The organism is Alloacidobacterium dinghuense, from assembly GCF_014274465.1.
Taxonomy (GTDB): domain Bacteria; phylum Acidobacteriota; class Terriglobia; order Terriglobales; family Acidobacteriaceae; genus Alloacidobacterium; species Alloacidobacterium dinghuense.
In genome coordinates this window covers 2,364,525-2,595,210 of sequence record NZ_CP060394.1, presented here as the reverse complement: position 1 = coordinate 2,595,210, position 230,686 = coordinate 2,364,525, and the positions used below count along the sequence as shown (strand labels likewise).

The 230,686-nt window shown below is 56.2% G+C and carries 196 protein-coding genes, 1 other RNA gene and 2 pseudogenes (2 of these 199 only partly in view); 114 read left to right on the top strand and 85 right to left on the bottom strand.

Translation table 11 applies throughout. The annotated features are described in order from the left end of the window. The 3 genes from H7849_RS10550 to rpoZ all read left to right on the top strand — a co-directional run. Positions 1–867, top strand: the 3' portion of a protein-coding gene (locus tag H7849_RS10550; RefSeq protein ID WP_186746338.1) for a YicC/YloC family endoribonuclease. It extends 81 nt beyond the left edge of the window; the window shows 867 of its 948 coding nt (coding positions 82–948); its start codon lies beyond the left edge, outside the window; its stop codon occupies positions 865–867. A gap of 112 nt (positions 868–979) precedes the next feature. Further along, on the top strand, positions 980–1,672 hold the full coding sequence (gene gmk / locus H7849_RS10545) for a guanylate kinase (RefSeq protein WP_186746336.1): 693 nt from the start codon (positions 980–982) through the stop codon (positions 1,670–1,672). A gap of 55 nt (positions 1,673–1,727) precedes the next feature. Continuing rightward, entirely contained in the window at positions 1,728–1,961 is a 234-nt protein-coding gene (gene rpoZ, locus H7849_RS10540; protein ID WP_186746334.1) for a DNA-directed RNA polymerase subunit omega, read from the top strand. A 15-nt stretch (positions 1,962–1,976) separates the two neighbouring features. On the opposite strand, the gene H7849_RS10535 is transcribed toward rpoZ, so the two are convergent. From H7849_RS10535 to uvrA, 3 genes are read right to left on the bottom strand one after another with little or no spacing between them, the layout of a single operon-like run. Further along, complete coding sequence (locus H7849_RS10535; protein ID WP_186746333.1) at positions 1,977–2,426, bottom strand: hypothetical protein; 450 nt, start codon at positions 2,424–2,426, stop codon at positions 1,977–1,979. Between the two features lie 39 nt (positions 2,427–2,465). Continuing rightward, complete coding sequence (locus tag H7849_RS10530) at positions 2,466–3,785, bottom strand: tetratricopeptide repeat protein (protein ID WP_186746331.1); 1,320 nt, start codon at positions 3,783–3,785, stop codon at positions 2,466–2,468. Then, a complete protein-coding gene (gene uvrA / locus H7849_RS10525) occupies positions 3,782–6,775 on the bottom strand; it encodes an excinuclease ABC subunit UvrA (RefSeq protein ID WP_186746329.1) in 2,994 nt (997 codons plus the stop codon). Before uvrA ends, H7849_RS10530 begins: the two co-directional genes overlap by 4 nt. A 1,270-nt stretch (positions 6,776–8,045) precedes the next feature. Between uvrA and H7849_RS10520 the strand changes: the two genes are divergently transcribed. Next, complete coding sequence (locus H7849_RS10520) at positions 8,046–8,798, top strand: FG-GAP repeat domain-containing protein (protein ID WP_186746328.1); 753 nt, start codon at positions 8,046–8,048, stop codon at positions 8,796–8,798. 27 nt (positions 8,799–8,825) lie between these two features. Here the strand turns inward: H7849_RS10520 and H7849_RS10515 are convergent, their stop codons facing one another. The 5 genes from H7849_RS10515 to ileS all read right to left on the bottom strand — a co-directional run bounded on the left by H7849_RS10515 (position 8,826) and on the right by ileS (position 16,040). Next, positions 8,826–9,200, bottom strand: coding sequence for a cupin domain-containing protein (locus tag H7849_RS10515; RefSeq protein WP_186746326.1), 375 nt, complete (start codon positions 9,198–9,200; stop codon positions 8,826–8,828). 203 nt (positions 9,201–9,403) lie between these two features. Next, a complete protein-coding gene (locus H7849_RS10510; RefSeq protein ID WP_186746324.1) occupies positions 9,404–9,664 on the bottom strand; it encodes a hypothetical protein in 261 nt (86 codons plus the stop codon). A 4-nt stretch (positions 9,665–9,668) separates the two neighbouring features. Then, on the bottom strand, positions 9,669–12,122 hold the full coding sequence (locus H7849_RS10505) for an ABC transporter permease (RefSeq protein ID WP_186746322.1): 2,454 nt from the start codon (positions 12,120–12,122) through the stop codon (positions 9,669–9,671). 176 nt (positions 12,123–12,298) lie between these two features. Then, complete coding sequence (gene lspA / locus H7849_RS10500; protein ID WP_251106736.1) at positions 12,299–12,802, bottom strand: signal peptidase II; 504 nt, start codon at positions 12,800–12,802, stop codon at positions 12,299–12,301. A gap of 292 nt (positions 12,803–13,094) precedes the next feature. Beyond that, on the bottom strand, positions 13,095–16,040 hold the full coding sequence (ileS, locus tag H7849_RS10495) for an isoleucine--tRNA ligase (RefSeq protein ID WP_432756533.1): 2,946 nt from the start codon (positions 16,038–16,040) through the stop codon (positions 13,095–13,097). 293 nt (positions 16,041–16,333) lie between these two features. On the opposite strand from ileS, the gene H7849_RS10490 reads away from it, so the two are divergent. Together H7849_RS10490 and H7849_RS10485 are read left to right on the top strand one after the other, a co-directional pair. Continuing rightward, entirely contained in the window at positions 16,334–17,578 is a 1,245-nt protein-coding gene (locus H7849_RS10490) for an energy transducer TonB (RefSeq protein ID WP_186746320.1), read from the top strand. 130 nt (positions 17,579–17,708) lie between these two features. Continuing rightward, a complete protein-coding gene (locus H7849_RS10485) occupies positions 17,709–18,623 on the top strand; it encodes a transporter (protein ID WP_186746318.1) in 915 nt (304 codons plus the stop codon). A 3-nt stretch (positions 18,624–18,626) separates the two neighbouring features. Here the strand turns inward: H7849_RS10485 and H7849_RS10480 are convergent, their stop codons facing one another. From H7849_RS10480 to H7849_RS10445, 8 genes are all read right to left on the bottom strand, one after another. Next, the gene (locus H7849_RS10480; protein ID WP_186746316.1) at positions 18,627–22,271 is read right to left on the bottom strand and encodes an alpha-amylase family glycosyl hydrolase; all 3,645 of its coding nucleotides are present in this window, start codon (positions 22,269–22,271) and stop codon (positions 18,627–18,629) included. Between the two features lie 286 nt (positions 22,272–22,557). Next, a complete protein-coding gene (locus H7849_RS10475; RefSeq protein WP_186746314.1) occupies positions 22,558–24,111 on the bottom strand; it encodes a Do family serine endopeptidase in 1,554 nt (517 codons plus the stop codon). Between the two features lie 55 nt (positions 24,112–24,166). Further along, positions 24,167–25,576 carry a M56 family metallopeptidase gene (locus H7849_RS10470; RefSeq protein WP_186746312.1) on the bottom strand — a complete coding sequence of 470 codons (1,410 nt, stop codon included), beginning with the start codon at positions 25,574–25,576 and terminating at the stop codon, positions 24,167–24,169. Then, positions 25,573–25,962 (bottom strand): BlaI/MecI/CopY family transcriptional regulator, encoded by a 390-nt coding sequence (locus tag H7849_RS10465; RefSeq protein ID WP_186746310.1) that lies wholly within the window; start codon positions 25,960–25,962, stop codon positions 25,573–25,575. Before H7849_RS10465 ends, H7849_RS10470 begins: the two co-directional genes overlap by 4 nt. 115 nt (positions 25,963–26,077) lie before the next feature. Beyond that, a complete protein-coding gene (locus tag H7849_RS10460; protein WP_251106735.1) occupies positions 26,078–27,796 on the bottom strand; it encodes a CRTAC1 family protein in 1,719 nt (572 codons plus the stop codon). Beyond that, on the bottom strand, positions 27,793–28,746 hold the full coding sequence (locus H7849_RS10455; RefSeq protein WP_186746308.1) for a tetratricopeptide repeat protein: 954 nt from the start codon (positions 28,744–28,746) through the stop codon (positions 27,793–27,795). The genes H7849_RS10460 and H7849_RS10455 overlap by 4 nt, the downstream gene beginning before the upstream one ends. Before the next feature lie 56 nt (positions 28,747–28,802). Next, entirely contained in the window at positions 28,803–32,174 is a 3,372-nt protein-coding gene (locus H7849_RS10450) for a TonB-dependent receptor (RefSeq protein ID WP_251106734.1), read from the bottom strand. Between the two features lie 341 nt (positions 32,175–32,515). Beyond that, positions 32,516–33,028, bottom strand: a complete 513-nt coding sequence (locus H7849_RS10445; protein ID WP_186746306.1) for a DUF2165 family protein — start codon at positions 33,026–33,028, stop codon at positions 32,516–32,518. Between H7849_RS10445 and H7849_RS10440 the strand changes: the two genes are divergently transcribed. The 3 genes from H7849_RS10440 (at position 33,027) to H7849_RS10430 (ending at position 35,625) form a co-directional block, all read left to right on the top strand. Next, complete coding sequence (locus tag H7849_RS10440; protein ID WP_222439795.1) at positions 33,027–33,548, top strand: RidA family protein; 522 nt, start codon at positions 33,027–33,029, stop codon at positions 33,546–33,548. The two genes, H7849_RS10445 and H7849_RS10440, sit on opposite strands and share 2 nt — an antisense overlap. Further along, positions 33,548–34,483: an acetamidase/formamidase family protein gene (locus tag H7849_RS10435; protein WP_186746304.1), complete on the top strand. Its 936-nt coding sequence runs from the start codon at positions 33,548–33,550 to the stop codon at positions 34,481–34,483. Before H7849_RS10440 ends, H7849_RS10435 begins: the two co-directional genes overlap by 1 nt. Before the next feature lie 266 nt (positions 34,484–34,749). After that, positions 34,750–35,625, top strand: coding sequence for a universal stress protein (locus tag H7849_RS10430; RefSeq protein WP_186746302.1), 876 nt, complete (start codon positions 34,750–34,752; stop codon positions 35,623–35,625). Between the two features lie 66 nt (positions 35,626–35,691). Here H7849_RS10430 and H7849_RS26445 read toward each other — a convergent pair whose 3' ends face one another. Beyond that, positions 35,692–35,871: a multicopper oxidase domain-containing protein gene (locus tag H7849_RS26445; protein ID WP_251106733.1), complete on the bottom strand. Its 180-nt coding sequence runs from the start codon at positions 35,869–35,871 to the stop codon at positions 35,692–35,694. 44 nt (positions 35,872–35,915) lie between these two features. Here H7849_RS26445 and H7849_RS10420 point away from each other — a divergent pair, with 44 nt between their 5' ends. Then, positions 35,916–37,148 carry a beta propeller repeat protein gene (locus H7849_RS10420; RefSeq protein ID WP_186747941.1) on the top strand — a complete coding sequence of 411 codons (1,233 nt, stop codon included), beginning with the start codon at positions 35,916–35,918 and terminating at the stop codon, positions 37,146–37,148. A 53-nt stretch (positions 37,149–37,201) separates the two neighbouring features. On the opposite strand, the gene H7849_RS10415 is transcribed toward H7849_RS10420, so the two are convergent. Genes H7849_RS10415 through H7849_RS10405 form a run of 3 tightly spaced genes read right to left on the bottom strand, consistent with a single transcriptional unit; the run spans position 37,202 to position 40,493 of the window. After that, on the bottom strand, positions 37,202–38,068 hold the full coding sequence (locus H7849_RS10415) for a PP2C family protein-serine/threonine phosphatase (RefSeq protein WP_186746299.1): 867 nt from the start codon (positions 38,066–38,068) through the stop codon (positions 37,202–37,204). Between the two features lie 47 nt (positions 38,069–38,115). Next, positions 38,116–38,835 carry a response regulator transcription factor gene (locus tag H7849_RS10410; protein WP_186746297.1) on the bottom strand — a complete coding sequence of 240 codons (720 nt, stop codon included), beginning with the start codon at positions 38,833–38,835 and terminating at the stop codon, positions 38,116–38,118. Continuing rightward, positions 38,832–40,493 (bottom strand): sensor histidine kinase, encoded by a 1,662-nt coding sequence (locus H7849_RS10405; protein WP_186746295.1) that lies wholly within the window; start codon positions 40,491–40,493, stop codon positions 38,832–38,834. Before H7849_RS10405 ends, H7849_RS10410 begins: the two co-directional genes overlap by 4 nt. Before the next feature lie 338 nt (positions 40,494–40,831). On the opposite strand from H7849_RS10405, the gene H7849_RS27400 reads away from it, so the two are divergent. Further along, on the top strand, positions 40,832–41,338 hold the full coding sequence (locus H7849_RS27400; RefSeq protein ID WP_432756547.1) for an ABC transporter permease: 507 nt from the start codon (positions 40,832–40,834) through the stop codon (positions 41,336–41,338). A 53-nt stretch (positions 41,339–41,391) separates the two neighbouring features. On the opposite strand, the gene H7849_RS10395 is transcribed toward H7849_RS27400, so the two are convergent. The 3 genes and pseudogenes from H7849_RS10395 to H7849_RS27725 form a co-directional block, all read right to left on the bottom strand. Beyond that, positions 41,392–42,732 carry a ParB/RepB/Spo0J family partition protein gene (locus H7849_RS10395; RefSeq protein ID WP_490337733.1) on the bottom strand — a complete coding sequence of 447 codons (1,341 nt, stop codon included), beginning with the start codon at positions 42,730–42,732 and terminating at the stop codon, positions 41,392–41,394. Next, positions 42,725–42,919, bottom strand: coding sequence for a ParB/RepB/Spo0J family partition protein (locus H7849_RS26815; protein ID WP_490337734.1), 195 nt, complete (start codon positions 42,917–42,919; stop codon positions 42,725–42,727). Before H7849_RS26815 ends, H7849_RS10395 begins: the two co-directional genes overlap by 8 nt. Positions 42,920–42,939: 20 nt before the next feature. Further along, positions 42,940–43,020 (bottom strand): annotated as a pseudogene (locus tag H7849_RS27725) (hypothetical protein); the annotation flags it as partial. Between the two features lie 336 nt (positions 43,021–43,356). Here H7849_RS27725 and H7849_RS26810 point away from each other — a divergent pair. Both H7849_RS26810 and H7849_RS26805 read left to right on the top strand, forming a co-directional pair. After that, positions 43,357–43,569 carry a helix-turn-helix domain-containing protein gene (locus tag H7849_RS26810; RefSeq protein ID WP_285288946.1) on the top strand — a complete coding sequence of 71 codons (213 nt, stop codon included), beginning with the start codon at positions 43,357–43,359 and terminating at the stop codon, positions 43,567–43,569. Positions 43,570–43,662: 93 nt separating this feature from the next. Beyond that, on the top strand, positions 43,663–44,520 hold the full coding sequence (locus tag H7849_RS26805) for an integrase core domain-containing protein (protein ID WP_349627466.1): 858 nt from the start codon (positions 43,663–43,665) through the stop codon (positions 44,518–44,520). Positions 44,521–44,715: 195 nt separating this feature from the next. Here the strand turns inward: H7849_RS26805 and H7849_RS10380 are convergent, their stop codons facing one another. Beyond that, on the bottom strand, positions 44,716–45,627 hold the full coding sequence (locus H7849_RS10380; RefSeq protein WP_186746289.1) for a LysR substrate-binding domain-containing protein: 912 nt from the start codon (positions 45,625–45,627) through the stop codon (positions 44,716–44,718). Positions 45,628–45,782: 155 nt separating this feature from the next. Here H7849_RS10380 and H7849_RS10375 point away from each other — a divergent pair, with 155 nt between their 5' ends. The 3 genes from H7849_RS10375 (at position 45,783) to H7849_RS10365 (ending at position 47,811) form a co-directional block, all read left to right on the top strand. Beyond that, entirely contained in the window at positions 45,783–46,202 is a 420-nt protein-coding gene (locus H7849_RS10375; protein ID WP_222439794.1) for a nuclear transport factor 2 family protein, read from the top strand. Then, positions 46,199–47,083: a substrate-binding domain-containing protein gene (locus H7849_RS10370; RefSeq protein ID WP_186746287.1), complete on the top strand. Its 885-nt coding sequence runs from the start codon at positions 46,199–46,201 to the stop codon at positions 47,081–47,083. Before H7849_RS10375 ends, H7849_RS10370 begins: the two co-directional genes overlap by 4 nt. Before the next feature lie 77 nt (positions 47,084–47,160). Then, positions 47,161–47,811 carry a cysteine hydrolase family protein gene (locus H7849_RS10365; RefSeq protein ID WP_186746285.1) on the top strand — a complete coding sequence of 217 codons (651 nt, stop codon included), beginning with the start codon at positions 47,161–47,163 and terminating at the stop codon, positions 47,809–47,811. 1,208 nt (positions 47,812–49,019) lie between these two features. Here H7849_RS10365 and H7849_RS10360 read toward each other — a convergent pair. Then, positions 49,020–49,907 (bottom strand): LysR family transcriptional regulator, encoded by an 888-nt coding sequence (locus H7849_RS10360; RefSeq protein ID WP_186746283.1) that lies wholly within the window; start codon positions 49,905–49,907, stop codon positions 49,020–49,022. A 152-nt stretch (positions 49,908–50,059) separates the two neighbouring features. Here H7849_RS10360 and H7849_RS10355 point away from each other — a divergent pair, with 152 nt between their 5' ends. The 5 genes from H7849_RS10355 to H7849_RS10335 all read left to right on the top strand — a co-directional run bounded on the left by H7849_RS10355 (position 50,060) and on the right by H7849_RS10335 (position 58,393). Then, positions 50,060–53,242 (top strand): efflux RND transporter permease subunit, encoded by a 3,183-nt coding sequence (locus tag H7849_RS10355; RefSeq protein WP_186746281.1) that lies wholly within the window; start codon positions 50,060–50,062, stop codon positions 53,240–53,242. Positions 53,243–53,340: 98 nt separating this feature from the next. Continuing rightward, positions 53,341–54,573: an efflux RND transporter periplasmic adaptor subunit gene (locus H7849_RS10350; RefSeq protein WP_251106731.1), complete on the top strand. Its 1,233-nt coding sequence runs from the start codon at positions 53,341–53,343 to the stop codon at positions 54,571–54,573. Next, complete coding sequence (locus tag H7849_RS10345) at positions 54,570–56,030, top strand: efflux transporter outer membrane subunit (RefSeq protein ID WP_186746278.1); 1,461 nt, start codon at positions 54,570–54,572, stop codon at positions 56,028–56,030. The genes H7849_RS10350 and H7849_RS10345 overlap by 4 nt, the downstream gene beginning before the upstream one ends. A gap of 266 nt (positions 56,031–56,296) precedes the next feature. After that, positions 56,297–56,959, top strand: coding sequence for an RNA polymerase sigma factor (locus H7849_RS10340; protein ID WP_349627465.1), 663 nt, complete (start codon positions 56,297–56,299; stop codon positions 56,957–56,959). Positions 56,960–57,493: 534 nt separating this feature from the next. Next, positions 57,494–58,393 carry a universal stress protein gene (locus H7849_RS10335; RefSeq protein ID WP_186746275.1) on the top strand — a complete coding sequence of 300 codons (900 nt, stop codon included), beginning with the start codon at positions 57,494–57,496 and terminating at the stop codon, positions 58,391–58,393. A gap of 300 nt (positions 58,394–58,693) precedes the next feature. Here H7849_RS10335 and H7849_RS10330 read toward each other — a convergent pair whose 3' ends face one another. The 16 genes from H7849_RS10330 to H7849_RS10255 form a co-directional block, all read right to left on the bottom strand. Next, the gene (locus tag H7849_RS10330; RefSeq protein ID WP_186746273.1) at positions 58,694–59,230 is read right to left on the bottom strand and encodes a mechanosensitive ion channel family protein; all 537 of its coding nucleotides are present in this window, start codon (positions 59,228–59,230) and stop codon (positions 58,694–58,696) included. A gap of 602 nt (positions 59,231–59,832) precedes the next feature. Continuing rightward, positions 59,833–60,987: a DUF2950 domain-containing protein gene (locus H7849_RS10325; RefSeq protein WP_186746271.1), complete on the bottom strand. Its 1,155-nt coding sequence runs from the start codon at positions 60,985–60,987 to the stop codon at positions 59,833–59,835. Positions 60,988–61,141: 154 nt separating this feature from the next. Continuing rightward, positions 61,142–62,239 carry a DUF3300 domain-containing protein gene (locus H7849_RS10320; protein ID WP_186746269.1) on the bottom strand — a complete coding sequence of 366 codons (1,098 nt, stop codon included), beginning with the start codon at positions 62,237–62,239 and terminating at the stop codon, positions 61,142–61,144. 47 nt (positions 62,240–62,286) lie between these two features. Then, positions 62,287–63,921: a trypsin-like peptidase domain-containing protein gene (locus H7849_RS10315; protein WP_186746267.1), complete on the bottom strand. Its 1,635-nt coding sequence runs from the start codon at positions 63,919–63,921 to the stop codon at positions 62,287–62,289. 898 nt (positions 63,922–64,819) lie between these two features. Continuing rightward, a complete protein-coding gene (locus H7849_RS10310) occupies positions 64,820–65,797 on the bottom strand; it encodes an SDR family NAD(P)-dependent oxidoreductase (protein ID WP_222439793.1) in 978 nt (325 codons plus the stop codon). A gap of 452 nt (positions 65,798–66,249) precedes the next feature. Next, a complete protein-coding gene (locus H7849_RS10305; RefSeq protein WP_186746265.1) occupies positions 66,250–66,912 on the bottom strand; it encodes an ATP-binding protein in 663 nt (220 codons plus the stop codon). A 1,028-nt stretch (positions 66,913–67,940) separates the two neighbouring features. Next, entirely contained in the window at positions 67,941–68,441 is a 501-nt protein-coding gene (locus tag H7849_RS10300) for a hypothetical protein (RefSeq protein ID WP_186746263.1), read from the bottom strand. 248 nt (positions 68,442–68,689) lie between these two features. Continuing rightward, complete coding sequence (locus H7849_RS10295; RefSeq protein WP_222439792.1) at positions 68,690–69,628, bottom strand: NAD(P)-dependent alcohol dehydrogenase; 939 nt, start codon at positions 69,626–69,628, stop codon at positions 68,690–68,692. Then, complete coding sequence (locus tag H7849_RS10290) at positions 69,589–70,032, bottom strand: isocitrate/isopropylmalate family dehydrogenase (RefSeq protein WP_186746259.1); 444 nt, start codon at positions 70,030–70,032, stop codon at positions 69,589–69,591. Before H7849_RS10290 ends, H7849_RS10295 begins: the two co-directional genes overlap by 40 nt. A gap of 148 nt (positions 70,033–70,180) precedes the next feature. Then, the gene (locus tag H7849_RS10285; RefSeq protein WP_186746257.1) at positions 70,181–70,750 is read right to left on the bottom strand and encodes an FUSC family protein; all 570 of its coding nucleotides are present in this window, start codon (positions 70,748–70,750) and stop codon (positions 70,181–70,183) included. 228 nt (positions 70,751–70,978) lie between these two features. After that, positions 70,979–71,764, bottom strand: a complete 786-nt coding sequence (locus H7849_RS27390; RefSeq protein ID WP_432756532.1) for a DUF2490 domain-containing protein — start codon at positions 71,762–71,764, stop codon at positions 70,979–70,981. After that, on the bottom strand, positions 71,761–72,843 hold the full coding sequence (locus tag H7849_RS10275; protein WP_222439791.1) for an alpha/beta fold hydrolase: 1,083 nt from the start codon (positions 72,841–72,843) through the stop codon (positions 71,761–71,763). The genes H7849_RS27390 and H7849_RS10275 overlap by 4 nt, the downstream gene beginning before the upstream one ends. Before the next feature lie 69 nt (positions 72,844–72,912). Continuing rightward, on the bottom strand, positions 72,913–73,479 hold the full coding sequence (locus H7849_RS10270) for a cupin domain-containing protein (RefSeq protein ID WP_186746254.1): 567 nt from the start codon (positions 73,477–73,479) through the stop codon (positions 72,913–72,915). Positions 73,480–73,715: 236 nt separating this feature from the next. Then, on the bottom strand, positions 73,716–74,783 hold the full coding sequence (locus H7849_RS10265; RefSeq protein WP_186746252.1) for an alkene reductase: 1,068 nt from the start codon (positions 74,781–74,783) through the stop codon (positions 73,716–73,718). Positions 74,784–74,896: 113 nt separating this feature from the next. Next, a complete protein-coding gene (locus H7849_RS10260) occupies positions 74,897–75,463 on the bottom strand; it encodes a cupin domain-containing protein (protein WP_186746251.1) in 567 nt (188 codons plus the stop codon). After that, the gene (locus tag H7849_RS10255) at positions 75,464–75,994 is read right to left on the bottom strand and encodes a cupin domain-containing protein (RefSeq protein ID WP_186746249.1); all 531 of its coding nucleotides are present in this window, start codon (positions 75,992–75,994) and stop codon (positions 75,464–75,466) included. 779 nt (positions 75,995–76,773) lie between these two features. On the opposite strand from H7849_RS10255, the gene H7849_RS26795 reads away from it, so the two are divergent. From H7849_RS26795 to H7849_RS10230, 5 genes are all read left to right on the top strand, one after another. Next, on the top strand, positions 76,774–79,779 hold the full coding sequence (locus tag H7849_RS26795) for a sigma 54-interacting transcriptional regulator (RefSeq protein WP_251106804.1): 3,006 nt from the start codon (positions 76,774–76,776) through the stop codon (positions 79,777–79,779). 210 nt (positions 79,780–79,989) lie between these two features. Further along, a complete protein-coding gene (locus H7849_RS10245) occupies positions 79,990–80,262 on the top strand; it encodes an STAS domain-containing protein (protein ID WP_186746246.1) in 273 nt (90 codons plus the stop codon). Between the two features lie 116 nt (positions 80,263–80,378). Then, positions 80,379–81,089 (top strand): helix-turn-helix domain-containing protein, encoded by a 711-nt coding sequence (locus H7849_RS10240; RefSeq protein WP_186746244.1) that lies wholly within the window; start codon positions 80,379–80,381, stop codon positions 81,087–81,089. A gap of 167 nt (positions 81,090–81,256) precedes the next feature. Beyond that, positions 81,257–82,006 carry an SDR family NAD(P)-dependent oxidoreductase gene (locus H7849_RS10235; RefSeq protein WP_186746242.1) on the top strand — a complete coding sequence of 250 codons (750 nt, stop codon included), beginning with the start codon at positions 81,257–81,259 and terminating at the stop codon, positions 82,004–82,006. A gap of 334 nt (positions 82,007–82,340) precedes the next feature. Next, positions 82,341–82,814 carry a hypothetical protein gene (locus tag H7849_RS10230; protein WP_186746240.1) on the top strand — a complete coding sequence of 158 codons (474 nt, stop codon included), beginning with the start codon at positions 82,341–82,343 and terminating at the stop codon, positions 82,812–82,814. Between the two features lie 378 nt (positions 82,815–83,192). Here H7849_RS10230 and H7849_RS10225 read toward each other — a convergent pair whose 3' ends face one another. The 5 genes from H7849_RS10225 to H7849_RS10205 form a co-directional block, all read right to left on the bottom strand. Further along, positions 83,193–84,251, bottom strand: coding sequence for a sigma-54 interaction domain-containing protein (locus H7849_RS10225; protein WP_186746238.1), 1,059 nt, complete (start codon positions 84,249–84,251; stop codon positions 83,193–83,195). Beyond that, a complete protein-coding gene (locus H7849_RS10220) occupies positions 84,241–84,609 on the bottom strand; it encodes a response regulator transcription factor (protein WP_186746237.1) in 369 nt (122 codons plus the stop codon). Before H7849_RS10220 ends, H7849_RS10225 begins: the two co-directional genes overlap by 11 nt. Before the next feature lie 165 nt (positions 84,610–84,774). After that, the gene (locus H7849_RS10215; RefSeq protein WP_186746235.1) at positions 84,775–85,407 is read right to left on the bottom strand and encodes a response regulator transcription factor; all 633 of its coding nucleotides are present in this window, start codon (positions 85,405–85,407) and stop codon (positions 84,775–84,777) included. Then, entirely contained in the window at positions 85,404–91,121 is a 5,718-nt protein-coding gene (locus H7849_RS10210) for an AAA family ATPase (RefSeq protein ID WP_251106730.1), read from the bottom strand. The genes H7849_RS10215 and H7849_RS10210 overlap by 4 nt, the downstream gene beginning before the upstream one ends. Positions 91,122–91,535: 414 nt before the next feature. Next, positions 91,536–92,564 carry an L-rhamnose/proton symporter RhaT gene (locus H7849_RS10205; RefSeq protein ID WP_186746231.1) on the bottom strand — a complete coding sequence of 343 codons (1,029 nt, stop codon included), beginning with the start codon at positions 92,562–92,564 and terminating at the stop codon, positions 91,536–91,538. A 105-nt stretch (positions 92,565–92,669) separates the two neighbouring features. Between H7849_RS10205 and H7849_RS10200 the strand changes: the two genes are divergently transcribed. The 23 genes from H7849_RS10200 (at position 92,670) to H7849_RS10090 (ending at position 120,085) form a co-directional block, all read left to right on the top strand. After that, on the top strand, positions 92,670–92,879 hold the full coding sequence (locus H7849_RS10200) for a hypothetical protein (RefSeq protein WP_186746229.1): 210 nt from the start codon (positions 92,670–92,672) through the stop codon (positions 92,877–92,879). 863 nt (positions 92,880–93,742) lie between these two features. Further along, on the top strand, positions 93,743–94,549 hold the full coding sequence (locus tag H7849_RS10195; RefSeq protein ID WP_186746227.1) for an enoyl-CoA hydratase/isomerase family protein: 807 nt from the start codon (positions 93,743–93,745) through the stop codon (positions 94,547–94,549). A 279-nt stretch (positions 94,550–94,828) separates the two neighbouring features. After that, on the top strand, positions 94,829–95,530 hold the full coding sequence (locus tag H7849_RS10190) for a hydrolase (protein ID WP_186746225.1): 702 nt from the start codon (positions 94,829–94,831) through the stop codon (positions 95,528–95,530). Between the two features lie 71 nt (positions 95,531–95,601). Then, a complete protein-coding gene (locus H7849_RS10185; RefSeq protein WP_186746223.1) occupies positions 95,602–97,413 on the top strand; it encodes an amidohydrolase in 1,812 nt (603 codons plus the stop codon). A 27-nt stretch (positions 97,414–97,440) separates the two neighbouring features. Continuing rightward, a complete protein-coding gene (locus tag H7849_RS10180; RefSeq protein WP_186746222.1) occupies positions 97,441–97,689 on the top strand; it encodes a DUF1427 family protein in 249 nt (82 codons plus the stop codon). Further along, positions 97,686–98,807, top strand: coding sequence for an L-dopachrome tautomerase-related protein (locus H7849_RS10175; protein WP_186746220.1), 1,122 nt, complete (start codon positions 97,686–97,688; stop codon positions 98,805–98,807). The genes H7849_RS10180 and H7849_RS10175 overlap by 4 nt, the downstream gene beginning before the upstream one ends. 92 nt (positions 98,808–98,899) lie before the next feature. Then, a complete protein-coding gene (locus H7849_RS10170; protein ID WP_186746218.1) occupies positions 98,900–99,160 on the top strand; it encodes a hypothetical protein in 261 nt (86 codons plus the stop codon). Positions 99,161–99,223: 63 nt separating this feature from the next. Further along, positions 99,224–99,415: a hypothetical protein gene (locus H7849_RS10165; RefSeq protein WP_186746216.1), complete on the top strand. Its 192-nt coding sequence runs from the start codon at positions 99,224–99,226 to the stop codon at positions 99,413–99,415. Beyond that, positions 99,412–100,821, top strand: a complete 1,410-nt coding sequence (locus tag H7849_RS10160; RefSeq protein WP_222439790.1) for a cytochrome ubiquinol oxidase subunit I — start codon at positions 99,412–99,414, stop codon at positions 100,819–100,821. The genes H7849_RS10165 and H7849_RS10160 overlap by 4 nt, the downstream gene beginning before the upstream one ends. 4 nt (positions 100,822–100,825) lie before the next feature. Next, a complete protein-coding gene (gene cydB / locus H7849_RS10155) occupies positions 100,826–101,818 on the top strand; it encodes a cytochrome d ubiquinol oxidase subunit II (protein ID WP_186746214.1) in 993 nt (330 codons plus the stop codon). A gap of 205 nt (positions 101,819–102,023) precedes the next feature. Continuing rightward, positions 102,024–102,950 (top strand): glyoxalase, encoded by a 927-nt coding sequence (locus H7849_RS10150; RefSeq protein ID WP_222439789.1) that lies wholly within the window; start codon positions 102,024–102,026, stop codon positions 102,948–102,950. A gap of 145 nt (positions 102,951–103,095) precedes the next feature. Continuing rightward, the gene (locus H7849_RS10145) at positions 103,096–104,517 is read left to right on the top strand and encodes an alginate export family protein (protein ID WP_186746213.1); all 1,422 of its coding nucleotides are present in this window, start codon (positions 103,096–103,098) and stop codon (positions 104,515–104,517) included. Positions 104,518–104,533: 16 nt separating this feature from the next. After that, on the top strand, positions 104,534–104,740 hold the full coding sequence (locus tag H7849_RS10140) for a DUF1275 family protein (RefSeq protein ID WP_186746211.1): 207 nt from the start codon (positions 104,534–104,536) through the stop codon (positions 104,738–104,740). A 118-nt stretch (positions 104,741–104,858) separates the two neighbouring features. Next, entirely contained in the window at positions 104,859–106,394 is a 1,536-nt protein-coding gene (locus H7849_RS10135) for an MDR family MFS transporter (protein WP_186746209.1), read from the top strand. Between the two features lie 429 nt (positions 106,395–106,823). Further along, positions 106,824–107,348: an SDR family NAD(P)-dependent oxidoreductase gene (locus tag H7849_RS10130; protein WP_251106729.1), complete on the top strand. Its 525-nt coding sequence runs from the start codon at positions 106,824–106,826 to the stop codon at positions 107,346–107,348. A 204-nt stretch (positions 107,349–107,552) separates the two neighbouring features. Then, positions 107,553–107,954, top strand: a complete 402-nt coding sequence (locus tag H7849_RS10125; protein WP_186746208.1) for a type 2 periplasmic-binding domain-containing protein — start codon at positions 107,553–107,555, stop codon at positions 107,952–107,954. Between the two features lie 1,132 nt (positions 107,955–109,086). Next, positions 109,087–110,694, top strand: coding sequence for a sigma 54-interacting transcriptional regulator (locus H7849_RS10120; protein WP_186746206.1), 1,608 nt, complete (start codon positions 109,087–109,089; stop codon positions 110,692–110,694). 322 nt (positions 110,695–111,016) lie between these two features. Then, positions 111,017–111,325, top strand: a complete 309-nt coding sequence (locus H7849_RS10115; protein ID WP_186746204.1) for a hypothetical protein — start codon at positions 111,017–111,019, stop codon at positions 111,323–111,325. After that, on the top strand, positions 111,326–112,558 hold the full coding sequence (locus tag H7849_RS10110; protein WP_186746202.1) for an efflux RND transporter periplasmic adaptor subunit: 1,233 nt from the start codon (positions 111,326–111,328) through the stop codon (positions 112,556–112,558). Between the two features lie 41 nt (positions 112,559–112,599). Continuing rightward, positions 112,600–115,812, top strand: a complete 3,213-nt coding sequence (locus H7849_RS10105; RefSeq protein ID WP_186746200.1) for an efflux RND transporter permease subunit — start codon at positions 112,600–112,602, stop codon at positions 115,810–115,812. Further along, positions 115,805–117,247 (top strand): efflux transporter outer membrane subunit, encoded by a 1,443-nt coding sequence (locus tag H7849_RS10100; protein WP_186746198.1) that lies wholly within the window; start codon positions 115,805–115,807, stop codon positions 117,245–117,247. Before H7849_RS10105 ends, H7849_RS10100 begins: the two co-directional genes overlap by 8 nt. Before the next feature lie 150 nt (positions 117,248–117,397). Next, a complete protein-coding gene (locus H7849_RS10095; RefSeq protein WP_186746196.1) occupies positions 117,398–117,766 on the top strand; it encodes an ATP-binding protein in 369 nt (122 codons plus the stop codon). 1,452 nt (positions 117,767–119,218) lie between these two features. Continuing rightward, positions 119,219–120,085, top strand: a complete 867-nt coding sequence (locus tag H7849_RS10090; RefSeq protein ID WP_285288944.1) for a LysR family transcriptional regulator — start codon at positions 119,219–119,221, stop codon at positions 120,083–120,085. Positions 120,086–120,109: 24 nt separating this feature from the next. On the opposite strand, the gene H7849_RS10085 is transcribed toward H7849_RS10090, so the two are convergent. Continuing rightward, positions 120,110–120,598, bottom strand: coding sequence for a universal stress protein (locus tag H7849_RS10085; protein ID WP_186746192.1), 489 nt, complete (start codon positions 120,596–120,598; stop codon positions 120,110–120,112). Between the two features lie 413 nt (positions 120,599–121,011). Here H7849_RS10085 and H7849_RS10080 point away from each other — a divergent pair, with 413 nt between their 5' ends. Continuing rightward, positions 121,012–121,332: a cupin domain-containing protein gene (locus H7849_RS10080; protein ID WP_186746190.1), complete on the top strand. Its 321-nt coding sequence runs from the start codon at positions 121,012–121,014 to the stop codon at positions 121,330–121,332. Positions 121,333–121,583: 251 nt separating this feature from the next. Next, positions 121,584–122,552 carry a FecR domain-containing protein gene (locus tag H7849_RS27080; RefSeq protein ID WP_186746188.1) on the top strand — a complete coding sequence of 323 codons (969 nt, stop codon included), beginning with the start codon at positions 121,584–121,586 and terminating at the stop codon, positions 122,550–122,552. A gap of 597 nt (positions 122,553–123,149) precedes the next feature. Here H7849_RS27080 and H7849_RS10070 read toward each other — a convergent pair. The 4 genes from H7849_RS10070 to H7849_RS10055 all read right to left on the bottom strand — a co-directional run bounded on the left by H7849_RS10070 (position 123,150) and on the right by H7849_RS10055 (position 126,697). Then, positions 123,150–124,055: a pirin family protein gene (locus tag H7849_RS10070; RefSeq protein WP_186746186.1), complete on the bottom strand. Its 906-nt coding sequence runs from the start codon at positions 124,053–124,055 to the stop codon at positions 123,150–123,152. A 147-nt stretch (positions 124,056–124,202) separates the two neighbouring features. Next, positions 124,203–124,670, bottom strand: coding sequence for a YceI family protein (locus H7849_RS10065; RefSeq protein WP_251106728.1), 468 nt, complete (start codon positions 124,668–124,670; stop codon positions 124,203–124,205). A gap of 915 nt (positions 124,671–125,585) precedes the next feature. Then, positions 125,586–126,047, bottom strand: coding sequence for a cupin domain-containing protein (locus H7849_RS10060; RefSeq protein WP_186746184.1), 462 nt, complete (start codon positions 126,045–126,047; stop codon positions 125,586–125,588). Between the two features lie 11 nt (positions 126,048–126,058). Further along, on the bottom strand, positions 126,059–126,697 hold the full coding sequence (locus tag H7849_RS10055) for a LysR family substrate-binding domain-containing protein (protein ID WP_186746182.1): 639 nt from the start codon (positions 126,695–126,697) through the stop codon (positions 126,059–126,061). Between the two features lie 90 nt (positions 126,698–126,787). Here H7849_RS10055 and H7849_RS10050 point away from each other — a divergent pair, with 90 nt between their 5' ends. Next, on the top strand, positions 126,788–126,985 hold the full coding sequence (locus tag H7849_RS10050; RefSeq protein ID WP_186746180.1) for a hypothetical protein: 198 nt from the start codon (positions 126,788–126,790) through the stop codon (positions 126,983–126,985). A 247-nt stretch (positions 126,986–127,232) separates the two neighbouring features. Here the strand turns inward: H7849_RS10050 and H7849_RS10045 are convergent, their stop codons facing one another. Further along, on the bottom strand, positions 127,233–128,411 hold the full coding sequence (locus H7849_RS10045) for a hypothetical protein (protein ID WP_285288943.1): 1,179 nt from the start codon (positions 128,409–128,411) through the stop codon (positions 127,233–127,235). Positions 128,412–128,452: 41 nt separating this feature from the next. Here H7849_RS10045 and H7849_RS10040 point away from each other — a divergent pair, with 41 nt between their 5' ends. From H7849_RS10040 to H7849_RS26785, 4 genes are all read left to right on the top strand, one after another. Continuing rightward, entirely contained in the window at positions 128,453–129,145 is a 693-nt protein-coding gene (locus H7849_RS10040) for a sigma-54 interaction domain-containing protein (protein ID WP_285288942.1), read from the top strand. A gap of 215 nt (positions 129,146–129,360) precedes the next feature. After that, positions 129,361–131,292, top strand: coding sequence for a glycoside hydrolase family 15 protein (locus H7849_RS10035; RefSeq protein WP_186746176.1), 1,932 nt, complete (start codon positions 129,361–129,363; stop codon positions 131,290–131,292). A 167-nt stretch (positions 131,293–131,459) separates the two neighbouring features. After that, positions 131,460–133,952, top strand: coding sequence for a beta-glucosidase (locus tag H7849_RS10030; protein WP_251106726.1), 2,493 nt, complete (start codon positions 131,460–131,462; stop codon positions 133,950–133,952). A 744-nt stretch (positions 133,953–134,696) separates the two neighbouring features. Then, positions 134,697–134,876, top strand: coding sequence for a hypothetical protein (locus H7849_RS26785; protein WP_251106725.1), 180 nt, complete (start codon positions 134,697–134,699; stop codon positions 134,874–134,876). Positions 134,877–134,888: 12 nt separating this feature from the next. Here the strand turns inward: H7849_RS26785 and H7849_RS27385 are convergent. The 4 genes and pseudogenes from H7849_RS27385 to ssrA form a co-directional block, all read right to left on the bottom strand. Beyond that, positions 134,889–135,116, bottom strand: a pseudogene (locus H7849_RS27385) (hypothetical protein); the annotation flags it as partial. Further along, entirely contained in the window at positions 135,034–135,252 is a 219-nt protein-coding gene (locus H7849_RS26780) for a site-specific integrase (RefSeq protein WP_251106724.1), read from the bottom strand. The pseudogene H7849_RS27385 and the gene H7849_RS26780, both read right to left, overlap by 83 nt. Beyond that, positions 135,249–135,839 (bottom strand): hypothetical protein, encoded by a 591-nt coding sequence (locus H7849_RS10020; protein WP_186746172.1) that lies wholly within the window; start codon positions 135,837–135,839, stop codon positions 135,249–135,251. Before H7849_RS10020 ends, H7849_RS26780 begins: the two co-directional genes overlap by 4 nt. 220 nt (positions 135,840–136,059) lie before the next feature. After that, positions 136,060–136,411, bottom strand: a transfer-messenger RNA (tmRNA) gene (ssrA, locus tag H7849_RS10015). A 572-nt stretch (positions 136,412–136,983) separates the two neighbouring features. Here ssrA and H7849_RS10010 point away from each other — a divergent pair. Next, entirely contained in the window at positions 136,984–138,303 is a 1,320-nt protein-coding gene (locus H7849_RS10010; protein WP_186746170.1) for a M24 family metallopeptidase, read from the top strand. After that, positions 138,300–138,686, top strand: coding sequence for a GNAT family N-acetyltransferase (locus H7849_RS10005; protein ID WP_222439788.1), 387 nt, complete (start codon positions 138,300–138,302; stop codon positions 138,684–138,686). The genes H7849_RS10010 and H7849_RS10005 overlap by 4 nt, the downstream gene beginning before the upstream one ends. A gap of 760 nt (positions 138,687–139,446) precedes the next feature. Here H7849_RS10005 and H7849_RS10000 read toward each other — a convergent pair. From H7849_RS10000 to H7849_RS09990, 3 genes are all read right to left on the bottom strand, one after another. Then, positions 139,447–141,150, bottom strand: coding sequence for a TIM-barrel domain-containing protein (locus H7849_RS10000; protein ID WP_186746168.1), 1,704 nt, complete (start codon positions 141,148–141,150; stop codon positions 139,447–139,449). A gap of 150 nt (positions 141,151–141,300) precedes the next feature. Continuing rightward, entirely contained in the window at positions 141,301–143,298 is a 1,998-nt protein-coding gene (locus H7849_RS26775; RefSeq protein ID WP_251106723.1) for a single-stranded-DNA-specific exonuclease RecJ, read from the bottom strand. Further along, positions 143,295–143,774: a hypothetical protein gene (locus H7849_RS09990; RefSeq protein WP_349627464.1), complete on the bottom strand. Its 480-nt coding sequence runs from the start codon at positions 143,772–143,774 to the stop codon at positions 143,295–143,297. Before H7849_RS09990 ends, H7849_RS26775 begins: the two co-directional genes overlap by 4 nt. A gap of 251 nt (positions 143,775–144,025) precedes the next feature. On the opposite strand from H7849_RS09990, the gene H7849_RS09985 reads away from it, so the two are divergent. Further along, a complete protein-coding gene (locus H7849_RS09985; protein WP_186746167.1) occupies positions 144,026–145,225 on the top strand; it encodes a hypothetical protein in 1,200 nt (399 codons plus the stop codon). A 25-nt stretch (positions 145,226–145,250) separates the two neighbouring features. Here the strand turns inward: H7849_RS09985 and H7849_RS09980 are convergent, their stop codons facing one another. From H7849_RS09980 to H7849_RS09955, 6 genes are all read right to left on the bottom strand, one after another. Beyond that, positions 145,251–145,472, bottom strand: a complete 222-nt coding sequence (locus H7849_RS09980) for a hypothetical protein (protein ID WP_186746165.1) — start codon at positions 145,470–145,472, stop codon at positions 145,251–145,253. A gap of 64 nt (positions 145,473–145,536) precedes the next feature. Next, positions 145,537–147,939, bottom strand: coding sequence for an ABC transporter permease (locus H7849_RS09975; RefSeq protein WP_186746163.1), 2,403 nt, complete (start codon positions 147,937–147,939; stop codon positions 145,537–145,539). Positions 147,940–148,008: 69 nt separating this feature from the next. Next, on the bottom strand, positions 148,009–148,671 hold the full coding sequence (locus H7849_RS09970) for a hypothetical protein (protein ID WP_186746161.1): 663 nt from the start codon (positions 148,669–148,671) through the stop codon (positions 148,009–148,011). A 36-nt stretch (positions 148,672–148,707) separates the two neighbouring features. Then, on the bottom strand, positions 148,708–149,916 hold the full coding sequence (gene manD, locus H7849_RS09965; protein WP_186746159.1) for a D-mannonate dehydratase ManD: 1,209 nt from the start codon (positions 149,914–149,916) through the stop codon (positions 148,708–148,710). Positions 149,917–149,958: 42 nt separating this feature from the next. Then, positions 149,959–150,735, bottom strand: a complete 777-nt coding sequence (locus tag H7849_RS09960; protein ID WP_186746157.1) for an SDR family NAD(P)-dependent oxidoreductase — start codon at positions 150,733–150,735, stop codon at positions 149,959–149,961. 52 nt (positions 150,736–150,787) lie between these two features. Further along, positions 150,788–151,573, bottom strand: a complete 786-nt coding sequence (locus H7849_RS09955) for a hypothetical protein (protein WP_186746155.1) — start codon at positions 151,571–151,573, stop codon at positions 150,788–150,790. Between the two features lie 529 nt (positions 151,574–152,102). Between H7849_RS09955 and H7849_RS09950 the strand changes: the two genes are divergently transcribed. Next, complete coding sequence (locus tag H7849_RS09950) at positions 152,103–157,190, top strand: chitobiase/beta-hexosaminidase C-terminal domain-containing protein (RefSeq protein WP_186746153.1); 5,088 nt, start codon at positions 152,103–152,105, stop codon at positions 157,188–157,190. Between the two features lie 73 nt (positions 157,191–157,263). Here the strand turns inward: H7849_RS09950 and H7849_RS09945 are convergent, their stop codons facing one another. Continuing rightward, positions 157,264–157,809 carry an AAA family ATPase gene (locus H7849_RS09945; protein ID WP_186746152.1) on the bottom strand — a complete coding sequence of 182 codons (546 nt, stop codon included), beginning with the start codon at positions 157,807–157,809 and terminating at the stop codon, positions 157,264–157,266. 65 nt (positions 157,810–157,874) lie between these two features. Beyond that, entirely contained in the window at positions 157,875–159,308 is a 1,434-nt protein-coding gene (locus tag H7849_RS09940) for an outer membrane beta-barrel protein (RefSeq protein WP_186746150.1), read from the bottom strand. 249 nt (positions 159,309–159,557) lie between these two features. Here H7849_RS09940 and H7849_RS09935 point away from each other — a divergent pair, with 249 nt between their 5' ends. From H7849_RS09935 to H7849_RS09920, 4 genes are all read left to right on the top strand, one after another. Next, the gene (locus H7849_RS09935) at positions 159,558–160,304 is read left to right on the top strand and encodes a YebC/PmpR family DNA-binding transcriptional regulator (RefSeq protein ID WP_186746149.1); all 747 of its coding nucleotides are present in this window, start codon (positions 159,558–159,560) and stop codon (positions 160,302–160,304) included. Between the two features lie 130 nt (positions 160,305–160,434). Beyond that, a complete protein-coding gene (locus H7849_RS09930; protein WP_186746147.1) occupies positions 160,435–161,160 on the top strand; it encodes an acyloxyacyl hydrolase in 726 nt (241 codons plus the stop codon). A gap of 9 nt (positions 161,161–161,169) precedes the next feature. After that, positions 161,170–162,111: a glutamate formimidoyltransferase gene (ftcD, locus tag H7849_RS09925; protein WP_186746145.1), complete on the top strand. Its 942-nt coding sequence runs from the start codon at positions 161,170–161,172 to the stop codon at positions 162,109–162,111. A gap of 66 nt (positions 162,112–162,177) precedes the next feature. After that, a complete protein-coding gene (locus H7849_RS09920) occupies positions 162,178–163,143 on the top strand; it encodes a hypothetical protein (protein ID WP_186746143.1) in 966 nt (321 codons plus the stop codon). Between the two features lie 312 nt (positions 163,144–163,455). Here H7849_RS09920 and H7849_RS09915 read toward each other — a convergent pair whose 3' ends face one another. Further along, positions 163,456–165,969: an ABC transporter permease gene (locus H7849_RS09915; RefSeq protein WP_186746141.1), complete on the bottom strand. Its 2,514-nt coding sequence runs from the start codon at positions 165,967–165,969 to the stop codon at positions 163,456–163,458. A gap of 12 nt (positions 165,970–165,981) precedes the next feature. Then, positions 165,982–166,317 (bottom strand): PadR family transcriptional regulator, encoded by a 336-nt coding sequence (locus tag H7849_RS09910; RefSeq protein ID WP_251106803.1) that lies wholly within the window; start codon positions 166,315–166,317, stop codon positions 165,982–165,984. Between the two features lie 50 nt (positions 166,318–166,367). Here H7849_RS09910 and H7849_RS09905 point away from each other — a divergent pair, with 50 nt between their 5' ends. Continuing rightward, positions 166,368–167,147: a class I SAM-dependent methyltransferase gene (locus H7849_RS09905; RefSeq protein ID WP_222439787.1), complete on the top strand. Its 780-nt coding sequence runs from the start codon at positions 166,368–166,370 to the stop codon at positions 167,145–167,147. A 1-nt stretch (position 167,148) separates the two neighbouring features. Here the strand turns inward: H7849_RS09905 and H7849_RS09900 are convergent, their stop codons facing one another. From H7849_RS09900 to H7849_RS09890, 3 genes are all read right to left on the bottom strand, one after another. Continuing rightward, on the bottom strand, positions 167,149–168,285 hold the full coding sequence (locus H7849_RS09900) for a DmpA family aminopeptidase (protein WP_251106722.1): 1,137 nt from the start codon (positions 168,283–168,285) through the stop codon (positions 167,149–167,151). A 62-nt stretch (positions 168,286–168,347) separates the two neighbouring features. After that, the gene (locus H7849_RS09895) at positions 168,348–170,135 is read right to left on the bottom strand and encodes an ATP-binding protein (RefSeq protein WP_186746138.1); all 1,788 of its coding nucleotides are present in this window, start codon (positions 170,133–170,135) and stop codon (positions 168,348–168,350) included. Next, entirely contained in the window at positions 170,132–170,518 is a 387-nt protein-coding gene (locus H7849_RS09890) for a response regulator (RefSeq protein ID WP_186746136.1), read from the bottom strand. The genes H7849_RS09895 and H7849_RS09890 overlap by 4 nt, the downstream gene beginning before the upstream one ends. A gap of 288 nt (positions 170,519–170,806) precedes the next feature. Between H7849_RS09890 and H7849_RS09885 the strand changes: the two genes are divergently transcribed. From H7849_RS09885 to trxA, 5 genes are all read left to right on the top strand, one after another. Beyond that, entirely contained in the window at positions 170,807–171,508 is a 702-nt protein-coding gene (locus tag H7849_RS09885) for a winged helix-turn-helix domain-containing protein (RefSeq protein WP_186746135.1), read from the top strand. 57 nt (positions 171,509–171,565) lie between these two features. After that, the gene (locus H7849_RS09880) at positions 171,566–172,972 is read left to right on the top strand and encodes a sensor histidine kinase (RefSeq protein ID WP_251106721.1); all 1,407 of its coding nucleotides are present in this window, start codon (positions 171,566–171,568) and stop codon (positions 172,970–172,972) included. Between the two features lie 86 nt (positions 172,973–173,058). Continuing rightward, on the top strand, positions 173,059–174,420 hold the full coding sequence (thrC, locus tag H7849_RS09875; protein ID WP_186746131.1) for a threonine synthase: 1,362 nt from the start codon (positions 173,059–173,061) through the stop codon (positions 174,418–174,420). Then, positions 174,417–175,334 (top strand): homoserine kinase, encoded by a 918-nt coding sequence (gene thrB, locus H7849_RS09870; RefSeq protein WP_186746129.1) that lies wholly within the window; start codon positions 174,417–174,419, stop codon positions 175,332–175,334. Before thrC ends, thrB begins: the two co-directional genes overlap by 4 nt. 276 nt (positions 175,335–175,610) lie before the next feature. Beyond that, a complete protein-coding gene (gene trxA / locus H7849_RS09865) occupies positions 175,611–175,970 on the top strand; it encodes a thioredoxin (RefSeq protein WP_186746127.1) in 360 nt (119 codons plus the stop codon). A gap of 46 nt (positions 175,971–176,016) precedes the next feature. Here the strand turns inward: trxA and lexA are convergent, their stop codons facing one another. Further along, complete coding sequence (gene lexA, locus H7849_RS09860; RefSeq protein WP_186747378.1) at positions 176,017–176,622, bottom strand: transcriptional repressor LexA; 606 nt, start codon at positions 176,620–176,622, stop codon at positions 176,017–176,019. A gap of 272 nt (positions 176,623–176,894) precedes the next feature. Here lexA and H7849_RS09855 point away from each other — a divergent pair, with 272 nt between their 5' ends. The 36 genes from H7849_RS09855 to H7849_RS09680 all read left to right on the top strand — a co-directional run bounded on the left by H7849_RS09855 (position 176,895) and on the right by H7849_RS09680 (position 206,832). Beyond that, positions 176,895–177,566, top strand: a complete 672-nt coding sequence (locus tag H7849_RS09855; protein ID WP_186746125.1) for a response regulator transcription factor — start codon at positions 176,895–176,897, stop codon at positions 177,564–177,566. A gap of 30 nt (positions 177,567–177,596) precedes the next feature. Next, the gene (locus H7849_RS09850) at positions 177,597–178,901 is read left to right on the top strand and encodes a sigma-54-dependent transcriptional regulator (protein ID WP_186746123.1); all 1,305 of its coding nucleotides are present in this window, start codon (positions 177,597–177,599) and stop codon (positions 178,899–178,901) included. Positions 178,902–179,009: 108 nt separating this feature from the next. Continuing rightward, complete coding sequence (gene flgB / locus H7849_RS09845) at positions 179,010–179,402, top strand: flagellar basal body rod protein FlgB (protein ID WP_186746107.1); 393 nt, start codon at positions 179,010–179,012, stop codon at positions 179,400–179,402. Positions 179,403–179,429: 27 nt separating this feature from the next. After that, entirely contained in the window at positions 179,430–179,873 is a 444-nt protein-coding gene (gene flgC / locus H7849_RS09840) for a flagellar basal body rod protein FlgC (protein ID WP_186746105.1), read from the top strand. Positions 179,874–179,900: 27 nt separating this feature from the next. Beyond that, complete coding sequence (gene fliE, locus H7849_RS09835; RefSeq protein ID WP_186746103.1) at positions 179,901–180,212, top strand: flagellar hook-basal body complex protein FliE; 312 nt, start codon at positions 179,901–179,903, stop codon at positions 180,210–180,212. Positions 180,213–180,249: 37 nt separating this feature from the next. Continuing rightward, the gene (fliF, locus tag H7849_RS09830; RefSeq protein ID WP_186746101.1) at positions 180,250–181,866 is read left to right on the top strand and encodes a flagellar basal-body MS-ring/collar protein FliF; all 1,617 of its coding nucleotides are present in this window, start codon (positions 180,250–180,252) and stop codon (positions 181,864–181,866) included. 12 nt (positions 181,867–181,878) lie between these two features. Continuing rightward, complete coding sequence (gene fliG, locus H7849_RS09825) at positions 181,879–182,961, top strand: flagellar motor switch protein FliG (protein ID WP_186746099.1); 1,083 nt, start codon at positions 181,879–181,881, stop codon at positions 182,959–182,961. 24 nt (positions 182,962–182,985) lie between these two features. Continuing rightward, a complete protein-coding gene (locus H7849_RS09820; RefSeq protein ID WP_186746097.1) occupies positions 182,986–183,735 on the top strand; it encodes a FliH/SctL family protein in 750 nt (249 codons plus the stop codon). Between the two features lie 4 nt (positions 183,736–183,739). Then, the gene (locus tag H7849_RS09815) at positions 183,740–185,050 is read left to right on the top strand and encodes a FliI/YscN family ATPase (RefSeq protein ID WP_186746095.1); all 1,311 of its coding nucleotides are present in this window, start codon (positions 183,740–183,742) and stop codon (positions 185,048–185,050) included. A gap of 3 nt (positions 185,051–185,053) precedes the next feature. Further along, positions 185,054–185,503 carry a hypothetical protein gene (locus H7849_RS09810; protein ID WP_186746093.1) on the top strand — a complete coding sequence of 150 codons (450 nt, stop codon included), beginning with the start codon at positions 185,054–185,056 and terminating at the stop codon, positions 185,501–185,503. Between the two features lie 69 nt (positions 185,504–185,572). Then, on the top strand, positions 185,573–187,093 hold the full coding sequence (fliK, locus tag H7849_RS09805) for a flagellar hook-length control protein FliK (protein WP_186746091.1): 1,521 nt from the start codon (positions 185,573–185,575) through the stop codon (positions 187,091–187,093). Between the two features lie 24 nt (positions 187,094–187,117). After that, positions 187,118–187,624 carry a flagellar hook assembly protein FlgD gene (locus H7849_RS09800; protein ID WP_251106719.1) on the top strand — a complete coding sequence of 169 codons (507 nt, stop codon included), beginning with the start codon at positions 187,118–187,120 and terminating at the stop codon, positions 187,622–187,624. A gap of 26 nt (positions 187,625–187,650) precedes the next feature. Then, positions 187,651–188,883: a flagellar hook protein FlgE gene (locus tag H7849_RS09795; protein WP_186746090.1), complete on the top strand. Its 1,233-nt coding sequence runs from the start codon at positions 187,651–187,653 to the stop codon at positions 188,881–188,883. Between the two features lie 107 nt (positions 188,884–188,990). After that, on the top strand, positions 188,991–189,341 hold the full coding sequence (locus H7849_RS09790) for a FliM/FliN family flagellar motor C-terminal domain-containing protein (protein ID WP_186746088.1): 351 nt from the start codon (positions 188,991–188,993) through the stop codon (positions 189,339–189,341). Between the two features lie 12 nt (positions 189,342–189,353). Further along, positions 189,354–189,686: a flagellar biosynthetic protein FliO gene (locus H7849_RS09785; protein ID WP_186746087.1), complete on the top strand. Its 333-nt coding sequence runs from the start codon at positions 189,354–189,356 to the stop codon at positions 189,684–189,686. After that, positions 189,683–190,393 (top strand): flagellar type III secretion system pore protein FliP, encoded by a 711-nt coding sequence (gene fliP, locus H7849_RS09780; RefSeq protein WP_349627463.1) that lies wholly within the window; start codon positions 189,683–189,685, stop codon positions 190,391–190,393. Before H7849_RS09785 ends, fliP begins: the two co-directional genes overlap by 4 nt. Positions 190,394–190,419: 26 nt before the next feature. Beyond that, positions 190,420–190,689, top strand: coding sequence for a flagellar biosynthetic protein FliQ (locus H7849_RS09775; protein ID WP_186746085.1), 270 nt, complete (start codon positions 190,420–190,422; stop codon positions 190,687–190,689). A gap of 4 nt (positions 190,690–190,693) precedes the next feature. Beyond that, a complete protein-coding gene (gene fliR / locus H7849_RS09770; protein ID WP_186746083.1) occupies positions 190,694–191,488 on the top strand; it encodes a flagellar biosynthetic protein FliR in 795 nt (264 codons plus the stop codon). Next, positions 191,485–192,636, top strand: a complete 1,152-nt coding sequence (locus tag H7849_RS09765) for an EscU/YscU/HrcU family type III secretion system export apparatus switch protein (RefSeq protein WP_186746081.1) — start codon at positions 191,485–191,487, stop codon at positions 192,634–192,636. The genes fliR and H7849_RS09765 overlap by 4 nt, the downstream gene beginning before the upstream one ends. After that, on the top strand, positions 192,633–194,753 hold the full coding sequence (gene flhA / locus H7849_RS09760) for a flagellar biosynthesis protein FlhA (RefSeq protein WP_186746079.1): 2,121 nt from the start codon (positions 192,633–192,635) through the stop codon (positions 194,751–194,753). The genes H7849_RS09765 and flhA overlap by 4 nt, the downstream gene beginning before the upstream one ends. Positions 194,754–194,903: 150 nt before the next feature. After that, entirely contained in the window at positions 194,904–195,770 is an 867-nt protein-coding gene (locus H7849_RS09755) for a FliA/WhiG family RNA polymerase sigma factor (protein ID WP_251106718.1), read from the top strand. Between the two features lie 5 nt (positions 195,771–195,775). Beyond that, positions 195,776–196,741: a flagellar motor switch protein FliM gene (locus tag H7849_RS09750; protein WP_186746075.1), complete on the top strand. Its 966-nt coding sequence runs from the start codon at positions 195,776–195,778 to the stop codon at positions 196,739–196,741. A 26-nt stretch (positions 196,742–196,767) separates the two neighbouring features. Further along, positions 196,768–197,523, top strand: coding sequence for a FliM/FliN family flagellar motor switch protein (locus H7849_RS26770; RefSeq protein WP_251106717.1), 756 nt, complete (start codon positions 196,768–196,770; stop codon positions 197,521–197,523). Then, positions 197,511–198,488 carry a cyclic di-GMP-binding domain-containing protein, MshE-related gene (locus tag H7849_RS09740; protein WP_186746073.1) on the top strand — a complete coding sequence of 326 codons (978 nt, stop codon included), beginning with the start codon at positions 197,511–197,513 and terminating at the stop codon, positions 198,486–198,488. Before H7849_RS26770 ends, H7849_RS09740 begins: the two co-directional genes overlap by 13 nt. A gap of 63 nt (positions 198,489–198,551) precedes the next feature. After that, positions 198,552–198,935: a response regulator gene (locus H7849_RS09735; RefSeq protein ID WP_186746071.1), complete on the top strand. Its 384-nt coding sequence runs from the start codon at positions 198,552–198,554 to the stop codon at positions 198,933–198,935. A gap of 40 nt (positions 198,936–198,975) precedes the next feature. Further along, positions 198,976–199,461: a chemotaxis protein CheX gene (locus H7849_RS09730; RefSeq protein ID WP_186746070.1), complete on the top strand. Its 486-nt coding sequence runs from the start codon at positions 198,976–198,978 to the stop codon at positions 199,459–199,461. A gap of 103 nt (positions 199,462–199,564) precedes the next feature. Beyond that, a complete protein-coding gene (locus tag H7849_RS09725) occupies positions 199,565–200,296 on the top strand; it encodes a flagellar hook-basal body protein (RefSeq protein WP_186746068.1) in 732 nt (243 codons plus the stop codon). A 30-nt stretch (positions 200,297–200,326) separates the two neighbouring features. Continuing rightward, entirely contained in the window at positions 200,327–201,115 is a 789-nt protein-coding gene (gene flgG, locus H7849_RS09720; protein ID WP_186746066.1) for a flagellar basal-body rod protein FlgG, read from the top strand. A 6-nt stretch (positions 201,116–201,121) separates the two neighbouring features. Continuing rightward, positions 201,122–201,610: a flagella basal body P-ring formation protein FlgA gene (locus H7849_RS09715; protein WP_186746064.1), complete on the top strand. Its 489-nt coding sequence runs from the start codon at positions 201,122–201,124 to the stop codon at positions 201,608–201,610. Positions 201,611–201,612: 2 nt separating this feature from the next. After that, complete coding sequence (locus H7849_RS09710) at positions 201,613–202,338, top strand: flagellar basal body L-ring protein FlgH (protein WP_186747370.1); 726 nt, start codon at positions 201,613–201,615, stop codon at positions 202,336–202,338. Positions 202,339–202,348: 10 nt separating this feature from the next. After that, positions 202,349–203,488: a flagellar basal body P-ring protein FlgI gene (locus H7849_RS09705; RefSeq protein ID WP_186746062.1), complete on the top strand. Its 1,140-nt coding sequence runs from the start codon at positions 202,349–202,351 to the stop codon at positions 203,486–203,488. Further along, positions 203,485–203,820, top strand: coding sequence for a hypothetical protein (locus H7849_RS09700; protein WP_186746060.1), 336 nt, complete (start codon positions 203,485–203,487; stop codon positions 203,818–203,820). Before H7849_RS09705 ends, H7849_RS09700 begins: the two co-directional genes overlap by 4 nt. Before the next feature lie 81 nt (positions 203,821–203,901). Further along, entirely contained in the window at positions 203,902–204,195 is a 294-nt protein-coding gene (gene flgM / locus H7849_RS09695; protein ID WP_186746058.1) for a flagellar biosynthesis anti-sigma factor FlgM, read from the top strand. 9 nt (positions 204,196–204,204) lie between these two features. Continuing rightward, positions 204,205–204,477: a hypothetical protein gene (locus H7849_RS09690; RefSeq protein ID WP_186746056.1), complete on the top strand. Its 273-nt coding sequence runs from the start codon at positions 204,205–204,207 to the stop codon at positions 204,475–204,477. Between the two features lie 29 nt (positions 204,478–204,506). Beyond that, positions 204,507–205,919, top strand: a complete 1,413-nt coding sequence (gene flgK / locus H7849_RS09685; RefSeq protein WP_186746054.1) for a flagellar hook-associated protein FlgK — start codon at positions 204,507–204,509, stop codon at positions 205,917–205,919. Between the two features lie 10 nt (positions 205,920–205,929). After that, positions 205,930–206,832 carry a flagellin N-terminal helical domain-containing protein gene (locus H7849_RS09680; protein ID WP_186746052.1) on the top strand — a complete coding sequence of 301 codons (903 nt, stop codon included), beginning with the start codon at positions 205,930–205,932 and terminating at the stop codon, positions 206,830–206,832. 421 nt (positions 206,833–207,253) lie between these two features. Here the strand turns inward: H7849_RS09680 and H7849_RS09675 are convergent, their stop codons facing one another. Both H7849_RS09675 and H7849_RS09670 read right to left on the bottom strand, forming a co-directional pair. Then, entirely contained in the window at positions 207,254–207,670 is a 417-nt protein-coding gene (locus H7849_RS09675) for a response regulator (RefSeq protein ID WP_186746050.1), read from the bottom strand. Between the two features lie 96 nt (positions 207,671–207,766). After that, positions 207,767–208,771, bottom strand: coding sequence for a UDP-glucuronic acid decarboxylase family protein (locus H7849_RS09670; protein ID WP_432756531.1), 1,005 nt, complete (start codon positions 208,769–208,771; stop codon positions 207,767–207,769). 209 nt (positions 208,772–208,980) lie between these two features. Here H7849_RS09670 and H7849_RS09665 point away from each other — a divergent pair, with 209 nt between their 5' ends. The 4 genes from H7849_RS09665 to H7849_RS09650 all read left to right on the top strand — a co-directional run bounded on the left by H7849_RS09665 (position 208,981) and on the right by H7849_RS09650 (position 215,968). Beyond that, positions 208,981–211,068, top strand: a complete 2,088-nt coding sequence (locus H7849_RS09665; RefSeq protein WP_186746047.1) for a S9 family peptidase — start codon at positions 208,981–208,983, stop codon at positions 211,066–211,068. Between the two features lie 239 nt (positions 211,069–211,307). Further along, the gene (locus H7849_RS09660; protein ID WP_222439786.1) at positions 211,308–213,137 is read left to right on the top strand and encodes a sodium:solute symporter family protein; all 1,830 of its coding nucleotides are present in this window, start codon (positions 211,308–211,310) and stop codon (positions 213,135–213,137) included. 16 nt (positions 213,138–213,153) lie between these two features. Then, positions 213,154–213,414 (top strand): hypothetical protein, encoded by a 261-nt coding sequence (locus tag H7849_RS09655; RefSeq protein ID WP_186746045.1) that lies wholly within the window; start codon positions 213,154–213,156, stop codon positions 213,412–213,414. A gap of 88 nt (positions 213,415–213,502) precedes the next feature. After that, a complete protein-coding gene (locus tag H7849_RS09650; protein WP_186746043.1) occupies positions 213,503–215,968 on the top strand; it encodes a serine/threonine-protein kinase in 2,466 nt (821 codons plus the stop codon). Positions 215,969–216,332: 364 nt separating this feature from the next. On the opposite strand, the gene H7849_RS09645 is transcribed toward H7849_RS09650, so the two are convergent. The 7 genes from H7849_RS09645 to H7849_RS09615 all read right to left on the bottom strand — a co-directional run bounded on the left by H7849_RS09645 (position 216,333) and on the right by H7849_RS09615 (position 221,411). Further along, complete coding sequence (locus tag H7849_RS09645; RefSeq protein ID WP_186746042.1) at positions 216,333–216,851, bottom strand: chromate transporter; 519 nt, start codon at positions 216,849–216,851, stop codon at positions 216,333–216,335. Beyond that, a complete protein-coding gene (locus H7849_RS09640; protein WP_186746040.1) occupies positions 216,848–217,459 on the bottom strand; it encodes a chromate transporter in 612 nt (203 codons plus the stop codon). The genes H7849_RS09645 and H7849_RS09640 overlap by 4 nt, the downstream gene beginning before the upstream one ends. After that, complete coding sequence (locus H7849_RS09635; RefSeq protein WP_251106715.1) at positions 217,452–218,423, bottom strand: hypothetical protein; 972 nt, start codon at positions 218,421–218,423, stop codon at positions 217,452–217,454. Before H7849_RS09635 ends, H7849_RS09640 begins: the two co-directional genes overlap by 8 nt. Positions 218,424–218,666: 243 nt before the next feature. Continuing rightward, positions 218,667–219,008, bottom strand: coding sequence for an MmcQ/YjbR family DNA-binding protein (locus H7849_RS09630; protein WP_186746038.1), 342 nt, complete (start codon positions 219,006–219,008; stop codon positions 218,667–218,669). Between the two features lie 11 nt (positions 219,009–219,019). Further along, positions 219,020–219,466 carry a VOC family protein gene (locus H7849_RS09625; RefSeq protein WP_186746036.1) on the bottom strand — a complete coding sequence of 149 codons (447 nt, stop codon included), beginning with the start codon at positions 219,464–219,466 and terminating at the stop codon, positions 219,020–219,022. An 87-nt stretch (positions 219,467–219,553) separates the two neighbouring features. Next, positions 219,554–220,375 carry a DUF6597 domain-containing transcriptional factor gene (locus H7849_RS09620; RefSeq protein WP_186746035.1) on the bottom strand — a complete coding sequence of 274 codons (822 nt, stop codon included), beginning with the start codon at positions 220,373–220,375 and terminating at the stop codon, positions 219,554–219,556. A 91-nt stretch (positions 220,376–220,466) separates the two neighbouring features. Further along, on the bottom strand, positions 220,467–221,411 hold the full coding sequence (locus tag H7849_RS09615; protein WP_186746033.1) for a TraB/TrbI/VirB10 family type IV secretion system protein: 945 nt from the start codon (positions 221,409–221,411) through the stop codon (positions 220,467–220,469). Between the two features lie 338 nt (positions 221,412–221,749). Here H7849_RS09615 and eno point away from each other — a divergent pair, with 338 nt between their 5' ends. From eno to gpmI, 3 genes are all read left to right on the top strand, one after another. Continuing rightward, entirely contained in the window at positions 221,750–223,150 is a 1,401-nt protein-coding gene (eno, locus tag H7849_RS09610; RefSeq protein WP_490337732.1) for a phosphopyruvate hydratase, read from the top strand. A gap of 68 nt (positions 223,151–223,218) precedes the next feature. Then, a complete protein-coding gene (locus tag H7849_RS09605) occupies positions 223,219–223,893 on the top strand; it encodes a DUF2059 domain-containing protein (RefSeq protein WP_186746031.1) in 675 nt (224 codons plus the stop codon). 25 nt (positions 223,894–223,918) lie between these two features. Further along, complete coding sequence (gpmI, locus tag H7849_RS09600) at positions 223,919–225,523, top strand: 2,3-bisphosphoglycerate-independent phosphoglycerate mutase (protein WP_285288941.1); 1,605 nt, start codon at positions 223,919–223,921, stop codon at positions 225,521–225,523. 63 nt (positions 225,524–225,586) lie between these two features. Here gpmI and H7849_RS09595 read toward each other — a convergent pair whose 3' ends face one another. From H7849_RS09595 to argJ, 3 genes are all read right to left on the bottom strand, one after another. Further along, positions 225,587–227,392, bottom strand: coding sequence for a capsule assembly Wzi family protein (locus H7849_RS09595; RefSeq protein WP_251106714.1), 1,806 nt, complete (start codon positions 227,390–227,392; stop codon positions 225,587–225,589). 225 nt (positions 227,393–227,617) lie between these two features. Then, entirely contained in the window at positions 227,618–228,472 is an 855-nt protein-coding gene (locus H7849_RS09590; RefSeq protein WP_186746029.1) for a thiamine pyrophosphate-dependent enzyme, read from the bottom strand. A gap of 211 nt (positions 228,473–228,683) precedes the next feature. Then, positions 228,684–229,904, bottom strand: a complete 1,221-nt coding sequence (gene argJ, locus H7849_RS09585; RefSeq protein WP_186746027.1) for a bifunctional glutamate N-acetyltransferase/amino-acid acetyltransferase ArgJ — start codon at positions 229,902–229,904, stop codon at positions 228,684–228,686. A 47-nt stretch (positions 229,905–229,951) separates the two neighbouring features. Between argJ and H7849_RS09580 the strand changes: the two genes are divergently transcribed. After that, positions 229,952–230,686, top strand: partial view of an ABC transporter ATP-binding protein gene (locus H7849_RS09580; RefSeq protein ID WP_251106713.1) — the 5' portion only. 57 nt of this gene lie beyond the right edge of the window; 735 of the gene's 792 nt are visible here — the first part of the coding sequence; it begins with the start codon at positions 229,952–229,954; the stop codon falls past the right edge of the window.

Below are 230,686 nucleotides of genomic sequence, written 5' to 3'. Positions count from 1 at the left end.
CGCGTCTCAGGCCGTGTCTCCGAGGCGCTAGGTTACACGCTGAGCATGAAGAGCGTGAATCACCGTTTTCTTGATCTGCACATGCGCATGCCTGGAGGCACGGAGTCGCTCGAAATGCAGCTGCGCAAAGAGCTCAAGGAGAAGATCGCGCGCGGGCATGTCGAAGTTTCCCTTTCCATCGATCGCAGCGGGAAGACGGAGGCGCAATATGACGAAGCTCTGGTTGCAGCCTACGTTGCTGCGTTTCGCAGTGCCGCCTCCCAACACGGGTTGAGTAGTGAGCCAGATCTCAATGCGATCTTTCGCCTGCCTGGAGTGCTCAGCAGTGATTCGCGCAGTAGCGAGGAGGAATTGCAATCGATTCAGACCGCCGTGATGGAGCGCATTTCCACATTGATTGGCGAGTTGAACGCCATGCGCCTGGCGGAAGGCAGTTCGCTGACGGCAGAACTACGCAAGGGGTTGGCGCGGCTTTCTGCCTTCGTTGAGCAGGTTGCAGAACTGCGCCATGACGTGCAGAAGGTCTATTTCGAGCGCATCAGCCAGCGCCTGTCGGAGATGCTCAACGGGAGTTTTGACAGAGACCGCGTTCTGCAGGAGGCAGCATTGCTGGCTGAGCGCAGCGACGTGGAAGAAGAGATCGCCCGCATGCATACGCACATTGCGCATTTCGAATCTCTGCTCGATCAAGGCGGAGAAATTGGCAAGAAGCTAGATTTTCTGCTGCAGGAGATGAACCGCGAGGCCAATACCTTGCTGTCAAAAACAACCGGGCTAGCTGGTAACGGCACGCGAATCACCGAACTTGGGTTGGGTATGAAATCTGAGATTGAGAAGGCGCGCGAACAGGTGCAAAACCTGGAGTAGTTCGCATGCTTGGATTCACAGCCAACGGCTAAAAGCAGACCCTTTGCCTTTGTTTCAATCAGGGGCAGGATGACTAACGTTACACATATGCGCTAAAAGGAAAACGAAACGCTTGGCAGGAATTCTCTTCATCATTTCAGCGCCGTCGGGCTCGGGGAAGTCGACGCTCGTTAATCAGATTAAATCGCTTGTGGGCAATCTAGAATTTTCTGTTTCCTATACCACGCGCGCGCCGCGTGGTTCGGAACAAAACGGTCAACAATATCACTTCATCGCTCGGGAAAAGTTTGAGCAAATGGTACGGGACGATGAATTTCTGGAGCATGCCGAAGTCTTTAGTAATTACTACGGAACAGCGCGCAAGTCGCTGGAGGATGCTAAGGCGCACGGCAAGGATCTTCTACTCGACATTGATGTACAGGGCGCAGCGCAGGTGCGCGAGAAGATTCCGGCTGCAGTCAGCATCTTCGTTATGCCACCCGCTCCGGATGTTCTGGCGACCCGGCTGCGCAATCGCAGCCGCGCGGAAGGTGGAGTGACGGAAGAGGTTATCCAGCGACGTCTGGCCGAGGCCAGAGCGGAGATTGTGAAATATCGCGAATACAGTTATATTCTCGTCAACGACATTCTTGCTCGAGCCGAAGACGAACTTTTGGCCATCGTAGCGAGCGAACGCATCCATCGAAAAGGCAACGATTCCATCGAGGATGCCGATCGCCTGCTGAAGCTGGCGGAAAGTTGCAAGCTGGAGAACTCGGGTGACCGGGTTCAGCCTGTGCTTGAGGCCTTCGGTCTGCTTGATTGAGAGAATGGTTCGACCTTAGACATCAATTGCGGTTCTTGATTTGGAGGAATGAGTCATGAGTCTGGAGCAGTCGTTCGACAGCAATTTTCGTTACGTTCTCGTAGCTGCACGCCGCGCTCGTCAACTGCAGAATGGTTCACAGCCACTCGTTGATTCTCGCTCGCGTAAGGCATGCAAAATTGCTCAAGACGAAATTGCGGCGGGCAAGGTGGGGTACGTAAAAAGCAATACTCCCGTGCTCAAGCCCGAAGTCGCGGGCGCAGATATCCCTAAGTTTGCCATTTCGTAGGTTAGCAGCACTGATCTAGTGCTTGAAGACCTGCATCATCAGCTCGGACTGCACTTGGTCCAACTGCTTCAACGTGGACTCGAGCGTCGGCCGGTCGTCGAGAGCCGCATTGTGGAGGATTTCGTTTAGGCGGAATGCTGTGTGGCGCATAAGGATTTCCGCGTTCTTCAGCTTCCGCGTATCCTCTGCGACGCCCATGTGAATTTTCTGGGCGTATGTCTGTACAGCCTTCAATGTGTCTGAAGCATGTTTGAAATCGCCCGAGGACAATTCCTGCCCGGCGATCTCCGTCATATCGTGAACAATTTCCGCGTAAAGAAAGCACTGCTCCTTGGGCGATGCCTGGTCAGCCTTCGCTTCAAGCAAAAGTAGAGCCTGTGCATCGGGGAGCTTTTCGTTGGCGCCGTACGCATGTATGCAGGGGGCAAGTAGTGCTACTGCGGCTGCGATTGCTACGAACCTCATGGGACACCTCCTCGGGTGCCACGGGAACGTTATCGGCTGTTATTTGCCAAGCGTGACTAGCCGATGTTTTGCTTGCCACTCCTGGTCGGGGAACCTTCCATTGGACGCGGTCAGGAACTTGTGATAGTAGTCGGCCGCTTCCCTTGTGTGATGTAGATTATCGTAAGCTGTTGCCCAAAGGAAATAGGTAGCTGGAGTTTCTTCGAGATATTTTGATCGTGCTGAAAGAGAATCGATTACCAGCTGAGGTTGATGATTTTCTGAAGCGGCGAAAGCGAGGCTGCTCCAGGCGTTCCCGCTGTCAGGTCTCAAGCTTACTGTCTTCTGCAACACGACTACAGCTTCGGCATATCGCTGCTGCCGGATGAGGTTTTCGCCGCGCGCTGTAAGGAGTGCGGGGTCGTTTGGATTAGATTTCAGCAACTGAACATAGAGGGGATCGGCTTTGTCAGCTGCTCCTGCTTGCGTATAAGCATCCGCAAGCATGCCGCTGATCGATGCATCATCTGGCTGCTTGGCATGCAGCTTTTCCAGCGCCGCAACTGACTCATTCTGCTTACCTTCTGCGTTCAGAACAATGGCCAGCTGACTGTTCAGGGCAGGGTCATCAGGATCGCGAATCAGGGCTGATTTGATAAGAGGTTCAGCGTCGGCATACTTTTTCTGAGCGATGAGAACGTGGGCGAGGCCAGCAGTCGCAGCCGATGACTCCGGCTGCTGATTTAATGCACGTCGGTATGCCGTTTCCGCGTTGACTTCGTCTCCCTCGGCTTCAGCAATCTCCCCGGTCAGAAGCAGATCTGCCGGCGTTTCCGGGCTTATCGACAGCGCTTGAATCAGTTCCTGCTTGGCTGCATCGGGATTTGCGGAACGGTCTAGTTCGGCTAGGGCGCGGAATGCCTGCGCCTTGGCAGCTGGATTCGGCGGATTCGGCTCGAGCCTGGACGCTGCCTCTAGCTGTTGATGGGCATCCTGCTGCTTATCCTGGCGGGCCAGAATCAAGCCGACTGCCAGGTGGGATTCGAACTGATTGGGGTCGGCGGCAATGGCTTTCTGGTAATAGTTGGCGGCAGCATGGTCGTGCTCCTGAGCGTCTTCCACATAGCCGCGATCAAATAGGGCGCGAGCATCATTCGAATGTCCGGATAGATATGTGTCGAGAAGACTCCGCGCATGGGCAAAATCCTTCGTGTCGATCGCTGCCTCTGCCTGGGCCAGCGGGTCGTCGGCGGACTTTGCTGCAGCTTCGGGAGATGGCTCATTGGTGCTGGTTCCCGGTGGCATTGGAACTGACTGCGCATGAGCCGAGAGCAGTGCGGAAGTGAAGACAATCGTTGCTAGATACTTCAGGGATTTCATACGGCTATTTCGTTCTCGGCTTCCTGCAATGGCTCGCGTGAAGACTCGCGGCGCGCCAATACTTTGGACAGCCAGAATCCGGTGTGGGATAGCTCGTTCTGGGTGATCTGTTCGGGGGTGCCGGTAGCTACTACCTGGCCGCCCTTGGAGCCGCCTTCCGGGCCGAGGTCGATGACCCAGTCCGCCGACTTGATGACGTCGAGGTTGTGCTCGATGACCAGCATGGAGCCGCCCCCGTCAATCAGCTTCCGGAAGGCGGTAAGGAGCTTGCTGACATCGTCGAAGTGGAGGCCGGTGGTGGGCTCGTCAAGGACGTAGAGGACACGGCTGCCGCCCTTCTTGGCCACCGATCCGGTGGAGCGAACGGTTGCCAGATGTGCGGCCAGCTTGACGCGCTGGGCTTCGCCCCCGGAGAGCGTTGTGGCGGACTGACCGAGACGGACGTACCCTAAGCCGACTTCGTCGAGGACGGCAAGCTTGTCCAGAATCTTGGGCTGACCCACGAAGAAGCGCAGCGCCTCTTTGACGGTGAGGTTCAGGACCTCGTTGATGCTCTTGCCCTTGTACTTGATCTCCAGCACGCTGGCCTTGTAGCGGGTGCCGCGGCACTCCTCGCAGGGCAACTCGACGTCGGCGAGGAACTGCATCTCGACGGTGACGGTGCCGTCGCCTTCGCAGACGTCGCAGCGTCCTCCGGGGACGTTGAAGGAGAAGTGTCCGGCGGTGTAGCTGCGGCGCTGAGCCTCAGGCTGTGCGGCGAAGAGTTCGCGGATGGCGTCGAAGGCCTTGATGTAGGTCACCGGGTTTGAGCGCGGGGTGCGTCCGATGGGGTTCTGGTCGACGAGAACAATGTCGTTCAGGCGCTCGACGCCCTTGAGTTCCTTGTAGAGGTTTGTCGGATCGGCTCCTTCGCCCTTGCCGAGCTGGTGGGCGACGGCGCGATAGAGGACGTCGTGGACGAGCGTCGATTTCCCGGATCCTGACACGCCGGTGATGCAGACGAGCATGTTCAGTGGGATCTCGACGTCTATGCCTTTGAGGTTATGGCTGCGTGCTCCGCGCAGTCTCAGCCAGTCTTTCCCTGAGTTGGGCCCAGGCTCGCGGCGTCGCGTCGGGATCGGGATCGTCAGTTGTCCGTTCAGGTAGCGACCAGTGAGCGAGTCGGGGTTGTGCTCCACCTCTTCGACGGTTCCTCCGGCTAGGACGCGACCGCCGAACTCGCCAGCTCCGGGACCGAGGTCGAGGAGGTAGTCGGCGGAGCGGATGACATCGGCATCGTGCTCGACGACGAGGATGGTGTTGCCGAGGTCGCGCAGGTCTTCGAGGATGCGTATGAGCTTCGCGGTATCGCGTGTGTGCAGGCCGATGGATGGCTCGTCGAGCACGTAGAGCGCGCCGACAAGCTGGGAGCCTAACGAAGTTGCCAATTGGATGCGCTGCGATTCGCCTCCGGAGAGCGTCGAGGCGAGGCGGTCGAGCGTGAGGTAGTCGAGTCCGACGGCGTTGAGGAAGTGCAGGCGTTGCTGGATCTCGTGCAGGATGCTTCCAGCAATCTCTGCGTGCATGGGCGTGAGCTTGAGGCCGCCGAAGAAGCTGTTGGCTTCGGCAATCGTCAGCCCGGCTGCCTCGCAGATATTGCGGCTGCAATTCGCGCCCTGCTGCTCGCCGATGCGGACGGCGCGAGCTTCGGCGCGAAGGCGCTGTCCCTTGCATTCGGGGCAGAGAGCATAGCCGCGATACTTGCTGAGCATCACGCGGACATGCAGCTTGTACTTCTTGCGCTCGAGATAGGCGAAGAAGCCGTGAACGCCGAGGAATCCATCGCGGCCGTCGAGGACGAAGGATTGCTGGTCGGGCTCGAGATCGTACCAGGCGACGTTCATCGGGATTCCGTGCTGCTTTGCCGCCTTCTTCAGCTCGGTGAAGTAGGGGCGATACTTCGGGCGATTCCACGGGTCGATTGCGCCTTCGTCGAGTGTCTTCGACTTGTCGGGGATGATGAGGTCTAGGTCAAAGTCGATGGTGTTGCCGAAACCCTGGCAGCGCGGGCAGGCGCCGAAAGGGTTGTTGAACGAGAAGAGGCGCGGTTCCGGCTCGCGATAGACGCGATGGCAGGTTTTGCACTCGAAAGCTGCTGAGAAGCGCAGGCGCTCGCGCTCAGTAGTTTCCGAGTCGAGCGGGACGATTTCGTAGAGGATTTCTCCCGATTCGCGATAACCGATTTCGGCCGCGTCGACGATTCTTGCGCGGTTGTCGGCACTGACGACGATGCGGTCGACGAGGGCGAAGACAGGGAGCGCGAAGTTGATCTCGAGCAGCGATTCGGGCGTCGAGAACTCGTAGATGGTTCCGTTTTGGTAAAGGCGGTTGAAACCGCGCTTGCGCAGGTCGTTCAGGCGCTCTTTTAAGGCGTCGTTAAGCGGCGATTCTGTGTCATTTTTCCCGTTTAAGGTCGCTTTTTGTGCACGTTTTGCGGACTTCTTCTCAGGCTCACGCTCAGGCGAAACGGGCTGGTCTGTTCTTTGAACAGGGAAGAGGGCGTGCAGCCGGGTGCCTTCGCCGAGGGCGAGGATGGCGGCGGCGATCTCATCGACTGTGTCGCGGCGGACGACACCGTTGCAGACGATGCAGTGGACGGTTCCGCAGCGCGCGTACAGCAGGCGCATATAGTCGTATATCTCGGTCGCTGTCGCTACGGTCGAGCGCGGGTTGCGGGTCGAGTTCTTCTGCTTGATGGCGATTGCTGGAGCGAGGCCATCGATGAGGTCTACATCGGGCTTCTCGATGCGCTCGAGGAACTGGCGCGCGTAGGCAGACAGTGACTCGACGTAGCGGCGCTGGCCTTCGGCATAAACCGTGTCAAAGGCGAGCGAGGATTTGCCCGATCCGGAGACGCCGGAAACTACCGTCAACTTGCCGTGCGGTATGTCGCAGTCGATATTTTTGAGGTTATGCACCCGCGCGCCGCGGATGGTGATCTGGTCCGTCAATGCAGTGCGTCCCGGGAGTTAGGTACAAAACTTCCCAGTTTGATTATAAGGCGTACGGCGGGCTACTCCCCTGCCCCCGACCTGAACGCCGGTGGCTACGTGTTTTCAATGACTTAGAGGGGGATCATCCCCCGCTATGCTATTGATTCTGCGCCGTTTAGGTGGTTTCAAGTGTTTTCAATCACTTAGCTGGGGGTCCTCGATTTCTGTGAATAAAAAAGCCCGCTCACGGCGGGCTTTTTGTTCTCTATTTCTATTTTAGCTGATTGGGAGAAATAGTACGCCAAAGTTTGATTGGAATAAATGGTTTGGTTTGAATGGGTTGGAAATTATTTTGCTGATTATGCCCTTGACAAGGGAAAAGCGTGCAGAAGAGCCCCGGGGGCTAAAGAGGCTGCTGAGAAAGTCTGATTGTGAGAGAAAACCATCCCTCGGCGGCTAAAAGCCGCGCTCGTTTCCTGACACTTACGGCACGGCTGAAGCCGTGCCCCTTCAAAACAATGACTTCTGAAGCCCTCTTCACCGCCGTCCTGCTTCGCAGGACAAACGATCCAACTACAACCTCAGTCAAAGGGATCACCATTATTATCTTGCTGATTATCCCTTGACAAGGGAAAAGCGTACAGAAGAGCCCGCGGCTAAAGCCGCTCCGTTGTCGGCGCCTAACGCTGGGCTGAAGCCCCGCTCTTCTACCGTCGTCCTGCTTTCGCAGGACAGAAGGTCTACTCCGACCTCTGTCAGAGGTATCAAGCTCATTATTTTCGTTCTTGGGGCTTGACATGGGTTGTGAGCCCTCTTCGCGATACAGCTGAGAAAGTTAAATCCTTTCGCCTACGTTTCGTGAAAGGCGGATTGCTCTCTGGGAGTATTTCTCACCCCTTGCTCCTCACCCCATCACGCGAAACCCGCGCGCGCCGGGGGCCCGTTGCGCAAAGGATGGGGCACCCGTTTTCGTACTCCGGCCGAGAAAACAGGTTCTTCGCGTTGCTCAGGATGACAAGCCTTTGACGTTGATCGGCTATTCTGAGGGCGCTTGCTGCGTGGAGGGTAGGCCGTGGAGGAAGTGCGGCTGGGTGGTGGCTGTGGTCTCCCACCCTATCGCAAACTGCGCGATAGGATGGGGCACCCGTTTTCTTGCTGCTGCTTTAGAAATACGCGAGGGTGCGGCGGAATCTGGTGGACGGTACGCGGGCGCGCCCTATCAAATCTACTTCCCCCTGTCTACATCATCTCAAGTTCAAGAATAGAATGTCAGCAGGGATGGTATCGGGTGATCCGCAGCGTATTTAGGCTTGGCCTATGGAAGATTGTTTTCATTGCGGTCGTTGCGCTGGCTTTGATGTCACCGCGGGCGTGGGCGAGTCCCTTGCATGAAGACGAGCCGGATGGGGCTTCTGGTCTGACGGTAATGGCGGACTTTAATCGGGACGGCATTGTGGATCTTGCCAAGGCTACTGTGTCCGCTGGTGCGGGAGTGCTGACGGTTTCGCTGGGGCGGTCGGACGGGACGTTTCAGGAGACGGAAGCGGATATAGAGCTGGGGCGTGCTCCGCGCGCGATGGTCACGGCGGACTTTAATCAGGACGGCGTTCCGGATGTGCTGGTCGGTGATGAAGATGGATCGCTGAAGCTGTTTCTTGGCGATGGCAAGGGCAACCTGGTGGCTGCGGGGGACGTGGCGCGTCTCGGTTCTGTGGTGTCGATTGCAGTGGCTGATTTTAACCGCGATGGCATTCCGGACATTGCCGTTTCGGATTGGCGACGGAGTACGGTGGCGGTGTTTCTCGGCACCGGCAAGGGAGCGTTTGAAGGTGGATGGCCTCTTCCTTTGCGCATGCCGGGGACGATGCCGCGCATTTCAGCTGCAGATTTCAACGGGGATGGTATTCCCGATCTGGCCGTGGTGTATGGCGACGATGGGGATTACACGTTCGATGTGTTTGTCGGTAACGGCAAGGGCGCATTCACCAAGGCTCCGAATCTCAGTTACGTGAAAGATCCGAATGCCCATTGTCCAGCGTGATCGCGGCGAGTGCTGATTGGCTGACGGCTATTTTTCCTTTTCCAACTCTACGACCATGACTTCGATGGGCTTGTCGCCTGCGTTTACGTCGGCGTGCGTGGTGTTGGGCGGATTTGCCGGAAGCCAGTAGGCTTTTCCTGTTTCCCAGAGATGCGATTCGGATGCCCCGGTGGAATCGACGATCTTCATGGTTCCACCGCTGAGGGCGATGAGGACGCGCGGGTGGTCATGGCGGTGCATGGTTAAGGGCGCGTTCGGCTGCACGATGGACTTCCAGACTTTGACGTCTTCGTTTTCAAATTGCGGGATACGTTGGGTTTTGGTTTCCTGCGAGCGCATGACGGTAATTGTCGCTGCCATGGTTACGATTGCGACGGCGATGTATTTGAGGGCTGTGGGCATGCCGGTCTCCGGTTGCACGATGGTAGCACGCGGTGATTTGTGGAAGGCTGGATGACGGCTGGGTGAGGGAATTGCTTTCCCACCCTTCACTGCGTGAAGGATGGGGCACCCTTCTTCGTGCCATGGCTAAGGAAAGCAGGTCCTTCCCATTTGCGCTGCTCAGGGTCAGGATGACAGCGAGATCAGAAAGCGGGAAATCCGTATCACAATGAGATTTCCTTGGAAGATTCTTTGACGATGAGGCGATCGACGGTCAGTTCGCCGACGCTGAGTTTGTGGATGTGCCCGCGGTGCGCCATGAGCTTGCGAAAGGCGATGGCGCCAATGGCGACCGTGCCGACGAAGGTCACACCGACAGCGACAGCTCCGATAGCCGCAGCGCCGCCGGCTACCAGAGCTACACGGGTGAGGTTGGGTTTCGTGAGGAATTCGCTGATTGCTGCTCTGCTTGGTAATCGCATCATACTGCTATTCGACGCGCAGGGACTCCATGGGGTCAAGTTTTGAGGCGCGGGTGGCAGGGAGCCACACGGCGAAAAGAGCCACCGTGCTTAATATCACCGGCACAGTTACAAATACGATGGGGTCGTAGGGTTTGACTCCGAAGAGGAAGCTGGCGATGAGGCGTGTGAGGCCGAAGGCTGCGCCTACTCCGACAACGGCGCCGATGAGGGCGAGTTGCATGCCCTGCCATACGACGAGGTTGCGGATGCGTCCGCGATCGGCGCCGAGGGCCATACGGATACCCATTTCCTGTGTTCGCTGCTGCACGGTGTAGGCCATGAGGCCATAGATGCCGATGGCGGCGAGGATGAGCGCGGATGCTCCGAAGATGGTGAGCAGGAGCATGTTGAAGTCCTGGCGAGCGGTGGAGCGAACGACGACCTCTTCCATGGAGCGGACGCGGGCGACGGGGAAGCCTCCGCTGGCCTGGCGAAGCTGCTCGGTAACGGACGAGATGAACTGGTGCGGATCGGTGTGGGTGCGGACGAGCCATGCGACGGGGCCAATATTGGCGTTGAGCGCGGTCATGCCGTCGGGGACTTGCGCCTGCGGGATGATCATGAGCGGGCGCGGGTCGCGGTTGAGGCCGCCGTCGCGGATGTCGCCGACAACGCCGATGATCTGGCGCGCGGGTTCTTCAAATTGCGGGCCGACGCCTTTTCCGATGATGATTTGCTGGCCTACGGGGTCTTCCTTCGGCCAGAATTTTTTCTTCATGGACTCGTTGATGAGCACGACGCCGGGCGCGCCGACGGAGTCGCTGTCCTTGAAGTCGCGACCTTCGAGGATGGGAATCTTGAAGACATCGAAATAGCCGGGTGAGGTGTTCATCCAGCCGGCTCCGCCGGTTTGTCCGGATTTATCGAGTGGACGGCCTAGGACGATGAAGGGCAGGCCGAAGCCACCTTCAAGCGGCAGACAGCAGGTGGAAGCCGAGGCTTCGACGCCGGGGATGGCGTTTAAACGCTCGCGGCCACTGAGTGCGAGCTGGGCGACACCGGCAGTTTTTGCGAAGCGGTCACCGGTGAGAGACATTTCCAAGGTGAGCACGTTGTGCGGGTTGAAGCCGGGATTGACGTTGCGCAAGGCGAGAAAAGTGCGGATGAGAAGCGCGGCGCCGATGAGAAGGACGAGCGCAAGCGAGACTTCGCTGATGACGAGCAGGGAACGGGCTTTGCTCTGGCGGAATCCGGTGCCGGCGCGGTTGCTGCTTTCTTTCAGTGTGGAGTTGAGGTCGGGGCGCGAGGCTGCGATCGCGGGGAAGAGTCCGAAGAGAATGCCGGTGAGTAGTGAGACGCCGAGCGTGAAGACGAGCACGCGCCAGTCAACGCCGACGTTGGCGCCGTTTTCGCCGATACGCGGGATGTCGCCGGGGCTGAGGGCAAGCAGCGCGCGCACACCGATGAATCCGATGATGGAGCCGAGGATGCCTCCGGTGACGGCGAGAAGAGTGCTTTCCACAAGAAGCTGGCGGATGATGCGGCCGCGCGTTGCTCCCATGGAGACGCGGATGGCGAATTCACGCTTGCGGCCGGAGGCGCGGACGAGCAGCAGGTTGGCCACGTTCGCGCAGGCGATGAGCAGGACGAAGCTGACGGCTCCAAGGAGGACGAAGAGGGACGAGCGCACCTCACTGACGATGCTGTCGCGCAGCGGATCAACTTCGAAGCTTTCCTTTGGATCCGCGGCGGGATAGCGACGGCGGAACTGATCGGCGGCAACTTTCATCTGCGCATTGGCTTGCGCGAGCGTCACCCCGGGTTTGAGACGCGCTGCGGCGAGGAAGAAGTGTCCCTGGTTGGTGCTGTTGGGATCGATCTGGAAGGGAAGCCAGATGTCAGATTCTGGATCTGAGACGAAGGATTTCCCCAGCACTCCGACGACGGTGTAGGGCTCTCCACCGAGCGAGATGGCACTGCCGACGATGTTCGGGTTGCCGCCGAAGCGTCGCTGCCAGAGGCCGTAACTGAGGACGACGACTTTGCCGCCGTTTGGCGAATCCTCCTGCGCGGTGAAGGTGCGGCCTAGCATGACAGGCGCGCCGAAGAGGCGGAAATAGGCTTCGCTGACGTGGATGCCGTGGACCTGCTCGGGATGGTCGCCGGTGAGGTTGAAGCCGGGGCCGCCGAAGTCATAGGCGGAGACGTCCTGAAGGACGCTGGTCTGCTCACGCCAGTTGTTGAACTTGGTGGGAGAGGTGACCGGGCCTTTGCCGTCCGGATATTTAGTGAAGAGCTGGACGATGCGGTCGGCGTCGGGATAGGTAAGCGGCTTGAGCAGGACCGTGTTAACGACGGTGAAGATGGCGGTGTTGGTTCCGATGCCGAGGGCCAGGGCTGCGACGGCTGCGATGGTGAAACCTGGGTTCTTGAAGAGACTGCGCAGGGAGTGCTTGAGGTCATGCCACAGGTTGGCCACCGGTAGTCCTTTCCTGCTCGGTTTTGTTTGGTTAGACGGAACTCGCTGGGTAATTGTACGTGGGGTGGGTGGGAGTGGTTCCTGGGAATTGTTTTACCTGGATCGGAGTTGTGGTTCCCACCCTATGCTGCGCATAGGATGGGGCACCCCTTTTCGTGCTGCTGCTCAGAAACGGCTTATGAAGTAGATTTTTTCGGGAGCAGGGCGTCGAGCATGATGAGGATGCCGCCGCAGACGATGGCGGAGTCGGCGATGTTGAAGTCGGGCCAGTGGTAGCTCCATTGGCCCCAGCGGAGGAAGACTTCGAGGAAATCGGTGACGACGCCGTAGTGGATGCGGTCCCATACATTGCCGATTGCGCCGCCGAGGATGAGGGCAAGGGCGATGGTGGTGGCGCTGAATCGGCGTCCGATTTTGAAGATCAGGCCGAGGACGATGACCGCAGCGAGGATGGAAAAGGAGGTGAGGAGCCAGCGTGTGCGTCCGGGAGTTGCCGAGTCGGAGAAGAGGCTGAAGGCTGCTCCGGGATTGAGGACGTGCGAGATGTAGAAGTAGCGCGGGATGACGGTGATCGCGTCACCGTCAGCGATATGGTGCGCGACCCAGATCTTGCTCCAGCGGTCGAGCACGATGATGAGTGCGGAGATGGCGAGTAGCCAGCTGCGGCGGTCTTGTTTCAAAATCTGGTTCCTTTGAAGGCCCGGGGCTGAAGCCCCTGTTTCTTTTGACTTATTCACCGGGCTAAAGCCCGGTGCTTCTACCCTGATTGGTGCGCTGTCTTCGACAGCGGTTCTTAATCAATCCCAGGTCTCAAGAGCGAGACCTGGGGCACCCTCATCCCGGCTTGGTTGGTGTTGTTGTTCCCACCCTTTGCTACGCAAAGGATGGGGCACCCCTTTTCTTGCTGCTCGATGCAAAAAGCAGGTCCTTCGACTTCGCGCTTCGCTCAGGATGACATTGCAATGAATTGCATTAGCGGTCGTAGCCCATTTGTTCTAAAGCGACGGCGCAGCGTCCGCAGACTTTGGGCCAGGGGCCAAAGGGCTGGACGTGGTCTGGGCAATTGTCGGCGTAGTAGTTCCAGCAGCGCTCGCACTTTGTGCCGTCGGCTGGAAGTGTGATTGCCTGAATGGTTCCGTTGGCGGTGTTTTCTTTCACCTCTACCTGCGAGACGTTGAAGAGTTCCTTCAAGCTCGACTTAAATTGATGCAGCGTTGGCTCGAGATCGGCGGTAGGGTGAATTTCTACTTTTGCCTCCAGGGCTTTGCCGATCCTTCCGGCTTTGCGGTCAGCTTCGAGCGCCTTGAGAGCTTCGTCACGGACTTGTAGGAGCTTTTGCCAGTCAGCCAGGATTGCAGGAGTTGCCGGAGCTACTTCGTCTGGCGTGGGGAAGTGTGTGAGGTGGACGCTCGCGGCTCGATTAGCGTTTGCCGGCAGGTAGCTCCATACTTCGTCGGCGGTGAAGCTGAGAATTGGAGCGACGAGTCGGACTAAGGCTTCGGTGATTTTGTAGATGACGGTTTGCGCGGAGCGGCGAGCAATGCTCGTTGGCGCGAAGGTGTACATGCGGTCTTTGAGCAAGTCGAGGTAGAGGGCACTCAGATCGACAATGCAGAATTCGTTGATTGCGTGATAGACGCGGTGGAACTCGAAGGCTCCGTACCAACCTCCGTTATTGGAGCCGCCTTTGCCATCTGTGCCCCCATCCGTACCACTGATTTTTTCGATCAGTTCGCGAGTGCGCGCGAGCATGTATTGGTCGAGCGGGAGCAGGTCTTCGTAGGGCAGTGCGTGCTCGGCGGGGTTGAAGCCGTGCAGGTTGCCCAAGAGGAAGCGGAAGGTGTTGCGCAGCTTCTTGTAGTTGTCGGCGACCCGCAGCATGAGGTTTTCGCTGGCGGCCACGTCTTCGCGGAAGTCGACCGACGCTACCCAGAGGCGGACGATTTCTGCGCCCATGCGGTCAGCGATGTCGACGGGATCGACGCCGTTGCCAAGGGACTTCGACATGGCGCGGCCTTGCTCGTCGAGCGTCCAGCCGGGTGTGCCGACCATAGTGTAGGGAGCTTTGTGGTCTGTGCCTACGCCGACTGAGGTGAGCAGAGAAGTGTGGAACCAGCCGCGGTACTGGTCGCCCCCTTCAAAGTAGAGGTCGGCTGGCGGAGCGATGTCGGGCTCGGCTTCCATGACGGCGTGCCAGGAGACGCCGGAGTCGAACCAGACGTCTAAGATGTCCATCTCTTTGCGGAAGTCGGTGTTACTGCACTTTGCGCACTTTGTTGCGGAGGGCAAAAGCTGTTCGGCTTCGTGTGTGTGCCAGGCGGCGATGCCTTCTTTTTCGAATAGAGACACGATGCTCTGGTAAATTGCCTTGTCTTTGAGCGGCGTGTGGCATTGGTTGCAGAGGAAGACGGCGATGGGCACTCCCCAGATGCGCTGGCGCGAGATGCACCAGTCGGGGCGGGTTTCGATCATGTTGGCGATGCGCTCTTCGCCCCATGCGGGGTCCCATTTGATGGAGTTGCGGATTTCGTCGAGCGCGAGCTGGCGGAAAGTGGTGTTGCCGACTTTCTTGTCGATTTCGATGAACCACTGTTCGGTGGCGCGGAAGATGACGGGGTTGTGGCAGCGCCAGCAGTGCGGGTAGCTGTGGTAGATAGCATCGTGGCCCATCAACGCGCCGCGTGTTTGTAGCAGATTAATGATCGGCTCGTTTGCCTTGAAAACGGTGAGGCCTTCGTACTCGGGCAGTCCGTTGCGCAGGCGGCCTGCGTTGTCGACATTGCAGGTTTGGTCGAGGCCGTATTTTGCTCCGGTGTAGAAGTCGTCTGCGCCATGCGCAGGGGCGGTGTGGACGGCTCCGGTTCCCTGGTCGGTGGTGACGTAGTCGGCGAGCACGCCGAGAATGCTGCGGTCGAGGAAGGGGTGCTGGAAGGTGGCGCCCTCGAGCGTTGAGCCCTTAAAGCGGGCAATTTCCTTCGCGTCTTGAAGTTTACAGGCTTCACGCACAGACGCGGCCAGCGCGTCGGCGACGATGTAGACATTGCTGTCTTGCTTAAGTGCGACGTAGTCGAGTTCAGGGTGAAAGGCGACTGCTAAAGATGCCGGTAGTGTCCAGGGGGTCGTAGTCCAAATAATGGTAAAGACCCGATAGTTTGCCAACCAACCATAGCGCGTTAGGTCAGCATTATATGGATCTTTCACCATCTCATATTTTACGTAGATGCTGGGGCTGGTGTGCATCTCGTACTCGATCTCGGCATCGGCGAGAGCGGTACGGTCGTGGATGCACCAGTAGACTGGCTTGAGGCCCTTGTAGACGAAATCCTGCTCGAAGAAACGGTAGAAGATTTCCAGAGTTTTGGCCTCGTACTCTCTTGACATGGTCGAGTACGGGCGCTCCCAGCGGCCGAAGACGCCGAGGCGGATGAACTGGCTGGTCTGCAGGTCGATGTATTTCTGCGCGTAGGCGCGGCAGGCGGTGAGAAAGTCGACTGAGGACATTTCGAGCTTCTTGCGGCCGAACTGCTCGTCAACTTTGATTTCGATGGGAAGGCCGTGGCAGTCGAAGCCGGGGACATAGGGGGCGTCAAAGCCGGCCATGGTCCTGGTCTTGACAACGAAATCCTTGAGGCACTTGTTGAGCGCGTGGCCGAGATGGATGGGGCCGTTGGCGTAGGGAGGTCCGTCGTGCAGGAGATAACGGGGTGAGCCTTTGCGGGACTCGCGGATCTGCTCGTAGAGCTTCTCATCTGCCCACTTTTTAAGGCGGACTGGCTCGTTTTGAGGCAGATTGGCCTTCATGGGGAAATCGGTTTGCGGCAGGGTGAGGGTTTTCTTCAATTCCGGCATTTCCGGCGCTCCGGGCGCGGTTGCTTTTGGCGCAGCAGTGGACTTGCCCGGATTGGATGGAGCGGACATCGTTTCTCCCATTAAGAAAAATTCGATAGGGGTAAAACTTTATTGTATCTGGTTTCAGGTAAGTGACTTTATGATGGGGTTCACGTCTATATTGGAAGTATCCGGAGGCGGTTTCTGAGAGTGATTGCAATCTGAAAATAAGCAGGTTGCGTTGTTTCTCTCAGAACACGAAGAAGAAGTAGGAAAGCGCAGAGAATATTTCCCCGCGCTATTAAAGACAAGCGGGGCGTGCGTCGTCCATAATGGAGAGATACGGGTAGGATCCTTGTTTTTGCCTGCCTGGTTGAAGTGATATGGGCAATGAGCTTTTGACACCTCCGGAACTGGAACCAGGACAATCCCGGCCACAGGAAAAGGAGCCCGACATTCTTCTCGAAGTCGACGGCTCCATGTGGAAGTCGCTGCTGGCAAACCTGCGCGACGCGTTTTCCTCTTCGAAGCAACCCCCGCTTCAGCTGACATCTAAGCCAGACGAAAACAACGAGTACGTTGAAAGCCTGAAACAACAGTCGCTCTGGCAGTCCCTGCAGGCGAACATTCGCGACGTCTTCTTTCCGACGAAGCAGCCTCCGCTTCAGCTGACGTCTACGCCCGACTCGAACAACGACCTTGTTGAGACGCTGAAAGAAGAGTCGATCTGGGCATCTCTATGGGCGAATATCCAGGATGTCTTCTTTCCGAAGAAGCTGCCTCCGCTGGAGCTGACTTCAAAACCGATTGAAACCGACGTTCTGTTGAAGTCGGAGCGGAGCGCGAAGTCGAGCGCGTACTCGATCGGCGCGCACGTCCTTGTCATCGGACTGATCATTCTTGTCATCATCGAAGCGCGGATTCACAGCCGCGCGCTTTTGAAGAAGGTTCAGGTGACTCCGGTTGATGTGTCGGCGTTTGTTCCTATCGCGCCTGCCTCTAAGGATGTGATGGGCGGTGGTGGCGGTGGCGGCGCTCACGAACTTGTCGACGCCTCGAAGGGCAAGCTTCCGAAATTCGATAAGCAGCAGATCACGCCTCCGCAGAAATTGTTGCTTGACAAGCCGAAACTTCCCGTTCCGGCGACAGTAGTGATGCCGGATATCAAGATGCCGGATGCAAATATGCCGAACTTGGGTATTCCGCAATCGAACCAGGTGGCGCTGGCTTCACAGGGACAGGGATCGGGTTCGGGATTTGGCACAGGCTCGGGCGGTGGACTTGGCTCTGGTTCGGGTGGCGGCATCGGGCCGGGGTCTGGTGGTGGAACTGGCGGCGGCGTGTATCATCCCGGCGGCGGTGTTTCCGCTCCGCAGGTGATTTATGCGCCTGATCCGGAATTCTCAGATGAAGCGCGGCGTGCGAAGTATCAGGGCATCTGCGTTGTGTCGGTAATTGTGGACGCGCAGGGAAATCCGCAGCATGTGCATGTCATTCGTCCGCTGGGAATGGGATTGGATGAAAAGGCTGTGGAGGCCGTGCGGCAGTACAAATTCCGTCCTGCGCAGTATCAGGGGCATCCGGTTCCGGTGGAAGTGAATATCGAGGTTAACTTCCGGATTTATTAACGCCAGGACCAAATCTTCGATAAAACGGCAGCTATCAGTGGCTGCCGTTTTTGTTGCGGAGGAGGCAAGCGCGTGGGTTGTATGATGTGGCCAATCTCGCAGCAAGTCCAAATGGAAGGATGGATATCTTTTGCGTCGAGAGCTGGGCTGGCGGGCAGCTATCTTAGCAGTTGTAGCATTCTTCTCTCTGCGCGTGGAGGCGCAGCAACTGGAGCCGCGTGCTTATTCGGCCTCTCCGGTAGGAACCAGCTTTTTGTCGGTTGGTTTTTCGCGTTCTACTGGTGATGTGACTTTCGATCCCACTATTCCGGTCACGAATGTCAACGCGACGCTCCATTTTTCCACTGTTGGTCTAAGTCACACGTTTGGAGTGTTTGGAAGGCAGACGCTATTTTCGGCGGCGATTCCTTATGTCTGGGGCAACATTACGGGACAGGTCGGCGAGGTATCGGGCAAGATTTATCGATCGGGTTTGAGTGACATGGTCCTGCGTTATTCGGTGAACTTGCATGGCTCGCCCGCGATGTCGCCGAAAGAGTTTGCGAGCTATCGTCAAAGTTACATTCTTGCGACCAGTATTACGGTGCAGGCTCCGAGCGGGCAGTATGGCAGCAGAAAGCTGATCAATATTGGCGCGAACCGGTGGGCATTCAAGCCGGAGGTAGGCTTTTCTTATCCGGTGAGGAAGCTGTACCTGGACTTGTATGCGGGCGCGTGGTTATATACCGCAAACAGCAGCTTTTATCCGGGTACAGCGAATCGCACGCAGCAGCCAACGACGGCACTGCAAGCGCATGTAAGCTACAACTTTCGGCGAGCACTATGGGCCGCATTTGACGCGACCTGGTATGGCGGCGGTGCAATAAGCACGAACGGCGGCCCAGACAACGAGCGGCAGAGCAACAGCAGAATTGGTGGGACGGTTTCGATACCGCTGCGGGGGCAACAGTCGATCAAAGTGGCCTATAGCTCGGGCGTGACAGGCACGATCGGAGCCAACTTGAAGACTGTGACTATTAGCTGGCAGAAAATCTGGCTGCATTAGATTTCATTTCTGCAGAGCCTTTTCTGTTGTTAACAGACTGAGATACGTATCGAGCTGGTAGCCTGCTTTGGTTGCTGCGAGGCAGGACCTGGTTATGTCGCTCTCGATCTCTTCGACAGCCGCGGGCTTGATTGCGTCCTGCTGCGCGATGGCCAGCAACGCCGGGAGCTGTGTCCAGCTCAGGAGTTCCTCGAACTGTTCCTTATTGAAGTACGTTTTGCCGGATGATTCGTTGACGCCCGTGAGCCAGCGGACGTCGGGATCGGCCCAGAAGGTTTCCAATTGAATCAGGCTTTCGGACGGCAGATCCGCATGCGCCACGAGAGAGCGTACGCGAGCGGCAGCTTGCCATGCTCTTTCTCCTTCCATCCCGAGCGACGAAAAAGTCTCGGCGAGAGCCGCGCGCATCATGAGCTTGTCAAAGAGCTCGATGCTCATGCCTCGCGGTGAGAAGCTGCGCAGGATAATCCATGCAAGCACGGGGGCCCATGTCTGTTCAACAGAGATTCCTGGTTCGTTGCTCGGAAGCATATCGCGAACCGATGCCGGCCATGCGGTGGAGAAAGTCTGTTCGAGCAGCGGAAGATGAATGGCTGCTTTTGCCCACTCTTCACACGTTGTGTGGAAGCTTTGATTGAGGTCTGCTGTATCGCCGTCTTTGTTGTCACTTGCCTGTATGGTGAGCGCTTCGCGATCTTCTGCGGGCATGACCTCGACCGCTCTTTCGAAGAAATTCTGCGCCTTCTCGAGAAACGCGCGGAGTCGCGGATCGTGGGCTGCTTGTCCGTTGGGCAGGTTAATGACGCTGGCTGTGAGCTTGTCAAAAGCGGCAGCGACCGGGCGTTCTTTTCTTATCTTCTCGAGATATTTTCTGGTCTCTCTTCCAGAGAGTTCGGCGAAGGCGCACGCGTTGCCGGCGTTGATCACTTGATGCAGGGCGTCGTGCACCGGGTGGAGCCGGAGCCTTGTGAGCGCTTCGTCGACACTGTAGACGCCGTCGCCGTGCAGGGCATCGCAGAGCCTGTCCCACGGTTGATCGACGGTGGAGCGGAGCTCGCGCCAGTTGATGAGAACGACATATTGAAAGCCGCGCAGGTCGAAATTCAATCCGTGATGGTGCATGTCTGTGGCGCGGCGCAGATATTCGAGCCCACGCGCAGTGTCGCGGTAGGCGAAGATGAGCGAGTCATCATACGCAACGCCGAGGCCGTCGGCCAGGCTTCTTTGACGTTGTTGGCCGCTGCCCTTATCCATGAACGCGGCTGAGATGTGGATGGTGCCGCGCGTCGATCCGTAGGTGTTGTTGTAGACGATGAGCCCGCGCTGGTCTCCGAGGCGGTTGGAGTAAGCGAAGACGTTTTCATCGACTGTTCCGTGCGTGTTCCAGAAATCGTAGAGAACGAAGTTGTGGCTTTCGGCGAAGAGCTTGCGATTCTTGAGCAGCGGTGCGATCTCCTGCTGATGGCGCGCAATGAGCCAGTCTTTCGGATGCTCGTCCATGCGGGCGCGCTTAAACTCCATCCCGTAGCGCTCGGTGAAGCCTTCGATTTGTCCGTGGCCAAACATGGGCAGGCCCGGAAGCGTTGCCAACAGCGTGCAGACGCCGAAGTATTTGTCTCCGGTGCCGAACTGATCGATGGCGGTGCGCTCGTCGGGATTACTCATGAAGTTGACATAGCGCTTGAGGACGTCCGTGTCGAATTCAATGGTCTTCTTCAAGTACGAGCGGTACTTGGCGTTCTCCTCGTCGCGCAGCATGTTCATGAATGCGCTGTTGTAGACGCGGTGCATGCCGAGCGTGCGGACGAAGTAGGCTTCGAGCAGCCAGAAGGCTTCCGCGAGCAGAAGCGTGCCGGGGACTTCAGCGGCGACGCGATCGACGACTTCACGCCAGAATTCGTGCGGCATGAGGGCGTCGAACTCTTCCTGTGACATGGAGTTCTCGGCACGCGATGGGATTGAGCCTCCGGCGCCGGGAAGCGGGAACCACAGGCGCTGCACGTGACGTTTTGCCAGAACCATGGCCGCGTCGAAACGAATGATTGGGAATTGCCGCGCAACGTGCAGGATGGTTTGAATGACCTGCTCGCGGACCTCGGCTTTGGAGTAATCGAGCTGCGCGGTGTCGTTCCAGGCGAAAGACGTGCCGTCGTTTCCGTGATAGATGTAGCGTGTGGTTCCGTCGTGATGATGGCGCAGGCGAAAGGCTACGGCTGCATCGGTCTGGTCGTAGTAATGATCTTCGATCTTGATTTCGACGCGGCTGTCGGGTGAAAGATCGGGACCGTTGAAGCTGTATGCGGGAAACGGGCTCTCCCAGCGGTAAATGAACCAGTCAGGATGATCGGTGACCCACTCGGAATCGATGCCCATGTGGTTGGGCACCATATCGCTTGCGAGGCGAATGCCGACCCTGGCTGCGCGGTTCCGCAGATCTTCGTATGCCGAGTAGCCGCCAAGGTCTTCGGCGATGTCGTATTCCTTCAGAGAATAGGCGGAGGCGACGGCGTCACTCTGTCCACGCAGGCGCTTGATGGTTCTTGATGCGATGCTGCGTTCCCACAGACCGATGAGCCACAGGCCGGTGATGCCACGGTCGGCGAGCAGGCGCAATTCTTCGTCGGGGATCTGATTGAGACGATGAATGTGGCGTCCGTATTTTTTTGAAAGCTGTTCGAGCCATACGTAGGTGCTCTTGGCGACGAGGACGACATTGGGCATCCAGGCCTGGTCGGCGCTGAAGGCTTCGTATTCGTGTAGAGGCGCCTGATAATCGTGGGCGTAGCGACGTTTGCCGAAGTCATCTTCGTAGCCGATGAACTCATCGCCGCGGAAGCCCTGTGATCCCCAGGTTGGCGCGCCATGGCGGTGCCAGTCGGGCCCGGGCGGGTGGAAGCGCAGCCAGATGGCGAGATCTTCTTCGCGTAGGACGTCGATGGCGAGCAGGAGCCGGCGGAGATCCTGCGCGAGATATTTCGACCAGTGCGTGCGGATGAATTCGAGCTGGCCAGTGATGGAGCCTGGTGAGGCGAGCATGGGCGCGCGCAGAGCGTCGTAAAGGCTGCCTGCTTCGGGCGCGAGAGGTGGACGCGTTGTCAGATAGTCGGGCAACCCGGCGGTTACGTTTTTGTAGACCGTCTGCGATTTCAAATCTTTGTCGTCGAAGAGATTGCGGAATGGAGTGAATGCGGGATTTGTATTGGCAAGCCACAGCAACATCATCTCTTCGAGCGCAGCTTCGCGATTCGGCATTCCGTCAGTTGTGCCGTTCAACCACTGCTGCGCCGTCAACTCGCCGCGGTAGACGGCCACGTTGGGAAACTGTTCGACGAATGCGATCAGCAACTGCTCCAGGCTGACCGCATCTACTTTTGATGAGAACCAACGTATGGCTTCTGCATGCAGAAACGGGTCGATTTCTTTTCGGTAGCGGGCGACGAGAGCGTGGCTGAGCTCGTCGATGAGGCCCATGGCGAATAGAGCGCCTGCATTGACCGGATCTGCTTCAGGGCCGCGCGCCTGATTGAGCTGGCTTGCCAGTTTGCGGCTTGCCGCTACATCGCCGAAGACTACATTTCCGGTGTAGCCGAAGATCAGCCCGTGAATGTCCAGGTCCTTTCGAACAGCGCGGGAAATATGAAATTCCATGGTGTGATGCCTCCAGCGTCGAGAAGCAGCCGCAGCGGTTGTTATACCACCGTCGCGGAATCAAGCGCAGCTATTCCATGGACTGCGCTGCTTGTCCATGGCAAATACGGCGCCACGGCAAAAATCGGCTTTCATGACTTGGATGCGCAATTTGCAGATCGGCCACTTTGAGACACGCGGCTGCGGCGAAAGAGAAGATGGCTTGAACGGAACAGGGAATGAATGGCAAATGAATGAAGTCACGCCGCACGATTGGGTGGCGGCGTGACTCCAGTTATTAATTCGATTAGCCGTTTGACGGGTGCAGCACACGGAAGCTGTTGCCTCCGTTTGACCACACGAGGACCAGAGCGTCTTGTCCGCTTGGGACACCCTTGAAGGCATCGGCTGCATCAGACGCAGACGAAATTGGCTTGCGGTTCACGGATACGATCACGTCTCCGGGCTGGAGCTGTGCATCGTCCGCAGGGCTGCCGGAACGCACATCCTGGACGACAGCGCCGTGTACATTCTCAGGCAGCTGGATCTGGTTGCGGACATCCGGCGTGATGTTCGCCAGGCTCAAACCCCAGCGGCCCTTGCCGTTGCCGTTCTGGGCCACTTCGTGGTCTCCTTTGGAACCACCCAGCGGTTCGAGGGTTACAGGGACGTTGAGGGTCTTGCCGTCGCGTGCGACTTCAAGATGAATCGTGTCACCTGCCTGTTTCTGCGAGACTTCCATCTGAAGCTCTCCGGCATCGCTTACCTCTTTGCCATTGAGCGCGGTGATCACGTCGCCGGTTTTGAGGCCAGCTTTGCCACCGGGAGAATCAGGCGATACATCGGATACGACGGCTCCGACTGCCTTGTTCATCTGGAAGAACTTGGCGTTATCCGGCGTTACATCGGCGATGGTGACGCCCATGAAGCCGTGGTGCACCTGACCGTCGCGAATCAGCGTCTCCGCTGTGTGCTGCACGATCGCTTGCGGTATCGCAAATCCCATTCCTGCAAAGCCGCCAGACTGAGAGATGATGAACGTGTTGATTCCGATCAATTCTCCGCGTGCGTTGACCAGCGCGCCACCAGAATTCCCCTGGTTGATGGCCGCATCCGTTTGAATGAACTGGCCCGGCTTGTGGCGGTCGGTTCCATAGGGATTGGAGCGATTCAGTGCGCTGATGATTCCGCGCGTTACTGTGAAGCGGAAACCTAACGGATTGCCGAAGGCGAGGACCATTTGCCCGGGGTGCAGCTGAGACGAATCGCCCCAAGGAATGCTGGGAAGGTTTTTGCCGTCAATCTTGATGATGGCGAGATCGGTGAGAGGATCGGCACCGATGAGCTTCGCTTTATAGACTTCACGGTTGCTCATGGTGACGTTGATGTCGATGGCGCCATCAATCACGTGATTGTTGGTGACGATGTAGCCGTCGGGCGAGATGATGACGCCGCTACCGAGGCCGTGCTCGATGGTTGGGCCTTGCTGCGGCTGGCCGCGGAAGAACTGTCCGAATGGCGAGCTCGGGCCGAGCATGGGAGGCATCTGCTGGCCGTCCTGTCCGTCGTCGTCTCCTTCGCTGACCTGATGCGGTGAATTTACTTTCGATGTGACGGTTACGTTGACAACAGCGGGCGTGACACGTGCTGCCAGGGTTTCCATGGCCTGATCGAGCGAGAGCAGTGCGCTCACGCTGTTGTTGTCCAGCGGTCCGGCGGCCGCAGTGTAGCCGGGCGCGGCCATGACTGCCGATCCGGGTTTCATGATTGTGTAAGCACCCAAAGACAGAGCTGCTCCGCCGACGATGGCTGGAATTACCACGCGTCGTGTGAGCAACGACTTCACTTTCCCGACGTCCATTGTTTGTTTCTCCCTCTAACTAAATAATTAGTTTTTACAGCTAAAATTTTTTGCGCTAGATCTGGCTCGAAAGAACTTCCGTCTGTGCCGCATTTTGTGCGGATGTGATGAACACGATCTGCAAAATCCGAGTGTTCCAGCGAGGCGCACTTGTTTGCGGATTTCCGCTGTTGCAGGGCTGTCCATAGGTGGTGCTTTCGATGAACATCACCATCTGAATCATCGGAGCGGGCTGCTGATTGATCAACGGCTCAACAGCCTTTGCCAACATCACGTTTGGTGTAGTTTTCTGCTTGTATGTGGTGGCCAGTTTCGGCGTGACTGCCTTGGGCTGGTGAGGCCGCTTTACAGGCTTATGATTCACGGGCGCATTTAGCGCTTTCGGTGTTGGCGCAGGCGGGTGATAGGACGCGGGGATTACCATGCCCTGCATCGGGATCAAATCCTGATCCTCTGCGTGCCGGTCTGCCTGTTCCTTTGTGTTGTGAGCCGCTGGCCCGAAAGCCACCAACTGTGGCGTGCAGTAAGACAAGCATAGGCACGCCAGCGAGAAGACGCTTGTTAGCGCCAAAGCCGGTTTCCATACGCGCGTCGTTGATGGACGCTTTGCGTCGAGAATCCGAGTGATTCGCAGTGATAGATCTTTTGCGCGATGCACAGCGGCTTGCGCCATTGTCCATCCGCGGCGCTCGCAGCTCTTCTCGAGCAGATCGATCAGGCAACTGGCATACGCTCGTGCGTTGCCGGTGTTTGCCAGCACCGCGTCATCGCATGCCATTTCGCGTTCGATGGATAGGCGCGCATCGATCCACCAGACTGCAGGATGGAAGAAGAAGACGGCGCGGACTATTTTCTGCAGCAGATTCGTCCAGTCGTCGCGGCGGTTCAGGTGCGTCAATTCGTGAATGAGAATTGGTTTCAGTTCGTCTGGAGCGAGTTCCCTTTGCGTCCACGACGGCAGAACGATTGCGGGCTTCCAGAAGCCGATTGCTGCCGGTACCTTCACCCGGTCTGAGACTGCCAGGCGAGCCATTCTACTGTGATTTTGGAAAAGCTTTTGAATATTCGGATCGAGTTGCGAGAGGTCAATCTCTTTGCTGCTCCGGCGGATGGCCCACACCTGCCATAACCCGGCAAGGAGGCGGGCGATCGCCAAAGTCGAAACGATCGCCCACGATGAAAGGAGGATTACCGCCCAGACTGCAGGAACTACGATCTGTGAATGCAGATGGCTGATTGCCGGAAGAAATGTACCTACGTCGAGTTTCCAACCGCCGGCAAGAGACAAACAAACGACGGCGAGCAGCGCCATAAACCAGACGGCGAAGCGCGTTCCCGAATTTTGGCGTCCGATGAGGCGCAGGAGGAGCCATGCAAAGAGCGCGACGAGGATTCCCTCAGGCAGCGAGTTCACGACTCGCTCCACCGCCACCTGCGCGACACTTTGCATGGCAAACCAGTTCATTTTCCGTCGCTCCGCTCCAGCATTTTGCGTAGCCTGTTCAATTCCTCAGGTGCGACTCCCCGGTCTTCGAGAATGTTGAGCACCAGATCCTCATGCGAATTCTCGAAAAATCGGCTTACAAGGTGGCGAATTTCCGAGCGGCTGGCCTCTTCACGCTCTACGAGCGGACTATAGATGTGGGCCCGGCCGTCCTTGGAATGTTCCACATAGCCTTTGCGTTCAAGGATGCGGACCGTGGTGAGGACAGTGTTGTAGGCGAGGAGGTCAGAAGATGTGTTGTTGAGGGCGTCCTGAATCTGCTGCACACTTCCCGGCCCCTTCTGCCAGATCACATGCATGATTCTCAGCTCGGCTTCCGTCAATGTTTCGGAAGGCTTTCTCGGCACGCTCTTTCTCCTTCTTCTAGCTATTTGACTCGGGAGATTCGGAAAGGTAACTAATTAATTAGTTTTTCTGTGGAAAATCTTACGAGTGGCTATTTTTGAGCTGATAGGAAAGCACTTAGAGCGTCTTGATGCCTTCGCCTTCGACGATGGTGATGTATTTGTCGATGGTCAGGTTGGTGAATCTTTCGGTCGTGCCGCTGGGCTCAGGCCATTTCACTTCCAGCCAGTCGATTTTTGTTCGCTTGCCGAGGCCGAGGACCACACGCGGATCATGCGACGAGAGGTAGCTGCCGCCGCCAACTTTGGTTCGGCTGCGCTTCAGGTCCCCGGCTTGATAGGTGATGCGGGCGCCGACGGCGTCACGGTTTGATTTTTTGCCGACCAGCTTGATTCCCAACCAGTGATTGTCCCTGGCGGCGGTGTTGCGCAACAGCAACGGGGCAGCATCGTTGACCGAGACGAGAACATCGACCGCGCCATCATTATCGAAGTCGCCGATGGCGAGCCCTCTGGCAGAAAGGGGCTTGGTGAATATTGGTCCGCTCTCTGCGCTGACGTTGTGCAACGTCTTTCCATCGCTGTGGAAGAGCAGCATCGGCTCGCGGTAGGTCACGTCCTTTTCGATGGTTTCGATCAGATCGTCGGGATTGCCGTTGGCAAGGAAGAGGTCAAGATTGCCGTCGTTGTCATAATCGAAGAACTTCAGTCCCCAGCCGCTCATCAGGCGCGTTGCCGAGCCGACTCCGGTGGCGTCGGCCTGATCGTCGAAGGTTTCATCGTGGTTGTTTTGGTACAGCGAATACTTTTCGTGATCGATGTTGGCGACGAAGAGATCCATCCAGCCGTCCTGGTTAAAGTCGGCTGCATCGACACCCATGCCTGAGCGAGGCTTGCCGGTCTGGCTGAAGCCTACGCCGGCGAGCGCGGCGATCTCTTCAAATTTGCCGTTGCCGCGATTCATATAAAGGAAGTTGGCAGTTGTGTCGTTGGCGACGAAAAGATCCAACCTGCCGTCGTTGTTGAGGTCGGCAGCGACTACGCCCCAGGCCTTACCGAGATATTTTCCAATCCCCGACGACTTGCTGACATCGGTGAAGGTGCCATCGCCGTTGTTGTGGAAGAGCCAGCTGGGCATCGGCTTGTAGAGGCGCGGAACGCAGTATCCGGGCTTGTTAGCGTAGGTGACGCAGGGAAGGTTCTTCGACTTGTCGAAGTCGACGAACTGGCAGACAAATAGATCGAGGCGTCCGTCGTTGTCGTAGTCGAACCAGACGGCGCTCGAGGACCAGCCGGGAGCGGCGACGCCTGCTTTGTCCGTCACATCGGTGAAGGTGCCATCCCCGTTGTTGTGATAGAGGATGCTTCGTCCATACTGCGTGACATAGAGGTCGGGGAAGCCGTCGCCGTCGTAGTCGCCCACGGCAATGCCTTGCCCGTAGCCTCCAGCAGCCACACCGGCTTTTTCTGTCACGTCGGTGAATGTTCCATCACGATTGTTGCGGTAGAGCGCGTTGCGAAGCGGCGGATTTGGATCGTAGAAGTCGCATTTGCCGCTGTTGACGAGATAGATGTCCATCCATCCGTCGTTGTCGTAGTCGAGAAAAGCGCAGCCAGCCCCGGTGGTTTCAGGGAGATACTTTTCGGGAGACTTGCCGGCGGTGTGAGTCCATGTAATGTGGCTCGCGGACGCGGGCACTTCTTCAAACGGGTAGTTCGAAGCGGCTGAGGCGAGATCAGGAAAGCCGCTCAGTCCTGCGAATCCAGCGGCGCCACCCAGGGCCCAGAGAAAGCGGCGGCGCGACCAGCGTGCACCGTTTGCGATCGAAAAGGTCACTGCGGATTCGGAGCCCCCTGATTGCCGGTGCGATCCGCAGCTTGCTGCTGCAAGGCGAATTCACGCTGCGCGTCTTCTTTGCGGCCTGTACGGGCGTAAGCGGTGGCGAGGCCATAGTGTGCTGCGGGGTTGCCGGGTTGGAACTTGACCGCCATTTCAAGTGGCGCGACGGCTTCCGCATAGTTCTTTTCGGCCAATAGCGACATACCCAGCCCGAGGTAGGCATCGGCGAAACTTGGATCGAACTTCGTGGCTTTGGTAAAGCGCTGGATTGCCTCAGGGAAGTCGCTTGCCTGGCGTGCTAATTCGCCTAAGACATACTCGGCGCCCGCATTTGCCGGATCGATCTCGAGTTCCTGCAGGAGCTCTTTCTTGGCCTGGTCCTGAAAATCCGCTGGCGGATTTGGTTTGGAGAGCAGCAGCCGTGCCAGCCGGAAGTGAATGCCCGGGTAACGCGGATTTTGTTCGAGAATCTTCCTGTAGTCCTTCTCCGCCTGATCCCACTTACCCTGGAGTTCGTTTGCATCCGCGTCCATTTCGAGGGAAGGGATGGAATTCGGCGCAGTCTGCGCCAATTCCTGAGCCGCGTGATTCGACAGATCGGAATAAGCGTGCACGGAGATGTACAGCACCTCGGGATCGTGAGGGAACTGCTGATTCAGAATCCGTACGAAGTCTAATAGTGGCCCGGTTTGCTGCAGCAACGTGGCACAGCGCACACCGGCCAGACCGGAGCGCTTTTGCAGCTCTTTATCGGTGATGTGGGCCACCGATTTCACGAGCAGGGGCACTGCTTCAGAACAGTTGCCGTTCTCGGCTAGCGACGCGGCATGTTCGGCTGTTGCGGTTGGGCTGACTGCGGGTGTTTTGCTGGAGACCTGGGCAGTAGAAGAAAGGGAAACCGCTATCGGGAAGAAAATCAGGGAAGCCAGCTCAAAAGATTTCGACATATAAGAATAAGGGGCAGATGTTGGGAAGCATCTGCCCCTGAGTGTATCAGTCGCGCCTAATAGTAGAACTTAAGCGCGAACTGTATGTTTCTTGCAGGCTGCGATGTATTGATCAGCCCAAAGGTTCCGGAACTGCATTGCTGTCCGAAGGAGCATTGGTAGGTATTGCCCGGATGCCCTAACTGCACATTGTTAAAGGCATTCAGGAAGTCGGTTCGGAATTGTAAGTACTTACTCTCGGTAAAGTGGATGTTTTTCGATAGCCCGAGGTCCGTGTTAGCAAACCCGGGGCCATTCACAGGTCCCTGAGCTGGACAGTTTCCAAAGGAATGCGGAGTGGCGACTCCGTTTACTACGGTTCCGTCCGAAGGTTCCGAGAATCCGTCAGGGCTCATCCATTGGAAGCCCTGGAAGGCACCGCCGGAACTGAAGCTCTTCTGGCGCCCGAACACCTGCTGTTGGCCGCAGTTTGGACGAGCTCCGCGTGAGCCTGTATCTGAACTATCGGTGGCGTTGTAAATGGCAAGGGGGAAACCGCTGTGGAAGGAAAGAATCGTCGAAGCCTGCCAGCCACCGACAACTGCATTGAGCGCCCGGGGCATATCGCTACCAAACTTCTTGCCCCTGCCGAATGGCAGCTCGTAAGTAGCATAGGCAGACAGAATATGCTTCGAGTTGTAGTAGCAGCTGGAGTAGTCAGCTGCGGGATCATAGAGGTTCTGGTAATAGGGCATTGCCGGCGTTGCCTGTGTGGCATTTCCCCACGTACCGTAGTAACCGCTGTTGTTGGTTAGACAGTGTGACCAGGTGTAAGCTACCTGGCCCTCAAGTCCGTTGGAGAGACGTTGCTGCAGGACAGCCTGGAGGGCATCGTAGTGCATGTAGCCCGTCGAAGCGGTTCCCGAAACCGTCGAGAGATCTGCTATCAGAGCGGGATTGCCCTGGAAGTAGGTTCCTGGCGCCGGTTCACCATTGATGAGTTGTTTCTGTGCATAGGGTGTGGGCACCATCAAGTGTGTTCCGTGTTGGCCCACGTAGCCAGCTTGCACCGTTGTTGATGGCGTGACTGCATCCTGCACGGTGAAGTTCCACTGCTGGTCCTGCGCCGGCTGAACGGTCTTGTCCCAGACGTACATAATGGCGCCGGCAAACGGATCTGTTGGAGAGGCTCCGCCCGGACCCTGCTGGGTCGTGTAGGTTGGACTGTTGTATGTAGCGTTGACTTCAGAGGGTGTGAATGGAGGGTTCCTCGGAAGGCGCAGGTTGGTGCCCGTTCCTTCGAGATAGGTAGAGATGGTATACGCTCCACGCACAACCGCCTTGCCATGTAAAGCTCCCGGCGACCAGGCGAAGCCGACGCGGGGTTGAAACGCATTTTGTCCGTATACCGAGTTGTAGAGCGCCCGGCTATTGCCATCCTGCCCGGCATACTGGATCTGTCCGGTGACGAGGTCCAGGTTGTCCTGATGGTTGTTGAGTTCCACCCACGGAGTGTGCGCTTCATAGCGCAACCCAAGGTTCAGAGTTAGATTTGGAGTGATACGCCAGTCGTCCTGACCATATCCGGCGAAGGTCCACGAAAATTGATGCCATACTCCACCGGTACTGACGCCGATACCCGTTGCCGACGGGTAGCCGAGGAAGAAGTCTGCTCCTGGATCACCGGAGAACGCGCCGCCAAACAGGATCGAGCCATAGGATCCGCTATTACCGGTGTAGAAGGTGTTTATACGATACCGCCACATCTGGAAGCCGGTCTTAAAAACGTGCTTTCCATGATTAATCACCAACCCATCGTCAAATTGGATCACCGTGTCAGCGAAATCCTGATCCACTACGGAGTTACCAATGTTGGTAAGTATGGTGCCGCTGTTAATCGAAGTCGGAGTACCACCTCCAAAGCCGAGCGCCAGAAGGCCGGGTCCCACAGTATTGGTATTTGCAATCCCAAGCGTTGTCCCCAAGTTACCAATCTTCGTATCGAAAGAGCTTCCAGTCAGAATTGTGATCCAACTTGTGCCGAAGCGCGCTTCATTCAAAATGCTGGGAGTAAAGGTGTGCGTCCACGTGCCGACAACGTTGTGAACGGGAAATCGGCTGGAGCCATTGCCCAGGATCAGCAGGGAGTTGGTTGAAGGATCGTTCTGGTATCCCTGTGAGTAACGGCCGCTAAAGCGGTCCTTCTCTGCTACGTTCCAATCAACCTTAACGTCACCCTGATCGGCATTGAGGGCCGACGAAGTAGTATTGATCGCGTTGTTGATCGGATCGCCGTTAATGGGTTGCGGATAGAAGCTGGATGCGAACAGATTCTTTGCCACGATGTTTTGCTGTGACAAGGGAATCTGGTTGTTTGGATAAGGTTGGCCGCTGATCGGATCCTTGAGCTGCGTTCCCGGCAGGAGTTGGCTGAAATCACCGTTGCGCTCGGCATTTGTAAAAACGGTAATGAAGTTGCTACTCGCAGGATGGTCAAAGCGCTGGCCCTGATAGTCCGCGAAGAAGAACAGCTTGTCTCTCAGGACTGGACCGCCAATGGTACCTCCAAACATATTCCAGCGGAGTGCCCCCCTTTTCAATTCATTGCCGGGGCCAAGGAATTTATTCTCCCACTGGTTAGCATTCAGAACGTCATTACGGAAGAACTCCCATACGTCGCCATGGAAATGGTTGGTGCCCGACTTGATGGAAGCATTAACGATTCCGCCCTGAAAATTGCCAAACTCGGCGGGGGCATTGTTCGTAATCAGGTTGAATTCCTGAATCGCGTCTGGCGAAGGCGTGAAGCCTAGATTGTTTTCAGAGGTCTGGTTGTTATCCATCCCGTCCAGGATGAAGTTGTTGGACTGCTCGCGATTCCCATTGATATATGGCCGGGCGCCGCCGTTGACGTTGTCTCCAGTGTTGAAGGATGAGTTGTCAGGATGGACGCTGCCTGGCGCCAATAAGGTCAGCTCAACATAGTTTCTGGTTGCCAGTGGAATATCCGTGACTGCCCTGGAATTAATGAGGGTGCTGACCTGCGTTGTATCGGACTGTAGTTGCGGGGCTTCAGACGTGACCTGCACGGTATTGGTCACGGCGCCCACGTTCATCTTGAACTGAAGACGTGCTGTCTGATTAAGCACGAGGGTGATGTGGGATTGAATGGTTGTTTCGAAACCGGATGCCTCTACTTTTACCTCGTAAGTTCCTATTGGAACCTGTACGAAGTTAAAGATGCCGCTGTCATTTGTTTTTGTAACGTAAACCGTACCTCGATCCATGTCGGTTACCGTAACGGTAGCGCCGCTGATAACAGCGCCGGCCGCATCGGATACCGTACCAGTGATCGCCGCAGTAATTTGCTGGCCCCACGCAAGCTGATGGATGCCCAAACAACCGAGCAGCATCATTAGAGTGAAGCCCCAAAAGACGACTCGTCTCATACTCGCCTCCCAAGCTTGAACTCCTAGGCTTTTGCGGACGACATTACCGCACCCTGATGGTTGGGAAGATGCGGAAGGTCGTAATCAAAGACTCCAATGTTTGTCGAACTACGTATCCTGTACAGCTGACTATACAACTAGCCCGAAAAAATTCAGAGCGCCGTGAGAATTCCATCTTTGCTCTGGGGTCTACCGCAAAAGTTAGGGACCAGCGTAGGGCAAAATTCACCGAAACGCAATAAATAAAATTCGGCCGGTTTTTGACGGGTGGTAAAGCCCCGTGCATCCCATTGCTGGCAGAGGAGATAAACGACCTTATAAAAGGAGTTGATGAGACTTCATTATGGCGCTGGCGCGGGTTCCGGCATGAGAAGCAAAGCAAGAATCAGGGCCTCAACCGTGAACATGCGGAAGGCGGCTTCCTGCCCATTCCACTGCTTGGATTGCCACATGAGAAACCATTCCGCGCCGATTGAAAGAAATGCGACGAGCCACAGTAGAAGACCGGCCGTGAGCGCGATGATTCCGATTCGCTTCGCCTGGGTGAAAACTCCCGCAGGCAAGTTGTGGGCACGGAAGAGCGCGACAGCTCCCACCCAGCAGAGGACGGTGTTCACAAGCTCCCATGCGATGATGCCGAGGTAGAACGCCAGCTGAATCGCTGGCGGATGTAGAGCGCGCCACATAGCCCGGTTGCCCGGAAACGTGGAATCCATTGAGAGAACATGCTGGACGAATTGGTAATTGGAGTAGAAGTCGGTCGTGTTGTTAAAGACGACAAGCGTGAAGAACAGCGCGACGGATGCAAGGAGAAGCGTCTTCGACCACCGCGCAGCTGACGTCGCGGAAAACATGCTCCATATTAGCTTGGCGGTCGCGGAGCGCGTGCGCATTGTTGCCAAGTGCCGGCGGGGGCGTGTGCTAGAGTGGCTCCATCATGGATCATCATGCAGCGCAGGCGCAGCTTGGTATGGAACTCCCGCCGCCGCCAAAGCCCGGCGGCAACTACTGTTTTGCAAAGACGCAGGCTCTCTTATGTTTCTCGCCGGCGTGATTTCGCAGGAAGTCAACGGAGTCATCACTGGAACTGCAGGCGCGGATGGTACGGTGGAAGACGCATACATCGGAGCACGCAGCTGTGCTCGAACACACTTCGGCTCGCTTGCGAAAGTCAAAAGCATCGTTTCCGTGAACGGCTATGTGAATGGCGTGCCCGAGTTCGCGGAGTCACTGAAAGCAATCAACGGAGCGAGCGATCTGCTGATGGCGGTATTCGGCGAAGCTGGACGGCATGTGCGGGCTGCGATCGGAGTGAACGGACTGCCTCGCAATGCGTTGGTTGAATTGCAGATGGTTGTGGGGGTGGAAGCCTGATGGCCGAGCATGCGCTGAGCGCCGAGCCGACGCATTCGCGCTGGAATGCTGACCTGCCGCCACGCCTCACAATCACCTCCGGTGACGTTGTCCATTTCGAATGTCAGGATTCGAGCGGAGCGCAGATCCATCCGGGAATGACGGCTCAGGAGTTGACGACCATTGATCGAGGGAAGGTCCATGCATTGACCGGGCCTGTCGCCGTTCACGGTGCAACCCCTGGCGACGTGCTGCAGATCGACGTGCTGAAGGTGCGTCACAAGGGATGGGGCTGGTCAAGCGTGATCGAGGGGATGGGCTTTCTCCAGCAGCGCTTTCGTGGGCCGTTCCTCTTTCACTGGGATCTCGACGAAACAGAAACACGGTCGCTTGCGCCAGCAGCGGTTCCGCTGCGGCCTTTTTGTGGAATTATGGGGGTCGTCCCCGCAGAGCGGGGTGAATTTCGCACGCGCGCGCCGGGGATATTCGGCGGCAACCTGGATGTGCGTGAGTTGTACGCCGGGTCGACTTTGTACCTACCGGTGCAGCAGCCGGATGCTTTGTTCTCCTGCGGAGATGCGCATGCGGCGCAGGGCGATGGTGAAGTGTGCATCAACGGCATCGAATGCCCGTCGGACGTAACACTGCGATTCAATCTGCATAAGGCGAAGTTTCTGGCAGGCCCACTACTAGAATCTGCAGCTACGCAGACGGAAGCGGACCGGGGAAGCTGGCTGGTGCTGGAGTCGGCGACAGATGCTCTTGAGGCGGCGCGCCACGCCACGGATCGCATGATTGATTTGCTCACTGAGCATTGGAGTATTGAGCCGGTGCACGCGTATCTGCTATGCAGCGTGGCCATGAAGCTGCAGTTGAGCCAGGTAGTAAATGAGCCGATGATTACCGTTGCTGCCGCCATTTCGAAAAGTGTGCTACCACCGCGTTCGCTGTTCTGAACCGCAACTCCTAGCTGCTCCTCGAGTGTATTTATCTTGGCTTGGAGCCATTCCGACTCCACGCGGATGGTTCGCCTGATTGTCCGCAATCCTCTAATCGTGCGGGGGATGACAGAACGCACACCAGGCGGGCAGTCGATTGAATCCAAGGCAGCCGCGAGAGAATCTCACAATGTGGCGATGTTGGTCGTAAGAGTGGAGCGCGTTATCCGCGGTCCACAGAGCCATAGACCGATGACAGATAGAGGCACGAGGTGAATGAAAGTATGTCACGAGTTGAAAAGATTCTCTTTCCGGTAAATTTCTCGGCTTCCTGCCGCGCCATGGGTGCGTATGTGAAACGAGCCGCTGCTCTGTCCAATGCAACAGTCACTTTAGTGCATGTGATTGACCCCGGGGATCTCGATATTTTCGAGCAATATGAACTCTATGTGAGACCGGCGGCTGACATCGTGGAAGATCACAGAGCCATACGCAGTGAGAGGCTCACATCTTTCCTGGCGGCCGAGTTTCCTATAACGAACTCGCCTCGTGTTCTGCTCATAGGAGATCCTGCCACCGAGATCTCAAACCTCGCGAGTGAAGGCAGCTTCGATCTCATCATCATGCCAACCCATGCCGGCCGGTTCCGGCAAACTCTCTTGGGGTCTACGACGGCACGAGTGATCAACGATGCGCCTTGTCCGGTGCTTACGAGCAGACACGCTGAAACCATTGCTCCCAGGCCGTTAACACACAAAGAATGGATATGCGCGCTTGACCTGTCGCCATATTCAGAGATGGTTCTACGCACGGGCAAGACTCTATCAGAACAGGCCGGCGCCGCGCTTTCTCTCATGCATGTCGTCGATGTAGGGAAGCACAGAGGGCGCTCTTCGTCAGGCGAGACGGACGATTTTCATCTTGCCGAGATCCGCGATGCAACTAACGCCATGAATACACTCCAAAGCCGTTTTGGACTATCCATCCCAAGTCAGGTAGTTGCAGGTTCCTTGAAGAATTCTCTGATTGAAGCGATTACCCAGTCCGATATCGATGTCCTGATTATTGGGCGAAGCTCGAGCGGTGGGTCGCGTGGACGCTTGACCGACCTCACATATGCGCTTATTCGTGACTCTCCATTTGCCGTTCTCAGTGTGTGAGAGGGCAGCGGTTTGGAAGGACTGATCCGTCAATCCGTCCCTACGATTCATCTTTGGTAGTCGTAACTATTTTGTTGTGTCGGTGGATTTCGGTAAGACCTGGATGGTTCCCATCATGTCTCCGTCTTCGTGCTCGAGCAGATGACAATGATAGGCAAACGTTCCGACGGCGTTCGGGTTGCGGAAGCGAGACGAACAGTAACGCTGGGATAATTCAGGCTCTTCCCATCCCAATTTGGTTTGCATAGTCAGGGGATTGAGTAGCGTCACCAAGAACGAGTCGAAGGTCCATGAAGGTTGCGAAGTTACTGCCGCTCGGATTTGTCCTCCTCGTACCTCTTTTGATGGGATGGGGCCAGACATCGAGTTCAGTCCCTAGCAGGAATACGAACAAGAACGCGGACAGTTGCTATGTACGGCGGGTGAAGAGTCTGCCGGGGAGTCACGATTTCGACGCAGAATTCATTGAAGTTATAGCCAGCGATCCCAGTCCCAGGAACCGCAATGTGGTGTGGGGTCTGACGGCGGACCTGAGTAATAAGATTCCGGCGGAAGAGCGGGCGCTGTACATCTCCAAGTCAACCGATGGCGGAGAGACGTGGACACAGGTGGCGCGAATAGATTCGAAGTATTTCGATGCGCGGATTGATGAGGGGTTGCGCAACGGGTTGAGTGTTGCTCCTGGTGGGGCGGAGTTTGTGATCACGACGCAGAAAGGGGCGTTCCAGGTTTTTCCGCGGGTGAATGCATCGGATGCGATGGTGAGGTACATCGCGGGGCCGCGGGTTCCACATGAAAGGCCGTGGATCAGCATTACGAAGAAGGAGGGGGATCCGGTAAGGGCGGCGGCAGCGAAGATGACGGCCGACGGGAGAAAGCTGATTGTGGGCTACGGCTACTTTGACATGAGTCCGCAGATCGTGAGTTATCACAAGGGCCGCGGTGGGGCGTGGGTGAGGGATGGGCCGCTGCCGGAGATTCCAACCGATCTGGATATTTTATCAATGCAATGGGACAAGCCGGGGAAGGCGCGGCCGGACTCGCTATATGTGGGGACGGGTGATCAGGCTTATCGGTTGGATCTTCACACGATGAAGTGGACTCTTGTTAGAGGAGTGGAACCGGATTCAGCGATCCACGCGATCAACACGGCGGGCGGGTTGCATCTCGCAGCGTGTTGGGGCATATATGAACCGGTAAGCGCGGACGTCGTGGCAAGAGTGACGCATGCGGAGTTTGTCTATCACAGAGATGAAGATGAGACGGGGCCGAATATTCGCGCGTATGGGATTGAAGTTGATCCGTCGAGACCGAGTCATCAGGTGGTGACTGCACTCACTGGTGTGTACACCAGTGTTGATGGCGGGCAGAACTGGAGGAGGTTGAATGATCTTCCTGAGGGCGAATACAGGACGGCGTACTTCAATCCCGATGGGACGGTGATTGTGTCCGGGATGCCGGGGACGTTTCTGGCGAATCCATTTTCGAGTGGCTGCGGGCCTCATTTGAGGACGAGAAATTAGTCGTATCTTGAATCGCAACAAAGCTCACGCCGCGCCAACTATTGCCTGTCAGACTAGTTGGTTTTGGTGGTCGCAATCGGTTCCGTGTCGCGCTGAATCACGGTCAAACTAACGTCGTCGCAGACGGGGCTGCCGTTTGCGAAATCCTGCAGCCAGGCGAGAAGTACCATAAGCGTCGCGTGGGCGGATTCCTGTTTGGCGCGTCGGAACGACTCCATCAGACGCTCCATTCCGTACTCCTCTCCGCCCGCATTCCGGCATTCGAGTACGCCGTCGGAATAGGCCAGAAGGGTATCGCCGGGTTTAAGAACGACCTCGCCCGAACTGAACTTAGCGCGCTCGATTGCGCCAAGCAATGGGCCGCCCTGTTCGAGCAACTCCGTTCGACCATCCGCTCGAAGCAATATGGGCGGAAAGTGGCCGGCATTGCAATAACCCACTGCACCCGTGGTGCAATCAACCTGCGAGAGAAATGCAGTGACGAACGGTGCTACAGGCCGCAGATAGCAGAGGTGACGATTGATCTCGGAGGCGATTCTGGCGGGATCCGAATCCGGGTGGCCATAGCTCTGCAGAAGTCCCGCCAGGTTTGTGAACCACATTCCCGCTGCAATACCTTTTCCGGCGATATCTCCGTGCGCGGCGAGAACCCGGGAACCATGCTGCAGGAATACGGTGAAGTCCCCCGAAAGGAAACGCGCCGCAAAAACCTCGCTGGCGAACTGCAGGCATCCGTGATGCAATTCCCGCGCACCACTCAGTTTACGTTGAATCTGCCCTGCCTCGAATAGTTGCGAATGCAAGTCGAGTTTCTCTCGCTGTAGCGTGTCCAGCTCATCCTGCAGTGGCGCGCTCAATGGCGGCGTCGATAGCGAGGGTATGTTGCGGTTTTCGTTCTCGCCGTTGGTTTTTCCCAGCATTCTCCCTGCGTTCAAAACCCACCTCGTTTCGATTATTGCCCTGGTTTCTAACCGACGAACCGATAGCCTGTTCCATGCACTGTGAGAAAGTACTGCGGCTGCTCAGGATCGGGCTCCAGCTTTTGGCGTAAGCGCACCAGGTGCGTGTCCACGGTCCGGGTTGTGGGGTAATTCTCGTATCCCCACACCTCTTCGAGAAGGCGATCCCGGCTTAGCGTTTCGCCAGAATGGCAGATGAAATATTGAAGCAGCTCAAACTCCTTGGAGGAGATATCGAGCGCTTTGCCGGATTTGACGACTCGCCGGCGATGAAGGTCTACTTCAATATCGCCGAAGGAGTGCTGATCCTGCTGTTTGGGAACGGCTGCCGTGCGCCGCAGAATAGCTTTCACGCGCGCCAGCAATTCGCGAATCGAAAATGGTTTCGTGACATAGTCATCGGCACCGAGTTCGAGGCCAACAACTTTGTCGACTTCCTGACCGCGCGCGGTGAGCATGATGATGGGGATGGAGGCGCGCTTGGCGCGCAACTGGCGGCATACTTCCAGGCCGCTCATGCGAGGCATCATTACATCCAGTACCACAAGATCGGGAGACTCCTGCAGGGCGCGCTCGAGCCCTTCGATCCCATCGCGCGCGGTAAGGACTTCGTAGCCTTCAAATTCAAAATTGTCGCGAAGCCCGGCCACCATGTTGGGCTCGTCTTCAACGACGAGGATCCGGGCTGGCCTCGGGTCTTCGGTTGGTTTTGTTTTTTCTTGCTTCATGCAGATACCCCATTCGCAAATCTTTGCAGCGGTAATGTGATGATGAACTTGCTGCCCTTTCCAGGCGAGCTTTCGACGGCAACTTCCCCTCCGTGCGCCTGCACGATGTGGCGCACCAGAGAGAGGCCGAGTCCGCTTCCCTTGGTGTTGTGCACCAGTGGATCGCCGACGCGGTAGAACTTTTCGAAGATTTTGAGGTGTTCCTTCGCGGGGATTCCGATGCCGTGATCGACGACCTCGAGGTTGACGCCGGAGTTGTGGCGGTAGAGGCGAATGCCGAGATACTTTTCGTTTGAAGAGTATTTGACGGCGTTGTTGACAAGGTTGAGGAGCGAGCGGGCGATGGCTTCGCGGTCAACCCAGAGCGGCGGCACATCGCTGTCGATCTTCTGCTCGAACTGGAAGCCGTTCTGCTCGATTTCAAAGCGATACGACTCCAGAGTGCTGCGTACCAGGTCGGCTACGTTGGTTTCGCGGAAGGTGTACTCTTTTTTACCGGACTCGATGCGGGAGAAGTCGAGGATATTGTTGATGAGCGAAGTGAGCCGTTCGCTTTCCTTGCGGATGATTTCGTAGTATTCCTGCTGTTTTCCGGTGGTGGAGATGCGGCCGAGCTCCAGCGTCTCGGCATAGAGGCGGATGAGCGCGAGCGGTGTGCGCAGCTCGTGGGAGACGTTGGAGACGAAATCGGATTTCAGCTTTGCCAGCGCGAGCTCGCGTGCAACGTTGCGGTAGGTGAGGATCAGTCCAGCGCCCATAAGCAGGGAAAGCGAGCCCAGCATGAGGAAGCTGCTTCGCAGCAAGTGATTGCTGACGTTTGCAATCGTGGTTCCGCGGAGCTTCATTCCGAGAATGAGACCGGGAAAGATGTTCTTGAATGGACGTTCTACCTCAGACGAGCCACCATCCCAATACATGGAGGTTGCCAGCGGGTAGTCGTCTCTCTCATAGCGGACCATCAGCCCTTTTTGCGGGTGTGAGGTATCGTTCTCCATCTGGTCAGGCAATACCTCGTTCAAAACCTGCGGAAAAAACTTGTTTCTCAGATAGTCGGTGTCATAGATGAAGCCAGCGAGGGTAGGATGCTCAGGATTGGAGTTCCGGGGCGTGAACAACACCAGAGACTGATACTGCATTTTGTCGCCCCTGGTGAGGGAATGCTGGATAAAGAGTATGCCCCGTCCGGACGCTGCCTGCATCTTGTTGATTTTGGCGATATAGTCCTTGCCATCCATGTCCCACCAATCTCTGAAATCCGATGAGAGCGATTGGCTTTCGGAGCAGAACTGGCGGTCGTGCATCATGCGGGAGGATTGAGAGCGGAATTCAAAATCGCCCTTTCCTGACCACAGAAAAGCATGGGCGATATCCGGGTGGTCCTTGAGGAATGCGTCGAGGTCATCGGAGCGGTCTGCGGATGGGAACTTTGCGATGGCCTCTTCGGCCATATCATAGGCACGCCCGTCGATCAGTTTTTCGGCAATGGCCAAGGTGCGCTGGTAGTCCCGCTGGAAGGCTGCCTCGATGGCCTCGTCCTTCTGGATCGTCCAGAGATGATGCAGCCCGAACGCAATGAGAGCAATGGCGGGCAGGATGACGGCGAGCATGAGCACGAGAGTGCGCCAGCGATCGGACCAGTGTTGTACATGAAGCTTCATATTGTCGCTTCCGGGAAAGTAGCCCATTTGTTATCGGACTGAGATTAGAACAGGGAATTGTGCAATATGTCACAGCGACGCAACAAATTGCAAAAAGTTGTGAACTGAGAGATGTTTTGAGGGATTGGCGTGGATCTACGAGGGTTGAAAGGCAGAATATTTGAAATGTGCAGAGACTGCAATTGGCGAAAAGGCTGGATTTCCCAGACGTCAGGGATGACCTGTACTACGCGGTCCGGTTGAAATGCTGATAAGATGAACCGGTCGAGTAGTGCACTTCCAAGCTGAGTCGATACGTGCCTACCCTGTTCACCGGCCTTAAGTTCGCAATCCGGCAAATGTTAAGGCGCCCCGCGATCTCAATCGTCGCGATCCTTTCACTATCTCTCGGTATTTCTTCAGCTATATCCGTACTCAGCTTGCTCGAGCATATCGTTCTCCACCCATATCCTTATCGGAATGCTGATCGTATCGTGGAACTGACCTATCGCGAAAAACTTGAGATAGAGTACACACCGGCAATCTTCAGAGAGCAGATTCGGCAGTTACGCCAAGCCAAATCGATCGAGGAACTCATTGAGATGGATGAGCACCCCGAAGCTGAAACAACGTCGGGGGTTCCCCAAGATGTAGACGTCCTGTTTATGTCGGGCAATGCATTCCAGTTCTTTGGAGTTCCTGCATTCTTGGGGAGAATATTTCTGCCGTCAGACGCGCCAGATAATCTAACGCCCCAACCAGTGGTTGTCCTCTCCTACCAGTATTGGCAAAAGCGTTCGAATTTGGCGAGACGCAGAAGTGGATCGAGCGGACAGACTGGCGATAGTAAATCGTGCATTTGTTAAACACATCCTTGAAGGTACCGACGCTGTAGGTCGATCGATACGGCTGCCAGATCTCAAAAGCCGCCCTCCCGATACTTGTTGTCGGCACAGGCCGCCATTGCCTCACTTAGGATTTCGTCCTCACATTTATTGTGGCTCTCGTCGCTGCCGACGAAGTGCTCGGCGGCTTCCTCGAAGAGCCCATCGGGAGAGAGGTGAATTAGTAGCTCCAAGATGAAGCGAAGTTGCACTGCATCAAGGACGGCGGGGGCGTTTTCGATGATCCGTTCCAAGGCGGCGATTCGTTCCTTGTGCTGCTTGTCACGCCGCTTCTGTTCGGCCTCATATTCCTTTTGCTGCCGCTCCAACTCAGCCTGCCGGTCGGCGTCTTTGCGTTCCTGCTCGGCCTCGTACTCCTTTCGTTGCTGTTCGTACTCGGCCTGTCGCGCCTGGGCCTCCTCTTCGGATTCCTCCTCAGGTGCGGGAGCCATGACAGGTTCCGGGTTCTCGGCCTGTTCTTTGGCAAGCCGCGCTGACGTGGCGGGATCATGCACTGGGCATTCCCCTTCCACGCAAATTGTGACGGTCTTCCCGGCACCGCGACCAAAGACAATCAGTGCGGTCTTGGTGTGGGGGCAAGGCGGCTCCGTATCTGGATTGTCGGGCACGTCCAGCACGCGGTAGTCGTGCTTCTGCAACGTGCCGGGACGCTGCCCCTTCAACGGACGCCATGATGTTTCAATCTGCACTAGCCGCGGGTTCTCAGCAAGTGCGCGGTCGATATGGGCTGCAACCTTGGACTGGTAGCAGTCACCATCTAAGCACTGATCGCCCTGCACGTCGGCAAAGAGGCTGGTGTTGTAGCCGTTGCGTTTGGGGCATGTCGCGCAGGCTCCTGCGTGGGCGTTAAGGGTTGCGTCCTCGCGGTCAAAAGGAGCCTCCACAAGGGCAAGATATAGATTGGTCTCAATCCACGCCACGAGATGTTTGGCGGGAAGCAAGTGGGGTTCATTGTCCTGCCAGTCCTTGCGCCAGCACCGCTCGAAGGCGGCGGTCTGATGCTCCTGCGGCAGACGGGCGATGAGGTTGGCGTGGCTGGCGGTGATGTGCTCTTCCACGAAGGCTCTGGCTATCTCGGGGACAAGCTGCAAGAGGGAGAGACGCGCATAGATATGCGATGCGCTCTTGCCGGATTTGGCGACATGTGCGGGCACATCATAACCGGGCATATCTAAAAGGCGCTGGAAACCCTGCGCCTCTTCGTAAGGGTGCACGTCCACGCGCTGCGAGTTCTCGACTAGTTGCCACTCCATCGCGGCGGCATCGTCTAACTCCACGATGTGCGCGGGAATGGAGAAGAGTTCTGCAAGCTGCGCGGCACGGAAACGACGCGCTCCAGCGACAATCTCAGCCATCTGCATTGGGGCGCACCGTGATGGGCTGAATGACGCCATGCTGGCGGATGGACTCGGCAAGCTCATCGAGCTTCGATTGCTCAAAGGTTAGGCGTGGATTAGTGGTGGACTCGTGAATCTGGTCAATGGCGATGTATTGGAATGCGCTGCTGTCCTGCATGATGACAAGCTCCTTGGGGCCTTCCAAGGCTTTTCCCAAGGAATTACGCCGGCCTTGAGACTTGAGACAATGCGGTCGGCGACGGTCTGGTAGATACTCGGCCTGTTGCGGGTGCCTGCCTTCTTCATTGCTCCTCCTCGCTTTTGCTGTTGCTTTTTCATGCCGTGAGCGCGGCATGTACCTCACATGCCGGACGCCACGTGGCGAACGCGGGGGTACCAAGTGCAAGGAGAGGGGGATCACCCACCCTTGGAATGAAGCGCAGCGGGAATGGAAAGGGCGGAGCGTGAGCGGAGGTCTGCACAAGCGCAGCGCGGAAGACTGGGGACACGGCTTGCGCGCGCGAGGGGCGGAGCTCCTGAGTGTACTTCGCACTTGCGTTACAAAACAGACCAAGGACCTGCGTTACATAGGACGTGGACCCTTATGGTTCCTGACTTTGGTCTTGCGCACGATGATGCGGTATGCCCTGGAAAGAGAGTCGTATCGTGGATCAACGTCTGCAATTTCTGTCGAGCTACCAAAAGGAAGAAATGTCAGTCTCAGAACTTTGCCGCGAGTTCGGAGTGTCGCGGCCCACTGGCTATCGATGGATCAATCGATACAAAGAGAGTGGGCCCGAATGGCTGCTAAATCTCAGCAGCAAGCCTCACGGCTGTTCGCATGCGACTCCATAGACGATCGAGAATGCGATATTGGTACTGCGCGGCAAGTATCCTTCTTGGGGAGCGAGGAAGCTCAAGGCGAGACTAGAGCAGCTGGATTCGAGCGTGGAGTGGCCGGTGGCCAGTACCTTCGGCAATATTCTTCAACGAGCGGGCCTCACGAGTCGGAAGCGCAAGAAGCGGCGCGCGACGCCATACTCGGAGCCTTTCTCTGAGGTAACAGCACCCAATCAACTCTGGTGCATGGACTTCAAGGGGTATTTCGCTACAGGTGACGGTTCCCGTTGCGATCCATTTACAATCACCGACGCCCATAGTCGTTACTTGATCCGTTGCCAGATCGTTTCCCGGATGGACCTGAGTCAAGTTAGAGCCATTTGCGAAGCAGCGATGCGGGAGTATGGAATGCCTTCGAGAATTAGAACGGACAATGGCGCGCCGTTCGCTGGGACGGGCTTGCTCGGCCTGTCGAAGCTCTCGCTCGGATGGATGAAGCTGGGGATCACTCACGAGCGCATTCAGCCTGGGCGTCCTCAGCAGAACGGACGTCATGAACGAATGCATCGAACCCTCAAGGAGGAGACAACTAAGCCGGCAGCTTTGACATTACGGCTCCAGCAGAAAAAGTTCGACCGCTTTAGACAGGACTTCAACTACGAGCGACCTCATGAGGGACTGAACAATGCAACTCCTGGCAGCATTTATCAACCGAGTTCGATGACGCTTCCGCGCAATCTAATCGAGTACGTTCATCCGAAGGGATTTGAACTTCGGAGAGTTAACAACAGCGGCGACATCAGCTGGCATAAAGACAGGGTGTTCATTAGCGAGGTCTTTCGATTTGAGATTCTCGGCTTCGAGCAGGTCCAAGAGGACTTTTACAAGGTCTATTTTCGGGATGTTGAGACTGGGGAGTTTGACGCGGAAGCGCTTCGCTTTCGATCGGTTCAGGTGATGCGATGAAATGGATGTTCGAGGTCAATTTCCGACAAGCCGGTTCTATCCGACCTGCTCCGCTCTATCTCCATCCACCGCGCACGCCTGATCCCGCGGAGCAGCTCCGATAGGGTACTGACGTTTTTCGTCCACATGGATCACGTCGATATAGCCAATCATCTGTCTAATGAGCTTGGCGAGGGACAAGAACCATGAACACAACTATCCGATTTTGAGTGAGCTTAGGATGATTTTTTTCTTGCTTCGGATGAAATCAAGAAAGGATTTGTGCGTTTCTCCTTCGCGATTTGGAGACCACGCCATGACCAAATCGATGCCGCACCCCGGATCGATGAGCGGGCAGAAGGAGAGATCGCTGAACCGCCTATGTTGGAGGCCTGAAGGGAGCAGCGTTACGCCTTCGCCCGCTTCTACCAAGGTAAGCACGCTGGAAACGAGATTCGACGTCTGAACAATGTTCGGCGAAAAACCTGACTGCGCACAGAGTGAAGTGATCTTATCGAAGAAGGTGGGTGCGATGTTTCTGTCGCATACCACGAAGCGTTCGTTGGCCAGATCATGAAGCCGGAGCGGTCCGCCCGCCAACCGGTGATCTGCGGGAAGTACGGCCACCACCGGGTCCGTATACAACAGTTCGGAGCGGAGCTGGGCATCGTAAGGAGGCTCAAGCGGCCGGGTGAAGCCGATGTCAATCGAACCATTGAGCAACGCCTCCGGCTGCGCTCGCGAGAGCATTTCCATCACCGAGAGCTGCACAGCCGGGTGGAGTTGACGAAAGCCGCGGATGATTCCCGGAAAGAACGCGCCGGTTCCCCAAATCAGAAAGCCGATCGTGAGCGATCCGATCTCGCCTCTTGCCGTCCGTTGCGCGATGTCGACCGCGCGATCGGCAGCTGCGACCACTTTGCGCGATTCCTCCAGAAACCGCTCACCCGCACTCGTCAGAGTTACTTGCGACTGCGTGCGATTGAGCAGCTTCACACCGATCTCTCGCTCAAGATCACGAATCTGCGCACTGATAGAAGACTGTGAAGTATGGAGCGCACGGGCAGCGCGATTAAATCCATTCCAGTCTGCTACGGCACAGAAGTAGCGGAGATGCCGCAGTTCCATATCCTGGCTCCTATCGAGAAAAGCGAACGCCGCGTTCGAAACAAAGCGTGCTTCGAATGGACAAAATCCTACTCTATCTGTTTGTAAGCTCCGCTTGAGGCTGCCGCAACGGATTCAGTCGCAAGCGAAAATCCCAAAACCAAGGAGAAACTCAGATGGCAATTACACAGATGGCAATTACACACGAAAGCGTTCGCGAACTCTTCAAAGGACTGGAGAGCGGCGATGGCTCTGCTTTCTTCGAACATGTCGCCGACAACGTCGACTGGATAGTCATGGGAACGCACCCTCTGGCTGGTCACTACCTCAGCAAGAAGGCCTTCATCGAAGGCACCTTCGCAAAGCTGGGACAGGTTCTTCCCAATGGCGCTCAGCTGCATACCGAGAATGTGATCGTCGAAGGCGATCAGGCTGTGGTCGAGCTTCATTCGCTGGCGACAGCCAGGAACGGCATGCGATTCGATAACCGCTACTGCTGGGTGGTCTATTTTCAGGACGGATTGATCGTTCGCGTGCGCGCCTACCTCGATTCGACCATGGTCGGCCGCCTGTTCGAGGAAAATTCGATTGCATGATCGGCGAGAATATTTCGCTCTACGGCGTTCCGGTACCACCGTGCACGACATTTGTGTTGACCGGATCGCCACCTGTTCGCAAGCGAAACTTGCGAACAAACAACCTGAAAGGAACAACCATGACACCGAAGAGACTAACGTTCGCGATCCCATTGATCTTTGCTTTGCCCGCCTGCTTGCCTGCGCAGGTTACAGTTCTTACCTCCGGCGGCTTCTCCGCCGCTTATCAGGAGCTTCTGCCCCAATTCGAGAAAAGCACCGGCATTACAGTTACCACGATGCGCGGAGCCTCTCAGGGTGATGGACCCACGACGATCGACGCTGAGCTTCGCCGCGGTCAGGCCGCCGACGTGGTCATCCTATCGAGGGAGGGGCTCGCCGAGCTATCAGCGGAGGGCAGAATCGTTCCAGGTTCAGACGTCGATCTCGCCAGCGTCCCGCTGGGAGTTGGTGTGCGCTCCGGCACACCCGATCCGGACATCAGTACGGTGAACGCCTTCAAACAAACGCTGCTTCAAGCGAACTCCATCGGCATCCAAAGCACCTCCGGGATCTACCTGAAGACCACAGTATTCCCGCAGCTTGGCATCGCTGGCCCCTTGGTGGATAAGCTCTCCGATGCGGCATCGGCCGACGTCGCCAGCGGAAAAGTGGAGATGGTCGTTCTGCCCGTAAGTGAAATCCTGCCCGTTCGAGGTGTCGATTTCGTCGGCACGATCCCCGCCGATCTTCAGTTCGTCCAGGTACTCGCCGCCGCTGTGGTGAAAGGTGCTAAGAATCCCGAGGCAGCCAAACGCCTCATTGACTTTCTCGCTTCGGAAAAGGCAACTCCCACGGTCGAGAAGACGGGGATGGAACGTCCGGGACTGGGGGCGCGATGACTACGGCCGCCAGGGACAACATCAGTTCGCCGTCACCCGCAGTTCATACTGGCCCAACGCTATCTCGCAGAGCATTTGTGCGTTCCGGACTTATTGCCACACTTGCAACGGTGGCGTCGCCCTTAGCTTATGCATCAACGTGGAAGAAGGAGACGCAAGCCAGGTCGCAGGCTTCAGATACCGCCCTTCTTATTCTGGACTTTCAGGTTGGCATTGGTGACCAGCCCTATGCGAAGAGTGCTGCGCAACGCGCCGCTGCCGCGCTCAAGGCCGGACGCGCAGCTGGGCTGCCGGTGGTGTTCAGCAAGGTGAAGTTCCGTGAGGGATACCGAGACATTGCGGACAGCAACAAAGCATTTGCACTCATCAAGACGAGGAACCTGATCCCACCCGATGCAAGCAAACTGATCTCGACCCTGCAGCCAGGACACGATGAGATTGTTGTGGACAAGGACAGGTTCTGTGCGTTCAGCGGCAATGACCTGAATGAGGTCCTGCGCTCCGAAGGCATCAAGCATCTGGTGATGGCGGGTGTGGCAACCAGCGGCGTCATCCTGTCGACATTTACGCTGGCGGCGGATGAAGACTACAGCATGACAATTCTCTCCGATGCATGTGCTGATCCCAAGGCAAGCCTGCATGAGGAACTGATGACAAACCTGTTTCCTCGTTCGGCGACGGTTCTTACCGTCGATCAATGGATTGCTTCGCTGCCGACAAACGGATAGCGGAAGCGCAACATCAGAGGGCGCCATGCCATTCGACTGAGCCGAGGCTGCGTTTCGCCGACCGCGTTTCTGAGGCGCATGTCGTGACAGAGAACAACAAGATAGATACCCAACAGAAAGCGAGACACCATGACTACATGGCCTGATGGCACCATTCCACTGCATTGCAATCCGCTCTTCCGGTGCTATTCACGTAGATTGCTGTTTTTGTTTTCCTTCGATCTTTGTGGCGGCAATGGAAGGCAGTTCGCCGCATCGCCGGTTGGCGACCGGTTCAGAATAATTTCGGTCCTTTGCAGGGGGTAATTGAAATGAAGACTTCAACAAGTTTTGCAACAATCCAGGCACGATCAACCTATCCCCGCTCATGCAAGAGATGCATCGCAGGAAGCCGTCCGGACTTAAACGTTGCTCACCGTGAAGTGTCTCTTTCAACAACCCGCGGTGCCTCACCCGAATTCGGGCGTCCCTTTTCAATTGAATCTGGAGTGATTGCGGATTGTCAGGCGGGTGTTCCGGCTTCCGAGCGCTCACGACCTTGCCAGAGTCAATCTGCTCCGATGAGTCCGAAACAGACAACTAAACCCGACCTTGTCCTTTCCGTCCCGTGCAACCGTGACGGCGAGCAGTCGTTCGTGCTGGATCCTCCGCAGGGAGTTGACACTTTTCGCGTTGTGGTGTGCTGTCAGGAATCAAAACGTCAAACTTCGCCAAATGCCAGTTGTCCCGATAGCCGGTGACACAGGCAAGTGGTTCGGGTCAGGAAGATGCAATGAACTGACACGGCTTAAGTATGAGCACTCTTCCGAAAACGAGGGAGACTCTCTACTTGCGCAGGCTGCGAAAGAAAATACGAATATCCTCGGCCAGGACGTGAGAACGGCACCAGTGGCCTAGGACATTATCAGTTCCGACCGCGAATCGATGAGTTCGTGCGCGAGGCGGCTATCGAACTTGACCGAGTGCGGCAGCCAGATGACATATAGTGCTATCCGGAGGCCAACCTGATCGGTTATTCAGTGCTTTCGTGGTTCGACTTCACATCCATTTCGCACGTTCGCGATTTCTCCCATGAAGACTCAGCGCCCTGCAACACCAAATCTCTGCTGAAAAGCCCTCCACGACATCCGAAGTCCGGCGTTCCTAGTCATAATCCTGCCGGGCCCCCAGATTCATGGACCGGCGCTTTCACCTGTAGACAGGTCTGGTTATGGTTTTCTCCGTTTCTTGAGGGCCACGTCCAGAAATGAACGGAGAACAGGATTCTCGTGCTGTGGCGCCCAGGCAATCACGAGGTCCATGAATGCCATGCGGTCGGCGAGGGGAACGAACACCACTCCATTCCCGCGCCAAGCGTGTGACAAGATGGCTACGCCCTCCCCCGCTTCGACAAGCGCGACAGCACCGACCGCATTCGAAGCCGTAGTCCCGATCCGGGGAGAAAAGCCGGCTTCCGTGCAAAGAGAGATCACCTTGTCAAAAGAGAACGGCGCACTATTGCGGTCAACCACAATGAATCGTTCGTCAGCCAGTTCGCGTACAAAAATGCTGCGCTTCTTTGCCAGAGGATGACTTTTGAGCATCGCCGCACTGAGGCGGTCCGAGTGTAGATGATGTTCGAGATGTAAAGTTGCCGCGTCCGATGGTGGTGCGGGCCGAGTGAACGCTACATCAATAGTTCCGGCTTGCAAGGCCTTGTGATGCATCGGGGTCGTCATCTCCACCAGTGAAACTTGCACGTCCTGAAAGCGGCGCTTGAATTCTTTGATGATTGCCGGAAAAAATGGCCCGGTACCTCCAGCGAAAAAACCGATGGTCAGAGTCCCGACTTCACCGCGAAGAGATCGTTGCATATTGGCGACAGCACTGTCGGCGGAGGCTAGCAAAGTCTTGGCATCCTTCAGGAAGAGCTCGCCGTGGTAGGTAAGACGGATCTGCCGTTTCGCTCGATCAAAAAGCGGAACTCCAAGCTCCTCCTCGAGATCGCGAATCTGCCCGCTGATGGCGGACTGAGCCACGTGGAGAAGACGCGCCGCCCGTGCAAAACCTCCGTTCTCCGCAACCGCCTTGAAGTAGCGTAGATGCCTGAGTTCCATGCGTAAAAGTCTATCTCATTTTTCCTATCTGTTTTTGAGATAGATCTGCTCAGAACAAAGCGCGAGTCCTCCCTTTCCCCTTTCGAATCGAAGATTGCGAAGACGTTTCTCCGGCAGATCGCTAGAGCCGGCAGCGGAAAGGCACTCGAACCGTGTGGATTGTTAGACTAGCTCTGAACCGACCGTACACCTTCATCGTCCTTGCGCTACTCATCCTCATCATGAGCCCCGTCATGATCGGGCGGACGCCAACCGATATCTTCCCCAACATCAACATTCCGGTTGTGGCAGTTGCCTGGCAGTACACCGGCTTGAACCCCGAGGAGATGGAGGGGCGGCTCACGACTCCGTACGAGAAGGTGCTCACCTCGCTGGTCGACAACATAGAGCACATTGAATCGACAACCTACAACGGCGTATCGGTAGTCAAGCTCTACCTGCAGCCGGGCGCGAGCCTTGATACCGCCAACGCGCAGATCACCGCGGCTTCACAATACGAACTGCGCCAACTTCCCCCCGGGACGCTCCCGCCAGAAATCATCAACTTCAGCGCCTCTAGCGTACCCATTCTTCAATTGGGCGTTTCCGGTAAAGGCCTGGATGAGCAGCAATTGGCCGACCTAAGTCAAAACGCGGTTCGGCCCCAGCTGGTGACCGTGCCAGGGTCCGTGTTGCCGCTTCCTTATGGGGGCAAGAGCCCGCAGATCACGGTCAACATGGACCAGAACAAGATGCAGTCAAAAGGAGTTTCGCCGGGCGACCTGTTGAACGCCTTGAACGCTCAGAACGTGGTCCTTCCATCCGGAACGGTAAAGGTGGGCGCCGAGGAATATGACGTCCGCACCAATGCCGCACCCCGAACCATTGATGAACTTGGCATGTTGCCGATCAAGGAGGTCAACGGCGCGGTCGTCTATATCCGCGACGTGGCTACCGTCAGCAGTGGCTATGCATTCCAGACCAATGTGGTACGGCAAGATGGTCACCGTGGTGTGCTGATCACCGTGCTCAAAGCCGGCAATGCATCGACATTGAGTGTCGTGAAAGGCATACGCGATTTGCTTCCACGCGTTCTGCAAATCGTTCCGCCCAGCCTCAAGATCACGCCATTAAGCGACCAGAGCGTATTTGTCCGCGCGGCTGTCTCTGGCGTAATTCGAGAATGCGTTATAGCTGCCGCCCTTACTGCCCTCATGATCCTCTTGTTTCTGGGTAGTTGGCGGTCCACGCTCATCATCGCGATCTCCATTCCGCTCTCCATTCTTAGCTCCGTGATCATCCTCGGCATGGTTGGAGAGACGATCAACACAATGACCCTGGGCGGGCTGGCCCTGGCCGTCGGCATCCTGGTCGATGATGCCACCGTGACGATCGAGAACATCGAAAGATTTGTTGAGGAGGGCTACGAGTTGCGTGAGGCTATCCTCGAAGGCGCAGCGCAGATTGCTGTACCGGCACTTGTCTCCACTCTCTGTATCTGCATCGTCTTCTTGCCCATGTTCTTCCTTCAAGGCGTGTCCCGCTTTCTTTTCGCGCCACTGGGTGAGGCCGTAATATTCGCGATGATCGCCTCCTATATTCTGTCGCGCACACTCGTGCCGACGCTGGCCGTGTATCTGCTCAAGGCCAAGCAGCATGAAACCAGCAGAAATCCCTTGGTCCATTTCCAACGCGGTTTCGAGAAATTGTTTGAGCGTGTTCGCTCCGCGTATGAGGCCCTGCTGACGAAGCTCGTCCTTTCGCGCAAGGTCTTTGTTGCCGTCTTCCTCTGCGCCTGCCTCTGTGCTTTCCTGCTGGCGCCGTTCCTCGGCCAGGACTTCTTCCCCAATACAGATTCGGGCGAGTTCATTCTGCATCTACGCGCAAAAACAGGAACCCGTATCGAAGAGACTGCGCGGTTGAGCGACCAGATTGAAGCGTCGATCCGTCGCGAAATCCCGGGTAAGGAGCTCAACAATATCCTCGACAATCTCGGCCTGCCCTACAGCCCGATGAATACGATGCATAGCACCTCCGGCATTGTCGGTGCGGAGGATGGCGACATCATGGTTAGCTTGAATGAGAATCATCGCCCCACGGCAAACTACGTGCGGGATCTGCGCAGACAGCTTCCACGCGAGTTTCCTGGAACACACTTTTACTTTCTGCCAGCCGATATTACGACCCAGGTTCTTAACTTCGGCCTGCCGGCTCCTATCGACATTCAGTTCCAAAGCGACGACGTCCAGGCGAGCACGCGGGAAGCGACTGCAATGCTGGAGGAACTGCGGCAAGTTCCCGGTTTGGTCGATGTTCGCATTCAGCAGCCGATGGATTATCCGACATTCAATGTGAATATAGATCGGACCAAGGCGGTGCAAGGCGGATTTACGACTCGCGATGTGGCGCAGAGCATGTTGAACACTCTAAGCGGCAGCTTTCAGATCACGCCCATGTTCTTTCTCAACTATAAAAACGGCGTGGATTACAATCTCGCGGCGCAGACGCCGCAATACCACATGGATACCCTTCAGGATGTCCAGAACATTCCTATCAACTCGTCGCTGGCAGCGCCGCGCGCAACCCCGGAGGTTCTCGGAGATCTTTCGTCAATTGAGCGCGGCCACGAAATGGCCGTCGTGGATCACTACAACATTCGCCGCGTAATCGATATTTATGGCGCAGTTCAGTACCGTGATCTGGGCGCTGTTGCGAAGGATGTGGAAGCCATCGTTCACCGGCACGAGAAGACGCTGCCACGCGGCATGTTTGTGTCCGTCCGCGGCCAGGTTCAAACAATGCGCAGTTCCTATGTTTCGCTGCTCGGCGGCCTGGTGTTCGCAGTCGTGCTTGTTTACTTGCTCATCGTGGTGAACTTCCAGTCCTGGCTGGATCCGTTCATCATCATCACCGCACTACCGGCAGCACTGGCGGGCATCGTCATCTTTCTCTTTCTCACCCACACGACACTTAGTGTGCCAGCGCTGATGGGCGCCATCATGTGCATGGGCGTGGCCACCGCGAACAGCATTCTTGTCGTCTCGTTCGCTAAGCTCCGTTTAGCCGAGCACGGGGATGCGATACTCGCGGCCATTGAAGCAGGCGCAACACGCTTTCGCCCAGTCTGCATGACTGCGCTCGCCATGATTATTGGCATGATCCCGATGGCGTTGGGGCTTGGTGACGGAGGCGAGCAAAATGCTCCCCTCGGCCGCGCCGTGATTGGCGGACTGCTCTGTGCAACTGTGGCGACGCTTGTCTTCGTGCCTTCGGTATTCAGCTTGCTTCATGGCTCAGGAACGACGCCAGTCGACCCCAAGCAGCGCGAACACGATCAACAACCATTACACGCGTAGGCTGCAAAGACCTACGTACAAGCTGTCAAGAGCCTGAATTGGAAGCTAGAAAAAGGGAGCCGAAGTCGATGCAACAACAAGACGGAATTAAAGATTCAATGAATCAACTAGTGGAGGGCAGGGCGCCCGAACAAAATGACCATCATGGCCATACAGCTCAAGCCACACCACCTATCGTTGTCGGCCGCGATCGGAAACTCGGGAGGGGCCCGGCTATCGCCGGCATTCTTGCGGCTCTTCTGCTCGGCGTCTTCATTGCTAAGGGCATTCGCACTCGCGTTTATACCGAAGAGACGTTGACGACGACTACCCGGCGGGATGCTGTCCTCTCAGTTGCCGTCACCTCGCCGGTCCAGGGAGCGGCGGCGCAGGAGATCACGTTGCCAGCGAACACGCAGGCCTTCATCGACACGCCCATCTATGCCCGTACTAGTGGATATTTGCGTAAGTGGTATGCCGACATCGGTACCCATGTCTATGCCGGACAATTGCTAGCCGAGATCGAAACGCCAGAGCTCGACCAACAGGTACAGCAGGCGCAATCAGACCTGGCGGCGGCAGAGGCAAACCAGCAACTCGCCCAAATTACTGCCGACCGCTGGACGAAACTGCTGGCCAAGAACGCGGTCTCAAAACAGGAAACTGATCAGGCGACGAGTGACCTCAACGCTCGCCAGTCTGTCCTGTCGGCAGCTCAGGCCAATGTGCGCCGATTACAGCAACTACAAGGATTTGAAAAGGTATATGCGCCATTCGATGGTGTGATCACCGCCCGCAGCGTCGATATCGGAGCGCTGATTCAGGCGGGAGACATCAACTCCCCGAAGCTGGAGCTGTTTCATATGGCCTCGACGGGCAAGCTGCGTCTCTTCGTTCCCGTCCCTGAGGTATATGCCAACGAGGTGCACAACGGCGACCACGTGGCTGTCACCTCAGACGCGATTCCAGATGCGAAGTTCACGGGGACTATCGTTCGCAATTCAGATGCGATCGACATCTCCAGTCGGACCCTGAACGTTGAGGTCGATGTCATCAATGCGGAACATAAGCTGTTTCCGGGCCAGTATGCGTTCATTCATCTGCCCATTCCGCCTTCGAATTCCTCCATGACGCTGCCGTCAAACACTTTGCTGTTTCGCAAGGAAGGATTGCGTGTCGGTGTGGTGCGCGACGGTCGTGTACAACTGGCTCCGGTGCAGATCGGGCAGGACTATGGGGCCAAGGTTGAAATCATTTCCGGGCTCGCCCCTGCAGATCAGGTCATCCTCAATCCACCGGACTCACTGGCGCAGGGAGAGCGCGTGAATGTCGAGAAGGGGGATGCGCAATGAGAAAAGCACTTACATTAACGGTGGCGGTGACGGTTCTGCCCCTGGCCGGCTGCATGGTCGGACCGAAGTACAAGACGCCTGCTGCCATTACGGCGCCGTCGTTCAAGGAGACGCCGCCGGCGTCCTTTGCCGAACAGGATGGATGGAAGCCAGGCCAGCCAAGCGACACGAAGCTCAAGGGTGACTGGTGGACCCTATTTCAGGATCCACAATTGAATGAGCTTGAGGCTAAGGTCGATAGTGCGAACCAAACGCTTAAGGCGGCAGAAGCCAACTTTCGCTCGGCGCGTGCGCAGATTGGCTACGCGCGCTCAAATGAAGCACCTACCATCGGCGTTGAGCCGTCAATCTCCGCTGTTCGCGAATCCGAAAATCAGCCGTACTTCAATAACACCGTTGCCAACAATGGTGAGGGCAACTTCGTCCTGCCAGTCGATTTGAACTATGAAATCGATCTGTGGGGACGAGTGCGGCGCGGTGTGACATCCGCCCGGGAGCAGGCTCAAGCCAGCGACGCGGATCTTGAAAGCGCCCGGCTCAGCCTTCATGCTGAGCTGGCATTGGACTACTTTGGATTGCGCTTGGCGGACGCGCAAGAAAAGCTGCTCGATGACACCGTGACTGCTTACCAGAGCGCGGTGGAACTTACCCAAGACCGCTTCGAAGGCGGTGCCGCGCCTCAGTCAGACGTGGCCCAGGCCAAAACGCAGCTCGACCAAGCCCGCGTCCAGCGTACCGACATCGAAGTACGGCGCACGCAATACGAGCACGCCATCGCTGTCCTGATCGGTAAACCTCCCGCGGAGCTAACACTGCCGCCTCTTCCTCTTGACCAGGCTTCCCAGGTCATGCCCGATATCCCCGGAGTGATGCCGTCCGCCTTGCTGGAGCGTCGCCCCGATATCGCGGCAGATGAACGCAGAGTGGCTTCCGCGAATGAACAGATCGGTATCGCCCAGGCGGCCTTTTATCCCACACTCTCGTTGAGCGGTGTTGCCGGTTTTCAGGGGACGTCAGCACTTAACTGGTTCAACTGGCCAAGCCGCTTTTGGGCTGTTGGACCAGCGCTGTCTCAAACCGTTTTCGACGCTGGCCGCCGCCGCGCCACAAAGAACATTACCGTCGCTCAGTATGACGCTACGGTAGCAAATTATCGGCAAACAGCTCTGACGGCATTTCAGCAAGTAGAAGACAGTCTGGCGGCTTTGCGCATACTCGAAAATGAAGCGCAACAACAGCATGAGGCCACGGCATCGGCGGAGCAGTCCCTTGACCTCTTTCAGACACGTTATGAAGGTGGAGTGGATACCTATCTACAGGTCGTTACCTGGCAAACAGCAGCGCTCAACAATCAGCGCAATGACCTGGATATTCTTGAGCGCCGCCTGGACGCGAGTGTGCTCCTGGTCAAGGCACTGGGCGGTGGTTGGGACACAACCAAGATCCCAACGTTGTGAGGCTAGACACATCGACTCGCGCTTCGCCCAGGAAGAAACGCTTGGGAATTACGAGACACACCCGCTCATAACTCGAAACGAAGGAAGGTCAATCATCATGACTAAGACGTTCCGCTGCTCTGACGCAGACCAGTCCCATTTCCAGTCAAAAAACGTAGCGATGATCTGGTGTAACTCTCAAGCCCTGCCCGCACCTAAAAAATCCCAAAGGCTCGGGGTTTGGGTCAGAGTTGGTCAACTCTCGCAACCTATGTGTAGATCGATGCATGGAGGAACCGATGAATCAGTTTGACGCAGGAGCAGAGTCTCTACAGGGCAACGTGCTAGCAGTTGCGTCTGACGAATCCCTTGTCAGCTCCGCAAAAGCTGGAATGCATCTGGCCTTTGCCGAACTGTGCAGGCGCCACTCGAAGAGGACTTTGCATGTGATTCGACGGATCATCCAAAGCAAAGAAGACGCAGAGGATGCATTGCAAGAATCCTTGCTGAAGGCTTTCACTCACCTCAATGCGTTTGACGGAAGGTCTAAGTTTTCTACTTGGCTTACGCGCATTGCAATTAACACTGCGCTGATGATGGTTCGGAAAAAGCGGTCTCATCCTGAGAGTTCTTTCGACGATGATGTTTTGCCCCATCTACAGCGGCCTGATCCGGCACTCGATCCGGAGCGCCACTTTCTGGCGCGCGAGAGAGACCTCAAGCTTCGAGAGGCTGTACGATGTTTGCCGCCATTACTCCGAGAGACCATCGAAATTCGTTATTCGCAGGAGAACTCCCTGATAGAAGTCGCCGCACGGACACGGGCTTCGCTTGCCGCGACAAAGACTCGCTTGGCGAGGGCAAGGAGATCACTCCTTCGTTGGCTGAGTGAACACGAAGGGCTTTACAGACGAGTGTCCCAGCCGAGGGCACGTTCAACATGGTTGTGAAGATGGGTGAGCGGCTGAAGTTCGGATGCAAATTCACAAGACATTCTTGTCGCAGGGAGAGGCGATTCGGAATGCTCATGCCCTTTATTCGTAGAAAATCGTTTTTCCGACAGTCGAGGTGTGTATGCCGTCAGCTGTGGTCCTGGTTGTTGGCCTTGATCTATCGCTATTAGGAACTCGAAGTCAGATCCCGCAATCTGCCAGATACCTGGTCGCGTCAGCATCATCAGCAAAAGAGGTGGTTGATTGCTTTCAGGCCGGCGATTCCGACCTTATCATTCTGTGCCATTCAATGCCCACAAAGGATCGAGAACCCCTGACCTGCTTAGTGGCAGCGTCCGACTCGCTCACAGCTGTAGTCTCCATTGCGAAGACGTCCGGTCAACATGATGCATTCCCGACCGCAACCCTCAACAAGAATGACACGAATGAGTTCCTCACCGATTTGAGAGAAATATTACGCAAAGGATGGTCCGATGCAGTAGCGAATCAGCCAGATAGATGCGGAGGGCTCATTGACAAGGATGGAGACGTGTGAAGAACTCTAACCAATGCTCCCTGCTCACGAAGACGCCGAGAATTCTTTTTCCCGTCGATTTCTCTAGTCGATGTGTGTTAGCCGCGCGCCATGTTAAGGCATGGACGGACGGCTCTAATGCCGCCTTGAGTACACTGCATGTCGTCGATCCCAAAGCGCTTGGATATTCGCCTGAACGAAACGATGGGTCTATGTACCATGACCTTGCCAATTTGATTGCTAAGCGTACTGCGGATCTGAAGCATTTTTCCGATCACTACTTCGGCGAGAACGTCGCGCGCCATACAATACTAAGTGGCGATGCGGCTGACCAGATTGAGCATTTTGCCAAGCACGAAAACGTCGATCTGATCATGTTACCCAGAGCTCATCAGAGCATCGTGTCTCGCCTCCTACGCGATTCGTTGACAGCGAGGATCCTCCATCGATCTGCCGCCTCGGTGTGGATCACAGAACATGTGGAAGCAGCAGACAAGTTGTCCATCAATAGCATTTTATGCGCCGTGCATTTTGAGCGAGACTTGACGCTGGAAGCCCAGAATTACAGGATTCTCCAAAAAGTGCTGACACTCGCAAAAGCCTTCCAAGCCAAGGTGACGTTTCTCACTGTCATAGACGGACGCGAAGAAGACACTACTAGGCGTCCTGCAAATGCTAGCCTCTCTTCCGGAATAGGACCATGGTTAACACGCGCGCATGAACAGCTTGGAAACGGCGCGGAGTTTCTACGGCAAACGGGCGACGTCGTTTCGGCCATCACCGATGCAGCCAACCGGGTAGCCGCAGACCTGGTTGTCGTTGGACGTACGCGTCCAGGGACGATAGGCCTAGGTCGCCAAAGTCGCATTTTGAAGATTGATGATGCGGTCCATCGCCCCATCCTAAGCGTCTGGTAGACGCGCCGATTCCTAAGTGGTCAACTCAGTGAGCGATCAACCTTGGTGGTTTCGCTGAAGGGAAGTACCACACCGTGCTCCCAAAGTCCGAACTTACGGAGCATCAGCGCAAGTCCTGTCGCACCTTACAAGACAGAACCTCATCCTAAGTCGAGCCACGGCTGTGCTGCCTGGAACAACGGCCTGCATGAGAATCTCGCAAGACCACGAACACGGACACGGCTGCAGCCCTCGCGAAGAGACGCTAATTTGACGGGCAGACAAGTTCGGAAGAGGACCTTCTCTTCATGACGTACTCGGCTAGCGCTTTGCTGTCACTGGCTTGATCGAGGAATTATGCTGTCCGTTTCTGAGAATGGACTTGTTTGGAAGCGTATTGATGATAGATGCATCCACGGTCCTCAAGTGCAGGTCGAGCTGAGAGAAGGGCATTTCAATGCCGTGCTCGCGAAACGCGTCAAAGATCGAGAAGTAGAGATCACTTTTCAGTGCTTGTGGATTTCCCAATTCTTTGGCCGTCCATATCCGCAGAAGGAAAATGAGCGAGCTGTCGCCCAAGTCGCTGAAGATCACCTCGGGCGGTGGGTCGCGCAGGACATCGGGGTGTTGGGCTGCAAGGTCGGGCAAAAGGGCCTTGACCTCTTGAGGATCGCTCGAATAGGAAACGCCCACCTTGATCGCAAAACGGACCTTCGCGTCATTAGCCGTCCAGTTAGTTACGCTATTCGTTATGAAATTGGTGTTCGGGACGATGATGATCTCATTGTCATTCGTGCAAACCCATGTGCTGCGGCCTCCGAATGCGCATGACCTCTCCGTTAGTGCCTCCGACGTCAATTCGATCTCCCAACTTGACGGGCCGCTCCATGAGCAGAATCAGTTCTGCTACGAAAGTTCGCGACAATAGACTGCAACCCGAGGCCAACTCCCAACCCGAGAGCGCTGCTAAGTAATGCCAGACTGCGCAAGTCGACTCCTGCCGTATCCACCCCTACGATCAGCACGATTATGAAAACTGTTAAGGAAAATAAGCGGGCCAGCCTGTAACGGTGTTCCACATCGAGCGCCGTACGCACGAGAACGCGTGTGCGGAGTACCCTCTCTGCCGACCCGGAAACCAGAGTGAGTGCAGCAAAAAATATGAGCGACTCGAAAATGAAAGCCGGAGAGACTGCAATTGTGCCAAGCGTAAACAGAGGCCGATGCAAAATCCGCGACATATCGGTCCCGAGTGCTCGTAAACCTTCCTGGAAAAAGTTGCCGTTTACGATCAGTTCGTTGCTCATACCACTTTCCTGCTCCTCGAGTTAATCGACTCTGCGCCATATCCACGACTCTGGCTGATGCCACCGACGCTGTTGCTATGTGGAGCGCCGAGGACGAGGCTCGCGCCCGGCATTTTAGGGTTCACTCAGAGTTTTCGAGGTGACGCAAGCGGTTCATTGACCGGCCTGCGCGGTAACGATCGTGTGGCTCAGAATCGGCACTTGAAATGAATCACCCAGGAGATCGTTGTACATTATGGTGTTCTCCCCGATCAAAACCTCGAGGTCACGACCTGTTGCAAACAGCACGGTATCTCTGCCAAACGGCGATTTGTAGAACGCGACATAAACGGTGTCGCCGACTTTCAAGGAAACCTCACAACTGCTGATAGAAGGATCGGCATCAGCAGCTTGACGGCATTGCACCGCAGTGATGGTGCCCACTTGCCATTTGCTTTGGGGCTCGCCGGCAGTCTCCTCCTGCTGCCCGTCGGCCTTTCGCCAACTGGAATCGGGATTGTATTTCTTCATGGTTTTGGCGAGAACATCGGTCTTCTTGCCGAGATCTTTCTGTAGTACCGCTCCATCCTCGTTCACGATGAAGGTCATGACGCCGGAGGACCTGTATTCCGCCGGATAGGCCAGGAAAGCGAAACCCTCCGTCATCTTGCCATGGACGATGTAAGACTTCGCGCCGCCCGGGGCATTTTTCCCCTTCTTCGTCAGGATATGGAAATAGTAACCACGGTAAGGGGTGGGAGGCCCGCCCTGACCCTTAGCGTAGCCCTCGGCGACGGCCGACGCTACCAACGGGCCGATGGGACTCTGGGGTTCGCCATCGGCAACCTTCCAATAAAGGCCGTTATGCTGGCCTTCATCGCTGAAGATCTTGCTTGCGTACTCGTCGTGTTGGCTGGATCGATATTCTTTTTCGGCCGCCGTGAGTTCCTGGCAAACGCGAATCGCGGATATTTCATTGCGACCAATGCGCCGGAACAAGATTTCCTTCGCGCCTGCCTCGGTGTCGAAATACCACGAGTTATTTTTGTTGACGAGTGGTATGGGTGTGGGCCAGTTTCTGGCGCCAATAATTAAGGTAGTGGTTCCATCCGGCTCTTTTGCCAGGCGGTGCATTTCCTTATATTTCTCGACGAAACTAGCCCGGCTCTGGGAGTCTTCGGTTTCATCGCCGGACCTGACGATTTGTTTATTGTCAGGTCCGAAGATATCGAGCAATTCCTGTTCGTTGTTACTCTGCAGTGCCGTGAACAGTGTATTGCTGGCTTCTTCCGGCGATGAAAATGTCTTCTGGCCTAGCTGCTGCGCCATGGAACGGCTGGGAAAGCACCCCGCCAGAAGAATTGCCAGCGCGGCGAACTGCGAAAGCCGGGTGCAATGAGATATATAGATGTTCAATTGTTTTCGCCACATAGGTCGATTCTCCATTCAAAACTTTTCAAGTCACGGGCATAACGAAGCTCAGTTATCGCCGCCCGCCACCGCCGTGAAACCCTCCGCCTCCACCGAACCCTCCACCTCCGCCGAAGCTTTCGCTTCCGCGTGACGAAAAGCCCCTTTCCTCACCGCCGTGGTTGTAACCGCTGAAGGCGTTCGAGCGGATACTGCTTTCACCGCGGGGTTCTGCATATCCTCGAGCAGCTCTGGTGTCTCCATAGAAAGGCCGGGGAGGTTCAACAGGATGGTTGTCATTCTCCCGGCGGTCGAAGCGCTCAACGCCGCCCCGGTCGAAGGTGTTCCGGTTATAGAACGTCGTGCTGCTTGAGTGGAACCTGTTGTGGTCATAGAGCACGGACCGGCCACGCCAATCGGCGCCCCAATGATTCCAGCCCCATCCATAACCTCGGTACCAACCGATTCCGTAGTGGGCGCCAAAGTAAAGGTTCGAACCGCCAAACCAGATTCCGGGATACGGGTACCAGCCCAGCCATGGCGCGACGGGATCTCCGTAGACCACCCACGGATCGTAGGCGGGGACGTAGACCTCATCCGGGTCGGCAGGCTCAATGCTGATGTTCGAATCTTGCGTCGTAACCGTCTCCTGCGGTTCGGATTGGAGATTGCCGGCGGCTTGCGCCTTCTGACGCATTGCCTGCACCGCAGCCATCACATCCGATTGCTGGTTGTAATAGGCATCGCCTAGAGACGAGGTCCATGAAAGGTTCTTATCCATGTTGCCAAGGACCGATGGAAATGCAGTGAGGGCCTTGATACTCGGATCCCAAGGTTGCTGGTCCACAACTTGTCCCAAAGCTTCGCCTTGCAATGCAGGATGCGCTTGCACCCATCTGTCGGCTTCGACGACTTGTTCGGGGTAAGTGGACGCGGCCAGGATCTGCGACACGAGCGAATCCGGATAGAGCGCAATGGGCGCAACCAACTGCTGTAGCTGCTCGGGACTCTGTTGCGCATCTTGCGGGGGTGGAGGTACGTCCTGATCCTGAATGGCAAGAAGGCTTTGAGGCGAAATGGCGAAGCACAGAGCCCACAACAACAGGGAAACCAGGTTCTGCTTATTCGAACGACGGATTGAGAATTCAGCGGTGCACCGAAAAATGTTCATGTTTTTGAATCTCCTCTGTGTGTTAAAGCGCGGGCGGACATGGCTGCTCACTTCACCAACTCATCGGCGTAACGGATGGGAACCGCCATGTTCGAGCCGCCGAAGTCACTCAGCATGGCCCGATTCACACCAATCACCTTGCCATCGCGATTGAAGAGCGGGCCCCCAGAACCGCCGGACGTGGTCGCTGCATCGTAAATAATCTCGCCCTTGAGAACATCTCCGATGTGTCCCTGCGTAGTCGTAGGGCGAATGAGGTCTTGAGCTGCCAACTGCGAAACAATCTGGGTCATCTCCTGGGTGTTCCCCACCACTTTTTGTGCGACGTCGTCTCCTCCACGAGCGAGGATGCCTTCAATTCCTGTGGGGTATCCAATCAACACGACCGGATCGCCCGCCACACTGGCTTCACTGCGATCATCGAATTCCACAAGTGCGGTATGAGGCGGCGCAGGAGCCTGTAACTTGAGAGTTGCCAAATCGGCATGCGGCGAAATTCGGTCGAGCTTAGCCGCGATGCCCTGAAGCGTCCCGGGGAAGTACGCTGTGTAAGACACGGCGTACGCAACAGCACCCCCATCCAGAAGCTGCTTCAAGTTCTCATTACTCCACCAGGGCTCCGCAACGTGATGATTGGTGACGAGACGTCCGTCGCGTGCTACGAGAAATCCTGTGCCAAAGACGTCAAGCTGCAGAGGCGGTCCAGTTCCCCCAGTTCCGAGAGATACCATCCCCAAGTCGTCCACCCCCGCCTTATCTGTGGCATCAGCGGAGATACGAATTAACTGTCCGGAGTCTTTGTCTCGAAAGCCTACTACCACGTGCAACAGGCAGATGCTCGGTCCATATCTGTGAACGATCGTTTCCGCTACCCGGTCCTCATCCTCAAGCCGGCCCACGCGATTCTGAGTCTCCTGAAGCTGTCTCTTAAGAGATTCGCCATCTGTATCGCTGTTCGCCGCTATCTCTCTGCGGAGCTCTTCGGTTTGCGCCTTCAACGATTCGCGAATTACCGAAGCGTCGCTTGCGTTCAGGGACGCACGCGCTTGTTCTGTGCGGCGCAGGAGTTCTCCCTGTTGCAAGATTCCGCCGTTCAACTGCGCAACCTCGGCTTTGAGTTGGAGCGTATCCTTCCGGCTGTGCCGGTTCGAAATGATCGTTGCGAGTGCTGGCAAAACCACTATCGCGCTGAGAACATAGATCGCCGGAAGCAACCGAAAGCCCCGTTTGGCATTCATGCCGTCACTCAGAGCTTCCACAGCACTCTCCGCCAAGTGCTCTCTTTGCAATGCATCGTTCAGCTTTGCTTCGAGCTCAAGTTCTGGTTGTCTCTCACGAAACTGCGTCCTGATCCTCGCTGCGAACTCCAATGGTTCAAACGGAAAGGAGATGACGTCGTCGGCGCCCAAGTCCAACGCGCGGGTACGTTCCAGGGCGCCACCATGAATGATTATCACAATCTTGAGCGTTCGCAGATCAGGATCCGCCTTGATCTGGCTGATCAAGCCGCAGCAGCTGAGGTCGGATGGTGTTGCCTCTGTAATTAAGACCTCCGGGAAAAGAACGCGAATTTCGTCAACCGTCCGAGTGCGGCCTGTAGTGATTTCATAGCCTTGACCTGATAAGGCCTGCTTTACATCCTGGGCAGATTTCATACCTAGGTTGAGGAGAAGAATATGCATCGCTGTCACCTTATTACCGACCTGCCAGAGAAAGACGTCGTTACAAATGTTCGATTCCGAGAGGGAAGGGAGGGCTCATGCTTTGTTCCGGGGATACCTATCGCAAGAAAAGATAGGACGAAAACACGTGCGTTAACCGAGACTAGTAATGCTTTTGGCGACGGGTGGTCCCCGGCCATCGGCGCGAGGCATTCTCAGCAGGAAATGAAGGCTCGCCCGCCCCTTGCCGGAGCCGGACGTGAGTCGACCACCTTCTTATCGACCATGAAAGATGTAGCCTACGTCATATTCGGCGCATCTGTAGAGGAATACGCGGGGAGAAACGATTGCGGTTACTGGGCTTTGTGAAATTTCGTAAGGCTATTGATGGTGGCCGGCGGCAGCACCCGAGAAGATCTATTTCGATTGTCTCTCACACCGGGGACGGTAATCACACAGTGTCATGTATTGAAAGCTCGCACAGGGAGAGGCCACTAGGTGGGGCCATCGCGCCCTATACGGCTTGAACCATCAAGGTAACGCCTCAAGGGATGTTCAATGCTCGTCAATTCAGGTATCAGCCTTCCGCAAAGAATATCCGGAATTCGTATCCGGGCACTACGCTCGCCGTCGAAGCAATGCAATTTGTCGGGAGCGTAACGCCGCTTTGTCTCCTGAATCACCTATTTCGAACATTTGCTTTTGCAGAGCCGTTGGGCCGCCGCGGTGGGATGCGGTATGACTCGGAAGTTCTATTTCTCGGGTTGCATTAATGCACGATCTCGGTTTGACTGAGGAATCTATTGACGAAAAACTCGTGGGTGCGATCGCGATTATCTAGGGCCACAGCGAAGACGTAGTGCTATCGTCGTCGGGTGTGGCCGGCCATTTCAAGACCGGCCAACACGCTTGCCAACGATCACGCCGCAAGAAATCCACCATCAGCAGACAGCACATGGCCGACGATGTAAGTAGCCTCGTCCGACAAAAGCCAAATCGCGGCCGCTGCCACTTCCTCCGGATGTCCCATGCGCCGGAGCGGCAGCCCGGCGGCTACGCTCCGCATGTCGGCAATGCCAGACGCGACCATCATTTCCGTAACGACGCGGCCCGGTGCGACTGAGTTGATGCGGACCCCTTGAGGCGCATATTCCATCGCGGCGGCGCGCGTCAGAGCGATGGCCGCAGCCTTGGAGGCACCATAGAGCGCCAGACCCGGATTGGGATTCCGTACGCCACTGACGCTCGTGTTGTTGACGATCGCTCCGCCACCAGAGGTCAGCAGCGCCGGAATCTCATGGCGCATGGCGATGAAGAGAGCGCGGACATTGGTGTCGAAGACGTGCGCGTAGACATCACCCGGCTGCTCGGCGAGCCGAGCCCGCCTCTCCAGATATCCGGCGTTATTGAATACGGCGTCGAGGCGGCCGAACCGGACCATCGTCTGTTCTACCAGTTCGGCGACATCCGGCTCGCGGGTGACATCGGTGGTGACAAAGAGACTTTCGGCGCCCCGAAGTCGAAGCTCGTCTTCAAGCGCCCGTCCGAGTGAGTCCCGTCGTCCGGCGACCACGACGGCTCCCGCGCCTTCCTCGGCCATCCGCAATGCTGTCGCCCGACCGATGCCGCTCGTCGCGCCGACGACCAGACAGACACGATCAGCAAGTCTCCGACCGGCCGCCGGCGTGCGAAGTGGCCCTGCGAGTTCTGTGACCGAGGGCCGCGTTATCGGTGGTACCTCACAAATCATTGCTCCATGACCTCTCGCCCCCGTTGGCATCCCGGTCTGCGAGTGCCGCATTGCGCTCTGCGGTTTATGGAGCGTCTGGTCCGCTATGTGGCGTTGCTCAGGATTCAGCTCCGGGTTTCGAAACTTTGATGATTCAAATCTGCTCATCAGCCTCCTCATGGCCACACGTGGTGGCGACTTCATCCACCGAAGGCAAGCTCAGTCGGTTACCCGTGGGTTGATCATTTTCTCTCCGCTGCAAACACTGGATCGACAGCTACCGGCGAAACTTGATCGAGGTAGTTGCTGATGGTTTTTCAGCGCAATGCCGAGCAGCAGTTCATCGAAATTCCGAGGAGGCCGCAAGGTGCCGAGAGAATGCACCATCGCGTGTTTGACCGGACGCCGTTTAACGCTCTTCCAGGGGATACAGCGTAAGAGCCATTTGCAGAGAAGGGCGACGGCAAAGAATACGAATAGTAAGATTACTGCTTTGATAAGGCAGAAAACGCACGAAAGAAGTTCCACATTCTCGTTTCCCATATTCCTCCTAAACGAAAACTTATTGAGCCGCAATTTTTAAATGGAAGTTGTAGTATTGGGCTCCTTGCTTGTCTGTGTCATCCTGCTTTCCTCTCTCCGGCTGTCCCAGCCCTGGGCTTCTTGCGCATATAAACAAGTGCACCGCCCCGCTCGAAACGAACCTCGTCCATTAACATTTTCATGAGGTAGATCCCGCGCCCGTGCTTCACCAGCCGGTTCTCTGGAGTTGTCGGATCCGGTACTACTTTGCTGTCAAACCCACGTCCCTCGTCTTGAACCGTGATCGAAACCTCTCCACCTGTAGTGCAACGGCACACGATGTAAACGCGCCTGTCAGGGTCCTCTTGGTTGCCATGAACTATGGCATTCGCTAGCGCCTCATGCAGCGCTATTCCAATGTCCAGCCGGTCGAAGTAGCCAATCTCACTCCCCACCAAGCTTCGAGCCTTTGCAATGAAGTGAATGAGCCGTTCTACGAATGGCGAGATAGCCTGGACTTGACTCGGGAAGGACTGACGCAACTCAACAAAGAAAACGCCATGAGATATGCAAGGTAGGAGAGAGAGTGTGTGTGTCTGAGTCATTTCTTCCAACTCCGTTTGAATTTTGCAGCCTTTACTACCACCTGCCCCAAGTGCCTTACGGAGCTGCACCCGGCTTTGGTATTCGTTGTGTCCCCGGACTCCCAACTGAAGGATCGGCGCGCTCGATGCGCTGAGGTTGATGATCTTCTTCGACACGGTTCAAAGCGCCTCTTCGCGGCCACCTCCCCGTAAACATCCCAGGGAGAACGTCACTGCCATATGGATTCTCGAAGGGAAGGAGAGGACCCGCACTTTGTTCTGAGCACACATATCTACAAAACAGATAGGAGTAGTAAGGTAGGATTTTATCCACGGAGCTCAGACATCTGTGCTACTTCAAAGCCGTCGCAGAGAACGGCCGCGTGAGCATACACGGATACATCTGGTGGCTCCTTCAGAGGGCGGCGCTGTCAGAGTAGAGAAAACTGTCAACGAGCACTTGATCGCCAACTCACTCATTTACCAGCGAGGGGAGTCCATTTGTCGGTGTAGTCCGCATCTCGGACAAGTGGTTCCCTGTTTCCCCAAACGGGCCTTTGCGGTGATTGTGACTTTGTGAAACGCGTTTCCAAAGCAGGACATGAAAATGCCGGAGTATGGAAAGCTTGGAAAGCCCAAAAGCCGGCTTTCCACCCTTCCCACATCCTTGGAAATCCCTGCGGGATTACCACATTCCCACGGCTACGGCGACGACTATCATCTATCTGAAGACCGGCAAAGGCCGCCGAAAACCCGCAACCAGAGCCACTCTCACCGCAAGGGCTTGTAAACCATCTCCCCGGTCTAAAACGTAAAGGATCTCCCGGTACTCTCACTCCCCTTAGCGAGGCTTGTTTTCCTTATTGGTGCGCCGTCAGCGAACGGAATGCATAGGGTCCCCGATCAGTGGAAGATAGACAACCAGCGCAAATGCCGGCTCGGTAAGTTCGCACCTCACCTGTGGTTCGTGTAGCGCTCACGCAAGGATTGGCACCGTTCGCTCAAAGGCAGTCAGAAGACCCCGCGGGGAGCGATTGTGTTGGTCGTTGAGCCCATCCAGGCGCCGTGTCTTTGAAGTTGAGCGACCTCTTCGTCTGGTGGTTGGAAGCACCAGAGAGTTTTGTGCCGTAGTAAACCGCACCCTTCCTCTAAATGGCGGGCCGTGTTTTTCCGGAATGTTCTGGTCTGGAGTTGCTCCTACAGATTTATAGTTGAGCCGCCTGAGCACTGAAGCTGGACTGGTTTGTAATGCGTCGGGCTGCCAAGGCGATCGGTAAGCCAACGAATAAAGCGTGCCCGAGAACCCCGTTCAGCAAGAGCGGCAAAGACAAGGGTGATTTCACGACTGCTCTGTGTGGTAGTACGACAAGGTTCATAACAACGAATACCGCAGCGCCGTAGATCGTGCCCCACATTACCGCCTCCCTGTTTAGCATGGGCAGAAACCGGCTTGCTCCCACGTAGATGGCGGCGACCGCGAAGGCCAGGAAAAAATGGGCGAGGAGACCAACCAAGGCGCCGGAAATTTCCTTTTGAAAAGCGGCCGCTCCATAAAAGCCGCTGGCAATGAATTGCAGAACTTGGATCGGGGGGAAGCCCGCAGCGAAGTAATAGGCCACGAAGCCGTCAGCCACATCGAGTATTCCAGCGATGAGTCCGCTATAAAATATCGCGGCAGTTGGGGTGATCGGTTTCGATTTAGACATAATCATCTCCATGCTTCATTTCCGGCACTCGTCTCGGTGATGTGTGATTTTAAGGTTTCGGGCTCCGGTCGCCATCCGGATCGTTACCGACACGATGTCTCTTCGAGTAGCAATGACCGCCGCATCGGCTTCATCAACGGACCGGTGCAGATCATCGTTGAGGCATCGCGCCGAGAGCCCACTCGGGCCACGCCGAGCGCGGAAGAAAGCGGATTTTGTGACCTGTGACATCGAGTATCCTTTCCCGCTCACGCTGCTGATAGGCGAATGACGGGTTTGATTGTGACCCCTTTTTCACTGTCTTGCGCAGCTTGATTGATTTGATCGAGGCTGTAAAACTTCATCAGTTTCTCGAACGGGAAGCGCCCCTGCGCGTTGAGTTCGATGAGCTGCGGGATAAAAATGTCAGGAACGCTCTCACCCTCAAGAATGCCGCGTATCCCTTTGCCTTGTATCATCAGGGTGTTCACGTCAAAGCTCACCTCTGTGCCTAGCGGCTCTGCTCCGACGATTCCGCACGTGCCGAGAGATCCGAGTGCTTCTATCGCCTGATGCAACACACTGGGGTTCCCAGAGGTCTCCAGCGAGTAATCGACTCCGCCACCAGTAATATCTCGGATCGCCTCGACCGGATTTGTCTGTTTACTGTTAATAGCATGCGTCGCGCCCAGTTCCTTTGCCATTTCCAGACGCGAGGGCACGATGTCTATGGCGACGATGGTTGTTGCCCCAACAGCCCGTGCTGCCATGATCGCAGAGTACCCAACTGCGCCCGCGCCGAAGGAAGCGAAACTTGTACCCGGTCTCACATTCAGTGCATTCATTACGGCGCTGGCTCCGGTCTGAATACCGCATCCGAGCGGACCGAGGCGTTCGAGCGGTACGTCACTGCTGACCTTGACCACGTTGCGTTCATTGGCGAGTGCGTACGTGGCAAAGGACGATTGCCCGAAAAAGTGATCGTGAACTTTCTCTCCCTGGCCGTCGAGTGTAGCAGTGCTGCCGTCCAACCGTGCTCCACCGAAGCAGAGTGGGAACGTCTTCTCGCAATGTGCCATCCTTCCCAAGCGACAAGGCTTACAACGTCCGCATGTCAAGAAGGTGAGCACCACGGAATCGCCGGGCGCGACTTTGAGAACGTCAGCGCCTACGCTCTCAACGATTCCAGCACCTTCGTGTCCGAGCACGATTGGATGTGGCACCGGGTAGCGAGAGAGTGCTGTCCCGGACTTCGAAAGGGAGTATCGATCCCTTCGAGGAGCCGCAAGGGCCGCAGATTGATGTACTGCTCCAGTCCTTGGCGGATTGGTAGCAATAAACCCCAGAGCGTGGTGTGATCAGGAACGTGAGGGCTTCCCACAGGCCCTAACAGAATGCCGTCGAAGCCTCCCTGCTCCAGTTGTTGCAGGCCATCCTCAGGCATCATGGAGCCTTTTTCTTGGTAGCGAGTTGAACTCCAATCAAAGTGTTGAAAATCGAAAGAGATTCCGCCATGAAGCTGCGTGAGCTTCTCGAGAACTTGGCGGCTCGAAGCAATCACCTCAGGTCCAATTCCGTCTGCCGGCAAGCAAGCAAGATGGAAGTTCTTCATAAGCATTTATCCTTTCCCGCTCGTGATGCGTGTGCTCCAGGCAGTTCCCCGTCGTAAAAAGGGCCTCCTGATGCGTGGTCATGCTGAAGAAGGATCGATTCTCGTCAGTCCCTCTACATGTCTCCTCCCTTGCTATTGGGAGCAGCTCTCACGCGCCACTGTGCTCCAATTTCGAACTTAGACCCAAGCCGAGGCTGATCCACGAGGCTGCGATGCCAACTGAAATCCCCACAGCAGTGTCGACAAGGCGCAAAATGGGCTGTATCCAGGCATTCCTCGGACTAATGTCGGCGATGACCAAGACGACGGCGATTGTAATGGCTGCCATGACGATGTCCTCGGATCGGCGAACCAGCGCCAAAATAATAGCGATGATCCCGATCAACGCGGCCATTCCTACTACGTGAAACGGGAAGAAAAGCAGGTAAGCGAGGCAGGCGACAAAGCTCACCAGCGTTGCAACTGTACGCGACACAACGGCGCGAGCCATCTTCTGGTAGCTGCTGCGGTACACAAAGATGGTGGCAACCACCGCCCACATGCCACCAAGCAAATCATCATTTCGTGAAACGCTGTATTCACGAGTCAGGACCGTAGTGATCAACCAATAACTGAGCAGGCAGGCAATCGCCAGAATCGTCGCCGAGCCGACTGCATGGCTGGTGCGGAATAATAGACCCCGTTGCGATGCGCCTCTCTCTATTTGTCCAGTCGCCATAACTTCACTCCTTGTTCATTAACCAGGCACAAGTAGAAACAATTGAGGTTGCTCTTTCGAAGTTCAAGTAAGCACGCTGCGAGTCAGCGTACAGCGTCATTCGTACGGCTAACTAAATCTCCTCCAGTTATCTAACCTCTCGCCGCAGCGGTGCGCGTGCACAAAGCCGCTGGAATGTATCCATATGTAAGGTCTGTTTAGTTGCGACACGCAGCAGATCTAGTCAGATCACTTTCGCACGTGTCGGAAAGGGGCAGTCGATAGCAGATACACTTGCAATGAGTGGTCTTGCGGTCCAGTGACCCCGTTGGCTGCAGAACTCTCGCGAAACTGATAGCCGATCTCAACCGCCCAATGTTCTCCCAAGCGAGAACCGAGAGCGCTATACGTGACGTCGCTGTTGAACAGCGATGACGCCTTGAGGGTAGCGTTTACGTAAACCTCGTTATACGCCACGAAGTAATGCTCCGGGAGTCCGGAACGGCCGAGCGGGATCTTGGCCGTCAAACGGTAACGGACCCGTTGACTAAAGATCTTATCTGTGTGTCCCTTTCCGTCCACTGCGGTATCTTGCCAACGTTGCTCCAGCCTGAAACGCTGAATCAATTGGGGGGCGGAATCTCCTTTATCAAACAGTCTGTAGGTGATCTGTTGCTGCTCGAAAATCCGATTCTCTGTCTGCTTCCCAACGATTGGCGGTGGGCCAAAGGAACCATTCGCCGTCGGCTGAGTTCGGAAAAAGGTGTAAGCGATTAGTGACTGTTGTGCGGGGCTTTCATTCAGGGTGATGCCTGGTCTCAGTTCCAGCTGCTCGAACTGGGAAAGCCCTAGGGTTCTTCTGTAAGAACCTTCTAAGTGAACAGCCCATAGTTTCGTTAAAGGTTGGTCTCCGAAGTAGCTGAGCCAAACGCTGCGATCGGTGCCCCCTGAGGGTTGGGGCCCCTGTGCGAAAGTCGGTAGAGCAATCAGTTGCAAGACAAAGATATCGGCTATCCAGCGTCGGATTCGCGTCATGCTCTAAAGAACTCTCGAAACTCAGCAAGGACGCCCTCTGGATCCTCCTCCGGAAGTAGATGACCACATGGGAGTGATTTGCCGGAGACGGTATTGTTGCTTTTCGCTCTCCACGTTGCGAGTACATCCCAGAGGTGGCCAACTGTGCCTTTTGCCCCCCATAGGGCCAGAAGGGGGGCTTGAATGTACCTGTTCCTACTGTCATCCTCGCGATCGTGTTCGAGGTCCAGTCCGGCCGCGGCGCGATAGTCTTCGCATACGGCGCGGATAGTACCAAGGCAGCAGTAGCAGCGAATGTACTCCGCCATCACCTCAGGTGAGATCGCACCCGGTGTCTTGCCTTGAACAGCGAGATGATCCCGGAGGTAATAAGCAGGATCGAGGCCGATCAAGTGTTCGGGCATCGGTGCTGGCTGAATCTGAAGGAACCACCATACATACCTAGTCGCAAACTCTTTTGTCGTCTGCTCGTACATTGTCAGCGTGGGCGCTACATCGAGCAGGGCTACTTTCTCGACGCTGCTGGGGTGGTCCAAACAGAGGCGATGGGCGACTCGTGCGCCGCGATCGTGACCTGCTACCAGAAAGCGCTCGTGTCCCAGTTGCCGCATGACTTCAACCTGATCAAGAGCCATGGCACGAAAGGAATAGTTGTTGTTGTCGTCGCTGTATCCCGGCTTGCTCGAATCACCGTAGCCTCGCAAGTCTGGAAGGACAACGGTGTATTCCTCGGCGAGTGCAGGCGCAATTTTGTGCCATGTCAGATGTGTTTCCGGATGGCCGTGGATGAGCAGCAGCGGCCGGCCATTGCCTTTGGTGAGAACGTTGATTTCAGCGCCCGATGTCCGAATTCTCCGAGCTTGAAAGCGGGGCAGGAGTTTCTGCGAGGTGGCGGCAGAGGGCGGTTCCGGTAGTTCGCTTAGAACAGGACAAGCCCCCGGGACCGGATACGCGCTGGGGAGTTCTTGCGCAAGATCGGATGGGCTTGGGACAGTTTTAGACTGTGCACCAGCCGCATTAGAGATCATTGCGGCGAACGCGGCGCCTAATCCACGCGATGTGAAAACTCGACGATTCATGACAACCTTTCATTCAATTCCCGATCAGTGGACGTGGTGGGGCTCACCCATGATTGGCCGATAGCTTTGTTAGGAAATACGAACCCCGAAACCGGGATAGAGCGGCAAAGCTTTCCGAGTATCTTCCGGCGTGAGGAAGCGAATGCCCCACGAAGCACCAACGCTGATTGCTTGCTCGGGATCTCCAACCTCGTTAGTGATCGCCGCATCAGGCACAACCATGTCGCGCGCTGGTTCTCCCATTGCCAGAAGGTAGCCATCCATTCCAACCGTTTCATCGCCGGTGGCGCCTACCATAATCAGTGCGCGGATCTCCTCCGTCATACAGGCGAACGTGTGGGGCTTACCCTGAGGAAGAAACCCAACGCCACCAGCTTGGACGTCAAAGGTTTTTTCTGGGGTATAGAAACGGATCGCTCCCTCAAGCACGAAGAATAGCTCGTGTTCGCGCTCGTGGATGTGAGGTGGTGGCTCTAGCCCCGGCCGCACTTTGACTTCCATGAATGCAAATCGCCCATTGGTTTCGGTACCCTTCGCTAGAACCGTAATGACTTGGCCCATGTACTTGATGGTTGAGTCAACATTCACTGCACGAGAGTATGCAGCCGGGATTAACTGTTTATCGGTATTTTTCATTTACTTCACCTCTGGTTTGGTGTTAGCGACATAAGGAGCAAGATAGATATCGCTCGCTGCGGCTATTTCCGACATCCTGTGCATCGCAGCCTGAGAATCTCTCTGCAATGCTTCTTGTTGGTGCGATGTCCCAGTCCTGTTCTACAGAGGGCTGGAGACTAACGCGTGTCCAGAACTTCGGTGTTGGACCGATCCCTCCGCAAACTGAGTCAGCGAGTTTGCGCCGTGCCGCGTTCCTAGCGGTCGGCTACGGTCTCGAGGCTCGGCTGGTCGATGTAGCCTTCGGGACCGTGGCTGTAGAAAGTCCTCGGCTCGGGCTGGTTCAGGGGCGCACTCTCTGCGAAGCGCCGCGGGAGATCAGGATTGGCAATGAAGAGCTTGCCGAACGCCACAGCATCGGCCTCGCCCTTTGCGAGGACTTCGCTGGCGGTCTCAAAGGTGAATTGCTCGTTGACGATGTAGACGCCCCCGAACTCGCCCTTGAGATCCGGGCCAAGCCAGTCGTCGGCTCGGTACTCGCGCGTGTTGAGAAAGGCTAGCTGGCGGCGGCCGGCTTCGCGTGCGAGATAGCCAAAGGTTTCTGCCGGGTTCGCGTCGAACATGTCGTGTTTATCAGGACGCGGAGAGATACGCATGCCGACACGGCCGGCGCCCCAGACGGAGATGCAGGCGTCGGCAACCTCAAGCAGGATGCGGGCTCGGTTTTCGATCGGACCGCCGAACTCGTCGGTGCGATGATTAGTGCCGGACTGAAGAAACTGGTCGAGGAGATAGCCGTTGGCTCCATGAATCTCGACGCCATCGAAGCCTGCACGCTCGGCGTTCTGTGCAGCCACGCGGAACTGCTCGACAATGGCGTAAACTTCACGGGTTTCCAGAGCGCGGGGGGTGACGAAGGGCTTCTCCGGCCGGACGAGCGAGACGTGACCCGCGGCAGCGATAGCGGAAGGAGCGACGGGAAGCTCACCGTGGAGAAATATGGGATCGGAGATGCGGCCGACATGCCAGAGCTGCTGGAAGATACGACCGCCGTGGGCGTGAACGGAGGCTATGACGGGTTTCCAGGCTTCAGTCTGTTCCTCTGACCAGATGCCGGCGACCTGCGCGTAGCCGACACCCGTGGGTGAGACTGGTGTGGCTTCCGCGATGATGAGACCGGCGGAGGCACGCTGGGTGTAGTACTCCACCATGAGTGGGGTGGGAATGTTGTCGGTAGTGGCGCGGAGTCGGGTCATCGGCGACATAAGGATGCGGTTCGGCAGGTCAAGATCGCCGACTCGAATGGGATCGAAGAGGGTTGGCATGTAATCGGACTCCTTAGACTTCCGTTGTTTGCGATTTCTGATTCACTGAAGGTATTCGTCACGCTGGTATCGTCTTCATTACCTCTTTGTCATTCGTCATAGGTGGAGAGAGTTCAGTGAACCGGCACACCAAAGCCGGGGTACTGCGGAAGTGCCCGCTGGGTCTCCGATGGCGAAAGAATTCGTATGCCGGTGGAAGCACCAACTCGAATCGCGTACTCCGGATCATCGACCGCATACGTTACGGCGGATTCTGGTAGAACCATGCTTCCGGCCGGTTCGCCCATCGCGAGGAAATAGCTGTCAAGGCCTACAGCATCTTTGCCAGCAGCCTGTACCAAGATCAACGTGCGTACGACATCGGTGGTGCAGGTGAATGCATGTGCCTTACCCTGGGGAAGAAACACGACGTCGCCGCCGCCAATGTCTAGAGTCTTGTCCTCGCAGTAGAAGCGCATAGTGCCTTCCAGCACGAAGTACAACTCATGTTCCCGCTCATGGATGTGGGACGGAGGCTCGTTCCCAGGCTTCGTGTAGTACTCCATAAGGGCGAAGCGTCCGCTCGTTTCCGAGCCTTTCGCAAAAAAGGTCATCAGGCTTCCCATATAGGCGAAGGTGGAGTCAACATTAGCGGCGCGCGTGAATGCCGTCGGCAATAGCTGTTTTTTTACCTGCATCATTCACTTCACCTCCATGCCGGAATTGACGTCATAGGGAGCGAGATACATTTCGTTGTTGCGAGCTATCTCAGATAAGCGGCGAACTACCGTCGTTGGTTCCAGAGATCCGAAGTTTTCTTGCCGATCGGCCTGCGCTACCGAATCAAAGAAATACTGATGGGAAGCAGTGGAGACATCCAGTAAACGGCAGTTGTTGTCACTTTTGTTGAACAGAGCGTGCAAAGCGTTTGGCGGGATCATCACCGTAGTCCCTTCGTCGCAGACCAGTGCTGCCTGGTCGCCATTGGTGATGTGGAAGAATGTGACCTCGCCCTCCAAAACGTAATAGGTTTCAGGCGACGGATGACTGTGCAGATCCACGCCTCCGCCAGGGGCCAAATTCAATTCGAACATGGTGTAGATGTGGGCGCCGTCCTCACCCCGTACCTTCCATCTGAAGTGAACCGGGCCGAGGTCGAATGGTTTTCCTTCGTCTTGTTTGATTGCACGGACGCCCTCTTGCGCGGGAATTACGTTGAGAATTTCCTTCACGCTACTCCTTGATTGCCTGTATGGGCCGAGGGCGACAACGGACGTCGTTTAAGGGAACGCACCTACATCCTCAATCCCACATCAGGACTTGTGACAAGTTCGTCAGGTGTTCGGTCCCCTGACCAATATCTACGGAGAGCTGAGCCGCTATCGACCATGTGCCATCTCCCGGGGGGCGGTATGTCCGACCCTTCTTGTTCTACAGGGGACTGGTGGCTAATGCGTGTCCAGAACTTCGGTGTTGGATCGATCCCTTCGCTAAGGTTTTTTGCTTAACTCGACAAACCAGCACGATATGTCTAGAACGTAGTTTGAAAGAGGGTAGAAGATGGCCGAAGACCGTTCGACTCCAAATCCACTGCAGACGAAATACTTGAAGGGATCGATCTGACTAAGCGCACGATTCTGGAGGTATTGGACGATGTCACGTGCTTACTGTTACCGGTGAATGTTCACTTGCAGGTTGCACTCGCCGGCGTTTAGCCTGAAAAAATCACATCCCGCAGTGTTGGCCGCCCGATTTCCGAGGAGCGATTAGAGGGAACTACCAGGCTGGAACGCATTTCCACGGAGCGGCGACATGGCTGATTGGATTTGCGATGACCGGACCCGATAACGCAGGATCAGCCGGAATTGGGGAGAAGCACTTCGAAGATCCGCAATCCCCCAGACAGATCGAATCTGGAGTTGAAAGTTCACAGAACGCGTCAAGCTTGTTCTCAACTGAGTCTGTACTTAACATTCTAAAGTTGATTTTTGCTGGATCTCCGTTGCCTGAAGTGCTGACGATCATTGCTCGGTTGGTTGAATCTCAAGGCGATGGCTTGTTCTGCACCATCTGGCTTCTCGATGAAGACGGAAAGTATCTCCATTGCTCAGCGGCGCCAAGTCTTCCTGGATTTATCGCTCAAATAGGGCGCGCTGAAGTTTGCGCGAAGGGCGCGTCCTGCGGCACAGCCGTATATCGGAGGGAGCCACTGTATGTAACCGACATCCTGACCGATCCCATCTGGGACAACTATCGCGACCGCGTGTTGCCCTATGGAATTCGTTCCGCTTGGTCGCGCCCCTTGTTCACTCGTGAAGGCAAATCCCTCGGCGCTTTTTCTATCCATAGTCGTGAGCCACGTAGCCCCAGTGCCGCCGACCTGCAGTTGATTGAAAATGCCAGCGACATTATCGGTATCGCAATTGAGCGACACTTGAACGAAGAGCAGGTACGGCGCACCGAGGCTTATCTGACTGAGGCTGAGAGATTAAGCCACTCGGGTAGCTTCGTCTGGGATGTTCATCGGCCAGGCCCCGCCTATTGGTCGGCAGAGATGTGTCGGATCCATGGACGCGATCCATCGCAGGGCCCACCACTTTTTGAAGAAGACCGGTCCCTCCAATCGGCCGAGGACTGGGCGGGCTTGATGGCAGCGGCGGAGAAATCGATGCGAGAGAAAACTGACATCGACTACGACTCCCAACTACTCTTTCCCGACGGGTCGACCAAGAATATTCGAATCGTGGCTCATCCCGTGATGAATTCAGACGGTGATGTGGTGCAGTTCGTCGGGACGACGATAGATGTGACTGAGCAGCGTCGGGCGAAAGCGGCGTTGGAGACCGCATTAACCGAGATCAGGAAATCGGAAGCACGCCTTCGAACCATTATCAACACAATCCCGGTAATGGCTTGGTGCGCGCTGCCTGACGGTTTCGCGGAGTTCCACAATCAGCGCTGGCTGGACTACACCGGTCTCTCCGACGAGGAGGGACGGGGATGGGGTTGGAGAACTGCGATTCATCCTGAGGATTCGCAAGCCGCTGTAGACGAGTGGCGTGACATCACAGCTTCAAAGAAACCCGGCGAAGGCGAACGTCTCATTCGGAGGTTTGACGGAGAATATCGCTGGCATATGTACCGTGCCGAGCCGTTACTGGATGAGCAGGGAAACGTCGTTCGATGGTACGGCACCCTCACCGATATAGAAGACCGCAAACGCGCTGAAGACAGACTCCGTTCCAGTGAACAAACCTTTCGTCAGATCGTTAACAGTATTCCCGGCCTTGTTTCTACTTTGACGACGAGTGGCGAAATTGAATTCGTCAATAATCAAACATTGGAATATCTTGGTAAGCCCCTTGACGAATTGAAGAACTGGGCCGTTTCCGACGCCGTTTATCCCGACGATCTTCCTGTCGTAATTGACACGTTGAGGACTTCGATCGAAACCGGCCAACCAACTGATGTTGAGCTTCGCCTTCGCCGTGCTGATGGCATATACCGCTGGTTTTTGCTGCGGCGCCTGCCGCAACGCGAGAGCCACGGCCATATCGTCCGCTGGTATACGCTGCTCACCGACATTGAAGACCGAAAGCAGGCGGAAGATAATATCCGGCGAAGCGAGGCGGAGCTTCGACAGATCCTGGATTTTACGCCTCAGTACGTCGCTGTATTGGCCCCTGATCGCGATCGCACTCGGCTGTATGCCAATCAAATGGCGCTCGATTATCTGGGGTTCACTCTCGAGGAGTGGCAGAACACCGATCGTCACGAATATATCCATTCGGATGATTGGGAACGCGTGGCCCGCGAAACTCAAGATAAATTGTTGAGAGGCCTCCCCCACGAATTCGAAGTACGTCTTCGCGGAAAAGACGGGAAATATCGCTGGTTTCTCAGGCGGAGGAACCCGGTACGAGATGAACAAGGACGCCTCACACGTTGGTATTCCGCAGCGACCGACATTGACGATCGCAAGCGGGCTGAGCAACGACTTCGGGACGAGAACATTGCGCTACGCGAAGAAGTTGATCAGGCATCAATGTTCGAGGAGATTGTCGGCTCCTCAGCGGCACTCCGCGGGGTCCTTTCGCAAGTTGCGAAGGTGGCGCCCACCGATTCTACGGTTCTAATTCTTGGAGAGACTGGAACAGGAAAGGAATTAATTGCGCGTGCGATCCACAATCGATCGAACCGTTCCACTCGCCCATTCGTCCGAGTGAATTGTGCTGCGATTCCACAATCCTTGATCGCGTCCGAACTCTTTGGGCACGAGAAGGGTGCATTCACCGGTGCAACACAGCGACGTTTGGGAAGATTTGAACTGGCGCATGAGGGAACGCTCTTCCTGGACGAGGTTGGAGAACTTCCGGCCGAGACTCAGATAACTCTCTTGCGGGTGCTCCAAGAACGAGAATTCGAACGCGTAGGAGGAAGCCGGCCGATTTCAGTGGACGTGCGGGTGTTGGCAGCGACGAACCGTGACCTGAACGCTGCTGTCGGCTCGGGAAGTTTCAGGCAAGATCTCTTCTACAGGCTAAATGTCTTTCCACTTGAAATTCCGCCGCTTCGGGAACGGGCCGATGACATTCCGGTATTAGTAGAGTACCTGGTTGAGCGCTATGCGAAGAAAGTGGGGAAAAGGATCACAAATATAAAGAAGAAGACTCTAGAACAATTTCAGGCCTACGCGTGGCCGGGGAATATTCGTGAGTTGCAGAATGTGGTCGAACGAGCCGTTGTTTTGAGCGACGGCGATACTTTCTGCGTGGATCAGCGCTGGCTGGAACCAAAGCATCCCTTTGAATCGCGATTGTCGGATACGACCGAAAAAGCGCTGAGACGTCTGGATGCTGATCGAGAAAAAGGCATAATTGAAGCGGCGCTCGCTGAGACGGGCGGGCGGATCGCCGGTCCATCCGGAGCTGCCGCCAAGCTCGGAATTCCTCGTCAAACCCTTGACTCGAGGATCGATATCCTGGGAATCAACAAAAACCGCTTCAAATCTAAGTGATTCGTATTTTGAGTTCCCGATTGTTCTGACGCATCACGAGAATGCAAAGGTGCTGCGCACGGCGACGAGCTCAAGTGAGCCTTCTCTTTCGGACAAAGAGATGCTGCCGAAATTCAGAAAATTCCGAAAACCAGAAATTCTAACGCGCGTGAACATGCGTATAGTCAGTGACTTACATCCTGGACTGTCGCGTGCATACCTAAGAGTTCGATGACCTTGCGAATAGTGAAAATATCCGACGGAGCGCGCACCGTTCTCAAGCTGAGCGGTCGGATTCAGGCCAGAGATATCGAGAAATTACGCGAGCAGATGGACGGCCTCATAAGGGGAACCGTGCTTGATCTGCAAGAGGTAACACTCGTCGATGTTGAGGTGGTTCGCTTCTTGGGACTGTGTGAAGCGGCGGGCGTCGAACTGGCGCATTGTTCACCGTACATCCGCGAGTGGCTTTTCAGGGAGCAAGTTGCAGGCGAAGAAAGCTGAATGTGGAGTCGGATATGAACAGCGCAAACGCAGCAATTTCACTTGGGCGTATCGGGGGATCATTCCGTGATGGTGGAGAGTCGCGGGGGGGTCGGTTATCAGATCGGAACACTGACATGTCTTCGGCGCACTTGAAGCCTTTCCGGTTCACCCAGGAGCGCAAAAATGATCGCGAGAATCATGAAGGTATCTCCGCGTCAAGCGCAGCACAAATGGGCGTGGTGAATCTTGGCCGTGGCGGCGCCCGTCTCAAAGTTCAATTTGAAACAGTTGACCGAGCGGCATCGCTCATGCTGGTTCCCGGCCCAGCCTGGGTTGAGCAGGATGGGAGACGCACTCCCATCAGTCTCCTCGAATCGCCGTCTCCCGTGAGGGAGATACCTCTCATTCCACCGACAATGGCGGAAGCGGTGTGCATGTCGCTGGACGCATTCAGAGAAGAGGGTTTATCGCCCTCTCAATTTAGGCGCGTCCTGGCCTTTATGAATGAACGTATTTTACGCACCGTAACGCTCTCCGAATTGGCACGCGAGGCCGGATTGAGCGCCGCCTATTTTTCCCAGCGTTTCAAATCGTCGACCGGAATATCGCCGCACCAGTATCTGTTGCGGCTCCGAATCTGCAAGGCGAAAAAGCTGCTCGAGGAATCGGAATCCCCAGTGATTGACATCGCGGCGGAATGTGGCTTTCAGACTCAGCAGCACTTCGCTCGCATCTTTCGGAGACTAACCATGAGGACTCCCACAGAGTATCGCCGGCAGAGTCAACTTTCGGTCTTTGTCTCTGCTTACGCAGACTTGCCATACGTGAACGACGCAAGTATTTGAGCAATTCGGTCGCAGAGCTTTTGGCCGGATAAAACCAGATGTTTGGACACACAATCGATGGCGTCTGATACATCAAATCCTCGGAGTGGTCAGTTCGGAACCTGGTGCAAGTGCTGGTTCAGGCGGACCTTCCAACGGCAGACGTCTGGATTTCGAAAGGGATGAATATGGGAAAACTTGAAGGAAAGACCGCTCTCATTACGGGCGGAACAAGCGGAATCGGATTAGCGGCCGCAAGGGTGTTTGTTCATGAGGGCGCCGATGTCTTCATCACCGGACGGCGTCAGGAGGCTTTGAACGCCGCGGTTGCCGAGATTGGATCTAGCGCGACAGGTGTCCAAGGCGACGTTTCCAACCTCAATGATCTTGATAGATTGGTCGCGGCGATCAAAGCAAAGGGCGTCTCCCTGGACATTGTGTTTGCGAATGCCGGTGGTGGAACTCTCGTTCCAATCGCAGAGGTCACCGAGCAGCACTATCACCAGATCTTCGACACCAATGTTAAGGGAGTGGTTTTCACTATCCAGAAAGTACTCCCTCTCATCAAAGACGGCGGAGCCATCATCCTGAACTCCTCGATTGCTGGGAGCATGGGCATGGATTCGTTCAGCATGTATTCGGGAGCAAAGGCCGCTATTCGCAATTTCGCTCGCGGCTGGGCCAACGACTTGAAGCCTCGCCGGATTCGAGTGAACGCCATCAGTCCCGGCGTTGTCATTACTCCTGGCTACAGCGGTCTTGGGATGAACGACGACCAAATCAAAGAATACGCCGCGCAATCGGCCACAAAAACGCCGTCAGGGAGAACTGGTGAGCCAGAGGAGATCGCGAAGGCTGTCTTGTTTCTTGCATCGGACGACAGCAGCTTCGTGAATGCAGAGAACCTGATTGTCGATGGCGGCTTCTCACTTGTCTAGAGACGAGTCGTTCTCGCACTGCCCGTGATCCGGATGGACGACAGTCCTAGACAGTGACCGTCCTGGTAGAAGATGCGAGCTACTGTTCTGGGCTCTCCCCGCCCCGCTTTTAGTACCGGGAACCGCCGCAGTGTTTTACTGATCTCCGTTGTGGGGAGACTCCACATGGCTGTCTAGTCGGCATCTCGGACACTTAGCAGTTCGTGAACCATCTAGCGAGCAGTTGTCCGGACTCGGAAGCTTACTCAGAAGTGCGTTCGGTTCCGGCCCTAACCCAAACTTGAACTGGAAGCAGTACGCGCCCACTGTTGACGGCCAAATGCAGGTGTCCAGCGTGCGCGACGTTGCCTTGACACCGCCACAATGTCCCGCCACTGAAGCTCCCGGCCCCTACTTCCAGAAAGCGTTCTTTCACGATGGTTACTTCAAGAGCCTGAAGCAGGTCGTGCATTTCTACAACACGCGCGACAAGTATGCGTACCCGGAGACCTCTGGACATTGCCCCAAGGGAACGACGGAGAAGGTAGACTGCTGGCCCATGCCGGAGGTGCGGAACAATATTGACATGACTTCTGGCAATCTTGGCCTGACGGATGAGGAGGAGAATCAGATCGTTGCCTTCTTGCAAACATTGTCTGACGGTTTCACAAGGCCTTACCTCAACAGCGATACTTATACGGGTGCTTGTATGAAAGGCGGTTCGGCTACAACCCAGGGCAATGAGCACCTCATCCCAACTCCGCTTCTGCCGGCGTGCGCATCCGCAATCTGTGGCGTTGCGCCCGTCCCCAGCCCATCGATTCCGTAGCGGACCGTTGAATTTAGGAACCGCAAAGGATGATCATCTGTCTGTAGGTGAGGAGAGCATGAGCAGAACGCTTGCCATATTGGCGATCTATGTTTTGAGCGGCAACCTCTGCGCTCAGGTAAGTTGCCCGACGATGGCATTTAAGCGACGACGCAAGTGGAACACTGCCTTGCGGCGGCAGCGACCTCGCTCAACTGAAAACGGGCGTGAATCAAAGGTGTGAGCGGCTCTACTCGAACCACTCTCAGCCATATCTCTCATCCGTGTATACGAGTAGCGGGTTACACGGCCAAGTAGATCCAACCGCATTCGTAAACACAAGACGACTTACCAACACCCTAAATCGTCACTCTACCCGCGGCCTGGCTCGCCGAAGCCTCAAATCATCAATTCGGATCCTTCGTCGAACTCACCTATAGGTCGTTGTTGCGGTCGGAAGATCCCGAGCCTCTTCATCTTGTAAACCAGTGTTGTGCGCTTAAGCCCAAGAAGAACGGCTGCACCTTGCGGCCCCCCAATGATTCCTCCAGTGGCTCGCAGAGTCTCTAAAATCAAGGCTGCTTCGCGATCGCGCAATGTATTTCGTGAAGCAATTGCGGGCTTTGTATTTGCGTGTAATGTCGAAAGGGGATTGGAAAGCACTCCATTGTCCGATTCGATGACGGCGCGTTCAATCAGGTTCTGGAGTTCCCGTACATTGCCGGGCCAATGGTATGTGATAAATGCATTCATCGTTGGTTCCGGGATCAGTTCAATGTGCTTCCCCATGCGCCGTGCGAATACCGCGACGAAATGGAGGACCAACTGGCGTATGTCCTCTCGGCGCTCGCGCAAGGGCGGCACTAAGATCGGAAACACGTTCAAGCGGTAGTACAGATCACTGCGCAATTCATTCCGTGCAGCCATTTCCGCCAGGTTGCGGTGCGTTGCGGCGATAATACGAACATCAACTTTGTAGGTTTGATCACTTCCTAATCTCTCAAACTCTTGCTCCTGCAACACACGCAGCAGCTTCGGCTGCAAGGCCAGCGGAATGTCACCTACTTCGTCCAGGAAAAGCGTGCCCTGATGGGCCACTTCGAATCGCCCAGCCCTTTGCGCGACGGCGCCGGTGAACGCGCCCCTCTCATGTCCAAACAACTCACTCTCGAGAAGATCAATGGGAATCGCCGCACAGTTAATCTTTACAAAGCGTCGATTGCAGCGGGGACTGATATTATGGACGGCCTGCGCGATTAGCTCTTTGCCGGTGCCAGTCTCTCCCTGTATCAGAACTGTAGAGTGTGTTGGACCAACACGTTCAACTTGTTTGAGCACAGTTTCTAAGCCGGCGCTATTACCGACAATTCGCTCAAACTGAGAATCCCTGCTCTTGCGGGTTCGCGGACCGCTATTGGGGAAGGCCGCCACAAGTCCTCCGACGGTTTTATTCTTCATCTTGCGTCACGTTCAAACAAGCCCGAACCCGATCCAAGAGGACCGAGTTGTCAAAGGGCTTTGCCAAGAACGCGACCGCGCCGTCTCTCATAGCCCGAAGGCGCATTTTCTCGTCATCATGCGCGGTTATAAATATGATCGGAATTTGGTAATCTTCAGCATTCAACTGAGACTGCAGATCGACGCCGGACATGCCCGGCATTCGAATATCGGCAATGAGACAACGAACATCTTGCAGAACGTCAGATTTAAGAAATTCCTCGGCTGACGTGAACGCTGCAATCGTGTATCCAGCCATTTTCAACAGCCGTTGCAACGACGTCCGAACCAATTCCTCATCATCAACGATGGCGATCACGCAGTCCTCATTTTCCAATCAGCACACTGTAGCGTACTGTGTTCGCGCAGGTTCGTAAATTATCGTTATCTTTAGTTGACTTAAAGAACTTTTATGTCTCATGCGAAGAGGCACCAGGCGAAGCGTGCTAATGTGAGCATAGTTCCAAAAGGGAGGGGCCAGCAGTCAGAGCGATTTGGCTGAGGCGAGATTCAGCTTTTCCGCCATCCTTCCCAGTTCGGCCGGGGACCCTGCTTGCATTTTTTGCATTACATGTCCGCGATGGACGGCAGCGGTGACTTCACTGACACCAAGCCTCGAGGCGATTTGTTTTGTCGGCATTCCGGAAACGAAAAGTGCCATTACCTCGCGCTCTCGTGCGGTTAAGGTTTTGTATCGCCGCTGTAACTCCGAGATGTCCCTTCGTTCCCGCTGTATCCCTTCATCACGCTGCAGCGCCTGTTGCACTGCATCCACCAGTTCCTGAGGTCTAAAAGGCTTGGTGAGAAATTCCACAGCTCCCAATTTCATGGCTCTGACAGCCATGTCGACATCCGCGTGCGCGCTAATGAAGATGATGGGAATGCTGAGGCCAGCATCAATCAATTTGCGTTGCACCTCAAGTCCACTCATTCCAGGAAGTCGGATGTCCAAAATCAGGCAGCTCGTGCCTTCCGGCATGTTCTGCCGCAGAAACTCTTGCGCGCTGGCAAATGCCTCCCCACGCAAGCCGACCGTTTTCAGCAGGAGCTGGATCGAGGCACGCACATCGCCATCATCATCAATAACATACACGGTGGCCGGGGCGGGCGAGCTCATGCGGCCTCTGATTCATGCGGAGGAAGTTCAAGGAAAAATGTAGCTCCGCGTTCTGGATTCCCCTTCGCCCACAACCGGCCGCCATGGGACTCGACAATCGACCGGCTGATTGCGAGCCCCATTCCGGTGCCTTGGGGTTTAGTAGAAAAAAATGCCTCGAAGATGCGATCTTCCTTATTGTCTGGTAGTCCTACACCGGTGTCACTCAATGAGATCAGGACTTGCCCACTATCGGTTTGCTCCGAGGTTACGACGAGTTCGCCACCTGAGTCTTTCATGGCTTCAATAGCATTGAGCATGAGATTCATGACGACTTGCTGCAATTGCACCCGGTCGCCACTGACCTGTGCAATGTGCTCCGAAAGATTCAGCCTGATCGCTACGGAAGATGGCCTGGATTCATACTCAAGTAGAGATTCAATTTCGCGAATGACTTGGTTGAGATCAACGAGCACTCGATCCTGAGTGCCCTTCTTAGAGAGCGAGCGCACGTGGTCGATAATGTCGGCGGCGCGTCTGACCGAATGCACGACGGCCGAGATGGCCTCCCGGAGTTCCTGAATCTCCAACTGGTCTCGCTCGAGCAGCCACAAACTAATTTGCGCGTTGGTTGTCGCTGCGGAAATCGGTTGTTTGATCTCGTGCGCCAACGAAGCAGCCATCTCCCCCATGGTGCTCACACGGTTGATGTGTGCGAGATCTGCTTCAAGCTGGCGCAGCCTATCGCGCGCCGCTTCGGCATGTTTACGCTCCGTGATATCGACGACCGTGCCAACCACTTCAATAAGCTCGTCACTGGGACCCAATACTGGGTGGGCTAGGCCGTGAATGTGTTTGACCGTCCCGTCGGGTAGGACGATTCTGTATTCGACGTCGGAATCTACCTTCTGGACGAACATCCTATTGCTGGCCTGCCGCTTGACCTTATCACGATCTTCTGGGTGTATTCGCTGCAGCCATTGGTCCCGCTCTGGAAGGCCCTGTTGTGGATCAAATCCGAAGATTTGGAACATTTCCTCGGACCAGTACCGGGCCTCGCGAGTTGTGCCATCGAGGGCCCAACTGCCCGTGTGGGTCAGCCTCTGCGCTTCGGCGAGGTAGTTTTTGCTGTGCCGCAGGGCTTCCTCGGCGCGCTTCTGCTCGCTCAAATCAAGGGCGAAGGCAACGCCCTCGTTGCCACCTTCTTCGAACAGCGCGCCGGCGACCAGCACGGGCACGCGGGTGCCATCCTTCCGGAACAACTCTGACTCAAAGGGCTGTGCGGTCCCGGTTTGCATTACTTTTGCCAACACGCGCTCACTCCGCTCGCGCCATTCCGCAGGTATCATGTCCCTCCAGCGCACACGACCCAAGGCGACATCTTCATGGTCGTATTGCACCATGCGGAGAAAGGCTTCATTGGACGCGACGATAGCACCCTCGACATTCCACATGGTGATTCCCAGGATGTTGGCATCGACCAGGCGCCGGATCTTTTTTTCACGAATCTCGAGATCGCGGTACAGTCGCATATTCTCGAGTGAGATGGCCGCTTGCGACGCAAGCACCTTCAGAACGGTGATCCGGTCGGAAGTGAAAACATGGGTGCTCAGATTGTTTTCGAGGTAAATGATCCCGTTGAGCTTGCCCTGGTTAACCAATGGTAAGCAGATAATGGAACGCGCATGGTGCTGAACAACATAGGGGTCGGCTGAAAACGGATTCTGTGCGGTAGCATCGTCGAGAATAACGTACTCGCGAGTGCGCATAACGTAGCGAACGACGGATTCCGGCAAAGCGGCTGTGCTGTCGGCGGCACTTCGCAGATGGACGGTTACATCCTCTCCACTAGTGGTCGCTTCTGCCAGTATATGCAGCTCATCCCCTCGCGGAAGAATCAGGAAACCTCGTTCAGCACCGGCCTGCTCAATCGCCGTGCGCATGAGCGTATGGATCAGTTTTTCCAGGACAATCTCACTAGAAACCGCCTGCGACACCTTGATCACGGTTGCGAGGTCGAGGTGTTTGACCTGCGTCGCGATCGTGCTCATCGGGCCGGGCGCGGGCTCTTCCGCCCTAAGGTGCGGGTACATCTCCTCGAGTTGTCGCACCTTTCCGTCGGCTCCCCAACGCAGGTAGCCGTAACGAGCCTTCCTCAAGTACAGATGTGCGATGTCCTCGAATCCCCGCGCCGCGTAGAACCGCGCGGCGAGCTCGTCGGCAAGCGCCTCATTGTGAACAAAGCCGTTTGCCTGGGCCGAGTGGATGGCCTGCTCGTACAGCTGTTCGGCATCAAGCACGCGGCCTTCGATGCGGGCGATCTCGGCGCCGACTAGTGCGTCGCGGTTTTCGAAGTTCTCCGGGCAGTTCTCCGCCCAGACCTGTAGCTGCTTGTGATGCGCAGCAACGGCGTTCAGGTGCTGCAACCGCTCGCCGGCCGGTGCTGAATCGCAACAGGCGGCTTGGGCCAGCGCACCGTAAAAGTGATATTCGGCTTCCTCAAACAATGCGGATACGGTCCAGAGAAGCGGTTGTGCTTTCGATGCGGCGTCGATGGCCGTCGCATAGTCGCCCGCAATACAGCGAACCTGCAATTTCCGGATCCAGTAACGACACGCAATGGTCGCCAAGCGCTGGCCGCTCGACAAATCGAATTCGATGGAACTCTCATTGAACTGCGCGTCGTCGAAACACCCGAATTTCGGGGTGAAGCCGCGGAGCGTCCGAACAAGCGCGAGTTGCGTTGTGATGATGTCAATCACTAGGCCGAACCGCATTGTCTCGGCAAACGCGAGGCCATGGTTGGCTTCAGCTTGCACTTGAGGAAGCGTTTCGCCCGCGAAGAGGAGGTCCGAGTTGAGATTGTGGCACACGTAGGCAGCATAGGTGAGGTCTCCGATTCGGTTGGCCAGTTCGAAAGTACGGCGCAGGAGATCAACGCAAGCCCGCACGTGTTTCGTCCAGCGTGCGACGAAAATCGCGAAGCAATGATGGGTGCTCGCCTGATAGCGTTTTAGTCCGCGTCGTTCGACGAGCTCAAAGCCGACATGGCCGAATCGATATCCAGCCTTGTAGTCGCCGAAATGCGGTCCGGCAATCCTGGCGAGCCATTCGCAGGCGACACAGGACGCATCGCAGTTGCCGTGCTCGATGCTAAGACTGACCGCCTTGCAGATCGCCAAGGAAGCCAAGTTCTCGTCGGTCTGCTTAGCTGGCGGCAAAACCTTAATCAGAACATCGACCGTGGCGAGGGAGGCGGGGTCCTGCATCAGAGGCAAATCGATGAGATCCTCAATGGTGCGGTTCCCGAGCAGTGACCAGATGCGCTCGTATTCGCGCCGCATCTCTTCCTCTGTCGGGCGGGGGGACCACTCGATACCGACATGCCTGAGGTAATCGAGACAAAAAGCAACCGCACGGCCACTAAGATTGAGGGTCGTGGAGACATCCATGCGCAAGCACGCGACGATTGCTAATTCGACTATTGTCGTGGTGCGATTGGACAGCGCAGCCAATCGCTCCTCTGCGACCGACAACTGGCCGGTCAAGAATTCGCATTCGGCGCGGTTCAACTCCAGCGCAAAGATCAGCTCGCGCCTGCGCTCCCAACAATCGTCCTTCAATAGCGCCCCACCGGCGATGAGATAGGTGAGCGCTGAGGCATAGGCAGTAGCTCCCTTGGCGCGTTTGCCAGCGAGCAGGTTGAGCTCGGCGAGTTGGTCCCGTTCCTCTTGCGAGATAATCAGTCCAGCGCTGCGGTTGAGCTGATTGAGGATCTCGAAGATCGCCTCCTCCCGTTTGTCGGCGGGCGTTTCCGTCACCAGCAGCCTTCCTATCCGGAGATGGACCTCAGCGCGCAACGCTTCTGGGACTAGCGAATAGGCGGCCTCCTGTACCCGGTCGTGAATAAATTTGTAAGACCCTTCCAGGCGCTCGATCAGTTCCTGACGGACTGCCGGCCACAGAACCGCATGCACCTGCTCCTTGGTGGTCTCCAGAACGGCCGAAAGCATCGGGGTCGTACCAACGTTGCCGAGACAGGCGAACTGCTGCAACGCGTGCTTCGTTTCGGCCGGCAAGCGGGTCACCTTGCCCAGCATGAGGTCTACGACATTGTCGGCATAACCCTTGTCGCGAATGCGACCGAGATCCCAGGACCAGCCCGCCGCGTCCTGATCGAAGCGAAGCAATCCCTCTTCCGCGAGCGAGTAAAGAAACTGGATCACGAAGAAGGGATTGCCGGCGGTCTTTTCATGCACTAGTTGCACCAGCGGCGCAGCGTCGGCCGGATCGCAGCGAAGCGCATCGGCGATCAACTGTCCAAGGTCGTCACGAGCGAGCGGCGCTAGGCGAACTTCCTGCACCCGCGCTCCGGCTTGGCGGATCGCTTCGAGCTTACGCGTCAATGGATGAGCGGCATCAACTTCATTGTCGCGGTAAGCGCCGATTAACATCAGATGTCGCAAATCCGACCGGATCAGCAGATCCTCCAGCAGGTCGAGGGTCGCGGCGTCGAGCCACTGCAAATCGTCGAGAAACAGCGCTAGCGGATGTTCCGGCCGGGCGAATACGCCAATGAAGCGCCGGAAAACGAGCTGGAAACGGCTTTGCGCTTGCTGAGGCTCAAGCTCCGGGACCGGCGCCTGGTCTCCGATGACGAGCTTCAGTTCGGGGATGAGGTCGGTCATGAGCTGTGCATTCACCTCGAGCGCCTCCAGAAACGTGCCGCGCCAGATCGCCAGTTCGGCGTCGCTCTTGCCGAGAAGAGGTCGCACAAGGCTTTGAAATGCCTGCACCAGGGTCGAATAGGGAATGTCGCGCTTGTACTGATCGAACTTGCCTGAGGCGAAGAGTCCTCGCGGTGGAGCAACCACCATGTGCAGCTCATTGACGACAGAGGATTTTCCAATACCGGAATATCCCGAGACGAGCACCAATTCCGGCGCGCCGCCCTTGACCACGCGGTCGAACGCCGCGAGCAAGGCGTCGACCTCGCGTTCCCTGCCGTACAGATTCTCGGGGATCAGCAGCCGATCGGGGGTGTCATGTTGGCCAAGCGGGAACTCAACGACGTGCCGGTGAGCTTCCCACTCGGCAAGACAACGCCGTAGATCACTCTCAAGGCCGGTCGCAGTCTGGTAGCGCTCCTCGGCCGTTTTGGCGAGCAGCCTCATGATGATTTGGGAGACAGCGATTGGGATTTTGTCCAATCGCTCGCTTGGCGACACCGGTCTTCTGGCGATATGGCAGTGAACCCATACCATCGGATCGGACGCGATGAACGGCAGCGAGCCGGTAAGTAACTGGTACAGCGTGACGCCGAGAGAGTAAAGGTCGCTGCGGGAATCGATCGAGCGGTTCGTCCGCCCGGTCTGTTCGGGGGCCATATAGGCAAGCGTGCCGGCGATTGTTTCGGGCGCCTCGGGCGTTTGTCGCTCGCGCGGCAGGCGCGAAGCGAGTCCAAAGCCTGACAGCCACGCTTCGCCGGTCGAAGTGTTCACAAAAACGTTTGCGGGTTTGATGTCTCTATGGAACAGACCGCGCTGATGCAGACGCCCCAGCGCCGCTGTTATGCCTATGGCAACGCGTAAAAACAGGTCCAGTTCCCACGGTTTGCCGAGCAGTCGCGCAAGCACCTCCCCGCCGTGATCTTCAATGAGCAGCGCAGGTTTTCCGTGGTCATGAATGAGCTCCAGGGGCCGTGCAGCCCAGCTTGGATCGAGCTCACTCCGCAAGTCATACGCGTGTTCCAGCCGCGCGCTGCTGCTCGGCGCGGGCTGGTCTACTGCAGATGTCAAGACCAGGACTGGGCAGGACGCACCGGCTTTGGCGCTCCTCGACAGACGGAACTCCCCGTCGTTCCATAAGGTCTCGAAATTGGAACTCAAAGGTCTCCCACTCCACAAGATCATCTCGCGCTACGATTGCCCCAAGCAAATTGACTGAGCGCGTGTTAATGCTCGTGTCCTTTCTTGGCTTATCGTTCGGCTCCTCACCGTTTCTTTGCCGTTGCGTGAAACGTAGCCTAAAACGGTCATGCCGTTCAGGGGGGTGACAGCGCACGTTGCCTCTCCGGCCTTGAGCATGAAGGATGCCTCTTTTCGGTTTTGCCCTTCACCGTGCCAGCCCAACTGGCACGTCCTATTGGCTCATCGGGGTAGCCGTGTAAGGCAGAGAACACCGAACGAGGCGATCAAAAGCACGGTCGACAATAACATTAGAAGCTTCGGCTGGAAGCTCGCCCCGTTCCACTCTCCGCCGGCGACGCCCCAAACGTTTGCGGTCAGGATGGAAACCGACATCCCCAGCGCCCAGCCATAAACAGAGCCCGCACTTCCCAGGATGGACGCCCCAAATCCGTAGAGCAGGATGGCGCCAAACCACATGCTCCCCATCAGGGCGGAGCGGCACCATCTGCCCACACAATGATGTCCTTCGAAGAGCACAGGCCAGGAACCGCGAAGGGATATCAGATATGCCGGGTAACCCATATTAAAGATCAGCCCGCCGAAAAGTGCCGGGATCCAGACAGCTAAACTAGCGAGCAGGGGCGGCGAACCGTCTATCCTGGCGTTCGCAATGAGGCGGCCTCCCGAGGCAAAGCCTACATTCAATACGGACGACAAACAACCTGCCAAAACAGCCAGGAGCACCGCCGCGAACGCGCCGGTGGAAGGCCGCACTTCATTCAACTCATTCTGCTGAGATCGATCCCTGATGACCGACGCTCCGGCGCAGAGGATCAAGCTGAGAATCAACAGCGTCAAGCCGAAGATCAGCCACTGCAAATGCCGCCGGTCCATTTGTACTCCTCCAACCCAAATAGGCCAGAAGCTACCCAGGAAAACCACTGTTCCTGAAACCAGAGCGTTGGTAATGGCGATTCCCAACCGGGCCAGGCTTACCCCAAAAAGTACCGAACCGGCGCCGAATAGCAGTCCACATCCACCCATCTGAGCCGTGAGGTGAGGATCGCTAATGAGGGTTTGACGGATGATTTGCGGGGCGAAAGCGAGAGCCAGGCCGATGGGTAGTATCGCCATCGCGAAGGCAGAGTAGATGAGCCAAATATGTTCCCACTTCCAGATCAGGATACGCTTGGAGGGGACAGGAAATGACCCGTTTGCCACACCGCCGGCCGCAATAACGAAAACCCCGTTGATCGAATCCGAAATCATGCCTTGTTCCAGCAGGTTCGATTAGTCGAAATGAAACACCTCTTCTCACGACGCGGAATCAGTTTCTGGGAACATCAATCTGTTTGCCGCGATCGTGCAGAAGAGATGGTCATTTCCAAATATCATAATGAACCACACTCCATCAATTCCGTCGATGGACCTGGCATCGCCATGCTCTTCCAGCTTGTCGACTATTTCTCGGAGGTCCTGCTGCGTCAACAGGATTGTGTGGTCAAACCAATCGACAACGTAAGCGAGGATCTTGATTTCGCAATTCAGAGCCCTGGCGGAGAGTTCCAGTTGAGCACGAGATGAAGCCTTCTATTCAAAGCGGCAACGCAGTTCACCACGTCCTTTGAGGCCATTCCATCCTCTGCGAGTGCAGAAATCTCCTCATCCCGAATCGTTGGCTGTGACTCCATCGATTGAGGGAAGAAAGTTTCAGATCATCCGAGGGTCTGATCCGGTCCTGTCTCGCGTTTGGGCAGCGTAAACTGAAACGCTGGTTCTGGTCCTCCGCACCCGGCGAGGGCTCAACGCGATGCTACCCGCTTGGAAGAGCACGGTGAGTGCGAAATGAGAGCTGTTCGCCTTCTGCGCGAAGGGAGCGCGAAGATTTCCTACCTGATTGCACACAGCAGGGAAAGTGAAGTACGCCGCTTGGTTCAGCAACAGTCGGGCACTTTCAGAGCCAGAGTCTTCCGGTTTGTCTCAACCTCTCAGTTGCAGGCGTGATGGAATTGCGCTCGCCGCGTCAATCTGCTTTCCGCCTTGAGTCAGAGATTCGCCACGTGACGAATGCCAGCGAGATTCGCCGTTACGCAACCCTTTTGAATTCAGGCGATGTTGCGACGCTGCTTTCTGGCACTCGGCATGCTCCGGTAGAGAGCGCAGACATTCATTCTTGCGGCCTGGCACTCAAATTGGTCTGCGCAAGAAATTCGGCTGTGCAGCTTACCTAGCCGGCAGCGATTCGGAAAGATCAGGAATTGTGAGGAGGAAAAACAATGGCGCAGGTAACGACAGTCACTGATTCACACGAAAAAGCTACTCCTGCAATATGAGAAATCATTTCAGCCCTTACCGTTCTTCGCAATCGGGTGCTTCGCTACGGATTAGGCTTTAATCCCGAAACAGAAGCCGACCATCGAACTCTAAACACACGAGAGGACAATGCCATGCAGACAGCTCAATCGGACTATTTCTCGGCCTACCGCCAACTGAGGCTGGCGCGGGACGCCATGGGCGTGCTGGTTGCCGAGTTCCATAGTAACGGTGGGCCGTGCATTATGAATGCGCAAGGTCACACGGAATTTGTCAATGCGTTTTACCGCATCGCACAAGATCGTGCTAACAAGATCGTTATCCTCACCGGCGCGGGAGGAGACTTCATTATCAATGTGGACTGGTCGTCTTTCGGCGACGTTTCTGATCCCGGAGTCTGGAGCCAGATTCACGACGAGGGCGTTCAAGTTCTGGAAAACATCGCTAATATCCGGGTGCCGGTGATCGCAGCGATCGAGGGGCGCGCCTACGTACACTCCGATTATGTGCTGCTCGGCAATGTCATTGTGGCCGGCGAGAGTGCGACCTTTCAGGATGTAGCGCACTACGCCGTTGGTGTTGCGCCGGGTGACGGCATCTTCACCACGTGGAGTTATCGCGCTGGAGCGGGACGTGCCGAGGCGTTTCTTCTCGATCCCAAGCCACTGCCGGCGCGTACTGCGCAGGAATGGGGAGTCGTCGCGGAAGTCGTGCCCAACGGCCAGGCGCTCAATCGTGCGCGAGAATTGGCGGAACTGTACCTAAAAGCTCCGGAGGTGACTCGGCGTAACACACGCGTGCATTTCATCCAGCCGTTGAAGGAGCGCGTGGTGCGGGAAGTCGGCTATGGGCTTTCTCTCGAAGGAGCGTCGTCCGCAGATTTAGTGAAATCAAAGCAAGTCAAGGGTGAACCTGTCGCTCAGAAAAGAAAATCTGCATGAAGCGGGCATGCAATTCAACACGAAACGACAAGCCACCACAAAGAACCGATTTATGAAAGGCAACTTACGTCCAATTGTGCTGGATCGTGAGTTTTTGGCCGCCAGCGCGAAACTTTTGTTCAGCTGCCCAGCCACCAAGACACAACCGGAACGATGTTGAGGTGCAGACATACTTGCCTTTTTCAAAGCGACGTAAGTAAGCAGCAGCGCGACCGGTTCTTCTGATGCGTGCAAGCGGGAGCGCTTATAGTCCATTCATTTCAAAAGAGGAGAAGAGTCATGACTCAGAACAACGGCCTTGCCAAGCGGAGTGAGAAAGGGTTGCTCACTCCAGACAATTGTGTTGTAACGCTGATTGATCATCAGCCACAGATGCTTTTCGGAATAAACAGCATTGACAGGCAGTCATTGATTAACAACGTTGTAGGGTTCGCGAAGGCTACGAAGATCTTCGGGGTGCCTCTCATCCTGAGCACGGTCGAAACAACCTTCAGCGGGTACATCTGGCCGCAGCTTCGAGCGATCTATCCAGATCAGACTCTAATTGAGCGCAGCAGCATGAACTCCTGGGACGATGAGAATTTCGTTGCTGCTGTGAAAAAGACAGGCCGCAAGAAGATTGTTCTCGCTGGACTCTGGACCGAGGTCTGTGTTGCTTTTCCCACTATCCAGGCTATTCATGACGGCTTTGAAGTGTATGTCGTCGAAGATTGCGTTGGCGATCTCGATCTGCGCACGCATGAGACTGCGATGCGCCGGATCGAGCAGGCGGGGGCGAAGCCAGTCACCTGGATTCAGGTGATGCTTGAATGGCAACGCGATTGGGCTCACAAGGACACCTATACCGCCGTGATGGACGTAGTAAAGCAACATTGCGGAGCGTACGGCATGGGAGTCGAATATGCATCCACCATGGTTCATGGCACGCCTGCGACCGTGTACGAGGGCTGGGAGGTGCCACTCGAAGTAGTTCACAAATAGCGAGCACCGAGGCCGGAATCTGACTCCGGCCTCTCGCCTTTGAGATCAAAGCAAAGAATTCGGAGGTAGATATGCCAACGAAAATTTTCTTCAATGGAAAGATCGCGACAAACGGCAAGCCGTATTTTGTTCAAGCACTCGCCGTTGAGTCTGGAAAGATCATCGCAATCGGAACAAACGAGGAAATGCTCAGCTCGCGCACGCCTGAAACCGAAGTCATAGATCTAGCTGGTCACACTGTCATCCCCGGGTTAAACGACTCTCATCTGCATATCATCCGTGGCGGGTTGCATTACAACATGGAACTGCGTTGGGACGGAGTGCCTTCTCTCGCTGACGCATTACAAATGCTGAAGGAACAGGCGCAGCGGACTCCTGCGCCACAGTGGGTGCGCGTCGTAGGGGGATGGAATGAATTTCAATTCGCGGAGAGACGGATGCCCACATTAGATGAGATTAACAAGGTCTCTCCCGACACTCCTGTGTTTGTTCTGCACCTCTATGATCGCGCGTTCTTGAATGCGGCCGCGTTGCGGGCTGTGGGGTATACGAAAGATTCGCCGAACCCTCCCGGGGGAGAAATTCAGAGAGATAAGAACGGCAATCCGACCGGAATTCTGATCGCAAGACCAAACGCGGGCATCCTCTATGCAACTCTAGCGAAGGGACCGTTGCTGAACTATGAGGACCAGCTCGTATCTACTCGACATTTCATGCGCGAGCTCAATCGCCTGGGCATTACCAGCGCCGTTGATGCCGGCGGAGGATTTCAGAACTACCCGGCCGACTACAAGGTAATTGAAGCGCTGCACCAAAAGAAGCAGATGACAGTTCGTATCGCGTACAACCTCTTTACACAGCGACCGAAGCACGAGTTGGAAGATTTCAAAAACTGGACAAGCAGCACGACCCTGTATCAGGGTGACCAGACATACCGGCTAAACGGAGCGGGCGAGACGCTGGTCTTTTCCGCTGCAGACTTCGAGGACTTCCTTGAGCCACGGCCCGATCTCGACGGAGTCATGGAAGCAGAGTTGGAGCAGGTTGTGCGCTTGCTTGCGGAAAAGCGATGGCCCTTCCGCCTCCACGCAACATACAACGAATCTATCGAACGCTTTTTGAATGTATTCGAGAAGGTTAATCGTGATATCCCATTTAACGGACTGCATTGGTTTTTCGATCATGCAGAGACGATTACAGACAAAAATATTGAACGGGTTGCTGCGCTTGGCGGAGGCATTGCAGTGCAGCACCGCATGGCATATCAGGGAGAGTATTTCGTCGACCGCTACGGCAAGAAAGCGGCACAGCGTACACCACCTATTCGCCGGATGATTGAACTTGGCCTGCCTGTGGGGGCAGGCACGGATGCTACTCGCGTTGCGAGTTTCAACCCTTATATGGCTCTCTACTGGCTTTCGTCCGGAAAAACAGTGGGTGGTTTGAGCATTTATTCAGAAAGCAATCGCATGTCGCGTGAGGAAGCGCTTCGTCTCTATACGCAAGGCAGCAGTTGGTTTTCGGCCGAGGATGGCACTAAAGGTGGCCTGCTTCCTGGTCAGCTGGCAGATTTCGCTGTACTGACCGCGGACTATTTCACTGTGCCGGAAGAAGAAATCAAAGACCTTCAATCGGTGCTTACGGTTGTTGGCGGCGAGGTTGTGTATGCCAATAAAGATTTTGATAAGCTTGCCCCGTCGCCGCTCCCGGCAGCGCTTGATTGGGCGCCCACCGCTCATTATGGAGGGTACTACGATCCGCTAGAGCTTCCTGTCAAAGCGTTCACCCATAGCTGCCGCAACCATGCAGCTGTCCAACATAGGTCAACCCCGCGTCTGGGTGAAGCCATCTGGGGCTTGGGGTGTGATTGCTTCGCCTTTTAGCTGCGAAGAGCCAGAGGAGAGCAAGCGATGAAGGTAATGTTTATTTCATTTGCTGTAGGTGTGTTTGTTGGCATTTTGTATGGAGTGATTCGCGTAAAGAGTCCGGCCCCGCCAATCGTCGCTCTGCTCGGCCTCCTGGGAATGGTGCTTGGAGAACAGCTCGGCGGTTGGATTCTTACGAAACATGTCAGCGTGACACATGCTGCATCCGTTTGTCTCGTGGGTAAGCATTGGGATCAGCGAGCGCAATCGCACGAACGTCTGGAGGTCAAATGAAGACAGCCACACCGACGTCGACCGTTGATACGCACCTTGCCTCAGATCGCACGATTGGACGGATCCAGCCCGTCTTTGAATTCCATGGCGCGATGCCCACAGGCGTTACTGTCAGTTCAAGTGGGCGCATTTTCATCAGCTTCCCTCGTTGGGGAGACAACGTCCCGTTCACGGTCGGTGAGATTCGAGGCAATAAAGTGGTGGCGTATCCCGACCAAGCCATAAACGACTTCGATCCCTCCAGACCCGGTGAGACCTTAAGCAGTGTGCAGAGTGTCGTAGTCGATCCATCAAACCGCCTCTGGATACTCGATACCGGCGTCCTAGAATTCGGACCGCCTCTTCCTGGCTGCGCAAAGATGTTCGCAATCGACTTGGCAACGAATAAAGTCGTGAAAACGATCGTCTTCTCCTCAACAACGGTGACGCCGACTACATACGTCAATGACGTTCGATTCGACCTGCGACAGGGAAAGGCAGGGTTCGCGTATCTCACCGACTCTACTGCGACTGGGCCTGGTGGCATCATTGTGGTTGACCTTGATAGCGGAGAAAACTGGCGTAGGTTGACCGGACACCCGTCAACTTCTCCTGACCCTTCGTTCATTCCCTTAGTTGAAGGAGAACGTTTTGCGCTTCGCGAGAAGGGTAAACCTCCGAGTGCATTCAATTGCTCCTCAGACGGCATTGCCATCTCGGCTGACGGATTGAAACTCTACTACTGCCCATTGTCAAGCCGTCACCTGTTCTCCGTATCAACAGAGCTGTTGCGCGACCGCTCGGCTGACGACGCTGCGGTCTCGAAGTCCATAGTTGATCTAGGAGAGAAGGGTGCCTCCGACGGCTTGGAATCTGATGACAAGGGGCGTGTTTACGCTGGCGACTATGAGAACAACAGCATCCGGCAACTCCAGCCCAACGGCGAATGGCAGACGATCGCCCACGATCCTCGGATCTTGTGGCCTGACACGTTATCGGTGGCGTCCAATGGATATCTATATTTCACCGCGAACCAATTGCATCGCCAACCCCAGTTCAATGAGGGTGTCGACCGCCGAGAAAAGCCATATGTTCTTTTTCGTATGAAGATGGATGCTGGCCCCGTCCTTCTCAAATAGCAGGCAGCCCCTGTCGCGGTAAGGACGCATCGCGACTTTAGCGAACGATCAACACTAATCATGTGATGCTGCCCCTCGTGAAGGGAGACTCAATGCGTATCACCAGATCCTTTGGAGTGATTGCTGTCGCGGATTTCTTAGGTGCGGGCTTGTTGCAGTTGCAAGGCTCTTCGCCGGCATTCGCGCAAGCCGCTGCGGCAACGCCCAATGTGGTGGTGGAACCGCGTTCAACGATCCCATCGGGAGAGACGCCATTATCCAATGACTATGGAATTTTCTACGCCGGCAAGTTCCTGAAGGGAGACACGGGCCGCCGCAATCTCAATTACTGGCCGTTGTCGGGCAGGTTATAAGTTTTAGGAAAAAGAGGCAGACGAAACCTAGGCGCCGTCGCGAATGGAACTGGAGAAACACCTATGTTGAAGGCTCTTTGGATAATTGTCGCAAGGATCTCGGGGTTCTTGATTCCAACGGTCGTGGGCTCAACGTTCTTCTTCGCAATCATCGGGGTGTTCGGAATATGGATTGCGATTGCAGGGCTGATTCTTGCGATCACCTTTGCGGTGACGACAGTGGCCTTTGTTTCGCCAGAAGGAGGCCCAAGTTGAGTCTGAATCCGGCTACGTTAGCCCGCGTGCAATTCGCCTTCACCGTGAGCTTTCACATCATTTTCCCAACCATGTCCATTGGGCTTGCCATGTTCCTTGCTGTGATAGAAGGTCTCTGGCTCGAGACCAGGGATGCACTTTACCTCGAAATCTATCGCTTCTGGCTGAGCATTTTTGCAATGGGTTTTGGAGTTGGAGTGGTGACGGGCATCGTCCTCTCGTTCGAGTTTGGTCTGGGCTTTGCGAAGTTTGCACAGCTTGCCGGGCCGGCGATCGGGCCCTTGATTGCGCTCGAAGTACTCACTTCTTTTTTCCTTGAAGCGGGTTTCCTCGGGATCATGCTCTTTGGAATGCATCGCGTGGGGCCCAAGCTCCACTTTTTCGCTACATGCATGGTGGCGCTTGGCACACTGCTGTCAGCATCATGGATACTCTCAGCGAACAGCTGGATGCAGACGCCAGATGGCGTGGCTGTCCGCAATGGCCGCTTGATTGTAGTCAACTGGTGGCATGTCCTGAACAACCCCTCCTGGCTTGTCCGCTTGCCGCACATGCTTAGCGCGGCATACCTGACCGCCTCGTTTCTTGTGGCGGGCGTGGGCGCATGGTACCTGCTGTGTGGCAAACATCTTGCATTTGCGAAAAAGAGCGTAGCGCTTGGCACTGCGTTCGCAAGCGTGCTGATTGCGGGACAGGTATTCATTGGCGACATTCTCTATAGCACGATGCTAAAGCACCAGCCCTCGAAGATGCAGGCAGCCGAGGGTTTTTGGGAGAAGGAGTCAGCATCGCCGGCGCCGTACTACTGGGTAATTCTGCCGGACCAGAAGGAACAGCGCAATCGCTTCGCCCTCGGCATTCCATATTTAGGCAGCATCTGGCTCACGCACAGTCTTCATGGCCGAGTGGAGGGCCTGAAGAACACCCCAGGGGACGCGCAACCGATCATGGGCATGGTCTTTTACGGATTCCGCATCATGTACGGTATCGCCATCCTTATGTTCGCTGTGGCGACAAGCTCTCTGTGGCTTCGATGGAAGCGCCGGCTCTTTACGACAAAGTGGTTTCTTCGCTTCCTGGTGGCGATGACTCCGTCTGGCATTATTGCGACTCTTGGCGGATGGTATGTGGCCGAGACCGGCCGCCAGCCCTGGGTGATCTTCGGCCTGTTGAGAACGATCGATGCGGTTTCGCCGGTCCCGGCGAAGACGCTCCTCGCGACACTGATCGCATTTGTATGTATCTACGCGTTCTTCATGGCCGCATTTCTTTTCTTTGTGGCGCATATTATCCGAAGAGGACCTGTTTTGGCTCTCCCCCAGGCTGAGGCCTCGGGGTCCCTCAAGAACGCGTTCCGTCCCCATGTGCTGGATAGCGCGAACGCCAATGCCGCGGTGGGGAGGTAGCACGATGGACATGCCTCTCCTTTGTGCCGGATTCGCCGCTCTGTCCGTTACGTTGTATGTCTTGCTCGATGGCTTCGACCTCGGAGTCGGCGCGTTGCTCTTGCTGCAGCCGCATGAGAGATCGAGAGACCATATGGTCGATTCCATCACACCGACGTGGGATGGCAACGAGACGTGGCTGATCATGACCGGAGTGACGCTGTTGGCAGCGTTTCCGATCGCGTATGGCATTCTCATGCCGGCCCTCTATATTCCGATCATCATGATGCTGCTGGCATTGGGTCTGCGCGGAGTCTCATTTGAGTTTCGTGCCCAGATGAAACGCTACCGTCGCAGATGGGACGTGATCTTTGCAATCGGGTCAATTGCGGCAGCCTGCATGCAGGGTCTCATTCTTGGCGCCCTGCTCGAGGGCATATCGGTCGAAGGGAGCTCGTTCAGCGGGACCGTCTTTGATTGCTTTCGACCTTTCTCTGTACTTTGCGCTCTCTGCGTACTTGAGGGATATGTAGTGCTCGGCAGCTGCTGGCTTGAATACAAGACTTCAGCGCTCCTGCATGGATTTTCGGTACAAGCGTTGCGCATCGCATTGCCGCTATTTCTTCTCACCTTCGGTTTTGCCGTGGGGACGGCATTCTCCGTTCAACCAGGCATTGTCGCTGTATGGAAGGCCCACCCTTTGCTGCTAGGAACAGTAAGCTGCACCGTGTTGATTGCAGCTCTCATTCTGTTTGGAAGTATCGGCAAGCGTCCCGACGTTCGTCCCCTGGCCGCGGGCATGGTGATGATCGCTGCAGGGATTGCAGGTCTTGCAATCATCGTGTTTCCGATGGTTGTGCCGTTTCGCCTTTCGATTTGGAGCGCGTCGAGTTCGCGGCTGAGCCAGATATTCGTGCTCACCGGAGCAATCGTTGTCACGCCCGTGGTGCTCGGGTATTCGTTCTTCGCCTACTGGGTATTTCGCGGCAAGACTCCGGAGAAGGGGTGGGACGGATGAGTACGCAAAGCAAGCAGCTGTTGTGGTTTGCTGGCATCTACGTCAGTTCATTGATCGTCTTCGCATTCGTTACGTATCTGTTGAAAGCTGTCTTGCGGCTCCTTTGAACGGGTAAGCAGGCATTCGCGTTTTGACACATTCCCTTCAGGATCGATGGTTTAGCAGAAGTCGATAAGAGTCAGAAGTCTAAGGAGGAAGTTACACAATGAATTGCGTCCGTCGTCTTTTCGCTTTGGTCTTACTCGTTTTCAGCTTGGCGACGTTCTTGGGCCTCAGTTGGACGCAGACGACTGAAGGCCCAAATCCCGCATTCACCGTCGCCGTGGGTGCTCAGTATGATACTACCCATGTCTATGTCTCCCCTTCCGACGTTGATGCGTTCGTTGCGAGCTTTCTCGGAACCTTCGGAGGTAAGAGCACGAAGCAGGTCATTGCCATGGTAACGCCGACGCCCAGCAAAACTACATCGCAACTGTTGCAAACACCGGTTGGCACAGTATCGCTTTTCGGATTTTTGACACCCATACCCGCCCCCTTCGGCGCGGAGCGCACGGGATATCTTGTCACAAACATGGATGCGGCGATTAAGAAAGCCAAAGCCAGCGGCGCAGACGTGGTGGTGGCGCCGTTTCCGGATCCAATCGGAGTGGATGCCGTTATAGAGTTCCCTGGCGGGGTGAAAACGCAAATCTACTGGCATACTACGGCGCCATCGTATACGCCCTTCGTCACGGTGCCGGAGAACCGCGTCTATGTCTCGCCAGATGCCGTTAACAAGTTTCTTCACAGCTTTCTTGCTTTCTCGGATGGCCGGGTTGTCTTCGATCAGCCTGCTGCGCCTGGAAATGAGATAGGCCTGCCAGGCACCACATTTCGACGGATTCAAGTCGAATCCGTCTTCGGCAAACTTCTAGTGCTCGTCACCGACGGTCACTTGCCATATCCCTACGGACGAGAGACCACGGGCTACGAGGTTGATGATTTGGGCTCCACTCTTCAGAAAGCGACTTCTCTTGGGGACAAGGTGCTAATTCAGCCCGTCACCCTCCAAGGGCGCACGTCGGCTATGGTGCAGTTCCCCGGAGGATATATCGCTGAGATCCACTCGTCGATTTCGTCGGCGGGACACTGACAGCAGCCGCTTTGAACCATCAAAACAGGAGACTTCGATGAATGGCAGCGTGCAGAGTGTCGTAGGCGATCCATCAAACCGGCTCTGGATTGCTGAGATCCACTCGATCACCGACAAACCGAACTGATGTTGAGCAAACACCTTGATGCGACTTTTCCCAATGCTGGCGGCAGCTGTTTTGCTCGTCACACGACTGTCCGCTGGAGCCCAGTCCGAATCGTCTGCCTTGCCGGACGCACCAGACAGGACGATCAAGTTACTGCGCGAGGACGAAGACTGGAGCTTTCTTGCTAATCCTGCCAACCGACAGGATTTCTGGGATCCGCTCAAATATATCCGGCTTCGAAGTGGTAGAGATGACTGGTTCATGACGATCAGCGGAGAAGCGAGAGAAGTATGGGAGCAGATCGGCAACGATTATTGGGGGCAATCTCCTTACTGGAACGGGTACCTCAATGAGAGGTACATGCTGGGCTTGGACGTTCATTATGGACAGCATGTTCGGACGTTCGTCGATTTTAAAAGCGGCATAAATTCCTACCGACAGGGCGGCCCGCGTCCAATTGACGAAAAGAAACTCGACTTTCAAGCCGCATTCCTTCAGGTTGGAACTGAAGAAGGTCAGAACTTCATCGAACTGAGGGTCGGAAGACAGGAACTCGAGTATGGATCGGGACGGCTCATGGACGTCCGCGAGGGGCCGAATGTCCGTCTGAGTTTTACTGGTTTCCTGGTCAAAAGCAAAATCAATGAATGGCGAGTAGACGGATTTGCCATGCGTCCAGACCTGGACAAGCCTGGTTTCTTTGACAATCGACCAAACCACCAGGTAGGTTTCTGGGGCGTATATGCCTCCAGGCCCGCGCCGTCGAATACGTCACTGGAACTGTACTACCTCGGGTTGGATAGAAAGCAGGCCACATTCGAACGGGGTACCGCTCAGGAAGTGCGCCACTCCATCGGCGGACGATTCTCCCGGCCCATTGCGACCGAGCGGCCCGGTTGGGACTTTGACGATGAAGCTCTGTGGCAGTTCGGCACCTTTGGTTCGGCAAACATTCGAGCCTGGACAGTCGCTACAGAAACGGGCTATCGATTTCCGAATCTGCCTTTGAAGCCGCGCTTTAGCGCGAAGGCTGATATCTCAAGCGGTGATCATCCAGCCTCGAATACTCTGGGCACCTTCAATCCTCTGTTCCCGAAGGGCGACTATTTCGGTGTCCTGGCTACGACCGGACCGGGCCCAATCAACTTTATAGATGTTCATCCTCACGTCGAGATAGCACTGCCTCACAATGTCTCTGCCTCTTTTGATTGGATCGTGCAGTGGCGAGAAAGTCTTGACGATGGTGTCTACAACGTACCGGGAACCCTGATCCGCCCCGGCACTGCAAGCGAGGCGCGCTACGTCGGACACAGGCCGGGCACGCAGATTCGTTGGCAGAAGAGTCGTCATCTATGGTTTCAAGGCGACTATGGGATCTTTTATGCAGGCAGTTTCCTGAAGGAGACGCAACCTGGGCGGAACCTCAACTATTGGGCATTATGGGCTGGATACAAGTTTTAGTGAGGAGGCAAAGGAAATGGTTGATAGTGCAACGAGCTCCGCTAAACAGATGCTATATGGCACTCTTCTCATTCTCACATTTGTCTCCGGACTTGTTGATGCTGCTGGTTTCCTGGCGCTCGGTCATGTCTTCACCGCGAACATGACCGGAAGCGTCGTGTTGATGGCCTTTGCCCTTGTCGGTACCCCTGAACCATCGTCATTGCGATCTTTCATAGCATAGCCCTTGTAATTGAAGCCGCAGCACTCGCCATCGCAACCATCAGGCTCACCTTTGCGCGAGAGATGATCCATCCGGGCTGAATCGACAAACAAGATTCTCAGAAACTGAAGGGAGCGACATGATTGAGCCGGCCGGCGAAAAGAGTGGGAATTCTCTCTCTTCACTGTCTCGAGAAAAGAGAGAACAATTTCGATCTGCTTTCTTTCATGTCGCTCCTTCGATGTTTCTGGGAGCGCTCGATCAAACTATCATCGCCGCAGCCTTACCAGCGATTACGGGTTCGCTCGGCGGACTTTCCTACCTCGCCTGGGTGGTTACCGCGTACCTCATTGCAGCGACCGTAGCTGCTCCGCTGTATGGACGCATGGGAGACGCATACGGGCGAAGGCGCATGCTATTGTGGGCACTCTGCCTATTTGTGGCCGGCTCGGTAGCGTGCGCGCTTGCCCCCACCCTTTTCATTCTGATTTGTGCCCGCGCCCTGCAAGGGTTTGGCGGTGGCGGTTTGATGACCCTGGCGCAAGCACTCCTCGGCGAAGTAGTTTCTCCAAAAGAGAGGGGAAAAATTCAGGGATGGCTGGGAGCCAATTTTGCCCTTGCCAGCACACTTGGTCCGGTAATCGGCGGCGTCCTCTCGCAACACCTCGGCTGGCGCAGCATCTTTTGGCTCAATATCCCGCTCGGGCTGGGCGCTGCCGCTACTGCCTTGCGTGTTAAAACAACCCCGGGGACAGGGATCTGTCGATTGGATTACGCCGGAACAAGCGTCTTCGTCGCTTCGACCGTAGCAGTTCTTTTCAGTCTGAGCATCGGCGGTCACGAAATCGCCTGGACGTCCCCGATCCTCCTTACGATCGCGAGCCTGGGAGTCGCAGGGCTTGTCCTACTTCGCCCAATCGAGCAGAGGACGGAGCAACCGCTCATTTCTCCGCAACTAATTGGAGAGCCCGTCATCTGGCGCGCATCGTTGACGGTTCTTCTTTTCGCGGCGGTTCTTTTCGGCTTGATTGTTCAATTGCCGGTTTTCTTTCAAACAGTGTTCCGAACAAGCGCGACTACCTCCGGACTGCTTCTGATCCCGCTCACTCTGGCCCAAGTGGTTGTTTCCACCGCAACGGGTCTGCGAATTTCAACAACCGGGCATCCTCGGACGCCGATGGCTGTTGGTTTGTCGCTCGTAGCGGCCGCTTTCTTAATGCTTGCAGCTGGAATCAAATTTGGACCCGTGTTCATCGCGCTGCTAACCCTTCTGATCGGGGCTGGCCTTGGATCGACGATGCCCGCGGCACAAACCATGGTGCAATGGGCGGCGGGGAAAGACCGTCTAGGCGTTGGTACGGCTACCGTGTCGTTTAGCCGCACGATTGGGGGCGCAATGGGGGCCGCGATCGTTTCCGCGGTATTGCTAGGAGCTTTGCAAGTTGACGATCCGAATGCACGGACCATTCTTAGCCAGGAACTCTCGTCGATTGCTTCGAGCCACGTCGAGCCCTCTCTGATAGCGCCGGCATTGATGGCGGCATACCGTTGGGTATTTTTCGCATTAGGAGGGCTTTCCGTGTGTGCCGCCGTTGTCGCCTGGTCGATTCCGAATCTGGATTTGGCGGGCACTCCGGCCAGTGCTTTGGCAACATCCTCTTTGGGCCGCAATTGAAAGTTCTTTGCGCTCGGCTAGATGTCACAAGATAAAACTGTTCACAAGATGCTTACACCTCATCCGCGCTCACAACAACTGCGCCGGAAGTTCGAAAGGGTCTACGAGCCGGAACTGGTCGAACGCCTTCCTCGACGGTCTGTATAAGGCAGGCCTCGACATACCAGGGGAAGATCAGCCGGCTGCCCAGAGAGAAGTCAACAACTGATGTCGATTGGTAATCAGTCGATGAGTTTTTGCCGCGCAACGATACCACCATTCGACAATCTAATTCACTAGCTTGGTTTGGTAGTGCGGTGAAATTCAACGGATGCTCCCCGCGCTTGAACCGAGCCACTCACAAGGAGAATTCGTCGTTATGTCAAAGCCATTGGAAAATAAACTTGCTCTTGTCACTGGATCGTCGCGCGGCATCGGAGCCGCGACAAGGTGTTCGGCGGCAAGTTTGGTGGTCGCCTCGACATCCTTGTCAACAGTGCAGGCACGGTGGTCTTTGGCCCCTTCCTCGATTCCGCCGAAGACTCTTACGACAAGCACTTCAATCTGAATGTGCGCTCTCTGATCGCGCTGACCAAAGACATCGCTCCGCGCATGATCAAGACAGGATGGGGCCGCATCATCAACATTGGTTCCTGCCATGGTGAAGCAGCGGCACTCCCTGGCGTAACGATGTATGTTGCCACGAAGTTTGCGGTGCGGGGCTTCACGCGTGCACTTTCGCGCGAGCTTGGCCCCACAGGCGTGACCGTCAACAACGTGCAGCCGGGGGCGATCGATACCGAGCTGAGCCCGGATGACAATGGCCCGGCAGCCCAGACGATGAAAAAGCTGATGAGCGTAGGCCGCTTCGGCCGGCCGGAGGAGATTGCGTCCGCGGTTGCCTTCCTCGCGAGCCCGGAATCGGCTTTCATCAACGGCGAAAACCTGACGATAGATGGCGGTTGGAACGCGTAAGGTGTTCGAGGCCGACGCATTTTGCTTTAACGCGCAGGCGTAGCCAAGCTACGTGCGTGGATCAGATTGAGGCGCAGGCATGATCCGCATTTCTGGCGCGGATAATGTTTGCGTGGCGCTGCTGCCGCACTTGTGCCGGCGTTATACGACCGAACGTTATAAGGTGAACTTGATTTCCTACCATGGCAGGCTGATGCCGTTGACATGCTGGAGCGCGGAAAGCTTGACCTCATTCTCCATCCTGACGACGGCTTACTGCCCTCTCACTTCAGTTCGCAGAGGCTCTACAGTGAGGACTGGATCTGCACTGTTGCGCGCCAGAGCAAGTTTGGAGATCGCCTGACCTTGAAGCAGTACCTGAATGCGGAGCACCTTGTTATCACAACTATCCTAAGCGTGCAGAACATCCCCGACAAGCAGCTTGCCGGGTTGGGTGTTAAGCGCCGCTCTTCTGTTCGTATGCTCTATTTTGGCGCGGCCCTTAGTTGCCTTCCTGGCACGGAACTCATCCTCACACTGACCAATGGCATGAGGGAAATGGTGGAAAGGAATTCCACTTTGCGGCTCGTAAAGCGCCACAAGGGTTGCGTCCATTTCATTTCTTGATGGTGTGGCATCCGAGGCTCACTACGGACGCGCGGCACACATGGCTTCGCGAGGCGATACGCCAGGGTTCGCCTCAAGCGTCTGGACATCCTCTTTAGCCACTGCGCACGACGACACCGAACTGATTGATTCCTCTCCGTCTACCCGATAAGCCGTTCCTGTGCTGCGGACTATCCTTCTTGAGTGTTCGGCAACCCGTCCCTTGAGATTACTCAGGGTTGCGCATTGCTGGGGGAACTGGGGACGTCCATGATAGGTAAGAGTCAAGGAAAACGGAGACTCACCTTGACTCCGCGGAATGGGTCTCGGATCACTCCTCGTAACAGGGTTCTCATCCAGAATGGCTCATAAAGGAACTGCCAGGAAGCTCTTGCCATCCACGACAGCATTGGCGACGCAGCCATGCCTCCACTTCGACCGCTTTGATGTCATCGAGACGGCGAGTTCTCCAACGGGCTTTTATCCATCGCCGAAGATAACCACGATAGGTCTTCTGCGTTGCAGTGCTTCGGAAATTGTTATCGGCTCTCAATTCCCTTTGTTCAAAGTGCTCACAAGCTGGGCGATCTTGATTGCGCGGAAACGATCCTGAGTGGATCTTGTATTGGCCTGCACGAGAAGACCGGCAGCGGAGTGACGCACCGCGTCCGCATCCGAGTACTGCTCAACCGTTCCGATCACTCTCTTGCGATATACTCGCCGGCCGTTCAGGTCCTTTTCCGATCAGTGGAACTGCCAGACGTCCGGCCCGTTTGTTTTGGCGGTCTGAATTACGCTTCCATGTCGCATGGCTCACCTCCTGCTGATTTAGACAGGAGGAAATTGTCCCGGAATGCCGGAGTCAGGCAATCAAAGACTCGTCTGGATCAGTTCAGGACACTGCTTTGCGCAGGCAGTGATGTAGATTGTTGTGTTGAGTTGAGTTCAACACCGGGTACTTGGCCTTACCCTGCGCCTGGATGGAGCGCGTTTCCCTGTTAGCGCCAACGGAGGATGTGGTCTTGCGTTAAGCCTGTTAACGTAAACTGCTTCTAGTGGGATTGTGGTTTTTGGTTTTGGTCTTCTGACGCGGTATCGATCGTGTCCACGCGGATAGACTCTGTTCAGACAGGCCCAGCTGTTTGCAAAAGAAATGAACACGCAAGCGCAACTAGAACGCCAGAACGAGCGACTTCAACTACTCCTAAATCTAACTACCCGAATCACGTCGAACCTCGACTTGCGGGAGGTCGTGCGCGCAATTGCCGCGAATATACGCGAAGTCATACACGCCGATGCCGTAATCGTTTCACTGCCCGATCCAACCTCGGAAACCTTCAGCGTATTTGCCATGGATTTTCCGCACGGCAAGGGGGTCATGAAGGAAGAGCTTCTTTTCACGCCAGCCGCCGCCGTTAAGCAGGCGTTAGACACCTTGAAACCAGTAGTGATAGACGCTCTGGAGCGGGACCAGGTCGCGTCTGAGCTGTATGAGATCGCGGCTGTGGAGGGCATAAAGGCCGTTTGCGGCATTCCGCTTGTAAATCGTGGCAGAGCGCTCGGAATCCTGGCGATCTCACGCAAAACCGAGATTCCATTCACATCGGATGATATCGACTTCCTGAGCCGAGCTTCGGGACAGATCGCCATCGCAATCGAAAATGCCTTGGCATATCGCGAAATTTCCGAACTGAAAGACAAGCTTTCCCAGGAAAAACTCTATCTCGAAGAAGAAATCCGCAGCGAGTGGGGTTTTGAGGAGATTATTGGGAATACCGCGGGGTTAAAGCACGTTCTGCAAATGGTCGAAACGGTTGCCCCGAGCGATTCTACAGTTCTGTTGCTTGGCGAAACTGGAACTGGAAAGGAGCTAATCGCTCGCGCAATTCATGACAGCAGCCGTCGCAAAGAGCGCACGTTTGTGAAGCTGAACTGCGCTGCCATTCCGACGGGGCTGCTTGAAAGCGAATTGTTTGGCCATGAAAAGGGCGCCTTCACAGGAGCCATCAGTCAAAAGAGTGGCCGACTGGAACTCGCGGATCAAGGCACTCTGTTTCTGGATGAGGTGGGTGACATTCCGATTGAGATTCAGCCGAAGCTGCTGCGTGTCCTGCAAGAGCGTGAATTTGAGCGGCTAGGCGGCACTCATACTCGAAAGGTGAATGTGCGTCTGGTGGCAGCGACCAATCGGGATCTCGAAAAGATGACTGCTGAGCGCGAGTTTCGCAGCGATCTGTTTTATCGGCTCAATGTGTTTCCTATTCGGATTCCGCCTCTAAGGCATCGCAAAGAGGACATTCCCCTGCTGGTCAGGTATTTCGTCCAGAAGTTCGCGAATCAAATGCAGAAAAAGATCGAAGCTGTTCCTACTGCTGTTATGAAAACCCTGACGGCTTGGGACTGGCCGGGGAATATTCGCGAATTAGAAAACTTCATCGAACGTGCCGTGATCCTGACGCGCGGCAAGTCGCTTGAGGCGCCCCTTGGTGAATTGCACAAGTCGCATGTTGATGAACCAGTGAAGGCGCAGCAATCTACGGGGCAGGAAGATATTGCGCGAATTGTAAAAGAAACAATTAGCGCTCTGAACATTGGTAACGAGCGTGGTCGGAAACAGCGAGACGACATTGTGCGAGCGCTTGCGGAAAGCAAGGGGCGTGTCGGTGGGCCTGACGGAGCCGCCGCGCGGTTGGGCATCAATCGCACTACCCTCCTGTCTCGAATGAAAAAGTTCGGCATCAATCCCCAACTGTACACGTAAGTGCGGCAATCTCCGTCCTGTCAATATAACGATTCCTCTAACATCGGCAGTTTCAACATTCAAACATTGAGTGTTAAGTAGGAGCAGCCCCATAGCGTGCTCTTGACGTTACAGTCGTCGCTTATCCAGAGCCGAGTGTCGACCGATTCCGGCCTAATCCTCACCTATTCATTTAGCTGTTGAATTTCTTCGACAGTCTCAACGCTCAATTCGACTTTCGACACCCATCGTTCTCAATCTGGCGCTGAAATCCAGCGAGTTACAGCCTTCGCGGGTTTGGCATGCACCTTGCCTTGATTACACACGTAAAGGACAAGACAGCGTGTTGAGGATATCCATCTGCGACGGCCGTAGCCAGCGCCGGCTGCTTTTAGAAGGCAAGCTCATTCCACCCTGGGCCACTGAGCTACGGACTGCGTGCGAAAAGGCCAAAGCAGACCTTGACGGCCGCGAACTGATTATCGAAATGAACAATCTAAGCGCCATCAGCCTGGAGGGCGAGAACGTGCTGCTCGAGTTGCTGAGCGAAGGAATCAAATTCCGCTGCCACGGTGTGTTCACCAAACTCATTTTGCGGCAACTCGCTCGGAGAGCACGCGCAAACGTTCAGGGGGCAAAGGAGAAACAATAAATGAAATTCAATTCCATTCTGCAATTGAAACATGTGGCCTGGGGATCAGCCGGCCTAGTGGTGGTCATCCTCATACTGTCTGTCACTCATCTGGCGGCGAAGCCCAGAACGCAGGCGTCTCCGCCGCCGGTGGTGGAAGTGGCGCCCGTCGAGCAGAAAGACGTTCCGGTTTACGGCGAATGGGTCGGAACTCTCACCGGACAGGTGAATGCGGATGTAAAAGCACAGGTCACCGGCTATCTGCTCACTCGCAATTACAAGGAAGGATCGTACGCCCGGAAGGGACAACTCCTGTTTGAGATTGATCCCCGCCCGTTCCAGGCGGCACTCGACCAGGTGAAGGGCCAGTTAGCGCAGGCACAAGCACAACTGGATCAGGATCAAGCGCAGCTCGCCACGGCTGAGGCGACCCAGCTCAGGAGCCAGCTTGATGTGGACAAGTACGGCCCTCTGTCAAAGGCGGATGCGGTAAGCAAACAGGATTTTGATAACGCAAACCAGACCAACCTCGCCAATAAGGCCCAGGTGCAGGCGGCTCAGGCAGCTATTGCTGCTGCAAAAGCTCAGATCCAGGCCGACCAAGCCGCTGTCGAAACCGCCAGCATTAATCTCGGCTTCACCCGCATCGTTGCTCCGATTGACGGCATCGTCGGTATTGCACAGGCACAGGTAGGTGACTTGGTCAGCACCAGCAGCGGACCACTGACTACAGTTTCGACGCTCGATCCCATCAGAGACTATTTCTCTGTCAGCGAACAGGAGTATCTCGCGTTACAGAAGCGGTTTTCAGATTCCAACACAGACCAGTGGAAACTGCAGCTCATACTGGCCGACGGAACCACCTATTCGCACGAGGGTAATTTCTATTTCGCGGATCGGCAGGTGAACCAAAATACAGGCGCCATCCAACTAGCCGCCCTCTTCCCCAATCCCGGCAATGTTCTGCGTCCCGGTCAGTACGGGAAGATCCGTGCCGTGGTTCGAGTGCAGCAACATGCCTTATTGATCCCTCAGGCTGCCGTTAACGAGCAGCAGGGCAGCTATCTGGTTTCTGTTGTGGGGAGTGATAACCACGTCGCCATCCGCCCGGTTCAAGTCGGAGAGCGGACGGGAACGATGTGGGTGATCCAGGACGGCTTAAGACCTGGCGAACACGTGGTCGTCGAAGGCCAGCAGAATCTCCGCCCGGGAATGTCGGTACGCACCAAGCCATTCAAAGGCAATGTCGAGTAAGCGCTGAATGCCTTGCGCAAACCTCAAAGGAATGAAAAATCATGTCCAAGTTCTTCATTAAACGGCCCATCGTGGCGATGGTCATCGCAATTCTTATGGTCATCGTCGGCGGAGTCACAATCGCAACCTTGCCGGTGGCACAGTTTCCAAACATCGCCCCGCCCGAGATCACGTTGCAAGCCACCTATCCCGGCGCCGACGCCAAGACTCTGGAGGACGCGGTCGCCACGCCCATCGAGCAGCAAGTCAACGGCGTGGACAACATGGACTACATGTACTCCGTAAACGCCACGGCCAATCAACAAACGACCTTGTTCTCCGACTTCAATGTCAAGACTGATCCCAACACGGATCTGCTGCTCACGCAGTCGCGGGAGCAACTGGCGACCGGGCAGCTTCCGCCCCAGGTGAACAGCTACGGAGTCACGCTTAAGAAGGCGAGCCACGCGCCGCTCATGCTGATTGCCCTATATTCGCCGCACGGCACTCACGATGCGGCCTATCTGGCGAATTACGCCTATATCAATCTCAATGATCCAACCGCACGCTCGTACGGAGTCGGCCAGACCACGATCTTCGGTGCCGGGCAGTATGCCATGAGGCTGTGGGTGAAGCCCGACCAATTGGCGAAGCTCGGCATTACTGTCACGGACATTCAAAATGCGATCCAGGCGCAGAACACTGTAAACCCTGCGGGTCAGGTCGGAGGCGAACCGGCTCCAAAAGACCAGCAATTCACCTATGCTGTGCTGGCTCAAGGACGCTTAACGACGCCGGAAGAGTTTGGAAACATTATCGTGCGCGAAGCGCCAAATGGTGGCATCGTCCGCGTGAAAGACGTGGCCCGCGTCGAGCTGGGCACACAGGACTACAGCATGGTCAGTCGCCTGAACGGTAAGCCCGCTGCCGTCATTGCCGTCTACCAGTTGCCCGGAACCAACGCTGTGCAAACGGTGCAGGGCGTGCGCAAGCTCATGGCTCAGATGAAGCAGCGCTTTCCGCAGGATATCGACTATGTCGTATCACTCGACCAGACAGCCCCGGTCACAGAAGGCATTAAAGAGATCATTGTGACGCTCTTGATTGCAATTGTGCTGGTGATCCTCGTGGTCTATCTCTTCCTCCAGGATTGGCGCGCGACGCTGATTCCATTGTTGGCCGTGCCTGTCTCCCTGGTTGGAACCTTTGTCCTCTTTCCGCTGTTCGGTTTCTCCATTAACACCCTTTCGCTGTTCGGCCTGGTACTCGCTATCGGCCTGGTGGTGGACGACGCCATTGTCGTTGTCGAGGGTGTTCAACGCCACATCGAGGAGGGTTTGAACCCCAAGGACGCGGCTCGAAAAGCCATGGACGAACTCTCCGGGCCTGTGATTGGAATCGCCCTGGTTCTCGCTTCGGTATTCGTGCCGACCGCGTTCATTCCGGGCATTACAGGAAGGCTCTACCAGCAATTCGCCGTGACGATCGCCATCTCCGTTGTGCTGTCCGCATTCAACGCACTGACGCTCAGCCCGGCGCTGGCCAGCCTCCTGTTGCGGCAAAAGAAAGAGAGCCATGGGCTTTTGCAGCGTTTCTTCAACTGGTTCAATCGCCTGTTCGAACGCGCCACGGGAGGCTACGTCCACTGGTCCGGCGTGCTCCTTCGCAAGGGTGCAATGGTGCTGGTGCTGCTGGTGATTTGCGGCGTGGTCGGAATCTTCTTCGGCAGTCGGGTACCCTCCAGCTTTTTGCCTGATGAGGATCAGGGGTACCTCTACATCAACATGCAGCTACCCAATGCGGCCTCGCAGGAACGCACAAGCGCTGCGGCGAGACAGGTGGAGAATATTCTCGCGAACACCCCGGGCGTCCAGTACACCACAAGTGTCATCGGCTACAGCCTGCTCAGTTCCGTCCGGACCAGTTACAACGCTTTCTTTTTCGTCACTCTGAAGCCCTGGGATGAGCGCAAAAGCCGGATCGAACAATATCAAGCCATCAAGGCGGGTTTGAATCAGGAGCTCAGGCAATTGCCCGCCGGAACGGTCTTCAGTTTCTCACCGCCGGCGATACCGGGAGTCGGCACCGCCGGCGGAGTAACGTTTGTCCTCGAAGACCGCGCCGGCAGGGATGTCCCATTTCTTACCGACAACCTCGCTAAATTCCTGGCGGCCGCTCGCAAGCGCCCTGAGATTGGCACGATCTTCACCACATTCATACCGAGCGTGCCGCAAAAGTTCATCCAGGTGGACAAAGAGAAGGTGCTGAAACAGGGCGTTGCCTTGACGGATGTTTACAACACTATTCAGGCAAACATGGGCGGCCTGTTTGTCAATTACTACAACCAGTTCGGCCGAACCTGGCAGGTGTACATCGAGTCCGAAGCGCCCTACCGGTCAAATACCGAAGACCTTGGGCAGTTCTATGTGCGGAACAACCAGGGCGAGGCAGTGCCGCTATCCGCACTGGCAAGTTTCGACACCCGCTCAGGCCCCGAATTCACGATGCGCTATAACGAGTACCGGTCAGCGCAGATCAACGCCAGCGCCGCGCCCGGTTACAGCTCTGACCAGGCAACGGCGGCCCTGGAAGATGTCTTCAAGCAGACCATGCCCAAAGAAATGGGCTTCGACTACATGGGCATGTCGTACCAGGAGCAGAAGGCGCGAGAGGGAGTACCGTCTTCGGTGATCTTCGGATTCTCGCTGCTCTTCGTCTTCCTGATTCTTGCGGCGCTCTATGAAAGTTGGTCGCTGCCATTCAGCGTTCTGCTCAGCACGCCGGTAGCGGTCTTCGGTGCCTTTGGCGTGCTATGGCTACGCCGTGTCGTACTCGGCCTCTTCGTACCGCCATATATGCTCCAGATGGAAAACGATGTCTATGCGCAGATCGGGCTAGTGATGCTCATTGGTTTGGCAGCCAAGAACGCGATTCTGATCGTGGAGTTTGCGAAGGAGCAGTACGACCAGGGCAAACCGTTGATGGATGCGGCGCTCGAAGGCGCACGGCTTCGCTTGCGACCCATCATGATGACATCCTTCGCTTTCATTCTTGGATGTATTCCCCTTTGGACCGCATCCGGCGCAGGCTCGGTCGCCCGCCAGATCATGGGCACCACAGTCATTGGAGGCATGATGGCCGCAAGCGTGCTCGGCATATTCACAGTCCCAGCGATTTTCTACCTGGTGGAGCGGTGGTCCGCGGCAGCCCGGGACCGTCTCGTCACTGCAGAGCCTAAGCAGCATGCGATCACGGAGGATGAACAAAATGCGTAACGGATCGAAAAACAGTTTAGGCGCAAAAGCTACGCTGTTTGTCACGTTGTCGGCGCTCATGCTTTCAGGCTGCACCGTCGGGCCTAATTATCATCGGCCATCCGTGCAGACTCCAACCTCGTTCCGTGCGCCCGACGAATCGCAGCAGGCCCAAGCGCAAGCTGCACCTTTCGCCGATCTGCCTTGGTGGCAGGTGTTCAATGATCCTCAATTGCAGGATCTGATCCGCACGGCGCTGAAGCAGAACTACGATCTGCAACTCGCGGTCGAGCGCGTCAACGCAGCGAGAGCGCAGGTCGGCATTACTCGATCGAATGAGTTTCCGCAGGTCTCAGTCGACCCGAGTTTCAGCGGCGGAAAGACCGACCAGAACATTAAGTCCAACATTTTCTCGCTTTCCGCCGACGCGATCTTTCAGGTGGATTTCTTCGGGCGCTATCGCCGCGCCACCGAAGCGGCCCGGGCTCAAATGCTGGCTACTCAAGACGCGCAGCAGACAGTAACTCTGACGCTCGTGAGTGATGTGGCAAGCGATTACTTTCTGCTTCGCGACCTCGATCTGCAGCTTCAGATCGCAAAAGAGACAGTGCGAACCCAGGAGGATTCTGTTCGGCTCACCGAGCTGCGCCTCCAGCACGGCGTGGGCACAAAACTTGATGTGCTTCAGGCCCGGCAAGTACTGGATACCGCGAATGCGCAGATCCCGGACCTGGAACGGCAGATTGGTCAGACCGAGGACGCGATTAACATACTCCTGGGAAAATATCCGGACAATGTTCCCCGTGGTATGCCCCTTGGAATCGAGACGCCAAGCGGTTGGACGTGGAGCGAGAATTTGCCTCCGCAACTACCTTCGGGGCTACCATCATCACTGCTCGAACGCAGACCCGATATTCGTGAGGCAGAGCAGAACCTGGTTGCAGCAAACGCGAACATCGGTGTGGCCAAAGCGATGTTCTTCCCGCAGATATCGCTTCTCGGCTCCGGAGGCGCGGCATTTGGACATAGCCAGTTTAATGGGTCGAATATCCCCGCCCCTCCCGGAGTAGGAAGTTACGCGGCGACCTTATCGCAACCGCTCTTCACAGGCGGGTACCTGCGCAACAATCTGCGCTACGCCAAGTCGGAAGACCGGCAAGCATTGATCAGCTACCAGCAGACCATTCAGCGCGCCTTCGGCGATGTCTCTGACGCTTTGATTGGCTATGACAAATACCATGCGGTCCGTGAGCGCCAGGAGCAGACCGTAAAGGATCTTCGGGAGTCAGTCGACGTGTCACTCATGCGCTACAGAGGTGGGACCACGAATTATATCGATGTGCTCGATAGCCAGCGATCTTTATTCGATGCCGAACTCACCCTGGCACAGGCACGCAACAACGAATACCAAAGCCTGGTGCAGCTTTATAAGGCGCTTGGCGGAGGGTGGAAGTAAAGGCTGCAAGTTCCAATGGAGTTGGAAGATATGGCTCAAACACACGCACACTCTCTTCTACCTTGCACATCTGATGATCTTTTCTTTGTTGAGTTGCGTCAGTCCTTGCCGAGTCAAATCCATATTATCTCGCCATTCGTAGACCAACTCATGTCCTTCATCACAAAGTCTCGAAATAAGGACGGGAGCGAAACGGACATTGAGATGGCGTTAATCGAGGCACTGGAGAATGCCGTGGTTCACGGCAACTGCGCGGACCCTCACAAGCGCGTTTACGTAACATGCCGTTGCACTGCGGAGGGCGAAGTCTCGATCACGGTTCAGGACGAGGGACAAGGGTTTAACACAGGTACTTTACCCGATCCAACCGCTCCGGAAAATCGGCTGCGCACTTCCGGGCGCGGGATCTACGTGATGAAAACGTTAATGGACGAGGTTTGCTTTGAGAAGAGCGGCGCGGTTGTACATATGTGCAAGAAATCCAATGCTGGCTCAGCCGCTAAGACTGTTGCGCAATGACGCGAATGTTCTGCCACCAGGGCTCAGCCACGGATGGTTGGTCAGGCAACCGTTGGCTGCAGTGACGTACGCCTCTATCGAGCTGGCCCACACTTGGGCCATTGGTGAGCATCATCGGCGTCTTGAAGTGCGGAATCTCGGTGAGGCTCCTGTATGCGATCCTCACCCGACTAATCAACCGCGACACGCGATTCTCGCGCAAATAACAATCGGCTACCTATCACGGCATAACTTTGGCGGGAGGAATTCCTCGTGCAGGAAAAACAAGAAGGCAGAGTCCGTCGCACTTACAGAGATAACGTCGGCAATTCAGGAAAATGGTCCAGATTCAAGTGTGCTGATGACGGCGCCGGCACGATTCCAAGCATCTGCGTCAGTCTCTTCACTATGTTAGGCAGCGGACTAGTGTCCATCATCTGCATCGCACTGTTCGCCCGGTTAGCTAGCCTGCTGCTGAAGCTTTTGATCTTGATCTATTTGCGAAAATCGTGACAACACGAAACGAACTGTACTGAGATCCGTCGAACACAGTTATCGTTGTGTACAGTGCGCCTAGCGATGGCTTACACCGTGGGGTGAATGGGCATCTCGGTGCCATTTGCACGATATAGGACACGCGTGCAAGCAGTTGCGAGTATGAGTTTATGCATGGCCGCATAAATACCTGGGCGCTGTTAATCGTGAGGAAGACCAGCGGGGTATGGCAATAGAGGCGGAGGCAAGGTGTGGGTAAATTGAGCAAGGCTCAAGCCGTGGCAAATGGAATGAAGGCACTTGAATCCGATTTCCAGTTTCGCAGGTGCGATATCTGCGAAAAGTCAGCCACTTGGCTCGTACGCGACGAGCATTGGGAACTAACGTCAAACCCCAAGTGGGTGAAGGTGACGCTGATGGGGAACCGAATCATTTCTGCGATGAGCATACACATGAAGCGCAAGTCACTGTTCATCACGCGTCGGGAGACCTATAGACGACCCTTCGATGAGCGAGCCACTGGCGGGGTCCCGAAGAACGTCGCCTGTAACCTGCTTACGTCTCGCCGGAAGGAAATCGACCTCCGCGCCTCGACTTGCTCCGGTCACGACTGCGATCAAGCTTTACTCCTTCGTTGTCAATCCATCATACCGAAGGCTATTTCTCCAGTAACAAAATCGCAAGAATACACTAAATTGAACGGGACTGCCCCAAGCGCGGATCGGGAAGTTCTGTGAGCAACGCGCCAAAAAAGAAGCACACATTCTCCCCTGAAGCCATCGCGAGAATTGCCGCCGGACAGAGCGCAGTTGGTAAGTAGACATCCCTTGTTGCGCAGGCTAGAAAAACTCATCGCTATAATACCTTGCAAATGTCTCGCCTCTCGATCAAAAGAATTCCCGTATTGGCGTCTCTGGAACTTGATCTTCCATGACATCAAATCTACGATAATTTCCTGATCGGCCAAGTGATAAACGAATGCTGGAGAATCGTCATCTACGGTACTTCATCGAAGTAGCCAGATCTTTGCATGTTAGAAGAGCAGCGGAGCGTCTTCACATTGCCCAGCCTGCACTTACTCAGAACATTCAGCAGCTCGAGAGCGAGCTGGGGGTCGAACTCTTTCATCGCGAGAGCCGTCATCTCCGTCTGACAGAAGCCGGCCAGATCTTTCTCGCTGAGGCGGAGCAGAGTCTTCGTCAGTTCGACCATGCCCAGAAGAGCGCCCAGCGCGCCGCACGTGGCGAGGTGGGGAAAATCGTTCTTGGGTTCCAAAGCACTGCAGGTCTCTCTGTCGTACCAAATCTTCTTCAGAACTTTCGCACAGAGTTTCCAGAGGTCGAAGTAACTCTGATTGAATCAGGCAGCACAGCCCAGAAACGCGCATTAAGGAGCGGGGAGATCGATATTGGCCTTGTTTACGCATTGCCCGATGCGGGCTTCGCTTACCGTGAACTCGAGCCTGAATCCCTCGTGATCGCTTTGCCTGAGGACCACCCGCTTGCCGCAAAGGACTCTGTCGCCATTGCAGAACTCCCGCAAGAGGCCTTTATATTGTCATCGAATTCGGCGGCAGAGGTTTTGCGTCACGCCGTCATGACGGAATGCGCCGACGCGGGCTTTCAGCCAAAGAGAGTCCAGGAAATCACCACAGTGCAGACAGCTCTCGGCCTGGTTTCCGCTCGATTCGGCATTTCGATTCTTCCAGCCTCTGTTCAGGTTCTCCTCCGTCGAGGTGTGATACTTCGGCCGATACGCGATAGCCGGATTCAGGTGGGCCTGACGTTCCTGTGGATGAAAGACAATCGTTCTCCGGTCCTCGCGAACCTCGTGAAATGCCTCTGAGAGCAAGTGGGCCAGCAACGACTTTCATGAGGATGGCTGCTGGGCCCGGTTCTGACCCACACCCGACGAATGAGGAGGACTCTCGTTGATCTCGAGCAGAGGGCAAGGGGTATGGTCCGCTACGTCGTGCGCCGTGGAATTGAACGCTCCGAACTTGTGATGTTTTGCCAGGCCGATGACCAGGAGATCTGCATGCTCACGTTGAGCAGCTCGAACGATCCCGGATACTTCTCCTCCATCGACCAGAATTGCGTCCGCGTTAACGTCGGCCGCCGTCGCTCTCTTTACAGCGTTTTGTTGAAGAGTTCTGAGCTGACTGCGCTTCCCTTCGAGCGACTCATCCACTACTGATGGGGAGACGATCGCAGCGATATTGTAAAAGGCAGGCAGAGCCTCGACGACTGTGACGATTTTCAAATCAGCTCCAAGAGGCTTAGCAAGTTCGATGGCCGACGCCAGGGCATGAGCGGCTTCTCGTGATTCATCATAGGCAACCATAATTGTATGAAACATAACGAACCTCCTGACACAATTGCGCGATGGGCAATGTCCGGTTAGCTGTGGTGATGATGGTGCGAATGAAAATGATCCTCGCTCAGAGTGACGATGACGATAGCGGCAGCAATCGCAGGCAAGAGAAAGAGCGGAGCTAAAGAGGTAAGCATAGCGACCTTCTTCCTTCAAGACCAGAAATACGATCTTGAAATACACCATAAGAGATGATCTAAGAAACTACCCGGAGCGATATTGTTTAAAGCGGTATTTGATAAGCCCCTGCTATCAGATAAGTTGTGACTGGGATACGACGACGTAGCTCTGAGCAGAGCCTCTGGTTATCGCATTCGACTCTCCTGGGAGTGGCCTAGAATGTAAATGAGCTAAATTCCTTAGTCCTTCGCGCGTTGCACCGAAGATAGGAAGTTCTCATGCCCTTCGTGGATACCAACAGACTTAAGGTCATCGAACGGCTACAGGGATGGAAGGGACGTTATGTTCACTCGCCCAACATGACATTAGCACACTACGAGTTCGCAGCTGGGTCTACAATTCACGAGCACTTCCACCCGGAAGAAGAGGTTTATGAAGTGATCGAGGGTGAACTCGAATTGACAATCGACGGAAAAGCCGAGATTGTGAGGCCTGGCATCGTTGCCATTGTGCCTGCGAACACCCGCCATTCCGTCAAAGCTCTGACGGATGGGCGTCTTATAGTTGTCGACCACCCAGCCCGTCCGGATTTTGGATAGGCAGAGCCCGACGCAAATCCAAGATAGTTCATTCGAATGCCCAACAATGGGTCGCTGTAGTTCCTTGTAGCAGGTAATGCATCCAACAACCTCAAGAATCGAAGCGCTGCGCTCGGTCCAAATCATAAGAAATTTTCGCTCTTCATCATCTTTGGATATATTTCGATTCGCCCCGCAGCCGGGAGTTCGCACCCAGCACGCATTTGCGCCGTTTGTGGGAGGACTACATCTAATAGACAGAGGTTGAATGTATGCCAAGGTTGAAGGCAATTTTGCTGCTTTCCCTGGCGACTCTGTTGGCACCGGCCCTGATGTTAGGCCAGAGCGCGAACCCAGCCGAACCAGGGACACTTAATTACGTAGAAGGCCAGGTTTCGATCAATGGTCAAGTTGTGAACTGGTCATCTGTCGGCTTCACTGCTTTGAACGAGGGACAGGTAATCGAGACTGGAAATGGAAAGGCAGAGGTCTTGCTGGCGCCGGGTGTGTTTCTCCGGGTAGGTGACAACAGTGCAGTAAGGATGATCTCGCCCAACCTTGCCAACACAGAAGTTGAGCTCATAAAAGGACGCGCCGACGTAGAGGTTGATCAGTTATTCAAACAAAACGATCTGCGTGTGCGGATGAAAGGTGATGAAGCACGCCTGCTCAAGACGGGGCTCTATGCCTTCGACTCCGAACTCGGAACAGTGCAGGTGTTTGACGGAGAGGCAGAGGTATTGCCCGTCGATGGCCAGCAGAAGCCAATTGTGGTGAAGGATGGCCATCAGTTGGCAATGAACGGAGATGGAGAAAAGCCAAAGCACTTCGACAAAGAGGCGTCAGAGGATGCACTGTACAACTGGAGCAGCCTGCGATCTCAATATCTAGGTGAGGCGAATGTGCAATTGGCCTCCGAATACGAGGGAGTACCGGGTTTTGCGCCAGGTTGGTTCTGGGATGGTGGGCTGTACGGCTACACGTGGTTACCTGGCGACGGTGCTTTTTTCGATCCTTTTGGGTATGGCTTCTACTCGCCCTACTATTTATATGGTGGCGGGTTTGTTTATGGATATGGCCGCGGCTACGGTCGGGGTGGTTATCGCGGCGCCTATAGGCAAGGACAGACCGGCTTCCATAGTGGACGCGCTGGTGGATTCCATGGCGGCTACGGCGGTGGGTTCCATGGCGATGGTGGCTTTGGCGGTGGTGGCTTCCACGGCGGTGGTGGCCATCGCTAAGACTGAAGCAGGCGAAGCAGCGGATGAGATTATCTAAGGATCCGCCGCTTCGTTGTTGTTTGCAGGACTTGTTCTCGGTCCACTGCGGACTGGCAGAGTCGAGCTCGCCATACTCAACCGTGGTCCGCTCAAGGTGATTTTCCGAAACTCCGATTTCATCATGCAAGCCCTTCGTGGTTGACGTAACCGAGGCGCCTTCACAGACAAGCTAAAGAGGCTTTCATCCAAAAATTCGCGACCCGTTTCCCATGGCCCTCTCGTCGTTCTGCCCGCGGAGATGCGATTCATATGTTTTCATCAAGGGTGGGAGCTCTCATCCTCGCCCGAGCGGTGAATGACGACCGCAAAGCAATCACAGTCCCAGTCGTGGCCGCGTAGTCGCAAAAATGGCGATGGCTGACTTGGGTCTCACTTGCATTACCGAACGCCGGTGTACTCGGCCAGCACCGGAACCAATGCTCGCGCAATCGGGCATGAAGGAAATCCTCCATGTCCGCTGTCTCGTCCTCAAGCACGCGATCAGCCCGCGTTCATTAACGTCAAAGCGCCAAGGGAGTGGCTTGGCGCTCGGCGTGCTCTGTAGCTTTGCACCTGGACTCAAGAATGACGAATGAAGATACCGTTCTGCAACTCGGTCATGGCTTGGCGTAGCTGCTCCTGCGTGTTCATGACGATGGGGCCGTGCCAGGCCACCGGCTCCTCGATCGGCTTGCCCGATACCAACAGGAATCGAATTCCCTGCGGTCCGGCTTGCACTGTGATCTCGTCGCCGCGGTCGAACAGCACCAGGGAGTGATTCCCAATGTCGTAGACCGGCGCTGCGTCGGGCTTCGCAGTCTGCTCGGTCAGGACCGCGCGCGGATCCGAGGCATCGCGGAAGCTGCCGGAGCCCGCGAATACGTAGGCAAATGCGTTACGTGTGGTCTCCACCTTGAGCCGCTTCCGCCGGCCCGGCGCCACGGAGATATCGAGGTAATTTGGATCAGCGGCCACGCCTTCGACCGGTCCCCTCTTGCTCCAGAACTCGCCGCAAATAATGCGGACGCGGGTGGAGTCGTCGTCGGTCACCTCTGGGATCGCACTCGATGGGATGTCCTGATATCGCGGGTCAGTCATCTTCAGGGATGAAGGCAAGTTCGCCCATAGCTGAAAGCCATGCATGCGGCCTTGCGCGTCACCCCTGGGCATCTCCTGATGCAGAATGCCGCTGCCAGCTGTCATCCATTGCACGTCGCCGGCTGACATTTGCCCCTTGTTCCCCAGGCTGTCGCCGTGCTCAACCGAACCGGCGAGTACGTAGGTGATGGTTTCGATGCCGCGGTGCGGATGCCAAGGAAAGCCGGCAAGGTAGTCTTCCGGGGAATTGTTGCGAAAATCGTCCAGCAGCAGAAATGGATCGAAATCTTTCGTCTTGCCGAAGCCGAACGCACGCTGCAGTTTTACACCGGCACCTTCGATTGTGGGCCTGGCTTGAATAACTTCTCTGACTGGTCGAAGTGACATAATTCTTCCTCCTTCGGTGCCGCTGGTGGACAACCGGATCGATTCACCTGCGGTGATGGATTCAGGCCTTTACGAACTGGAGATCCAAAGTAATGGTGATCTCTTCGCCGACAAGTACGCCGCCGGTTTCCAGTGCTGCGTCCCAAGTCAGGCCGAGTCTTTGCGGTTGATCTTGGTGGTCGCTGCCAGCCCGATGCGGGTATTGCCCCAGGGGTCCTTGGCGGCTGGAGACGGTCCATCGACAACGAAGTCCACTTTGCGGGTCACACCGCGAATGGTCAGGTCGCCGGCGACAACCAGATCGCCATTGGCATTGCGCGTGACGCGCGTCGAATTCAGGTTCATGGTGGGAAACTCGTCCGCGTTAAAGAAGTCGGCGCTCTTCAGGTGCGCGTCGCGCCCCTCATCACGAGTGTTGATCGAGCCGACCTCAATCGCGGCTTTCACGCCGGAGTTGGTCACGTCGGTTTCGTGCAGGGACAGGGTACCGTTTACGCCCGTGAACTGCCCTTTTACGTTGGAGATCATCATGTGTTTTACCTTGAACTCCGCGACGGAGTGAACCGGGTCGATGTTCCAGGTGCTGATGGCGGGGGTGGTGGCGAGTGTGCTCATGTTAACTATTCCTTTCACATTGTTTAATTCGTTGCGATAATAATCGTTGCAACAAATATTTGCTCACACGTGGCGATCAGCGAAGATTACATTGATCGTTTCGTAATGCTTTTCAATCTCTTTGATCGCTTCCGCATCTGCCCTGGCGGCTACGTTTCCCATTAAGACAGCATCAGGCTAGATTGCGCCGGGTAGGCCTACTTTTAGAGGCTCGCAGGCTTAGCAGACACACGACCGTTGCCTAAAAGCGGAGGTCAGGGCAGAGGTTTACAGGGCAGAGGACGCGGGTCCATTAAGGGTCCTGATCGTTCCCAATAGCGCCAAAAGAGGCCACCCGTGACGCTATTTTCTGTTAGTTACGATTTTCCTTTTTGCTGTCACGGCAGAGGTCGCGGGTTCGAGCCCCGTCGTCCCCAGCCATAAACCTCAGACATTAAGTTGTTTATGGCCATATAAGGGTGCTCAAGAGGGTGCTGAGCGTTCCTCTCAACATCTATATATATTCTCAATCTCCCAAGCCAACGCATCTGAAACCGCCTGCAAAATGCTTTCCGAAGCCATCGAGTCTCCAAACCGCAAAAGGCTGATAGAGGCGATCTAGAGAGCTCAAGGCCTTATGTTGCAATCATCTCGACGCTGCAGCAAGACGGCGACATGCTATGTGAATGAAGTCGGCTTCAGACTGAACACAGGCAAGGGTGTAAGGAAGTTTCGGAGGTTGGACGAATGTATTGAATACCAGACCTCTGCCGAATAGAGGCAGAGGTCTGCTGAAACATTAACAACTTCACGAGCTTGAGGGTGCTGAAGAGGGCGCTGAGATGGGTGGCGACATAGCCAGAACTCTGATGATGACATCTTGTTGAACCTGTGAATTGGTGGAGATTATCGACCAATGTGTTCTGATCCCTCTGGTCAGTACTCTGCCTTCTCGCCCTTTGCAGGGATCGAGGTCGGAGCACCTGGGGTGCCAGCATATGTAATGAGAAGCACGGTGGGTTCGTCGCCTGATTCGCCACGATGAACATCGTCGACTGACTCTCCGACGGCTTGTCCATGATGAACCACCAGAGTTTTGCCGCTGTCCCGATCGTGTAGCGTGAGAGTGCCTGAGAGCACGTAGACAGAATTCGGAAATGGGTGAGTGTGCCACGGTAAGACAGTATGTAGTGCGATTGTCAACTTGATGGTGGTGAGCTGCGGCTGGCCTGTCGGATAGTGTTCGTATGGTTTGCCGTTCCACGACTTGGTAGTCTCCAGCAAGACTTCACGGTGACCAGTTGCAACATTGGTCGCACTGTTTTGAGCGAATGCGGCCATCAAAGAAACTCCCGCCAGGATGACGGCTATCCTTACGCTACGACTTTTGAGGTTCATGGCTGCTCCCTTCAGATTTTTCCTTTTGGCAATGTATCTGCCTTGCTCTTAACGGTTTCCCGCGTGGAACCCCAATACGGAACACCGTTGTGCTCGAATTGGTAATGCCAATACTTACCTCGTTTTCTTGCACGGATTTCCCCTTCAAATGCTGCCCGCACGGAAGGAACCCGCTTGCACTTTTCCAGATGGTCAAGTACATGAGCTTCGGATGAATTTCTTCTTGCTGCGCATGAAATCAAGAAAAGATTTGTGCGTTTCTCCTTCGCGATTTGGAGACCACGCCATGACCAAGTCGATGCCGCCCCCGGATCGATGAGTGGGCAGAAGGAGAGATCGCTGAACTGCCTAAGTTGGAGGCCGGAAGGCAGCAGCGTTACGCCTTCGCCCGCTTCTACCAAGGTAAGCACGCTGGAAACGAGATTCGATGCCTGAACAATGTTCGGTGAAAAACCTGCCTGCGCACAGAGTGAAGTGATCTTATCGAAGAAAGTGGGCGCGATGTCTCTGTCGCATACGACGAAGCGCTCATCGGCCAGATCACGAAGGCGGAGGCCCACCCGCGAGCGGATGATCTGCGGGAAGTACCGCCACCACTGGGTCCGTATACAGCAGTTCGGAGCGGAGCTGGGCATCGTAAGGAGGCTCAAGCGGCCGCGTGAACTCCAGGCAGCATATATCAGCCAAGTTCTGTGCTCCTGCCTCGAAATCCGATCGAGTTCGTTTATCCGCATGGGTTTATGCTTCGCAAAGTGAACAACAGCGGCGACATGAGCTGGCACAAAGGCAGGGTATTCATCAGCGAGGTTTTACGATTTGAGATTCTCGGCTTCGAGCAGGTCGACGAAGACTTCTACAAGGTCTATTTTCGGGATGTTGAGATTGGCGAGTTTGACGCGAAAGCGCTTCGCTTCCGGCCGGTTCAGGTCTTGCGATGAATGGATGTTCGAAGTCAATTTCCGACAAGGCGGTTGGTCGTAGGCTTCGGAAATTTGACTGGGGCACTTCGCGTACGCCTTGTAAAAGGCGGCCGTTATGAATCTGACTCGGAGCAACTGCCCCGCCTTTCGGGTTGAATGGTCACTGCTCTTGGGGTATTAGGGACAAGTGGACGGAAAGTGCGGTTAAGGATTCTGGGCTCTCTTGGTGGCTAGTGTCACGACCGCGCAATATTGTACTTCATCATTAGCCTGGCTTTTTTCCGTGTGAACTTCCACTTGATGGTGGGTTGGTTTTGGTTGATGCGTTGGCTCCACGCGTTTGTTTCGATGGTAAGGTCCTCGATGTTTCCGATTCTGCGCTTTTCCTGGCATTGACGGCTGAAGATTCCGATCGCGACCAGGCAGGCGGAGCGGTCTGCCTGGCGCGCCGAAGTGAACCGACGTTTGCATCCGTCGCCGTGGGAGACGCGACGCGCGGGGGAACGTTGCTTATTTTCGGCGCGTGGTGAGAGCGCTCCAGTGGAGGGCGATCTCCGGAGCGAGGAGGGCTGAAAGCTGGAGAATAAAGAGCGAAGTCGCGAGGCCCGCGGGGCTCATGTTGCCGTAGGACGGAACCGGGGCCAGGAGGCGGGAGGTGAAGAAGATGAGGGTTACGGAGTACGAGCGAATCATCCATACACGATGCTGGGCGATGTGGCGATTGCGAGCCGTCAGAAAGGCCGCTGCCGTGCACAGGAACCATAGAACGGCCTGTGAATCGGCGGCGATGATCAGAGGTGCGAGCCTCCTTGCGCGCCAGCAGCATCTCAGCCTTTTCAGCACCCGTGACCGGCACCTGCGACCATGTATCGCCAAACTTGAACGGCACCGGCTGAAAACTTATGACCATGCGCTCAAAGCTGTCGTCTGCTTTCTCCAGCTCCGGCTTAGCCGCTGGATCTGGATTGCGAAATTCCGGCTGATAGGCGTAGTTCAACTGATTGAATTGCACTGCATTGCCTACCTGCTTGTTGCTCACCATGCGGCGCTGGTCCCGCCTGTATTGATCGGAAGACACTCCTGTTTTTCGATAGTCTTTCCAGGTTCCGGTTCCGATATGACCGCGGTGCGCATCCAGTTCTTCTTGATAGGCCGGAGCTCTATTCTCAATCACTTGGGCAAACGGCGACTTGCCTCGGTCAAGCGAATCGCCAAAAACCTCGTACCCGACCGTATGTTCAGACTGATGCGTTTTTCCGGATGTTTTCAAGCGCTTCTGCGCCCGTTTTTTTGCGCCGTGAGTACCCTCCGGGTACGATTCAGCAACCCGCTTGGGAACCTTGCCCCACGTGGCAAGCGCTGAACTCTTGCCGCACGTGGAACACACAGCCTCGGTCTCAGAGCACTTAAGGCAGGCCGAGCAATTGCAATAAGGACAGGGCATCCGGACACTCCTTCATTATTCACTTGGTAACAACACATAGATTGAGGATTTTATTCACAGATTCAACCGTACTGATTCGTGGTGAGACGGGCACGGGCAAGGAGTTAATCGCCCGCAGCATTCATGCAATCAGCGCACGATTTGGCCGCCCATTCATCACGTTAAACTGTGCTGCCATACCCTTTGATTTACTGGAAAGCGAACTCTTTGGACATGAGAAGGGCGCCTTTACCGGTGCCATTGCACAGAAGATCGGTCGATTCGAAATGGCGCACACAGGTACGCTGTTTCTCGACGAAATCGGCGATATTCCGCTGGTTTCGCAGTCCAAACTGCTGCGAGTGCTGCAGGAACAGGAATTCGAACGGTTGGGAAGCGGTCGAACTCATCGGGTTAACGTCCGAGTGGTCGCCGCGACCCATCGGGATTTAACCGAGATGGTCCGGCGAAACGAATTCCGCCGCGATCTCTACTATCGCCTGAATGTATTCCCAGTCACATTGCCGCCACTGCGCGAGCGACGGGACGACATTGTCCCCCTCGTGGTGCACTTCGTGGAGAAGTTCTCTCGGCAACTGGGGAAGAGAATCTCTCAAATTCCTCAGGAAACAATGTTTGCACTCATCGCCCACGACTGGCCTGGCAATATCCGCGAACTGCAGAACGTAATTGAGCGGGCGGTCATTCTCTCCAATGACGGCATCCTGCCCAATCCACTGTCGCCCGTCGGATGAACCGACTTTACTGAACAGCGCTTCGCTAGGATGAAATAACATGGCCAGTCACTTACGGATGCTAAGTTTTGCCGGTCAGGAATGACCTCAGATCCAACACTTGTTGTCAGGTTATTACCGGCTATCCGGAGACTGAGCGTCAAGCATCTGTAAGCGCCCGCGGACATCCTCCGTTAGTTGCGGAATGTAGCTGTTGGGATCGAAACTAGCTGGTCATGAGCTTCAAACGCCGTCTTGCCTCTCACATCTGTGCAACCCTTCTGACATGCTCGTCTGCCTTTGCTACAAATCTGGTTACCGGGAACGGTTTTGGATTCGCCGTGGTTTCTCCGCAGACTGCGATGGTGACCAGGTTCTATGCGCATCCTTACAGTTTTGTCCGACCAGACCCTCTAAATCCGCTAAGCGAAGGAGTTGAAACCGCGAACTTCATCAAAAGTCTCAGTTGGAGCGACCGAGGCGCACAAAGCGTACCGGCAGACTATGAGGAAGATTCGCACGTCATCCAGGCCAGCAGCGGCGCCGGTGACGGTTTTTTCTTCATGCCTTTTGGTCTACGGCGAGCAGCCCTCATCATCAGCTGGGAGCCCGGTCCTGCGACGGCGCCCCCCAGTGGCTTCAGAGTTGAATGGAGCCGACCCGTCACGTCACACAGAGTTGCGCAGATATCTAACACCGAAATTGAGCTGCTGAAATTCGACGGGATTGAGGAGTCCTTATTGCTTATTCCACTCGGGCCGAAGCGGAATGAGTCGGCAGGGGAACAGCAGTATCTGGCCAACAGGCTCACATGGGCACTGATTTCCTTGGAAAGCGACCGCGATCTGGAACAGACGGTTCGGGAATTCAACCAGTGGCAGGCCGGACTCGCGCCGCGCGCACTGATGAACCGGGAGATTACGGAGCTCGAGCGCTGGCGCGTCAAGCCAGCTGCTTCTTTCGCGGACGAAAGAGAACGGCATCTGTGGCGTCAAAGCGAGGTCATGCTCCGCATGGCGCAGAGCCGTGAGCCTAACCGCCGCCCGGGGAGAAACAACAACGGCCTCATCGTTGCCAGCTTGCCCGACGGGGTGTGGTTCACGCCCTGGGTGCGCGACATGGCATACGCTACGGTGGCGCTGGCGCGTATGGGGCACCGGGACGAGGCGCGAGCCGCACTGCTGGCTTACTTCAATGCTCAACCTACGGGAAAGATGCGCAAACAAACGCGAGGCGCAGATTATCAGATCTCGGTCGTGCGCTATTTCGGCGACGGTTCCGAAGAACCATTCTTCACCATGGAGGGTAGTACCAATATTGAGTTCGACGATTGGGGTCTTGTGCTCTGGGTGCTGGGTGAGTACCTGCGGCAATACGACGACCCGACGTTGCTTGCGACGCCAACCTACCGCGGCCGGCTGTACGAAAGTGCCAGGGACTATATCGTGAAACCGCTGCTGGCGAACCTCGACCAATACGACCATGGCTTGATCGTCTCCGAGGACACGTCCATCTGGGAGGAGCATCAGAAGGACAAGAAACATTTTGCCTTTTCGACGGCGATCGCTATCGTTGGCCTAAAAACCTTCGCTGGAGTCGCGCGCCGTGAGGGAGACCAGGCCACCCGAACCGACGTTCTGAATCACATCACGCAACTCGAGCAAGGATTCAACGCCGCTTTTATTCGAGACGGCAAGCTGAGGGGAACGATGGAAGAAGGAGTGAAGAACGATATCGATGGCGCGCTGCTAGCGGTGATTAATTTTGGCATTGTTACCGACCCTGCTGTGGTGCGCAGCACGGTGGAGAGGATGGCGCTTCTGAAAGTTGCTTCCGGTGGCTACCGGCGCGTCCGCAGCACATATACAGATCCGAAAATCTTTGAATATTGGTATGAGCGCCAGGAATTCTTGTTTGTCGATATCAGTCTGGCCGAAGTGTATCGGAGCATGGGCCGCAATGACGAGGCGGCTGCCATTCTCAAGCGCATCGTGGACAAGGCAGCCGCCGACCACAACATTATCCCCGAAATGTATGTTTCTGTACCTTGCACCCTCTTCCCAGGAGAGCTGGGTGATCCGACGGGAGCTAGACCTATGGTCGGATACGGCGCGGGAGTCTATATCCTCGACGTTTTAGAGCGGGCAAGGTCGGATAGTAAACATTGATTTTGGGTTTCTACCCACGACATGACACCATACGCAATGAAGAAAGCGAAGACCAGAAAGCCCGCGGCAATCAGGCGACATAATCTTCCTCGGTTATGAAGAAAATAACGCAATCCTTTATTGAAACGTTTTCGCAGCGCGTATCGGCATACTTGTGTGCGGGCTTGATGGCCGCATCGATGGCCGCCGCGGCGCAGGCTCCAGTACCGGACTCACCAACGATTGAGGCCAAAGCCAAGGCAATGCTGGCCAAGCTCACCTTGGAGGAGAAAATCAAGTTAATCAGCGGCGTCGACGACCTGTATACCAATGCAATGCCTTCCGTCGGCTTGCCGCGATTCAAAATGTCCGATGCCTCCGTCGGCGTACGCAGCTGGGGCCCGACGACGGCCTACGCCGGCGGAGCCGCACTGGCCGCAACGTGGGATGTGGACTTTGCCCGCAAGCTGGGCGAGAGCCTGGGCAGGGATGCCCGCGTTCGCAATGTAAACTTTCTGCTTGGGCCCGGCGTCAACATCGCACGCTCCCCCGTGGATGGGCGCAACTTCGAGTATCTTTCCGAGGACCCGTACCTGAACTCCGCGTTGGCGGTGTCGTACATCGAAGGTGTCCAGTCGCAGGGCGTGATCGCCACGGTCAAGCACTTCGCCGCCAACAACGAGGAATATAGCCGGCATGACACCAGCGCCGAGGTCGACGAGCGCACCCTGCGCGAGATCTACCTGCCCTCGTTCGAAGCAGCCGTAACCAGAGCGCACGTGGATGCAGTGATGAATTCCTACAACCTAGTCAACAATGTCCATGCAACGCAGAACGAGTTCCTCAATCTCAAAGTGCTGAAGGGCGAGTGGGGATTCCACGGCATCCTGATGTCCGATTGGGATTCGACCTACGACAGCATTGGAGCAGCCAACGGCGGGCTCGATCTGGAGATGCCGAGCGGGCGTTTCATGAACGCGAAGGGTCTGCTGCCCGCAATCACGGCGGGAACGGTTAAGGAATCGACCATTGACGATAAGGTGCTGCGGCTGTTGCGTACGGAATTGCGCTATGGATTCACCGAACGGCCGCAGTTCGACCCTGCAAACTCTACCTATTCCCTCGCTGACCGCGCAGTGGCCTTGCAAGGCGCGCGCGAAAGCCTGACGCTCCTGAAGAACGATGGCCATTTCCTTCCGCTGAATGCCGCGAAGATCAAGACCATAGCGATCATCGGCCCGGACGCATGGCCGGCCGTGCCCAGCGGTGGCGGATCGTCAGAGGCGACGCCATTCACGCCAGCGAGCATCGTGACGGGCATTGCGAACCTCGTTGGACCCGATGTGCAAGTGCTCTACACACGCGGTCTCCCCGATTTAGCAGATGTCTTCTCGCGTTCGCACTGGGATGGCCCCATCAGAGTGGCCACATACCCAAGCAAGGACTTCACGGGTACCCCGGAGAACTCGATCCAGGACAACATCACCGACTACAACCCGGCGTGGTGGAGCCGCGCCGACAAGTCGCCGCGCACCATCCGCTACACTGCAAATTTCAAGGCGGACAAAGCCGGGAAGTACATGATCCTGGCAGGCGCAGGCGGAGGCGAAAAATACAGGATTTCGATTGACGGCAAACAGGTTCTCGAGCAGAAGCAGGTAGAAGGACAGTCGCCCCTGTCGGCCAGCGTGGAACTTAGCGCCGGGCAGACCATCAAGGTGGAAGCCGATTATCTTCCGACGATGGCCGGAAGCCACTTCGGACTTGGAATCGTCAGCGAAGCCGGAATGATCTCCGAAGAAGTGAAGCAGTACGCGTCGATTGCGGATGTGGTTGTCGTCTCAGTGGGCTATAACAACAGTACCGAAATGGAGGGCTCCGACCGCACCTTCACACTGCCCTGGGGACAGGATGCGCTAATTGAGGCAGTCACCGCGGCCAATTCCCACACCGTCATCACGCTGACGGGCGGCGGCGCAACGGACACGCGGCGCTGGCTCGACAAGGTTCCCGCGCTCCTGCATACCTACTATCCAGGCCAGGAAGGCGGCACCGCAATTGCCGAGGTTCTCTTCGGCAAGCACAACCCCGAGGGCAAGCTGCCGATCAGCTTCGATCGCAGTTGGGAGGAGAACCCCTCGTATCCGTACTATTACCCAGTCAAAGGCGCTGATACAACGCTGCACGTGGACGAACCCGGCCGTCCGCCAGTCGACATCACAGTGGGACATGTGAAGTATGGCGACGGCCTGATGGTTGGCTATCGCTACTGGACCACGACTGGCAAGCATCCGCTGTTCCCGTTTGGATTCGGGCTGAGCTACACGACGTTCAGCTTCTCAAACCTGGAGGTCGCTGCGGCGGCGAAGTCCGGTTCGCCCGTTACTGTGACCTTCGATGTGAAGAACACCGGCGGCATGGAGGGCGCAGAAGTTCCGCAGCTTTATGTCTCCGACCCGTCAGCCAAAGCGAAGCGCCCGGAGCGTGAACTGAAAGGCTTTGAAAAGGTTCACCTGGCCTCGGGAGAGACGAAGCACATCACGCTTACGCTGGATGCGCGTGCCTTCAGCTATTGGGACGACACCGCCCACAAATGGACCATCGATCCCGGACAGTTTGTGGTACGCGTGGGCGACTCCTGCGAGGACACTCCCCTGTCCGCGAACGTCACACTGAATTGACTCTCTCCAACTCGAAAAAAGGCCTGCCACTTTATCGTCGCGGGCCTTTTCGCAGCTACGTCCGCGTCCTCGGGTTCGGCCGGCCAAGGCCGGTAACCGCTTCCTGCACCGACTCCAAAAAGTGCTGACAAGTACGGCATGATTGCGAGCATGAGCCGTACCGCGAACCTACGACAATGCGAACTGCGAAAGCTTCATGAAGACTCTTAAGCGAGAGGACATAGCTTCGACTAAATCAAGAACATAAGAAATGTCAGGTTTTTGTCAGGGAAGACCTAAAACGTCGAGTAACAACATGGGCAATTGTGGTCTTCATTGCTGAGAATCCTTCCGCGCGGGCGCACAGTTCAAATCGTTGATATCAGGACTCTAGCGGCAGCTTGAGCAGGGAATTACGGTACCAGATGAGCTGACTCTGGATCAGCTTATCGGGTACGACCGGTTCCGCAGATTCAAATGCAGAAGAAAATGTCACGAACGTCTCTGCGACTCAACCACGAGACAAGGGTAGGAAAAAGGGAATTGGAGCTGATCACCCACACCTAGTCTGCTTCGTAAAATCGAGAATCATGCGCAATCCGATCGGCGGATACTGGCCGACTCACCGGGAGTAATCACATCCCTATCGATACGTCCAGGCACCACAAAACTGCACCGACTGGAGGAGAACATCCGGTCGACTCTTGTCGAACTGACAGCGAACGATCTTCAGGAACTGCCCTAATGTTCAGTTGATCATCGAAGTTGACGGCATCCCTGATTCCGCCTGAGCCGCCGTCGCTTGTTCGCACTGATGGCGGGTTTCGGCGCTACTACAGGCCACGCGTTGCGAACACTCTGCTGAAGCTGAACCTGGCGCGCTTTGACCCAGGGAGAGTAGTGCTTCTCGGTGATCTTCACACTCGCGTGACCGAGCAGGATTGAAACTTGATCGATCGGCACCCCTGCTAGCAGCATCTCGACCGCGAACGTGTCACGAAACATGTGCGGATGACAACGCTTGGCAGAGCCGTCCGGCTTGGTGATATCGGCCAGTATGAAGAGTCGGCGATAGCTTCTCTGCCAGTTGGCGACAACGCTCTTAGGCGAACCATTGCCGCTCCAAAAGAAATAGCGCGGGTTCGGCTTTGGTCCGGCTGGTACAGTTCGCCGCCTCGACGAGATGAGAGGGAAGAGGAACGTAGACCGGAGTTCCAGTCTTTGCTTGATAGAGCAGCAGGCTATCGCCTTGGAGTCGCGATCGCTCCAGTGTCACCGCATCGCGGATGCGAAGACCGCTCCAACGCATCAGCAATGTCATAACGCGAAGCCGAGTGCTATTGGTGTTCCCAATTTCGCCGCGATTCTCGCGATAGGCATAGGTTCATCCAAGATCTTGTCGAATTCATGGGGTGGGAAATAGTCGGTTGGCGTTTGATCAACTTTGATCTTTCCTAAACCGAACGTCGGATTTTCGGCGATATATCCACGACGGACGCACGCCCAGAAGAAACCGATGAGGCGCTCTTGTTTCTTGCGCTTCGCGAGTGGGCCGTCGATCCAGCTATCCCGGAAGAGAAGCAATGCGTCGAGATCGATCTCATCGAGGAACTTGTAGCCCTCTGAAGTACACCAAGACAGAAATTGCTTGCGGAAGATACCCTCCAGTTTCGAAAGCGTGGAGGATTCCAGTTCTCGAGATCTTGCGTCTCTTAAGTAGGCATCGACTGCTGTCGAAATCGTGACCCGGGCTTTCTTCTGATCGCGATGGCGCCCGGCAGGAACTCCATCGGAGCTGCGGACCGATTCGTCTCCATGCATCGACGTCGGGCCGGACGTCTCCTCGAGTTGGCGGCGATACACCTCAGCCTTTTCCCAGCTCCGGGTCTTCGCGCTCTTTCGAACCAACTCTCCATCATGAGTACCCGAAATCCATTTGGGGCAGCGGCAGCGGCGCCAGTCTCTCTGTCCTTGGCTTTGGCGCAATCGGTGGCGTGGCGGGTGTAAACAGAGAGCATCGAACCTCCGGCAACCCAGTCCGGGGATGGCTGAGTTGAGTTGATTGTACAAAATCTGTACAAAACCGGTGGCTAGATCTCTAAGTTGTTGATGGAAAGTAGTTTAAGCATGGTGGAGGCGGCGGGAGTCGAACCCGCGTCCGAAATCGTAGTCAACAAAGAGACTCCATGCTCAGTCGCGTTCCGGAAGGTTTCGCGTTGCGCGCTCAGAACGGACAAGATGCGCGCATTGCTAGTCCGTGGATCTCGTCTCTGTGGCCCGTACCCAGCCATAGAAACCAGCCTGCTGTGCGACGTCCTTCCGCAGCCCACAGGCGAAGCTGCGGAGGACGGCTACTTAGTTAATTAAGCAGCGTATGCCAGTTGATGATCGGCAATTATCATTTTCCGGGCGATTACGGGTGCCCAGCCCCCGGCATGCCTCTTTGCCGCAAACAATCCCGTCGAAACCGTGACGCCCCCATATGGAGCGGCTTCAAAGGAGTCTGAAGCCTGTCAAAGAACTATTTTTATCTTACTCTCTTTTTCAGTTTTTACCCCTCCCCACCTTTTTGTAAATTCGTCATTTTTATGGGAGTTGCGAGGAGCGGGTCAGCAAGTGAGCGCTTCGTGGTCAGCGAGTCAGCGAGTCAGCTGGTTCTGAGGCGCCGCCGAGATTTGAGTTTCACTGACCCTCCCCCCGGTTTTGTAAATTCGTCCAAATATTGGTACTTACGTTTCGTTTCCGTGCGTATCTCCAGAAAGCAAAACGCCCGTCGCTGAACGGGCGTTTTCTTCCAGGAAGAGTCTGTACTCGCTTTGATAGTAGCAGGCGTGTCAAGAGGGAGATCCCAGGGCTAAAGCCCTCGGGTTTTAAGCGTCTGGTCACCGGCCTAAAGGCCGGTGCTTCTACCTTTCCTTGCCACAACACGAGTCAGGCCAGTGCTTCTACCTTTCCTTGCCACAACACGAGTCGGGCCGGTTGCTTCTACCGTTCGAGCCTTTCGTCTATCTGTGCCTGCCAGTGAATTCAAATTGCTTGTGTAGGATGGGGTATGTTTTCACGCCGGAATTTTTTGTGGGGTTCTTCTGCCGCGGCTCTTGTTGCTTTGCGGCCTGATGCTCGGGCGCAGCAGGGTGCGCCTATGGCTAGTCCCGGTTCTGTTCCGCCTGCGATTGCGGCCTTGCCTGATCTCTCGGGGCAGGCCAGGCCTTTTACCAATGATGAGCGGCTGGCTCGCATCGAGCGGGCGCGGCAACTGATGGTCGAGAACAAGGTCGATGCCATCATTCTTTCGAACAATGCGACTTCGTCGGTCTACTTTGCCAATATTCGGTTTGGCGGAAGTGAACGATTCTGGGCGCTGGTAATTCCGGCTAAAGCCAAACCTTTCGTGGTTTGTCCGGCGTTTGAAGAAGACCGGGCGAGGGAACTGCTGGAGTCTGGTCCGTTTGGCAAGGATACGGAGATTCTGACGTGGCAGGAGGATGAGAATCCGTTTGCGCTGACGGTGAAAGGGCTGAAGGATCGCGGGATTGCTGCGGGTACGGTCGGGCTCGATGAGAATATGAAGTTCATTTTCGCGGATAGTCTGGCCAAGGCTGGGCCGGGGTTGCACTTCGTCAGTGCGCTTCCCGTGACTGCGGGTTGCCGCATGATCAAGGACCAGCATGAGCTGGACTGCATCGCGCTGGCGTGCCGGGCGACGCTGCTGGTGTATCGCGCGGTGTATCAGTCGCTACAGGAAGGCATGATGACGCGCGATGTGCGCAGGCTGATTCAGGCGGGATATCAGAAGGTTGGCTTTGAGGGCGAGGCGAGCTTGAATATTGGCGAGTTCACGGCTTCTCCGCATGGTTCGATACAGCCGCAGACGATTCGCGAGGGCACGATTCTGATGCTGGATGATGGCTGCTCGGTGGAAGGTTACACCTCGGACATTACCCGCACGTTTGTGCTGGGCAAGGCTACGGACAAGATGAAGTCGGTCTTCGATGTGGTGAAGAAAGCGCAGTCGGCTGCACTGGCGGCGGCGAAGCCGGGTGTTGCGCTGGCCAGTGTGGATGCGGCGGCGCGCAGGGTGATCGTGGATGCGGGGTATGGGCCCGGGTTCAAATACTTTACGCATCGCGTGGGGCATGGGATGGGCATGGACATGCACGAGTGGTCGTACCTGGTGAAGAACAATATGTTCGGGTGGGAGCTGAATCCGGCGCTGCGTCCGAATATGGTCTTTTCCGATGAGCCGGGTGTTTATATTCGCTGCGAATTTGGCGTGCGGCTTGAGGATGATATGCATGTGACGGAGAACGGGGCGGAGTTATTTACGCCGCAGAGTCCTTCGCTTGAAGATCCATTTGGGAATGTGGAGTGAGAATTCGCGAAGTCAGGCCGGAGGACGCTGCGGAGTGGCGGGCGATGCGGCGTGAGCTTTGGCCGGACGGCGATGATCATGACGTTGAGATTGCGGCTTTCTTTGTAGGGTTGCTGGAGGAGCCGGAGGCTGTTCTGGTGGCTGAGGATGATGGATTGTTGATTGGTGTGGCTGAGCTTTCTTTGCGGCGGGACGTTGCTGGATTAGAAGGGAGGCTTACTGGCTACGTAGAAGGATTGTTTGTCCGGCCTGCGTTTCGTGGGCGTGATGTTGGTTTGCGGTTGCTACGGGCTTCGCAGGAGTGGGCTCGCGAGCGTGGGTGTGTTGTGTTTGCTAGTGATCGGGCTGGGCGGGTGGTTTTGGATTGGAGATTTAGTGCATGACTCGCGCGTCTTACATCAAGTTTGACTGCGATATTTGCTCTCCTGATAGATGAGATAGTAGATAAGGTTAGACATGAAGCCGTCGTCGAAAACACTCTTACGGTCCATATATGCTGTGGCTGCTTTTGTTTTTTGCATTTGGCAAGTGGCTATCTACAGTGGGTTTACTTTTACGTTTACGGGCAACGAAGGTTTAGGTGTTAGAGTCTTCACGTTTATTGCATTTTGGCTCGACATTCCCTTAGCTATTGTGTCTCTCTTCTGGCCGAGGGTTGGTCTGATCGGAGTCCCTGCAAACATCGCGTTAACTGTTGCTTACATCTTTGGAGCAGCGCTAGTAGAAACAACTCATCATCTGTCTGTCGGGTGGCCAGGAACGATGCCTCTGTTGCTATTCTTCGCCCCGAAGTTGGCTTTGATTGGGATCCTTGCTTTTCTTGAGTACGGCAGTCGCAAATCTACAAGAAGATTGGCCAATCCTGTCGCCTCATCTTGAACATTCGTTATATGAGTTCAAGCTAGCTTCTTTGACTTTGCTCAGGATGACAACCTTATGGTTGAGCCGAGGTATTGCTTTCCCACCCTGACTTCGTCAGGATGGGGCACCCGTTTTCGTGCTGACCGATGCGAAAAGCAGGTCCTTCGACTACGCGCTTCTCCACCCCAGCACGCGAAAACCGCGCGTGCCCGGGGACCCCGATTCGCGCTCCGCTCAGGATGACAGTGCGAGGGCGGATTGGCGCTCCACTGGTGACGGTGCTTACTGCTGCGGTGTCGCCTTCAGTCCGTCGATGTATTGGCGCCATAGTGCTGCGAGATAGGCCCAGTCGGCCGCGGATGGAGTTTCCTGCGTGGTTTCGGTGCGGGTCACGAAGTAGAGCGCGGGGATGCCGATGGAGGGTTGCGCCTGCATGTAGCTCCACCACTCTTTGAGGTTGGTGGAGGAGGCGTTGTCGGTGTCGACGAGCGGCCAGCCGGTGATGTTGGCCATGCGGGCGCGGAGACGCATCATGTCGGGGACGTTGCGGCTGGCGTACCAGACATCGTTGAGGCGGATGACGTCGGAGGATTCGCGGAAGAGTGCGTTGGTGGTTTGCGTTTCGACCATGGCGTCGGGCTTCCACTTGTGCGTTTCGGTGTAGAGGATGGACTGGAAGCGGCGTACGAATTCGATGCCGGTGGCGGGGCCGGTGAGCGGGAGGCCGGGCGCGGCGGGCGAGCGGACCCAGTCTTCTTTGAAGCCGTCGACGCCGAGGTCCTGGACGAGATGGCGGATGCGCGGACGGAGCCAGGCTTCGTATTCGGGCTTGCCGACGTCGGCGATGACGCACTTGCCCTGGTAGTTGACGCAGAGTGATGGCGGGAGGCCGTCGGTGTCGGCGACGGGGACCCAGAGGAGGACGTGGCGTCCTTTGGCGTGCTGCGCGGCGATGAAGCCTTTCATGTCGGGCCACTTCTGCTGGTCGACGTCGAAGCTGCCGTAGCCTTGCTGCCACTTGTCGTCGATGACGACGGTGCCGATGGGGAGGCCGCGCTCATCGAGTGTGGCGAGCCATTTTTCGTAATTTGCCTGCGTGGAGAGCTTATTGGCGGAGCCGCCTTGCGGGACGGATTCGACGGTCTGCTCGGCCCATCCGCAGAAGATGGGCACGTGGTGCCAGTAGACGTCTTTTGTAACTGTATCGGTTGCAAATCCGTTGGACGTGAGCCATGCGGTGTAGCTGCGGAGCGCGTCGAGGGGGCTCCAGGCCATGTTGATGGTGAGGACGGGCGATGCGAAGTCGCCGTCGATGGCGCGGTAGCCCATGTAGTCGACGTAGAAGGATGCTCCGGCGTAGCGCGAACCGGAGTATTCGAGGGCGGGGAACTGGTAGTCGCCGGGTTTGGCGCCGATGCCGATGCCGATCCAAGTGCTGTTGAGGTGGAAGGCGAGGAAGAGCGGCGGGGGCGCGAAGGTTCCGGCCATGCGCTCGGGGCGGAAGTCCTGCTCGGAGCTTTCTTCGCGGCCGACGCTGAAGCCGAGGATTTGCGGCATGGCGATGTTGAATTCGAGCTGGTCGGCGAGGTTGGGGTTGGGGGCGAAGTAGCGGTCGGCATAGATGGTCGCGTCCCATGCGTGGCCGGCGGTGGCGCCGTTGTCCCAGCGATTCGAAACCCCATTGGCCAGGAAGTAGCAGCGGCCGAGTCTGCCCGTGCCGGTGGCGAACTGCTGGAACTCGATGTGGTCGGGGAAGAAGCGCCACTGGAAGCGGCGGCTTGTCCAGAGATTGCTCTTGGCTGTGGCGTTGAGGGTGTAGGTGTCTTCGCCAGATTTGCGCAGGTTGTAGGTGATGTTGGAGAGCTGCTCTTCGCTCGATGCTGAGTCGAGGCCGGCGATGATCGGGACCTGGAAGACGGTTTCGTGTTGGCGTTCGATTTTGATTTGCGCGGGTGCGCCGGGTTGTTCGCTCGGGGTGATGGTCACGGAGTATTGCCGCTCTTCAACGGATTGTGTTTGGGCTTGGCAGCAGGTTGCAATGAGAAGAGCAAGGAGTGGGAGGTGGTGCGGCCGGAGCTTCATCGGGGTCTTCCGTAGATTGCTTGAGGTGTTCGCGCTATTTTACGGGAATCTTCTCTAGGCGTGCGCTAGTGCGATGTCGCAGATTTCGAGTTCGAGGCCGCCGAATTCGGGGTGGTCGTTTTCGCGGAGTTTGTAGGCGAGGTGAAGGATGCTGTTTTGCTCGATGTTCATGGAGCGGATGCGTTCGGCCCAGTGCCAGCCGATGGCGGGGAAGGTGATGGCGCGCGGGCCTTGCGCGAGTTGCAGGCGGACGTGCTTGGCATTACCTTGACGATCCAGGATGAAGCGCGGCGGTAAGGCTACGCGGACGTTTTGCGCGGCGAAGATGGGCTCTTCGTTGCCCATCCCGCAGGGTTCCATGCGGCGCAGCCAGGTGAAGAGCGCGGGTGTGATGCGATCGAGCGGCAGGTTGGCATGGATGGTGAGCGGGCTGCCTAAGTCTTCTTCGGTGAGGTTGGCGAGGGCGTAGGTTTCGAGGCGCTGGCGTAGTTCGGGGACGGCGGAGGATGGAAGTGAGAAGCCAACGGCGTGGGCGTGTCCGCCGTATCGGGTGAAGAGGTCGTGGCAGGTTTCTATGGCGTTGAGGAGATGGAAGTTTGGAATGGATCGGCCTGAGCCATGGGCTGTTCCCACTCGGCTTTCGTTCAGTGCTCGATTCGATGCCTCATTTGAGTTCTTGCTTTCCCACCCTGACTTCGTCAGGATGGGGCACCCATTTTCTTGCTGATCGACGCTTAGAAGCAGGTCCTTCGACTCGGCTTCACTTTGTGAAGCTCCGCTCAGGATGACACCGTTGTTAATACAAACGTCTTCTTCGTGCGTGATGACCAGGGCTGGTTTGCCGGTTTGGTCGACGATGCGCGAGGCGAGGATGCCGATGATGCCGCGGTGCCAACCTGCGCCGTCCATGACGATGCAGCGGGCTTGCTCGAATGCCGGGTCTTTGAGGCGCTCTTCGATTTGCGTGAGGATGCCGGCTTCGGTTTCGCGGCGGTCTGTGTTGAGGCGCTCTAGCTTTTCGGCGAGTTGCTGCGCGCGTTGCGGTTGGCGCGTGGTGAAGAGCTCGACGACGTCGGAGGCGATGTCCATGCGACCGGCCGCGTTGATGCGTGGGGCGAGGCGGAAGGCAATGTCTACTGGAGTTAGCTTTCGCTGCGATGGGTCGAGATTCGCGGCTTTCATCAACTCGCGCAGCCCGGCGTTGACGGGGCGGCGGAGGCCGTCGAGTCCCAGGGCGACGAAGGCGCGGTTTTCGCCGAGCAGCGGGACGGCGTCGGCTACGGTGGCGATGGCGAGAATCTTCAGGAAGGATGGCAGGATTTTTGTGCGGGCTCGTTCGGCGTCGTGTGTTTCGAGCAGAGCCTGCGCGAGTTTGAAGGCGACTCCCGCGCCGCAGAGATGCTTGCAGGGGTAAGTGCAGTCGGGATGGTTGGGATTCAGGACTGCGAGCGCGTGGGGAACATTTGTGCCGGAGACGGGATCGATTTCGGGCAGATGGTGGTCGGTGACGATGAGGTCGAGGCCGAGAGCTTTAGCGGCGCGCGCAGCGGCGAAGGCGCGGATGCCGGTGTCGACGCTGATGACGAGGCGGACGCCTTCTGTGGCGGCGGTTTCAAGGATTTCGTCACGCATGCCGTAGCCCTCTTTGAGGCGATGCGGGACGTGGAAGCGAACTTCGCCGCCGAGCATTTCGATGGCGGTTTTGAGTAAGACGGTGGCGGTGGTGCCGTCTACGTCGTAGTCGCCGTAGATGAGGATGGGCTCGTGGTTCTGGATAGCTGTCTGCACGCGCGGGACGGCTATGCGCATGCCGCTCATCAGGTAGGGATCGTGAAGGTGTGCGAGTTGCGGGTTGAGGAAGCGGTCTACGTCTTCAGTGGTGCGAACGCCGCGCGCGAGCAGGAGTTCGGCGACGATGAGCGGGAGATTCGCGGCGCGCGATAGCTCGACGGCGGGGATGGCGTTCGCGTCGGAGCCGTTGTCAATGTGAATCCAATGCTTGCGCGTCGGCTGTCTGCGGGCGGCTGGGCCGGTGGCAACGGTTGCGCTCACGATTGTTCGTCGTCGCCCTCGTTTTGTTCAAAGACGATATCGCTGAAGTCGTCAACGGATTCGAGGAGCTGCTGGTAGCGCTCGTACCATGGCGTGGAGGATTCGTGCAGGAAGGCGACGCCCTGGTGGATGAATCCGAGCTGGATGTATCCGAGCTTGCCGACGTAGTTAATGAGCGACTGCGCCTCTTCGATGTCGGCGCTTTCTTCATTGGGGTAATCGAGATCCTGCAGCTCTTCGAGGAGCAGTTCAAGGTCTTCCTTTTCGAGGGTGACGTCGCTCATGGTGACGAAGGGCGCACCGGCGGCTTTGGCGGTTTCGACAAAGTCTTTCCAGCTGTCGGGGTTGGCGTCGTCTTCCCACATGATGCTGGGCACGTCTTCACCAACGTAGCCGGGGAGGCGGCGCATTCCGTGGCCTTCAATGAAGGCGATCATATCGTCTTTGAGCGAGAGGAGGTCGTCAGGTTGCATCATCAAACGCTTATTGTCTCAGAAACAGTGGGTGGAAATCTGGGAAGTTTTGCAGTCAATATTAGCGAGACGATTCTACATCGTTCAAATGACCGACTTGCTGGCCTCGTAATTTCGCGCAGACGAGAGACTTAAGAAAGCCTTTCGTATTTGGATGGAGGGGCATTCAGGCGATTTTGTGTTAAGCTGCCAGTCCAATGGCATAGCCGTGCGATTGTTGGGCTTCACTTTCCGGCTTTCTGCAAGGAGCCTTTATGGATTGTCGGTCCCTGGTGATTTGTATTCAGGCCACCACACTTTCGCTCAGCATCGTCTTGCCTGGTCTTGCCGAGACTCATTCCGCGAAGACTACTGCAAATGCTAAGGCCGATTCGACGATCAACGGGGCAAGCTGGGACAAGGTTGCAGCTGCAAAATATCTCGATAGCCGTGAGGTCTGGTGGCAGGCGTGGCCTCCGGCGCAGAAGGATCACGAGACGCTTTGCATTTCCTGCCACACAAACGTTCCTTATGCTTTGGCCAGGCCGGTTCTGCGTGGGACTCTAGGCGAGCAGAAGCTGTCAGAGCCGGAGCGCGTGATGCTCGCCAGCATCATCAAGCGCGTCAATCTGGGCGAGCAGGCTGAACCGTTTTATAACGATGCCAAGCACGGGACGGGCAAGACCAAGGAGGCGCGAAATACGGAGAGTGTTTTCAACGCGCTGATACTTTCCCGTTACGACGCACGGCAGGGCCATTTGCAGGATGTTACGCACAAGGCATTCGCGAGCATGTGGGCTGCACAAGAGCAGACAGGACCAAAGGCTGGGGCATGGATCTGGCAGAACTTTCACTTCTCGCCGTGGGAGGCTGACGAGTCGGAGTATTTTGGCGCGACGATGGCGGCTATCGCGGTTGCAGGCGCTCCGGATCATTATCGGGATGAGGCGGCAATACAGGGGAATCTTGCTTTGTTGCGAGAATATTTGCGGCGCGAGGTTCCGAGGCAGCCGCTTATCAACCATATGTTATTGCTGTGGGCCTCGACACAGCTATCCGGGTTAATTACAGATGCGGAGCGCGCTACGGTGACAGCCGAGATCATTCGCCAGCAGCAATCTGATGGCGGCTGGAGCCTGACTATGCTGGGTACCTGGAAGCGTCACGACGATTCTCCATTTGATCATCGGAGTGACGGCTATGCCACCGCCGTCGCAGTGCTGGCGCTCGAAGGGAGCGGCTCAGAAAAAGACGGTCCAGAGCTACGGCGGGGAATTGACTGGCTTCTGGAGAACCAGAACAAAGCCGAGGGGTTCTGGCCGGCATACTCACTCAATGTACGGCGCGATCCTGCATCGGGTGTCGGGCAATTTATGAGTGACGCTGCTACCGCGTTCGCCGTGCTCGCTCTCGATGGAATTCGCTCTTCGAACGGAAGGCATGGTTCTACTGGTTCAGTGGCACGAGGCTACTAATCAGGCCTAAACGTAAGTCAGACTGCTAGCTGTCCTTACGGTAAAGCAGATCGCGCATCGCTCGTCGCCGAGCTTCGTTGACTTCACTCTGATTCTTGCGCCCGATAGCATCCATGCGTTGCTGACCGCTCTGATCAGATTCCTCGGGGACGCTGCACTCGGGACAGCGATTGGCGAAACCGGGCTTGTCCGGCTTAAGCTCGAACTCTTCCGAACAGACGACGCATACTTTGATCGGGAAAGGCATTACTCCTTCATGATAGCGAAACTGGCGGTGCGTTTGAAGTGGAGGGGTTCGTCCGAAAGCGAGTCTACTCGTAGCGAATGGCTTTGACTGGGTCAAGGCCTGCCGCTCTGCGTGCGGGGAGCCAACAGGCGAACAATCCCACAAGAGCCAGCATGAGGCTTACGACGATGAAGACGACAGGATCTGACGGAGAGACGTTGAGGGGCAGGCTGGACATCAGACGGGCTGCGGGAAGCGCCGCAGCGAGGCCGAGAGCGAGTCCGGCAAGAATTTGCCACAGGCCGCGCTTCATGACGAGTGAGATGATATTGTGCGCGTTCGCTCCAAGCGCCATGCGCACTCCAATTTCCTGCGTGCGGCTGTTTGTTGCCTGCGCGATCACCGCGTAGATACCCACGGAAGCCATGAGCAGCGCGATCAGCGCAAATCCGGAAAACAGTTTGCTGAACAGATGCAGATACCACTGCTGGTGTTCAATTGCCTGCGGGAGCATGTAAACGTCGCGCAGTGGCAGGTTCGGATCAATGCTCTGCACTGCTGCGCGGACTGCGGCAGTAGGATTGCCGCTGGAGCGAACCAGGAGAGCCATGCCGTTCCAGCCTTCTTGCCGGAAGGGCACAAAGAGTAGTGGGTTCGGCGACTTTTCGTCGAACTCCTGGATGATATTTGCCGAGATTCCAATAACGGTGATCCAGTCGCCGGGCTTTTTCTTGTCATCGTAGAAGCGGAACCTCTTTCCGATTGCGGATTGATTGGGCCAGAAGTGTTCTGCGCATTGACGGGTGAGAACAGCGGATTTGTGACTGGCTGTGCCGTCGGTTGTGTTGAAATCGCGGCCAAGCAGGATGGGCAGATTGATCGCGTCGAAGTAGCCGGGAGATTGCACGACATACGATACAGAGGGGCGATGGGCCTCAGTCTCAACGGCTGAATGCTCAATCTCAACTTGCGATGTGGCGGCTCCGAGTCCAGGCAGTTCAGAGCCAATCGCTACGTGGGTTACGCCCGGGATAGCGTTGAGACGCGGCATGAGCTGATCGTAGAAGCGCTGGCGTGTATCGGTATCTTTGTAGCGCTCCTCGGGGAAATCGATGCGCGCGGTCATCAGTTGATCCGCGGGTACATTGCGATTCGCGGACAAGGTATCGAGCAGGCTATGCACAAATACGCCCGCTCCGGTGAGCAGCACCAGGGTGAGCGCGAACTGGAAGACGACCAGCAAGCTTGAAAGCCGCCCGCCGCGATATTTGCCTGCACTGCGTGCGCCTTCTTTGAGGACGTCGTTCAGGTCTACGCGAGAGAAACGCAAGGCTGGAGCAGTGCCGAAGAGCAGACCGCTTAGGATGCAGAGTGCGGCGAAGTAACCGAAGACGGTATAGTCCATCGTGAACTGGATCCAATACGGCTTGCCGACATTGTGTGTTGAGAGATCGAACCAGTGCACACCCAGTGCCGCTAAGGCGAGACCAAGCACTCCGCCGATCGTGCTGAGCAGGACACTTTCGATCAGCAACTGACGGACGACACGCCACCGTGACGCGCCGAGCGCGGAGCGAATAGACACCTCACGCTGACGAGCCAGTGCACGGCTCAGCATCATATTCGCTACGTTGGCGCAGGCGATGAGCAGTACGAATCCCACGGCGGCGAGCATGAGAAGGAAAATCAGACGAATGTTTCCACCGTTATAGCGCTCGTGAAAAGTTTCGACGAGGACCCCGATGTCTTTATCTGTATCGGGATACTGGCCAGCAAGGCGATGGGCGATTCCAGTGAGATCGGCGTTGGCCTGGGCGATGCTGGCGTCTGGCTTGAGCATTCCAAAGACCTGAAGCGGTCGGTCGGTGCGCTTTTCAAGCTCGGTCGTAGGAGCCAGCGGCATCCACATCTCCACATTGGTGGGGAACTTGAACCCCTTCGGCATGACCCCGATGATGGTGGCTGGTTTTTCGTTGACGCGTACCTGGCGCCCAATCACATTTGGAGAACTGCCGTAGCGATCTTTCCAGATGCCATACCCGAGAACAAGAACGGGTGCTGCGCCTGGTTTGTCGTCGTCAGGAAGAAATGCGCGGCCAAGCACCGTCTGGATGTGCAGCATTTCGAAGATGCCGGACGAAGCGCGCTCCATTTGATATGCCTGCGGAGGATTGCCGGTCTCGCTGATGACGCCTTCTTCGTCGCTGGCTGCCTCCAGATTGGCGAGAGAAGTGGTCTGAGCGCGATAGTCGCGGAAATCAGGGTAGGACACGCGCATCGTGTTATCGCTTTGCGATATGTTGCGGTTGCGGATGGCGACGAGCTGCGCACCTCCTGGAACCGGGACGGGCTTATATAACACTGCATTGATCAGCGTGAAGACCATGGTGTTGAGCCCGATACCCAAGGCCAGGGTTGCCACTACCGCGGCTGAGAACCAGCGATGGGAAAGGATCATGCGCAGGGCAAACCGGAGGTCGTGTGCCATGCTCTTTCGATACGTATGCTGCGGATGAGCGGTTCCGCAAAATCTTCTTATTTGCAGAGATCGGTGCTCCTAGTACATCCAGCTGCAGTCGCGCGTGAAGTCGGTTGTCGCTGACCGCTGCCATGTATTTTCCGTTTTTTCGACTGCGAAGATTCCGCCATTTCCACAATAGCCACCGCAGCTCTTGATAACCGAGACCAGGGCATGTGTGTGCGTGTGATCAAGTCCGGGCACTCCCAAAAATCTCACGAACCTGACTTGCTTGTAGCTGTCGCATCGGGCGGCATCACGCCCGTGGGTTGCGAGACAGGACAATACTTGTCCGACCTCGTCGTGCGGCAAAAGCCGATAGCCCTGGCTGATCGAGAATTTCTGCTCCCAGCGATGGCTTTGACGATTCGCCGCGACGAAGGCGTCCGTCAACTCGTGCTCTTCCGGGGTAGACGGTTTCAGGCAGCTGCCATTCACCTGGGGAATATCGGTGACTGAATTTTGCGCGAATACGAGAGGATCCTGCATCGGGGCCTGATAGAGCGCAGAGTAGACTTCATAGGCGTCCGCCGGAGCGGGATCGCCGCCCGACTGGTTCAGCGGGCTGCTGACGGCGAGATCTGTAACCGACCTCGTAGCCATGGTCTTTGGATGGCGATGCCAGAGGAAGCGGACGAATATCAACACGACCACGATCACCAACAGGATCACCCGTAACCAAAGGCGCCACGAAATACGCATTTATTTACTGCTCCTGTTGATGAGATTGATCGTGAACTACCAGTCGGTTAGCGTGCCATCAAGCTTACGGTTGATGGGAAGATAGGCGCGCTGGTACGGATACTTCGATGCGAGCGATTCGTCGATATCTACGCCTAATCCTGGAGCGTCGCCGGGATACATGTAGCCTGCGTCAAAGCGATACGCATGGGGAAAGACCTCATCCGTTTCCGCCGAATGTGGCATGTGCTCCTGAATGCCGAAGTTGTGGATGGCGATGCCGAAGTGCAGCGCTGCGGCCATTGTGATCGGCGAGAGATCTGTTGCGCCGTGACATCCGGTACGCACGTTGTAGATCGCGGCAAAGTCGGCGATCTTTTTTAGGTGCGTAAAGCCGCCCGCGTGCACAACCGACGTGCGAATATAGTCAATCCATTGACGACGGATCAGGTCGTGTGCGTCCCAGATTGTGTTGAACACTTCCCCGGTGGCAATGGGAGTGGTGGTGTGTTCGCGCAGTAGTTTGAACCCCACCTGCAACTCGGCTGGAATCGGGTCTTCCATCCAGAAGAGATGGAATGGCTCCAGATCTTTACCCAGACGCGCAGCTTCAATGGGTGTGAGGCGATGGTGACAGTCATGCAACAGATGGACATCTTCGCCGAATGCTTCGCGAATTTTCTGGAACAGCCTTGGCGTGTGTCGCAGATATAGCTCGCTAGACCAGCGGCTTTCGGAAGGCAGTCCGCGCTCTGCGGGTTCGTAAGCTTGCGTCCCTTTGGGCACGCCATACGTCGATTCGAGGCCCGGTACTCCGCTTTGGGCACGTACTGCGAGGTAGCCGAGTTCGACATGTCTGCCAACATCGTCTACCGCTTCTTCGACTGTACTTCCGTGTGCGTGTGCATAGACGAGAACACCTTCGCGGCTTTTGCCGCCAAGGAGGTTATAGACCGGTGTGCGCAGCGCTTTTCCCTTGATGTCCCACAAGGAAACATCGACTGCGGCGATGGCGGCCATGGTGACAGGACCGCGGCGCCAATACGCTCCGCGATAGAGATACTGCCAGATGTCCTCGGTCTGGAAGGGATCGCGACCGATGAGGCAGGGAATTACGTGCTCGGTGAGATAGCTCACCACGGCCATCTCACGGCCATTTAAAGTTGCGTCGCCCAGCCCATAAATGCCGTCGTCTGTTTCGATCTTGAGTGTGACGAAATTGCGCCCGGGCGAGCAGACGTTTACCAATGCATTTGTGATCTTCATTTCAAGGTTCCTGGGAGCTATAGTTGAACACTGGCATTGGAGTTATTGATTGACTCCGCTTGCGAGATATCCTCCGTCGACGATCATAATCTGCCCCGTGACATAGGAAGCAGCTTCTGATGCAAGAAAAACTGCCGCGCCGACCAACTCGTCCGCTCCACCGAAGCGCTGCATTGGAATTCGCATGTGCAACTCCTGTCCGCGGTCAGTGGTGTTGAGCAGGTCCTCGTTGAGCGAAGTGGGAAAGATGCCCGGCGCGATGGCATTCACGCATACCCCATCGCGCGCAAGTTCGATAGCCAACGATCTTGTTAAGGAGCCGATGGCGGCTTTGCTGGCGCAATATGCTGCCACTTCATGAAAGGCGACGAACGTTCCCAGAGAAGCGATGTTGATGATCCGGCCGTAACGCTGGGCGGTCATTGTTTTGCCGAAGATCTGGCAGGCGCGAAAGGTGCCGGTTAGATTCGTGTCAAGGACGCGGCTCCAATCTTCTTCGGAACAGTCGAGCGTTGGAACACGTTGCGTGATTCCGGCAGAGTTCACAAGAATGTCGATACGTCCAAACGTTTCCATCACTTTTGCATGCAAAGTTTCAAGCGAGGGGCGATTCAGTACGTCTGCAGCGAGCGTTAGCGAGCGACGTCCCAGGCCTTCGATCTCGGAGGCGGCTTGTTCGACTTCAGACAGACGACGGGACGAGGCTATGACGTCGGCTCCGGCATTGGCGAAGCCGAGGGCAATTGCGCGGCCGATGCCAGAAGTTCCGCCAAGTACGACGGCAGTTTTTCCACTCAGGTGAAAGGTGGGGCTGGTCATGTCAAATGCGGCTCGAATCTTGATTGTCTTATATGTGAGCCGAGGACGCGAGTTATGGTTTGGCGCTTTCAGGTTGTGACATGGATTGAAGGAATAACTGCAACCACTGGTGTACAGGCCATCCGGGGAAGGTCTCGTTCCACTCCCGGAGATCCGCTCTTGCTTCCGTGAATGCTTTTTGCCTTGCCGGGAATAGGCTGGCCGACTCGGCCAGCAACACGATGCGCATGCGCTCTCCGCCTAAACTTCCGTAAAGTTGCAGGCGATACATCCCAGGATGCGGAAGAGGCAGCGTTGTTTCGTCATGCGGCCCTGACCACGCCAGCGATTGCACAGATGGCTGCGCATCGCCTTCACCCTGCAAGCTCATTCGATATTGACCTGGAGGTAGCGTAGTAAATATCTGCTTCAGGCGAATCCTTCCGTCTTCTTGTATTGCAATGACTGATTCCGTCTCCATTGTGGTAGCCGGCAGCGGAGTGGTCATGATGAGCATGGGGCGACGCATCGCGCCCCGGACAGCAGCGAACAAATCCATCGCATCCTCGTCGGGCTTTGCGATCAAGGAAGGCACGCGAAATCCCTGCGTGCAACTGGGTGCGTTGTGGCAATCAAAGAGGAGCCGCTGGCCGTCGGGCAGCAGAATGAGCATCGATGCACCGGTGGAGGCAGCAGCGGTCAAAACTGCACCGGGAGCGATCGCATCACCCTTGCGAAGAGCAATCTGATTTGCGTACCAGTTGCCATGCACCTCCCACGCTATTCCGTCTTCTGCGTGGATTGGTACTGGTATAGCGATTAACAGCGCCACGGTCGCCAAGATCTTCACATTGAGCATGTAACCATCCTGACCGCTTGCATAGCGCCGACGCAAATTGCAGCAGCGGTAATCAACATGAGTAACTAGGGAAAGTTCGCATTTTGGTAACAGCTCTGCATGTCTAAAGGCATGACGAGCCTACGAATGCTTGTTAAGGGTTAACCAAAAGTAGTAACTGCTTGCAAAAATCGTAATCTCCTTTTCTTCCGACGTGATCTGCTTCTTTCTTACTGCAAAGAGAAAAATACGGACAAGAATCCCAGCTTTTCATGATGAGTGCCACGGTGGCTTTCTGTCGATGGTTCGTGGCCGATGAATTGCACCCTGCGGGAGGGCAAGTAACGCTCTGGGGAATCGCAACAATAAATTGTTGCGGATTTTTGCACGAGACGCATCAAGCGCGAACTCCCTGAGAGTGAACAAAAACTAGACACCCCCTCATGGATGCGATCACGTGCAATCTATTTTTACTTCCCAGGTTCTTAAGTCTTTCGCTGCCGATGTCAGAAAGCTGATTTGCCGATCCGGCGGAGTCTGTCTCTCGTCGATGTTCCTGGTTGTGTTCGCGATGAAGGCGATCGGGGCAAGCGCGCAGACAGCCACGGCGGTCAATGTTCCTACATGGCGATATGACAATATGCATGCAGGTGCGAATACGCAGGAGACGCTGCTGACGCCTGCGAACGTGAACACTACGAGTTTCGGCAAGTTGTTCAGCATAGCCGTGGATGGGTATGTCTATGCGCAACCGCTTTATGTCAGCGGTATCACGATGTCGGATGGTCTCGTTCACAATGTTATCTACATTGCGACCGAGCATGACAGCGTGTATGCGTTTGACGCGGACACGAATGGCGGAGCGAATGGGCTGCCATTGTGGAAGGCGAGCATGCTTGACCCAACGCATGGCGCAGCCGCAGGCGCGACGACGGTGCCGAGTACGGATATTGGAACCCATGACATTGTTCCCGAGATTGGGATTACGTCGACTCCGGTATATGACCTGGCGAGCCGGACTCTCTACGTTGTAGCGAAGACGAAGGAAAACGGAACGTATGTTCAACGCATTCACGCGTTGAACATGATCACGGGCGCGGAGCAAGGGGGCAGTCCATCGCTGCCGATCTCTGCAACTGTCACCGGTAACGGAAATGGAAGTTCGGGTGGGCGAATTGCGTTCAGCCCGACATGGCAAATGAATCGTGTGGCTCTCGATCTCTTTGGCGGTTACCTCTATATAGCGTTTGGTTCACACGGAGATAACGGGCCATGGCACGGGTGGGTGATGGCCTACAACGCCAGCACTCTGCAGCAAACGGGAGTTATCTGTCTCTCTCCCAACGGATACGGCAATGGTGTGTGGGGTGCCGGTGCTGGGTTGCCCGTCGATACGGGGAGTAATGGCGGACGCATCTTTCTTTCGACTGGCAACGGCTCTTATACAAGCTATCCTCCACTGTCGGCGAATGTGGATTATGGTGACAGCATCGTTCGCCTCGATCTCGCGAATGGAAGCTTCACGCCCGGCAGCGCATTTACTCCATTCAACCAGGCCACGCTTTCTAATGGAGACCTCGATCAGGGATCAGGCGGAGAATTGATGCTTCCCGATCAGCCGGGCTTGCACACTCACGAATTACTGCAAGTCGGCAAAGAGGGGCGAATCCTTCTTCTCGATCGCGATAGCCTTGGTGGATATGCGCCTGGAGGAACCTCTAACACGAATATCATTCAGGATATTTTGGGCCAGACCGCTGGATTGTGGAGTACTCCAGCGTACTGGAACGGACACGTCTACATGTGGGGCAATGGAGATACGCTCAAGCGGTTCGATCTTACGAATGGGCTGTTGAGCACAACACCGAGCAATACCGCGAGCGTTAACTCAGGGTTTCCAGGCGCCAGTCCGGTTATATCTTCCAACGGCCCACAAAGCGGGATTGTCTGGGCAGTTAGAAGCGATGCGTATAACTCGAATGGGTCGGCGGTTCTATATGCATTTGATGCCAACAATGCGATCAACCCGATTTACAAGAGTGACACGAATACAGCCCGCGATGATGCAGGCCCGGCGACGAAATTCGTCGTTCCTGTAGTTACAAATGGGAAAGTATATGTAGGTGCTGCGTATCAGGTAGACGTCTATGGCCCGCTCAACGGAGTGCAACAGGCGCCACCTCCGGTAATCAATCCAGATGGGGGCAGCTTTGCGGGGCCAAAGCAAGTCGCGATCACCAGCTCTATCCCGAGCAGTTCCATCTACTACACGACAGACGGGACAATTCCGACTCCTGCGGCGATTCCATATTCAGGGCCTTTTACTATTTCCACGGGGACCACGATTCGCGCGGTTGTGAGCGCGCCGGGCTATTTGCAGAGCTCAAGCTCTGCCATCTTCACCTTTCTAACGCAGACGCCAGCTCCGGTCTTTACGCCTGCTCCTGGTTCCTATACTTCGGCGCAGGTTGTCACACTGAGCGATGCCGCGCCTGGGGCGGTGATTTACTACACGACTGACGGCTCCACGCCGACGGTGAATTCTCCCAAGTACAACGGTCCGATCACTGTGAATAGTACGGAAACGGTGCAGGCTATGGCGACCAGCAGCCTGACGCCGAGCATTATTGGTGGAGGAACGTATTCGATTCAGTACTCAGGCGCGGGCATTAATTTTGGAAGCGGGTTTTCTTCGGTTACAGGATTGACTCTGAATGGCAGTGCGTTGCATAGCGACGACAGCCGTTTGCAGCTGACGAGTGGCGGGACGTTTCAGGCCGGCAGCGTTTTCTATAACGCGCTCATGAATGTTCAGTCGTTTACCAACGACTTTTCGTTCCAGCTCTCCGATGCTCACGCCGATGGCTTCACGTTCACGATCCAGGCGCAGGGACCGAAGGCGCTCGGCCCTTCAGGCGGAGGGTTAGGTTACGGGCCTTACACCACAACCGGCACGGGAGGGATACCCAAAAGCGTTGCGATTAAATTCGACTTCTACAACAACAGCGGGGAAGGTTCCGACTCTACCGGGCTTTATACGAACGGTGCAAGCCCCACCATTCCCGCTATCGATATGACTTCGTCCGGAGTCACGTTGAACAGCGGCGACACGATAAATGCGCATATGGCGTACGATGGGACAACGTTAACCATGACGATTGCCGACGCGGTCACCGGCAAGTCGTTCTCGCAAAACTTTGCGATCAACATTCCTCAGATTGTAGGAGGCAATGCTGCATACGTTGGATTTACCGGTGGTACGGGCGGTTTGTCATCGAGCCAGAAGATTCTTACCTGGACCTTTGTTTCCAATGCAGCTGTAGCTACGCAGACTCCCGCGATTTCTCCGAGTACTGGTTCATTTGCAACGGCTCAGAAAGTCACCATAACCGATGCAATCAGTGGCGCTGTCATCTACTACACGATCGATGGTTCTACGCCGACGACTGCCTCATCTGTTTACAGCGGTCCGTTGACCATCAGCAGCGGCACTGTGAAGGTTTCAGCGATGGCCGTTGCAGCAGGCAACGCGCCGAGCCCCGTGACATCGGCGACGATTACCATTCTGCCGCCAGCCGCCGTTGTTCCCATGTTTACCCCGTCAGGGGGGACGTATATCGGGGCGCAGACGGTAGCGATTACGAGTAGGACAGCAGGTTCAACGATCTACTACACGACGGACGGATCGACGCCGACGGCAAGTTCCAGCGTGTATTCGAGTCCGATTTCGGTGAGCGGCAACCAGGCGATCGATGCCATCGCCATGGCCCCAGGCTATTCGGTGAGCCAGGTGGGCAGCGCTGCTTATGTGATTCAGACGACGGGGCAGGGCATCAACTTTGGCAGCGGCTTCACGGGCACGGCTGGAATTGCGCTGAACGGCAGCGCACAGATCAACAGCGCGCTCAGCGCATTGCAGCTGACGAATAACGCAACCTTCCTGGCTGGAACAGCCTGGGCGACTACGCCGGTGAATGTGTCTGCCTTTACCTCAGACTTCATCTTCCAGATGCAGAATCCGGTCGCCGATGGTTTTACCTTTGCTATTCAGAGCAACGGCGCGACGGCGAAGGGTTCTTCCGGCGGATCGCTGGGCTATGCGACGATCTCCAACAGCTTTGCGCTGAAGTTCGACATTTATAACAACCAGGGCGAAGGGAAGGATTCGATTGGGGTGTATACGGGCGGAGCGCAGCCGATGACTCCGGCCACCGACCTGACGGGCAGCGGGATTGTGCTGACCAGCGGGGATGTCTTCCATGTGCACCTGGTCTACAACGGAACGGCGTTGCAGGTGTCGATCACGGACACGAATACGTCGGCATCGTACGCGACGACGTTTCCAGTGAATATCCCAGGAGCGCTGGGAACGAGCCAGGGGTATGCAGGATTCACCGGAGGCACGGGTGGGTCGACGGTGACGACGAACATATTGAGCTGGACGTTTACGCCTGTGAGCGCGCAGGTGACGGCCGATCCCACGTTCAGCCCTGCGCCGGGGACGTATACGAATGCAGTGCAGGTGTCGCTGAGCAGCCTGACGCCGAATGCAACGATTTACTACACGATGGACGGATCGCAGCCGAGCCACACGTCGGCGGTATACAGTGCGCCGATTCAGGTGAGTGGGAATTCGCTGACGATCAAGACCTTCGCCAGTGCTGCCAATTACAGTGACAGCCCCATCGTCACGGGTTCCTATGTGATACAGCCTCCGTCTGTTGCACTACCAGCAATATCTCCGGCTGCGGGAACCTACACTTCGTCGCAAGTGGTTTCGATCTCTCAGCCTGCTTCCGGAGCGCAGATTTACTACACCACAGACGGCAGTACGCCGACGGTCGCGTCAACGCGCTACTCCGGTCCGTTTATGATCATTGGCTCGCAGACGGTAAAGGCAATTGCGTTCGTTTCTGGAGTAGGGCAGAGCAATGTTGCCACGACTGCCTATGTCATTCAGGATGGGGGTGAGGCGATCAACTTTGCCCGCGGATTCGCAGGGGCACAGGGGCTCACGTTTAACGGCAGTGCAGCCAACTTGAATGACGGCACATTGAAAGTAACGGATAATGCCGCAACGCATGAAGGGGGCAGCGTCTTCTTCAATGCGCCAGTTGATATACGACAGTTCCAAACGAGCTTTACATTCCAGCTGCTGAACGCTGCGGCAGACGGATTCACCTTCACCATTCAATCCAATGCGCCAACTGCGCTCGGGCCGAATGGCGGAGGACTGGGCTATGGGCCGGACACTCCAGGCGGTACGGGCGGCATACCAAACAGCGCAGCGATTAAGTTTGACCTTTACAGCAATCAGGGAGAGGGCGCAAATTCAACGGGGCTCTATACCGGCGGCGCGTCCCCTACGATCCCTGCCATTGATATGACTTCATCCGGGATCAATCTGCATAGCGGCGATCCGATGCTGGCGAATGTGAGCTATGACGGAACAACTGTAACTCTTACGCTGACAGATCTGACGACCAGCAAAACATTTGCGCAGAAATTCACAGTGAACATTCCATCGATCGTTCATGCGAACTCGGCATACGTTGGATTTACTGGCGGCACAGGAGGGTTATTAGCGCTGCAGAAAATCCTGAACTGGACCTATACACAGACTGCGCTCACGCAGTAAGAGATTAGGCAAGCAGGCCGGCCTGCGTAGTTTCACAGCAGGCCGGGTCTGCTTAATCAGAGATGGATGCGGACTATTCAGTTTCGGTCTGAAACGGAAAGTCGACGACGTAGTGGGCTGAACGATACATGGGGCTCGATCTCTCATGAGATGCATCCGTCATGAGAATCGAGAGTCCGGAGTAGGCTGCCAGTAGTTTTAGCAATGGGCCTGGCAAATCGTCCGCATTGTCGATTATCAAAATCGCATTCTCAGTCCGAGCTGCGGCAACCATCTGTGTGAGTCGTCTTTTCCCGTCTTCGGCAAGGAATTCTCCAATTTCGCTCAGGTCAATGCGATACAGCGTCCGTTGCACTTCGTATGCCAGCGCTTCAGCAGCCATGAGTTTTCCGGCTGCATCCTGGCCCGTAAAGATTGCGATCAAACATGAAGAAGCGTTCGCCCCTTTGAAGTTTAAGTGCGTCGCGATCTTGCACAAGGCTATAACCTGTGCCTCAGGCAAAGGCAGAGGCAGGGAGAGGTCTCGCCACGAATCACGACACTGCTGCTCGGCCCGGAGACGAGCCGGATCCGGTTCCGCATAGAAATACGACGCTTTGATGCACGGTAATGCAGACATAGAAATGCGCTCCGCTCTAAGGCTCACTGACTAGTGAAACTACGGGGCATTTCGTTTCATCGACGTTACCATGCGCCTTGTTTGGCGCCGAACCACCAGATCAGCCCTAAAGTGGCCGTCGTCTGATCGTTGCTGAGGTGGCCCAGCGTATCGGTCAGGAAGTACGGCTGGTTCGAGAAATCGTGGCGCAGTTCTTCCCGTACGAGAAAGCCGTTGCCGACGTTCTGGTCGAAGGTGAATGTGAATTCCTTGAGCGCCTGCACTTTTCCGCTGTAGAGCGCGCCACGGTCAGATAGATATTCTGTGCGTGCGCCCAGCGCGAGCAGCGGGTTGAACTGATAACGCGCGTAGAGTGCGCCGCCGTCTGTGTGCTGAGGGGCGGAGTATGTCTGGTAGCGCGAGATCACATAGTCGCCTTCGATTGCGAAGGTGAGTTTGGGCGTGGTTGTCCAGATTGCATAGCTATCAAAGATGTTCAACTTGCCTTTGGGGGAATTGGTAATTGGCTCAAAGGGCTGGCCCTGTTGTTCCGGCAATCCCGGCGGTCCATTGGTGACGTACTCGAAATCGGGATGTTCCTGGCCGAGATAATAGTTGAATGTCCAGTCGATGGAATTGATTGGTTTCGCCTCGAAGCCGACCATCTCATCTTTAAAGCCGTTGGTGGGTTCAGTCTGCTGCGTGCCGTTCACCATCCAATAGTGGCCTGACAGTCGCGGCGTAAATGCATACGTAGCGCGCAGGCCTGCATGGTAAAACGGCAGGTAGTCGAACCAGTACGAGCGCGAGTAGTTGATCTGGTCTTTGGTGTAGTTACCTTCCATTCCCAGAGAGCTTGCCCACTTTCCGATGTCCACGGTGAGGCCGCTACCTACAGGAACAACATATGTCCCGTAGGCCTGGAAGATGTTTCGGTAGATTTCAGGGCGCGGTTCATTAGCGGGATTACCCTGGAGCGTCTCGGTCGCCTGGCCGAATTGCAGATCGATCCGGGCACCGAAGCGTTTGCCATTGGCTGGATCGACGGCGTGTTCAAAAACAAGATCGGCCTGATTGATGCTGAAGGCATTGCTGCTGACGTCGTATGCGCGGAGCAGGTTGACGCGACCAATGGGGTCGTTGAAGTTGTACTCGTAATAGCCGTCGAACATCATGTTGATCGTAGTGCCGTTCAAGAAGTCGAGCGTTTTGCGGTCTGCCGCGGTTAGTGTTTGAACCACAGGCTGCACCGTCTCGGACTGCTTCGCGCCGAGCGCCATGCTCGCGCTGCTGAGCGTCGCTGCGTTTTCATCAGGCGCAGCGGTGGCGACAGTGACATTGTCTTCATTTTCGAGCTTCGTCAGGCGTGCATTGATCGACGCAAGTTCGCGTCGTAGTTCGCGAATCTCTTCGCTTCTCGATGCAGTTGCATCGGAAGCCTGCGCCTTCAGGTGAGAAGCGATCATCAGGATAGACGCGATTGCCAGCATATGCATGGAGAGGCGAAGAGGACGGCTCATGGTGGATTCCTCCAACAAGGCAAACTGCACGGTCATAATCATCACAAGGAAGGCATGAGAAAGTCATAAGGAATGCGTTAAAACGGCGAGGCCCAATTGGCTTGGAATTCAGGAAATCGTCTGCCATCGCGAATAAGCTAACCGACGGGCAGCCTGTTATACTTATGAATTGCGGGAATTGCTCTAAACCGATCCTGTTTTCAAGCATTTCGCCGTAAACCGAAAACACATAAGCTTCCGAGGTTTCCCATGTCCGGCCATTCAAAATGGGCGACAATTAAGCACAAAAAGGGGGCTCTTGACGCGAAACGCGGCAAGGCCTTCACGCGTCTGATCAAAGAAATCACCATTGCTGCGAAGGCTGGCGGCGATCCCGACGGAAATCCGCGCCTGCGAACTGCAGTTGCCGCTGCGAAGGCGGAGAACATGCCTGCGGACAATATCAAGCGCGCGATTCAGCGCGGTACCGGTGAACTGCCTGGGGCTATCTATGAGGAGATCACTTTCGAAGGGTACGGTCCGGGTGGAGTGGCCATTATTGTGGATACGACCACAGACAACCGCAACCGCACGGTGAGCGAAGTCCGGCACGCGTTTTCGAAAAATGGCGGAAACCTGGGCGAATCCGGATCGGTGCGCTTCATGTTCACCAAGAAGGGCGTCATCGCCGTTCCCAAGAGCGCGGCGAATGAGGAACGGCTAATGAACATCGTGCTCGAAGCCGGCGGCGAAGACCTGAACGACGAAGGCGACACGTGGGAGATCCTCACCGATCCGGCGTCATTTGAGGCGGTTGCACAGGCCGTCCGCGACGCTAAGATCGAGACCGTGATGTCCGAGATTACGATGGTTGCGTCGACCTACACCAAACTCGAGGGCTCGGCCGCCTCGCAGATGATTCGCCTGCTCGAAGCGCTCGAAGACCATGACGACGTGCAGAACGTCTATTCGAATTTCGATATGGACGCCAAGCAACTTGAAGAGGTCGCCGGCTAAGCGGTCAGCATGATCCACCACGAGGGCCGCCGGATGGCGGCCTTTCTGTTCGAACAGAAGAAAATCGAAGCGCAAGCTCGTACCTGACATCAGAAGTTCAGAGCACCAGGAAAACTATCTAGCACACACTATGCTGAAAAAATTTGTTCCTTCTTTTATTGTTCTGGCCTCCAGTCTGTTTTCACTTTCGGCCATCGCTCAGAACGCGCAGGAGCCCGCTCCAGACAATGACATCTCTGCGTCGGCCGTTCTGGCAACCAGGCCGTGGGAGTTCGGGCCGTTCCTTCAGGGCGGCGTCGGTGTCGGTGATCGCTCGGACTTCAGCTTTACCAGCGCAGGCGCGCGTCTGGGCAAGGTGATCACGAACCAGCATTTGCCGGGCTTTATCCGCGGGCAATTTGAGTATGCGGGTGAGTTGATGCCCTACTGGCAATCCTTCACACCGGCTCCGCATTTGCAGGAAACAAAATATGAATTTGACGGACAGACCGGGAGTGCGCTGTTGCCTTACAACGGTGGAACTTTCAGTGGCGTCAGCATCACGCCCATCATTCTGCGTTGGGACCTGAAGCCAACCAAGAAAATCGCCCCCTGGGTTCAGGGCGCAGGCGGACTGATCTGGACAAACCACAAATATCCGCCGGACATCATCGTGGAGCATGGCCAACCGGGTGGCACGAGCGTATGGAATTTCACGCCACAGTTCGGCGTTGGGTTTCATTACTTCGTGAGGCCAAGGCAGTCATTGACGTTTGCCGCAAATGCGATTCATATATCTAGCGCATCGTTGGGCGATCGCAATCCCGGCGTGAACGCGAGCGTGCAGTTCCAGATTGGGTACACGTGGTGGAAGTAAGAGATTAGGATGAGCGACGCGTTAATCGAATGCGTGCCGAATTTTTCCGAGGGCGCCGACTCGCGTAGGGTTGCATCCATCATTTCGGCCATGCAACTTGACGGCGTATCGCTGCTAGACTGGTCGCTCGACTCTGCCCATAACCGCTCGGTGGTAACGATCATCGGATCTCCTGCTGCAGTCGTTGAGGCTGCGATTCTCGCTGCTGGCCGTGCCGCTGAACTGATCGATCTCACATCGCAACAGGGTGTCCATCCGCGTATCGGGGCGGCGGACGTGATTCCTTTTGTGCCTGTCCGCGGCATTTCGCTTGAACAGTGCGCTCTGCTGGCGCGGCAGGCTGGCATGGAAATCTGGAAGCGCCATCATATTCCCGTCTATTTCTATGAGGCTGCTGCCGCGCGTCCGGATCGAGCGCTGCTCGAGGATGTGCGGCGCGGGCAGTTTGAGGGCTTGCGCGATGCGGTGCGTAAGGATGTCTCCCGCCGTCCGGACGTAGGCGGACCCGATCTGCATCCAACTGCGGGGGCATCTGCTGTGGGGGCACGCCGTTTTCTCATCGCTTATAACATCTACCTGGACACTCCGAATGTGGGCACTGCAAGAGCCATTGCTAAGGAAATTCGGGCCTCAGGCGGTGGCCTGTCCGGAGTGAAGGCGATGGGTGTGCTGGCGCACGGGATGGCGCAGATCTCAATGAATATCACGGATTTCCGCCAGACGTCGGTAGCGGACGCATACGCTGCGGTCAAGCGGCAGGCGGCGCGGCACCGCACACAGCCTGTGCGTGGAGAGCTGATCGGGCTGCTGCCCGAAGCAGCTTTTGAGCAGGACAGCGAGTGGGTGCGTCAATTACATGGGTTTAATCCGGATGAGAAGCTTCTGGAACGGAAGCTGGAGCATCCGATCGCATGGCCGGTATCAGAACTGGATCGCGTCGGTCTAAAATAATAGCGCAGGCGCAGACGTCTGCCTTGGGATACAGAGGGTCAGCCGGATTCGGCAGCTCTCGGAGGTATGAATTTGAAGTTTGGCAAGAATCTTTCGCTCGTCGCCACGATGGCGCTGAGCATCTTTGTATCTCTGCCTGCAACGGCGGCGCAGCTCGGCGGTGACGCCCGCGCGGTCATTCCTAAGGACGTGCAACAGCTGATCGTTGTTGATTATCGTGCGATGCAGAACTCAGAAGCTGCGATGAATTTGAAGGCGCGGGTGCTCCCACCCGAGCTCAAGCAACTCGAGACGGCGCTCAAATCCTCTGGCTTGAACGACAATCACGATGTAGACGAGCTGGCCTTTGCAGCCTTCCGGACGGCGAACGGTGGCGAGAGCACGAAGATTGTCGGGATTGCCCAGGGACAGTTCTCGTTGCCGGACATTCTGGCAAGCTTCAAGAAGCAGAAAGTAAAGGCGACCAAACTTCGCGACAATGTCATCTATCCGATGGGCGCAAGCGGCATGCTGGTGAGCTTTCTGAATCCGACGACCATGGTCTTTGGCGCGAGCGATGCGATCAAGCTTGCGCTGGATGCCCGCGATGGTCTGACACCGAACTTCCTAAGCAACGACACCATGATGCAGCAGATGACCGTTGTCGATACCGAGCCGATCTGGAGCATTCTCGACCAGAAGGGCACCCAGATGATGATGCGCGGCGTGCTCGGCGAAGCTTCGCAGCTCGCAGACTATGACACGGTTAAAAAGCGTATGACTGCATCACGTTACACGATGAACTTCAACAATGGGGTGAAGTTTAATCTGGACGTGGTAACGGCGGATACTTTCACAGCCGCAACCATGTCTTCACTGCTCAATGCCGCTGCCATGTACAAGAAGGTTAGCGGCACGGCCATCGAGAAGACGGCGATCGACAACACGACGATTGACTCTAACTCAGGCACTTTGCAGGTGCGGTTTTCGTCCTCGGACAGCCAGTTCGCGAGTTTGCTGCAGTCGCCCCTTTTCCAGTCGGTAGTCCATTAGGAATTCAGGATTAAGGTCCCCCAAAAATAGCTAAATTCCTGAAAACAAACAGCTAGCCGGTTTTTCAAGCTTGCTAAGATATTGATAATAGGGAATTTAGAAGTAAAATATTTAGAATCAGAAGGATAAAGCCGCCCCAACAGGCGGCTTTCATCATTCGGCCCTTTCTTGGCTCCTATATCTAGTTTAGCAAGTCCGGACTGAAAACACGCCAATTTCCGGAATCATTTTGACTTTTAGAATCAATCAGTTGAAGAGAAACCATCGATTTTGGGGCTTGACACGACCAACGGCATGTTCCCCATGACAACTCTATTCTTCGTGCAGGGCGCGTACAGGATCGACGCGCAAAGCGCGCCGTGCGGGAAGCAAAGCAGCGGCAGCAGCAATGGCGATCAGGACTCCGATTCCACCCGCATACCCTGCGGGGTCAAGATTGCTGATGCCATACAGTATCTTCCGCAAAAGCTGCGAAACTGCAGCCGTCCCGGCAGCTCCGACAATCGCGCCGATAAGAACGGGCCACAGAAACTGCCGTAGAACGACCGACAACACATGCAGCGGTTTTGCTCCAAGGGCGATGCGGATAGCAATTTCTTTCGTGCGCTGCGAAACCGCATATGCGACCAGACCGAGAATTCCCACACCCGCCATCAGCACCGCGACCATTCCGAGCAGGCTGACTGCCAGCACCGTATTCTCAAGAATTTGCGTATAGTCTCGGAAGCCGGATTTGAGAAGCCAGACGTATGGAAACAGCTTTGGATCGAGGGTCTCCACGATTGACTTAATCATCGGAGGCAATCCATCGGGAGCGCCTGCTGTCTTCACCAGAAGAGTCGTCGATGTTATGTCCGAGGGCTGCGCAGCCCAATATGCTTCGACTGCATCGCCGTCATTTAGTGCCTTGATACGCGCATTTCCGGCAACGCCCACCACGAGATCTTTTTGGTCGCCAAACTTCTGGCCCAATGGTTCAAGTCCCGGCCATTGTTTGCGCGCCAATGACTCGCTCACGATCACGGCATGTGTCTCGCGGGGAAGAAGATTCCTGCCTCGGACGAGCGGAATTTCCATGGTCTTGAAAAACTCAGGATCGACCCAGTTTGGATAGATATTGACGGGATGCCCTCCGATATCCACCGTCATATAAGACGTGTAGCCATTTCCCAGAAGAGATATCTTCGACATTGCAACCGACGTCACACCCGGAAGACCAAGCAATCTGCCCTTCAGTTCATTGACATAGGCTCGAGCCGCCTCCGGCGTATATCCGTGGCTGTCAAGTCCCGGATTGATGCCGATCACCTGTTCATATCCGAAGCCCGGATCGCTATGCAGCAGATGAAGCACCGCGTGCACCAACAGGCCGGATAGGATCAGTAAGATGCAGCTTGCGGCAATCTGTGCGCCAACCAGTATCTGGCGGATGATTGTCCCGCGCTGGCGTTGCCGTGCGATCTGCAGCGCAGGAGCCAGCCCGAAAAGGATCGCCGCCGTAACAGCTATACCCACCACGAACAGCAGCACGCGCCAGTCAGGAGCAAAGCTGACCCAGTCTGGTGTTGGGAATAAGGCTGACAAGATACGCAGACCGGTATAGGTCAAGGCCAATCCGCTGAATGCGCCAATTAAAGCCAGTAGCAGGCTTTCAGTGAACAGTTGCCGGAAAATGCGTTTCCTGCTCGCCCCGATCGCGATGCGAATACCGATTTCGTGCTCACGTGTTATCCCGCGAGCCATCATCAATCCACCCAGGTTTGCGCACGCCACAATAAAGATGAGCAGTACCAACGCTGCGATCATGGCAAACGCGCGATACATTTCCGGCTGCATCACCGTCTGGTGTCCGCCCGGATCGCTTCGGATGTATTCCTTGTCCCATATCAGCTTGGGATATTGCTTGCGCAGCTCGTTGGTAAGTTCCAGCAGCTCCTGTTCAGCCATCTTTGCGGTTACGCCGGGTCCCATACGGCCCCACATGCGCACACCGCCTCCGCTGAACACATCGGTCAGCGCCGTGCTGCCCTCTACAAAATACGGTTGCTGCTTGATCGGCAGAAAAACATCCGGATCTTGCCCATGCAGGCTGGGAAAGGCCTTGGCAATGACACCTACGACAGTCACCGCCTTCTTGTTGAGATGAATTACCCTGCCCACGATAGAGGCATTGCCGTGAAAACGTCTCTGCCACAACCCGTAACTCAGCACGGCCGTCGGAGGCGTCTCCGCAGCATCGTCTCGCAATGGATCGATCACCCTGCCAGCCGCTGTATTCGCTCCGAGTTCAGTGAAGTAGTTGGCCGTCACGAAATTGACCGACACTGGCTGCAAATCGCTGTCGAGTTCCATAGCCGGCGCGCCCATGGCTGCAAACATAGCTGACAGTGTCTTCGTATGATCGCGGTAAAAGAGAAATGACGGATACGGTGTGTCCGGTGTAATGATTTCCGGAGAGCGCCTCTGCAGCCGCACCAGCGAAGCAGGATCGCGCACAGGCAGCAGCTTGAATACGATGACATTGAGCATGCTGAAGGCCAGTACGCAAACACCGATGCCAAGAGTCAGCACGACTACCGCGGTCAGCGAAAAACCAGGCGACCGCCATAGGATGCGCGTGGCATAGCGTAAATCCTGCAGAAGCCGATCGATCCACGTCCATCCCCAAGCTTCACGCGATTGCTCGCGCAACCGCAGCGTGTTGCCGAAATTCCGCCGACCGTGGCGCGCAGCCATCTCGCGATGGAATTCCATTTCGTCTTCGAGCTCGCGGTTAAAGCGCCGATGAAACAAAAGATAGCGAAGACGTCGGAACAATTCGCCCACGGTGCCTCTCTCCTATGCGGTACGCAATATGGCCTGGATTGCGTCAGTGACGCGGTCGTAGTTCGATATCTCCGCCTGCAGTTGCTTGCGCCCGGCCACGGTCAGGCGATAGAAGCGGACCTTACGGTTTGTCTCCGAGATGCCCCACTCCGCCGTGACCCAGCCTTTTAGCAGCATCTTCTGCAGCGCCGGGTAGAGAGATCCCTCTTCAACGGCCAGCACCTCGCTTGAAAGGACGTGGATTCGTTGAGCAATCGCATATCCATGAAGCGAGCCGGACTGCAGCACACGCAGAATGAGGAGGGTGAGCGCGCCGGGAGGCATATCGGATTTAGGCATAAGAGGCATAGGCATAGATTGCCTATGCCTCTTATGGTTGTCAAGAAACTACTGTAAAAATGTTTTCGCCTACAATGTTCACCATGACGGAACAAACCTGGAATGCTACGCAGTATGCGCTCAATGGGCGCTTCGTCGCCGACCTTGCGGGAGGGGTGATCGATCTGCTCGACCCGAGACCTGGGGAGCAGATTCTTGATCTTGGCTGCGGCGATGGCGCGCTAACCAAGAAGATTGCGGCTTCCGGGGCAAAGGTAAAAGGCGTAGACAGTTCCGAGAGTATGGTGGCAGCAGCGCGAGCAGCCGGCATGGACGCGAAAGGGATGGACGCTGACGCGCTCGATTTTGACCACGAATTCGACGCTGTCTTCTCGAATGCGGCGCTGCATTGGATGCGCAATCAGGATACGGTTCTTGCCGGGGTGCATCGCGCTCTCAAGCCTGGTGGCCGCTTTGTAGCCGAGATGGGTGGGCACGGCAACATTGCCGCGATTCAGGTCGCATTGCGGGCAGTGTTTTCAAAGCACGGAATCGATGCCATCGAGGCAGAGCAGAATTACTTTCCTACTCCAGCGGCTTACGAATCGCGCCTGCGCCATCACGGTTTCGATGTGCACTACATTGAGTTGATGCCGCGACCTACGCCGCTTCCCCAGGGTGGCATGCGCGGCTGGCTTGAGACCTTTCGCCGCGGCTTGTTCGAGCGTCTGCGGGACGCTGAAAGGGAAGAGGCCATTCAGGAGACAGTGCAGTTGCTGAAGCCGGTGCTCTGCGATGATCTCGGCAAGTGGACCGCCGACTATGTGCGTCTGCGCTTTCTAGCCGTCTCACTCTCGTGACTCACCGCCCATATTTTTTGAGGACTTCCTGCAACTTGTCGTGAGGCAGGCCTGGTACCGTGTGGCTATCGATACCGGTCATGGTCTTCGCGCCGACCATTGCATTCACGATGGCTTCCTCGGTCGCTTCGACCGTTGCATTGAAGAGCGGACTGATCCGCTCATTCGCAACCGTTTGCACCGTATTGGGACCGGGCTCATCGTTGGCATGTGGGTTTGCCGTTGAGAAGGCGAGAAAGATATCGCCGGAACCATTGCCTGAGGTCGAACCGGTGCGGGCAAGCCCCATGGTTGCCCGGCGCGCAAGCCGCTTCAACTGCGTTGGAATCAGCGGCGCGTCGGTGGCGACGACGATGATGATCGATCCACGGTCGCCTTGCTGGGCTCCGGCCTCGTCATCCTTGAACATGGAGTAAGGGATACCTTCGGTGATTTCCTTACCAACCGGCACACCGGCAATTGTCAGCTGGGGACGGCGTCCGCAATTGCACTGCACCAGCACCCCGACGGTGTAGGCACCGTCATCTTTCTTTAACACACGAGAAGCCGTGCCGATGCCCCCTTTGAAGCCATAGCAGATCATTCCCGTTCCGCCTCCGACTGCGCCTTCCGGCACAGCGCCGCCTTGCGCTCCATCAAGGGCGGAAAAGACGTGCTCGGGTTTTACGTGAAAGCCGTTGATGTCGTTGAGCCATCCGTCCCAAGTCTCGGCGACAACCGGGAGAGACCAATCCTGATGAAACATCGGGTGCTTGAGGGACCACGCAATGATGGCATCGCGCACAACGCCGACGCTGTGCGTGTTGGTGATCGCGACTGGTCCTTCCAGAAATCCCGACTCTTCTACCCAGGTCGTTCCGGTCATTTCACCGTTGCCATTCTGACTGAACCATCCAGCGTAGACAGGATCGGAGTTCGATTTCCCGCGGGGAAACAGCACGGTCACTCCTGTCCGCACCGGTCCTTCCCCAACTTTTAGGGGTCCGTTGCCAGAGATTAGTGTGGTGTGGCCAACCTCTATGCCGCGCACGTCCGTAATGGCATCGAGCGGACCGGCGGCGCCATCGAAGGGCACGCCAAGATCACGGGCGCGTTGCGCCTCACCTGTCATGGCTGACAAGGCTAACAGAATTGCCAAGCATTTTTGCATGGGTGAAACGCTACAGCAGGTGGCCGATCTTTACTATCAAAACTTCGGTGCTAGCTGATATGCAACGTGGAACGCGAGGAAGGCGTGGCCAATGTGCGAGCAGGCAGGTAAACGCGCACGGTGGCGCCGCGCATATCTCCATCGATGGTGTTTTCAACGCGAATGGTTCCACCGTGCTTTTGCACAATTCCCATGCTTACCCATAAACCCAGACCTGTGCCTTGGTCGCCCTTTGTGGTGAAGAAGGGCTGGAAAATCTTCTGCGATGCCTGATTGCTGATTCCGGGGCCGCTGTCGAGAATTTCGATCACGACTCCAGCGCCACGGAGTTCTTCGGCAGGCGCGCCGCGCATTCGAATCAGAATGCGGCCCTTGGAGCCGGCGGCATCGACAGCATTCGCGATGAGATTCGCGAAAACCTGACGCAGCTCAGCGGGGAAGCCTTCAACGGCAAAGCCACTGTCGAAATCGCGCTGCACGGTAATGCCTTGATTGTCGAGCCGGCGCTGCAGTAACAGAAGAACGCCCTCGAGCAACTCCTTGAGATCCACAACAATCGGGGCATTTGGTTCCCGATAAAGGTTCAGCATGGTGCGACTGATCTGCATGGTGCGCTTCAGTTCCTGCTGCGCCATTTCGAGGTACTCCGAACGCTTGGCCGGATCGTTCTCCCGCTCAAGCAAGTAGTGAAGATTTGCTACCGAGTCGAGCGGATTGTGAATTTCATGCGCGATGCTTGCGGCCAGGCGTCCCGCGACAGCGAGCTTTTCATTCGCGATCAGCGCGGCCTCGGTGCGTTTCTGGTCGGTGACATCGCGGAAGACCAGTACAATGCCGATCATCGTGCCGTCCTTGTCGCGGATCGGCGCGGCGCTATCATCAATCACGTATTCGGAGCCATCGCGCGAGATCAGGGCAGTGTGGTTTGCGAGGCCAATCACCGCATTCTGCCGACGCACCTTTTCGACAGGACTCTCAGCCTCTTCACGAGTGAACTCGTTGACGATGTGAAACACCTGCTGGAGTGGCTTGCCTCTGGCTTCTCCCATTTGCCATCCGGTAAGTTCTTCGGCGACAGAATTCATGAACTCGACGCCGCTGTCTGCACCGCAGGCAATGACTGCGTCCCCGATCGAGCGCAGGGTGGTGTGCAGCCATTCCCGGCTCTCGTAGAGTTCGGTGGAACGCTTCTGCAGGCTGTCCAGAGAGTCCTGGTAAGCCCGGGAAACCTTTTTCAGGCGTGTCATGGAAAAAATGCTCAAAGCGAGCCCAACGACAAAGGCGCCGACAATAACGATGGTGACTTCACGACGTTCGAGAAGGATTGTCTTTTCCAGCCGTTGCTTGCGCAACCGGTCCTCGGCCTCGCTCATCGTTCTTGTCGCCTGCCGAACGGCGCTCATAAGATCACGCCCGCGATAGGCAAGACCTTTGTCGGCCGCGGGGGCTGGCGAAGCTATCACAGTCTGCGCAAAGCTCAGCCAGACCAAGTACGCATCATGGATGCCGACGAGGTTCCCAATCTGTTGGGGATTGTCACTGATGAGCTGCCGAAGAGAGGTAAACTGGGCATCGATATGAGAGTTGCGTAAATCGAAGGCCTGGAGCATGGCCCGGTCTTCGGTAAGCTCGTAACCACGCAGGACGGTCTGCTGGTCGATGATTCGCCTTTCCAACTCAGCGACCTGCGCACTTACGAGGTCGCTGTGGTCGAGCCAAATCTGGGCATGCTCGGTGGTCGTCGCCTGCCAGAGCAGGACTCCCGCTAATGCAGCGAGCGCGAGAAGCGGAACATAAAAAGCTTGTTTTAGAACTCTCTGGAAGTCCCGAAAATTCACCGATTGCTCCTCACAGAGGAATGAGATGCATCGATGAGCAATTGCAGCCTGCTGATCAAGGATTCGGGGCCTTCACCTTTTGGGAGGGTTGCATCGACGAGTTCGATTGTCTCCTGGGGCAGGTCAACGCATGCCGAATGCAACAAGATCGGGACCGTGGGCTTGATGGTGCGCATGGCCGCAGCGACCCGGCCTCCATCCATCCCCGGCATGATGTAATCGAGTAGTACGGCATGGATTGTGTGGTCTTCGAAGATTACGAGGGCCGATTTGCCGTCCAGAGCGGTCAAAACTTTAAAGCCAGCCATCTCGAGGAGCGCTCGTCTGATCTGAAGGCCCAGGGCCTCGTCATCGACGCATAGAACGGTATATGGGGTGGTCATTGTTTTGGCTATATCGACTAATGTTTCGTTCTTTTCGCAGGATCCGGAATTCTCCCGGGGTGGCAGAAATCCAATGAAATCAATAGTGGATTATAGTGTGCAGAGGATAGCAGCGCAAAGCATTGATTTAGCGGTCTATCCCCCCAAATCTGACCCCTTGGCGCTACTTAGTCTGTCTGAGTGTGAATTAACACAACGTTTGCATTCTCTTTGCCGTGATGGGATAGCCTGTAATCGAAAATTAGCGTTCCATTCACATTACTGGACGCCTGCGAGGGAAGAACCGGCTTGAGCCAGACCGTATTCGTGCTTGAAGACGACACAGACATTTCGCGCCTGGTGCAGCATCATCTGGAAGCAGCAGGTTTTGCCGCCCGCATTTATGCAAATCCCGCCAACGTACTGACCGACGCCGAGCGTCAGCCTCCTGCTCTTTTTCTTCTCGACATTATGGTTCCGGGGGGAGACGGGCTTGACGTCTGCCGCCGGCTGCGCAGCCATCCTGCGTTGAGCGCTGTTCCAATCATTTTCCTTACCGCCCGCGCCGGCGAAAACGACCGCGTTCTTGGACTCGAACTCGGCGCCGACGATTACATCACCAAGCCCTTCGCTCCCCGCGAGCTTCTGGCTCGCGTTAAGGCCGTGCTGCGTCGCTTCGAGCGTCCCGCTACGCCATCTGTCATCAGCTTTGAAGAGGTGGTGATTGATGCCAGTGCGATGCAACTGAAGGTGCGCGGCGAACTTACAACCACCACAGCTACGGAATTTCGCCTGCTCGATTACCTCGCCCGGCATCCCGGGCGCGTTTTCAGCCGCGATCACCTGCTGGATGCGGTGTGGGGCGATGCCCGCTTCGTTACCCCCCGTTCGGTGGACGTATATGTGCGGCGCATCCGTGAGAAAATCGAATCGGACCCGGAAAATCCGCGATATCTGAAGACGGTGCGTGGCGCCGGATACCGTTTTGAGGTTCCGCGGCCCGTGCAGTGATTCCGGCGCAATGATCAGGGACCAGATTTGACAGGCAGGGTCTTCAGCAAGCTACTTGTGTCGTTTGTCCTGGTGCTGTTGGTCGGAACAGCAATCCTCGACTTTTCCTTGCGTCCAATTTTCGAACATGCCATGCGCGACCAGACTCATGCTACGCGTGATCTGGTGTTCGGGTCGGTTCTCGCGTTGGCCGCGGCCACCTTATTGGCGGCATTTTTTGCGCGTCGCGTTGCGGAGCGATATGACCGCATCGTGCTCTTCGCCAACAGGATCGCCGCGGGTGATCTTTCAGCGCGTCTTGAAGAAGACAGTCTTGGCGAGCTCTCGGAAGTGGCTCACGCGCTCGACGCAACGGCAAGCCGCCTTGAACAAAGCTTTCACGCGCTTGAGGCCAGCCGTCGCGAACTGACGGCGTTGCTCGATAGCATGCAAGAAGCCGTTGTTGCCGTGAACGCTCAGGGACAGGTGATCTGGTCAAATGCCGTTATGCAACGTATCTGTTCTACGGCTGTACGGGAAGGCCGGCTGCTCGTCGAACTGTTGCGCGATCCGGATGTCCTGTCATGTGTCGAAGGCGCTCTGAGCCAGCGTGAAAACTTCAACGGCAAGGCCTTCAGCGTTGCGCCCGGACGAATCTTTGAGGTAAACGCCGCGCCGACGCCTGGAGGCGGAGCCGTTGCCGTGCTGCACGATGTCACCAGCGTAGAGCGGGCAGAAAAGACGCGTCGCGACTTCATCGCCAATGTTTCGCATGAGCTGCGCACACCGTTGACGTCGATTTCCGGATATGTGGAGACCTTGCTTGAAGGAAACGAGCAAGTGTCTCCGCAGGCGCGGGAGTTCCTCGCGATTATCCTCAAAAACGCCACGCGCATGAACCGTTTGACCGAGGACCTGCTGGCGCTGGCAAATGTGGAATCCGGGGACTACAAGCTGAAGCTTCAATCCATGCGTGCGTCGGCAATCGTAGAGGATGCGATCGACTCCCTTACCGGCATGGTGCTTGATTCCGATGTGACGCTCGAAGCCGCCGAAACGACCGACGCACTGGTTCTGGCTGATGCGGACTCGCTCAACCAGGTCTTCGGCAACTTGATCGAGAATGCGATGAAGTATGGGAAATCCGGCAAGCGTGTGTTGGTCGGCGCCAAGCTGCTTGATAGAAAGCATGAAGACCAACAGATGGTTGAGTTCTTTGTGCGTGACTTCGGTCCCGGCATTCCTTCCGAACACCTGGATCGGATCTTCGAGCGCTTCTACCGCGTAGACAAGGCACGCTCACGTGAGTCCGGTGGCACGGGACTTGGCCTCGCCATTGTGAAGCACATCGTAATGGCGCATGGCGGAAGCATTCGTGCCGAGAGTGAACTTGGCGCAGGCGTCAAATTCCTGTTCACGCTGCCCTGCGCTCCGGAAAAGAAGCTCGCATCAGTTGAACCTTTGCCGCAAGCAGTCGTCGACTAGTCTTCCTCAATCCGGAAATCAGCGGAAGCGCCTTTGCTCTGTTGGTGTCGTGTCAACGAAGCTTAGATGCTAGGCTAACAGTATTCATGGAAAATTCTGGCCACCTATTGCGCTGCACCGGTTGTGCGCGTGTGATCGAACAGCGTGAGTTGAAAGAGAACTTTCGCTGCCCTGAGTGCGGCGACCTGTATGAAGTGGTCTATCCTTCGTGGAGCGCCGGCATGGCCGAGATTCGCAAGCCGAATGCGAGTGCCATGCGCTGGCTGTGGAAAGAACGCTGCTGCTCCAATACCGAAGCCGATCAGAGTGGCGTCTGGCGCTTTCGAGAGATGTTGCACATTCTCGACGACGAGGCGAATATCGTCTCACTGCGGGAAGGCAACACGCCGCTTTATGAACTGCGGAGAGTCGCGGAGTCAACTGGTATCGAGCATGTTTTTGCCAAGCACCAGGGAATGAACCCGACCGGCTCATTCAAAGACGCCGGTATGACGACAGCCCTTTCGGTGGCACATGAGCTGGGTTTCGACTGGGTCGCGTGCGCTTCAACCGGGAACACCTCGGCTGCGATGTCCGCTTACGCGGCGCGAGCTGGCATGCGGAGTCTGGTGCTGATTCCGCAAGGAAAGATTGCGTGGGGCAAGCTATCGCAGGCCATGGATTATGGCGCTCTGACTCTTCAATTGCGTACCGATTTTGATGGCTGCGTGCGCGTGTTGAACGAAGTGGTAAAGCGTGCGCCGGTATATCTGCTGAATTCTGTGAATCCATATCGGCTCGAAGGGCAGAAGACGCCTGCACTTGAGATCGCTGAGACGTTCGATTGGGAGGTTCCAGACCATCTCATCGTTCCCGGGGGAAATCTCGCCAACAGCTCGGCTCTAGGCAAGGCCTTTCTGGAAATGAAGCATCTCGGGCTCGTGACGAAACTGCCAAAGATTTCAGTGATCCAGGCGGAAGGCGCGAATCCTCTGTATCGCAGCCTGCTATCGAATTCCGGTGAGACGTTGGAGCCTGTTGAAGCGCATACGCGCGCATCGGCGATTCGGATCGGCAATCCTGCATCGTGGAAAAAAGCTGTACGCGTGATTCAACAGACGGGTGGCTATTGCGAGCAGGTGAGCGAAGCAGAAATCGCGCTGGCAAAGGCTGAAATCGGTGCTGAGGGCATCGGTTGCGAGCCGGCTTCGGCGGTGACACTGGCGGGACTTAAGAAGCTGATCCAGCAGGGCAAAGTGCAATCAAACGAGAAAGTCGTTCTGCTGCTTACCGGTCACACATTGAAAGATTCGGATTACACGATTGCCTATCATCGCGGCGACCTGTTGAAGGAAGGCGAGATCAAGGATCTGCGCCCTGAGATCGAGCTTACGCGGCGCAATGCGGTAGAGCTTGAGGCATCAGCAGACGAAGTGCTCAGGGAACTCGAAAGGGTTGCTGTTCGATGAGCAAGGACCGGCTCTATTTGCGCCTGCCCGCGACCTCGGCCAATCTGGGACCTGGATTCGACGCGCTCGCTCTCGCGCTGACTTTGTATCTTGATATCGAAGCTGCTCCGGCGAGGCACTATTCCATACATGCCAGCGGTCGCAACGCGGATATCTGCGGGGCAACGGATCGCAATCTGTTATTGCACACGTACAAGATCGTGCTGCAGCAACAGCGCGTTTCCGAAGTTCCCCTGGAGCTTGAAGTATGCAACGGAATTCCGCTGGGCATGGGTTGCGGATCTTCGGCTGCAACGCGGTTGGCGGGCGTTGCTCTGGCATCGCATTTCGGTCGGCTCGGGTGGGACCGAGGGCGGATCCTGACGGAGGCGTCACGCTTAGAAGGGCATCCGGACAACACCGCGGCCTGCTGGCTCGGCGGCTTTACCGTTGCCTGCTGGCGCGGAAACGAAGTGGAGGCGATTTCGCTGACGCCCCGCGCCCTGTGGCAGGCGCTCGTAGTGATGCCACAAAAACCGCTGGCGACCGTTCTTTCCCGGAAAGTGGTGCCGGAGAGCTTCAGCCGGGCGGATGTCGTTGCCAACCTGCAGCGTGTGGCTCTGCTAACAGCCGCGTTTGCCACGGGGCATGGAGAACTGCTCGGCACGGCCGTGGAAGACAGGCTGCATCAACCCTATCGGGTGGAAGTTTGTCCCCTGCTGAAGAAACTCCTTCCCCTTTCGGGACAGGGCGAGATCCTGAGCGTGACGCTGAGCGGAGCAGGACCATCCGTGCTATTGCTCTTGCAGCCCGGCGTTGGTATCGATGCCACAAAGGAAATTGTGCGGAAACACACCGAGGACGAGCCGATCGAGATTCTCGAGTGCGGACTTCAGCTGAATCCAGCGCTGTGCCGAATTGAATCACATAGGTAAACTCATGATTCAAGGTTACTTTTGCATTACCTAAGTTTTCTTTACACAGAGTGCGCAAACGATTAATTTCGCACCGTGGGCAGTTCTGGGGGAGGGCTGCTCTAGCGCCCGTGACTCACAAAGCGTGAGTCCGGGCGCTTTAGTTTTTGGCGCCAAATTGCCTTTTCCGCACCACTGGGGTGGGATGGCGCTGTTGCGACCTTTGCGCACCGGTTATCATCTAATGAACTGGTTTCGCGGACTCAGAGAGTCGGAACAAGGTAACGAAGGAGGAGCATGGCAGGTCTGGCGGTAGTAGAGGTAAATGATGCGAGTTTTGAGCAGGAGGTTCTTCAGTCAGATCAGCCTGTTCTGGTTGATTTCTGGGCGGCATGGTGCGGACCGTGTAAGGCGTTGTCCCCGATCGTTGATGAGGTCGCTTCAGAGTATAGCGGCAAGCTGAAAGTGATGAAGATGGACGTGGATCGCAACCAGGCCACGCCGATGCGCTATGGGATTCGTGGAATTCCTGCGCTGCTGCTCTTCAAGGGCGGAAAGGTTGCTGACCAGATTGTTGGATATGTCCCCAAGGACACGATTGCACGCAGCATTGCCCGCGTGATTGAGTCACCCAGCGTTGCCCGCGTGAATGAGTAAGGAGACTTGTTTCTGAAGACGGCCCGGCGATTGCCGGGCTTTTTACTTATGCGTACTTTCTGATGACACCCAGGGCACGGCCCTGAATGGCAACCTGCGCAGCCGGCACGAAGATCGGGTCCATTTCAAGGTTTGAAGGCTGCAGGCGGATCATCGAGCCTTCTATGTAGTAGCGCTTTAATGTGGTCTCCGCACCGTTCACCAGTGCTACGACTATCTCGCCTTCGCGGGCGGAACGCGTTCTTTCCACGAGCACATAATCTCCGTCAAGAATGTGCTCGTCGCGCATGGAGTCGCCGCGCACCTGAAGCACAAATACATCCCGATTACCGATGATGTCGGTAAGGGAAATGGTTTCGGGATTTTCCGAAGCTTCAACCGGAAAACCGGCGGCAATTCTGCCCATGAGCGGCAAACGCTCACTGGTCCTGGTTTTGCTGCGAGCCGGCATGACATCGATCGAGCGGCTGCGATTATGCGCGCGTTGCAGCAGTCCTTTGTTCTGGAGGTTCGTAATGTGCTTATGTACCGTGGCCAATGATTTGAGGTCGAGTCCACGTGCGATCTCTTCAAAGGAAGGGGAGTAGCCGTTGCGTTGTACAAAGCCGGAGATGAAGTCCAGCACCTCTTTTTGCCGTCGAGTCACCGCCATAACGGCATTGTAGCGAATAAAAAGCGAATCATTGCAAGATTTTTTCAACGCACCGAGAGAAATTTTTCTCGATTGGTACATCTGCGTCTCAGGTTCGATGAAATCCGGCATGCGTCAAGCGCGTTCTGCTTATTTTTGTGCCTGCCTCCCATTTTGAAACCGCGGTGCATCATCATTCTCATTTCAGAACGCACAACGATTTTGCCCTCAAGCTTTGATTGTGTTCCACCCGCGCTCCAGATGACAGTGTGAATACGGCGAGGGAGCCACGCATGCGCTTGTTAATTGCGGAGGACGATCGAGCATTGGGTGCCTTTCTAAAGAAAGGACTGGAGACCGATGGGCATCAGGTGACTCTGGTTGCCGATGGAGAAGCGGCCACCGATATGGTTGTCACCGACACGCCCGACTTGATGATCCTCGATCTGAACCTCCCGCGAAAAGATGGAACAGAGGTCCTCCAATTCACGCGCTCGGTCGACGATGAGCTCCCCATTCTGGTTTTGACAGCGCGAACTGAACTGGCTACAAAGATCCGCTGCCTTGATCTTGGAGCCGACGATTGCATGCTGAAGCCGTTTTCGCTGCAGGAACTGCGGGCCCGCTGCCGGGCTCTGATTCGCCGCAAACGAGAGGCCGGGCTGGTGCTGCGTTACAGAGATCTGGAAGTGAATCGTGTGGATCGCACGGTGAAGCGCGCCGGAGAGTCGGTGCAGCTGACGAACAAGGAATTTGCCTTGTTGGAGTGCCTTCTGCTGGGGCGAGGGCGGTCAATCTCGCGCGGAGATTTGTTGCAGCGCGTATGGGAGATGAATCCAACGGCGAGTACCAATGTGGTGGATGTGTACGTGAACTATCTGCGCCGCAAGTTGAAAGACACGGGCGCTGAGCCCTTGATCAAGACGGTGCGCGGACAGGGATATTCGATCGGCGCACGCGCCTGATATCGGCATAAACCAGAGAGGGAAACAGGAATGGCGACATTTACTCCAGTGATGAAACGGGAATCGGCAACCTCAGCGCGAACGGCGGTGATTGCCAGCGCGGATCTTTCCTTCCGCCAGCGGGTCAAGGAGACTCTGACCGGATTGCACTGGAGAGTTCGCGAAGCTGCCGGCGGAGCTGAGGCGATCGCGCATCTCGATAGCGCACCCGCCGAAGCCGTCATTCTCGATTCGTGGTTGCCGGATCTTGAGGTACAGGAATTTGTCGCGGAGTTCGAAAAGCTCTATCCCCTTGTCGACTTGATAGCCGTGGATGGCTCGGTTGCAACGAAGACAGCTCGGAGTCCCCGCCGGAATGAGATCCTCTACGCGCTCCGACGTGGCCAGGACGAGGACGGCGCAATCTGGAATAGCGCGCCTGTGATTGAATGGCCTGAAGAAAGTTCAAGAGGCGGGGCAGCAACCGCTGCGCCATCGACGGAAAAAGCGGAGTCAGCTCATCGCGGTGTAGACGCTGCCACGAACGCCGAGATCCCCGCAGGCAGGCGTACGCTTGCAGATCCGTCATGCCGGCTGCCGGAGTTTATCGGGAATCATCCGGCGATGCTTGAGGTGAGCCGCCGCATCCGTCTCGTCGCACAACACCGCACAGCGGTGCTGGTGCAGGGACCGACAGGGACAGGCAAAGAATTAGTGGCACGAGCGCTGCATCGTCTGAGTGCGCGCTCTTCACGTCCTTTCGTTGCCTTGAACTGCGCAGCCATTCCGGAGGCGTTGTTAGAAGCTGAGCTGTTCGGACACACGCGCGGAGCCTTTACTGGTGCTGTACAGGGGCGTGTCGGACGCATTGAGGCAGCGCAAGGCGGAACGTTGTTTCTGGATGAGATCGGCGAGATGCCGCTGCCGCTGCAAGCGAAATTGCTTCGCTTTGTCGAGTGCGGAGAGTTGCAGCGTGTGGGCGACAACGAGCCGGTGCTGGTGGACGTGCGCATTGTGGCGGCAACACACCGCTCACTGGCAAAGCTGGCTGCCGAAGGGACATTTCGCGCCGATTTGTATTACCGGCTTGCTGTCTTTCTCATCCGTACCCCCGACCTGCAGTCGCACAAAGAAGATCTGTCTGTGCTCGTGCAACACTTTCTTGGCGCAATGGCTGAGACGAGCCCGGCGAAGGCAATCACCGCCGCAGCGATGCAGAAACTCGAGGCATACAGCTGGCCTGGAAATGTGCGCGAGCTGGAACACATGCTGGAGCGCGCCTGGATTCTAGCCGAGAGTCGGCCAGAGATCAGTGCTGAGGAGATTGAGTTTGGAGAGCAGGCAGGAGATTTCTAAGAGTTCTCTAATCGAGCGCGCTGCCCGTTGGCCCGTCTTCTGCAGTAGAAAGAAGCGGAATCGTATCTCTGGCCTGAGCATCGGCAGAACTCAGGGAAAGGTGAATGCATGCAAATCTCAACTCCGATGAGTGACGCGCTGGAACGCTATCTCGACTTATCCAGCCAGGAATTGAAGTTGACTGCTCAGAACATGGCGAATATCGACACGCCCGGCTATCGGGCTCAGGGCTTCGACTTTGCCGGGGAGATGAAGCGATCTCTCGGCGAACTGGCTGCAGGCCAGACGAAGAATGGCGTTGCGCGAAAGCCTTTTTCCCTATCTGCTCCGCGAGTGGGGTTGGTGGATGGCCTCGTTGAGCGGCCCGACGGCAACAACGTCTCGATGGATCGGGAAAGTTTGAATATGGCCGAGGCGCAGCTGCAGTTTCGCACCGGAGTCGAATTGCTGAAACGCGAGTCGACACGAGTCATGGATGCGATTCATGCGGACAGCAAGTAGGCAGCGGAGAACAGTCAGGAGAAAGCGATGAACCTGTTCGGGGTAATGGAAGTGAGTGGATCGGCGCTTAAGGCAGAGCGCATCCGTGCCGAAGTGGTTGCGGCAAATATGGCGAACGCAGAGACGACGAGGACCCCGGAGGGCGGCCCTTACAGGCGCCAGCATGTTGTTTTCTCGTCGGCTGCGGCCGAGCCGAATACATTTGCCGGTCAACTGCTGGCGCAGTCCGATTCGCAAATTGGCGGCGTTGAAGTCTCCGCGGTGGTGCAGGACCCGGCCAGCACGCTGCGACGTTTCGATCCATCGCATCCGGATGCGGATAAGGACGGGTATGTGTCGTATCCGGATATCAACCCGTTGACGGAGATGGTTGATCTGATGGGAGCAACGCGGGCGTATGGGCTGAACAGCTCAGCCGTGCAGGCGACGAAGGGAATGATCAATTCGTCGCTCGACATTCTGAAGTCGTAAATACGACATCTTCGGGAGGAAGATTCCATGCAGGCGAATTCTGTAACACAGACGAGCACAATTGCTTCATTGCCGGATTCTTTTGATCTTCAGACGCCTTCGCAGGCGGCCTCGCCTAAGACTCCTTTCGCCGACCTGTTTCAGAATGCGATCCAGAACGTGCAGCAACTGGAGGATAAGGCTTCGACTGCCGTCCAGGGATTGCTCGATGGCAGCGGCGTCGATGTACATACGGCGATGATTGCGACCGGCGATGCGGATGCAGCGTTTGAACTCTCGCTGGCCGTGCGCAATAAAGCGGTAGGCGCTTTTCAGCAGCTGATGGGCCTGCAGTTCTAATCATTCACGAACTGACAAGACAGCGAGACGACGCAGCATGGATGAGAACCAGCAAATGCAACCGGCGCCGCCATCGGGTTTGCCGCATCGGGCAAGCGCGATGATGCAGGGACTGCTCGCCCGACTACGAGGCATGGAAGGACAGCGGCGGCTCTGGCTGCTGGGAGCCGGAGGCCTCGCGCTCCTTTGTTTTCTCGGCATTCTCTGGTTTGCCACGCGCACGGACTGGAAGACGCTCTATGCAGGTCTTGAGCCGTCCGATGCCCGCGAGATCGCGTCGGAGCTGACGGCGGCGAATATTCCCTTCGATGTATCTCCCGATGGGACATCGTTGCGTGTCCCGGCAGCCAATCTCGATAAGGCTCGCCTTGCTACAACGGCCAAGGGCGGACCAAAAAGCGGACGCATGGGATTTGAGCTTTTCGACAAGCCGAACTGGATAGGATCGGAGTTCGACGAAAAGGTAAATTACCAGCGCGCTCTCGAGGGCGAACTGGAGCATACGATCAATACTCTTTCTGAAGTTGAATCTTCGCGGGTTCACCTGGTGATGCCGCACGATTCGCTCTATACCTCGCAACAGCGCGATGCCAAAGCATCGGTGGTCCTGAAATTGAAACGGCGGTCCTTGAGCGACGAACAGGCGGATGCCATTCGCAACCTTGTGGCCAGCGCCGTGGACGATCTGCATCCGGAAGATGTGGCCCTGGTGGATGCAGAAGGGCGGCTGCAACTGGGCCGGCATAATGCCAGCGCAGATGCAGCCGCGCACGAACAGGAGCTGGCAGCCAAGCTGGTCGAGACTCTCGAGCCGGTGGCCGGGGTGGGAAATGTCCGAGCTTCGGTCAATGTGGACTATGACAGCTCCTCTGCCGATGAAGTCGATGAGACCTACGACCCAAGTAATGTGGTGACGCTTTCGATGCAGCGGTCCGACCAGACCTCTGGGGCGCAGTCCGGCCCGACAGGTGTTCCCGGCACGGCGAGCAATGCTCCCAATGTGCAGCCGCCGCTCTTTCCGCAACAGAACCTCGGCACGCAAAATCTGCGCCAGGAGAGCGGTACGTACGGCGCCTCAAAGCGCGTGCGCCATACCGTTCAGGGCACCGGCAAGCTGCGGCGGGTAACGGCGGCGGTGCTGATCAATCATCGAATGCTTGTCAATGGCAAACTGGTGAGTTGGCAATCGCGCACGCCGGAAGAGATGCAGCATCTGACCGAACTGGCGCAGGCGGCAATCGGCTTTGACAGCGCACGCGGGGATACGGTGAGCGTTGAAGACATGGCGTTTGAAGATAACTCAGCGCATCCACCGGCGACCGCCATGGAGCAGTTCCTGGCTGGAGCCGCCCAGTCAGAACCCATGTGGAAGTACAGTGCGCTGGTTGCGGTGTTTCTCTGCCTCGTGTTCTTCGTTCTTCGACCCGCCATGCGGAAGACGGAGCCTCGGCAGAATGCTGCTGTCGGGGCGCCGCTTGCAGAGCCGCAATTGGCTTCAGGCGAGTCGTCTCCTGTTGAAGTGGAAACGGATGACGAAGCGGGTGAACACAGAAAGAAGCGCGCACAGTTGGTGTTTGATGCGGTAGCAGAACACCTGCGTCGGGAACCTGCGCAGACTGCACGTCTTTTGCAAAGCTGGATTCACACGGAGTAAGGAGAGACGACGATGGCGACGACTGCGCCTTTGCCCACAACCACGACGAGTCTCGTGCCGCCTCCGGTAACGGAACGCCGCGCCTCTGAGCGCTCGTTGTCCGGAATCAAGAAGGCTGCGATCCTCGTCGTTGCCGTAGGCGATGAACTGGGCAAAAGGATCCTTCAAAACCTGCCGGATAACGATGTGCAGCGGCTGACCGAAGAAATTGCCGATCTGCGCAATGTTCGGCCCGAGGCGTCTCTGCAGGTAATGGAAGAATTCTTCGAGATGATCGAGACCCAGCGCTACATGATGCATGGCGGTCTCGAATACGCCACCAAGCTGTTGGTGGAATCCTTCGGCAAGCAGCGCGCCGAAGATCTGCTGGCGCTGGTGAAGCGGGCTCAGGAGGCGAGCCAGGGCGATCTGGCAATGCTGCAGAAGGTCGATCCGCAGCAACTGGGCAAGTTTCTTGATGGAGAGCATCCACAGACGGTCGCCCTGGTTCTGGCGCACCTCGATCCAAAGCGTGCATCGCTGGTGCTGAACAGCCTGGGCGAGGATCAGAAGGTCGCTGTAGTGAGGCGGCTGGCAGAGATGCGTCAGTTCTCTCCGGAGATGGCGCAGAAGGTTGCGCTGATTCTCCACAAGCGTCTTGAGACTGTGGGAGACACCAGCCGCAAAGCGTATGCGGGTTTCAAGGCGGTGGCTGATCTGTTGAATCGCCTCGACGCCGAACAGACAAAGAAGATTCTTGAGCAGATTGAAGAGGACGAGCCCGAAGTTGCGCTTAACATTCGCAATCTGATGTTCACCTTTGAAGACCTAGTGACCGTGCCATCAGCAAGCATGCGCGAGTTGGTCAGCGCGATCGATAAGCCGACCCTCGCCATGGCGCTCAAGGGCGCAAGGGAAGACGTGAAGGCGCAGATCTTTCGCGCGATGTCGTCGCGTGCGGTGGAGATGCTCAAGGAAGACATGGAAGTGCTTGGACCGGTGCGCACGCGTGAGGTGACCCTCGCACAACACGAGATTCTCAATCTGGCGCGCAAGCTTGAAGCAGACGGAAAAGTGATTCTGAAGATCGAACAGGGCGATGACCTGCTGGTGTAGTCGCGCCAGCGTATGGAGAGGGAGATGTTGCACAAAGTGGAACCAAAGATTCGGCGGATGGAGTATCGTCTCGCATTCGCGCCAAGCACCTTTCCCAGTGAGGAGTTGGCGGAGCCGGCAGCGGACAACAAGAGTCTAGACAAAGGCCACGACGATTTTGCGCTGTTGACGGCGCGCCTGCAGGAGTTGGAAGAGCAGCTGCGCGAACGCGACGGCGGGTTTCAGCAGAAGCTGGAAGCGGAGATAGCGGCTGCATTCGAGCGTGGACGCCGGGAGGAAGAATCAGACCGGAGTGCGGCTGTCCGGAAGATGGCGAATGCGATGGAGCATGCATTGAGCGAATTCGCATCTGCTCGGGGCGGCTATCTGGCACGGGTGGAGCAGGAGGTCGTGCGGCTGGCCTTAAGCATTGCCACGCGTATTCTGCATCGCGAAGCGCAGATGGATCCGCTTCTGTTGTCGGGAGCAGTTCGTGTTGCGCTGGGACAGCTTTCTGATACCACAGAGGTTCGATTGCGCGTGCCCACGTCGCAACATCAGTTGTGGAGCGAGATGATTCAGCTGATGCCGAATCTGCCGCTGCGCCCTCAGCTTATGGCCGACGATACATTGCAGGCTGGAGAATGCACACTGGAAACGCATCTTGGCAGCGTCGATCTGGGGGTGAAGGCGCAGTTGGCTGAGATCGAGCGCGGCTTTTTTGATCTTCTCGAACACCGTGAGCCCGTGCGGCGCGACGACTTGAAGGCTGTAACCAAGGCGGAAGAAGCCTGAAGGCATGGAGCTGCTGGGCACATACTTCTCGCGTCTCAGGCAGCGCTCAACCTGGCGCTGGCAGGGCCGCGTGCTTGAAGCTGTGGGCCAGACTATAGAATCCTCCGGGCCATTGTGCTCGGTGGGCGAGTGCTGCGAGATTCTGGACGGCAACGGGCAGCCGCATCTGGCCGAGGTGATCGGTTTTCGCGGCAGCAATGTGCTTTCGATGCCGCTTGAAAGTACCGAAGGTATTCGTTTTGGCGATAAGGTGTCTGCGCTTGGCACGCTTCCATATCTTGAGGCCGGTGAAGGATTGACTGGGCGGGTGCTGAACGCATCGGGTCAGCCGATCGACGATGGCCCGAGGCCAGTGACCCGCGTGGCAGTTTCTCTCGATCGCAGCGTGCCCAATCCGTTGGAGCGCGTGCCCATCCGGCAGCCGCTGGGGACGGGCATTCGCGCGATTGACGGCATGCTGACGGTGGGCCGCGGACAGCGCATCGGGATCTTCGGTGGCTCGGGTGTGGGCAAGAGCACGCTGATCGGCATGATGACGCGCAACAGCGAGGCCGACATCATCGTGGTTGGTTTGGTTGGCGAGCGCGGGCGCGAAGTGGGGGAGTTCCTGGAGGACAGCCTGGGCCCGGAGGGACGAAAGCGGTCGGTGGTGTTGGTGTCCACGTCTGACCAGTCGCCATTGCTGCGACTCCGCGCGGCGCTTTCGGCGACAGCAGTTGCGGAATATTTTGCACATCAGGGCAAGCATGTGCTGTTGGTTCTCGATTCACTGACGCGCTTTGCCATGGCTGCGCGAGAGATCGGCCTGGCCGCGGGTGAGCCTCCGACGGCAAAAGGATACACGCCGTCGGTCTTCAGCCGCCTCGCGAGGCTTGTAGAGCGGGCCGGACAGTTTCGCAAGGGAAGCATCACGGCTTTCTACACCGTTCTGATGGAAGGAGACGATCAGCAGGAGCCGATTGTGGATGCAGCGCGATCGTTTCTCGATGGCCATATTTTTCTTTCCCGCGATATGGCCGCAGAGGGCTGGTATCCGCCGATTCAGATTCTCGATTCGGTCAGCCGCCTGATGCCGGCGATTATTAATGAGGAACATAAGACTTCGGCAGCACTGATACGCAGGATGCTGGCGGTGTATGCGAGATCAGAGGATCTGATCCGCATTGGCGCCTATAAGCCGGGAGCAGACAGAGATCTAGATCGCGCGATTCAGTTGCGGTCATGGGTGCGCGAATTTCTGGTTCAACAGGCGCATGAAGATGTTGGCTTCGCGGACGCCTGCAAGGCAATCCAGGCGCTCGCGGCCAGGGTTTGAGAAATGAAATCATCGCTCGACCGATTACTTCGCTTGCGGTCGCTTCTTGAAGATGTCAGTCGCGTCGAATTAGAGGCGCAGCTGCAGGAGATGGCCCAGATTGAGCGCGCTCTTTCGCGTGCACAAACAGCCGGGAGAGCCATGCGCCAGCAAAGCTTTGCCGGTATCTCGGAGGCGCAGCGCACGGACTGGCTGGTGGCTCAGGCTGTCAGTGAATGGGTGACACGGGAACAGAGTCTCTTTGAATCTGCCCGCGAGAGAAAAGAAGTTCAAGTGGATGCGGCGAAGGCAGTGTATCTCAATCGGCGCAAGGAGTGCAGGCAGGTAGCAAACGTGATTGACGCCCGGGCCGTTGAGGCCGCGAAGGAGCAGGTCCGCAGGGAGCAGAGCGAGTTGGATGACTGGTTTGGCCAGCGAAGTCGATCTGTCCGCCGAGGAAATGGGCCAGCATGAGACTTCTCTAACCTCTTCTGCCCCACTTCTGGCAAGCCGTCTGCAATAACCTTCGCAGGAGACTGAACTGTGCAAGTTCCAGCAAGTGCCGCATCCACTACTGGCGTACAAGAATCTTCAGCCAGCGTTTCTGCCGGCCCCTTTGGATCGATGACCGGAGCTGCCTCGCCAAAGAAGGGACAACTTCCGGCGTTTGCCGCCATCCTCGCAGAACAGTCAGGGAGCACGGCCGCCGAAAAAAATACTGAAGTTTTGACAGAGACGGCCGATGCAAAACAGGAAGCCGCACCCTTAGGTCCCGATCTTCTCTTGCGCCCACCGTTTGAGGAATTAAGAGGTGCCGGAGCGCAAGAAGAAGCGCAATTCAGCAATTCTGTGCCGGCAAAGAATGAAGCAAAGGCTGCCCGACACGAAACGGAACCCTCGCCTTCTTCCGCCAACTCACCGAAGAAACAAAATGCTATTGTGGCTGATCTGGCTTTGGCATCGGGCGCGATTGTTCCCGTGCCTCTACCCATCCCGCAAGCGGATCCGATAGCCGGTCCTGAAAAGTGGTCTCCAGCTCTACCTGTGCGACCTTGGACACCCGATTCGGTTCCATTACAGCAGCATGTTTCGAGTGGCCCCGGTTTGCAAAAGGAACCCCGTGAGCAGGCGTCCGTGGCAAGTTTGGACGCGGGTCGGCCTGAAGGGGCGGCGGCTTTGCCGATGGTTGATTCCGCGAAGAATGACTTGGGCGCACTGCCGATTGCGTCTGAGAGACTACAGATCGCGCCACCTTCTGTGACGCCCGAAGCTCTTGCTTCCACTCCAAACAATCTGCCGCATTCGCCTCTCTCGCAGACTCCTGCCGATATTCCACTCATGCCGGTGATCAGCGCGAATATGCCGCTGCACACGGTTTCCGGGCCAGTCGTCGAAGGAGCAGCGCCACAGGTCGCGGGCACTCCTTCGCCGAGGCAGAAGACAGCGGAAAAGCCGTTTGCCGCCGCAGGCCACGGTATCTCCGCTTCCGCTGTGACACAGGGAAGCACGAAAGAGTCAGTGCAGACGCAGGGCGACACTTTGCCCAATGCGATGTCGGCGCGCACTGTCGCCGCCGCTGGCCCTGGTGTTCGATCGGGAACAGCGGCATCCGAAGCCGATCCCTTTCAGCGTCTCGATGCCGTCGAATCCCCGGCGACGCTGCTCCATACGAGTTCGCACCAGATTGCTGTGGGCGTGCATGACCCTGCGCTTGGCTGGGTGGAGGTGCAGACGCAATCTTCCGCCGGGCATGTCAGTGCAACCCTCACCGCAGATTCTACGGAAGCGCACGCGAGTCTCGCCGCACAGGCTCCGTCGATCACGCAATATCTTGCGGACCGCAATGTCCCTGTGCACAGCCTCAATGTGCATACGCAGGGAGACATGCAGAGCGGCGCCTCCGGTGGGGGGCAATCGCAATCTGCGCCTGGAGATGCCCGCCGTGACAATGCAGAGCAGGGAGGCGCGGGGACTGACAAAAAGATCCAGTCGCCATTGAACGACATGAGAAATGAGAACGTGTCGCGAGCCGTAAGCGCTTCGTATATCAGTATCCACGCTTAGGGAGAAGCATAAGGAAAAGGAGAAATGATGCAGCCTTTACATCATCCAATCATGTCGCCGGTCACGGGGTCGCCGATCACCGCGCTCGATAGTTCATCGGGCGCGAGCGGCTCCTCGGGTTCGTCGAGCAGTGACAGTGGCGATACGACGATCACAGCCAACGACTTTCTTAGCCTTCTGGTGGCGGAGATGAAGAACCAGGACCCGACCGCCGACACCGATCCGAATGCCTACATTGACCAGCTGGTGCAGGTGAACAGCCTCCAGCAGTTGATTCAGATCAATCAGGATCTCGGAGGATTGGGTTCCACGTCGAGCTCCGGCTCGGGTTCCGGTTCGGGTTCGAGCGGCACGAAGTCGAGCGCTTCGACGGAGGCGATCAGCGCGGCAAGCCGCCTGGCGACCTCGCTCGCGCCGAAGCATGCCCAACCGGCGGCCGCAGAGGCTGCGCATGTGAATGCGGCGGGGCACGACGCGAATGCTGCTTCGCAGGCGGCGCAGGCTTTCAAGGCTGCAGTTCATCAATCGTAACTTCACAGTAAGGATGCGGAGGAAACATGCCATCGTTTTTCATTCCACTCTCGGGTCTTGAGGCCGACAACACCGCGCTCAACACCATTGCCAATAACCTTTCCAACATGAATACCGTGGCGTACAAGAGCCAGGATGTGCAGTTCAGCGATCTCTTCTACCAGCAGGTGGGAGAGAGCGGCTCCGGCGACCCGGAGCAGGTGGGCGCAGGTTCGCAGGTTGGCGCCATTACGACAGACTTCAGCACGGGTACGGCGAACCCGGCAACAGGCCAGTCGCAGGATGTTGCGTTGAACGGCGATGGTTTCTTTGTCGTGCAGGACGGCAACGTGCAGGAGTACACGCGCGCCGGCGATTTCGTGATTAGTTCGGACGGCCATCTTTTAACCCAGGGCGGGCAACAGGTGATGGGATATCCGTCAGCGAACGGTGTTCCCAACACGAATGCGCCTTTGGTTCCGATCCAGATTCCGGTGGGGCAGGTGGAGCAGCCCCAGGCAACGGCAAACATGTCGATGACTGCGAACCTGGATGCATCGGCGGCAGTGGGCACTTCAGCGCAGGGGCAGATCACGCTGTACGATTCACTCGGCGAAGCGCATTTAGCCACAGTCGACTTTCAGAAGACTGGCACCAACACCTGGAGCTACAACATCTCACTGCCGGCGGGCGATGCGACGGGCAGCAGCGCCAACGCCGTGGGCACGCTGACCTTTGACTCAAGCGGCAATCTCGTCACTCCCGCAGCGAACGTCTCGAACATTCAATTCACGGGAATGTCTGATGGTGCGGCGAATATGAACTTCAACTGGAATCTGTATGACGCGAACAACAAGCCGGTCATCGATCAGGTTGCCGCCGGTTCTGGCGTGGCCACATCGCACCAGGATGGCTATGCGAGCGGACAGTACCAGAGCTTTACCGTGGATTCAAACGGTGTGGTCTCGGCCTCGTACAGCAACAACCAGACACAGGTGGTTGGCCAGCTTGCTGTCGCCAGCATTACCAATGAGCAGGGATTGACCCGTCTGGGAGACAACAACTATCAGACGACGCTTGCTTCTGGCCAGGCGACGGTGGGCACCGCCGGGTCGAATGGCCGCGGCACCATTCAGGACCAGGCCGTCGAAGGCTCGAATGTCGATATCTCGACGCAGTTCTCTGATCTGATCGTGGCACAGCGCGCCTTCGAGGCGAATTCGAAGGCTATTACCACCTTCGATACGGTAACCCAGGAAACCATCAACATGATTCACTAGAAATGAAAGGCCAGGACAGCGACGACAGCTGCTCTGGCCGCATCTTTCTGAGAATCCTCTAATCTTTCTGTCCCATTTCCGGTCATCGATCTGCACCTTCCTCTGGCATGACCCCAGAGCCCCTTGCAACTACTGAATTGAAGGATTCTCAGCAGGCCGTAGCCGAAATCAGCCCGGTCCTCTCTCCGCAACTTCCGGAGGGCGTCGCACCACAGGGATATACCAAGGCCCTGCTCTCTGCGCTCGCGGCCAAACTTCCCCTGCAGCTCGACCTTCGCCTGCCGCTTCCGTCGTTCCGTGTGCAGAACCTTCTCTCTCTGGAAAAAGGCCAGGTGATCGAATCGGCGTGGCCGCACACCGAAGATCTTCCCTTGTGGTCCGGCGGAGTGCACCTGGTGTGGACTGAGTTCGAAGTCGTAGATCAGAAGCTGGCCGTACGCGTAACGCGGCTGGTGTAGGCGGAGATGGAGATGAAGATGGCCAAAGATCCGACAGCAATTGGAGCCGGCTGGACCGAGCGCTGCTACCGCGCATGGTCTCGAATCCGACTGCTGATCGCGTCCCGTTTTGCCAGAAAGATGCGGGAGGGCAGGGAGAACGCTCTTCATCTTGAGGAGAAGCTGTCGCTCGGTCCGAAGAAGATGCTGTACCTGGTGAGTTGCCGCGAGAAGGAATTCCTGATTGCGGCAGGTGCGGACGCAATCGTTTCTGTTGTCGAAGTCTCCGCCGTAGCGGCAGAGGGATCGAAATCGATGAAGCCGTCCCTGACGCGGGTGCAGAAACGCGAGCCACGCACGTCATGATGTTCGCCATCTATTTCGCGAAGACGCCGAAGCTGCTGCCGTTGCCGGGTCCGCTATCCGGTATGGAGCAGCACCTGACAAATAACAATGGCGTGCCCTGGACCATTGTCTTCACGCTCACGCTGATTACATTATTGCCGGCGATCGTGCTCTCGATGACGCCGATGGTACGTCTGCTGGTGGTCTTTCATTTTCTGCGGCAGGCTTTGGGAACGCAGACCGCTCCCAGTAATCAGGTATTGATGGGGCTCGGCCTGATGATGACCTGGTTTCTGATGCAGCCCGTATTGACGGCGGTCGACCAGCAGGCAGTTGAACCCTTCCGCCAGGGGCAGATTTCGGGGATCGAGGCGATTGAGCGCGGCGCCGATCCGCCAAAGCATTTCATGCTGAAGTATGCGCGCGAGAAGGATCTGGCGTTGTTCAGCTCGGCATCGATGATCGCGCGTCCGAAGACGCCGGACGATCTTCCCCTGCGCGTGATCGTGCCTGCTTATATGCTCTCGGAATTAAAGGCCGGATTTGTCATTGGCGCCGTGCTCTTTCTCCCATTCCTGCTGATCGATATGGTAATTGCCTCGATCACGACGTCGATTGGCATGTTTCAGCTTCCACCCGTAGTGGTCTCAACGCCGCTTAAAATTTTGCTCTTTGTGATGGTAGACGGCTGGCATCTTCTGGCCAGCTCTCTGCTCAAGAGTTTTTGAAGATCGCGAAAGAAAGGAGAGTAACGATGGGCCCCGATCAGGTAGCGGAATTGATGCGGCACCTTCTGAAAGAAGCGCTTGTCGTGAGCGCCCCCATTCTGCTGCTCGCCGCCGTCACCAGCTTTGCATTGAGCCTCTTTCAGACGCTCACCTCTCTGCAGGACCAGACGTTGAGCACGGTTCCGCGCCTGCTGATCGTCGCTGTGGTTATGCTGGCCGGATTGCCCTGGTTTCTACGTCGCATCGTCTTCTTCACCGTGACGCTCCTGAACGATTTTCACCGGTACATCGGCTGACGCGATGAACGAGATTCTTAGTCGCGGCAATCTGGACTGGGGCCACTATCTTTCCGCGGTGGTGCTGGCCATGGTGCGCCTGAGCAGCATGATGGTCGCCGCTCCCTTTTTCTCTTCGCAGGCGATTCCCAAGCAGATCAAAGCAGTCTTTGTGATTGCGGTGTCGATTCTGGTGGCGCCCATTGTGGCCTCACTTCCGATGGCGCGACTGGAGCTTGGCATGATTCCCCTGGTGAGCGAAGTGGCTGCAGGCCTTGTCTTCGGCTTTTCGTTGAGCCTGTTGAATGAGGTGCTGCTCTTTGCAGGCCAGGTACTTGGCGTGCAATTCAGCTTTTCGCTGGCAAACCTGCTCGATCCAAGTTCGGAAGTGCAGACGCCCTTGCTGGCACAAATGTTCTCGCTGATGGGCACAACTGTGCTTCTCGTCTCGGGGCTGGACCGGACGATGCTGGCCGCTCTGATCCGCAGCTTTGCCGTGGCGCCGCTTGGAGGGTTTTTTCTGGACGGCCAACACGCGCTGGCGCTCGTGCAGATGGCAAGCGGCATCTTCTTCGCCGCGCTGCAGCTTGCTGCTCCGGCCATGGCGGCAACCATGCTGGTAGAAGTCGCGGTGGCGATGGTTGGCAAGATGTCACCACAGCTGCCGGTGATGGCGATTACGGTGCCTGCGAAGACGATAACCGGCTATGTCATTCTTCTCGGATCGCTGGCCCTCTGGCCGCGGTTTATCGAGAGCCACTTCAGCCGATTGCTGGATGTGGCCGAAGGCATGCTGCGGTCTGGAGCGGGTCACGCATGAGCGGAGAACGCACAGAACGGGCGACTCCGCGGCGGCGGCAGAAGGCGCAGCAGCAGGGAGACCGTGTCCGCAGCCGCGAGCTGACGGCAGCCTTCGCGATGCTGGCTGGCGTCCAGGTTCTGGGTAACATCTCGTCGCACTGGGCATCGATGTGGAGCGGCCTGATGACGCAGGTGCTGGCTCTTGGCTCTCCTGCGGTGTGGCAGGAGGATCAGGCGATGCAGACGGCGCTTGCCTTGCGCCATCTCGTGCTGATTGCCGCATCTCCTCTGCTCTTGCTGGCACTCGCCGTCTCTGGCGTTGCCCTATTCGTTGTGGTCGCGCAGGGCGGTGGCGTGCAATTTTCCGCGCAGGCATTGCAGCCAAAATTTACCCGGTTGAACCCTCTGACCAACATCAAGAACATTCTCTCGCTGCAGGGCGCGTCGCGCATGATGAAGTCTCTGTTGCCCGCCGGGGTGATTGTCATTCTCGGTATTCACAAGATTGAGGGCCAGACCAACCTGCCGCCGATGAGCATTGGCCACCTGCCGCGCATGTTCTCCTCGGCTTACGACCTGCTACTCGATACAGCCTGGATCCTCGTGGCCTGGTCGGGGATTGACTACATCGTGCAATGGCGAAGCTGGGAAGGCCGCATGCGGATGAGCAAGCAGGAGATCCGTGAGGAGATGAAGGAGACCGAGGGCAGTCCGCAGGTGCGCAGTCGCATTCGCGGCCTACAGCGCCAGATGCGACGCCGCAAATTGAAGGCGGACGTCAAACGTGCAACGGTTGTCATTACCAATCCAACCCACTATGCCGTTGCGTTGAGCTTTGACTTTGAAACCATGGAGCCGCCCAAAGTCCTGGCGAAGGGACGCAATCTCCTGGCTGAGCAGATTAAGAGTGAAGCGCGCTGGGCCGGAGTGCCTATCGTCGAGAACCCGCCGCTCGCGCGTTCGCTCTATCGTTCGGTTGCCGAAGGCCAGTCGATTCCCATCGACCTGTATGCCGCAGTCGCCGCAATTCTCGCTTATCTCTATCGCAAGCAGGTCGAAGAGAAGGTACGCCGTCAGCGTGCCGCCGAGCAGGCAAAACGCGACCAACGCAGAAAAGACGCAGCCCCCGCTCAACCGATTTCAAGATCCGCCAAGGAGATGCCATGAGTTCTACCGCAGTCATTCCCGCCTCCTCACCTGCCGGCAAGGGAGCGTCAGAGGGGCTTGCCAGCAGATTGCTGAAGCTCGGTAAGAGTTTGTCGCTGCCGGTCGGCGCAATCAGCGTCATCTTCGTGATGCTGATTCCGGTGCCTTCTTTTGTTCTTGATCTCTTACTGGCGTGCTCTTTTTCGGCTTCTGTGCTGGTCTTCCTCTCGGCTGTCCAGGTGCGGCGCGCCGTCGATTTCTCTGTCTTTCCGAGCCTCCTCCTGCTGCTGACGCTCTTCCGGCTGTCGCTGAATATTGCTTCGAGCCGCCGCATCCTGTTGCACGGCGGTGAGGGAACGGCGGCGGCGGGTAACGTGATCGAGGCATTCGGTCAGTTTGTCGTCGGCGGCAACTATGTTGTAGGTTTCGTTCTCTTTCTCGCTCTGATTGCGATTCAGTTTCTGGTTGTGAGTCACGGCGCCGTGCGCACGGCAGAGGTAACGGCGCGTTTTACCCTCGATGCGCTGCCTGGCAAACAGATGGCCATCGATGCCGATCTGAACGCCGGGTTGATCGACGAAGCGGCTGCCAGACAGCGCAGACAGGCGATCGCGCAGGAGGCCGAGTTCTACGGGGCGATGGATGGAGCGGCGCGGTTCAACCAGCGCGATGCACTGGCGACAATCCTTATCACGGCGATCAACATCATTGCCGGATTGTTGATCGGCGTTCTGCAGCAGGGCGTGGCTCTGACAGACGCGGTGAAAACCTATACCGTGCTGACGGTGGGCGATGGACTGGTGACATTGATCCCATCCCTGCTTGTGTCGGTAGCGGGAGGCATGGTGCTGACACGTGCGAATTCCGCCAACGGATTGACAACGGAGTTGGGCACGCAGCTTTTTCGCCGTGGCATCACACTCTATATAGCCAGCGGAGTTCTGGGCACGCTTTGTCTTGTGCCGGGGCTTCCGAAGATTCCCTTTTTGCTGCCGGCGATTGGACTCGGTTATCTAGGATGGCAGACTTCGCGCAAACCTGCAGAAGAAGCAATTGCGGAGCCGGAGCGTAAGCAGGCCGTAGACAAGGCACAGGCTGAGAACATTGCCACACTCCTCAAAGTGGACGAGCTGAGCCTGGAAATTGGCTTTCAGCTGATTCCTCTGGTTGATGAAAAACAGGGTGGTCAGATGCTGGCCCGCGTGCGGGCACTCCGCAAACATCTTGCGACGGAGCTTGGCTTTCTCGTGCCACCGATTCATATCTCGGACAATTTGCGCCTTAGGCCGCGCGAGTATGTTTTCTCGTTGCGCGGTATGGAAATTGGCCGATGGCAGACCGAAGGCAACGCGTTGCTGGCAGTAAGTGCGGAATCCGATGCGCATCCGCTACCGGGGAAGCAGACGCAGGAGCCGGCTTTTCAGGTTCCCGCGCGCTGGATATCGCCCTCGCTCGAGAGTCAGGCGATAGCCGCCGGCTATTCCGTGGTTGATACGGTCACGGCGATCAGCACGCACCTGGCGGAGATGATTCGCCAACATGCGCATGAGCTGCTGGGTCGCGCGGAGACAAAGCGCCTGCTCGATACATTGAATGAGTCCCATCCAAAACTCGTGGAAGAGCTGGTGCCGAAGGTGCTCACGCTCGGCGAGGTGCAGAAGGTCCTGCAGCAGCTTCTGCGCGAACAGGTCTCGATTCGCGATCTCGGCCCCATCCTCGATGTGCTGATCGAAGCGGCTGCCGTCAACAAAGGTTTGCCGCACATGGTGGAAGCTGCGCGGCATGCGCTGGGCAGGCGTATCGTGCAGCCGCTGCTCGAGAGTGACGGAAGTCTGCGCGTCCTGCAGATGGATCCAGCATTTGAAGAAGAGCTTCTTGAGTCTCTCAAGGGAGAAGCGGGCGCGCGCATGTTGACCGATGGCCGCGCACACGCTCCCTGGCTCAAGCGTTTCGTCGATTCTGTGAAGCAGCTAATCGGGCCTCAATCCTCACTGGCCCTCCCCGTGCTCCTTTGTCCGAGTCCGGCGCGCTTCTACCTTCGCCGCTGGCTGGAACCGATTTTGCCGCGAGTGGTTGTGATCTCTCCGGCGGAGATTCCAGCAGATGTGCGCGTGCGATCGATTGGCGTTGTTCGGTAAGGCGGAATTGGTTCCTCGATCCACCAGTTGTCCATTGTTGCGAATGAGAACGGAAATCGTGAAAGCCCGAGTGAAAACAATATGCAGAACATGGGATCTATCGAAGATCGGTCAGCAGGAAACGAGAAGTCCGGACGGAGGGCTTTGGTGATGTCTTTGACGAAACCCTGCGAAACAGAACAGTGGCAGACGCTCCCCACCGAGAAGAAGACTGCCTACTCAGAAGCCGCAGTGAGCCAGCGCTTTACTCCGGAAGAAGAGCGCGTCATGGTGGAACACCTGCCGATTGTGCGTTACATCGCACGGCGTATTCACGAGCGGCTCCCGCAGCATGTGGAGATGGAAGAACTGGTCAGTGCCGGCGTCCTGGGACTGATGGATGCTTTCCAGAAATTTGACCCTGAGAAGAAAGTGCAGTTTCGCAGTTACGCGCAATTCCGTATTCGCGGCGCCATTCTGGACAGCTTGCGGACGCTGGACTGGAGCCCGCGCGATTTGCGTCGCAAGGGCCGCGCCGTCGAGCAGGCGATTCGCACACTCACAGCTCGACTGGGTCGCTCGCCGTCGGAGCAGGAGATTGCCGGCGAGTTGCAGATGGAACTGGGGGATTATCAGCAGCTTCTTGGGGAACTGAAGGGACTTGAGATCGGCACGCTGCACCTGGAACGCTCGGAAGACTCAGGCGAAGAGGAACTGGCCTATGTGCCGAACCGTCCCGAGGACGATCCGCTCTTCCGCTGTCTGCAGGGAGAAATGCGGCAGAGACTCGCCGAAGCCATCGGCGATCTGCCCGAGCGCGAGCGGCTGGTGATGACGCTCTACTACTACGAAGAAATGACCATGAAAGAAATTGGTCTCACGCTGGGCGTGGTGGAATCGAGGGTCTCGCAGATTCACGCTTCGGCGGTTCTGCATCTGCGCAGCATGCTGGCGGATCTGGCCGCCAAGTCAGACAGCGTGAATAAGGCCGCAGGTAAACGAACAAGCGCACAAAAAGCTTCATCGGTGAAGGAGTAGCGATCATGGAGAAGAGCCTGAAGCAGGACGAGATCGACGCGTTATTTCAGGCAGCGCGAGCGCGCTCGCAGGCAGCATCGCAGGAGACGCGGGCACGCGTTCAGCCCTATAGTTTTTCCCGCGCAGGGCAGATCAGTAATGAGCAAATGCGTGCCATCAGTCTGCTGAACGATATTTTTGCGCGCAATCTTACTCACAATCTTGGCGTCTGGCTGCGCAGCCGTTTCCATGTGAATCTGGTTTCCGCCGAGCAGATGCCCTTCAATGAGTTCATGCTGCGCATCCCCGATCTAGCCTATGTGAGCTCAGTCCGGTTGGAGCCGTTGCGTGCCCTTTCGGTCCTGCAGCTCGATCTGGCACTGGCTCCGCCCATGATCGATTTGCTGCTCGGTGGCGAAGGCAAGCCGGATCGCGTGCGCGAGTTGACCGATATCGAAGAGTCGATTCTCACCAGCGTTGCCGAAGTCATCTGTCGCGAACTCAGCGCGGCATGGCAGCCGGTTGGTCTGACCTTTACCTTTGAGCGCAGACAGCTGCATACGCAGATTGCGCGTGTCATGCCGGTGTCAGAGAAAACCCTTTGCCTGAGCTTTGAAGTACGCATGCCTGGCGCGAGCGGCATGTTGAATCTTGCTTTTCCCGCTGTCGTTTCCAATACCGTGCTGCGGCGCCTGGTTGGAGACTGGAGTCGGCAGCATCGCCATTCGCCGGAGACCCGGCAGCGGATGCAGGAGCGTGTCGCTCTCGTGAAGGTCGGCGCAGCGCTGCAGCTACCGCCCGTGAGCATTCCCGGGAGGGAACTCGAAGACCTGTATGAAGGGAAAATCCTGAAATTGCCCATCGTTGCTACGCGGCCCGCAGAGCTGCGTATTGCGGGCATTCCGCTATTTGAGGGCTATCCAGTGAGTCATGAAGAACAGAGGGGCGCTCACCTGGTCCAGATCGCAGCAGCGGCAGCCGCAAATGTGTAAACCGAAACGTGAGAACCGGAGGTTCGATGAAGACATTCCTTGACGCATGGTTATTAGAGGCTCCCATGGGATTGAGCCAGGAGCTTGCAGGAACCGTAAAGCTCGCTCCTGCGGATACGTTCATAGAGGCAAAGGATTCCATCTCCTTTCAGATTGAACTCCAGGGCAGCCTGCAGGGAAGCTTCTGGGTCGTGGCCGATGCCGAGGCTCTGGCCCGGCTGTTCGTAGCGGCGCGGGTGATACCCGATGAACAGGATCGCCAGCGGGATGCGGCGTTGTGGCAGAGCATTCTGCGGCAGGTCGCCGAGCGTGCCGCGAAGACGGCATCCAAAAGCTCGGGTACAGCCACTTCAGTGCTCGCTGTCCGCGAGGGGATGCGTCCCGCCGGAATCGCAGCGGCGACGTATCAAGTTCGTTTTGGTGAAGCTTCTGTCCGTGTCGAATTCTCGGATGAGACCAGGCCCACGGTTGAGATGAAGGGGCGAGAAAACACGCCTGCGGCCAACCTGCCGGCGCGAGGGGTAGAGCTGCTGCTCGATGTCGAACTCGAAGCCTCTTTGAGATTCGGCTCGAAAGAAATGCCGCTGGGCGACGTGTTGGAGCTGGGGCCGGGTGATGTTGTACAACTGGAACGGCACGTCTCCGATCCCGTGGATTTGATTGTGGGTGACAAAATCGTGGCCCGTGGGGAGGTTGTGCTTGTGAACGGAAATTTCGGGTTGCGAGTCACTGAAGTGGCTGAGCCGAAAGAGTCTTTGGAGAGCATTCGATGCCTGTTCTGATCAAGCGGCGGCAGACGCAGAAAAGCCTGGGAGACGCTATGGAAGGCTTCGCTTCACATAAACACACTGCGGCGCTCGGCAGGATGTCCAGCTCTCTTGCAGCTGGCAATACCGTCTCTAGTTTTCTATCGCAATGCGGCAATGCGAAGTGCAGAGCCGGCTGGATGAGGCTCTGGCGCAGCCGCCAGTATCCCATTCTCGAAGGGAAATGGGCTTGCAGTGCGGCATGCATGCAGGAGATCGTGCAAGCGGCGATCCTGCGCGATGCGGCGGATCCAAACTCCCAAGGTTCCCCAAGAGCTGTACATCAACACCGCGTGCCCCTTGGATTGGTTCTGCTCTCCCGTGGCGTCATCGATCACGACCAGCTCAGGAGAGCGCTGGAGGCGCAGAGAAAAACAGGCTCGGGCCGATTGGGAGAGTGGCTTGTCCGGCAAAACTCGGCCGACGAGGAACAGATCGCTCGGGCGCTGAGCGCGCAATGGAACTGCCCTCTTCTGGCGAGTGCGCCACACGATCCGGTCGCTATGGCGCCGGCACTTCCGCGCTTGTTGATCGATAGTTTCGGCGCCGTGCCGCTCCGCATTGCCGGCCGCGAAATTTTGTATATCGCATTTGAAGAGAGAATGGATCGCTGTCTTGTTCTGGCCGTTGAACGGATGCTGGGGCTGAAAGTCGAAGCCGGGGTCCTGCGGGAATCTGAATTTCGCAGAGCGCAGCGGGAGGTTCTACGCGCGCAATTTCCTCGGACACGTCTGCTGGAAGCTGCGAACATGCGCGGACTGGTACACGCATTCACGGCCATGCTTGAGGAACGCAAGGCCGTTCGTTCGCAAATCGTGCGTGTGCATGACTATTTCTGGCTGCGGATATGGCGCAGTCATGTTCCAGAGGAAGATCAAAGGATTCTGCCCGCAGCAGAGGAGGTGGAAGACATGGTGTGCTCGCTGGCCACAAGCGAGTGAGAGCATCGTGAGCTAGCGGGATCGACGAAAGTGCCGATAAGGGCAGGGGAGCGAGGAAAGTTCATGAGTGAAATTGCTGCCTTGATTGTCGATGACTCTTCGGTGATGCGAAAGATCGTCGAGCGGGCCTTGCGCCAGGCGGGACTGCCTTTGAGCAAGGTACATGAAGCATCGAGCGGGGTGGAGGCGCTCGATGTGTTAAAGAGCGAACGCGTCCAGCTGATTCTCTCCGACATCAACATGCCCACGATGGATGGGCTCGAATTCCTCCGCCAGCTGCGTTCGCAGGCGCTGGCGCCTGACGTTCCAGTCGTGATGATCACGACGGAAAGCAGCGAGGAGCATGTGAAAGAAGCCATCGTTGCCGGGGCGCAGGGTTATATCCGCAAGCCTTTTACCGCAGAACAGGTCAAGGACCGGGTGCTCCCTTTGTTGGGCCTTGCATAGTCTGATTCATCTCTTGGCTTAAATCACTTTGGAGAAAATTATGGCGACACCTGCCCGTGAACTACTACAGGAGAGCGCACACGCCCTGCATCTGGATGATGCGGTGGATGAGGTTTTTCGTCTGATGATGGGCGCGCCCTGTCAACCCGCCGAAAAAGGTGTGACCGACGGCAGCGAAACGATTACTGCAGTGATCGGACTGGCTGGAGCCATGAGCGGAGCCTGCACGCTTCGCTGCGGTCTTGAAACGTCGCTGCGCATGGCCGAATGCATGGTAGGAACGCGTCCGCAGGAATTAGATGCGATGGTCAAGGATGCGATCGGAGAGGTGTGCAATATGGTTGCCGGAGCCTGGAAAGGGAAGCACGCGGTGCTTGCCGGCGGATGCGTGCTTTCAACCCCTGCTGTGGTCACCGGGACCAATTACCAATTGCATATGCAGCAGCAGGAGTTCCGCATCGATCGCAATTACCGCTTTGAAGAACACACGCTCAGCATCAGCATTATCTGTGAATCCATTCAGTAATTCTCTGTAAATCTGCGGATCTACAAGCTTAGAAACTGCTAATTTCTTCGCCCCTTCTTTTCGGTCTTTCTTTTGCACTGATCTACGGCAGAGGAGATCAAGGGTGGACAGCGGATACTACGCAGCCTTTTCCGGGTTACTCGCACGCACCGAGGCGCTGGACTCGGCCGCCAGCAATCTGGCGAACGCGAATACCAGCGGGTTTCGTGCCGAACGCGAATACTTTCGCAATGCCATTGTCGGGCCTGACGCGCTCAATTCGCAGGTCAACAAGGTCGTCAACGACTTTGGCGTTCTCGGTGGAAATCGCCTGGATCTGGGACAGGGCGCGCTGACGCATACCGGCAATCCCCTGGATCTCGCCATCGAGGGAGCGGGGTTTTTCGCTATCCAAACCAAGCAGGGCATTCGCTATACGCGCGACGGATCCTTCCGGCGTGCTGCGGACGGTACCCTGGTGACTGCGGCTGGCGAGCCTGTTCTCAACGCACAGAACAAGCCCATTCAAATTCCGACTGGGGATATCACGATTGGAATGGATGGAGCGGTTTCTGTAGCCAATGCGGTCGCCGGCAAGGTTGCACTCTTCGATTTTCCATCGCAGGACCTAGTACCGGAAGGAACCAACCGCTACACCATAACAGCGGGAACAAAGCCCACCTTAACCACAGCAGCAGTTCATCAAGGATCTCTGGAATCTTCCAACCAGGATGTGATTCAGGGAACCCTGCAACTCATTCTCGTACAGCGCCAGGCCGAGATGATGCAGAAGGCTCTATCCATTTTTCACGGCGAATTCGACAAAACGGCGAGTGAAGATCTGCCAAAAGTCTAAACACAACATTTTTCTGATCAGGAGAGAAGCATGATTCGGGCACTCTACACGGCAGCAAGCGGCATGAGCGCGCAGCAACTCAACCTCGATACCATTGCCAACAATCTGGCGAACTCGTCCACCTCCGGCTTTCGCCAGCGGCAGCTGCAGTTTCAGGACATGATCTACCAAAATCTGGTCACGCCTGGCGCAGCGCAGAGCCAGCAGACGGTTTCGGCTGGATTGCAGGTTGGTCTGGGGACCAAGTCTGCTGCGACTGAGGTCATCATGACGCAGGGCGACTTGAATAACACGGGCAACACATACGACCTTGCCATCCAGGGGAACGGATTTTTCCAGGTCTCGCGTCCCGACGGAACGATTGAATATACGCGCGCCGGAAGCTTCCACCTGAACAACCAGGGAACGATTGTGACGACCGACGGCGACCCAATCGTCCCCAACATCACGATTCCGCCGAATGCCACCTCGGTGACGATCACGCAATACGGCGTCGTCAATGCAACGCTTCCGGGGCAGCAGAATCCGTCACAGCTCGGACAGATCCAGCTCGCTACCTTCGCCAATCCGGAGGGCCTGGAAAGTGTAGGAGCAAACCTCTTCCGTGCGACGCTATCCTCCGGCGATCCGGTGCTGGATGTGCCCGGCGGCACACAGGGTCTCGGCACATTGCAGCAGGGCTATCTGGAAAACTCCAATGTCGACGTAGTGACTCAGTTTGTGCAAATGGTGTTAGCGCAGCGCGCCTATGAGAGCAATTCCAAGGTGATCCGGGCCGCGGACGACATGTACAGCCAAGTCAATAACATGGCCCGGTAGCGAGCGATGAAGAGATGCGCGATCGTTCTTTATTTTCTGGTTGTGCTGCTCGGTGGCCGACACCTGCTCGGCTCCGTCTGCAGCACAATCCAAGGCACGCACACGGATCATTACATCGCAGATCCAGTGTTGCATCGCAGATGGGCGGCCGTTGTCGATTGCAGTCATCCGGAACGGCCCTGGACGCTCAAGGAAGTGCCATGGCAGGAAACATCGCTCCCCTTTGCCTCTAGTGGGCTGAAGCCGAAAGTAATAGAGCGTGCGACGCTGCTCGTGCTTGCTGGCGCAAAAGTTAAGCTTTGGCGGAAGACTTCCGACGGCAACATTGAGTTGGAGGGAACGGCGCTCGACGCCGGCAATGAAGGGCAAACAATTCACGTCAGAACAGGATCGCGAGGGGTTGTGCTTGAGGGCAAGGTGCGGGGTGCCGGCTCAGTCGAGTTGTTCGCCTCCAACAAATGGCAGAGCAAATCGTTGGATGGGTGGACTCAGTGAAGATGAAGCGATACGGCATCCCTCTGTTTCTGTCAGTGTGTTTTTTCTGTCCGCTGAGTCCATTCCCGGCTCGCGCTGCAGCCCAGAAGCAGGAGAAAGCTCCAAAGCCCACGCCGCCCGACATTGCGCTCGATGCCTACCTCGCGCGCGTCAAGGCCGAGAGTGCTGCCGAAGTCCGATCGCCGGGCGCCATCTGGACACCGGATGGCCGTCTGGCCCGTCTTTCTTCAGACGTGAAGGCGTCGCGGGTGCATGATCCGATCGCCATCGTTGTTTCCGAGAGCCTGGCCGCGTCGACTGACGGCACGGTGAAAAATTCGCGGGCTTCAAACGCAAGCTCGCAGATTTCGGCGCTCTTTGGCAAGTTATCCGCCGGGAACGCGCTGAACAATCTTTTGAACCAGACCTCGGCTTCTGGCCTGAATGCCCAAGGGCAGAGCGTGACGAACTCCAGCCTGAGCACGATCGTTGGCGGCGAGGTGATCGATGCGCTGCCGAACGGGATGTTGGTCATTCAGGCGGTACGTCAACTCACCTTCAATCAGCAGACACAGCTGATCAAACTGCGTGGCCTGGTGCGGCCCGAGGACGTCAGCCCGCAGAATCAGGTGCTCTCAACACAGATCACCAGCCTGGAGTTAGAGGTAGTCGGCAAGGGCATCATCAACGATTACACCTACCGCCAGAATCCGGTCGTTCGCTTTCTCGAAAAACTGTTGGTTTTCTAGGAGCCATTCGATGCGCTTGAGCAGAAATCTTTATTTGCTGTTGGCTACAATGGTCGCCCTCGCATCCGCAGGTGCGGCTTCGGTATCAACGGGAACCCAGCGGGCAAAGCTTGCTCGCGTGAAAGACGTGGCCACGGTAGAAGGCGTCCGCGATAACCAGCTTATCGGTTACGGAATTGTCGTCGGTCTGCGCGGCACAGGAGACAGCCAGCAAACCGTCTTCCCCATGCAGACGCTGATTTCGACGCTCGAGCGTATGGGAGTGAACCTGCAGCAGTCTCCGCAGCTCTCGACAATGCGCACCCAGAATATGGCGTCGGTTTTTATCTCGGCGACCCTGCCTGCCTTTGCGCGTCCGGGCAATAAGCTCGATATTACCGTCTCTTCTGCCGGCGATGCGCGCAGCCTGGAAGGAGGACTGCTGCTTTTGACGCCCCTTTACGGGGCGGATGGGCAGATTTATGCGGAAGCACAAGGACCTCTCGTTCTTGGCGGCTACGCGGTGGCCAGCAATGGGAATCTGAAGCAGTACAACCATCCAACCACGGCGCGTGTGCCCGATGGAGCAATGGTGGAGCGCGCGGTGCAACTCGATCTGACAAAAATGCGTTCGCTTTCGCTACTCCTGAACGACGCCGACTTCCGCACAGCGGAGTTAATGGCCGCCGCCATCAACAAAGAGATGGCGCGACCTGTGGCGCGTGCTGTAGATAGCCGGCGGATTACGCTTCAAGTTGAGCCCACGGACGATATTCCAGCCTTTCTGGCGCAGGTGGAGACGGTAGAAGTAGAAACCTATCCGCGCGCCAAGGTGGTCGTGAATGAGCGCACGGGAACGGTGGTGATTGGAGGCGATGTGCGCCTGCAGCCGGTTTCCATCCTGCACGGTGGCCTTTCCGTCAATGTCGTCACCGAGTACCAGGTCTCGCAGCCGAATCCCTTCGGTCAGGGAACGACCCAGGTAGTGCCGCAGACCACGGTGCAGGCGCAAGAGCAGCCGGCAAACCGTATCGAATTGAGACAGGGAGCGACGGTCGACACGCTGGTTGAGAACCTGCAACAGATCGGAGCTACAGCCCGCGATATCATTTCCATCCTTCAGGCCATGAAAGAAGCCGGCGCACTCGAAGCCGAGTTGGAGGTCCTATGAGCAGCGTATCCCTTTCCGGACTGGCTCCGGCAGCGGAAACAACCCAGCAGAATCCGAAGCTTCGATCGGCGGCGCACGAGTTTGAGGCCAGCCTGATGAAGGAGTTTCTCAAGCCATTGCAACACGATAGCCTCTTTGCCGAGAAGGGAAGCAAGGACGACGATGACACCAACGGAAGCGCCGAGGCGCTGATGAGCTTCGGGGCGGAAGCAATGGCCAAGGCAATCTCGGAACATGGCGGCTTTGGCATAGCGAAGAAGATTCTCGATCACTTCCAGGGGGCAACGAATGCGGCGCATCCCGGCGCCGGAAGCAGCGGAGTTCATTTCTGAAAAATTTCTAAGAAATCAGGGAGCAAAGTTACTAAAGTTTGCTGCTCTCCCGCCGATACTTGGATTGAGGAAAGAACCGCTATGAACATCAATGATGGACTGCATGGGTTACCGGAAGCGCTGGGAGTGTCGAAAGCATCTCCAGTTTCTGCTACGCAAACCCAGCAGCAGGCGTCTCTCTCGGCGCCTGCGAGTGGCATTCAGGATCGCACCGAGGTCAGCACAGCAGCTAGTCTGGCGCATCAAGCCATGTCCATACCCGACGTGCGCATGGACAAGGTTGCGGCGATACAGCAGGCGCTTGCCAGCGGCAGCTATCAAGTGAACCCGGGATATGTTGCCGATAAACTCATTGGCCAGATGAAGGGTGAATAGCGCATTTCTATGTCATCCGTCTCGGGTTCGTCATTCTCAGTTACAAGCCTTCTGGATCGAGCCATCGATGCGCTGGCCAGGACAGACACAACATCGTTGACGCAAGTACTGACCGATTGTAACTGCGCGGAGATGCCGGATTCTCAGGAAGAATTCAGCCGAGCGCTCACGCAGCAGGCGGCATTTGAGAAAGTGCTCGAACTGACGGCGCGGAATCTGCGGTTGCTTCGCGGCGAGGAAAACAGTTTTCGCTATGGCCGAGGTCGAGGCCGCAACTCTTAGCACCATTACCCATAGGAAAGGCCACCACCATGGCAACTTTGAATACTGCATTGAGTATTGCGACGGGGGCTCTGGATGCAGACCAGGCTGCGATTAACATCATCGCCAACAATACCTCGAATGCCAATACGCCCGGTTACACAAACCAGGTGCCGGAGTGGCAGGCAAACGACCCGGTCACAATCGGCGGTACCAGCTATGGCCAAGGCGTAACCATGACCGGCCCGTCCTCGCAGCGCGATCTCGTCTTAGAGCAGCGCATTCAGCAGCAGATGCAGCTGCAACAGGGAAGCGACGCGCGGCAGACGGCTCTGGAGGGAATCGAGAATATCTTTAGTTCGGCGACCTCGGCATCCCCTTCCACGTCATCGCTCGACATCGGCACCAGTATCTCCGGTTTCTTCAGCGCCCTGTCGCAGTTGCAGTCGAATCCGGCTGACACTTCACTGCGCCAGTCGGTGCTGAATGCAGCGACGACCCTGGCGAACTCCTTTCAGTCGGCGTCGTCACAGTTGACAGCGGAACAGGGCTCGCTCGACCAGCAGGGCGCAACAATCGTGATACAGGTGAATTCGCTGACGCAGGCAATTGCCCAGCTGAACAGCCAGATTTCACAGACCTCTGGAACGAGCGACGCTGGACAGCTTGAAGATCACCGGCAGTATGACATTGAGCAGCTCTCGCAACTCGTCGGGATCCACGAGGTTACGACAGAAGACAATAGCCTGACCATTACGACCTCAAGCGGCGCTCCGCTGGTCTCAAAGGGGCAGGCATTTTCCTTGAACACCTCAGTGTCGGGAGGCGTAACGCATATCTCCGACTATCAGGGGAATGACATCAGCACCGCACTGGCGAGCGGGGGCGGCCAGCTAGGCGGTATTCTGACCGTCCGCGATCAGGATATTCCCCAGATGCAGAGCACCCTCGATACGTTGGCATTCGACCTGGGCACGGCGGTAAACAATCAGAATGCGCTTGGGTCAGATGCCAACGGCAATCCTGGAGGCCCAATCTTTAATCTGCCCGGAACAGCGGCGGGCGCAGCAAGCTCGATTTCGGTCGCGATCACCGATCCGGCGAAGATTGCAGCCGCCGCAGCGGGCAACGGCTCATCGGACGACACCAACCTCGAAGGCATGCTCCAGCTGCAGAATCAAACGATTATCGGCGGCGCCACGCCATCGGGTTACTACTCGAGCTTTGTTTCGGCTCTCGGCAGCCTCGTCTCTGAGGTGTCTACTGAGAACACCGCACAGCAGGCCTCTTTGACGCAGTTGCAGACGCAGCGGGACTCGCTTTCCGCAGTAAACCTGAATGATCAAGCCGCAGCCCTTGAAAACCTGCAACAGGCTTATCAGGCTGCATCCAAGGTATTCACAATTCTTGATACGGTCATGGCCTCGGCCATCAATCTTGGCGTGGAAACTACCGTCGCTTAAGGACTGAACGATGAGATTCGATCCCTTTTATCTGAACAGCGCTGTGGCTTCACTCGACCAGACTTCAGCGCTTGAGCAGCACCTCACAAGCGAGATCTCCAGCGGAAGCCGAGTCAATTCGCTGAGCGACGATCCGGTGGCCGCAGGCGAAAATGTTCTGCTCAGCTCGCAACTCAATCTCGACGACAGCTTTTCTCAGACCGAGAGCTCGACTGTGGGCATGCTGCAGGTGACCGACTCTACTTTAGGAAGCGTGATTTCGCAACTCACAAAGGCGCTCTCTCTGGCCACCGAGGGGAACAACGGTACCCTGAACGCAAGTGACCTGCAGTCTATCTCCACCGAGCTTTCCGGAATCCGGGATGAAGTCCTCTCCCTGGCGAACACGACCTATATGAATCAATATCTTTTCTCCGGGAGCCAGGGCAGCACGACACCATACACCTTGAATTCTGCCGTCACGCCCAGCACAGTCACGTATAACGGAGACGCGGTTACGTCGTACGTTACGACGCCAAACGGACAGAAGATTCAGACCAATCTTCCCGGCAGCCAGATTTTCAGCGATCCCACGAACAATGTCCTGCAGACGCTGAACAATCTTGTCGCCGATTTTTCTACCGGCACTGCTTCGGCTGGCTCGATCGCAGATACAACATCCCTCAACTCGGCATTGAACTATGTAAGTCAGCAGCGTGTTGTCATGGATAACTCGATCACGCAGCTGCAGGCGGCGCAGACTTACACTCAAGCGCAGGGTACACAGATCACCTCGGCTCAGACGAATCTCATGCAGGCGGACGTAGCGCAGGTATCCACGCAACTGAGCACGGCCGAGACGCAGCAGGCGGCTTTGACTCAGGTCGTAAACATTCTGGAAAAGAACAATGGAGGCTTATTCAGCCTCTTATAAGCCTCAATCCAGCAGACCTTATTTGTTTCCTTTGGGGTTAGGGGACGATCTGCGATAGCTGCGTCCGCGACTCTTAAGCAGGAAAATCTCACGGCAGAAGGGGCATTCCCAAGGGTAAAGACCCAGCCTCGAATAAACCCGCTCCTGCAGAAAACCACGACGTTGGATGCGGATCATCTCAGCATCGGCGCAGTTGGGGCAGCGACGATTACTCTTATTCATTCCTTGGTTTCTAAGAACTCCCGGCAGTAGTTGGAGTGAAAATACTCTGAACTTTCCAAATGCGCAAGATTTCGTTCGATTCAAACGAATGTCATGTACTAAAGAAATTACATCATCAATCGTGACAAATCTCCAAATCTGTCACCAGGATGGAGTCAAAACCAGGCGCTGTACTGGAAAGGAGAAGAAGGGAATGCGCCTAGGCGGTTCTGCCTAGGCTATTCTTTCCCCAGAGCGATTGCGTCAACCTGATCAACTCGTCGGGGGCAATCGGCTTGGAGCGATAGAGAATCGTCATACCGGCGTACTCCATATCTGCATCCGGCAGGCCACTCAGGACGAGAACAGGGAGGGTAGGAAACCGCTGGCGAAGGGTTGCCACAAACTGTGGTCCGTTCATCTTCGGCATGAGATGATCGGTGATCACCAAATCGACATTTCCGGCAAATTCCGGATCATCAAGTAAGTGCAGCGCGTGGCTTGCGCTCGTGGCAATCGACACCTGATTCCCGGCATAGGTTAATATCGCCTGTCGCGTGGTGGCCTGCACCGGATTGTCATCGACAAGCAGAACCGTAAAAGCCATTTTCACCGCATATTCGGGAAACTCAGTCATAACTCAGATGCGATGTCTCTGGCAAGGGTTGTCCTGACCCCGATAATGCTTCTTCGCGTGAATTTAACCTCGCTTTCCTCAAGCAAAACCCTGACTTCAGCCCTGGTTCAACGCAGATTCAGCATCCTCTGGTTGAGTTTGAGTTTGAGTTTGAGTTTGAGGTTGAGGGACGAGGCTCGACCGAAAATACTCAAGGCTCAGCCTCAGTCCAGTTTCCAGGTCGATTTTCGGCTCCCAGCCCAGCAGTTGCCGGGCGCGGGCTATGTCGGGCTGGCGCTGTGCCGGGTCGTCCACCGGTAGAGAGTGGAAAACGATCCTGCTCCTAGATCCGGTGACTCGCAGCACCGCCTGGGCACAGTCGAGTATGGTCCATTCATTCGGGTTCCCAATGTTGACCGGAAAGTGCTCCGGGGAACGCGACAAGCGAAGAAAGCCATCCACCTCATCGCTGACGTAGCAAAAACTTCGCGTCTGGCTGCCTGTCCCGTAGACGGTCAGGTCCTGCCCCTGAAGAGCCTGCATCATAAAGTTCGATATCACCCGGCCGTCGTTCGCCTGCAAACGGGGACCGTAGGTATTGAAGATGCGAGCGAGCCTGGTATCGACCTTCCGATATCGATGGTAAGCCATGACCAACGCCTCGGAAAAGCGCTTGGCTTCATCGTAAACCGATCGCGGACCTATCGGGTTTACATTGCCCCAGTAGTCTTCCGTTTGCGGGTGCACAGTCGGATCGCCGTAACACTCGGAAGTGGATGCGTGCAGAAACTTTGCCTGATACTTGTGTGCAAGTTCCAAGACGTTTCGGGTGCCCGAAGAGCCAACTTCAAGGGTCTCAATGCCCAATCGTCCGTAATCTTCAGGGCTGGCTGGAGAGGCGAAGTTGAAGACGTAGTCTACCTTCCCGAAATCGAATGGAAAGCAGATGTCGTGTTCCTGAAATTCAAACCGTGACTCGGATTGAAGATGCTTAAGGTTTTCAAGGGAGCCGGTGCATAGATTGTCGACGCCGACGACAGAACATCCTTCGGCTAGAAGCGCATCCGTCAGATGCGAACCTAGAAATCCCGCTGCGCCAGTGATGAGAACTCGTGTAGTCAATCTCAAATCTCGATAGAGGTAAATGAAGAAGGCGCTTGGTGAATGTCTGCGCTTTACCTGATCTCGAGTCTTATCGTAAATCATGCGGTGTGGAGATGAACCGCTCCCTAAAAGTCTCTGACATGGTCTCGGGAGGTCTCTTGTCCACTTCCTGAGGCGGGAACATGCGCGATGATATGATTCGGAATCTTTAGAGGAAGCTATTGAGGATGAATTTCGCGCGCGGGTTATTTCTCTGGTCTTTATGTTTGGCATCGACTTTTCTATTAGGGCAGAGCTTCACGCTTGATCAGGCGTTAAGTGCGCCATTCAACTCTGAACTGACGGCCGCACCAATAGGTGGCACTTTTGCCTGGGTAACAAATCTGCAGGGTCGGCGAAATCTGTGGGCGGCAACCAGAAATGCCGACGGAAAAACGTACAGTTCTCAACAGCTGACTAAGTATTCCGAAGACGATGGCATTGAAATCGGGAATATCGCGTGGACGCCGGATGGCCAATCCCTCGTCTACGTGCGTGGCGGAGACTTTGAATTCCCAGAGCGGCCAGCCCCCAATCCCGATCTTCTTTCTGATGGAGTCAACCAGGAGATCTGGGTTGTCTCCGTGCATGGCGGAGAGCCGCGAAAACTCGCAACAGGCATGGCTCCCGCAGTCTCTCCAGTTGGAGACGAGATTGCCTATCTTCTCAAGGGTCAAATATGGGAGATGTCGCTGAAGGATCCGAATGCAAAGCCAGAGCAACTCATGCATACCCGTGGCACTCTATCATCGCTACTCTGGTCGCCGAATGGAAAGGCGCTGGCATTCGTTAGCGATCGCGGCGACCATAGCTTCATCGGCCTGTACACGCCTGAGACGAAGAGCCTGCGTTACCTCGATCCCGGCACAGATCACGATGGGTCTCCAGCCTGGTCGCTCGACGGAAAGAATATTGCCTTTGTCCGGGTTCCATACAGCAAGCATGAGGCGCTCTTCGGTCCCAAACGGACGGGTTTGCCATGGTCGATTCGAGTCGTAGAAGCCGAGAGCGGGAAGGGCCATGAGATATGGAGGGCCAATGAAGGAAGAGGCAGCGTTTTTCATGAAGCGCAGGGACAAAGTCAGCTTCATTGGACGAGTGCCGGGGCCATCATTTTTCCCTGGGAAGCGGATGGCTGGCTACATCTCTATTCGGTCAGCCCGAATCGCGAAACGGCGGAGTTGTTGACGCCCGGTGACTTCGAAGTAGACAGGGTCGCTGGAAGCCGTGACGGCAAAAGCATCATCTACTCTTCCAATCAGGACGACATCGATCGCAGACATATCTGGAAGCTCGATTCGGCGAGCGGGCATGTTTCTGAAATAACGCACGGAGAGGGAATTGAGACGGCGCCAGTTGTGTCCGGCGATGGCGAATCGATCGCCGTATTGCGTTCCGATGCGCGTGTGCCGATCCGGCCAGCCATCGTCGGCGTAAATGGCGATCTCGAAGACCTCGCGCCGCAGGCAAAGTTTCCGGCGGCAAGTTTTGTCGTGCCTCAACAGGTCATTTTTTCTTCTGCAGACGGATTCCGTATTCATGGACAGCTATTCCTCTCGAAGAGCACGCAGGATGGTCGCCGTCATCCAGCGATTGTCTTTTTCCATGGCGGATCAAGACGCCAGATGTTTCTCGGCTGGCACCCGATGGAGTACTACTCCAACGCCTACGGAATGAACCAATATCTAGCCAGTCTGGGATACATCGTATTGTCAGTGAACTACCGTAGCGGCATTGGCTACGGCGAGGAATTCCGCGAAGCCTTGAACTACGGCGCCACCGGAGCCAGCGAATTTAACGACGTGCTTGGAGCAGGACTATATCTGCGCGGGCGATCCGATGTCGATGCGGCCCACATCGGCGTGTGGGGAGGTAGCTATGGCGGCTATCTCACCGCATTGGCGTTGGCGCGCGCGTCAGACATGTTCGCTGCCGGAGTCGACATGCACGGGGTTCACGACTGGAATTTGGAATTGGGCAACTGGCTTCCGGCCTACGATCCTGCCGCTGATCCCCAGGGCGCCCGAACTGCATGGTTGTCATCTCCGCTTTCGTCCGTAAACACCTGGCGTTCGCCCGTCCTGCTTATTCAAGGCGACGATGATCGGAACGTTGTTTTTGCCCAAACGGTTCAGCTTGCCGAAGCTTTGCGCAAACAGAAGGTCGAAATTGACGAACTCATCTTTCCCGACGAAATCCATGATTTCTTGCTCCACCGAGACTGGCTTGCCGCATATTCTGCCAGCGCCGAATTCTTCGCGAAACATTTGAAATAGAAACATCGATGGGGGATCATCTTGATCCTCGCTGTCGAACTCCGTTTCCCGCTCTGTAGACAACAGTTTTTCGGCCTGAAAGCGCCACTTCTTCTCTAGACGTTCCCAATGAAAGCGCGTACATTGCGGTAGAGACTTTAGCTGCGCGTCTTCAAAAAACTCACTTTCTTGAACCAAATTTTGCATATATCGTGGCGCAGCGAGGTCCACTTTTCAGGGAAGGAATGTAGTCAAGCTACGTGGACCTGACATTTATCGACTGGCTCATCATGCTGCTGTATTTCGCTTTTGTGCTTGGCATTGGTTTTGCGCTTAAGCGATTCATGCGGACTAGCAAAGATTTTTTCCAGGCAGGCCGCTCCTTACCGGCATGGATCTGCGGACTCGCTTTCATCTCGGCCAATCTCGGCGCGCAGGAAGTGATTGGCATGGGTGCGTCGGGTGCGAAGTATGGCATTGCCACCAGCCATTTCTATTGGATCGGCGCCATTCCCGCGATGATCTTCGTTGGCGTCTTCATGATGCCGTTCTATTACGGGTCGAAGGCGCGATCCGTTCCCGAGTTTCTCCGTCTGCGCTTCGACGAAAAGACCCGAGCTTACAACGCCTGCTCCTTCGCTGTGATGACGGTGTTTTCTTCCGGCATCTCGATGTATGCCATGGCGCGGCTCATTCAGACGCTGCATGTCTTCGACTCGGTCTTCCTGAAGTTCAACCTGCCACTTGGCTGGATCTTTCACTTCGCGATCATCATTTCCGCTGTCATCGTCCTTGGCTATATCTTCCTCGGCGGCCTTACCAGCGCCATCTACAACGAGGTTTTGCAATTCTTTCTCATCGTCGCCGGATTCCTGCCGCTGGTCTGGGTTGGCCTGAAGAATGTTGGGGGATGGAGCGGACTAAAGGCCGCATTGCCCGTTGCCTATACCCATTCCTGGCGTGGAATGACCAACCCACATACAAATCCTTTGGGCGTGGAATGGTTCGGGCTCTCCATGGGGCTGGCGTTCGTGCTTTCCTTTGGCTACTGGTGTACCGACTTCCTCGTGATCCAAACAGCGATGGCATCGGATTCAGAAGAGTCAGCACGGCGCGTCCCGCTCATCGCTGCCGTCCCGAAGATGTTCTTTCCATTCCTCGTCATTTTGCCCGGATTGATCGCCATCGCAACGCCGACTCTAACGCAACACGCAATGATGCAATCCGCGCCATCACTGAGAGCGCCGGCACCGGCACCGGCAAATGACCTTTCCGATCCGACGAAATACAACCGGGGTCTGATTCCCGCTAAAGTGAATCCGGTTACGGGAAAGGTGATGACCGATGAGCAAGGCCAACCGTTGCTCGACTATGATCTCGCCATCCCAAACATGCTTCTGCACTACTTCCCAACCGGCATTCTAGGACTCGGCCTGACCGCGCTGCTTGCAAGCTTTATGTCCGGAATGGCAGGCAACGTGACGGCCTTCAACACAGTCTGGACCTACGATCTCTATCAGTCCTACATCCATAAGAACGCCAGCGATTCTCACTACCTGAAGATGGGGCGGTGGGCAACTGTCGGCGGCATTCTGTTATCGATGGCAACGGCCTACGCCGCAACGTCGTTCAACAACATCATGGACACGCTGCAGCTTGTCTTTTCTTTCGTGAATGCGCCACTCTTCGCAACATTCCTGCTGGGCATGTTCTGGAAGCGAACCACAGGGCATGCAGCATTTACAGGTCTCGTGAGTGGCACAGTAGCGGCCATTCTCCATCACGGGCTGACTCTGCCCGCTGATGCCCATCCAGGCATCCATGGTGGGTGGATTGCCGTGGTCCACTCCTATCCCAGTGAAATGGCGCAAAATTTCTGGACGGCAATCTGGGCATTTTCCACGAACTTCATTCTCACCGCGGTCATCAGCCTGATGACCAAGCCGCGTCCTGAGAATGAGCTGGTAGGGCTGGTGTATTCGCTTACGCCCAAACCGGTAGAGCACCACATGGCGTGGTATGCGCGTCCCAAGGTGATTGCCTTGGGGCTGATCGTATTGCTTGTCGCATTGAATCTGATCTTCCGCTAGCCGAGGAGCGAACAGAATGAATCTCGATCTGCGAATCCCCATGGGCCTGATGTTCTTGATCGTTGGCGTAATCATGAGCCTCTTCGGTTTGTTCACCCGTGGCAGCGTTATCTACGAGCGCTCCGCAGGACTGAACATCAATCTCATCTGGGGATTCGTCATGCTTGCTTTCGGGCTGACGATGTTCCTGCTTGGCCGCGCAAGCGACCGGCGCGCAGCCGCAGAACCAATCGAGGGGACCAATCGACCTCTTGGTGGGCGTGGCATGGGGCATTGATCATCGCCATTTCCTTCGCGGAGTAGGACCACGGAAGTTCCGGCGCATTTACTCTTCCACAACGTGCCAGCCGCTACACTAGCAATAGATGAAACATCGCACGATCGAGCACTATGAACTGATCCGGCGGCTGGGAGCAGGTGGCAGCGGTGTGGTGTATCTGGCGAACGACACGCTGCTGATGCGGCCTGTCGTTCTGAAGATACTGAAGCGCGGCGCTCTAACACTGGAGCAGATGCGCACCACCGTTCTGCGAGAAGCCCGCATGGCCTCGGCGATTGAACATCCGAATGTCTGCGGCATCTACGAAGTAGGCGAAGAAGGTGAAGAAGCCTACATCGTGATGCAGTATGTGCCCGGCCAGTCTCTCGACAAAATCATTGCGAAAGGCCCTGCGAGCATGCAACTGGCGCTTTCAGTCGGTATCCAGGTCGCCGATGGCTTGAGCGCTGCTCACTCGCTCGGAATTTTCCATCGAGATCTGAAGCCAGCGAATGCCATTCTCACCGACGGCGGCCTTGTGAAGATCCTGGACTTTGGTCTCGCTCGGCGTCTCAATCCCGAAGAAGCGGAGTTCGATCCTTCGAAATCTTCGCGCCGCAAAACCGGACCCGTAGCCGCCACCTACACCGCGCGTGGTGGCACGATCGCCTACATGGCACCAGAGCAATTCGTCACCGGCCAGAGCAGCGTACAGAGTGACATCTGGGCTTTGGGGGTGATCCTGTATGAACTGGTTAGTGGGCGGCATCCTTTCTCACGGCCTGACGCCGATGAATTCCAGAGCATCCGCGCCATTCAATTCATAGACCCACCTTCGCTCGATCAGTGCTGTCCTGACGTGCCCGGCGAATTCAGCTCGGTCATCCTGAGATGTCTGCAAAAGAATCCCGCCGAACGCTACGCCAGCGCCGCTGAAATCCGCGAGTCACTCAAAACCATCATGAAAGCGCTCCAGATTGAGACCGGTATTATTCCGGGCGAAGCCGCTGCGCATCTGCCGGTATCTACGCCAGAAGATGAGAAACGGACAACCGGTTTACTCTCCATGCTGGCGGAGCGCTTTCGCGAGTCCGCGGATACGCAGACCAAGCAGAACACGATCGTCGTTCTGCCGTTTAAGAACTTTGGCCCTTCAGAAGTAACGCCGCTCTACGGATTCGCCTTGGCCGACGCCATCGCTGCGAGGCTTTCACGCATGTCGTCGCTGGTTGTACGGCCCTCCAGCGCACTCATGCACCTCCCTTTGGCACAGCTTGATCCCCTCGATGTGGGCCAGAAACTGTTGGTGCGGTGGGTGCTGACGGGAAACTTCATCCGCTCGGAAAAGGGTTTCGACCTGAACTGGCAACTTCTCGATGTGTCAGGTCAGAGCGTGAGCGGAGGCGGAGCCATCAGCGTGCCGTCATTCGATCTGGTTGCAGTGCAGACGGAAATCTGCAATGAAGTCTTCGCTTCGCTGCAGGGAATCGGCCAGCTGACACAAACGAACGAACGAAGCAATGCGCCACGCACCACTCTCACCGAAAAGATTTCTGAAGAATATCTGCAGGCGCGCGCGATGTTGTCGTCGTTCATGCAGCGAACCGGCAGCAAGTCCGATCTTGACCGCGCACGTGAGTTGTTCGACCGCGTAACGCAAAGCAGCGCATCCTTCGCGCCCGCGTGGAGCGGGCTCGGCATCACGCATTTGCAATATGTTCAACACGGATTTGGCGGCCACATGCATGTGATGGCCGCGCGGCGCGCCTTTAACCAGGCATTGGAACTTGATCAGGGCTCCGTAGAAGCGAATCTCTACCGCGTTTACATGCTGCTGTCCCGCGGTGAAAAGGAAAGCGCCCGCCACGGCATTGAGCACCTGTTGCGAACGGCATCGAACGACTGGAATGTGCATCTGGTTGCTGGCATGACGTTGCGCGTTGACGGCGTATATGAAGAGGCTCTGGACCAGTTCAACCAGTCGTTGAAGCTGAACCCGTCGAATGCGCCAGTTATCTACAACCATCGCGCGCGAGTCTATCAATACCAGAACCAGCTGGAACTCGCCGATGAAGAACTGGAAAAGGGACTGACGCTCGAACCCAAGCACCCGCTGCTGCGTACCTCGGTTGCGTATCAGCGCATGCGTCAGGGCGATTTGCAACAGGCCATTCAACTGCTTGAGTCCGTCATACGCGATGACGACAGCATGCGCATTGCGTATCCAACTTTAGCCATGTGCTATGTGCAAGTCGGCGAGCGGGACCGTGGCGCCTCGCTCATCACTGAAGACTCGCTCTCCGCAGCCGAGGCTGACAGCGAAATGGCCTATCGTCTGGCAACATACTTCGCTGTCGAAGGAGACGAAAGCGAGGCCCTGCACTGGCTCCGCCGCGCAATCTATCTCGGAAACGAAAACTACCCATGGTTTGCCAAGAATCCAGCGTGGAACCGGCTCCACGGGCACACCGACTTCGAGCGTATCCTCGAAGACCTGAAAAAGAGCTTTCGCCGCAATCAGAAAACCTGGAAGCGGCTACTGGAGCAGGTACCCAAAGTTCCGCAGGTCTGATGTGCTTCCAGCGTACAGGGGTGATTTCAAGCTGTCCCCCCTCGCCTGTAAATTCATGAAAATAAAGCTGGTCTTGAAAGATAGCGCTATTTAATTGATTCTATTTTAGTTACGGGCATCTATTTAATTCTAAAGGAATTACCCGTCGAGATATAAATAGACTCATTTAAGGCCTGAGCCTTTTTGTTCCCTATTTCTATTTTACCGGATTCGCCAAAATAACACGCCAATTCAGCTTCGATTTAAATCATTGGAAACAGGTGAGTTATCAAATTATTTTGAGGTAAAGGGCTTGACAGGAAAATCTCATCTCTGCAATCCGGCTGTAATCGTGTTTAAGTAATCAGGTGCAGAACGCCTGCGACTAAAGCGAAAGCACACCGATGACTGCTCCGGCAAGCACCAGAATGGCTGGATTGATCTTGTATTGCAGGAGGATCAGCAGGACGCCAACGGCAATTGCAGCGGTTTCAACACCGAAGATTGCACCCTTTGCCATGGTGAAGCAGCCAGCCAACAGGAGGCCGATGGAGACGGGAGCTAGTCCCTCCTGGATGGAGGTCCGCCACGGCCACTTCTCCAGCTTCTTCCAGAGACGGGCCACGATAAAGGCGAGGATTGCGGTCGGCCCGAAGAAGGCGACTAATACAACGAGAGCACCGAGAAGCCCGCCGGCCCATTGTCCGACGGCAACGATCATCATCATGTTGGGCCCAGGAGCCATCTGTCCCACGCTGTAGAGGTGTATTAACTGCGGGAAGGTAAGCCACTTGTGGACCTCGACCGTCAGAATCTTCAGCTCTGGAAAGGCTGCCATGCCACCGCCAACCGTCAGGAGAGAAAGATAAGCAAAGACGCGGATGAGTGCGGGAATCTGGTTCATTGAGCCTCCCCTGCATTGTTCTGTTTGCGGGGCCGATGAAAGAGAATTGCCAGGAGGCCGACGGCTACGAGCGTACGTGGAACCCCGAGGTGCAGGCGGTTGACAGCAATGACGGTCAGCACGATGAAAACAAAGTCAAATTTGCCTGAGAGGGACTTCTTGCTCATGCTTACAACCGTCGACAGGATCAGGCCGACTGCCGCGGCGGCCACGCCTTTCAGCGCGGCGGTGATCCAGACGTGATCACCATGGATACGGTAGACGATGCCAACGCCGTACATGAGCACAGCACCCGGCAGGCAGATACCGATAATCGCGGCGAGGGCACCGAGCGCTCTGCCCAGTTTGTTGCCTACCTGAATAGCCATGTTGGTGGCGTTCAATCCGGGAAGGCTCTGGCTGATGGACAGCATCTCGACGAATTCCTTGTCATCGATCCATCCGCGTTTCGTTACGAGGCTGGCGCGAAGGTAGGGGACAACACCGCCGAAGCTTGTTGCCCCGATGATGAGGAACTCGAGAAATATCTGACCGATCGAAGCCCGAGTGAAGACCGGCGCCACGGCGGAAATGGTTTCGGTGGACGGATTGAGGGCCGCGTCACTCATGGCTCTGGGGCTCGTTCCCTTTTAGGCGGTAAACCATGGCAGTCTTGGTTACGCCCAGCGCGAGCCAATTCTCGACGTCGTTTTGCAGCGTGACATAGAACTGCGCGACCAGCTTCTTCTGCTTCTCAGCTACATCTTCTTTGCGATCGAATTTGACCTGAAACGCGAACTCTCCCACCAGAGATTTATGCTCGCCGCGGGTGCGCCACAAGGAGATGTCGCACTTGGCAACAATGCCTTTACCGAAGTCGAGCTCGCCGAGCGGCAGTAGAACTTCTTCCACGATGCCTTCGTTCACAAGGGCGATTTTCTCGTCATCCGATTTCTTGAGCGTGGCAAGTGCGGGGAAGACTTTTACCAGGGTGGTCACGGATGATCGATTCCCCTCATGGACCTGGCTTAATCCAAACTGGCAATTATGCGAGTAGAGGATGCGATATCCGCCGACCTGGTCTTTCAGAGGGAGGGCTTCGGCTTTGAATTTAATGCGGTATTTTCCGGCGATCTGCGGGCGGACGTCTACAGCAGCGGCTTTCTGTTCGTCCGGATGGCGGTATTTGAAGACGACTTCCGGGTCGCCTACGGGAAAGCCGTCAACGTAAGAGATGCGTCTGCGGAGAATGAAAGCGTTGTTATAGAGACGGAAGTCGGAAGTGTCGCCGAAGATGATCTCACGGATTTGGGGTCGCAGCTCAGCCTCGCGGTCCTCGATGAAGCCCACGCCAAGCTTTTTGGCGGTTCGTTGCACGATCTTGCCAAAGTCACGGAACGCCTGAACCGAGGTGAAGTTGTCGGGTTTCAGGATGAGCTTGGCTTCGAGGTACTGGACCCGATCAAGAGGAGTTCCATCGGCATATCCGGCCATATTGTCAGCGGCCGAAGGTGGTTGCGCAGCAGCGGTAGTCTTAACGGCTTTGGCCTTCTTGTCGATTTTCTCCTTTTGCTTCTCCTTGCTTTTCGCCATGACTTTCTGAGCTCTCTTTCCCCAAGCGCGCTGCGGCAATTGTGAGTGTGGTGGTGATGCTAAGCCGCATATCTGGGGCTGTTCTACTGTCACATTGGCCAGTGCAAGAGTATCTAGTCGTTGGAGGAGAAGTCCTGGAGTCCGGATCGTTCTGGATGGTAGACCAATCGGGAAGTTTCAGCCGTGAGGAGCTTCCGCAAGCGATAGATCGCCGGACCTTATTGTTGGCTGATGTATGTGGTGTTATTCCTGCGTTGAATTCTTTACAAGCTTCTTCGGCGCTGCACTCCGCCAGGCAGCGGCCATCGCTGGCTGGAGTGCTTTCTTCGTGGCCTTCTTCAGATGCACATGCGTCGCCCCATTTTTACCCCAGTAACCAGGAACGGGCGTGAAAACTTCAGGCCACTCCTGCACGAACTTGTCTTGATCGAGCGGCGGCAGTTTCACCATGCCATGGGTTTCGTTTGGGTAGGCGAGGGTCGCAAAGATCTTGCCCGCCACGCGGAAGTCGGGATGATTCATGTGCTCGGCCTCCACCGCTTCCGGGAAGCCGAGCGCTAAATGGCGAAAATCGTTGGGAGTCATCGAGGGGCCTCTTAATGAGATTTCTGCAACTCTTCCATGGAAACGTCTTTGACATGTGTTCCAATCCACCATTGGAAGCCGAATGGATCTTCTACTCCGGCCATGCGGTCGCCGTAAAACTGATTGGCGGGCTCGCGAAGACTCTTGGCGCCCGCAGACAGCGCCTGTTTGTACACTGCGTCGCAATCTTCGACATAGAACATGATGCTGGCTGCTGAACCACCCAGATGTTTCGGACTGTAAATACCCTTCTCGGGATATTCATCGGCCAGCATGATGACCGAGTCACCCAGCTGGATTTCCGCATGCCCGATGCGCCCGTCCTCTTGAGGCATGCGCATGCGTTCGGTGGCGGCAAACGCCTTCTTGTAGAACTCCAGTGCTTCAGCCGCTCCGCGAATGTGGAGATAAGGCTGAATGGTGTGATATCCATCGGGAATCGCTTTAACCTGTGACATAGGACTCAATCCTCCAAACGCCGACCATTGTCATCGATTCAGCTAACACCCGTATTGTAAAAAATTGACCTGATCACACATGCCCGCTTAAACCAATGGCACATGGTTCAGATGCGGTGTGGCTGCCGCAAGATAGGCTGAAGGCGTCATCCCGGAGAACGACTGGAAATCATGGATAAAGTGGGGTTGGTCGTAGTAGCCGCAGTCCAGCGCAACCTGCGTCCAATCGACTTCCTTTGATCCGTGAACACACAGCAGCGCCTGCTGGAAACGGCGCACGCGGCAGAAGGCTTTTGGCGTAAGTCCGACCTGCTGGCGAAAGAGCTGGATAAATCGGCGGGGACTGAGCCCGATCTTCCCGGTCATCCAGGCAACCGTCGTCGCATGTGGGACGCGGCGAAAATGATGCAGCGCGTAATCCACTGCAGGATGCCATGCCAACGGTCGTGCCAGTTGATCGAGCAGGTCCAGCTCAAGGATTTGAAACATGGCTGGTATGTTCGTCGCGGCGAGCATGCGCTCACGTAGTTCCTCTGCACGGGATCGCCAGAGGTCGTCCAAGGCAATCGAGGCATTCTCCGCGACATCTGCAGGCTCGCGAAAGAAGGGAAACGACCCGCCCGGCCGAAACTGAATACCTATGACCCTCTCCTGCTCGGCTGTGCCGATGACGAAATAGTTTGTGCGCGCGCCCGAAAGAACGGCATGGCCGTAAGTATCAAAGCGATTCACGTCATCCGGGTGATAGATCTTAATGGGTGTGTCTTCGAGGTTGAAGACGATCGTTGCTTCACCGTTGGGCATGAGCCGTTCATGCGTATGCGTACCCTCAGGGATACCTTCCCAGTACCAGAAGCACTCGATGAAGTTTCCGAGCGGAGAGGGCGGCTTGTAGCGTAGCGACCGCATGCAGGCTCCTGCCCAAGAGTCTACGCCTCAGTGCGCGGACAAATAAAAAGGAGCGCTTGAGCGCTCCCTTTTTTATGCTTAGCAGAAAAATTCAGTTTCGCGTTGGCATCAGATCCATTGGTTCAGTCAGGCTGAACGTGACCACGGAGCCCTTGGGCACTTCCGCGATTTCAGGGTGCTGCATCATCAAATGCACAGTGATAACGCCAGCGCCCACCAGAGATCCGATCACAGCGCCATGTGGGCCGGCAATCTTTGCGCCGACAATAGCACCCGTGCCCGCTCCAGCTCCATACTCAATCATTTCTTTTTTCAGATGAGAAGAAGGCTGAATGCCGCCCTCGCTGTCGGTCCGGGTATTCGGGGCCTTCGATTCAATCACCTGTGCGTACAGATGGTAAGCCGTGCCGTCCGGAAGTATGACAACATCGGGACGCAGACGCAAAGTCGCCGCAGGACCAAAGTGATGTCCCTGGCTGACGCTCACGACGCGGCCACGCAACTCTGAACCGGCGGGAATAATAATCCGGCCGTCTTTGTAAACGTCCGTCGCAACCTGGGCCTTGAAAGACGTGCCTGCATTCGTCTCCCGGGTGGAGAGTGTATCCATCAACCGCGCGCGAATGTTTGTGCCCTCGGCAAGTTCGTTGCTGGGTGATGGCACATAGCCGACGATGTCTTCGTCGGGATTATAGGGACGCTTTGAAAGTGTTGCGCTTGCTGCTGGTGTCGAGGTGTTAGCAGAAGTAGACGAGACAGACGTCACGATCCCGTAGTCAGGATTGGCAGCAGCAGCAGATGCGCTTGTCGGAGGTGCAGTGGCAGCAACTGCCGGCTGTGCCGGCACGGCAGGCGACGGCTTAGCCACAGGCGGGGTTGCGGGCTCTTCCTGGCTGGTGACAATGGTGTCATCTGCCGGAGGGTTGGAAACTCCCGTATTGGGAGGTTGGCTCGCCTGCTGGGCAAATCCCGCAGGAGCCAGCAGCAACGTACTGGCAAACGCAATCAGCGCGAGAGAGGTTCCCGTTCTCGTCATACATAACTCCATCACTTCAAAGCGAAGATGCAAAAACAACTAAACTGCATTCGTGAAATTCAGCGAAGACACAGTCTCAATCACATGCGCTGTTCGCTATGAATTGAACCCGGAACGAGCGAAACAGTCGCGCTTGAAAATAAGACTAGACCAATCAATGCGAAGCAGCCACACAGAGATGGATTCTGCGAACCAGAACAGGCAACAGATCGTTAAAGTTGGAGGAACACCAGCGCAAGAAAAGCTGCGTAGCCTGCGATGCAAGCAGGACCGATACGTCTTTGGTATCCTTTCCAAGGACATTCACGGAAGATTTCTCAGGAAGGCCATTTCATCACATGTCGGGCTTTGTAGACACCATAGGCGGCTTTGCCGGTGAGCCAATCCGTGTGGACCGACGCCCCAAACTCAAAGACCGGTTAAGACATCAGATTTCGAGGGACGAAATGACAGAGATTGCAGCAATTCATGCGCGCGAAATTCTTGACTCGCGCGGAAATCCGACAGTCGAAGCCGACGTAGTGCTTGCCGACGGCTCACTTGGCCGCGCAGCAGTTCCGAGCGGTGCTTCGACCGGTGAGCACGAAGCCGTTGAGCTGCGCGATGGAGATAAGACCCACTACCTGGGTAAAGGTGTTTTGCAGGCGGTAGAAAATGTCGAAAGCATTCTGGCCCCTGAATTGACGGGCATGGATGCGACCAATCAGCGTCTGCTCGACGCGACGATGATCTCCCTCGACGGAAGTCCTAACAAAAGCCGCCTGGGCGCAAATGCAATCCTCGCAGTATCCATGGCTGCCGCACGCGCTTCGGCAACCGCTCTTAAAGTGCCCTTGTATCGCTATCTGGGCGGAGTGAATGCTTCCCTTCTCCCGACGCCGATGATGAACATTCTCAATGGTGGTGCGCACGCAGACAACAACGTCGATTTTCAGGAATTCATGGTGATGCCGGTCGGGGCCGAGCGCTTTTCAGAAGCGTTGCGCTGCGGAGCTGAGATCTTTCACACGCTGAAGGGCGTGCTCAAGAAAAAAGGCTACAACACGGCGGTCGGTGACGAAGGCGGTTTCGCTCCTTCACTCAAGTCAAATACAGAAGCGATTGAAGTGATTCTTGAAGCCATCGAACTTGCCGGATACAAAGCAGGAGAAGACGTCGCCCTCGCGCTCGACCCGGCAGCGAGCGAGTTCTACGACAAGGAATCGGGCAAGTACATCTTCAAGAAATCCGACAAGAGTGAGAAGAGCAGCGAAGAGATGGCGCGCTTCTGGGAAAGCTGGACGCGTCAGTATCCGATCGTCTCCATAGAAGACGGCCTTGCAGAAGACGACTGGCAGGGCTGGAAATATCTTACTGACCTGGTCGGCGACCATGTGCAGCTCGTCGGTGATGACCTCTTTGTTACCAACACCGAGCGCCTGCAACGCGGCATTGAAGAAGGCATAGCCAATTCAATCCTGATCAAAGTCAACCAGATCGGCACGATCAGCGAAACACTGGAAGCAATTTCACTCGGTCGCCGCTACGGCTACACATCGATCATTTCTCATCGCAGCGGCGAAACAGAAGACACCTTCATCGCTGACCTTGCGGTTGGGACCGGCGTTGGCCAGATCAAGACCGGCTCTGCCTCGCGCACCGACCGCATTGCGAAGTACAACCAGCTTCTTCGTATCGAAGAAGAATTAGGGCAGGCCGCTGAATTTCTCGGCCTCGAAGCGGTAAACTTTGGCGAGTAAGTAAATCAATGGCGCGCGCGGAAAGACACTCCGCGCGTTTTCCTTTGCCATACATCCCAGGAGTCTTTATGCGAACCATCCAAACAGCTGCCTGCGCAGTGGTATTTTCTCTTTCAGCATTTGCCCAGCAGCCTACAACTTCGACCTCATCCAAGCCCGCTGCACCTGCAACCCAGCCGTCAACAACTGCAACCGAGCCAGCCATTAAGCCGCCGGCAAATCCGATTACGCCAACGCAGATCAAAGAGATGCAGGATCTAACGGGAGCGGAGGCGATGAAGAAACGCATTGTCGCAAATGCTATGCAGTTCTATCGCAGCCAGTTTCCTGCGTATGTGCCGCAGGATGTCATCGACGATCTCGATAAGAGCCTGGAGAATGCCGATCTCGAATCTCATGCTGCCGAGATTTATCCGAAGTACATTTCGACGGAAGACGCTTCGAGAATCATTGAATTCTACAAGTCGCCTGCGGGCCAGCGCATGATTGCCGCCCAGCCGTACATGATGACAGAGATGCAGCGTTCCGCCGTGCAGGTAGCGCAGCAGACAGCCAAGGATGTGATGTCGCGCCACAAGGACGAAATCGAAACGGCGCAGCGCAAATACATGGAGCAGCAACAGCAGAAGCCGTCGCTGAGCGCGCCTTCGAATCCATCTTCGAACTCACCAGGCACGACGACCTCACCGAGCACGACGAAGCCGCAAGGCACTACGAATCCGCCAAACACGCCGCAGAAATAAGAGCGTTTGATCTTAGGAGAACGAGTTGTCGATTCACAAAAGGCCGCTGGTCCTTACGATTCTGGACGGTTGGGGCTATCGCCCACAAATCGAAAACAATGCGATTGCACTGGCGCGCAAGCCCACCTATGACAAGCTGCTGGCAGAGTATCCGAACACTCTGCTGCATGCTTCCGATCATTTCGTCGGCCTCCCGGATGGACAGATGGGCAACAGCGAGGTAGGCCATCTCAACATCGGTGCAGGCCGCATCGTTCAGATGGACATCACGCGCATTGACGCTCTCATCGCGAGCGGCGATTTCTTCACCCATCCTGTTATCGCCGATGCCATGAAGCGCGCCCGTGACCGCCAGTTGCACCTGTTTGGACTGGTCTCCGATGGCGGCGTCCATTCCCATCAGGAGCATCTCTACGCGCTATTAAAGGCTGCGAAGCAGCACGGTGTAGAAAGAGTCTTAGTCCACGCATTCATGGATGGCCGCGATACGTTGCCCACCAGCGGGACCGGATATCTGGCCGCGTTGGAGCACAAAATGCGCGAATACAGCATCGGCAAAATCGCGTCCGTCTCGGGCCGCTACTACGCCATGGACCGCGATCGCCGCTGGGAGCGTGAGAAAAAAGCCTTCGATGCGATGGTGACGGGTCGCGCAGAGGGCGGCGCATATCAAGATCCGGTCGCGCGCATCAAAGAGTCCTACAACAACGGAATCACGGACGAGTTTATTGTGCCTTTCGTTGTTACAGATGAACATGGACATCCAAACGGGGTTATCCGCGAAGAAGATGTCTGCATCATGTTCAATTTCCGCGCTGACCGTGCGCGGCAGATCACGCGAGTCCTGGGCCGCAACAGCAACTTCACGAAAGAGGGTGGCAGGGAACTCATCAATGCTGCCGAACTCGATGAAACGATTCCGCGCAATGTAGTGCCGAAAAACCTTCATTACGTCTGCATGACGCAGTATGACAAGAACTTCACGCTGCCCATGGTCATTCTGCCGGAGTCGATGGAGAACCTTCTGGCAAACATGCTCGCGCAGGCAAACCTGCGAAATCTCCGCGTTGCGGAAACCGAGAAGTATGCCCACGTCACATATTTCTTTAACGGGGGAATTGAGACGCCGTTCCCCGGCGAAGACCGCGTGCTCGTGCCATCACAAAAAGTAGCGACATACGACCTCGCTCCGGAGATGAGCGCCGCCGGGATCGCGGACGCCGTCGTGAAGGCCGTCGAAGATACGGCGTTTGATCTGGTGGTCGTCAACTTTGCCAACGCTGATATGGTAGGCCACTCCGGCAAGCTGGAACCGACGATCAAGGGAGTGGAAACTGTCGATGCCTGTCTCGGACGAATCTATCAGTCCATTCGTCAACGAGGCGGTTCGCTGCTCATTACCGCGGACCATGGCAACGCAGAAATGATGGTCGATCCCGTATCAGGCGGCCCGCACACGGCGCACACCACCAATCCTGTGCCGTTTATTCTCGTGAGCGAAAATGCAAAGAGCTACTCACTCAAACCGAGCGGGTCGTTACGCGATATCTCGCCAACGCTACTCAGTATTCTAGGGATAGACCAGCCGGGTCAGATGACCGGCGGTGACCTGCGTCAACGAATCAGCTAGGCGTCTCCAGAAAAGAAAAAAGCCCTCATCGTCGATGAGGGCTATCATCTTTGCACCAAGAGGTCAGAAAACCTTTTGCTCATGCGGATACCATGTCACCTGAAATTGGATCGTGGTATCGTTCTGGACGCCAGTCTTATAGATTGGCGCCACCCACCGCTCGTACTGCACCCATCCGTTAAGTTCTATATCTTTGTGGATACGCTTAACGACATTGAAGTCCCAGTCGTTTTGAGTGGTTCCTCCAGGTAAGAATCCTTTAGTCGTTCCCTGGGCGTTTTGGAATTGTTGCGGTATCTTCATCGTGCGGTAGCTGAATTGGATCTGCTCCTGCGGTGACAGATGCCAGGTGAGCCAGCTTTGCCCGCCAGTCGCCTGGCGGCCCAGCCAACTGCCCATGATGAAGCCCTTGTTCGTGTAACCCTGTTTCTGGATGGCTTCGTTATAAAGGAAGTTAGGTCCACCTGTACTTACCGTGTCCGTCGTGCCGCCCTCTACTCTCAAATCCAATTTATCCAGACCTGGAAAGTGGGATAGATATAGTCCGGGCATGTAACCAGAGCGCCTGGGAGCGCTAACCGGACTGACATCGTCATGCACAAGAGAGTCCGTATAGAGCGTGAGCCATTTGCGCATGAAAGGCAGCCGGTAAGAAAAATCGAATGTGCCAAAGCGAGCACCTGGGTCTTCTCGGGAGTCCTTCACTGCCGGAGAAACGGCCGCTAAACTGAAGAAGCTTTTCAGGAAGGTGTGAATGGTAATAGGAGAGTGATCCTTGCCGCCCCAGATCACTGTTCGTTCAAAACCGAGTTCGAGATTTTCTGTCGGCTTGAAGCTGATTTTCTCCGCATGCATCCATGGTGAGTTCGGGTACGTATGCCCCTTCAGGCTGCCGATAAAAAAATCGTAACGGAAGGGCCCCGTCAGCTTCGAGAGGAATGGAATGTACAGCGGCTCGACACGATCGATTTGGAAAGCATAAATGTTCTCAGCATTATTGCTGAATGCAAAGCTGCCGGACTGATTCGGAGCCCACCAGTGGTCGCTTTTGCCGAACGAAACCTCATGATTCAGGATGTTGTACGACAGATTCGCTTCCATCACCCTGAACGTATTTGTCGACTGGATCGGTCCCAAGGGGATCGTAGCCTGGTTAGGATTTGAGGCGACTGGGATGCCGAGGTCCAGATTGGAAAGAAACGCGAAGAGCGCGGGCGAATAGCCAGTAGCGCTGGGTGCGTGTTGATACTCGCCGCGAAAATAAAGCGCGAAACGGCCAAGCTCACTGTGCGCGCTGAACCCTGTGTAATTATTGAAGCCTTCCTGGTAGGGGCGCCCATAGTCGTTCACGATAGTCTGCCCGAGGTGAAAGCTATCGCGAAGAGGCGTGCCCGTGATGCCGCGCATGATCGTGTAGGCACTTTCAAATTCAGCGCGCGCCGCGTGTGACCCGAAATTCTTTTCAAGTTCCGGGGCGACTTCGTGCAGAACACTGGAATAGATTTCGCGTGCCTCGTCGTTGTTCGTGTCGGCGTCGATCTTGTCAGCGGTCTTCTGGAGCATATGCAGGATGCTTAAGCGTGTCCACGGCCGCAATCCCAGAAATGCGGTGTCAAGGTAGCCTAGGCCTTGCAAGCGAGAGAGCGCCGGATAAACCCAGCTATCCATCGGAATGTAGACTGATCCAACCGTGCTGATATTGGTGATAGGCGATGCCGGCGTGTAGTTGGGCGGGACAGGTTGCTGAGGCGTGCCAGCATCTGCACCAGCATCCGCGGTGACCTGCTGGGTTGCAACATCCTGAGCGAGTATGGATTGCAGCGGTAAGCTAAGCGCTGAAAAAAAACAAATCAACTGGACAAACTTCACTCGCACCTCGAACGATTGAGAATCAACTCCCTTCAGCAGCGACCCAGTACCGAAGGGTAAATGAATGTAACAACGTTGCTTTTCAAGGCTAGATGAACAAATCTCCTGTGACAAGCAACCGTCTTGCGCTTGGATGCAAGGCAGTAAACAGCGAATGTCTTGCCGGGTGTACTCGATTCTGCCCGCGTCGTCAGTTCAAAACATGAGCGGTAACAATGTCCAATTCTACACAACAAAGACATGCTGAGTTTCGCGCTGCGCTGTCTTCTGGCGCGACTGCTTTCCGGCGACCGCGATTGCTTTCTCAAATGCGAGAATCGTCGTTTGTCGCTGTTCTTCTCTAAAGAGATCTTTCGCGGTTAGATATCGCTCCATATTTCGAATCGGATCCTGACCCACTCCGCCAGTGCCGTTCTTCGGAAAGAAGTGGCAGGCGATCACACTGGGGCCTCCACCTCGCCGCGCCCGTATCATGCACTCATGTGCAACTCGGTAGACAGCGACGACATCGCTCCCATCCACCGAAATCACAGGGAAGCCATAGGAGTACGTCTGCAACGCATCGATAGGCTCTGCGTTATAGACGTAAATCACCGGCAGCTTGTGTGCCGCGGCGAACTTGAATGCGTCGCGAGCAGCTTCGCTGCTTTCCGGATTTCCGGAAAGGAATGCAATCGTGACGCCATCTTTGTTCTTGCCACTGTGCGCATAGGCAACGCCTGTCGCGAGCGCGCCTTCGGCTGCTGCTCCCGCATTTGTGATGGCCTTACGCTGTTTCACGTGCGACAAAGAGCTTTCATCCGTTTTCCTAAAGATCGAAGGCAGCGCTTCACCCTTCAAAAAACGCGCGACCGACGCATTGGCCGAAGAGACGATCGTGTCTTCGGCCAGCAGATCGATTGTTGTGCCAACAGCCACAGCCTCTTTGCCCTTCCACGAAGGCCCGCTGCTAAGACTTCGAGCGTGCGAATCAACGATGCGGCACTTCAGCATCGTGGTGTACAGCTGTTTCAATTTGGCATTGCTGATGAGGGGTTGCGCCTTCTCTGCAGTTGTCTTTTTAGCGGTTTTTGTGGGCATGTCTTGGGCCAATTGTAGCGCAGCCTAAGCGGCATTGGAGACAGTGCTCGACCATGCTGCATGAGAAATTGTTTTCAACAGAATTGTGAAAAAGTCTGTGCAAGACTGGGCTTCGATCAAGGGAACCGCAGCAATGGTGCGGCCTCTAGCTCTCTGCACTCTTTCTGTTGCAGTGCAGCCAATCTGCAACAGAACCCTCTGCAAGCAATCTTTACGTCGAATAGTCCGCATTAATGCGCACATACTCCGCCGTAAGATCAGTTGTCCAGAACCGGCACTTGCCATTACCAATGCCCAGATCCAAGCGCACGATAAACTCTCGCTGTTTAAGGTAAGCGTGAGCTGCAGCTTCGTCGAAATTCGCAACGCGACCGCCGTTCTTACAGATCTGTTGCTCCCCGAACCAGATGTTGATACGTTCCGGATCGATCGTGGCGCCGGAATAGCCTGCCGCAGCCATCAACCTGCCCCAGTTCGGGTCGCACCCCGCCCAGGCCGTCTTAACCAACGGAGAGTGAGCAATGGCCTTTGCAACGGTCAGAGCATCACGATCTGTGGCCGCGCCTTCAATCCGCAATTCCACAACGTGAGTCACTCCCTCGCCATCCTCCACAATCTGCTTTGCAAGCGATGTGCAGACCTCAGTAAGCGCGCCGAGAAACGATGTATTTGTTGAGTCGACCTGAACGCTGCTCGCGCCGGAAGCCAGCAGCAGAACCGTATCGTTGGTGGAAGTGTCGCCATCAATCGAGATGCGATTGAAGCTTACCTCCGCGCTTTGCCGCAGCAGTGTATCCAACCCTGAAGGTTCAATCGCGGCATCCGTAAAGAGATACACCAGCATCGTGGCGTGAGGAACAAGCTGCGGATGGATCATTCCCGCGCCCTTGCAGACACCGGCGATGCGCACAAGTCTTCCATCCAGCTTCAACGACGCACACGCGACCTTCGGCCTGGTATCGGTCGTCATAATGGCGCGAGCAAATTGCGCAAAGTGCCCCGGCGTTGCTCCGAGACTTGCCGCGACTTCGGGCAGTGCCGCAATCGGCTTTTCCGCCGGTAGCGGCACGCCAATAATTCCCGTCGATGAGGGAAATACCTCGTGCCCTTCGCATTGAAACGTCTCAGCCGCAGCAGAGCAGACCCGTTGACATGCAACGATGCCGATCTGCCCCGTCGCGCAGTTGGCATTGCCTGCATTTACGGCTACCACGCGCACATGTCCGGCACTGCGAGCAAGATGCTTGCGCCCAACAATAATCGGCGCCGCCACGACGCGATTGCCCGTGAACATTGCGGCAGCGCTTGCAGAAACATCGGCGACCGCAACGGCAAAATCTGCGTTGCCACTCGGTTTAATTCCAGCCTTTACGGCAGCAAAGCGAAAGCCAAGAGGCAGTGCTTCATCAGGGACGAGGGATGAATCATTCATTGTTGGTATTTACTCTAAACAAGATACCAATTAAGGAAGGATAAAGATTGGCGAGAGAACACTCAGCGGAATTTCTGCGCATGCAGCAGGTAAGCGTAGCCCGTGGCGATGCCGTCGTGCTCCACAACATCAACCTCGCCATCGCAACCGGCGAGCACGTCGCCATTCTCGGCCCTAACGGCTGCGGAAAATCGACCCTGATCAAGACCATCACCTGCGAGTGCTATCCCATCTTCACGCCGGAGATGCAATGCCGCCTCCTGGGCCGCGAACGCTGGGATGTCTCGCAACTGCGCCAGCATCTCGGAGTCGTTTCAGCCGACCTGCCGGGCGAGCGCACTCCAGTGTCGAAGGGCCGCGACGTTGTCGTTGCCGGATACTTTTCCGCATCCACGATCTGGCCCAATCTTCATATCACGGAAGAAATGCGTGAGCGCGCGCACGATGCCATGGCGCTCATGCAGGCTACGCATCTGGCAAACAAACTCGTCGGTGAAATGTCCGCAGGAGAACAGCGCCGCATCATGATCGCCCGCGCCCTCGTCCATAAACCGGAGATGCTGCTGCTCGACGAGCCATCGAACGCGCTCGACCTCGCAGCACAGCGCGAACTGAGAGACGCCCTGCGAGTCGTCGCGCAGCAGGGAACAGGAATCATCATGGTCACGCATCATCTGGCAGATATTCTCCCCGAGATCGATCGCGTCATCATGATGCGCGCCGGACGCATCGTCGCCGATGGTCCGCGACAAGGTCTGATCACAGTAGAGAAGCTGCGCGAA

What these genes read in the sequence shown, in the direction of transcription:
- rpoZ (WP_186746334.1), top strand. Translation starts at nt 1,728, where the DNA reads ATGAGTCTGGAGCAGTCGTTCGACAGCAATTTTCGTTACGTTCTCGTA.
- H7849_RS10535 (WP_186746333.1), bottom strand. Translation starts at nt 2,426, where the DNA reads ATGAGGTTCGTAGCAATCGCAGCCGCAGTAGCACTACTTGCCCCCTGC.
- H7849_RS10530 (WP_186746331.1), bottom strand. Translation starts at nt 3,785, where the DNA reads ATGAAATCCCTGAAGTATCTAGCAACGATTGTCTTCACTTCCGCACTG.
- H7849_RS10515 (WP_186746326.1), bottom strand. Translation starts at nt 9,200, where the DNA reads ATGCCCACAGCCCTCAAATACATCGCCGTCGCAATCGTAACCATGGCA.
- H7849_RS10510 (WP_186746324.1), bottom strand. Translation starts at nt 9,664, where the DNA reads ATGATGCGATTACCAAGCAGAGCAGCAATCAGCGAATTCCTCACGAAA.
- ileS (WP_432756533.1), bottom strand. Translation starts at nt 16,040, where the DNA reads ATGTCCGCTCCATCCAATCCGGGCAAGTCCACTGCTGCGCCAAAAGCA.
- H7849_RS10490 (WP_186746320.1), top strand. Translation starts at nt 16,334, where the DNA reads ATGGGCAATGAGCTTTTGACACCTCCGGAACTGGAACCAGGACAATCC.
- H7849_RS10480 (WP_186746316.1), bottom strand. Translation starts at nt 22,271, where the DNA reads ATGGAATTTCATATTTCCCGCGCTGTTCGAAAGGACCTGGACATTCAC.
- H7849_RS10475 (WP_186746314.1), bottom strand. Translation starts at nt 24,111, where the DNA reads ATGGACGTCGGGAAAGTGAAGTCGTTGCTCACACGACGCGTGGTAATT.
- H7849_RS10470 (WP_186746312.1), bottom strand. Translation starts at nt 25,576, where the DNA reads ATGAACTGGTTTGCCATGCAAAGTGTCGCGCAGGTGGCGGTGGAGCGA.
- H7849_RS10455 (WP_186746308.1), bottom strand. Translation starts at nt 28,746, where the DNA reads ATGTCGAAATCTTTTGAGCTGGCTTCCCTGATTTTCTTCCCGATAGCG.
- H7849_RS10450 (WP_251106734.1), bottom strand. Translation starts at nt 32,174, where the DNA reads ATGAGACGAGTCGTCTTTTGGGGCTTCACTCTAATGATGCTGCTCGGT.
- H7849_RS10440 (WP_222439795.1), top strand. Translation starts at nt 33,027, where the DNA reads ATGCTCCATATTAGCTTGGCGGTCGCGGAGCGCGTGCGCATTGTTGCC.
- H7849_RS10445 (WP_186746306.1), bottom strand. Translation starts at nt 33,028, where the DNA reads ATGTTTTCCGCGACGTCAGCTGCGCGGTGGTCGAAGACGCTTCTCCTT.
- H7849_RS10435 (WP_186746304.1), top strand. Translation starts at nt 33,548, where the DNA reads ATGGCCGAGCATGCGCTGAGCGCCGAGCCGACGCATTCGCGCTGGAAT.
- H7849_RS10430 (WP_186746302.1), top strand. Translation starts at nt 34,750, where the DNA reads ATGTCACGAGTTGAAAAGATTCTCTTTCCGGTAAATTTCTCGGCTTCC.
- H7849_RS26445 (WP_251106733.1), bottom strand. Translation starts at nt 35,871, where the DNA reads ATGCAAACCAAATTGGGATGGGAAGAGCCTGAATTATCCCAGCGTTAC.
- H7849_RS10420 (WP_186747941.1), top strand. Translation starts at nt 35,916, where the DNA reads ATGAAGGTTGCGAAGTTACTGCCGCTCGGATTTGTCCTCCTCGTACCT.
- H7849_RS10415 (WP_186746299.1), bottom strand. Translation starts at nt 38,068, where the DNA reads ATGCTGGGAAAAACCAACGGCGAGAACGAAAACCGCAACATACCCTCG.
- H7849_RS10410 (WP_186746297.1), bottom strand. Translation starts at nt 38,835, where the DNA reads ATGAAGCAAGAAAAAACAAAACCAACCGAAGACCCGAGGCCAGCCCGG.
- H7849_RS10405 (WP_186746295.1), bottom strand. Translation starts at nt 40,493, where the DNA reads ATGAAGCTTCATGTACAACACTGGTCCGATCGCTGGCGCACTCTCGTG.
- H7849_RS27400 (WP_432756547.1), top strand. Translation starts at nt 40,832, where the DNA reads ATGTTAAGGCGCCCCGCGATCTCAATCGTCGCGATCCTTTCACTATCT.
- H7849_RS10395 (WP_490337733.1), bottom strand. Translation starts at nt 42,732, where the DNA reads ATGGCTGAGATTGTCGCTGGAGCGCGTCGTTTCCGTGCCGCGCAGCTT.
- H7849_RS26810 (WP_285288946.1), top strand. Translation starts at nt 43,357, where the DNA reads ATGCCCTGGAAAGAGAGTCGTATCGTGGATCAACGTCTGCAATTTCTG.
- H7849_RS10380 (WP_186746289.1), bottom strand. Translation starts at nt 45,627, where the DNA reads ATGGAACTGCGGCATCTCCGCTACTTCTGTGCCGTAGCAGACTGGAAT.
- H7849_RS10375 (WP_222439794.1), top strand. Translation starts at nt 45,783, where the DNA reads ATGGCAATTACACAGATGGCAATTACACACGAAAGCGTTCGCGAACTC.
- H7849_RS10370 (WP_186746287.1), top strand. Translation starts at nt 46,199, where the DNA reads ATGATCGGCGAGAATATTTCGCTCTACGGCGTTCCGGTACCACCGTGC.
- H7849_RS10360 (WP_186746283.1), bottom strand. Translation starts at nt 49,907, where the DNA reads ATGGAACTCAGGCATCTACGCTACTTCAAGGCGGTTGCGGAGAACGGA.
- H7849_RS10350 (WP_251106731.1), top strand. Translation starts at nt 53,341, where the DNA reads ATGAATCAACTAGTGGAGGGCAGGGCGCCCGAACAAAATGACCATCAT.
- H7849_RS10345 (WP_186746278.1), top strand. Translation starts at nt 54,570, where the DNA reads ATGAGAAAAGCACTTACATTAACGGTGGCGGTGACGGTTCTGCCCCTG.
- H7849_RS10340 (WP_349627465.1), top strand. Translation starts at nt 56,297, where the DNA reads ATGGAGGAACCGATGAATCAGTTTGACGCAGGAGCAGAGTCTCTACAG.
- H7849_RS10325 (WP_186746271.1), bottom strand. Translation starts at nt 60,987, where the DNA reads ATGGCGCAGCAGCTAGGCCAGAAGACATTTTCATCGCCGGAAGAAGCC.
- H7849_RS10320 (WP_186746269.1), bottom strand. Translation starts at nt 62,239, where the DNA reads ATGAACATTTTTCGGTGCACCGCTGAATTCTCAATCCGTCGTTCGAAT.
- H7849_RS10315 (WP_186746267.1), bottom strand. Translation starts at nt 63,921, where the DNA reads ATGCATATTCTTCTCCTCAACCTAGGTATGAAATCTGCCCAGGATGTA.
- H7849_RS10310 (WP_222439793.1), bottom strand. Translation starts at nt 65,797, where the DNA reads ATGAGCAGATTTGAATCATCAAAGTTTCGAAACCCGGAGCTGAATCCT.
- H7849_RS10300 (WP_186746263.1), bottom strand. Translation starts at nt 68,441, where the DNA reads ATGTCTAAATCGAAACCGATCACCCCAACTGCCGCGATATTTTATAGC.
- H7849_RS10290 (WP_186746259.1), bottom strand. Translation starts at nt 70,032, where the DNA reads ATGAAGAACTTCCATCTTGCTTGCTTGCCGGCAGACGGAATTGGACCT.
- H7849_RS10285 (WP_186746257.1), bottom strand. Translation starts at nt 70,750, where the DNA reads ATGGCGACTGGACAAATAGAGAGAGGCGCATCGCAACGGGGTCTATTA.
- H7849_RS27390 (WP_432756532.1), bottom strand. Translation starts at nt 71,764, where the DNA reads ATGACGCGAATCCGACGCTGGATAGCCGATATCTTTGTCTTGCAACTG.
- H7849_RS10275 (WP_222439791.1), bottom strand. Translation starts at nt 72,843, where the DNA reads ATGAATCGTCGAGTTTTCACATCGCGTGGATTAGGCGCCGCGTTCGCC.
- H7849_RS10270 (WP_186746254.1), bottom strand. Translation starts at nt 73,479, where the DNA reads ATGAAAAATACCGATAAACAGTTAATCCCGGCTGCATACTCTCGTGCA.
- H7849_RS10265 (WP_186746252.1), bottom strand. Translation starts at nt 74,783, where the DNA reads ATGCCAACCCTCTTCGATCCCATTCGAGTCGGCGATCTTGACCTGCCG.
- H7849_RS10260 (WP_186746251.1), bottom strand. Translation starts at nt 75,463, where the DNA reads ATGATGCAGGTAAAAAAACAGCTATTGCCGACGGCATTCACGCGCGCC.
- H7849_RS10245 (WP_186746246.1), top strand. Translation starts at nt 79,990, where the DNA reads ATGACCTTGCGAATAGTGAAAATATCCGACGGAGCGCGCACCGTTCTC.
- H7849_RS10240 (WP_186746244.1), top strand. Translation starts at nt 80,379, where the DNA reads ATGTCTTCGGCGCACTTGAAGCCTTTCCGGTTCACCCAGGAGCGCAAA.
- H7849_RS10235 (WP_186746242.1), top strand. Translation starts at nt 81,257, where the DNA reads ATGGGAAAACTTGAAGGAAAGACCGCTCTCATTACGGGCGGAACAAGC.
- H7849_RS10225 (WP_186746238.1), bottom strand. Translation starts at nt 84,251, where the DNA reads ATGAAGAATAAAACCGTCGGAGGACTTGTGGCGGCCTTCCCCAATAGC.
- H7849_RS10215 (WP_186746235.1), bottom strand. Translation starts at nt 85,407, where the DNA reads ATGAGCTCGCCCGCCCCGGCCACCGTGTATGTTATTGATGATGATGGC.
- H7849_RS10205 (WP_186746231.1), bottom strand. Translation starts at nt 92,564, where the DNA reads ATGATTTCGGATTCGATCAACGGGGTTTTCGTTATTGCGGCCGGCGGT.
- H7849_RS10200 (WP_186746229.1), top strand. Translation starts at nt 92,670, where the DNA reads ATGGTCATTTCCAAATATCATAATGAACCACACTCCATCAATTCCGTC.
- H7849_RS10195 (WP_186746227.1), top strand. Translation starts at nt 93,743, where the DNA reads ATGCAGACAGCTCAATCGGACTATTTCTCGGCCTACCGCCAACTGAGG.
- H7849_RS10190 (WP_186746225.1), top strand. Translation starts at nt 94,829, where the DNA reads ATGACTCAGAACAACGGCCTTGCCAAGCGGAGTGAGAAAGGGTTGCTC.
- H7849_RS10185 (WP_186746223.1), top strand. Translation starts at nt 95,602, where the DNA reads ATGCCAACGAAAATTTTCTTCAATGGAAAGATCGCGACAAACGGCAAG.
- H7849_RS10180 (WP_186746222.1), top strand. Translation starts at nt 97,441, where the DNA reads ATGAAGGTAATGTTTATTTCATTTGCTGTAGGTGTGTTTGTTGGCATT.
- H7849_RS10175 (WP_186746220.1), top strand. Translation starts at nt 97,686, where the DNA reads ATGAAGACAGCCACACCGACGTCGACCGTTGATACGCACCTTGCCTCA.
- H7849_RS10170 (WP_186746218.1), top strand. Translation starts at nt 98,900, where the DNA reads ATGCGTATCACCAGATCCTTTGGAGTGATTGCTGTCGCGGATTTCTTA.
- H7849_RS10165 (WP_186746216.1), top strand. Translation starts at nt 99,224, where the DNA reads ATGTTGAAGGCTCTTTGGATAATTGTCGCAAGGATCTCGGGGTTCTTG.
- cydB (WP_186746214.1), top strand. Translation starts at nt 100,826, where the DNA reads ATGGACATGCCTCTCCTTTGTGCCGGATTCGCCGCTCTGTCCGTTACG.
- H7849_RS10150 (WP_222439789.1), top strand. Translation starts at nt 102,024, where the DNA reads ATGAATTGCGTCCGTCGTCTTTTCGCTTTGGTCTTACTCGTTTTCAGC.
- H7849_RS10145 (WP_186746213.1), top strand. Translation starts at nt 103,096, where the DNA reads ATGCGACTTTTCCCAATGCTGGCGGCAGCTGTTTTGCTCGTCACACGA.
- H7849_RS10140 (WP_186746211.1), top strand. Translation starts at nt 104,534, where the DNA reads ATGGTTGATAGTGCAACGAGCTCCGCTAAACAGATGCTATATGGCACT.
- H7849_RS10135 (WP_186746209.1), top strand. Translation starts at nt 104,859, where the DNA reads ATGATTGAGCCGGCCGGCGAAAAGAGTGGGAATTCTCTCTCTTCACTG.
- H7849_RS10125 (WP_186746208.1), top strand. Translation starts at nt 107,553, where the DNA reads ATGCTGGAGCGCGGAAAGCTTGACCTCATTCTCCATCCTGACGACGGC.
- H7849_RS10120 (WP_186746206.1), top strand. Translation starts at nt 109,087, where the DNA reads ATGAACACGCAAGCGCAACTAGAACGCCAGAACGAGCGACTTCAACTA.
- H7849_RS10110 (WP_186746202.1), top strand. Translation starts at nt 111,326, where the DNA reads ATGAAATTCAATTCCATTCTGCAATTGAAACATGTGGCCTGGGGATCA.
- H7849_RS10105 (WP_186746200.1), top strand. Translation starts at nt 112,600, where the DNA reads ATGTCCAAGTTCTTCATTAAACGGCCCATCGTGGCGATGGTCATCGCA.
- H7849_RS10100 (WP_186746198.1), top strand. Translation starts at nt 115,805, where the DNA reads ATGCGTAACGGATCGAAAAACAGTTTAGGCGCAAAAGCTACGCTGTTT.
- H7849_RS10095 (WP_186746196.1), top strand. Translation starts at nt 117,398, where the DNA reads ATGTCCTTCATCACAAAGTCTCGAAATAAGGACGGGAGCGAAACGGAC.
- H7849_RS10090 (WP_285288944.1), top strand. Translation starts at nt 119,219, where the DNA reads ATGCTGGAGAATCGTCATCTACGGTACTTCATCGAAGTAGCCAGATCT.
- H7849_RS10085 (WP_186746192.1), bottom strand. Translation starts at nt 120,598, where the DNA reads ATGTTTCATACAATTATGGTTGCCTATGATGAATCACGAGAAGCCGCT.
- H7849_RS10080 (WP_186746190.1), top strand. Translation starts at nt 121,012, where the DNA reads ATGCCCTTCGTGGATACCAACAGACTTAAGGTCATCGAACGGCTACAG.
- H7849_RS27080 (WP_186746188.1), top strand. Translation starts at nt 121,584, where the DNA reads ATGCCAAGGTTGAAGGCAATTTTGCTGCTTTCCCTGGCGACTCTGTTG.
- H7849_RS10070 (WP_186746186.1), bottom strand. Translation starts at nt 124,055, where the DNA reads ATGTCACTTCGACCAGTCAGAGAAGTTATTCAAGCCAGGCCCACAATC.
- H7849_RS10065 (WP_251106728.1), bottom strand. Translation starts at nt 124,670, where the DNA reads ATGAGCACACTCGCCACCACCCCCGCCATCAGCACCTGGAACATCGAC.
- H7849_RS10060 (WP_186746184.1), bottom strand. Translation starts at nt 126,047, where the DNA reads ATGAACCTCAAAAGTCGTAGCGTAAGGATAGCCGTCATCCTGGCGGGA.
- H7849_RS10050 (WP_186746180.1), top strand. Translation starts at nt 126,788, where the DNA reads ATGCTTCGCAAAGTGAACAACAGCGGCGACATGAGCTGGCACAAAGGC.
- H7849_RS10045 (WP_285288943.1), bottom strand. Translation starts at nt 128,411, where the DNA reads ATGCCCTGTCCTTATTGCAATTGCTCGGCCTGCCTTAAGTGCTCTGAG.
- H7849_RS10035 (WP_186746176.1), top strand. Translation starts at nt 129,361, where the DNA reads ATGAGCTTCAAACGCCGTCTTGCCTCTCACATCTGTGCAACCCTTCTG.
- H7849_RS10030 (WP_251106726.1), top strand. Translation starts at nt 131,460, where the DNA reads ATGGCCGCATCGATGGCCGCCGCGGCGCAGGCTCCAGTACCGGACTCA.
- H7849_RS26780 (WP_251106724.1), bottom strand. Translation starts at nt 135,252, where the DNA reads ATGACATTGCTGATGCGTTGGAGCGGTCTTCGCATCCGCGATGCGGTG.
- H7849_RS10010 (WP_186746170.1), top strand. Translation starts at nt 136,984, where the DNA reads ATGTTTTCACGCCGGAATTTTTTGTGGGGTTCTTCTGCCGCGGCTCTT.
- H7849_RS09990 (WP_349627464.1), bottom strand. Translation starts at nt 143,774, where the DNA reads ATGATGCAACCTGACGACCTCCTCTCGCTCAAAGACGATATGATCGCC.
- H7849_RS09985 (WP_186746167.1), top strand. Translation starts at nt 144,026, where the DNA reads ATGGATTGTCGGTCCCTGGTGATTTGTATTCAGGCCACCACACTTTCG.
- H7849_RS09980 (WP_186746165.1), bottom strand. Translation starts at nt 145,472, where the DNA reads ATGCCTTTCCCGATCAAAGTATGCGTCGTCTGTTCGGAAGAGTTCGAG.
- H7849_RS09975 (WP_186746163.1), bottom strand. Translation starts at nt 147,939, where the DNA reads ATGGCACACGACCTCCGGTTTGCCCTGCGCATGATCCTTTCCCATCGC.
- H7849_RS09970 (WP_186746161.1), bottom strand. Translation starts at nt 148,671, where the DNA reads ATGCGTATTTCGTGGCGCCTTTGGTTACGGGTGATCCTGTTGGTGATC.
- manD (WP_186746159.1), bottom strand. Translation starts at nt 149,916, where the DNA reads ATGAAGATCACAAATGCATTGGTAAACGTCTGCTCGCCCGGGCGCAAT.
- H7849_RS09960 (WP_186746157.1), bottom strand. Translation starts at nt 150,735, where the DNA reads ATGACCAGCCCCACCTTTCACCTGAGTGGAAAAACTGCCGTCGTACTT.
- H7849_RS09955 (WP_186746155.1), bottom strand. Translation starts at nt 151,573, where the DNA reads ATGCTCAATGTGAAGATCTTGGCGACCGTGGCGCTGTTAATCGCTATA.
- H7849_RS09950 (WP_186746153.1), top strand. Translation starts at nt 152,103, where the DNA reads ATGTTCCTGGTTGTGTTCGCGATGAAGGCGATCGGGGCAAGCGCGCAG.
- H7849_RS09945 (WP_186746152.1), bottom strand. Translation starts at nt 157,809, where the DNA reads ATGTCTGCATTACCGTGCATCAAAGCGTCGTATTTCTATGCGGAACCG.
- H7849_RS09940 (WP_186746150.1), bottom strand. Translation starts at nt 159,308, where the DNA reads ATGAGCCGTCCTCTTCGCCTCTCCATGCATATGCTGGCAATCGCGTCT.
- H7849_RS09935 (WP_186746149.1), top strand. Translation starts at nt 159,558, where the DNA reads ATGTCCGGCCATTCAAAATGGGCGACAATTAAGCACAAAAAGGGGGCT.
- H7849_RS09930 (WP_186746147.1), top strand. Translation starts at nt 160,435, where the DNA reads ATGCTGAAAAAATTTGTTCCTTCTTTTATTGTTCTGGCCTCCAGTCTG.
- ftcD (WP_186746145.1), top strand. Translation starts at nt 161,170, where the DNA reads ATGAGCGACGCGTTAATCGAATGCGTGCCGAATTTTTCCGAGGGCGCC.
- H7849_RS09920 (WP_186746143.1), top strand. Translation starts at nt 162,178, where the DNA reads ATGAATTTGAAGTTTGGCAAGAATCTTTCGCTCGTCGCCACGATGGCG.
- H7849_RS09910 (WP_251106803.1), bottom strand. Translation starts at nt 166,317, where the DNA reads ATGCCTCTTATGCCTAAATCCGATATGCCTCCCGGCGCGCTCACCCTC.
- H7849_RS09905 (WP_222439787.1), top strand. Translation starts at nt 166,368, where the DNA reads ATGTTTTCGCCTACAATGTTCACCATGACGGAACAAACCTGGAATGCT.
- H7849_RS09890 (WP_186746136.1), bottom strand. Translation starts at nt 170,518, where the DNA reads ATGACCACCCCATATACCGTTCTATGCGTCGATGACGAGGCCCTGGGC.
- thrC (WP_186746131.1), top strand. Translation starts at nt 173,059, where the DNA reads ATGGAAAATTCTGGCCACCTATTGCGCTGCACCGGTTGTGCGCGTGTG.
- thrB (WP_186746129.1), top strand. Translation starts at nt 174,417, where the DNA reads ATGAGCAAGGACCGGCTCTATTTGCGCCTGCCCGCGACCTCGGCCAAT.
- trxA (WP_186746127.1), top strand. Translation starts at nt 175,611, where the DNA reads ATGGCAGGTCTGGCGGTAGTAGAGGTAAATGATGCGAGTTTTGAGCAG.
- lexA (WP_186747378.1), bottom strand. Translation starts at nt 176,622, where the DNA reads ATGGCGGTGACTCGACGGCAAAAAGAGGTGCTGGACTTCATCTCCGGC.
- H7849_RS09855 (WP_186746125.1), top strand. Translation starts at nt 176,895, where the DNA reads ATGCGCTTGTTAATTGCGGAGGACGATCGAGCATTGGGTGCCTTTCTA.
- H7849_RS09850 (WP_186746123.1), top strand. Translation starts at nt 177,597, where the DNA reads ATGGCGACATTTACTCCAGTGATGAAACGGGAATCGGCAACCTCAGCG.
- flgB (WP_186746107.1), top strand. Translation starts at nt 179,010, where the DNA reads ATGCAAATCTCAACTCCGATGAGTGACGCGCTGGAACGCTATCTCGAC.
- flgC (WP_186746105.1), top strand. Translation starts at nt 179,430, where the DNA reads ATGAACCTGTTCGGGGTAATGGAAGTGAGTGGATCGGCGCTTAAGGCA.
- fliE (WP_186746103.1), top strand. Translation starts at nt 179,901, where the DNA reads ATGCAGGCGAATTCTGTAACACAGACGAGCACAATTGCTTCATTGCCG.
- fliF (WP_186746101.1), top strand. Translation starts at nt 180,250, where the DNA reads ATGGATGAGAACCAGCAAATGCAACCGGCGCCGCCATCGGGTTTGCCG.
- fliG (WP_186746099.1), top strand. Translation starts at nt 181,879, where the DNA reads ATGGCGACGACTGCGCCTTTGCCCACAACCACGACGAGTCTCGTGCCG.
- H7849_RS09820 (WP_186746097.1), top strand. Translation starts at nt 182,986, where the DNA reads ATGTTGCACAAAGTGGAACCAAAGATTCGGCGGATGGAGTATCGTCTC.
- H7849_RS09815 (WP_186746095.1), top strand. Translation starts at nt 183,740, where the DNA reads ATGGAGCTGCTGGGCACATACTTCTCGCGTCTCAGGCAGCGCTCAACC.
- H7849_RS09810 (WP_186746093.1), top strand. Translation starts at nt 185,054, where the DNA reads ATGAAATCATCGCTCGACCGATTACTTCGCTTGCGGTCGCTTCTTGAA.
- H7849_RS09800 (WP_251106719.1), top strand. Translation starts at nt 187,118, where the DNA reads ATGATGCAGCCTTTACATCATCCAATCATGTCGCCGGTCACGGGGTCG.
- H7849_RS09795 (WP_186746090.1), top strand. Translation starts at nt 187,651, where the DNA reads ATGCCATCGTTTTTCATTCCACTCTCGGGTCTTGAGGCCGACAACACC.
- H7849_RS09790 (WP_186746088.1), top strand. Translation starts at nt 188,991, where the DNA reads ATGACCCCAGAGCCCCTTGCAACTACTGAATTGAAGGATTCTCAGCAG.
- H7849_RS09785 (WP_186746087.1), top strand. Translation starts at nt 189,354, where the DNA reads ATGAAGATGGCCAAAGATCCGACAGCAATTGGAGCCGGCTGGACCGAG.
- fliP (WP_349627463.1), top strand. Translation starts at nt 189,683, where the DNA reads ATGATGTTCGCCATCTATTTCGCGAAGACGCCGAAGCTGCTGCCGTTG.
- H7849_RS09775 (WP_186746085.1), top strand. Translation starts at nt 190,420, where the DNA reads ATGGGCCCCGATCAGGTAGCGGAATTGATGCGGCACCTTCTGAAAGAA.
- fliR (WP_186746083.1), top strand. Translation starts at nt 190,694, where the DNA reads ATGAACGAGATTCTTAGTCGCGGCAATCTGGACTGGGGCCACTATCTT.
- H7849_RS09765 (WP_186746081.1), top strand. Translation starts at nt 191,485, where the DNA reads ATGAGCGGAGAACGCACAGAACGGGCGACTCCGCGGCGGCGGCAGAAG.
- flhA (WP_186746079.1), top strand. Translation starts at nt 192,633, where the DNA reads ATGAGTTCTACCGCAGTCATTCCCGCCTCCTCACCTGCCGGCAAGGGA.
- H7849_RS09755 (WP_251106718.1), top strand. Translation starts at nt 194,904, where the DNA reads ATGTCTTTGACGAAACCCTGCGAAACAGAACAGTGGCAGACGCTCCCC.
- H7849_RS09750 (WP_186746075.1), top strand. Translation starts at nt 195,776, where the DNA reads ATGGAGAAGAGCCTGAAGCAGGACGAGATCGACGCGTTATTTCAGGCA.
- H7849_RS26770 (WP_251106717.1), top strand. Translation starts at nt 196,768, where the DNA reads ATGAAGACATTCCTTGACGCATGGTTATTAGAGGCTCCCATGGGATTG.
- H7849_RS09740 (WP_186746073.1), top strand. Translation starts at nt 197,511, where the DNA reads ATGCCTGTTCTGATCAAGCGGCGGCAGACGCAGAAAAGCCTGGGAGAC.
- H7849_RS09735 (WP_186746071.1), top strand. Translation starts at nt 198,552, where the DNA reads ATGAGTGAAATTGCTGCCTTGATTGTCGATGACTCTTCGGTGATGCGA.
- H7849_RS09730 (WP_186746070.1), top strand. Translation starts at nt 198,976, where the DNA reads ATGGCGACACCTGCCCGTGAACTACTACAGGAGAGCGCACACGCCCTG.
- flgG (WP_186746066.1), top strand. Translation starts at nt 200,327, where the DNA reads ATGATTCGGGCACTCTACACGGCAGCAAGCGGCATGAGCGCGCAGCAA.
- H7849_RS09715 (WP_186746064.1), top strand. Translation starts at nt 201,122, where the DNA reads ATGAAGAGATGCGCGATCGTTCTTTATTTTCTGGTTGTGCTGCTCGGT.
- H7849_RS09710 (WP_186747370.1), top strand. Translation starts at nt 201,613, where the DNA reads ATGAAGCGATACGGCATCCCTCTGTTTCTGTCAGTGTGTTTTTTCTGT.
- H7849_RS09705 (WP_186746062.1), top strand. Translation starts at nt 202,349, where the DNA reads ATGCGCTTGAGCAGAAATCTTTATTTGCTGTTGGCTACAATGGTCGCC.
- H7849_RS09700 (WP_186746060.1), top strand. Translation starts at nt 203,485, where the DNA reads ATGAGCAGCGTATCCCTTTCCGGACTGGCTCCGGCAGCGGAAACAACC.
- flgM (WP_186746058.1), top strand. Translation starts at nt 203,902, where the DNA reads ATGAACATCAATGATGGACTGCATGGGTTACCGGAAGCGCTGGGAGTG.
- H7849_RS09690 (WP_186746056.1), top strand. Translation starts at nt 204,205, where the DNA reads ATGTCATCCGTCTCGGGTTCGTCATTCTCAGTTACAAGCCTTCTGGAT.
- flgK (WP_186746054.1), top strand. Translation starts at nt 204,507, where the DNA reads ATGGCAACTTTGAATACTGCATTGAGTATTGCGACGGGGGCTCTGGAT.
- H7849_RS09680 (WP_186746052.1), top strand. Translation starts at nt 205,930, where the DNA reads ATGAGATTCGATCCCTTTTATCTGAACAGCGCTGTGGCTTCACTCGAC.
- H7849_RS09675 (WP_186746050.1), bottom strand. Translation starts at nt 207,670, where the DNA reads ATGACTGAGTTTCCCGAATATGCGGTGAAAATGGCTTTTACGGTTCTG.
- H7849_RS09665 (WP_186746047.1), top strand. Translation starts at nt 208,981, where the DNA reads ATGAATTTCGCGCGCGGGTTATTTCTCTGGTCTTTATGTTTGGCATCG.
- H7849_RS09655 (WP_186746045.1), top strand. Translation starts at nt 213,154, where the DNA reads ATGAATCTCGATCTGCGAATCCCCATGGGCCTGATGTTCTTGATCGTT.
- H7849_RS09650 (WP_186746043.1), top strand. Translation starts at nt 213,503, where the DNA reads ATGAAACATCGCACGATCGAGCACTATGAACTGATCCGGCGGCTGGGA.
- H7849_RS09645 (WP_186746042.1), bottom strand. Translation starts at nt 216,851, where the DNA reads ATGAACCAGATTCCCGCACTCATCCGCGTCTTTGCTTATCTTTCTCTC.
- H7849_RS09640 (WP_186746040.1), bottom strand. Translation starts at nt 217,459, where the DNA reads ATGAGTGACGCGGCCCTCAATCCGTCCACCGAAACCATTTCCGCCGTG.
- H7849_RS09635 (WP_251106715.1), bottom strand. Translation starts at nt 218,423, where the DNA reads ATGGCGAAAAGCAAGGAGAAGCAAAAGGAGAAAATCGACAAGAAGGCC.
- H7849_RS09630 (WP_186746038.1), bottom strand. Translation starts at nt 219,008, where the DNA reads ATGACTCCCAACGATTTTCGCCATTTAGCGCTCGGCTTCCCGGAAGCG.
- H7849_RS09625 (WP_186746036.1), bottom strand. Translation starts at nt 219,466, where the DNA reads ATGTCACAGGTTAAAGCGATTCCCGATGGATATCACACCATTCAGCCT.
- H7849_RS09620 (WP_186746035.1), bottom strand. Translation starts at nt 220,375, where the DNA reads ATGCGGTCGCTACGCTACAAGCCGCCCTCTCCGCTCGGAAACTTCATC.
- H7849_RS09615 (WP_186746033.1), bottom strand. Translation starts at nt 221,411, where the DNA reads ATGACGAGAACGGGAACCTCTCTCGCGCTGATTGCGTTTGCCAGTACG.
- eno (WP_490337732.1), top strand. Translation starts at nt 221,750, where the DNA reads ATGTCGGGCTTTGTAGACACCATAGGCGGCTTTGCCGGTGAGCCAATC.
- H7849_RS09605 (WP_186746031.1), top strand. Translation starts at nt 223,219, where the DNA reads ATGCGAACCATCCAAACAGCTGCCTGCGCAGTGGTATTTTCTCTTTCA.
- H7849_RS09590 (WP_186746029.1), bottom strand. Translation starts at nt 228,472, where the DNA reads ATGCCCACAAAAACCGCTAAAAAGACAACTGCAGAGAAGGCGCAACCC.
- argJ (WP_186746027.1), bottom strand. Translation starts at nt 229,904, where the DNA reads ATGAATGATTCATCCCTCGTCCCTGATGAAGCACTGCCTCTTGGCTTT.